136 protein-coding genes and 1 pseudogene are annotated in these 178,322 nt (G+C 65.1%); 54 read left to right on the forward strand and 83 right to left on the reverse strand.

Annotated elements, in window-relative coordinates; translation table 11 throughout:
- Positions 1-113: 113 nt before the first annotated feature.
- Positions 114-329, reverse strand: coding sequence for a molybdopterin-binding protein (locus YH64_RS07150; RefSeq protein ID WP_046805592.1), 216 nt, complete (start codon positions 327-329; stop codon positions 114-116).
- 222 nt (positions 330-551) lie between these two features.
- On the opposite strand from YH64_RS07150, the gene YH64_RS07155 reads away from it, so the two are divergent.
- The gene (locus YH64_RS07155; RefSeq protein WP_046805591.1) at positions 552-989 is read left to right on the forward strand and encodes a universal stress protein; all 438 of its coding nucleotides are present in this window, start codon (positions 552-554) and stop codon (positions 987-989) included.
- A 70-nt stretch (positions 990-1,059) separates the two neighbouring features.
- Here the strand turns inward: YH64_RS07155 and YH64_RS07160 are convergent, their stop codons facing one another.
- The 4 genes from YH64_RS07160 to YH64_RS07175 all read right to left on the reverse strand — a co-directional run bounded on the left by YH64_RS07160 (position 1,060) and on the right by YH64_RS07175 (position 5,796).
- Positions 1,060-2,076, reverse strand: coding sequence for a 2Fe-2S iron-sulfur cluster-binding protein (locus tag YH64_RS07160; protein WP_046805590.1), 1,017 nt, complete (start codon positions 2,074-2,076; stop codon positions 1,060-1,062).
- Positions 2,077-2,088: 12 nt separating this feature from the next.
- The gene (locus YH64_RS07165; protein WP_046805589.1) at positions 2,089-2,568 is read right to left on the reverse strand and encodes a heme-binding protein; all 480 of its coding nucleotides are present in this window, start codon (positions 2,566-2,568) and stop codon (positions 2,089-2,091) included.
- A gap of 32 nt (positions 2,569-2,600) precedes the next feature.
- A complete protein-coding gene (locus YH64_RS07170) occupies positions 2,601-4,034 on the reverse strand; it encodes an aldehyde dehydrogenase family protein (RefSeq protein WP_046805638.1) in 1,434 nt (477 codons plus the stop codon).
- A 229-nt stretch (positions 4,035-4,263) separates the two neighbouring features.
- Positions 4,264-5,796: a hypothetical protein gene (locus YH64_RS07175; RefSeq protein WP_046805588.1), complete on the reverse strand. Its 1,533-nt coding sequence runs from the start codon at positions 5,794-5,796 to the stop codon at positions 4,264-4,266.
- 224 nt (positions 5,797-6,020) lie between these two features.
- On the opposite strand from YH64_RS07175, the gene YH64_RS07180 reads away from it, so the two are divergent.
- The gene (locus YH64_RS07180) at positions 6,021-6,764 is read left to right on the forward strand and encodes a sulfite exporter TauE/SafE family protein (protein ID WP_046805587.1); all 744 of its coding nucleotides are present in this window, start codon (positions 6,021-6,023) and stop codon (positions 6,762-6,764) included.
- Positions 6,765-6,843: 79 nt separating this feature from the next.
- A complete protein-coding gene (locus YH64_RS07185; protein ID WP_046805637.1) occupies positions 6,844-7,569 on the forward strand; it encodes a GntR family transcriptional regulator in 726 nt (241 codons plus the stop codon).
- Between the two features lie 96 nt (positions 7,570-7,665).
- Here YH64_RS07185 and YH64_RS07190 read toward each other — a convergent pair whose 3' ends face one another.
- The 4 genes from YH64_RS07190 to YH64_RS07205 all read right to left on the reverse strand — a co-directional run bounded on the left by YH64_RS07190 (position 7,666) and on the right by YH64_RS07205 (position 9,457).
- Positions 7,666-8,025: a 2Fe-2S iron-sulfur cluster-binding protein gene (locus tag YH64_RS07190; RefSeq protein ID WP_104144850.1), complete on the reverse strand. Its 360-nt coding sequence runs from the start codon at positions 8,023-8,025 to the stop codon at positions 7,666-7,668.
- The gene (locus tag YH64_RS07195; protein ID WP_046805585.1) at positions 8,022-8,348 is read right to left on the reverse strand and encodes a hypothetical protein; all 327 of its coding nucleotides are present in this window, start codon (positions 8,346-8,348) and stop codon (positions 8,022-8,024) included. Before YH64_RS07195 ends, YH64_RS07190 begins: the two co-directional genes overlap by 4 nt.
- Positions 8,349-8,352: 4 nt before the next feature.
- On the reverse strand, positions 8,353-8,652 hold the full coding sequence (locus YH64_RS07200; RefSeq protein ID WP_006216988.1) for a 2Fe-2S iron-sulfur cluster-binding protein: 300 nt from the start codon (positions 8,650-8,652) through the stop codon (positions 8,353-8,355).
- 73 nt (positions 8,653-8,725) lie between these two features.
- Complete coding sequence (locus tag YH64_RS07205; protein WP_006226804.1) at positions 8,726-9,457, reverse strand: TenA family transcriptional regulator; 732 nt, start codon at positions 9,455-9,457, stop codon at positions 8,726-8,728.
- A gap of 237 nt (positions 9,458-9,694) precedes the next feature.
- Between YH64_RS07205 and YH64_RS07210 the strand changes: the two genes are divergently transcribed.
- Positions 9,695-9,910, forward strand: coding sequence for a hypothetical protein (locus YH64_RS07210; RefSeq protein WP_052946040.1), 216 nt, complete (start codon positions 9,695-9,697; stop codon positions 9,908-9,910).
- 116 nt (positions 9,911-10,026) lie between these two features.
- Here the strand turns inward: YH64_RS07210 and YH64_RS07215 are convergent, their stop codons facing one another.
- Entirely contained in the window at positions 10,027-10,458 is a 432-nt protein-coding gene (locus YH64_RS07215; protein ID WP_046805583.1) for a DUF2809 domain-containing protein, read from the reverse strand.
- 598 nt (positions 10,459-11,056) lie between these two features.
- Here YH64_RS07215 and YH64_RS07225 point away from each other — a divergent pair.
- Together YH64_RS07225 and YH64_RS07230 are read left to right on the forward strand one after the other, a co-directional pair.
- The gene (locus YH64_RS07225; protein WP_104144853.1) at positions 11,057-12,748 is read left to right on the forward strand and encodes an MFS transporter; all 1,692 of its coding nucleotides are present in this window, start codon (positions 11,057-11,059) and stop codon (positions 12,746-12,748) included.
- A gap of 16 nt (positions 12,749-12,764) precedes the next feature.
- On the forward strand, positions 12,765-14,894 hold the full coding sequence (locus YH64_RS07230) for a site-specific recombinase (RefSeq protein ID WP_046805581.1): 2,130 nt from the start codon (positions 12,765-12,767) through the stop codon (positions 14,892-14,894).
- 7 nt (positions 14,895-14,901) lie between these two features.
- Here YH64_RS07230 and YH64_RS07235 read toward each other — a convergent pair whose 3' ends face one another.
- The 4 genes from YH64_RS07235 to YH64_RS07250 form a co-directional block, all read right to left on the reverse strand.
- On the reverse strand, positions 14,902-15,939 hold the full coding sequence (locus tag YH64_RS07235) for a spore coat U domain-containing protein (protein WP_223264939.1): 1,038 nt from the start codon (positions 15,937-15,939) through the stop codon (positions 14,902-14,904).
- On the reverse strand, positions 15,939-18,248 hold the full coding sequence (locus tag YH64_RS07240) for a fimbria/pilus outer membrane usher protein (protein WP_255444177.1): 2,310 nt from the start codon (positions 18,246-18,248) through the stop codon (positions 15,939-15,941). The genes YH64_RS07235 and YH64_RS07240 overlap by 1 nt, the downstream gene beginning before the upstream one ends.
- Before the next feature lie 87 nt (positions 18,249-18,335).
- Entirely contained in the window at positions 18,336-19,049 is a 714-nt protein-coding gene (locus YH64_RS07245; RefSeq protein ID WP_046805635.1) for a molecular chaperone, read from the reverse strand.
- Positions 19,050-19,060: 11 nt separating this feature from the next.
- Positions 19,061-19,564 (reverse strand): spore coat U domain-containing protein, encoded by a 504-nt coding sequence (locus YH64_RS07250; protein ID WP_046805579.1) that lies wholly within the window; start codon positions 19,562-19,564, stop codon positions 19,061-19,063.
- 431 nt (positions 19,565-19,995) lie between these two features.
- Here YH64_RS07250 and YH64_RS07255 point away from each other — a divergent pair, with 431 nt between their 5' ends.
- A complete protein-coding gene (locus YH64_RS07255; RefSeq protein ID WP_046805634.1) occupies positions 19,996-21,414 on the forward strand; it encodes an MFS transporter in 1,419 nt (472 codons plus the stop codon).
- Between the two features lie 146 nt (positions 21,415-21,560).
- A complete protein-coding gene (locus YH64_RS07260) occupies positions 21,561-23,159 on the forward strand; it encodes a methyl-accepting chemotaxis protein (protein ID WP_046805578.1) in 1,599 nt (532 codons plus the stop codon).
- Positions 23,160-23,213: 54 nt separating this feature from the next.
- Here the strand turns inward: YH64_RS07260 and YH64_RS07265 are convergent, their stop codons facing one another.
- The 8 genes from YH64_RS07265 to hutC all read right to left on the reverse strand — a co-directional run bounded on the left by YH64_RS07265 (position 23,214) and on the right by hutC (position 33,104).
- Positions 23,214-23,966, reverse strand: a complete 753-nt coding sequence (locus YH64_RS07265) for a carbon-nitrogen hydrolase family protein (protein WP_255444178.1) — start codon at positions 23,964-23,966, stop codon at positions 23,214-23,216.
- Positions 23,967-24,066: 100 nt separating this feature from the next.
- Positions 24,067-25,284: an imidazolonepropionase gene (gene hutI, locus YH64_RS07270; RefSeq protein WP_046805576.1), complete on the reverse strand. Its 1,218-nt coding sequence runs from the start codon at positions 25,282-25,284 to the stop codon at positions 24,067-24,069.
- 57 nt (positions 25,285-25,341) lie between these two features.
- Positions 25,342-26,748 (reverse strand): amino acid permease, encoded by a 1,407-nt coding sequence (locus tag YH64_RS07275; protein WP_143215279.1) that lies wholly within the window; start codon positions 26,746-26,748, stop codon positions 25,342-25,344.
- A 128-nt stretch (positions 26,749-26,876) separates the two neighbouring features.
- Complete coding sequence (gene hutH, locus YH64_RS07280; RefSeq protein WP_046805574.1) at positions 26,877-28,406, reverse strand: histidine ammonia-lyase; 1,530 nt, start codon at positions 28,404-28,406, stop codon at positions 26,877-26,879.
- A 44-nt stretch (positions 28,407-28,450) separates the two neighbouring features.
- Positions 28,451-29,863, reverse strand: a complete 1,413-nt coding sequence (locus tag YH64_RS07285) for a cytosine permease (RefSeq protein ID WP_046805573.1) — start codon at positions 29,861-29,863, stop codon at positions 28,451-28,453.
- A gap of 96 nt (positions 29,864-29,959) precedes the next feature.
- On the reverse strand, positions 29,960-31,639 hold the full coding sequence (gene hutU, locus YH64_RS07290; RefSeq protein WP_046805572.1) for a urocanate hydratase: 1,680 nt from the start codon (positions 31,637-31,639) through the stop codon (positions 29,960-29,962).
- Positions 31,640-31,755: 116 nt separating this feature from the next.
- Positions 31,756-32,364: a HutD family protein gene (locus tag YH64_RS07295; protein WP_046805571.1), complete on the reverse strand. Its 609-nt coding sequence runs from the start codon at positions 32,362-32,364 to the stop codon at positions 31,756-31,758.
- Complete coding sequence (gene hutC, locus YH64_RS07300) at positions 32,361-33,104, reverse strand: histidine utilization repressor (protein ID WP_046805633.1); 744 nt, start codon at positions 33,102-33,104, stop codon at positions 32,361-32,363. The genes YH64_RS07295 and hutC overlap by 4 nt, the downstream gene beginning before the upstream one ends.
- A gap of 128 nt (positions 33,105-33,232) precedes the next feature.
- On the opposite strand from hutC, the gene YH64_RS07305 reads away from it, so the two are divergent.
- Complete coding sequence (locus YH64_RS07305; protein ID WP_046805570.1) at positions 33,233-33,523, forward strand: metal/formaldehyde-sensitive transcriptional repressor; 291 nt, start codon at positions 33,233-33,235, stop codon at positions 33,521-33,523.
- 27 nt (positions 33,524-33,550) lie between these two features.
- Positions 33,551-34,660: an S-(hydroxymethyl)glutathione dehydrogenase/class III alcohol dehydrogenase gene (locus YH64_RS07310; protein ID WP_046805569.1), complete on the forward strand. Its 1,110-nt coding sequence runs from the start codon at positions 33,551-33,553 to the stop codon at positions 34,658-34,660.
- Between the two features lie 24 nt (positions 34,661-34,684).
- On the opposite strand, the gene YH64_RS07315 is transcribed toward YH64_RS07310, so the two are convergent.
- The 4 genes from YH64_RS07315 to YH64_RS07330 all read right to left on the reverse strand — a co-directional run bounded on the left by YH64_RS07315 (position 34,685) and on the right by YH64_RS07330 (position 39,669).
- Positions 34,685-35,827 carry a glycosyltransferase gene (locus YH64_RS07315; RefSeq protein WP_046805568.1) on the reverse strand — a complete coding sequence of 381 codons (1,143 nt, stop codon included), beginning with the start codon at positions 35,825-35,827 and terminating at the stop codon, positions 34,685-34,687.
- Entirely contained in the window at positions 35,824-36,843 is a 1,020-nt protein-coding gene (locus tag YH64_RS07320; protein WP_046805567.1) for a hypothetical protein, read from the reverse strand. The genes YH64_RS07315 and YH64_RS07320 overlap by 4 nt, the downstream gene beginning before the upstream one ends.
- Positions 36,844-37,195: 352 nt before the next feature.
- The gene (gene speB, locus YH64_RS07325) at positions 37,196-38,242 is read right to left on the reverse strand and encodes an agmatinase (protein ID WP_185975341.1); all 1,047 of its coding nucleotides are present in this window, start codon (positions 38,240-38,242) and stop codon (positions 37,196-37,198) included.
- Between the two features lie 23 nt (positions 38,243-38,265).
- Entirely contained in the window at positions 38,266-39,669 is a 1,404-nt protein-coding gene (locus YH64_RS07330; protein WP_046805566.1) for a sodium:solute symporter, read from the reverse strand.
- A 181-nt stretch (positions 39,670-39,850) separates the two neighbouring features.
- Between YH64_RS07330 and YH64_RS07335 the strand changes: the two genes are divergently transcribed.
- From YH64_RS07335 to YH64_RS07345, 3 genes are all read left to right on the forward strand, one after another.
- Entirely contained in the window at positions 39,851-40,960 is a 1,110-nt protein-coding gene (locus tag YH64_RS07335) for a YcjF family protein (RefSeq protein WP_046805565.1), read from the forward strand.
- 200 nt (positions 40,961-41,160) lie between these two features.
- Entirely contained in the window at positions 41,161-43,245 is a 2,085-nt protein-coding gene (locus tag YH64_RS07340; RefSeq protein WP_082134520.1) for a bifunctional diguanylate cyclase/phosphodiesterase, read from the forward strand.
- Between the two features lie 127 nt (positions 43,246-43,372).
- Positions 43,373-43,585: a DUF1059 domain-containing protein gene (locus YH64_RS07345; protein WP_046805564.1), complete on the forward strand. Its 213-nt coding sequence runs from the start codon at positions 43,373-43,375 to the stop codon at positions 43,583-43,585.
- 27 nt (positions 43,586-43,612) lie between these two features.
- Here YH64_RS07345 and YH64_RS07350 read toward each other — a convergent pair whose 3' ends face one another.
- Positions 43,613-44,665 (reverse strand): ornithine cyclodeaminase, encoded by a 1,053-nt coding sequence (locus YH64_RS07350; protein WP_046805563.1) that lies wholly within the window; start codon positions 44,663-44,665, stop codon positions 43,613-43,615.
- 124 nt (positions 44,666-44,789) lie between these two features.
- Between YH64_RS07350 and YH64_RS07355 the strand changes: the two genes are divergently transcribed.
- Entirely contained in the window at positions 44,790-45,215 is a 426-nt protein-coding gene (locus YH64_RS07355; protein ID WP_046805562.1) for an Lrp/AsnC family transcriptional regulator, read from the forward strand.
- A 105-nt stretch (positions 45,216-45,320) separates the two neighbouring features.
- On the opposite strand, the gene YH64_RS07360 is transcribed toward YH64_RS07355, so the two are convergent.
- The 8 genes from YH64_RS07360 to YH64_RS07395 all read right to left on the reverse strand — a co-directional run bounded on the left by YH64_RS07360 (position 45,321) and on the right by YH64_RS07395 (position 84,219).
- Positions 45,321-74,300 (reverse strand): tandem-95 repeat protein, encoded by a 28,980-nt coding sequence (locus YH64_RS07360; RefSeq protein ID WP_185975342.1) that lies wholly within the window; start codon positions 74,298-74,300, stop codon positions 45,321-45,323.
- A 250-nt stretch (positions 74,301-74,550) separates the two neighbouring features.
- Positions 74,551-76,713, reverse strand: a complete 2,163-nt coding sequence (locus tag YH64_RS07365) for an HlyD family efflux transporter periplasmic adaptor subunit (protein WP_046805340.1) — start codon at positions 76,711-76,713, stop codon at positions 74,551-74,553.
- A 4-nt stretch (positions 76,714-76,717) separates the two neighbouring features.
- Positions 76,718-78,172, reverse strand: a complete 1,455-nt coding sequence (locus YH64_RS07370) for an efflux RND transporter periplasmic adaptor subunit (protein ID WP_052946035.1) — start codon at positions 78,170-78,172, stop codon at positions 76,718-76,720.
- Between the two features lie 83 nt (positions 78,173-78,255).
- Positions 78,256-79,347: an efflux RND transporter periplasmic adaptor subunit gene (locus tag YH64_RS07375; protein WP_052946034.1), complete on the reverse strand. Its 1,092-nt coding sequence runs from the start codon at positions 79,345-79,347 to the stop codon at positions 78,256-78,258.
- 22 nt (positions 79,348-79,369) lie between these two features.
- Entirely contained in the window at positions 79,370-80,971 is a 1,602-nt protein-coding gene (locus tag YH64_RS07380) for a TolC family protein (RefSeq protein WP_255444181.1), read from the reverse strand.
- Positions 80,972-81,380: 409 nt separating this feature from the next.
- Positions 81,381-82,892: an AMP-binding protein gene (locus YH64_RS07385; protein ID WP_046805339.1), complete on the reverse strand. Its 1,512-nt coding sequence runs from the start codon at positions 82,890-82,892 to the stop codon at positions 81,381-81,383.
- A gap of 125 nt (positions 82,893-83,017) precedes the next feature.
- Positions 83,018-83,650 (reverse strand): NrsF family protein, encoded by a 633-nt coding sequence (locus YH64_RS07390; RefSeq protein WP_046805338.1) that lies wholly within the window; start codon positions 83,648-83,650, stop codon positions 83,018-83,020.
- A complete protein-coding gene (locus tag YH64_RS07395) occupies positions 83,650-84,219 on the reverse strand; it encodes a sigma-70 family RNA polymerase sigma factor (protein WP_255444182.1) in 570 nt (189 codons plus the stop codon). The genes YH64_RS07390 and YH64_RS07395 overlap by 1 nt, the downstream gene beginning before the upstream one ends.
- Positions 84,220-84,868: 649 nt before the next feature.
- On the opposite strand from YH64_RS07395, the pseudogene YH64_RS30750 reads away from it, so the two are divergent.
- Positions 84,869-85,450: pseudogene (locus YH64_RS30750) on the forward strand (EAL domain-containing protein); the annotation flags it as partial.
- A 180-nt stretch (positions 85,451-85,630) separates the two neighbouring features.
- On the opposite strand, the gene YH64_RS07405 reads toward YH64_RS30750, so the two are convergent.
- Positions 85,631-86,578, reverse strand: coding sequence for a LysR family transcriptional regulator (locus YH64_RS07405; protein ID WP_046805336.1), 948 nt, complete (start codon positions 86,576-86,578; stop codon positions 85,631-85,633).
- A gap of 98 nt (positions 86,579-86,676) precedes the next feature.
- On the opposite strand from YH64_RS07405, the gene YH64_RS07410 reads away from it, so the two are divergent.
- Complete coding sequence (locus YH64_RS07410) at positions 86,677-87,897, forward strand: MFS transporter (RefSeq protein WP_046805335.1); 1,221 nt, start codon at positions 86,677-86,679, stop codon at positions 87,895-87,897.
- Here the strand turns inward: YH64_RS07410 and YH64_RS07415 are convergent.
- Together YH64_RS07415 and YH64_RS07420 are read right to left on the reverse strand one after the other, a co-directional pair.
- Entirely contained in the window at positions 87,881-88,774 is an 894-nt protein-coding gene (locus YH64_RS07415; protein ID WP_046805334.1) for a DUF4261 domain-containing protein, read from the reverse strand. The genes YH64_RS07410 and YH64_RS07415 overlap by 17 nt on opposite strands.
- Before the next feature lie 88 nt (positions 88,775-88,862).
- The gene (locus YH64_RS07420) at positions 88,863-89,777 is read right to left on the reverse strand and encodes a LysR substrate-binding domain-containing protein (RefSeq protein ID WP_046805333.1); all 915 of its coding nucleotides are present in this window, start codon (positions 89,775-89,777) and stop codon (positions 88,863-88,865) included.
- 123 nt (positions 89,778-89,900) lie between these two features.
- On the opposite strand from YH64_RS07420, the gene dkgB reads away from it, so the two are divergent.
- Positions 89,901-90,704, forward strand: a complete 804-nt coding sequence (gene dkgB / locus YH64_RS07425; protein ID WP_046805332.1) for a 2,5-didehydrogluconate reductase DkgB — start codon at positions 89,901-89,903, stop codon at positions 90,702-90,704.
- Between the two features lie 14 nt (positions 90,705-90,718).
- Here dkgB and YH64_RS07430 read toward each other — a convergent pair whose 3' ends face one another.
- The 3 genes from YH64_RS07430 to YH64_RS07440 are packed head-to-tail and all read right to left on the reverse strand — an operon-like array spanning position 90,719 to position 92,519.
- Positions 90,719-91,369: a DUF799 domain-containing protein gene (locus tag YH64_RS07430; protein WP_046805331.1), complete on the reverse strand. Its 651-nt coding sequence runs from the start codon at positions 91,367-91,369 to the stop codon at positions 90,719-90,721.
- Positions 91,369-91,830: a DUF4810 domain-containing protein gene (locus tag YH64_RS07435; RefSeq protein ID WP_046805330.1), complete on the reverse strand. Its 462-nt coding sequence runs from the start codon at positions 91,828-91,830 to the stop codon at positions 91,369-91,371. The genes YH64_RS07430 and YH64_RS07435 overlap by 1 nt, the downstream gene beginning before the upstream one ends.
- Before the next feature lie 11 nt (positions 91,831-91,841).
- A complete protein-coding gene (locus tag YH64_RS07440; protein WP_046805329.1) occupies positions 91,842-92,519 on the reverse strand; it encodes a CsgG/HfaB family protein in 678 nt (225 codons plus the stop codon).
- Between the two features lie 186 nt (positions 92,520-92,705).
- Between YH64_RS07440 and YH64_RS07445 the strand changes: the two genes are divergently transcribed.
- Positions 92,706-94,970, forward strand: a complete 2,265-nt coding sequence (locus tag YH64_RS07445) for an FdhF/YdeP family oxidoreductase (protein WP_046805328.1) — start codon at positions 92,706-92,708, stop codon at positions 94,968-94,970.
- On the opposite strand, the gene YH64_RS07450 is transcribed toward YH64_RS07445, so the two are convergent.
- From YH64_RS07450 to YH64_RS07460, 3 genes are all read right to left on the reverse strand, one after another.
- On the reverse strand, positions 94,963-95,739 hold the full coding sequence (locus YH64_RS07450) for a fused MFS/spermidine synthase (RefSeq protein WP_046805327.1): 777 nt from the start codon (positions 95,737-95,739) through the stop codon (positions 94,963-94,965). The two genes, YH64_RS07445 and YH64_RS07450, sit on opposite strands and share 8 nt — an antisense overlap.
- Before the next feature lie 92 nt (positions 95,740-95,831).
- Positions 95,832-96,680 carry a polyphosphate kinase 2 gene (gene ppk2, locus YH64_RS07455; protein WP_046805326.1) on the reverse strand — a complete coding sequence of 283 codons (849 nt, stop codon included), beginning with the start codon at positions 96,678-96,680 and terminating at the stop codon, positions 95,832-95,834.
- Positions 96,681-96,808: 128 nt separating this feature from the next.
- Positions 96,809-97,726 carry a helix-turn-helix domain-containing protein gene (locus YH64_RS07460; RefSeq protein WP_046805325.1) on the reverse strand — a complete coding sequence of 306 codons (918 nt, stop codon included), beginning with the start codon at positions 97,724-97,726 and terminating at the stop codon, positions 96,809-96,811.
- Positions 97,727-97,891: 165 nt separating this feature from the next.
- On the opposite strand from YH64_RS07460, the gene YH64_RS07465 reads away from it, so the two are divergent.
- From YH64_RS07465 to YH64_RS07475, 3 genes are all read left to right on the forward strand, one after another.
- Positions 97,892-98,305 (forward strand): DUF3302 domain-containing protein, encoded by a 414-nt coding sequence (locus tag YH64_RS07465; RefSeq protein ID WP_223264922.1) that lies wholly within the window; start codon positions 97,892-97,894, stop codon positions 98,303-98,305.
- 81 nt (positions 98,306-98,386) lie between these two features.
- Positions 98,387-99,529, forward strand: coding sequence for an HlyD family secretion protein (locus YH64_RS07470; protein WP_046805324.1), 1,143 nt, complete (start codon positions 98,387-98,389; stop codon positions 99,527-99,529).
- A gap of 12 nt (positions 99,530-99,541) precedes the next feature.
- Entirely contained in the window at positions 99,542-101,119 is a 1,578-nt protein-coding gene (locus YH64_RS07475) for a TolC family protein (RefSeq protein ID WP_082134507.1), read from the forward strand.
- Here the strand turns inward: YH64_RS07475 and YH64_RS07480 are convergent.
- The 18 genes from YH64_RS07480 to glmS all read right to left on the reverse strand — a co-directional run bounded on the left by YH64_RS07480 (position 101,010) and on the right by glmS (position 125,437).
- The gene (locus YH64_RS07480) at positions 101,010-101,471 is read right to left on the reverse strand and encodes a carboxymuconolactone decarboxylase family protein (protein ID WP_046805322.1); all 462 of its coding nucleotides are present in this window, start codon (positions 101,469-101,471) and stop codon (positions 101,010-101,012) included. The genes YH64_RS07475 and YH64_RS07480 overlap by 110 nt on opposite strands.
- 68 nt (positions 101,472-101,539) lie before the next feature.
- Complete coding sequence (locus YH64_RS07485) at positions 101,540-102,526, reverse strand: tripartite tricarboxylate transporter substrate binding protein (protein ID WP_046805321.1); 987 nt, start codon at positions 102,524-102,526, stop codon at positions 101,540-101,542.
- 72 nt (positions 102,527-102,598) lie between these two features.
- Positions 102,599-103,603, reverse strand: coding sequence for a cyclase family protein (locus YH64_RS07490; protein WP_046805320.1), 1,005 nt, complete (start codon positions 103,601-103,603; stop codon positions 102,599-102,601).
- 140 nt (positions 103,604-103,743) lie between these two features.
- Positions 103,744-104,940 (reverse strand): polysaccharide lyase family 1 protein, encoded by a 1,197-nt coding sequence (locus YH64_RS07495; protein ID WP_370512727.1) that lies wholly within the window; start codon positions 104,938-104,940, stop codon positions 103,744-103,746.
- 24 nt (positions 104,941-104,964) lie between these two features.
- Entirely contained in the window at positions 104,965-106,869 is a 1,905-nt protein-coding gene (locus tag YH64_RS07500) for a Vi polysaccharide transport protein VexE (protein ID WP_046805318.1), read from the reverse strand.
- Positions 106,862-108,061 (reverse strand): sugar ABC transporter, encoded by a 1,200-nt coding sequence (locus YH64_RS07505; RefSeq protein WP_240434022.1) that lies wholly within the window; start codon positions 108,059-108,061, stop codon positions 106,862-106,864. The genes YH64_RS07500 and YH64_RS07505 overlap by 8 nt, the downstream gene beginning before the upstream one ends.
- Positions 108,015-108,731, reverse strand: coding sequence for an ATPase (locus YH64_RS07510; RefSeq protein ID WP_046805317.1), 717 nt, complete (start codon positions 108,729-108,731; stop codon positions 108,015-108,017). The genes YH64_RS07505 and YH64_RS07510 overlap by 47 nt, the downstream gene beginning before the upstream one ends.
- 9 nt (positions 108,732-108,740) lie before the next feature.
- Positions 108,741-110,081, reverse strand: a complete 1,341-nt coding sequence (locus YH64_RS07515) for an ABC transporter permease (protein ID WP_046805316.1) — start codon at positions 110,079-110,081, stop codon at positions 108,741-108,743.
- A 7-nt stretch (positions 110,082-110,088) separates the two neighbouring features.
- Positions 110,089-111,246 carry a polysaccharide biosynthesis/export family protein gene (locus tag YH64_RS07520; protein ID WP_046805315.1) on the reverse strand — a complete coding sequence of 386 codons (1,158 nt, stop codon included), beginning with the start codon at positions 111,244-111,246 and terminating at the stop codon, positions 110,089-110,091.
- A gap of 43 nt (positions 111,247-111,289) precedes the next feature.
- A complete protein-coding gene (locus tag YH64_RS07525) occupies positions 111,290-113,353 on the reverse strand; it encodes a glycosyltransferase (RefSeq protein ID WP_046805314.1) in 2,064 nt (687 codons plus the stop codon).
- Positions 113,350-115,830: a hypothetical protein gene (locus YH64_RS07530; protein WP_046805313.1), complete on the reverse strand. Its 2,481-nt coding sequence runs from the start codon at positions 115,828-115,830 to the stop codon at positions 113,350-113,352. The genes YH64_RS07525 and YH64_RS07530 overlap by 4 nt, the downstream gene beginning before the upstream one ends.
- A 39-nt stretch (positions 115,831-115,869) precedes the next feature.
- Positions 115,870-117,129: a nucleotide sugar dehydrogenase gene (locus YH64_RS07535; RefSeq protein ID WP_082134506.1), complete on the reverse strand. Its 1,260-nt coding sequence runs from the start codon at positions 117,127-117,129 to the stop codon at positions 115,870-115,872.
- 607 nt (positions 117,130-117,736) lie between these two features.
- On the reverse strand, positions 117,737-119,221 hold the full coding sequence (locus YH64_RS07540; protein WP_046805311.1) for an efflux transporter outer membrane subunit: 1,485 nt from the start codon (positions 119,219-119,221) through the stop codon (positions 117,737-117,739).
- 10 nt (positions 119,222-119,231) lie between these two features.
- Complete coding sequence (locus YH64_RS07545) at positions 119,232-120,161, reverse strand: HlyD family secretion protein (RefSeq protein WP_046805310.1); 930 nt, start codon at positions 120,159-120,161, stop codon at positions 119,232-119,234.
- Positions 120,154-120,348 carry a DUF1656 domain-containing protein gene (locus YH64_RS07550; protein WP_046805309.1) on the reverse strand — a complete coding sequence of 65 codons (195 nt, stop codon included), beginning with the start codon at positions 120,346-120,348 and terminating at the stop codon, positions 120,154-120,156. Before YH64_RS07550 ends, YH64_RS07545 begins: the two co-directional genes overlap by 8 nt.
- Complete coding sequence (locus YH64_RS07555; protein ID WP_052946033.1) at positions 120,338-122,380, reverse strand: FUSC family protein; 2,043 nt, start codon at positions 122,378-122,380, stop codon at positions 120,338-120,340. Before YH64_RS07555 ends, YH64_RS07550 begins: the two co-directional genes overlap by 11 nt.
- Positions 122,381-122,623: 243 nt before the next feature.
- Entirely contained in the window at positions 122,624-123,556 is a 933-nt protein-coding gene (locus tag YH64_RS07560; protein WP_046805307.1) for a LysR family transcriptional regulator, read from the reverse strand.
- A gap of 48 nt (positions 123,557-123,604) precedes the next feature.
- Positions 123,605-125,437, reverse strand: coding sequence for a glutamine--fructose-6-phosphate transaminase (isomerizing) (gene glmS / locus YH64_RS07565; protein WP_046805306.1), 1,833 nt, complete (start codon positions 125,435-125,437; stop codon positions 123,605-123,607).
- A gap of 150 nt (positions 125,438-125,587) precedes the next feature.
- Between glmS and YH64_RS07570 the strand changes: the two genes are divergently transcribed.
- Positions 125,588-126,088, forward strand: coding sequence for an Lrp/AsnC family transcriptional regulator (locus YH64_RS07570; RefSeq protein WP_046805305.1), 501 nt, complete (start codon positions 125,588-125,590; stop codon positions 126,086-126,088).
- A gap of 115 nt (positions 126,089-126,203) precedes the next feature.
- On the opposite strand, the gene YH64_RS07575 is transcribed toward YH64_RS07570, so the two are convergent.
- The 6 genes from YH64_RS07575 to YH64_RS07600 form a co-directional block, all read right to left on the reverse strand.
- A complete protein-coding gene (locus YH64_RS07575; RefSeq protein WP_046805304.1) occupies positions 126,204-127,262 on the reverse strand; it encodes a glycosyltransferase family 4 protein in 1,059 nt (352 codons plus the stop codon).
- Positions 127,259-128,581 carry a UDP-glucose/GDP-mannose dehydrogenase family protein gene (locus tag YH64_RS07580; protein ID WP_046805303.1) on the reverse strand — a complete coding sequence of 441 codons (1,323 nt, stop codon included), beginning with the start codon at positions 128,579-128,581 and terminating at the stop codon, positions 127,259-127,261. The genes YH64_RS07575 and YH64_RS07580 overlap by 4 nt, the downstream gene beginning before the upstream one ends.
- A 101-nt stretch (positions 128,582-128,682) precedes the next feature.
- Positions 128,683-130,161, reverse strand: a complete 1,479-nt coding sequence (locus YH64_RS07585; protein WP_255444191.1) for an MFS transporter — start codon at positions 130,159-130,161, stop codon at positions 128,683-128,685.
- Positions 130,161-131,534: a bifunctional UDP-N-acetylglucosamine diphosphorylase/glucosamine-1-phosphate N-acetyltransferase GlmU gene (glmU, locus tag YH64_RS07590; protein WP_046805302.1), complete on the reverse strand. Its 1,374-nt coding sequence runs from the start codon at positions 131,532-131,534 to the stop codon at positions 130,161-130,163. Before glmU ends, YH64_RS07585 begins: the two co-directional genes overlap by 1 nt.
- Before the next feature lie 66 nt (positions 131,535-131,600).
- A complete protein-coding gene (locus YH64_RS07595; RefSeq protein WP_046805301.1) occupies positions 131,601-132,473 on the reverse strand; it encodes a PhaM family polyhydroxyalkanoate granule multifunctional regulatory protein in 873 nt (290 codons plus the stop codon).
- Positions 132,474-132,511: 38 nt separating this feature from the next.
- The gene (locus YH64_RS07600) at positions 132,512-133,183 is read right to left on the reverse strand and encodes a glycine zipper 2TM domain-containing protein (RefSeq protein WP_046805300.1); all 672 of its coding nucleotides are present in this window, start codon (positions 133,181-133,183) and stop codon (positions 132,512-132,514) included.
- Positions 133,184-133,326: 143 nt separating this feature from the next.
- Between YH64_RS07600 and YH64_RS07605 the strand changes: the two genes are divergently transcribed.
- Positions 133,327-133,554, forward strand: coding sequence for a DUF3717 domain-containing protein (locus YH64_RS07605; protein ID WP_046805299.1), 228 nt, complete (start codon positions 133,327-133,329; stop codon positions 133,552-133,554).
- A gap of 78 nt (positions 133,555-133,632) precedes the next feature.
- Here the strand turns inward: YH64_RS07605 and YH64_RS07610 are convergent, their stop codons facing one another.
- The 5 genes from YH64_RS07610 to YH64_RS07630 are packed head-to-tail and all read right to left on the reverse strand — an operon-like array spanning position 133,633 to position 137,725.
- On the reverse strand, positions 133,633-134,247 hold the full coding sequence (locus tag YH64_RS07610; protein WP_046805298.1) for an SCO family protein: 615 nt from the start codon (positions 134,245-134,247) through the stop codon (positions 133,633-133,635).
- A gap of 16 nt (positions 134,248-134,263) precedes the next feature.
- Positions 134,264-135,157, reverse strand: a complete 894-nt coding sequence (gene cyoE, locus YH64_RS07615) for a heme o synthase (protein ID WP_046805297.1) — start codon at positions 135,155-135,157, stop codon at positions 134,264-134,266.
- 13 nt (positions 135,158-135,170) lie between these two features.
- Positions 135,171-136,205 (reverse strand): heme A synthase, encoded by a 1,035-nt coding sequence (locus YH64_RS07620; RefSeq protein WP_046805296.1) that lies wholly within the window; start codon positions 136,203-136,205, stop codon positions 135,171-135,173.
- 48 nt (positions 136,206-136,253) lie between these two features.
- A complete protein-coding gene (locus tag YH64_RS07625) occupies positions 136,254-136,883 on the reverse strand; it encodes a hypothetical protein (protein WP_185975343.1) in 630 nt (209 codons plus the stop codon).
- A gap of 35 nt (positions 136,884-136,918) precedes the next feature.
- A complete protein-coding gene (locus YH64_RS07630) occupies positions 136,919-137,725 on the reverse strand; it encodes an SURF1 family protein (protein WP_046805295.1) in 807 nt (268 codons plus the stop codon).
- Between the two features lie 36 nt (positions 137,726-137,761).
- Between YH64_RS07630 and YH64_RS07635 the strand changes: the two genes are divergently transcribed.
- The gene (locus YH64_RS07635) at positions 137,762-137,962 is read left to right on the forward strand and encodes a twin transmembrane helix small protein (protein ID WP_006216871.1); all 201 of its coding nucleotides are present in this window, start codon (positions 137,762-137,764) and stop codon (positions 137,960-137,962) included.
- A 112-nt stretch (positions 137,963-138,074) separates the two neighbouring features.
- Here YH64_RS07635 and YH64_RS07640 read toward each other — a convergent pair whose 3' ends face one another.
- The 5 genes from YH64_RS07640 to coxB form a co-directional block, all read right to left on the reverse strand.
- On the reverse strand, positions 138,075-138,950 hold the full coding sequence (locus YH64_RS07640) for a cytochrome c oxidase subunit 3 (RefSeq protein WP_006216870.1): 876 nt from the start codon (positions 138,948-138,950) through the stop codon (positions 138,075-138,077).
- A 36-nt stretch (positions 138,951-138,986) separates the two neighbouring features.
- Positions 138,987-139,211, reverse strand: a complete 225-nt coding sequence (locus YH64_RS07645) for a DUF2970 domain-containing protein (protein WP_006216869.1) — start codon at positions 139,209-139,211, stop codon at positions 138,987-138,989.
- Positions 139,212-139,217: 6 nt separating this feature from the next.
- Positions 139,218-139,343 carry a cytochrome oxidase small assembly protein gene (locus YH64_RS30340; protein WP_046805294.1) on the reverse strand — a complete coding sequence of 42 codons (126 nt, stop codon included), beginning with the start codon at positions 139,341-139,343 and terminating at the stop codon, positions 139,218-139,220.
- Between the two features lie 30 nt (positions 139,344-139,373).
- Positions 139,374-140,981, reverse strand: coding sequence for a cytochrome c oxidase subunit I (gene ctaD, locus YH64_RS07650; protein WP_046805293.1), 1,608 nt, complete (start codon positions 140,979-140,981; stop codon positions 139,374-139,376).
- Between the two features lie 105 nt (positions 140,982-141,086).
- Positions 141,087-142,244 (reverse strand): cytochrome c oxidase subunit II, encoded by a 1,158-nt coding sequence (gene coxB, locus YH64_RS07655; protein WP_046805292.1) that lies wholly within the window; start codon positions 142,242-142,244, stop codon positions 141,087-141,089.
- A gap of 300 nt (positions 142,245-142,544) precedes the next feature.
- Between coxB and YH64_RS07660 the strand changes: the two genes are divergently transcribed.
- The gene (locus YH64_RS07660; RefSeq protein WP_046805291.1) at positions 142,545-143,351 is read left to right on the forward strand and encodes an NUDIX hydrolase family protein; all 807 of its coding nucleotides are present in this window, start codon (positions 142,545-142,547) and stop codon (positions 143,349-143,351) included.
- Positions 143,352-143,357: 6 nt separating this feature from the next.
- On the opposite strand, the gene YH64_RS07665 is transcribed toward YH64_RS07660, so the two are convergent.
- A complete protein-coding gene (locus YH64_RS07665) occupies positions 143,358-146,033 on the reverse strand; it encodes a cation:proton antiporter (RefSeq protein WP_046805290.1) in 2,676 nt (891 codons plus the stop codon).
- A gap of 234 nt (positions 146,034-146,267) precedes the next feature.
- On the opposite strand from YH64_RS07665, the gene YH64_RS07670 reads away from it, so the two are divergent.
- Positions 146,268-147,059, forward strand: coding sequence for a phosphodiesterase (locus YH64_RS07670; protein WP_255444194.1), 792 nt, complete (start codon positions 146,268-146,270; stop codon positions 147,057-147,059).
- Between the two features lie 321 nt (positions 147,060-147,380).
- Here the strand turns inward: YH64_RS07670 and rpoH are convergent, their stop codons facing one another.
- The 3 genes from rpoH to fghA form a co-directional block, all read right to left on the reverse strand.
- A complete protein-coding gene (gene rpoH / locus YH64_RS07675) occupies positions 147,381-148,301 on the reverse strand; it encodes an RNA polymerase sigma factor RpoH (protein WP_370512728.1) in 921 nt (306 codons plus the stop codon).
- Positions 148,302-148,416: 115 nt separating this feature from the next.
- Positions 148,417-149,106, reverse strand: coding sequence for a hypothetical protein (locus YH64_RS07680; RefSeq protein ID WP_046805287.1), 690 nt, complete (start codon positions 149,104-149,106; stop codon positions 148,417-148,419).
- A 96-nt stretch (positions 149,107-149,202) separates the two neighbouring features.
- Positions 149,203-150,069: an S-formylglutathione hydrolase gene (gene fghA, locus YH64_RS07685; protein WP_046805286.1), complete on the reverse strand. Its 867-nt coding sequence runs from the start codon at positions 150,067-150,069 to the stop codon at positions 149,203-149,205.
- Between the two features lie 230 nt (positions 150,070-150,299).
- Between fghA and YH64_RS07690 the strand changes: the two genes are divergently transcribed.
- The 4 genes from YH64_RS07690 (at position 150,300) to YH64_RS07705 (ending at position 158,564) form a co-directional block, all read left to right on the forward strand.
- Positions 150,300-151,058 (forward strand): hypothetical protein, encoded by a 759-nt coding sequence (locus YH64_RS07690; RefSeq protein ID WP_104144712.1) that lies wholly within the window; start codon positions 150,300-150,302, stop codon positions 151,056-151,058.
- A 391-nt stretch (positions 151,059-151,449) separates the two neighbouring features.
- Positions 151,450-156,189 carry a glutamate synthase-related protein gene (locus YH64_RS07695; RefSeq protein ID WP_046805283.1) on the forward strand — a complete coding sequence of 1,580 codons (4,740 nt, stop codon included), beginning with the start codon at positions 151,450-151,452 and terminating at the stop codon, positions 156,187-156,189.
- Between the two features lie 8 nt (positions 156,190-156,197).
- Complete coding sequence (locus YH64_RS07700) at positions 156,198-157,664, forward strand: glutamate synthase subunit beta (protein ID WP_046805282.1); 1,467 nt, start codon at positions 156,198-156,200, stop codon at positions 157,662-157,664.
- A gap of 261 nt (positions 157,665-157,925) precedes the next feature.
- On the forward strand, positions 157,926-158,564 hold the full coding sequence (locus YH64_RS07705; RefSeq protein WP_046805281.1) for an OmpW family protein: 639 nt from the start codon (positions 157,926-157,928) through the stop codon (positions 158,562-158,564).
- Here YH64_RS07705 and YH64_RS07710 read toward each other — a convergent pair.
- On the reverse strand, positions 158,561-159,448 hold the full coding sequence (locus YH64_RS07710; protein ID WP_046805280.1) for a LysR family transcriptional regulator: 888 nt from the start codon (positions 159,446-159,448) through the stop codon (positions 158,561-158,563). The two genes, YH64_RS07705 and YH64_RS07710, sit on opposite strands and share 4 nt — an antisense overlap.
- Positions 159,449-159,512: 64 nt before the next feature.
- Here YH64_RS07710 and YH64_RS07715 point away from each other — a divergent pair, with 64 nt between their 5' ends.
- The 24 genes from YH64_RS07715 to tatB all read left to right on the forward strand — a co-directional run.
- Positions 159,513-160,763 carry a YbfB/YjiJ family MFS transporter gene (locus YH64_RS07715; RefSeq protein WP_046805279.1) on the forward strand — a complete coding sequence of 417 codons (1,251 nt, stop codon included), beginning with the start codon at positions 159,513-159,515 and terminating at the stop codon, positions 160,761-160,763.
- A 24-nt stretch (positions 160,764-160,787) separates the two neighbouring features.
- A complete protein-coding gene (locus YH64_RS07720; RefSeq protein ID WP_046805278.1) occupies positions 160,788-161,765 on the forward strand; it encodes a tripartite tricarboxylate transporter substrate binding protein in 978 nt (325 codons plus the stop codon).
- 17 nt (positions 161,766-161,782) lie between these two features.
- Entirely contained in the window at positions 161,783-162,844 is a 1,062-nt protein-coding gene (locus YH64_RS07725) for a nitronate monooxygenase family protein (protein ID WP_046805277.1), read from the forward strand.
- Between the two features lie 449 nt (positions 162,845-163,293).
- A complete protein-coding gene (locus YH64_RS07730) occupies positions 163,294-164,130 on the forward strand; it encodes an ABC transporter ATP-binding protein (RefSeq protein ID WP_046805276.1) in 837 nt (278 codons plus the stop codon).
- Positions 164,127-164,915, forward strand: coding sequence for a lipid asymmetry maintenance ABC transporter permease subunit MlaE (gene mlaE, locus YH64_RS07735; RefSeq protein ID WP_046805275.1), 789 nt, complete (start codon positions 164,127-164,129; stop codon positions 164,913-164,915). The genes YH64_RS07730 and mlaE overlap by 4 nt, the downstream gene beginning before the upstream one ends.
- A gap of 12 nt (positions 164,916-164,927) precedes the next feature.
- A complete protein-coding gene (mlaD, locus tag YH64_RS07740) occupies positions 164,928-165,425 on the forward strand; it encodes an outer membrane lipid asymmetry maintenance protein MlaD (protein ID WP_046805343.1) in 498 nt (165 codons plus the stop codon).
- An 80-nt stretch (positions 165,426-165,505) separates the two neighbouring features.
- The gene (locus YH64_RS07745; protein ID WP_046805274.1) at positions 165,506-166,306 is read left to right on the forward strand and encodes a VacJ family lipoprotein; all 801 of its coding nucleotides are present in this window, start codon (positions 165,506-165,508) and stop codon (positions 166,304-166,306) included.
- A 39-nt stretch (positions 166,307-166,345) separates the two neighbouring features.
- On the forward strand, positions 166,346-166,975 hold the full coding sequence (locus YH64_RS07750; RefSeq protein ID WP_046805273.1) for a phospholipid-binding protein MlaC: 630 nt from the start codon (positions 166,346-166,348) through the stop codon (positions 166,973-166,975).
- Positions 166,976-167,147: 172 nt separating this feature from the next.
- Entirely contained in the window at positions 167,148-167,960 is an 813-nt protein-coding gene (locus tag YH64_RS07755; RefSeq protein WP_046805272.1) for an ABC transporter ATP-binding protein, read from the forward strand.
- Entirely contained in the window at positions 167,957-168,769 is an 813-nt protein-coding gene (locus YH64_RS07760; RefSeq protein WP_046805271.1) for an ABC transporter permease, read from the forward strand. Before YH64_RS07755 ends, YH64_RS07760 begins: the two co-directional genes overlap by 4 nt.
- Before the next feature lie 5 nt (positions 168,770-168,774).
- Entirely contained in the window at positions 168,775-169,020 is a 246-nt protein-coding gene (locus YH64_RS07765) for a BolA family protein (RefSeq protein ID WP_046805270.1), read from the forward strand.
- Complete coding sequence (gene murA, locus YH64_RS07770; protein ID WP_046805269.1) at positions 169,020-170,288, forward strand: UDP-N-acetylglucosamine 1-carboxyvinyltransferase; 1,269 nt, start codon at positions 169,020-169,022, stop codon at positions 170,286-170,288. Before YH64_RS07765 ends, murA begins: the two co-directional genes overlap by 1 nt.
- A 76-nt stretch (positions 170,289-170,364) precedes the next feature.
- Positions 170,365-171,039 carry an ATP phosphoribosyltransferase gene (hisG, locus tag YH64_RS07775; protein WP_046805268.1) on the forward strand — a complete coding sequence of 225 codons (675 nt, stop codon included), beginning with the start codon at positions 170,365-170,367 and terminating at the stop codon, positions 171,037-171,039.
- 54 nt (positions 171,040-171,093) lie between these two features.
- Positions 171,094-172,398, forward strand: a complete 1,305-nt coding sequence (gene hisD, locus YH64_RS07780) for a histidinol dehydrogenase (protein ID WP_046805267.1) — start codon at positions 171,094-171,096, stop codon at positions 172,396-172,398.
- A complete protein-coding gene (gene hisC, locus YH64_RS07785) occupies positions 172,395-173,501 on the forward strand; it encodes a histidinol-phosphate transaminase (RefSeq protein WP_046805266.1) in 1,107 nt (368 codons plus the stop codon). Before hisD ends, hisC begins: the two co-directional genes overlap by 4 nt.
- Before the next feature lies 1 nt (position 173,502).
- On the forward strand, positions 173,503-174,090 hold the full coding sequence (gene hisB, locus YH64_RS07790; protein ID WP_006216836.1) for an imidazoleglycerol-phosphate dehydratase HisB: 588 nt from the start codon (positions 173,503-173,505) through the stop codon (positions 174,088-174,090).
- 34 nt (positions 174,091-174,124) lie between these two features.
- Positions 174,125-174,823 carry an imidazole glycerol phosphate synthase subunit HisH gene (locus YH64_RS07795; RefSeq protein ID WP_120153433.1) on the forward strand — a complete coding sequence of 233 codons (699 nt, stop codon included), beginning with the start codon at positions 174,125-174,127 and terminating at the stop codon, positions 174,821-174,823.
- Positions 174,824-174,879: 56 nt separating this feature from the next.
- A complete protein-coding gene (hisA, locus tag YH64_RS07800) occupies positions 174,880-175,620 on the forward strand; it encodes a 1-(5-phosphoribosyl)-5-[(5-phosphoribosylamino)methylideneamino]imidazole-4-carboxamide isomerase (RefSeq protein WP_046805342.1) in 741 nt (246 codons plus the stop codon).
- Positions 175,617-176,438, forward strand: a complete 822-nt coding sequence (gene hisF / locus YH64_RS07805; protein ID WP_104144700.1) for an imidazole glycerol phosphate synthase subunit HisF — start codon at positions 175,617-175,619, stop codon at positions 176,436-176,438. Before hisA ends, hisF begins: the two co-directional genes overlap by 4 nt.
- A gap of 2 nt (positions 176,439-176,440) precedes the next feature.
- Positions 176,441-176,845 carry a phosphoribosyl-AMP cyclohydrolase gene (gene hisI / locus YH64_RS07810; protein ID WP_046805263.1) on the forward strand — a complete coding sequence of 135 codons (405 nt, stop codon included), beginning with the start codon at positions 176,441-176,443 and terminating at the stop codon, positions 176,843-176,845.
- The gene (locus YH64_RS07815) at positions 176,842-177,192 is read left to right on the forward strand and encodes a phosphoribosyl-ATP diphosphatase (RefSeq protein ID WP_046805262.1); all 351 of its coding nucleotides are present in this window, start codon (positions 176,842-176,844) and stop codon (positions 177,190-177,192) included. The genes hisI and YH64_RS07815 overlap by 4 nt, the downstream gene beginning before the upstream one ends.
- 16 nt (positions 177,193-177,208) lie before the next feature.
- A complete protein-coding gene (locus YH64_RS07820) occupies positions 177,209-177,577 on the forward strand; it encodes a histidine triad nucleotide-binding protein (protein WP_046805261.1) in 369 nt (122 codons plus the stop codon).
- A gap of 14 nt (positions 177,578-177,591) precedes the next feature.
- Complete coding sequence (gene tatA / locus YH64_RS07825) at positions 177,592-177,819, forward strand: Sec-independent protein translocase subunit TatA (protein ID WP_046805260.1); 228 nt, start codon at positions 177,592-177,594, stop codon at positions 177,817-177,819.
- 73 nt (positions 177,820-177,892) lie between these two features.
- A partial coding sequence (gene tatB, locus YH64_RS07830) for a Sec-independent protein translocase protein TatB (protein WP_143215281.1) occupies positions 177,893-178,322 on the forward strand: 430 nt, incomplete at its 3' end.

The raw sequence follows: 178,322 nt of genomic DNA on the forward strand, positions 1-178,322 counted from the left end.
TGAAAGCCACGAGGGAACTGCCGGATATCGCGATGACAATATATGCCTAACGCCGGGGCAAGGGAATATTTTTCAGTACGGCCGATCAGCGCGGCCGATCCGCTGCGGCGAATTCATAGCTTGGCGACGGACACCTCGGTCGCCTTGACGAATGCCAGCACCTCGGTGCCCACCTGAAGGTCCAGCTCCTTCACGGAACGCGTGGTGATCACCGACGTAACGATGCCGGCGGGGGTGTCCACGTCGACCTCGGACACGACCGGCCCGAGGATGATCTCTTTGATCTTGCCGCGAAACTGGTTGCGGGCGTTGATGGATTGAATGGTCATGAAGGGTCCCGGCCTGAGGCGGAAAGGTGAAAGGCGAAGAGGCATTCTTTCACCCTGTCCGGATGCGGAAAAATACTTAGTCGGCATGACGTTATGCCGGTGGGACGGGCGCGCGTAACGTCCCCTTCGCATCCTCCTTTCGCGGGACTGGATAGCGCGCAACGGCAGGCCTATACTGATTTCGCCGTTGCTCGACATTCCTTTTCCTAAAGGAGAGGCAACATGTACAGGCATTTGCTCATCGCCGTGGATGGTTCGCTGCTATCCGAATCGGCATTCAAGCGCGCCCTTGTCTTTGCCAAGGAAATGGGCGCCACCATCACGCTCATTCGCGCCATTCCCGAAGACCATTTGCTGGTCTATCAGGCCGAAATGCTGGGCACGACACAGGCGCATCACACCGACCAGGCCCGCAAGAACGCGGAAGGCTACCTGGAAGGGCTTGAGATGGAAGCCCGACACGCGCTGGTGCCGTGCAACGTCGTCGTGATGGTCAACGACCATCCGCACGAGGCCATCGTGGAAACCGCCAAAACGCAGGGTTGCGACCTGATCATCATGGGTTCGCACGGGCGGCACGGCATGACCGGCTTTCTGCTGGGCAGCGAAACGCAGCGCGTGCTGGCCAAGACACGCCTGCCGGTGCTGGTGTTTCGATAGGTGGGCGCGGGTCGGGCGGGGTCGGGGCCAGGACCAGGGCCGGCTCTGCGTCAAGGCCCCGGGCCCCGCATCACGCTGCCGGTTCCAGCGCGTGCTGGAAGGTGAAGCTGTCGGCGTAGATATGGTCCAGGCTGGCGCCGCGCCCGGCGAACAGGTGCTTGGCGTCCCGCACCATCGCGGGTGCGCCGCACAGGTAGATGGCGTGTTCCGAGAGGTCTGCGTGGTCTTGCAGGACAACGTCCTGCACATGGCCGCGCCGGCCTTGCCAGCTTGCGTCCGCGCGCGACAGGACCGGCACGAAATTGAATTCATACAGGCGCCCTGCCCAGCCCGCAATCTCGTCTTGCAGGTACAGGTCCGCCTCGGTACGCATGCCCCAATACAAGGTGACGGGCGGGCAGTCTTCCTTGTCCAGCAACGATTCCAGGATGGCCTTGATCGGTGCGATGCCGGTGCCCGTGGCCACCATGATCAGCGGGCGCCAGTCCTCCTCGTGATAGCTGAAAACCCCCAACGGAGCGTCGATCGTCAACGCCGCCCCCGCTTGCGCCTGGCCCAGCCACTGGTCGGTATAGCGGCCGCCCGGAATGCGGCGCACATGGAAATCCACGTACCCGTCCGCCGACACCACCGCCGACGCCATCGAAAAGCTGCGCGTTTCACCGTCGGGCAGCAGCACGTTCATGTACTGCCCGGGCACATAGTCCAGCGGGCCGTCGGGCAGCGCCAGCGTCAGGTGCAGGATGTCGTCCGTGTAAGGATGGATGCCGTGCACGGTGGTCGACAGCCGGCGCGGCTCGGGAAATACCTGGCGGCTGCTGGCCACGCTGATGCAAAGATCGCTCTGTGCGCGCGCCTGGCATGCCAGCGCGTAGCCTTCGGCCGCTTCTTCCGGCGTTAACGCCATCGGAAATTCTTCATAGCCCACCGCGCCCGATTCCAGCTTGATGCGGCAGGTGCCGCAACCGCCGAACGTGCATTCGTGCGGCAGCTTTACCGCCGCGCGTTCGGCGGCTTCCAACAGGGATTCCTCGGCGCCGGCGACGAAGGCTTCGCCGGTTTGAAGAATATGCACGCGGTATGCCATTGCAAGCCTCGCTTATTTCTTGATGTCGGCCTGCACCAGCACTTTCATGCCGCGCGGCTCCAGCAGTTCAGCCAACGCCGTCAATGCCGCCAGGCCCGCCTGTGTGTCCTGTTCGCCATTGCCGCCGCTCAGACCGACGCCGCCGATCACCTCGTCGTTGACCACAATCGGGAAGCCGCCCACGAACACGGCGAACTTGCCGTCAAAGCTCCATTGGATGCCGAACGCTTCGTTGCCGGGCAGCGCGGGGCCATTGGGCGGCGTGTTGAACAAATGCGTCGAACGCTTGTGCCCGGCGGCGGTAAACGCTTTGTTCCAGGCGATCTGCGGGCCGGTGATGCGGGCGCCGTCCATGCGTTCCAGCGCAATGGGATAGCCGCCGTCATCGACGATGCAGACGGATTCCAGCACGCCGATCGCTTCGGATTTGGCGATGGCCGCGCGCACCATCAGGCGCGCTTCTTCCAGTTCCAGGCGGTAGATCTGTTTCATGTTCGTAGCCTTTTTCAGTGTTCGCCGCGCGCTCAGCCGGCGCGGTAGATGGTTTTGATCTGCGTGTAGAACTCAAGGCCCACCCGGCCCGACTCGCGGAACGTAGACGTGCTGGAATGCTTCAAGCCGCCGAACGGGGCATTGATCAGGTTGCCGGTGGTGGTGCGGTTGATCTTGACCGTGCCCGCCTGGATGTCGCGCGCGAAGCGGTGCGCGTAACGCGCGTCGGTGGTGGCGATGGCGGCGGACAGGCCGTACTCGGTGTCGTTGGCCTTGGCGATGGCGTCCTCGTACCCGTCGACTTCAATCAGTGCGATGACCGGCCCGAAGATCTCCTCGCGGGCGATGCGCATCTGCTGCGTCACATCGGTAAACAGCGCGGGCGTGACGTAATAGCCGTGGTCAAAATCGGGGCCGGCAAGCACGTCGCCGCCGCACAGGTGCGTAGCCTCTTGCTTGCCGATCGCCACGTAGCTCAACACGTTGTCCAGCTGTTTGCGGGTGGCCAAGGGGCCCAGGTCGAAGTTGCCCTTCAGGCCATTGCCGATGGTCAGCGCCTGGATGCGCGCCGCCAGCTTATCGGTGAACGCCTGCCGCACCTTGGCATCGACCAACACGCGGCTGGTGCCGGTGCAGGCCTGGCCGCTTAACGAAAAACCGCCCTTGACGGCCAGGTCCACGGCGCGTTCCAGGTCGGCGTCGGCCAGCACGATCAAGGGGTTCTTGCCGCCCAATTCCATCTGCGTGCGCGTGGTCAGCCCGGCGCTGCGGTGGATCTGTTCGCCCGCGGCCGTCGAACCGGTGAATGAGATCGCGCGCACGGCCGGCGCGCCGGTGATGGCCGCGCCCACGGCCCCTGCCGGCCCGATCACCAGATTCAGCACGCCCGCGGGCAAGCCCGCCTGCACGAACGCTTCGGTCAGGCGGTAGCCCGACAGCGGCGCGTCGGATGACGGCTTGAACACCACGGTATTGCCGGCGATCAGCGCGGGTGCGATCTTGCGGGCAGGAATGGAAATCGGAAAGTTCCACGGCGAAATCACCGCGGCCACGCCCAGCGGCTCGCGCTGGCTGTAGACGACCATGTCCGGGTCGTCGTTGACGAAGGTTTCGCCGGTAAAGCTCTGGCCCTCGACCGCGTAGAAACGGATCGTCTGCGCCGAACGCAGCACTTCGTCCTTGGCCAGGTTCAGGCCCTTGCCCTCTTCACGGGTCAATTCGCGGGCAAAGGCGTCAGCGTGGTCTTCCAGGTACTGGGCGGCGCGAAACAGAATGGCGGCGCGTTTCGAGATCGGCGTGTCGCGCCATGCGGCGAAGGCGTCATCGGCGGCTTGCACCGCGCGCCGCGCATCATCGGCGTCCGACACGGGAAAGTTGCCCACGATGTCGCGCGTGTCGGCCGGGTTGATGTTCGGCGCCGTACGCCCGGTGGCGCTGGGCACCCAGGCGCCGCCGATATGGTTCATGAATGTCTGCTGCGAAAGATCGTCCACGGAAGCGCTTCCTTTACCGGTACGGGGGTGGCCCGAGTGGCCCAGAGGGACCGAGCGGCTCGGCGGTTAAGCCGGGCATTTCGGGTAGCTGTGAACATTGTATACTTTAATCATCAGCCGGCGATCCGTGATAACCCCGACGAGCGGGCATGAAAAAGGGGCCCGGCAGGCCCCTTTTGTCGGCATCAGCTGCTGTGCACGGCTAGCGCCAGATCAATACCGCGCAGATCGTCGAGACGAACAGCGCCAGCAATACCGGCAGCAACAACGCCCGCACCAGCGACAGCACGTTGACCCGGGCGAACCCGGCCACCGCAATCAATGACGACCACGCGATCAAGGTGCCGCCGCCCGTCCAGACAGCGCCCATCTGCCCGACCGCCGCCAGCGTGGCGGGGTCCACGCCCACCACCGGCCCCAACGCGCCGGACAAGGTGCCCGTCAATGGGAGGCCGGCAAAGCCGGAACCGTCGATGCCGGTGATCATGCCCACCAGCAACACGCCGAACGCCACCAGGAAGTGGTTTTCGGGGATCAGATGCTGGCCCGCCGAAATCACTTCGAACAGCAGGCCGGGGGCCTGGGCCTGCGGGACACCCAGGATCTGCGCGGCGGTTTCATTGGCGCCGATGAAGAAAAAGCCGGCAATCGGCAGCACCGATCCCATGGCCTTGAAGGCGAAGACAAAGCCGTCCGTCACATGTTCCGGGCACACGTCCAGCATCTTGCGCGGCCCTTCGGCGGCCAGCGTCACCAGCATCATCACGACGAAAGCGACGCCACCCACCAGCGCCGCCGCATCGCCGCCGCGCAGGGCGGGCAGCGTCGGAAACAGGCGGGGCAGGACCATCACCGCGATCACGGCCAGGAAGGCCAGCGGCGTCACCACGGCAAAGGTCTTGGACCAGCGCACGCGGCGGCGTTCCTCGTCGTTGACGACGGGGCCTTGCGGCAACGCCGGGTCGGCGCCCATGGTGCCGCGCGCCAGTTCGGCCTTGTCGAACGAGCCGGACTGCTCGATCCGCGCCAGGCTGCCGTCTTGCGCGCGCGCCTGCCAGGCATCCAGCAACGCGGCGTTGGCAGGCACGATGTGCTTGCGGATCAGCAGGTAGGCCGTTACCAGCGCCACGGCGCCGGTGATCAGTGACAACACCAGCGCACGGTCGGCCACCACCGCCGCGCTGACAGCCGCGCCCGCCGCCTTGGCGCTGATGCTGGGCGCCACGCCGATCACGTAGTCCGACGACAGCGCCATGCCCTGCCCGGCGATGGCAATGGCCATGGCGCCGGCCAGCGGCGGCAGGCCGGCCGCGATGGCGGCGGGCAGCAGGATGGCGGACACCAGCGGCACGGCGGGCGTCGGCCAGAAGAACAGCGAGATCACATACGTACAGAGGGCGATGATGATGAACGACGAATGCCCGCCCCGCATGATGCGCCGAAACGGCTGCACCATGCGCACGTCCGCCTGCAGCGTCTTCAGGGAATTGAGCAGGGCGGTCATGAACGTGATGACCAGAAAGATGTTGAACAACTCCTTGGCGGCCACGAAGCTGGCCGAGAAGATACCGATCAGCGCGCTGATCGGATTGCCGGTGATGGCCAGCACCACCAGAAAGGTGCCAATCACCGATGGCACCACCACATTGGCCCGCAAAATCATCGTCAGGATGATGGCGGCCACGCTGATCAAATACATCCAGTGAGCAGCTGTGAGCACAACGTCCGCTTGCATGCGTGATTCCCCTTGTGACGTGGCTGTTAGATCGCCACAGTCGGTATACTATATTTCGTTGTGTGCCATACCAATCGAAATATGCGGCGCCTAGGGAAACCGATAATTCTGAAAAATGGATGAATAACGGCGTAAAAACAAGGGAATACCCGTGGTTTTGCCGCCCGGCCCAAGCGTGACAAAATTCCCTCTCTGACTATCGTATACATAAAAGGCTGTAGCCCATGCCAGCGACCTTGCCTTACCCCGATCTTTGGCAGTACGCCGCGATGGCCGTGGTGGTATTCGGTGCGGCGGTGGCCCAGGGCGTGGGCGGCATCGGCTTCGCCATGTTTGCCGCACCGGTGGCGGCGATGTTCTTCCCGCAGTTGGCCCCCGGCCCCCTGCTGACGCTGGGCGGCTTCATTTCGCTGCTGACGGCGCTGCGCGAACGGGCTTGCATCGATTGGTCGTCGGTGTCGTATGCGCTGGTGGGCCGTGCGGTAGGCACGTTGATCGCCATCTACGCCATGGCGCGCTTTGCGCCGCAGACGCTGGGCGTGTTGTTCGCCGGCATGATCCTGATCGCGGTGGGCCTGAGCGCGGCGGGGCTGCGCTTTACCGCCACGCCGGGGCGCGTGTCCGGCGCCGGCGTGGCCTCGGGCATCATGGGCACGATGACTTCGGTGGGGGCCCCACCGATCGCCATCGTGCTGCAACACACGGCGCCGCCTCGGCTGCGCGCCACGCTGGGCGTGGTGCTGTTCCTGGGGTCGATCTTTTCGCTTGCCATGCTGGCGCTGGCCAAGCGGTACACCGGCTATCACGTCGGTCTGGCGCTAAGCCTGGCGCCGTTTCTGCTGGCCGGTTTTGCGGTCTCCAACCGGTTGCGCACGCTGCTGCCGCCCCACGCCGTGCGCATCGTTCTGCTTGCCACATGCGCGCTGGGCGCGGTGGGCGTGCTGGTCAAGGCGTTTTGGGGCAACTGATGCGCGCTTTTTGCCACGGCACCTTGCTACACCCGGTAATACAATGGAGACTGTATCCATTAATCCACACATGCTCGCCATGACCACTTCGCCTGTCAGCCCGCAAGCCGCTGAAACGCAGTCTTCCGCTCCGCTGAAGATTGGCGAGCAGCATCCTCAGTTGTTCGCCGTCATCCGCGACAAGCTGCGCGAACGCATTCTTAGCGGGGAATTCACCCCCGGAGACCGCCTGGTTGAAGGCCGCCTATCTGAAGAAATGGGCGTCTCGCGCATCCCCGTGCGCGAAGCCTTGCGCGCCTTGGCCGCCGAAGGGCTGGTCACCATCGAGCCGCGTCGCGGCGCCTCGGTATCCGTGCTGTCGGACGCCGTGGCCTATGACATGGTGGAAGTGCGCGCCACGCTGGAGGGGCTCAATGCCAAGCTGGCGGCACAGCGGCGCGATGCCAAGACGGTGGAACGCTTGCAGGCCTTTCTGCGCGAAGGCACGGAAGCCGCGCGCAGTGAACAGCTGGACAAGTTCCTGGCGCTGAATTCGCAGTTTCACGAAATGCTGGCCACCATAGGCGGCAATGTGGTGCTGACGGATTTGATGCGGTCGCTGCGCGATCGCACGGCGCTGCTGTTCGCGCCCAGCAACATGCACCGCGCCAAGGCCAACTGGGATGAGCATTCGCAGATTCTGAATGCCGTGATTGCCGGCAACGGTGACCTGGCCGCCTTGCTGGCCAGCCAGCACGTGCACAACGCGGCCAAGGCATACACGGACACGCAGCAACAACAACAGCACCACGACGCGGCAGATTGACGCGGCGCCGCGGTTTTTTACGGGCTGGGATACGCCTCTGAAACCTGGACAATGTGCGCTCGCAGCCGACGCTGCGACGCGCGTCACCCCTTAGCGTCAGGCGGATGGGACCGGCGCGTCGACCGGGTCCGCGCCCACGCCCACCACCACCCCCTTGCCGTTCTGCACCACCCACGAGACTTTGACGTCGCCGTTCACAAATGTCTGGCACGCCATGCGGTAGCCGGCTTCAAAGTCCTCAGGGCGCAGATGCTTGCGCTCTTTCGGCTTGACCGCGTCGGTGTTCTCCAGCCCCTCTTCGATGCGGCACTTGCAGGTGCCGCACAAGCCGCCCCCGCACTTGAACGGAATGCCGCCCTTTTCCTTGAGCGACACGCGCAGCAGATTGCTGTTCTCGGGCGCGGTGGCAACCTTGCCGCCATTGGAAAGAAATGTGATCTGAACCATGGGTGTCAATGCTCTGCAACCGCGGCGGCGGGCCGCAGCGTCAAGGTGGATTCCATGCTGCCGAATCGCGTCAGGTGCGCAAGTTCCTTGCGGGCTGCCTCGACCGACGAGAATTTTTCAAGGAACTTGGACGGCACACGGTTGACGACGTAAGGCGGCGTGTCTTCAGTGACGATCAGGCGCGTCTCGCCGTGCAGCCGGGCAATGCGAAACACGGCAAGCGTGCGCCCGTAGAAGACGTAGTCGTAGGTTTCGATGATGTCGACGTCGACGCCCACGTCTGTGTGGAACACGCCGGGCTTGGTCGTCAGGATCACGTAGGAGGCGTCCATCGCGTTATGCCTCCGCGTCCTGAACCAGTTCAACATCATGGTTCAGCCACAGCTGGCACGCCAGCCGGTAGCCCTGGTCGATGCGGTCGCCCAGTTGCTTCTTTTCCTTCCAGTTCACCGGGGGAAGATGTTCGGCGCCGGCCAGCACTCGGCACGCGCACTTGGCGCACTTGCCCATGCCGCATTCGTAGCGCAGATGCGGATACGGAAACTGCTTGATGCCGGCCCGCACCACCAGGTTGGTGTTGTCCTTGACCACATCGGTATAGGTCTGGCCGCCTTTATGAAATACAACGGTAGGCATGAGTCTGTCGTCCTGGAGCGGCGGGTGGGGCGCGCCGCCGATGCGGCGCGCCCCGATAAATGCCGGGTGTGAATCAGGCGGCCAGGCCGAGTTCGGGCAGCTTGATCTCGTGCTGCACGTAGTCGGTGTACAGCGCCGTGGTGTACAGCAAACGCATCTGGGCGCCGATTTCGCAGATTTTCAGGCAGCGCTGCTGAAGCTCGACCGTGTTGGCGTGTTCCAGCACGATCTGATAGCCGCGTTCGCCGTGGATCTCGTCCGACACGATGTGCAGGTCGAAGAACTCCACTTCTTCATCGGTGAAGCCGTACTTTTCGCGCAGCGTCGGCGTCTGCTTGCGATAGATGGACGGCACCTGGGATTCCAGGCCCACGACCAGCCCGGCGACGGCCACGATGGGGTCTTCACGCATGGCCACGGCATAACACCAGCTTTGCAGCGCCCGCGTGGTGGGCGACATGTTGTCCGGGTTGGTGACGCGTTCGCGCGTGGTGCCGCAGGCTTCGGCAAAACGAATCAGCAGATCGGTATGGCGGTCGCCGCCGATTTCCTCTTCGTACATATTGGCCAGCAGGAAGTCTTTGGCTTCGGTGTAGGTATCGGGCGTACGGGCGTAGAGGTATCCCAGGTAATCCGCGAACGGACCGACATAGTGATAGTGGTTCTCGGCCCAGCGCGACAGGTGCTCACGGCTGAGCTTGCCTTCGGCCCAGGCGATGGAAAAGGGCGACGCGTTGGCGCTCTTGCCCTTGATCGCGTTTTCCAACGCGGTACGGAATTCATCTCGGTTCATCAGTTCTGCCATGACGCGCTCCAGTCCAGTGGGAGGGATTCCAGGCTGGTTTAGCCCGGGCATGGAGAACATTGTATACCGTCTACTGTTTTGGACTGCTAGGGCAATCCCGGAGAAAACCAGGATAAAAAGGGGCAGACCCTTTGATATCAACGAGTTGACGGCGCACAACAGGCGCGGCGAGCGAACTGGACGCTGCGGGGCGCCGCTAGTACAATGAATACACTTTCAATGCAATACGGAAATACCATGAATACCCGCCATCCTCTTGGAGACGCTCCCATCGGCCAGCAGCTGCTGGCGCATTACGCCCGCCGCGATGCGGTGCGCCACGCCACGCCGCTGCTGCCCAAGTCCTGGGCCGAACTGTTCGCGCCTTTCCGCAACGCACGCCTGCAACCGCTGCGCCCGGCAGCACCCGCAGCCCGTCGTAACGACGACGAGCCGATGTATCAAGCCGGGTAATGGTCTTGGCAGCCCGGCCGGCAAGGCCGGGCTTGTGATGTGCCGGGGCGGACGCTGCTGAAGCGGTCGGTCATCCCGCCGGGGCGCCACGCCCGGGCCGGTGCCCCGGCGTCCGTCTAGCGGCGCGCGCGCAAGCTTGCACGCAGGCGCGCGTCCTGTAGCGACGCGGCGTGTTGGCGGCGCTGGTTAGCGCCCGCCAGCAGCAACACCACGACGAAGCCCACGGTATAGGCCAGCACGTCCCACCAGTCGGGCACACTGCCCAGCACGACCCGCAAGACCGGCTGCTGCAACTGCCAGCCGTACAGCCGCGCCAGGTACTGACCGAATTCCACCGCATACCCCGTCACTAGCGCCGCAATCGCCAGCGGCAAGACCTGCGCGCGGATGAACGTGCGGTACACCAGGTAGGCCCAGCCCACCGCGATCACATCGCCCAGGAACCCGCGCAGGAACGGGTACGGCGCGCCATACAAGGCGATCAGCGCCAGCAGCGCGGTAACGGCAAGCAGGGCGGCGAACGCGCGCCCGTTGAAAGTCAGGGTCATGGGAGAAGAAGCAGTTAGAAGCTAGTAACAAGCACGGGCACGCAGCAAGCAGTACGCAGCAAGCAGTACGCAGCAAGCAGTACGCAGTACAAAGCACGCAGTACAAAGCACGCAGTACAAAGCGCATAGCAGACAGCAGACAGCAGACAGCGCACAGTACACACGCACAGCAGATAGCCGGTAGCAGGCAGAAGCCGGCCCCGGCGGCAAGCAGGCAGCCCGAAATCCGAGAAAAGAGGGCCGGCAACCGGACCCCGGGCAGCGTACTCGATATCCCCGGGAAAACCCGGAAACAGCAGCCTTTCATGCGTCACTAAAAGTTATCCCGGCGCCATGGTCACACCACCGCGCTCTCGACGGCGCGGTCAAGCCGTGCCGCAATGCGCCCTGCGACGCCGCCATTCGCCGGCCGCCTCGCAAAGTTATCCCGCGTTGTCCACCGCTTATCCCCCGGCTGTCCACCGCAAATCCACCGGCTTACCCACAGTGTTATCCACCGCCCAGGCCTCTTGCACAGCGGCCCCGATTCAGGCGTACCATTGATCACCCGTGCAACGCCCGGCCTTCCGGGCAGACCAAGACGCGCCCCCGAGCCCCTATGCTCCAACCCGTCTCGCCCTCCGCCGATCTGCCGCCGAACGCGCCCGCCGCGCCTGCCGCGCCCCTGACCGTCAGCACGCTTTCCCCATTCGCCTTTCCCGCGTTCCGCATTATCTGGATCGCGAACCTGTTCGCCAATCTGGGCACCTGGGCGCAATCCGTCGCCGCCGCCTGGATCATCACCACCGAGCAAAGCAGCCCGTTGATGGTTGCCATGATCCAGGTGGCCGCGGCGCTTCCGCTGGTGGCGCTGTCCATCCTGACCGGCGTGCTGGCCGACAACTACGACCGCCGCAAGGTCATGCTGACCGGCATGCTCATGGAGCTGGCGGGCGGCGTCTTCATCACCATCCTGGCGTTTGCCGGGCTGCTGCACCCCATCACGCTGATCGCCTCGGTGTTCTGCATTGCCATCGGTAGCGCCATCGTGACCCCGGCGTGGCAGGCGGCGGTGGGCGAACAGGTCCCTCGCGAACACGTCGGCAGCGCCGTGCTGCTCAATAGCGTGAACTACAACGTGGCGCGCGCGGTCGGCCCGGCCATCGGTGGCCTGTTGCTGGGCGCCATGGGCGCCCCCTGGGTCTTTTTGCTGAACTGCGTCTGCTACGGCGCGCTGGTCTGGGCGATCTGGCGTTGGCGGCGCGAACTGCCCGAACGTCGCCTGCCCCCCGAAGGTTTGCTGGAAGGCGTCGTTGCGGCGCTGCGCTACACGCAGCATTCCACGGTGACGCGCGTGGTGATGTTGCGCTCGTTTGCATTTGGCTTGTCCGCCAGCGCGTTGTGGGCCTTGCTGCCGCTGCTGGCGCATGAACATGAGGACGGCAGCGCGCTGCTTTACGGCTACATGCTGGGCGCGCTGGGCGTGGGCGCCATCCTGGGCAGCGCCGTGGTGCGGCGCGTGCAGGCCGCCTGGGGCGCGGGCGGCTTGGTCACCGTGGCCGCCGCGCTGCTGGCCGTGTGCCTGGCGGCGTTGGGCCTGACCCAAACGCTGTGGGTAGCGTTTCCGGCGCTGCTGGTCTCGGGCAGTTGCTGGATCGGCGTGCTGGCCACCTACAACACCACGGTGCAGATGTTGGTGCCCGACTGGGTCAAGGCGCGATCCCTGGCGCTTTACCAGACTGCGATCTTTGGCGGGCTGGCGGCGGGTTCGTTCATGTGGGGCCACTTCGCGGGCACCATGGGCGTGTCCGGCGCGTTGACCACGGCGGGCATCATGCTGGGCATCACCGTGGCGCTGCTGTACCGCTCGCGCTTGCCCGAACAGCTGGACACGCAGTCGCTCGCCCGCGTGGACAACGCCGAGCCCGCCATGGCCGCCGCCGGCTTCAACACGCAGCATGGCGCCGTGCTGGTTGCGGTGGAATACCAGATCAATCACGAAAAACTGCGCGCGCTGATTGCCGCCGCGCACCCCTTGCGCTTGCTGCGCCTGCGCAACGGCGCGCAGCAGTGGCAGCTGTTTCGCGACCTGGAGCGCGAAGGCGTGTGGCGCGAAGTGTTCCTGGTGGAAAGCTGGATGCAGTACCTGCGCATGATCGACCGCATGACGCTGGCTGACAAGATGGTGCTGGACGAAGTGCGGGCCCTGCATGGCGGCGACAAGCCGCCGGTGGTGTCGCGCAATGTCAGCTACCAGGCCATGAATGAAGCGCAAGGGTTCTCCTTGCGCCGACACCCCGAAGCCCCCTGAATCGCGAGGCCCGCCCATGCTGACATCCCTTTGGCGCAACTGGCGGGCCGCGCGGCATGGCGGCCCGCAGCTGGACGTCATCCTGGCCAGCGCCGACCCCGGCGCGCCGCTGGCCGACCGCAATATGTGGATGGTGGACCTGTGCCGCTGGCTGGATCGCCCCAGCCCACCGGCCGCCGCCGTGGGAGATGCCCCGCGCGCCGCCACGCTCCCCGCCACGCACCACCCGCAGCACGCCCGCCTGCGCTACGTATTGCAGGTGCTGGAACGCGACCCCGAACGCGCCGCGCGCGTGGCCGCTACGCTGCGCTCGCTGGTGGCCGATAACGACCCGACGTCATTGCTGTGCGACACGGGCGTGGCCTCGCACCCCGGGTTCTGGGGCGAATTCTGGGACCGCGCGCAAGCACGAATGTTGCCGCCCCCGCCCAATCGCCCCGACATGTTCGGCCTGTTCGCGCTGATCTTCCGGCGCACCGGCGACGCGGCCTGGATCGAATCCCTGGATGACGACACACTGGCGCGCATGCGGGCGTTGTATCGCGCGGGCGAGGACGCGGCAATGCACGCGGCCGATCTGCCGCAACACCGCGACGCCACCGGCGCCGAACCGCTATCGCCCAGGCTGGAGCAGGCGCTGACCAGCAGCATCCAGGTGCTGGTCAGCCAAGTGCGCGCGACCGGCCTGAGCCAGGACATCCGCACACGCCTGCCCGGTCGGGTTGAAGAATCGCCCTTCTTCGCCCTGGCCGCCGCATCCGCCGAGCTCTGCGCGACCACGCCCGCCACGCCGCGCGACGTATTCGGCCGCCGCCTGAACGTGTTCCGCGCGCTGCTGGACAGTTGCCGCGCCGCCACGCAAGGCGTCTACGACGAGCTGGAAAAGAACGGCGTATCCGTCGAAGTCGTGTTCCAGATTGAACGCATGAAGCTGCGCCTGGCCCGCATCGAACTGCTGCTTGGCGTCTGGGTGGACCCCACCCAGCGCCACAAGTTCGTGCACCTGACCGCCGAGCTGATCCGGTCCACCCAGGCGCGCAGCAGCATCCGCCACCTGGCCGCCTCGTCCTTCGCGCAGTTGGCGCGGCGCGTCATGGAGCGCACCGCCGAGACCGGCGAACACTACATCGCGCGCGACACGGTGGAATATCTGACGATGCTCAAGGCGTCGCTGGGCGGCGGCTTCGTCATGGTGTTCACCGTCTATCTGAAATTCTTTATCGTGTCGCTGCATCTGGACAAGTTCATCGAGGGCCTGCTGGCCTCGTTGAACTATGCGGGCGGCTTTCTCATCATTCACTTCGCCCACTTCACGCTGGCCACCAAGCAGCCCGCGATGACGGGCCCCGCGCTGGCCCACCGCCTGGACGACGCCTACACACCCGAAGGCCGCGACGCCTTCCTGGACGACACGCTGGCCATGATCCGGTCCAACGCGGCCGCCATCCTGGGCAACCTGGTGGTGGTGTTTCCGCTGGCCTGGGCGGTGCAGTGGGTTGCGCTCAACGCGCTGGACCGCCCGCTGATCAACGCCGAGAAAGCGCAGGAAACACTGGCGTCGTTTTCGGCCTGGGGGCCGACCCCGCTGTACGCCGCCGCTACCGGCGTGCTGCTGTGGCTGTCCAGCCTGATCGCGGGTTGGGCCGACAACTGGTTCGCGCTGCATCGCGTGCACGACGTCATGGCCTATAACCGGCGCGCGCGGCACCTGCTGGGCGAACGCGGCGCGGCGCGCTGGGCGGGCTTCTGGCAACGCAACATCTCGGGCATCGCCGGCAACGTGTCGCTGGGCCTGATGCTGGGCCTGGGGCCGGCCATCGTGGGCTTCTTCGGGCCGCACGTTGAAGTGCGCCATGTGACACTCAGCGCCGGACAGCTTGGCACGGTGATCGGCACGCTGGGCTGGCAGGTGGTGCACACACAGATTTTCTGGCTGGCCGTGGCAGGCACGGCGCTGACCGGCATTCTGAACGTCGGCGTCAGCTTCGCCCTGGCATTCAACGTCGCGCTGCGTTCACGCGACCTGCGCCGCCGCGACCGCGATTCGCTATCTGCCGGCGTGCGCCAACGCATCTGGCAACGGCCCGCCACCTTGTTCTGGCCCGTCAAGCCACGGCCTGCCCCCACGCCCACGGCCACCCCCTAGGCGGGCGTCAGAACGTGATGGTGGCGGTGACAACGTCCTTGTAGTTACCCGGCCGGGGAGTAGGCTGGGGCGGCACCCGGCCGTACACCGTGAACGTTTGGTTGGCGCCCGTGCCGGTGCCCACGCGCGGGGCGCCGCCCGAAGCGTCGCCCCAAATCGTGGCGTAGCTGCTGTCCTGATAAAGCTGATAGCTGACCGTGTCGGCCGCCGTCGCGTGCTTCATCTTACGCGCCAGCACGTTGCCCGCTACCGAACCGCCGTTCAGCGCGATCGAAAATGCGTTGTTGTTGGTGCACTTGACGGTGATGGCGCTGGTGGCCGTGGCCGCTGTGCTCAATACCCCCTTGGGCGGAAACGCCAGATCCGTCGCGTTGATCGTGCAATTTTTCTGTACCTGCGCCGTCACGGTCAACGGAATGGAGATGCGCTGCGTGACCGTGGACAGCGGGCAATTGCCCAATGCGCCCAGGCCGAACAACACGTCGACCGTAGCCGTGTTGGGGTAGGTTTCGGAATACGTCGTGTTGGCGTTATTGACCGTCGAGACCAGCGGCTGGTTGCCCGGCACCTTGCCGTAGAACTTGAACGTGGTCGACACCGGCCCGCCCAGAACCAACAGCGGCCCGGTCAGCAATACCGATGTCGGGCCGGAACTGGTCGAAGCGCCCCACACCTGCGTGCGCGCGGTGTTGGTGTACAGGTTGTAGTTCATCCGGTTCGTGCCGGCCCCCAAGGTACGCGGGTTGTTCGACGTACTGGTATTGCCCAGGCCCAGGTTGAAGCACACGCGCGCAAACAGGCCCAGGGCGGTAAAGGTGCAGGTCACCGTGACCTGCCCACTATCGTTGACGGTATCGGCCGGCAGCAGCGGGTTGACCGCGCCGAAATCCATCGTCGATGTCGTGCCCGCGCCCAACGTGCAGGAACTGGCCTGCGCCAAGCTGCCATAGGCCATGGCCAACGCCGCGCTGGCGGACAACAACAGCCAGCGCAGCGGCAACCGCGCCGCCCCCTGCGTCGGCCCCATGCCGCGCCGCCGCGCCATCACGGCCGCGCTCCTTGCAGCGGCCGGCACGGATACGGCCCCAGCGTGGGCAGCGGGTGGTCTTCGTCGCGGACGTAATCGAAGTCCACCAGGCAAGATACGCCTGCGCCACGCACCCGCAGCTGGTTACTGGCCTGAAGGTCTTCCACGAACGCAATCCCGTCGTATCCCACCACGGAATGCTTGCCGCTTTCCACCTGCACGACTTGCGCGCCCACCGGCACCGGCGCGCCGTCCGGCAATTGCAGGATGACCGAGGCCGCCGCGTACTTTTCCACCTGGAACTTGGCCAGCACCCCGGCGCCCGCCTGCGGCACCACCACGGCCTTCGTGGTGTCCAGCTTCACGTCCACGGGCAGGTCTTCCGGGTCGATGGCCAGGCGATTGGTCTGATAGGAATTCAAGTCCGGCACCAACAGATATCCGCTGCGGTTCGTCCTGCCCAACTTTCTGTTTTCGTGCAGCACCGCCACATCGGGCTCGCCGTCGGTGGAGACCAGCGCAAAGCTGTCGTTGATGCGGCGCGACGGCAGCACCGCGCCGTCCATGATGGCCAGCGACCCGGATGCCTGCGCTGCGGCCGTCGTCGTGCCGCCATAGTCCTGCACGATGCCCGTCAGCTGGCCGTAGCGGCCCAGAAACTCGGCCTGCCCCTGGTTGTATTGCATGCTGCCCGACCGCCCGTTCTGCAACGCCCACCCCCAGCCGCCTTCGTACGCCACGCTGCTCTGCGCGCCCACGCTGTAGGTGTCCTGCCCGGCCTGCCGACCTGCCGATGCGGTGGCTTGCGTACGATCGCCCAGCATCAGCGACAGGCCAAGGTAGACACCGCGCGAACCGTCCTCGGCAAAATCGTTGTAGGCGCTGGCCGTCAGCACCACCCGGCTGTGCAGATTGACCGTGTACGACACCGACCCGAGCTTTGCCGCCGGCACCTGCGGCATGCGATAGCCGATGTAGCTCAACGCCACGCTTTGCGCACTGGTCAGGGGCAGGGACACGGTGACGCGTTCGGTCTGGCGCGGCACCGGCGCGTCTTCGCGCGAACCCAGGTCGCCGTAATCGCCCAGCGCGCGCGTGGCCTGCATATCGATGCTGAAGCTTGGCCGCACGTACTGGTACCCCAGGCCGATCTGGCCTCCGGAATAGCTGCCCGCGCTGCCCGCCACGGACCCGCTCAGCACGCCCGCCTGCCCCAGCTTCACCAAGGCGCCCGCGCCCAGGTTGGCCAGGCCGGCGCCCGCTTCCGCGTGCCCTTCCACGGTCAGGTCGTCGCTGACCCCGTAGCGCCCTGACGAGGTCAGCATGGGTTTGTCGTCATAGTCGAACGAGCGCACGCTGAACTGGCGGCGCACAAAGCCCGCTTCCACCGACCAGCTGGACAGGCCGGACGCCAGCATGCGCGTATCGATATACAGCGGCACCGAGGTTGTCACCGTGCGGCCCAGCGCGTCGCGAGTGATCAGCGTGGCCTGGCCCGCGCCCGTGATGCCCGGAATCTGGTTCACCACAAAGGGCCCGGGCGGCACGTTGCCGGAGAACTGCTGGACGCCATTGACGTACAGCGCAACGGACGAGGGCACCACCGACGATGCGCTCAACGACGACACGGGAAACGTCACCAGGTCGGGCCGCAGCGCGAAGTTTCGGCCCCATTGCACGCCGGCCATTCGCACCGAACGCGACCAGTTCAACGACGACGTGATGGTGTCGCCCAGCCGCAGCGTGCGCATCGTCTGCTGGTCTGATCGCGTCCAGAAGGTGTCATAGCGCACGTAGCGATCCGCCGCGCCGCCCAGATACGCCGTGCCCGTATTGCTGAACAGGCCGGTCGGATCGAAGTAGCGCTGCTCGGTAAACAGCGCCAGCCGATAAAGCGAATCGGTTTGCGCATACGCGTCGTAGTTCAGCAGCAGCCCGCGCCCGGAGGTGGCCGGCGGCGTTTGCGTGGCCCCGGCCGCGCCCACTTCATAGGGCACGCGCAACGAGTCGGGCAATTGGATGTCCACCGATTGCTCTGCCGTCCGGTACGCGTAGCGCACGCCGGCAATGCTATCCAGCGCGATATCGCGGCCGTCCGGCAGGCCCAGCGTGGACAGGTCCACACCCACCGACCGCAAGGCGCCCGCGCTGGCCGACAGCCGGCCTTGCACGTCGCGAAACCGAATCAATTGGGACGTATTGACGCCGTTGATACTGACCTCCAGATACACATCACGCTCGGCGATATTGCCGAAAGACACCAGTTGGTCGGGCGGGTCCGCCGCCATTGCCGGCGCGCACAGCAGGCAAAGTGCAAGCCGCCACATGCGTCGTCCCCGCCCAAGACAAGCGCGTACTGCCATGGACTGGCCTTCCTCGTCATTGCCCCTCGCGCAGCCGCGCGCGATGCGCGGTCATTCGATGCGCGGGGCGACGGTGACGTCGTCACCATTGATCAGGGCTTTGATCCGCACCGGGCCAGGCGCGGCCTGCTTTGCGGGAATCCGCCATTCACGGGCGCGCTGCGCCAATGCGTAGCCCAGCAACCCGTCGACTTTCGCCACCGTCTTGCCCGCCCCGTTAACGATCTGCAACGCCGCGACTTGCGCGTAGCGCGAGCCGGTGTTCGATAACCGCAGCACCCAGGCGTCGCCCTCTTTGGCAACGCGCCAGGCCAGCTCGGGTTGCGGCGACGCCGCCGCCCCCCCCACGAACACCGGCACGGAATATCGCAGGCGCAACACCACGCCGTTCATGCCGGGGGTGGAAGGGTCGGGGATCTCGTCGATGATGACGCGGTAACTGCGCTGCACCGGCTCCAGTTCGCGCGAGGCGCGCACCAGCCGCACCAGTTGCTCGCCGCCGGGCGGCACCTGGATGATCGGCGGGCTGGCCTGGATATCTTCCGTGGGCGTCAAGACATCGTCGCCATTGGCCTGGTCCCACCGATAGGTGCGCACCTGGCCGTAGATCGGTGTGGCGCCCGGGTTGCGCAGCATGACGGCGCTGGCCCCCTGCTGGGGCGCAAGCTCCACCAGCACCGGCGATATTTGCAAGGCCGCCGCCAGCGCGGCCGGCGTCCACGCCGCCAGGCACAGCACCGACACGGCCGCCGGCAGCGTACGCATCAGGGCGCGCACTAGAAGTAGACCGTGGCAGTGACCGTGGAAGAGTAGGTGTCTGGCGCCGGGGTGGTTTGCACCGGCACCGTGCCGTTGACAACCAGTGCCTGTGCGCTGCCGTTGCCCACGCCGCCCACCCGGTCCGCTACCTGGGCGTCGCCCCAGACAACGGTGGGGCTATTCGGCTGATACAGCTGATACGCAACCGTGGCGGTATTGGAGCCCGTGCCTTGCATAAACCGAGTCGTGCCGGTGGAACCGGTGCCGGTGCCGGAACTTAAGCCCACGGTATATGGCGTGGTATTGCTGCACGTGACGTTCAGCGTGGTATTGCCGGTTATCGCGGTATTCAACACACCGTGGGTGCCAAACGCCAGATTATTCGCGGCAATCACGCAGTTGGCGGTAATGGTCAGCGTGACATTGAAATTCGCGGTGGGACCGGCTTGCGCATTTACCACCCCCGGTAAACCCACGCCGCACGCGGACAACGCTGCTACATACAAGGACAAGCGCTTCATAGGAAACCTCCCACCCAAATAGTTGCACCATCAAGAAAATCGAAATTAATCGTACGTGCAATATCGCATACCCAAGCAGAATAGTTTCAAATTCGCCTGCGCATTTTGCCCATTGCGACAAAATGGAATGCAACGCAGCGGTGGCGTTGCAGGACTTTCCCTATGAAAATCGACCGATTTTGCGGACATACATTTCGTTGTAAATGCGCGCTGAATTTCGTTTCTGCATGTGACTCTGCGGATATTCAGCACATGTAGCAAGTATTAATCCCGAGACGCCTCGGCGATTATTTGGCATGGTCGATCGCCGGCATCAGTTTGATTACCGATGCGCGGGGCGGCTGGCTGACCAAGCGTTGAATCCCGATGCCGCATTAGAATCAGTCCTCCTGATGCCGGACACGTCCGCCCGCACGCCCTCCCTGACGCCCATGCTCCCGTTCTCACGCAATACCGTTTACCCGGCCGGCGCCGGCCTGCCCGCCTCGGAACGCCTGGGCGCCTTGTTGGCCGTCATGTTGGCGGTGTGCATGGCCAGCCTGGATACGGCCATCGCCAACACGGCGCTGCCCACCATTGCGCGCGACCTGCAAGCCAGCGATGCCGGGTCGATCTGGGTGATCAGCGGTTATCAGTTAGCCATGGTGGCCGGCTTGCTGCCCGCCGCCGCGCTGGGTGAAATCCTGGGCCATCGTCGGGTGTACATGGTGGGCTTGGTGGTGTTCACCTTGTCGTCGCTGGCCTGCGGACTGGCGCCGTCGCTGCCCACGCTGGTGGTCGCGCGCATCTTGCAGGGGCTGGGCGCGGCAGGCGTGATGAGCGTGAACGGCGCCTTGCTGCGCTTCATCTATCCGTCTTCGATGCTGGGCCGTGGACTGGGCCTGAACGCCATGGTGGTCGGCCTGTCGTTCGCCGCCGGGCCGACCGCCGCGTCAGCCATCCTGCTGCTGGGCTCCTGGCACTGGCTGTTCCTGATCAACGTGCCGATCGGCATCCTGGCCGCCGTGCTGGGCTTGCGCGGCCTGCCGGAAACCGCGCGCGCGCCGCACGGCTTTGACGGCATCGCCGCGACCCTTTGCGCGCTGACGCTGGGGCTGTTCGTGCTGGGCTCCAATGAACTGGCGCACGCTGCGCCATGGCCGCGCGTCACGCTGGAATGGGGCGGCGCCGTTGCCACCCTGTGGTTGCTGATGCGTCGGCAAGCCGGGCACCCGGCGCCCATTCTTGCCGTGGACCTGTTGCGCCGCCCGCTGTTCGCCCTGTCGGCGGCCACCGCCGTGTGCGCGTTCGCCGCGCAGGCACTGGCCTTCGTGTCCCTGCCCTTCATGTTCCAGACCGTGCTGGGCTATAGCCAGGTCCACACCGGCTTCCTGATCACGCCGTGGCCCGTCGTGGTCGCCATCATGGCGCCCATCGCGGGCCGTTTGTCCGACCGGTATCCGGCGGGCATCCTGGGCGGCGTCGGCCTGGCCATGTTGGCGCTGGGGATGGTGTTGATGGCGCTGCTGCCCGCCGCGCCGACGGTCTGGGACATCTGCTGGCGCATGGCCATCTGCGGCGCGGGCTTCGGGTTCTTCCAATCGCCCAATCTGCGCGCCATCATGACGTCCGCCCCGGCTTCGCGAGCGGGCGGCGCCAGCGGCATGATCGGTACGGTGCGGCTGTTGGGCCAGGCGACCGGGGCGGCGCTGGTGGCGGCCTGTTTTCACGTGTCCACGACCCATGGCGCAGTGGCGGCGTTGTGGCTGGGGGGGCTATGCGCGGCGCTAGCCTGCATCGCCAGCTTTTCGCGTCTGCGCTTCGACGCGTCCGAACCCATGCAGGCGCCCACGCCAAACCCCTCGAAATAACGCCAAATCGCAAGATTGTTGCGGTATTTATCGACATATTCGTCGAATGGCCAGACATATTCGTAAGTTGTGCAACAGTCGCTAAATATCGCGGCAGCGGGGTCGTTGTTGTCTATGCAGCACTCGCTGTATTTGGGACGACACGCATGACACAGTTTTTGAAAGACATCACCATCCGGCGCCTCATCCTGTGCACCCTGCTTGCCATCAGTGCACTGGTCATCGGACTTTCAGCCATCAGCGTCAACGGGTTGCGCAGCGCCGGGGAAGCGCTTGCCGACAGTAGCGAACTGCTTCACGAAGTCTCAGCCCTGTCTCGGGTCAACGATCAAATCATGCGCGCACGGCTGCGGCTGTCCCGGCAACTGGAATACGCGGCCGAGGGCAAAACCGCCCAGGCGGCGGAAGAAGGGCGCAGCATCGACGCCGCGCTGGACGAAGCCCGCAAGCAGCAGGCCATCTTCATCGAACTTGCCCGCGACGACGCGCCCGCCGCCATCCTGCAACCCATGCAGGCCGGCTTCGACGCGCTGGTCAATGGCGGCATCGCCGTGCAGCGCCAACACCTGGAAGCCGGCGACGTCAAACGCGCACGCGAACATGCGGCCGGGGCCGTCGTGAGCGCCAGCCGCGCGTTCGGCAAAAGCATCGAAAACTATGAAGCCTACGCCAAGGACCGCGAAACGCAGCTGTGGGCAGACGCCGCCACCAAGCGGCGCCAGGCCTACACCGGCATGGGTATCGTCCTGGCGATCTGCCTGCTGTTGCTGGCCCTGGGCGACCGCTATGTGGTGATTTTCGTGCGGCGTCCCCTGGAAACCATCAAGGCGCACTTTCGCCGCATCGCCAGCGGCGACCTGACCACGCCGCTGGCACCCTACGGCCGCAACTGCGTGGGCCAGATCATCCCGTACCTGCAAGACATGCAGGAAAGCCTGGTGCGCACCGTGCATGCCGTGCGCGAAGGCGTGGTCGAGATCAACGCGGGTTCCAGCGAAATCGCCGCCGGCAACCAGGACCTGTCCAGCCGCACCGAACAGCAGGCGGCCTCGTTGGAACAAACCGCCGCCAGCATGGAGCAACTGCTGTCCACGGTGACCAGCAACGCCGAGAACGCGCGCCAGGCCAACCAGATGGCGGTTGTGGCCAGCCAGGTGGTGCAGCGCGGCGGCATGGCGGTGAAGGAAGCCGTGAGCACCATGCGCGAAATCGCGCAGGACTCGGGGCGCATCGAAGACATCGTCAGCGTGATCGACGGCATCGCCTTCCAGACCAACATCCTGGCGCTGAACGCCGCGGTCGAGGCCGCCCGCGCGGGCGAAGAGGGCAAGGGCTTCGCGGTGGTGGCGGCGGAAGTGCGGTCGCTGGCGCAGCGCAGCGCGGGCGCGGCCAAAGAGATCAAGCAATTGCTGTCGACCTCCAGCGCCACCGTGCAGGCGGGGTCCACCCAGGTCGAAACGGCCGGGCGCACCATGCAAGAAATCCTCGACACCATCGAGCGGCTGACGCTGCTGGTCAACGACATCGCCACCGCCTCGCAAGAGCAGGTGACCGGCATTGACCAGGTCAACACCGCCGTCAATCAGATGGACCAGGTGACGCAGCAAAATGCCGCGCTGGTCGAAGAAGCCGCGGCCGCCGCCACGTCGCTGGAAAACCAGGCGCAACGTTTGCAAGGCGCCGTCAGCGCGTTCCGGCTGCCGACCTTGATCGAAGACCGACGGCACATCGCCATCGCAGCCTGAGCGCGGCGCGGGACCGCGCGCAATCGCAACGGACCGGCTATTCCAGCGGACCGGCTATTCCTTCACGTAGCAGGGATACTGCGATTGCTGCGCCCGCGACCGCGCCGGGTCCACGTCGACGACCACGATCGACTCCGTATCGGTGGACTGCGCCAGCACTTCGCCGTCCGGCTGAAATGCAAACGCCCGGCCGCCGAACACCTGGCCCTGCGCCGTGCGCCCGGCCCGGTTCGAGCTGACCACATAGCAGCCCGACACCAACGCCGCCATCGCGCCGGCCGTCAGCCAGCGGCCGACGGACGCGCCGCTGGCGCGCGGCACCACGATCAATTCGGCCCCCTCGCGCCCGTAGCGGCGCGACCGTTCGTTGAACATCAATTCGGTGCACAGCTGCACGCCCAGGCGGATGCCGCCCACCTCGAACACCTGAAAGCCGTCCATCGCGGGGCGAAACCAGGTGGCTTCGAAGAACCCGGGCTCTTCTGGGAAGAACTGCTTGTGATGCAGCGCCGTGTAGCGCCCGCCCTGCAAGGCGAACGCTTCGTTGGCCAGACGGTCGCCGGCGGGCACGGGGCGTGACGAAACAACGGCGGGCACCTGCAACGCGGCCAGCGCGGTCAGCCCCGCTTCGTGCAGGCGCACCGACTCGGCGGCGCGCGCGGCGTCATAGGCAGCCGAGGCCGCCAGCCACGGGCCGAAAGGCATTTCATTGGTGACAAGCAGGTCCGGCGCCAGCTCGGCCACTCGGTCGGCGATGCCCGCCCACGTGGCGCTGTCCGGCATCAAGTCCACCGGCCCTTCCATCATGCATATCCGCATACGTTCCCCTGATGCACGGCGCGCCCGGAATCAGGCGCGACCGAACGACATCGTAAAACGCCAGGACCCGCCATGGTGCATCGACTGCTCAGTTCAGCGCCGCCACATCCACCACCGCGCCGTGGCGGATCACGCGCTTGGGCAAGTCACCGCCGATCCAGTACGCCAGCTCGGACGGGTGCGCCACGTCCCAGGCGACAAAGTCGGCCACCTTGCCCGCTTCCAACGAGCCATGCGTGACGTGCAGCCCCAGGGCCCGCGCCGCGTGCAACGTTGCGCCGGCCAGCGCTTCTTCGGGCGTCATCTTGAACAGCGTGCAGGCCATGCTCATCATCAGCCGCAATGACAACACGGGCGACGTGCCCGGGTTCAGGTCGGTGGAAATTGCCATCGGCACGCCATGGCGGCGCAGCAGATCCAGCGGCGGCAACTGCGTTTCGCGCAGCGCATAGAAAGCGCCGGGCAGCAGCACCGCCACCGTGCCGGACTGCGCCATGGCCAGCACATCGCTTTCCGTCAGGTACTCCAGATGGTCCGCCGACAAGGCCCCATAGCGCGCGGCCAGCGTTGCGCCGTGCAGCGACGACAATTGTTCGGCATGCAATTTGACGGGCAGGTCCAGGTGCACCGCCGCCTGGAACACGCGTTCAACCTGTTCCGGCGAAAACGCCAGATGCTCGCAGAAGGCATCGACGGCATCGATCAGCCCTTCGGCCGCCAATACCGGCAACATGCGCCGCGCGACCTCGTCGATGTAGTCGTCGGGCCGCCCGGCGAATTCGGGCGGCAAGGCATGCGCGGCCAGACAGGTGGCCTGCACGGTCATCGGCAGCATCTGCCCCAAACGCCGCGCCACGCGCAGCATCTTGCGTTCGTTGGGCAGGTCCAGCCCGTAGCCGGATTTCACTTCCAGCGTGGTGACGCCATCGCGCAGCAAGTGCAGCGCACGTTGCCGGGCGCTGGCGTACAGCGCGTCTTCGGATGCCTCGCGCGTGGCGCGCACGGTGCTGGCGATGCCGCCGCCCTGCGCCGCGATCCGCGCGTAGTCCACGCCTTGCAGGCGCTGCTCGAATTCCGTGCTGCGGTTGCCGCCAAAGACCAGATGCGTGTGGCAATCGATGAGCCCGGGCGTCACCCACGCCCCGCGCAGGTCATGTTCGTGCACCGCGTCAACCGGCGGCAACGCCGCCTCCTTGCCGATCCATTCGATGCGGTCGGCATGCGTCACGATGGCCGCGTGCTCAATCACGGAATAGGCCCCGTCCACCATCGTGGCGGCGTGGCAATGTCGCCAGACCTGTCTCATGCACTTCTCCTTAAAGCCGGCGCCGCGCCGCGCAATGCGGCGGGGCGCCGTGTTCGTTCAGTCGGACCCTTGCGGCACCGGCGCGGGAAGTCCACCGCCCGGGCCGCGCGGCAGCACCAGATAGCGGTACGCCACGCACAGCACCGCAATCCAGACCGCGCCTACGACCAGCGCCATCTGGGTACGCGGAAAGTATCCCAGCACGCCGATCACAAACACCAGGAACGCAATCGCCAGCAGGGGGCCAATCGGCCAGAACGGCACGGGAAACTTCAGCGCCGCGACCTCGTCGGGATTCATCTTGCGCCGCATCGCTACCTGCGACAACAGAATCATCAGCCAGACCCACACGGTGGCGAACGTGGCGATCGATGCGATCAGCACGAAGACGTCTTCGGGGATCAGATAGTTCAGCAACACGCCCAGCAGCAGCGCAACCGTCATGACCACCACCGTCATCCACGGCACGCCCGAGCCCGACACCGCCGCGAAGCCACGCGGCGCCTGCCCCTGCCGCGCCATGCCGTACAGCATGCGGCCCGCACCGAAGATGTCGCTGTTGATGGCCGACACCGCCGCCGAGATCACGACGATGTTCAGGATGGTGGCCGCCGACTTGATGCCCAGCCCGTCAAAGATCTGCACGAACGGGCTGCCCTGGCTGCCGATCTGCGTCCACGGAAAAATGGACATCAACACGAACAAGGTCAGCACGTAGAACAGCAGGATGCGCAGCGGCACGGCGTTGATGGCGCGCGGGATGGTGCGGCCGGGGTCCTTGGCTTCGCCCGCCGTGATGCCGATGATCTCGATGCCGCCAAACGCAAACACCACCACCGCCAGCGACGCAATCAGCCCGCCCACGCCATTGGGCATGAAGCCGCCGTGCTCCCACAGGTTATGCACACCCGTCGCCGCGCTTTCCACGTTCAGGCCAAAGCCGAACAGCATGATGCCCAGCCCACCGGCGATCATCGCGATGATGGCGCCCACCTTCAACAGCGACAACCAGAATTCCAGTTCGCCAAACACCTTGACCGAGCACAGGTTGATGGCGCCGATGAAGAACACGATGGACAGCACCCAGATCCAGCGGGGCACATCGGGATACCAGAAGCCCATGTACAGCCCGAACGCGGTGATGTCCGCCAGGCACACGATGATCATCTCGAACGCGTAGGTCCAGCCGGTCAGAAAGCCCGCCACCGGGCCCAGGTAGGCGGTGGCGTAGTGCCCGAAGGAGCCGGATACGGGGTCCTTCACGGCCATTTCGCCCAACGCGCGCATCACCATGTACACGGCCGCGCCGGCGATCAGGTACGCGATCAGCACCGACGGCCCGGCCTGCTCGATGGCCTTGGCCGACCCGTAGAACAGCCCCGTGCCGATGGCCGAGCCCAAGGCCATGAAGCGGATGTGCCTGGCGTTGAGTCCCCGTTTGAGATCCTGCTTTTGCGTTTGCATGTTGCGTCTCCGTCCTTGTTATAGGTATAGGCGTACAGGGTCAAACGCTGTGCGAGCGGCTTCTATGGACGCTTCGGCACAGCGCGGTGGTGGCGGCCCCGCGCAGGGCGCCGCAACGGTTGAAAAAATCAAAGGCTGGGCAGCAGCCCCGCCGGCATCAGCCCGTTCAGCACCTGCGCCGAGATCAAGCCGCTGGCGGCGGCGATATCGGGCGCGAAGAAGCGGTCTTCTTCGTAGTGCGGCACTTGCTCGCGCAGCACCCGGCGCGCCTGCTCCAGTTGCGGCGAGGTCTTGAGCCCTACACGGAAGTCCAGGCCCTGGCACGCGCCCAGCCATTCAATGGCCAGGATGTCGCGCACGTTTTCCGCCATTGCCCACAAACGCTTGCCGGCATTGGGCGCCATCGACACGTGGTCTTCCTGGTTGGCCGACGTGGGCATGCTGTCCACGCTGGCCGGATGCGCCAGCGCCTTGTTGTCGCTGGCCAGCGCGGCAGCCGTCACCTGCGCAATCATGAAGCCCGAGTTGACGCCGCCCTTGGCCACCAGGAACGGGGGCAATTGCGACATGTGCTTGTCCATCATCAGCGCAATGCGCCGTTCGGACAGCGCGCCGATTTCCGCCAGCGCCAGCGCCAGGTTGTCGGCCACCATCGCCACGGGTTCGGCATGGAAGTTGCCCCCGGAAATCACGTCACCCTGCGCCACGAACACCAGCGGGTTGTCCGACACGGCGTTCGATTCAATTTGCAGCACGTGCGCAGCGTGGCGGATCTGCGTCAGGCACGCGCCCATCACCTGCGGCTGGCAGCGCAACGAGTAGGGGTCCTGCACCTTTTCGCAATCGGCGTGCGAATGGCCGACCTCGCTGTCCTGGCCCAGCAGGTCGCGATACACGGCGGCCACCGCAATCTGGCCCGGCTGGCCGCGCGCGGCGTGGATGCGGGCGTCAAACGGCACGCGCGAGCCCAGCATGGCTTCCACGCTAAGGCTGCCGCACACCAACCCGGCCGCCATCATGTCTTCGGCTTCGAACAGGCCGCGCAGCGCATAGGCGGTGGACACCTGCGTGCCGTTCAACAGCGCCAGCCCTTCCTTGGCCGCCAGCGTCAGCGGCACCAGCCCGGCGCGCGCCAGCGCTTCTTGCGCGGGCAACCATTCGCCTTGATAGCGCGCGCGGCTTTCGCCAAGCAGCACGATGGACATATGCGCCAGCGGCGCCAGGTCGCCCGAGGCGCCCACCGAACCCTTCAGCGGAATGTGCGGATAGACGCCCGCGTTGACCATGGCGATCAGGCTGTCGATAACGTGGCGGCGGATGCCGGAATAGCCACGCGCCAGGCTGTTGATCTTCAGCACCATGATGAGGCGCACCATGGCGTCATCCAGGGGCTCGCCCACGCCCGCCGCATGCGAACGCACCAGCGAACTTTGCAGCGCCTGCAAGTCTTCGCGCGCGATCTTGGTGGACGCCAGCAGGCCAAAGCCCGTGTTGATGCCGTACACCGTGCGGCCTTCCGCAATCAGGCGTTCAACCGTGGCCACGCTGGCGTCGATGGCGTCGGCCGCGCCGGCATCCAGCGTCAGCCGTACGGGTTCGTGGTACACGCGCCGCAAGTCGGACAAAGTCAAATGACCGGGCTTCAAGTGCAAATCCATGGGGGTCTCCTACGCCGGTTGCCCGGCTTGATGCAATGTTGTTGTCAGACCGGACGTTGTGCCGGCTCGTGCGCCGCAAGCCGCGAATCGCGGCGGGCGAATAGGTAATAGAGAATGCTGGGTACGATCAGGCCGATGATCCACGACACATCCACGCCGCCCAGCCGTTCGACCATGGGGCCGGTATATAGCTTGGTTGAGATGAACGGCATCTGCACCAGCACGCCAAACGCGTACACCAGGATGCCGGGCAGGTTCCAACGCCCGTAGCGCCCGTTCGGGTCGGACAACGCGGCCACGTCGTAGCGGCCACGGTTGACGAAGTAGTAGTCCACCAGGTTCACCGCGCTCCAGGGCACGAAGAAGGCCAGCAGGAACAGGATGAAGGACTTGAACGCGTTCAAGAAAGAATGCTGGCCCACCAGCGCCACCGCCGTGGCCGCGCCCACGATCAGCACCACCGCCACCGCGCGCTGGCGCCGCGATATCTGCACATGCCCGCGAAAGCCGCTGACGATGGTCGCCATGCACATGAAGCTGCCGTAGGAATTCAGCGTCGAAATCGTGACCTTGCCGAAGGCGATGCTGAAGTACAGCAGCGCCGCCATCGTGCCCGTGCCGCCCAGCCCCACGATGTACGCGACTTCGCGCCCCGCGAATTGGCCGGCGGACATCGCGGCGGCCAACACGCCCAGCACCATGGCGATCTGCGCGCCCAACACCGACCCCAGGCCCACCGCCAGGAACGTCTTGACCGACGAGGTCGAAGCCGGCAGATAACGCGAATAGTCGGCCACGTAGGGGCCATAGGCGATCTGCCAGGACGCCGCCAGCGACACCGCCAACAGGAACGGCCCCCAGGCGAAATGCCGGATTTGCAGCAACTGCGCCACATCGCCCACGGCGACCACGCGGCTGAACAGGTACACGAACGCGATCAGCCCGAACACGGTGGCAACGCGCCCGATAAGGTGAATGACGCGGTAGCCGAACAGCGTGGCCACCACGATGACCGACGCAAAGACCAGGATGCCCACGGTATCGCTGACGCCGAACAACTGCCCCAGCGCCTGGCCGGACAGCACCGTGCCCGTGGCCGTGAAACCCAGGTACATCAAGCACACCAGCACAATCGGAATCGCGGCGCCGTAAACGCCGAACTGCACGCGGCTGGAGATCATCTGCGGCAAGCCCAGCTTGGGTCCTTGCGCCGCGTGCAGCGCCATCACGACACCGCCCAGCACCTGCCCGATAAACAGCCCGATCAAGGACCAGAACACGTCGCCGCCCAACACCACCGCCAACGCGCCGGTGACGATCGCGGTGATCTGAAGGTTGGCGCCCATCCACAGCGTGAACTGGCTGTAGAGCTTGCCGTGCCGTTCGGACGGCGGAATGTAGTCAATCGAACGCCGCTCGATGAGCGGCGCGGAACCGGCCTCGCTGTCTTGCGCCATCGCATTGCCTCGTGAGTGACGTGGGGCGGACCGATGCGGTCATGGCCCCACGCGGGTTGGCGGGATCGGGGGGGGTGCGGAAGGGTTGTGCCGCGCTTAGCGCTGGGCGTTGACCATGGGCAGGTTCAAACCCTGCTCTTTCGCGCAGTCGATGGCGATGTCGTAGCCGGCGTCGGCATGGCGCATCACGCCCGTGGCCGGGTCGTTGGTCAGCACGCGCGCAATGCGTTCGGCGGCCTCATCCGTGCCGTCGCACACGACGACCATGCCCGAATGCTGCGAGAACCCCATGCCCACGCCGCCGCCGTGATGCAGCGACACCCAGGTGGCGCCGCTGGCGGTGTTGAGCAAGGCGTTCAGCAGCGGCCAGTCGGACACGGCGTCCGAGCCGTCGCGCATGGATTCCGTTTCGCGGTTGGGGCTGGCGACGGACCCGGAATCCAGGTGATCGCGGCCGATGACGACGGGCGCCGACAGCTCGCCCGAACGCACCATTTCATTGAATGCCAGACCCAGCTTGGCGCGCTGGCCCAAGCCCACCCAGCAGATACGCGCCGGCAAGCCCTGGAAGCTGATGCGTTCGCGCGCCATCTCCAGCCAGCGGTGCAGGTGCGCGTCATCGGGTATCAGTTCCTTGACCTTGGCGTCCGTCCTGTAGATGTCTTGCGGGTCGCCCGACAGCGCGGCCCACCGGAAGGGGCCCACGCCACGGCAGAACAGCGGGCGGATATACGCGGGCACGAAACCGGGGAAGTCAAACGCGTCTGCCACGCCTTCTTCCTGTGCCATCTGGCGGATGTTGTTGCCGTAGTCGAAGGTGGGGATGCCCTGGCGCTTGAACGCCAGCATCGCCTGCACGTGCACGGCCATCGATTGCTTGGCGGCCTTGATGACGACGGCCGGTTCGCGCTTGGCGCGTTCGCGATATTCGGGCCACGTCCAGCCGGCCGGCAGATAGCCGTTCAGCGGATCGTGCGCACTGGTCTGGTCGGTGACCATGTCGGGCTTGACGCCGCGGCGCACCAGCTCGGGCAGCACGTCGGCGGCGTTGCCGCACAGCGCGATGGACACGGCGCGGCCTTGCTCGGTGTACGTCTTGATGCGCGCCAGCGCGTCATCCAGATCGGTGGCCTGCTCGTCCACGTAGCGGGTACGCAGACGGAAATCGATACTGGCCTGCTGGCATTCGATGTTGAGCGAACATGCGCCCGCCAGCGTGGCCGCCAGCGGCTGCGCGCCGCCCATGCCGCCCAGCCCGGCGGTCAGCACCCAGCGTCCGGCAAGATTGCCGCCGTAGTGCTGGCGGCCCGCCTCGACGAAGGTTTCGTACGTGCCCTGCACGATGCCCTGGCTGCCGATGTAGATCCAGCTGCCCGCCGTCATCTGGCCGTACATGGCCAGGCCCTTGGCGTCCAGTTCGTTGAAGTGTTCCCACGTGGCCCAATGCGGCACCAGGTTGGAGTTGGCGATCAGCACGCGCGGCGCGTTGGCGTGGGTCTTGAAGACGCCGACCGGCTTGCCCGACTGCACCAGCAACGTTTCATCGTCGTTCAGCTGCGTCAGCGATTCGACGATCTTGTCGTAGCAGTCCCAGTTGCGGGCGGCGCGGCCAATGCCGCCGTACACCACCAGTTCCTTTGGATTTTCAGCGACGTCCGGGTCCAGGTTGTTCATCAACATGCGCAGCGGCGCTTCGGTCAACCAGCTTTTGGCGGTCAGCTGGTTGCCACGCGGCGCGCGGATGACGACATCGCGATATCGATTCGATTGGTCCAAGACAGTCTCCTTGATCGGTTCTGCCGCGCGCGTACCCGCAGCGCGGCGATTGCCCGCATCATAGGATGCCTATGCTTGTATATACAAGATAGGACGAGACGAATTTTGGTAGGGGTTTACCCCCAATGAACTAAGGGATGCAGCTCGATCACGCAAGCGTTCACAGCGCCGTTGCCGGCAAGGCGATACGACGCCAGGGCTTGCCGCCCGTCCACATGCAGGCAGTCGTAGCGCGCAGGCAGCGCATGGTCGACCCCGTCCACGTTCAACGTCAGGGCGTCGCCCGCGTTCAGCACCAGCAGGCTGTGCGCATCGCTATGAAACGCCCATGGCCCGGCGCCGGACGCCCATTGCAGCCGAGCGTGATAACGCTGCGGCTTGTAGATCAGGTTGAAGTCGCGGATCGGCCCGTCCAGCAAACGGCACTGGACCTGCGCGTCTCCCAGGAACGCGTAAGGCTGATACGGCATCAGCGGCGCCTGTGCCTGGCCGTCAACAGTCAGTTCGATGCCGCTGCCTTCCAGCACGGTGATGATGCGCTGATAGCCCGCGAACGCCGAAAAACCGCCGTCTTGCGCGACGTCGGCAATCGACAGGCGCCAGTCGAACGCGGCGGTGCTGCCGCCAGGGTTGCACGCGACTTCCTGCGTGGTGCCGCCGCCGTTTTTCCACGGCATGCGCGGGTAGTCGGCAGCGCGATACAGGCGAACGTTGGGCGGATTCATGTGGTGAACTTGCCTTCCAGACGGTGGCGCGAGCCGGGGTGGATCAGCCGCGCCAGCGTCACCGCGCGGTCGCCGGACCACGTGCGGCGACGGATCAACAGGCACGGCTCGCTGCGTTCGATCTGCAACAGCTGGCATTCGCGCGGCTTGGCCAGGATGGCCTCTACGACGTGTTCGCCTTCGCTAAGCGGCGCCACGCGCGTCAGGTATTCGTACGGGGTGTGCTGCGTGAAGTCCTGTTTCAGGTAGTCCGGCGCCAACCGCACATTGACGTAGCGGTCTTCCAGTTGAATCGGCACGTCGTCCTCGAAATGCACGATGACCGAATGGAATACGGGTTGGCCCACGCGCAGGTCCAGCGCCAGCGCCTGCTCGGACCCGGCCGGCTCTTCGGCCAGGCGCACCACGCGGCTGTGGTGCCGATGGTTGCGCGCGGCAATCTCGTCCGCGATGTTGTTCACGGCAAACAAAGCCGAGCGCGCCTTGGGCTGCGCCACGAACGTGCCCACCCCCTGCATGCGCACCAGCAAGCCCTCGGCCGTCAGCTCGCGCAGCGCGCGGTTGATCGTCATGCGGCTAAATCCCAGCTCGTCGACCAGTTCGCTTTCCGAGGGCACCCGGTAGTGCGCGGGCCACGCGCCCGTGCGGATCTGCTGCGCAATCATCTGCTTGACCTGCGCATACAGCGGGGCGGGCAGGGCATTGGCCTGGACGGGTAGTCGGGGGGGAGAAGAAGCCACGGAATGATCCTGGAGTGGGCGCCACACGGCGGTGAAAAACGGCTTGTAGTATAGACAGGTACACATGTCTTGCGAATGACGGGGCGCTTTTCGTATACTCCCCCCCTGTATCGTTTTCGGAGCCTGCCGTGCCGCATTCGCCGGAAGAAAAAAAACGTGTCGTTACCCGCTTGCGCCGTATCCAGGGGCAGGCGTTAGCATTGGAACGCGCGGTCAACGAAGGCACGGAATGCGGCGCGCTGCTGCAACAGCTGGCCGCCTTGCGCGGTGCAGCCACCGGCCTGATGGCCGAGGTGCTGGAAAGCCATCTCCGGGAAACCTTCCTGCAATCCGCCCAGGGCGGGCCGCAACACGCCGGGATCGACGCCGAGGCCGAGGTCGACCAGCTGATGCGCATCGTCCGTTCCTATTTGAAGTAATCCCCCCGACATTCGTGGAGCAAAATTATGAAATCACGCGCAGCAGTCGCATTCGGACCCGGCAAGCCGCTGGAAATCGTTGAAATCGACGTCGCGCCCCCGCAGCGCGGCGAAGTGCTGGTGCAGATCACGCACACCGGCGTCTGCCACACCGACGCGTTCACGCTCAGCGGCGACGACCCCGAAGGCCTGTTCCCCGCCGTGCTGGGCCACGAAGGCGCGGGCGTGGTCGTGGAAGTGGGCGAAGGCGTGACGTCGCTGAAGCCGGGCGACCACGTCATTCCGCTCTACACGGCCGAATGCCGCGAATGCAAGTTCTGCCTGTCCGGCAAGACCAACCTGTGCCAGAAGGTGCGCGCCACCCAGGGCAAGGGCGTCATGCCCGACGGCACCTCGCGCTTCAGCTACGAAGGCAAGCCGCTGTACCACTACATGGGCTGCTCGACCTTCAGCGAATACACGGTCGTCAACGAGATCTCGCTGGCCAAGATCAACCCGGCCGCCCCGCATGAAAAGGTTTGCCTGTTGGGCTGCGGCGTGACCACCGGCCTGGGCGCCGTGCACAACACCGCGAAGGTCAAGGAAGGCGACACCGTCGCCGTGTTCGGTCTGGGCGGCATCGGCCTGGCCGTGATCCAGGGCGCGGTGCAGGCCAAGGCCGGCCGCATCATCGCCGTGGACACCAACCCGAACAAGTTCGTGCTGGCCAGCGCCATGGGCGCCACCGACTGCGTCAACCCGAAGGACTACGACAAGCCCATCCAGGACGTCATCGTCGAACTCACCGACGGCGGCGTGGACTTTTCGTTTGAATGTATCGGCAATGTGCACGTGATGCGCGCCGCGCTGGAATGCTGCCACAAAGGCTGGGGCGAAAGCATCATCATCGGCGTGGCCGGCGCCGGCCAGGAAATCAGCACGCGCCCGTTCCAGCTGGTCACGGGCCGCGTGTGGCGCGGATCGGCCTTCGGCGGCGTGAAGGGCCGCACGCAACTGCCGGGCATGGTCGAAGACGCCATGAGCGGCAAGATCGACCTGGACCCGTTCGTCACGCACACGCTGCCGCTGGACCGCATCAACGAAGCCTTCGACCTGATGCATGAAGGCAAGTCGATCCGCACCGTGATCCACTTCTAAGGATCACGCGGCAACGCCGGGGCGTCAGGACGTCAGTTCAAACTGGCGGTCGGACGCCCCGCGTTCTTGGTACACCTGCTCGGTCTGCCCCACGAAATGCGCCAGGGAAAACTCGCGCAACGCCGTGTTGCGCGCTTCCTCGCCCATCTTCGCGGCGATGGCGCGATCGTTCAAGAGGGTGGACACGGTGGCCAGCACGCTGCTGACGGAACCGGGCGGCACCACCCAGCCATTGCGCCCGTCGGTCACGTTCTCGGTCAGGCCGCCGACCTTGCTGACGATGACCGGCTTGCCCGCCGCCATCATTTCGCGGCACGCGAACGAGATCGTCTCCAGACGGGACGACAACACAAACCCCACATCCAGTGCCGCCAAGAAAGGCCGCACGTCATCGAGCAAGCCCGTGAACACGACTTGATGCGTCATGGCCAGGTCGGCCACGCGCTGGCGCTGTTCGTCGTCGGGTTCCTTGCCGGCAATCAGGATCACGACCTGATCGCGCTGATGCTCGGGCAGCAGCGACACTGCGGTCACCATGTCCAGCCAGTTCTTGTACACGGCGGTGCCGGCGTTGCTGCCGATCACCAGCCGGCGCTGCATGGCCTTGGGCAGCAGCGCGGCGCGCGCTTGGGCGACTTCGTCAGGGGTGGCCGGTCGATACTGAAGCGTATCCACGCCGTTGTGCACCACGCGCAGGTCTTCATCGCGAAACACCGAATCTTTCATCCGGCGAAACGTGTGGCCGCACACGCAGATGACGCGGTTGGTGCCCCACTTGGCGCGCATGCGCACACCCAGGCTGTTGGCGCTGCGATCGGTATGCTGCGTGTAGACAATGAACGGGCGCTTGGCGCCCATGCCCACCGTGGCCAGCATGCAAAGACGATGGTCGGCCGAGCCGTTCACGTGGATCACGTCGAACTGTTCGCGGCGCAGCAGCGCGCGCAGCCGCCGCAACGCGCTTAACTGCTGAAACGGGCGGCCCTTGAATTCCAGGTCAACGGAGTGCACGCCGGGCAAGGCGTGGGCTTCGGCCAGCAGGCGGCTGCCAAGCGGCGCGGCCACGGTAATCTGGGCGCGTTGGCGCAGCATGCGTGCCAGGGACATGACGTAGGTGGTGTGCCCGCCGCCATCGCCCTGGTGAAAGTTGGTGTACAGAATCTTCATCGTGATAGGCCCGAGAACCGTTGCGGGGAAGGCGGGGATTCCCCTTGTTTGAGCAAACAGCTCCAGTGGCGCTTTTCAAATACGTCCTCGCCCAGGCGGCTATTCAAGGACAGGTTGTAGACCTGGACGCCGTGCGCGCGCAGCAGGCGGCTGGCCTGGCGGAACGCCGGTTCGATATGTCCGGCAAACTGCCGGTCCAGCGCGGTGGCCAGCTGCGCGCCCGGGCTTTCGTAAAAGCGCGGGCCGGCCGTGGCGCTCAGGTCCAGGCCGTGCAGGTACAGCGTGCGCGCGCCCATCCAGGTCAGCAGTTGCAAGGCCGTGTAGGCCACCGTGCCGCCGCCGAACAGGCCGCGCGACGGGTTCAGGCTGAAGCCGTGCGCGTGCTGCGGGTGATGCGCGTCGAACAACACCAGCTCGGGGTCGCGCGCCAACCGCGCGGCAAGGGCATCGGGTTGCGCGCGCGGTTGCAGCGCACGCTGGTGCACTTCCTCGAACAGCGCAATGCGGCACCGAACCGCCTTGGCGTCGAACAAGTACGAAATCCACCGGTACACCTCGGGCGTGACAAATAGCAGCAGGTCCTGCGACAAGACCTCGGCAACCAAGTCGCGCCGGCGCTTCACAAAGCCCGCGTCCAGCATCGCGTAGTAATCGAAGCGCAACGAGGGATGCGCGCGCCGCAGCGCAATCGACCCGTTCACGCCCATCACGTTGCCCAGTCGGCAACGCGCATAGTCGATGTCAGCAATGGAAGGGCCGCTAAGGATCAGGTGGGCGTCGCCGGTGATGGCTCGCGGCACGTCGGCCAGGGGCAAGGTAGCCGGGCCTTGCACGCCGACCACGTTGCAGGACAGCAAGCGGTCGTGGTCGCGGGCATCGCGGCGTACTTTCACCAGCGGCCACAAGGTTTCGTTATGCCGATAGGCGCCGGCTCGCGTATAGCGGTAAAGATAGCGAAAGCCCTTGGTCAGCGGGCGCGACCGGAGCAAACGGGGAACGAGGGCAAATCGGGTCATGAACGGTGCCGCTGACAGCGCGGCGAAACCTTACGAGGCGCCGATTCTACGAGGGCGCCATGCCCGCCAACGCGTCCGAAACATTTGTGATGTAACAGCATGGCAGGCATTCGATCGCGCCCTTTTTTTGCGCGCGCGCCCCGTCGTCGTCGCCGTCCCATATCGCGAAACCCGCGCCAGTGCTGCCTCCCAGGGCATTGCTCGCGCGCGTGGCCCGCGCGCACCATTAGCGTGCATGTTTACCGTGACGAACGCACTATCGGGGGCACCGCGCCGCCGAGTGTGCGTTCGTACCTTCCATTACCTTTTGCGCCAAAGCGAAAGGGGAATGCAAGAAAGTTCGCGCGCGTCGTCAGCCCGCGTGGCGCACGCTGATCAGGCTCAGGATCTCGAACAGCATCTGCGCCCCCGCGTGCGCGGTGTTGGCCGTGGCGTCATAGGCGGGCGCCACTTCGACCACGTCGCCCCCGATGATGTCGATACCCGCCAGCGCCCGCAGGATCGCCTGCGCTTCGCGCACGGTCACGCCGCCCACCTCGGGCGTGCCCGTGCCGGGCGCAAACGCCGGGTCCAGGCAATCGATGTCGAACGAGACGTACACCGGCGTGTCGCCCACGACCTTGCGCGCCTGCGCGACCACGGCATCCACGCCCAGGCGGGCAATGTCTTCCGCGTGAATGACCGTCATGCCGGACTCGTACGAGAATTCCCAAAGGTATTCCGCGGCGCCACGGATGCCGATCTGGATGGTGCGCGTGGGGTCCAGCACGCCGTCCAGCACGGCTTGGCGGAACGGGCCACCGTGGTGAAAGCGGCTGCCGTCGAACGGGCCGCCCGTATCGCAATGCGCATCGAAGTGGATCAGCGAGACCGGCGCGCGTCGGCCCAGCGCACGCAGGATCGGCAGGGTAATGGAATGGTCGCCCCCCACCGAAACCGGAATGACCCCCGCCGCATGGATCTGGGCGTACGCGGTTTCGATATCTTCATGTGATTGCTCCAGGTTGAAGCGGCTGCGCATCGGCACATCGCCGATATCGGCCACGCGCAGGTCGTGCGTGGGCGTGCAGCGCAAGACGTGGTGGTAGGGGCCGACGCGTTCGATGGCGCGCAGCGCGCGCGGCCCAAAGCGGCAACCGCTGCGGTTGCTGGCGCCCAGGTCCATCGGCACGCCGGTCAGCGCCACTTGCAGGTCGCCGAAGTCGGGCGCTTGCCAGTCGATGGGGCGTGCCGGGGCGTCCAGCAAGGTAGGCATGCCCGCATAGGGCGCGCTGCGCGTGCCGCTGCCGTCGATGATGTTGACGGCCACTTCGCGAAAATGCGGGTCGTGGATGATGGCTTCGTTGGCGCCGCCAAAGCGGGCGCGCAGCGCCGCAAGGCGCTCCGGGGTAAAGCGCATGATGTGCTCCTGAAATAAAAGGTTCATTTGGCGTCGGCTCGCGGCACGGGTGTATCGCCCCACGGCGCGCCCGCCCGCCCCAGCAGGCTGATCAGCACAAAGCCGGCGGCGCTGGCCGCAAGCGCCGCGTAGACCGGTGTGTTGGCCGCCAGGCCGTCCTTGACCATGAACGCAATGGCCGCCGCGCAACCCAGCAGCATCCCCGCCATTGCGCCGGCGGTGGTGGCGCGGCGCCAGTAGATGGCACCCAGCAACGGCACCAGCATGCCGCCCACCAGCAGGTTGTACGCGCAGGTCAGGGCGCTCATGACGTCATCGACCACCAACGCCACGCCCAGCGCCGACAGCGCGGCCAGCAGCGTGATCAGCCGGTGCACGCGCACGTCGGTGAACGAGCGCCCGCCCCGCAGCGCCGGCAACAGGTCTTCGGCCAGCACGGTGGACGTGGCCAGCATGGCGGCGCTGGCCGTGGACATCATGGCCGCCAGCGCCGCGGCGATGACCAGGCCGCGTATGCCGTCCGGCAGGCCCGCCTGCACGATGGCGGCGAACGCGTGATTGACGTCGGGCAGATCGGGCAGCAGCACCTTCGCGGTCATGCCGATCACCGCGCCCACCAGGCCGTACACGATGCAGTACAACCCGGCGGCGGTGCCCGCCACGCGCGCCACGCGTTCGTCACGGGCAGTGAAGACGCGCTGCCAGATTTCCTGGCCGATCAGGATGCCCAGGAAATAGATGACGAAGTAGGTGATGATCGTGCCCCAGCCGATGTTCGTCAGGCTGAAACTGGCGGAGGGCAGCTGCGCCACCAGCTGGTCCCAGCCGCCCACCCGTATCAGGCAGATGGGCAGCAGCACGAACATCAGGCCCACCGTCTTGATGATGAATTGCACGATGTCGGTCAGGGTCAACGACCACATTCCGCCCAGCGTGGAATACACCGCGACCACGCCGCCGCCCACCACGACCGACACCCAGAACGGCAGGTCGAACAGCACCTGCATCACCGTGCCCATGGCGATGACGGACGTGGCCGCCAGCATCAGCGCATACGCCATCATGACCAGCGCGCTGACATGCTTGGCGCCCGCCGTGAAGCGCCGTTCAAGAATCTGCGTCACCGTGAAAATGCGCAGCTTCAGCAGGGGTTTGGCCAGCACCCGGTTCAGCACGATGATGCCCAGCCCCAGCGCCCCGCATAGCCAGAACCCCGAAATACCGTATTGATATCCCAGCCGCACCGTACCCACCGTGCTGGCCCCGCCCAGCACCGTGGCCGCCATGGTGCCCATGTACAAACCGGGCCCCAGGTTGCGGCCCGCCACCAGATAGTCTTCCTGGGTTTTTGCACGCCGCATGCCGTACCAGCCCAGCAGCAGCATGCCGCCCAGGTAGAGCATGACGACTCCTATGTCCAACGCCATTTTCAAGGTCTCCTTACCGCAGGGCAGCCATAGGGTTATGGGATCCGTTGCGCCTGCCCACGCACCGGATTCATCAAGCAACCCGGATCTTCGGTGAAGTGGCAAGAAAAATATCGCGGTTGCCGCGAATGTCGGACTCATCTGATATCGTTGCTCAATCCCTTTCCAGTTATTACCGCTCATGCCGCCCCTACGCCCCGATTCGCCCGCCTTGCAGGACGCCATCGCCGACGCCATCAGCACGGCCACGCGCGGCGCGGGTCGCGTCAACATCCTGATCGCGGGCAAGACCGGCGTCGGCAAGAGCACGCTGATCAACGCCGTGTTTCGCGGCGATCTGGCCAAGACGGGCGCGGGCAAGCCCGTCACGCAGACCACCCAGGAATACACCAAGCCCGGCCATCCGCTGACCATCATCGACACGCGCGGCCTGGAAGTGGGCGACTACGCGCGCTCGCGCCAGGCGCTGACGGACTTGATCCAGGAACGCTCGGCGTCCGACGATCAGGACAAGCACGTGCATGTGGCCTGGCTGTGCATCCAGGACAGCAGCCACCGCGTGGAAGACGCCGAGATCGAACTGGCCGACATGCTGGCCACCGCCGGCATCCCGGTGGTGGTGGTGCTGACCAAGGCGCGCAAGAACAGCCCCTTCGTTGCCGAGGCGCACAAGCTGCTGCCGCGCGCCAAGCAGGTAGTGGCCGTGCGCGCGCTGCCGGAATGGATCGAAGAACTGGACGCGGAACTGCCGCCGATGGGCCTGGACAAGCTGATTGAAGTCACCGCCGAGCACATTCCCGAGGGCCAGCAGCGCGCCTACGCCAATGCCCTGTCCACCCGCAACAAGAAGGCCCTGGAAGTAAAAAAAAAGCGGGCTGAGATAGAAGTGAACGTGGCAGCCGGCCTGGCCGCGTCCGCCGCCGCCGCGCCCATTCCGTTTTCGGACGCGTTTGCGCTGGTGCCGATCCAGGTCGGCATGATCGCCAAGATCGGCATCACCTTCGGCATGGAGCTGGACACCACCGCCATCACCACGCTGGTCACCTCCACGCTGGGTGCGTCGGCGGCCACGCTGATCGGGCGGTCGGTGGTATCGGGCATGCTGAAATTCATTCCGGGCGCGGGCAGCGCCGTGGGCGGCACCATCGCCGCCACCACCGCGGGCGCCATCACCAAGCTGCTGGGCAATGCGTACGTGGCCGTGCTGTACGACTTCTGCTTGAAGAACCCGGGCAAGGACATCGACATCGGGATGATCGCGCAGGCGCTGCGCCAGCGGGTAAAGCTGTGACCTGCCGCGCCACCCCATGCAATGAATCGTGTTTCTACGACAACATTCGTTAGATTCACGCCTTTTCAGGCCCGCGCCTTAACTATTGCCAAGACGGCGACGTAAAGCCGTAGATCCCTCATTCCATTCGCGGGACAGCCCACGCGTACGCCGGCCAGGCCCGCCAGACGCGGGCGCTTCCCCCCCCGCCCCCTCATCCAATGATCATCGACAATTCCGACGTCATGTACCGGCACCTTGTGCAGGGTGTCGTCGACTACGCCATCTACATGCTGCACCCGGACGGCACAGTCGCCAACTGGAACGCCGGGGCGCAGCGCGCCAAGGGCTACACGCAAGAGCAAATCGTCGGCAAGAACTTTGCGTGCTTCTACACGGCCGCCGACCAGGCCGCCGGCTTGCCGCAACGCGGCCTGGCCACGGCGCGAGAACAGGGCCGCTTCGAAGCCGAGGGCTGGCGCGTGCGCCGCGACGGCACGCTGTTCTGGGCCAATGTCGTGATCGACGCCATCCGCGACGACCAGGGCGAGCTGATCGGCTTTGCCAAGGTCACGCGCGACGTCACCGAACGCCGTGAACGCGAACAGCAGCTGGTGAAGGCCAAAGAGCTGGCCGAACACTACAACTCGGAATTGACATCGCTATCCAGCTTCCTGGATGCCGTGGTGTCGCACATCCCGTCGTGCGTGCTGGTGATGGACGCCGTGTCGCGCAATATCCTGCTGGCCAACCGTCAGGCGGAAGCCACGTTCGGCGTCACGCGCGCCCAGATGCTGGGCAAGACGGCGCAGCAGTGCCTGCCTGAACCCGTGTGCGAATTCCTGGACCGGCTGACGCACGACGCCTTGCGATCGGACGGCGCCCTGCGTGAAGCGGAAGAAGAGCTGACCACCGCGCGCGGCATGCGCACCTTGCGCACGCGCACGCTGGTTTTTCACAGCAACGACCCGCGCTCGCGTTACGCGCTGCTGATCTCCGACGACGTCACGGACGAGAACGCGGCGCATGCCCAGGTGCGCTACATGGCGCATCACGACACCCTGACCGGCATGCCCAACCGCCGGCTGTTCCGCGAGCAGCTGCTCAAGGCGCTGCACCACTGTGCCGACGACCGCCGCACCGCCGTGCTGTGCCTGGACCTGGACAATTTCAAGAGCGTGAACGACACGCTGGGCCATCCCTGCGGCGACGAGCTGCTGCGCCTGTTGGCCAAGCGGCTGCCGAAGGTGCTGCGCGAGCAGGACACGCTGGCCCGCCTGGGCGGTGACGAATTCGCGGTGGTGCTGCCCAACATCGGCCAGCAGGACGACGTGCGCAAGATGGCCGAACGGCTGATCGATGCGGTGCGCCAGCCCTTTGAAGTGGACGGCCATACGGTGCCGATCAGCGTCAGCATCGGTATCGCGCTGGCCGAGACGCCCGAATACACCGCCGACCACCTGCTGCGCTACGCCGACATGGCGCTGTACGAAGCCAAGCGCAACGGCCGCAACCGCATGGTGTTCTTCCAGCGCGAGATGGAGGCCGCCGCGCTCAAGCGCCATGAAATGGAAATGGACTTGCGCCAGGCCATCATGGGTCAGCAATTGCAGTTGTATTACCAGCCCATCCTGGACGTCAGCCACGTGCGCATCGTCGGACGCGAAGCGCTGATGCGCTGGCAGCATCCGGTCAAGGGCCTGATCATGCCGGGCGACTTCATTCCCATCGCCGAAGAAACCGGCCTGATCCACGAGCTGGGCGCCTTCACCCTGCACGAGGCCTGCGCCGAAGCCATGCGCTGGGACGACCACGAAACGGTAGCCGTGAACCTGTCTGCCAGCCAATTCACCAACAGCGCGCTGGTGTCGCTGGTGGAATCGGCGTTGACCAAGTCCGGCCTGCCGGCGCGGCGGCTGGAACTGGAGATTACCGAATCGGTGCTGCTGGCCAACTCGGCCTCCAACCTGAACACGCTCAAGCGCTTGAAGGCGCTGGGCGTGAAAGTGGCGCTGGACGACTTTGGCACGGGTTATTCGTCGCTGGGCTATCTGCGGTCGTTCGACTTCGACAAGATCAAGATCGACAAATCGTTCACCCAGGACGTCGAATCCAGTAAAGAAGCACTGGCCATCATCCGCGCCATCAACGGCATCGGGCGCAGCCTGGACATTCCGACCACTGCCGAAGGCGTGGAAACCGCCGCGCAGCTGGACCGGCTGACACAGGAAGGCTGCTCGCACTTCCAGGGTTACCTCTTGGGCCGCCCGGTGTCGCATGACGCACTGCCAGAAGAAAAGCCGTAAGCGCCCGGGTCTATACTTTTGGAATCATCGGGTGCGCTGCGACGCGCCAACTGCCCGATGCCCCGCATGCCGCGCGTCGGATGTGCCATTACGCAAGCGCCCCTGGGCGCTGCGCAAGGAGACAATCATGACCCGCAAATACATCGACTGCCGTGAGTTTCCAAGCGAGATGAATTGCTCGGTAGCCCTGGCCGCGGATTCCGACGACGAATTGCTGGAAGCCGCCGTGCAGCATGCCACCACCGTACACAAGCACGCCGACTCGCCAGAGCTGCGCTCGCAGCTCAAGACGATGTTCCACGACGGCACGCCGCCCACTGACGCCCCGCGCGCCGCCTGATCGCGCTTTGCTGATGAATCGCCGGGGCTATGGCTGCCCCGGCGCGGCCTTCACGTCAGTGGCCGCGCGCACCACATCGAACAGATTCTTCGGATCCTGCAATCGCGGCGCCACTTCAATGCGGGCGCCGATGCCAAATCGGACGGCGCTGTCGCGCAACCAGCGCAAGGCCGAAAAGTCCTCCAGCGCAAAACCCACCGAATCGAAGATGGTCACATCTTCAGCGCTGCGGCGGCCGGCCGCCTGCCCCGTCAGCACGCGCCACAGTTCCGTCACCGGAAAATCCGCGGGCATCTGTTGCAGGTCGCCTTCAATGCGCGTCTGCGGTTCGTATTCGACAAAGAGAGCGCCCCGGCGCAGCACGTCGGCATGCAGTTCGGTCTTGCCCGGGCAATCGCCCCCCAAGGCGTTGATGTGCATGCCGGGTTCGACCATGTCGGCGGTCAGAATGGTGGCGTAGGCCTTGTCGGCGGTGACGGTGGTGACGATGTCCACCCCCTTGACCGCCTGCGCGGTGCCGTCAAACGCGACCACGCGCAGCGTCGGGGCGACGGCGGCCAGGTTGGCTTGCAGCTTGCGCGTCGCGTCGGCGTCCACGTCGTACACATGCAACACGTCGATACCCAGCACATAGTGAAATGCCAGGGCCTGGAATTCCGCCTGTGCCCCGTTGCCAATCAACGCCATCGAGCGCGAACCGGGCCGGGCCAACGCGCGTGCCGCCAGCGCCGACGTGACGGCGGTGCGCAGGGCGGTGGTCAGGGTCAGTTCGCTGATCAGCAGCGGTTCGCCCGTGCTGACTTGCGCCAGGGCGCCAAAGGCCATCACGGTGGACAGGCCGGTTTGCGGGTTGTCGGGGTGGCCGTTCACGAACTTGAAGCTGTACAGCTCGCTGTCGGCGGCGGGCATCAGTTCGATGACGCCGGCAGGGGAATGACTGGCGACACGGGCGCACTTGTCGAATTCTTGCCATCGCAGAAAATCGGCCAGCACATAGTCCAGCAGATCGGTGAAAACCTTGCGCGGGCCGTATCGGGCCACGATGGTGGCAACGTCCGACGTCGTGAGCAATGTCGTCATTTTTTTCTCCCCAAGTTATGGAAAGGAAATTCTGGCCGATGCCCAAATCAATTCATAGTGACAACTTTCCACACGAAACGCTAAGATTCTGGCAATTCGACAGCCAACATTAGCACTTTGCACAATGGACACGCTAGACCAGAGCTTGCTGGGCCTGCTGCGCGCGAACGCCCGCCTGTCCATCGCCACGCTGGCCAAGAAGCTGGACGTATCGCGCGGCACCATCGACAACCGCATCCGCAAGCTTGAAGAGCGCGGCATCATCGTCGGTTATACCGTGCGCCTGCGCCCCGAGTCAGAAACGGACGACATCGTGGCGTGGATGAGCATCGCCGTGGAAGGCCACGAAACCCGCAAGATCGTGAACCTGCTGATGGGCGAACCCGCGGTGGCGGGCCTGCACGACACCAACGGCCGCTGGGACCTGCTGGCGGAACTGCGGGTGCCCACCATCGATCAGTTGTCCGAAGTGCTGGACAGGCTGCGCACCCTCAAGGGCATCTCGGCCACCGAGACCAGCATCCACCTGAAGACATTCAAAGCCATCTGAACGGACTGGGGCCGAGGCGGGCAGGGACGAATGCCCCGGCCCGCCTCGGCCCCCTGCACGCAATGCGCGTCATCCGCGTCATGCGCATCCTGCACTTCGTGCGCCTCAGTCCAGCAGATCCATCAAGGCGATGTCCTCCACGTCATGCTGGCGCGCCGCCTGGGCCAGTTGCACCGAGAACGGTGCCCCCGCCAAGCGTTCCGGCGCGGCCAGCGACGCACCCGGCTTGGCATCCGGCGTCGTCTGCGGACGCAACACCGGATCGGCCGGCGCGCGCTGTTCGCGCATCGTGCCAGACAGGAAATCCAGCGTGATGACACGGCCCACCCCGGCTCCGGGCCCAGACCTGGGAGTCAGGCGCAGGCTCAGCGTTTCCATGCCGGCCGGTCGGTTGATCAGCAAGAGGCCACGTCCATCCGCTTGCACCCAGCCCGGCAATGCCGCGCCGTTGGCCAGCGTGATGCGCATGTCCGCCTTGCCGTCGCCGCCGTTGACGATGAAGAGCAGCTGATCGCCACGCCCCACCAGGTCCAGCTGCAAGCCTGCTCCCAGCGGCAGCGTCGACAAGACCGCCTGCCCGTCTCCCAGCCCGCCGCCCAGGCCAGAGCCCAGCAGCTGATGCAAGCCACTCCGGGCGCCGATGTCGTCGATGCCATTCAGCGAGTCGATATCGTTGACCGCTTGCAGCACCGCCCCCACCCCCGTGAAGCTTCCCAGGTGGTCCAGGCTGTTGACGCCATTGACGGCCAGCAGCACTGCTCCACCCGATTGCTGCAAGTCCGGCGTGCCGTCCAGCGAGCCCAGCCCGTTTGCCGCCCGGATCAACACCGAGTTCACCTCGCTGGCCACCATGCCGCCATTGCCGCCGATGGCCGACTCGCTTGCTCCCGCCCCCTCTACGAAGCGCAAGTCGTCCTGCTCGGTGAACAACGATGCCGAGTTGCGCAGCGTGAACGTCGACTCCGTGAACCCGCCGTTGCCGTCGCTGACGCGGTAGCGCACCACCAGTTCGCCCGTAAAGCCGCTTGACGGCGTGAACACATAGCTGCCGTCGGACCTGACCAGCAACGTACCCGCGCCCGGAAGCGCCAGGGGCGAGCCGGCCGGCGTTCTTCCCGGCACACCATCCACGCTGACGTCGGCCACAAACAAGGGGTCGCCATCGACGTCCGACGCGCCGGCCAGCAAGCCCCGGTTCGCCGGCACATCCAGGCTGCCGCCTCCCAGCGGCAGACTTACCGTGACGGCCGGTACCACCGGGCTGTCATTCACCGCCGTCACGTTCACGGTGACAGTGGCCGTTTCGCTGGCCCCGCCGGACGTGACGGTGTAGGTGAACTGGGTCGTGCCGTTGTAATCGGCCGAGGGCGTGAAGTCCAAGCTGCCGTCGGCGCGCAGCGTCACGACGCCGTTTGCCACCGCTATCGGCGCCCCCACCGTCGCGGCCGTTCCATCGATGGCCGTGACGGCGTGCCCGGCGTTCTCGAACGTGTCGTTGCCGTTGACGACGATATTGACGGGCGTGTCCTCCAGGGTCGTCACCGTGTCGTCGGCGATATCCGCCACCGCCGCCACGCTCACGTTCACCACGGCTTGCAACGTGCCGCCGCTGCCGTCCGCGATGGTCACCACAAAGCGGTCGTTGCCGTGGAAGTCGCCGCTTGGCGTGTAGACATACGCGCCCGTGGCGGCGTTGATCGTCACCGTGCCGTGGGCGGGCAAGCCGCTGACCGCGTAGCTCAGCGGTTCGCCGTCGGTATCCAGCGCCGCCACACGGCCGGAAACCGGCGTGTCCTCCAAGGTCGGCACCGTGAATTCGCCCGTGTTCGGATCAAACACCTGGCCGCCGACGCGGTTGCCCAACAGCACGGGGATGTCATTGACCGACGTGACGTTGACCGTCACCGTGGCCGTCTCCGTTACGCCACCCGAGGTGACCGTGTAGGTGAAGCTGGTGGCTCCGTGGAAGTTGGACGCAGGGATGAAGTCCAGCGTGCCGTCGGCCTTCAACACCACCGAACCGTTCGTCACCGCCATCGGCGTGCCCAGCAGCAGGGCGTTGCCGTTGATCGCCGTGACGGCGTGGCCGGCGTTCTCGAAGCTGTCGTTGCCGTTGACGGCAATATTGACCGTCGTGTCCTCCAGCGTGGTGACGCTGTCGTTGGCAATGTCGGCCACCGCGGCCACCGTCACATTGACCGTCGACACAATGACGTTGCCCGTGCCATCGCTGATGCTGACGACAAAGCTGTCGGTGCCGTTGTAGTCGCCGGTCGGCGTGTAGGTGTACGCGCCGGTTGCGGCGTTGACGGTGACCGTGCCGTGGGCTGGCGCGGTCGACACGCTGTAGGCCAGCGGATCTCCGTCCACGTCCACCGCCAGCACCTGGCCACTGACCGCCGTGTCCTCATTGGTGCTGACCGCGTAGTTGCCGGTGACCGGGTCGTAGGTTTGGCCCGGTACCGCGGGGTCCACCTGGGTCGGCGCATCCGGTACGGCGGTCACGTTGACGGTGACCGTCGCGGTTTCCGTGGCGCCCCCCGAGGTGACCGTGTACGTGAAGCTGGTCGAGCCGGTGGTGTTCGCCGTCGGCGCAAAGTCCAACGTGCCGTCGGCGTTCAGCGTGACCAAGCCGTTGGCCACCGCGACCGGCGTTCCCACGGTGATCGCGGTGCCATCGATTGCCGTGATGACACGACCGGCGTTCTCAAAGCTGTCGTTGCCGTCAACGGCGATGTTGACCGTGGTGTCCTCGTTGGTCGTGACCGTGTCGCCCGCGATATCCGCCACCGGCGCCACCGTGACGGTCACCGTGGACAGGCTGACGTTGCCGGTGCCATCGCTGATGCTGATGACGAAGCTGTCGCTGCCGTAGTAATCCGCCGTCGGCGTGTAGGTGTAGACGCCGGTTGCGGCGTTGACCGCGACCGTGCCATGCGCGGCGGTGGTCGATACGCTGTAGGCCAGCGTGTCGCCGTCGCCGTCCGCTGCCAAGACCTGGCCGGTGACAGCCGTGTCCTCGGACGTACTGGTCGCGTAGTTGCCCGTGGCCGGGTCGAACGTCTGGCCCGGAACTCCCGGATCCAGCGTCATCGGCGTATCCGCCACGGCGGTCACGGTCACTGTGACCGTTGCCGTCTCAACCGCGCCCCCGGACGTCACCGTGTAGGTGAAGCTGGTGGAACCGTTGTAGTTGGCCGTGGGCGCGAAGTCCAAGGTGCCGTCGACGTTCAGCGTGACCGAGCCGTTCGCCACGGCAAGCGGCGTGCCGACCACGATGGCGTTGCCATCGATCGCCGTGATGGCGTGGCCCGTGTTTTCGAAGCTGTCGTTGCCGTTGACGGCGATCGTGACCGTCGTGTCCTCGCTGGTTGTGATCGTGTCGTCGGCAATGTCCACCACCGCCGCCACCGTAACGCTGACCGTCGACAGGCTGACGTTGCCCGCGCCATCGCTGATGCTGATGACGAAGCTGTCGGCGCCGTAGTAGTCGGCGGTGGGCGTGTAGGTGTAGGCGCCGGTCGTGGCGTTGACCGTGACCGTGCCGTGCGCCGGCGCGGTACCGACGCCGTAGCCCAGCGTGTCGCCGTCTGCGTCGGTGGCCGATACCTGCCCACTGACCGCCGTGTCCTCAACGGTGCTGGTCGCGTAGCTGCCGGTAGCCGGGTCAAAGGTCTGGCCGGGGATGGCCGGGTCCACCGTCATCGGCGCGTCCGCCACCGCCGTCACGGTCACGTTCACCGTTGCCGTCTCATCGACGCCGCCGGAGGTGACCGTGTAGGTGAAGCTGGTCGCGCCGTTGTAGTTGGCAGTGGGCGCAAAGTCCAGGGTGCCGTCGGCGTTCAACGTCACCGAACCGTTGGCCACCGCGACCGGCGTGCCCACCACTACCGCGCTGCCGTTGATCGCGGTAATAGCGTGGCCTGCATTGTCGAAGGCGTCGTTCGCGTTGACCGCGATGTTGACCGTCGTGTCCTCGTTGGTGGTGACCGTGTCGTTGGCGATGTCCACCACTGCCGCGACCGTGACGCTGACCGTCGACAAACTGACGTTGCCCGTGCCATCGCTGATGCCGATGACGAAGCTGTCGGCGCCGTAGTAGTCGGCGGTCGGCGTGTAGGTGTAGACGCCGGTTGCGGCATTGACCGTCACCGTGCCATGCGCGGCGGTCGTCGATACGCTGTACGTCAGCGGATCGCCGTCGCCGTCCACTGCCAAGACCTGGCCGGTGACGGCCGTGTCCTCGGTGGTGCTGGTGGCATAGTTGCCGGTAGTCGGGTCGAAGGTCTGGCCCGCAACGGCCGGGTCCACCGTCATCGGCGCATCCGCCACGGCCGTCACCGTCACCGTGATGGTGGCCGTTTCAACCGCGCCGCCAGAGGTCACTGTGTAGGTGAAGCTGGTGGAACCGTTGAAGTCGGTCGTCGGGGTGAAGTCCAGGGTGCCGTCTGCCCGCAGCGTGACCGAGCCATTGGTCACCGCCACCGGCGTGCCTACCGCGATGGCGGTGCCGTCGATGGCCGTGATGGCGTGGCCCGTGTTTTCGAAGCTGTCGTTGGTGTTGACGGCGATATTGACCGTCGTGTCCTCGCTGGTCGTGATCGTGTCGTTGGCAACGTCCACCACCGCCGACACCGTGACATTCACCGTGGACAGGCTGACGTTGCCGTTGCCGTCGCTGATGCTGACGACGAAGCTGTCGCTGCCGTAGTAATCCGCCGTCGGCGTGTAGGTGTAGACGCCGGTTGTGGCGTTCACCGTCACCGTGCCGTGCGCGGCGTTGGTCGACACGCTGTAGGCCAGCGTGTCGCCGTCGCCGTCCACCGCCGAGACCTGGCCAGTGACGGCCGTGTCCTCGGACGTGCTGGTGGCGTAGTTACCCGTCGCCGGGTCGAAGGTTTGGCCCGGAACCGCCGGGTCCACCGTCATCGGTGCATCCGCCACCGCCGTCACCGTCACCGTGACGGTTGCCGTTTCCACCGCGCCGCCAGAGGTCACCGTGTAGGTGAAACTGGTCGTGCCGTTGTAGTTGGCGGCCGGGGCAAAGTCCAGGGTGCCATCGGCCTTCAACGTCACCGAACCGTTGGCCACCGCTACTGGCGTCCCCACCACGACCGCACTGCCGTTGATGGCGGTGATGCCATGACCCGCGCTCTCGAAGCTGTCGTTGGCGTTGACGGCGATGTTGACCGGGGTGTCTTCATTGGTCGTGATCGTGTCATCGGCAATGTCGACCACGGACGAGATCGTCACGCTGACTGTCGAGTGGCTGATGTTGCCCGTGCCGTCCGAGATGGCGATGATGAAGCTGTCGCCGCCGTGATAGTCGGCTGCCGGGGTGTAGGTGTAGGCGCCGGTCGTGGCGTTGACCGTCACCGTGCCATGGGCGGCGGTGGTGCCCACGCTGTAGGTCAGCGCGTCTCCGTCTCCATCCACCGCCGAGACCTGGCCAGTCACGGCCGTGTCCTCGGTGGTGCTGGTGGCGTAGTTGCCCGTGGCCGGGTCGAAGGTCTGACCCGGAACGGCAGGGTCCACCATCATCGGTGCATCCGCCACGGAGGTCACCGTAACGGTGACCGTTGCCGTCTCGGTCGCGCCTCCGGAGGTCACCGTGTAGGTGAAGCTGGTCGATCCGTTGTAGTTCGCCGCGGGTGCGAAGTCCAAGGTGCCGTCTGCCTTCAGCGTCACCGAACCGTTGGCCACCGCGACCGGCGAGCCCACCACCACCGCACTGCCGTTGATCGCCGTGATGGCATGCCCTGCGTTCTCGAACGTGTCGTTCGTATTGACGGCGATGTTGACCGTCGTGTCCTCGTTAGTAGTGATCGTGTCGCCAGCGATATCCACCACCGCCGAGACCGTGACGCTGACGGTAGACAGGCTGACGTTGCCGGTGGCATCGCTGATGCCGATGACAAAGCTGTCGCTGCCGTAGTAATCGGCCGTCGGCGTGTAGGTGTAGGCGCCGGTTGCGGCGTTGACCGTTACCGTGCCGTGCGCGGCGGTCGTCGATACGCTGTACGTCAGCGGATCGCCGTCGCCGTCGATGGCCGAGACCTGGCCGGTAACGGCTGTGTCTTCGACGGTACTGGTCGCGTAGTTGCCGGTGGCCGGGTCGAGGGTCTGACCCGGAACTGCTGGGTCCACCGTCATCGGTGCGTCCGCCACAGCCGTGACCGTGACAGTGACCGTTGCGGTTTCGGTTGCCCCGCCAGAGGTCACCGTATAGGTGAAGCTGGTCGATCCGTTGTAGTTCGCCGTGGGCGCGAAGTCCAAGGTACCGTCGGCCTTCAAGGTCACCGATCCGTTGGCCACCGCTATCGGCGTACCGACGATAATCGCGCTGCCGTTGATTGCCGTGATGGCGTGGCCCGCGTTTTCAAAGGTGTCGTTCGTATTGACGGCAATGTTGACCGTCGTGTCCTCGTTCGTTGTCACCGTGTCGTTGGCAATGTCCACCACCGCCGACACCGTGACGCTGACCGTCGACAAGCTGACGCTCCCCGTGCCATCGCTGATGCTGATGACAAAGCTGTCGCTGCCGTAGTAGTCGGCGGTCGGGGTGTAGGTGTAGCCACCGGTTGCGGCGTTGACCGTCACCGTGCCGTGGGCAGCCGCGCCGGAGACGCTGTACGTCAGCGGGTCGCCGTCGCCGTCGATGGCCGAGACCTGGCCGGTAACGGCGGTGTCTTCGACGGTACTGGCCGCGTAGTTGCCGGTCACCGGGTCGAAAGTCTGACCCGGAACGGCGGGGTCCACCGTCATTGGCGCATCCGCCACAGCAGTCACCGTGACAGTGACCGATGCGGTTTCGGTTGCCCCACCCGAAGTCACCGTATAGGTGAAGCTCGTCGAGCCGTTGTAGTTCGCAGTCGGCGCGAAGTCCAAGGTGCCGTCGGCCTTCAAGGTCACCGAACCATTGCTCACCGCAATCGGCGTCCCCACCACGACCGCGCTGCCGTTGATCGCCGTGATGGCGTGGCCTGCGTTCTCGAAGCTGTCGTTTGTATTGACGGCAATGTTGACCGGCGTGTCCTCGTTTGTCGTAACCGTGTCGTTGGCAATGTCCACCACCGCCGACACCGTGACGCTGACCGTCGACAAGCTGATGTTGCCCGTGCCATCGCTGATGCTGATGACGAAGCTGTCGCTGCCGTAGTAGTCGGCGGTTGGCGTGTAGGTGTAGACGCCGGTGGTGGCGTTGACCGTCACCGTGCCATGCGCGGCGGCAGTACCGACGCTGTAGGCCAGCGGATCTCCGTCCCCATCCACTGCCGACACCTGCCCGATGACAGCTGTGTCCTCGGACGTGCTGGTGGCGTAGTTGCCCGTCGCCGGGTCGAAGGTTTGACCCGGAACGGCCGGGTCCACCGTCATTGGCGCATCCGCCACGGCGGTGACCATGACGTTGACCGTTGCCGTCTCGGTTGCCCCACCCGAAGTCACCGTATACGTGAAGCTAGTCGATCCGTTGTAGTTCGCGGCCGGGGCGAAGTCCAACGTGCCATCGGCCTTCAAGGTCACCGAACCGTTGGCCACCGAGATCGGCGTCCCCACCACCACCGCGCTGCCGTTGATGGCTGTGATGGCATGGCCGGCGTTTTCAAAGGTGTCGTTCGTATTGACGGCAATGTTGACCGTGGAATCTTCATTGGTCGTCACCGTATCGTTGGCAATATCCACCACCGCCGACACCGTCACGCTGACCGTCGACAAGCTGACGTTGCCCGTGCCATCGCTGATGCTGATGACGAAGCTGTCGCTGCCGTAGTAGTCCGCCGTCGGCGTGTAGGTGTAGGCGCCCGTCGCCGGGTTCACCGTTACCGTGCCATGCGCGGCGGTGGTCGATACGCTGTACGTCAGCGGATCGCCGTCGCCGTCCAGCGCCGAAACTTGGCCGGTGACAGCCGTGTCCTCTGCGGTGCTGGTGGCATAGTTGCCGGTGGCCGGGTCAAAGGTTTGACCCGGAACGGCAGGGTCCACCGTCATCGGCGCGTCGGCAACCGCCGTCACGCTTACCGTGACCGTCGCCGTCTCGACGCCTCCGCCCGATGTGACCGTATACGTGAAGCTGGTCGAGCCGTTGAAGTTGGCAGCCGGCGCGAAGTCCAGGGTGCCGTCCGCCTTCAGCGTGACCGAACCGTTGGCCACCAGAATCGGCGATCCCACCACGACGGCGTTACCGTCGATTGCCATGATGGCGTGGCCCGAGCTCTCGAAGGTGTCGTTGGCATTGACGTTGATGTTGACCGTGGTGTCTTCATTGGTCGTCACCGTGTCGTTGGCAATGTCCACCACCGCTGCCACCGTCACATTGACCGTCGACAGCGTGACATTACCCGTGCCATCGCTGATGCTGATGACGAAGCTGTCGCTGCCGTAGTAATCGGCCGTTGGCGTGTAGGTGTAGGCGCCAGTGGCGGCGTTGATCGACACGCTGCCATGCAAGGCCGTGGTGCTGACGCTGTAGGCCAGCGGGTCGCCATCCCCGTCGACCGCCGACACCCGACCCGAGACGGGCGAGTCTTCATTGGTGCTGACGGCGTAGTTGCCCGTGGCCGGGTCGAAGGTTTGACCCGGAACGGCCGGGTCCACGACCATCGGCACATCCGCAACCGGGCTCACCGTGATCGTGACGGTGGCTGTTTCGGTTGCGCCTCCGGAGGTGACCGTGTAGGTGAAGCTGGTCGTGCCGTTGTAGTTGGCGGCCGGGGCAAAGTCCAGGGTGCCATCGGCCTTCAAGGTCACCGAGCCATTGGTGACCGCGATCGGCGTGCCGACCACGACCGCGCTGCCGTTGATGGCGGTGATGGTGTGGCCGGCGTTTTCGAAGCTGTCGTTCGTATTGACGGCGATGTTGACCGTCGTGTCCTCATTAGTAGTGATCGTGTCGTTGGCGATATCCACCACCGCCGACACCGTGACGGTCACCGTCGACAAGCTGACGTTGCCCGTGCCATCGCTGATGCCGATGACGAAGCTGTCGCTGCCGTAGTAATCCGCCGTCGGGCTGTAGGTGTAGGCGCCGGTTGCGGCGTTGACCGTCACCGTGCCGTGCGCGGCGGTGGTCGATACGCTGTACGTCAGCGGATCGCCGTCGCCGTCGATGGCCGAGACCTGGCCGGTGACGGCCGTGTCCTCCGTGGTGCTGGTCGCGTAGTTGCCGGTAGCCGGGTCGAAGGTCTGACCCGGAACTGCTGGGTCCACCGTCATCGGTGCATCCGCAACGGAGGTCACCGTGACAGTGACCGTTGCGGTTTCCGTGACGCCACCGGAAGTCACCGTGTACGTGAAGCTCGTCGATCCGTTGTAGTTCGCAGCTGGGGCAAAGTCCAAGGTGCCATCGGCCTTCAAGGTCACCGAACCGTTGGCCACCGCTATCGGCGTACCGACGATGATCGCGTTGCCGTTGATCGCCGTGATGGCGTGGCCTGCGTTCTCGAAGGTGTCGTTGGCGTTGACGGCGATATTGACCGTCGTGTCCTCGTTCGTTGTCACCGTGTCGTTGGCAATGTCCACCACCGCCGACACCGTAACGCTGACCGTCGACAGGCTGACGTTGCCCGTGCCATCGCTGATGCTGATGACGAAGCTGTCGCTGCCGTAGTAATCGGCCGTTGGCGTGTACGTGTAGGTGCCTGTCGTGGCATTGACGGTGACTGAGCCATGCGTGGGCGCCGTGCCCACGCTGTAGGCCAGCGTGTCTCCATCGCCGTCCACCGCCGAGACCTGGCCTATCACTGCCGTGTCCTCGGTGGTGCTAGTGGCGTAGTTGCCCGTTGCCGGATCGAAGGTTTGACCCGGAACAGCCGGGTCCACCGTCATCGGCGCGTCCGCCACAGCCGTGACCGTGACAGTAACCGTTGCGGTTTCGGTTGCCCCGCCAGAGGTCACCGTGTAGGTGAAGCTCGTCGTGCCGTTGTAGTTCGCAGCCGGGGCGAAGTCCAAGGTGCCGTCGGCCTTCAAGGTCACCGAACCGTTGGCCACCGCTATCGGCGTACCGACGATGATCGCGCTACCGTTGATCGCCGTGATGGCGTGGCCCGCGTTCTCGAAGGTGTCGTTCGCGTTGACCGCGATATTGACCGTCGTGTCTTCGTTCGTCGTAACCGTGTCGCCCGCAATATCCACCACCGCCGACACCGTGACGCTGACCGTCGACAAGCTGACATTGCCCGTGCCATCGCTGATGCTGATGACGAAGCTGTCGCTGCCGTAGTAATCGGCGGTCGGGGTGTAGGTGTAGGCGCCGGTTGCGGCGTTGACCGTCACCGTGCCGTGCGCGGCGGTCGTCGATACGCTGTACGTCAGCGGATCGCCGTCGCCGTCGATGGCCGAGACCTGGCCGGTGACGGCGGTATCTTCGGCAGTACTGGTGGCGTAGTTGCCGGTTGCCGGATCGAACGTCTGACCCGGAATTGCAGGGTCCACCGTCATCGGCGCGTCCGCCACAGCCGTGACCGTGACAGTAACCGTTGCCGTTTCGGTTGCCCCGCCAGAAGTCACCGTGTACGTGAAGCTGGTCGATCCGTTGTAGTTCGCAGCTGGAGCAAAGTCCAAGGTGCCGTCGGCCTTCAACGTCACCGAGCCGTTGCTCACCGCAATCGGCGTGCCGACGATGATCGCGCTGCCGTTGATTGCCGTGATGGCGTGGCCGGCGTTATCAAAGCTGTCGTTGGCGTTGACGGCAATGTTCACCGTCGTGTCCTCGTTCGTCGTGACCGAATCGTTGGCGATATCGACGACCGCCGAGACAGTGACACTGACCGTCGACAGGCTGACGTTGCCCGTGCCATCGCTGATGCTGATGACGAAGCTGTCGCTGCCGTAGTAATCCGCCGTCGGCGTGTAGGTGTAGGCGCCCGTTGCCGGATTCACTGTCACCGTGCCGTGCGCGGCGGTGGTCGACACGCTGTACGTCAGCGGGTCGCCGTCGCCGTCCACTGCCGAAACCTGGCCGGTGACGGCTGTGTCCTCAGCAGTGCTCGTGGCGTAGTTACCCGTCGCCGGGTCGAAGGTCTGGCCCGGAACGGCGGGGTCCACCGTCATCGGTGCATCGGCAACAGCGGTGACCGTGACAGTAACCGTTGCCGTCTCGGTCGCCCCGCCAGAGGTGACTGTATACGTGAAGCTCGTCGATCCGTTGTAGTTGGCGGCCGGCGCAAAGTCCAGAGTTCCGTCGGCCTTCAACGTCACCGAACCATTGCTCACCGCAATCGGCGTTCCCACCACGACCGCGCTGCCGTTGATGGCTGTGATGGCATGACCCGCGTTCTCGAAGCTGTCGTTGCCGTTGACCACGATATTGACCGTGGTGTCTTCGTTGGTCGTGACCGTGTCGTCCGCAATGTCGACCACCGCCGACACGGTGACACTGACGGTAGACAGGCTGACGTTGCCCGTGCCGTCCGAGATCGACACCACGAAGCTGTCGGCGCCGTAGTAGTCGGCCGTCGGCGTGTAGGTATATGCGCCCGTCGTGGCGTTGACGGTGACTGAGCCGTGCGTGGGCGCCGTGCCCACGCTGTAGGTCAGCGTGTCACCATCACCGTCCACCGCCGCGACCTGGCCAGTCACGGCCGTATCTTCGTTGGTGCTGGTCGCGTAATTGCCGGTCGCCGGGTCGAAGGTTTGACCCGGAACGGCGGGGTCCACCGTCATTGGCGCATCCGCAACAGCGGTGACCGTGACAGTGACCGATGCGGTTTCGGTTGCCCCGCCCGAAGTCACCGTATAGGTGAAGCTGGTCGAGCCGTTGTAGTTCGCGGCTGGCGCGAAGTCCAAGGTGCCATCGGCCTTCAAGGTCACCGAACCGTTGCTGACCAGGATCGGCGTGCCAACCACTACCGCGCTGCCGTTGATGGCTGTGATGGCATGGCCTGCGTTCTCAAACGTGTCGTTCGCGTTGACCGCGATGTTTACGGTCGTGTCCTCGTTCGTCGTGACCGTGTCGTTGGCAATATCCACCACCGCCGACACCGTGACACTGACCGTCGACAAGCTGATGTTGCCCGTGCCATCGCTGATGCTGACGACGAAGCTGTCGCTGCCGTAGTAGTCCGCCGTCGGCGTGTAGGTGTAGGCACCCGTCGTGGCATTGACCGTTACTGAGCCATGCGCGGGCGCCGTGCCCACGCTGTAGGCCAGCGTGTCTCCATCGCCGTCCACCGCCGAGACCTGGCCGGTGACAGCCGTGTCCTCCGTGGTGGTGGTGGCGTAGTTGCCGGTCGCCGGATCGAAGGTTTGACCCGGGACCGCCGGGTCTACCGTCATCGGCGCATCCGCCACGGCGGTGACCGTGACAGTGACCGTTGCGGTTTCGGTTGCCCCGCCAGAGGTCACCGTGTAGGTGAAGCTGGTCGAGCCGTTGTAGTTCGCAGCCGGGGCAAAGTCCAAGGTGCCGTCGGCCTTCAACGTCACCGAGCCATTGCTCACCGCTATCGGCGTGCCAACCACGACCGCGCTGCCGTTGATCGCCGTGATGGCGTGGCCGGCGTTTTCAAAGCTGTCATTGGCGTTGACGGCGATGTTCACCGTCGTGTCTTCGTTGGTGGTGATCGTGTCGTTGGCAATGTCCACCACCGCCGACACCGTGACGCTGACGGTGGACAGGCTGACGTTGCCCGTGCCATCGCTGATGCCGATGACGAAGCTGTCGCTGCCGTAGTAGTCCGCCGTCGGCGTGTAGGTGTAGGCGCCCGTCGCCGGGTTCACCGTTACCGTGCCATGCGCGGCGCTGGTCGATACGCTGTACGTCAGCGCGTCTCCGTCGCCGTCCACTGCCGAGACCTGGCCAATGACGGCCGTGTCTTCCACGGTGCTGGTCGCGTAGTTGCCCGTCGCCGGGTCGAAGGTTTGACCCGGGACCGCCGGGTCTACCGTCATCGGCGCATCCGCCACGGCGGTGACCGTGACAGTGACCGTTGCGGTTTCGGTTGCCCCGCCAGAATTCACCGTGTAGGTGAAGCTAGTCGAGCCGTTGTAGTTCGCAGCTGGCGCAAAGTCCAAAGTGCCGTCCGCCTTCAACGTCACCGAGCCGTTGCTGACCAGGATCGGCGTGCCGACGACCACCGCGCTGCCGTTGATCGCCGTGATGGCGTGGCCGGCGTTTTCAAAGCTGTCGTTCGCGTTGACGGCGATGTTCACCGTCGTGTCCTCGTTCGTCGTGACCGAATCGTTGGCAATATCCACCACGGCGGAGACTGTCACAGAAACCGTCGTCAGCGTGACATTACCCGTGCCGTCCGAGATGGCCACCACGAAGCTGTCGCTGCCGTAGTAATCCGCCGTCGGCGTGTAGGTGTAGGCGCCCGTTGCCGGATTCACTGTTACCGTGCCATGCGCGGCGGCGGTGCCGACGCTGTAGGCCAGCGGGTCTCCGTCGCCATCCACCGCCGAGACCTGGCCGGTGACGGCCGTGTCCTCCGTGGTGGTGGTGGCGTAGTTGCCCGTGGCCGGGTCGAAGGTTTGACCCGCAACAGCAGGATCCACCATCATCGGTGCATCTGCCACGGCAGTCACCGTGACAGTGACCGTCGCGGTCTCGGTTGCCCCGCCAGAGGTCACCGTGTAGGTGAAGCTGGTCGATCCGTTGTAGTTCGCAGCTGGGGCAAAGTCCAAGGTGCCGTCGGCCTTCAACGTCACCGAGCCGTTGCTCACCGCAATCGGCGTGCCGACGATGATCGCGCTGCCGTTGATTGCCGTGATGGCGTGGCCAGCGTTTTCGAAGCTGTCGTTGGCGTTGACGGCGATGTTTACCGTCGTGTCTTCGTTGGTGGTGATCGTGTCGTTGGCAATGTCCACCACCGCCGACACCGTGACGCTGACCGTCGACAAGCTGATGTTGCCCGTGCCATCGCTGATGCTGATGACGAAGCTGTCGCTGCCGTAGTAATCCGCCGTCGGCGTGTAGGTGTAGGCGCCCGTTGCCGGATTCACTGTCACCGTGCCGTGCGCGGCGGTGGTCGACACGCTGTACGTCAGCGGGTCGCCGTCGCCGTCCACTGCCGAAACCTGGCCGGTGACGGCTGTGTCCTCGGCAGTGCTCGTGGCGTAGTTACCCGTCGCCGGGTCGAAGGTCTGGCCCGGAACGGCGGGGTCCACCGTCATCGGTGCATCCGCAACAGCGGTGACCGTGACAGTGACCGTTGCCGTCTCGGTTGCGCCTCCGGAGGTGACCGTGTACGTAAAGCTGGTGGAACCGTTGTAGTTCGCAGCTGGTGCGAAGTCCAAGGTGCCGTCGGCTTTCAGCGTGACGGTGCCGTTGGCGACCGCGACCGGCGCGCCGACCACGACCGCACTGCCGTTGATCGCCGTGATGGCGTGGCCCGCATTCTCGAAGGTGTCGTTCGTATTGACGGCGATATTCACCGTCGTGTCTTCGTTCGTCGTGACCGAATCGTTTGCGATATCGACGACCGCCGAGACGGTGACACTGACCGTGGACAGGCTGACGTTGCCCGTGCCATCGCTGATGCCGATGACGAAGCTGTCGCTGCCGTAGTAATCGGCGGTCGGGGTGTAGGTGTAGGCACCGGTTGCGGCGTTGACCGTCACCGTGCCGTGCGCGGCGGTGGTCGATACGCTGTACGTCAGCGGATCGCCGTCGCCGTCGATGGCCGACACCTGGCCAGTCACGGCTGTGTCTTCCACGGTACTGGTCGCGTAGTTGCCCGTCGCCGGATCGAAGGTTTGACCCGGAACTGCGGGGTCCACCGTCATCGGTGCATCCGCAACAGCGGTCACCGTGACAGTAACCGTTGCGGTTTCGGTTGCCCCACCCGAAGTCACCGTGTACGTGAAGCTCGTCGATCCGTTGTAGTTGGCTGTCGGCGCAAAATCCAAAGTGCCGTCAGCCTTCAAGGTCACCGAACCGTTGGCCACCGCTATCGGCGTACCGACGATGATCGCGCTGCCGTTGATCGCCGTGATTGCGTGGCCGGCGTTTTCGAAGGTGTCGTTCGCGTTGACGGCAATGTTCACCGTCGTGTCTTCGTTGGTAGTGATCGTGTCGTTGGCAATGTCCACCACCGCCGACACCGTGACGCTGACCGTCGACAAGCTGACGTTGCCCGTGCCGTCCGAGATCGACACCACGAAGCTGTCGCTGCCGTAGTAATCCGCCGTCGGCGTGTAGGTGTAGGCGCCCGTTGCCGGGTTCACCGTTACCGTGCCGTGGGCAGCCGCGCCGGAGACGCTGTACGTCAGCGCGTCGCCGTCCCCATCCACCGCCGAGACTTGGCCAGTCACAGCGGTGTCCTCGATAGTGCTGGTTGCGTAGTTGCCGGTGGCCGGGTCGAAGGTCTGACCCGGAACTGCTGGGTCCACCGTCATCGGTGCATCCGCCACGGGGCTAACCGTGACAGTGACCGTTGCCGTCTCGGTTGCCCCGCCAGAGGTGACCGTGTAGGTGAAGCTGGTCGAGCCGTTGTAGTTCGCAGCCGGGGCGAAGTCCAAGGTGCCATCGGCCTTCAAGGTCACCGAACCGTTGCTCACTGCAACCGGCGTACCGACGATGATCGCGTTGCCGTTGATCGCCGTGATGGCGTGGCCCGCGTTTTCGAAGCTGTCGTTCGTATTGACGGCGATATTGACCGTCGTGTCTTCGTTGGTCGTGACCGAGTCGTTGGCAATATCCACCACCGCCGACACCGTCACGCTAACGGTGGACAAGCTGACGTTGCCCGTGCCATCGCTGATGCTGATGACGAAGCTATCGCTGCCGTAGTAATCGGCGGTCGGGGTGTAGGTGTAGGCGCCCGTTGCCGGATTCACTGTCACCGTGCCGTGCGCGGCGTTGGTCGATACGCTGTACGTCAGCGGGTCGCCGTCGCCGTCCACTGCCGAGACCTGGCCTATCACTGCCGTGTCCTCGGTGGTGCTAGTGGCGTAGTTGCCCGTCGCTGGGTCGAAGGTTTGACCCGGAACGGCCGGGTCCACCGTCATCGGAGCATCTGCCACGGCGGTGACCGTGACAGTGACCGTTGCCGTCTCGGTTGCCCCGCCCGAAGTCACCGTGTACGTGAAGCTGGTCGAGCCGTTGTAGTTGGCCGTCGGCGCAAAGTCCAAGGTGCCGTCGGCCTTCAAGGTCACCGAGCCGTTGCTGACCAGGATCGGCGTGCCAACCACCACCGCGCTGCCGTTGATCGCCGTGATGGCGTGGCCGGCGTTTTCAAAGCTGTCGTTCGTATTGACGGCGATATTCACCGTCGTGTCTTCGTTCGTCGTGACCGAATCGTTGGCGATATCGACGACCGCCGACACCGTGACGCTGACCGTCGACAAGCTGACGTTGCCCGTGCCATCAGAGATCGCGACGACGAAGCTGTCGCTGCCGTAGTAATCCGCCGTCGGCGTGTACGTGTAGGCGCCTGTCGTGGCATTGACGGTGACCGATCCGTGCGTGGGCGCCGTGCCCACGCTGTAGGCCAGCGTGTCTCCATCACCGTCCACCGCCGAGACCTGGCCAATGACGGCCGTGTCTTCCACGGTACTGGTGGCGTAGTTGCCCGTTGCCGGATCGAAGGTTTGACCCGGAACTGCCGGGTCCACCGTCATCGGTGCATCCGCAACGGAGGTCACCGTGACATTGACCGTCGCGGTTTCCGTGACGCCACCGGAAGTCACGGTGTACGTGAAGCTGGTCGAGCCGTTGTAGTTGGCTGTCGGCGCAAAATCCAAAGTGCCGTCGGCCTTCAAGGTCACCGAACCATTGCTCACCGCAATCGGCGTACCGACCACGATCGCACTGCCGTTGATCGCCGTAATGGCGTGACCGGCGTTCTCGAAGCTGTCGTTCGTATTGACGGCGATATTGACCGTCGTGTCTTCGTTGGTCGTGACCGTGTCGCCCGCGATATCCACCACCGCCGACACCGTCACGCTGACCGTCGACAAGCTGACGTTGCCCGTGCCATCCGAGATCGACACCACGAAGCTGTCGGCGCCGTAGTAGTCCGCCGTCGGCGTGTACGTGTACGCGCCCGTCGTGGCATTGACCGTGACTGAGCCATGCGTGGGCGCCGTGCCCACGCTGTAGGTCAGCGTGTCGCCGTCTCCATCAACGGCCGAGACGCGGCCGATGACGGCCGTATCCTCGTTGGTGCTGGTGGCGTAGTTGCCCGTCGCCGGGTCGAAGGTTTGGCCCGGAACGGCGGGGTCCACCGTCATCGGAGCATCCGCGACAGCGGTGACCGTGACAGTGACCGTTGCCGTCTCGGTCGCCCCTCCGGAGGTCACCGTGTACGTGAAGCTGGTCGAGCCGTTGTAGTTTGCCGTCGGCGCGAAGTCCAAGGTGCCGTCGGCCTTCAAGGTCACCGAGCCATTGCCGACCAGGACCGGCGTGCCAACCACTACCGCGCTGCCGTTGATGGCTGTGATGGCATGGCCTGCGTTTTCGAAGCTGTCGTTGGCGTTGACGGCGATGTTCACCGTCGTGTCTTCGTTGGTGGTGATCGTGTCGTTGGCAATGTCCACCACCGCCGACACCGTGACGCTAACGGTGGACAGGCTGACGTTGCCCGTGCCATCGCTGATGCCGATGACGAAGCTGTCGCTGCCGTAGTAGTCCGCCGTGGGCGTGTAGGTGTAGGCGCCCGTTGCCGGATTCACTGTCACCGTGCCGTGTGCGGCGTTGGTCGATACGCTGTACGTCAGCGTGTCGCCGTCGCCGTCGATGGCCGAAACCTGGCCGGTGACGGCCGTGTCTTCCGTGGTGCTGGTCGCGTAATTGCCGGTCGCCGGGTCGAAGGTTTGACCCGGAACGGCGGGGTCCACCGTCATTGGCGCATCCGCAACAGCGGTGACCGTGACAGTGACCGTTGCCGTTTCGGTTGCCCCGCCCGAGGTCACCGTATAGGTGAAGCTGGTCGAGCCGTTGTAGTTCGCGGCTGGCGCAAAGTCCAAGGTGCCGTCTGCCTTCAACGTCACCGAGCCGTTGGCCACCGCTATTGGCGTCCCCACCACGACCGCGCTGCCGTTGATCGCCGTAATGGCGTGGCCGGCGTTTTCAAACGTGTCATTCGCGTTGACGGCGATGTTGACCGTGGTGTCTTCATTGGTCGTGACCGTGTCGCCCGCGATATCCACCACCGCCGACACCGTGACGCTGACGGTGGACAACGTGACGTTGCCCGTGCCGTCCGAGATCGCGACGACGAAGCTATCGCTGCCGTAGTAGTCCGCCGTCGGCGTGTACGTGTAAGCGCCCGTCGTGGCGTTGACGGTGACCGAGCCATGCGCGGGCGCCGTGCCCACGCTGTAGGCCAGCGTGTCTCCGTCGCCGTCCACTGCCAGGACCCGGCCAATGACAGCCGTGTCCTCCACGGTGCTGGTGGCGTAGTTGCCTGTTGCCGGGTCAAAGGTTTGGCCCGCAACGGCGGGGTCCGCCGTCATCGGTGCGTCCGCCACAGGGGTCACTGTCACGGAAACCGTTGCCGTCTCAGTGGCGCCGCCAGAGGTCACGGTGTACGTGAAGCTGGTGGAACCGTTGTAGTTGGCAGCTGGCGCAAAGTCCAAGGTGCCGTCGGCCTTCAACGTCACCGAGCCGTTGCTCACCGCAATCGGCGTACCGACCACGACCGCGCTGCCGTTGATCGCCGTGATGGCATGGCCGGCGTTCTCGAAGGTGTCGTTCACGTTGACCGCGATGTTTACGGTCGTGTCCTCGTTGGTGGTGATGGTGTCGTTGGCAATGTCCACCACCGCCGACACCGTGACGCTGACCGTCGACAGGCTGACGTTGCCCGTGCCGTCCGAGATCGACACCACGAAGCTGTCGGCGCCGTAGTAGTCCGCCGTCGGCGTGTACGTGTAGGCACCCGTCGTGGCGTTGACGGTGACCGATCCGTGCGCGGGCGCCGTGCCCACGCTGTAGCTCAGCGTGTCGCCGTCGCCGTCGACGGCCGATACGCGGCCAATAACGGCCGTGTCCTCGTTCGTGCTGGTCGCGTAGTTGCCTGTTGCTGGGTCGAAGGTCTGGCCCGGAACGGCGGGGTCCACCGTCATCGGCGCATCCGCGACAGCGGTGACCGTGACAGTGACCGTTGCCGTCTCGGTCGCCCCTCCGGAAGTCACGGTGTACGTGAAGCTGGTCGAGCCGTTGTAGTTTGCCGTCGGCGCGAAGTCCAAGGTGCCGTCGGCCTTCAAGGTCACCAAGCCATTGCTCACCGCAATCGGCGTACCGACCACAACCGCGCTGCCGTTGATCGCGGTAATGGCATGGCCTGCGTTTTCAAAGCTGTCGTTGGCATTGACGGCGATGTTCACCGTCGTGTCTTCATTGGTCGTGACCGTGTCGCCCGCGATATCCACCACCGCCGAGACCGTGACGCTGACCGTCGACAAGCTGACGTTGCCCGTGCCATCAGAGATCGCGACGACGAAGCTGTCGCTGCCGTAGTAGTCCGCCGTCGGCGTGTACGTATACGCGCCCGTCGTGGCATTGACGGTGACCGAGCCATGCGCGGGCGCCGTGCCCACGCTGTAGGCCAGCGTGTCTCCGTCGCCATCCACTGCCGACACCCGGCCAATGACGGCCGTGTCTTCCACGGTGCTGGTTGCGTAGTTGCCGGTAGCCGGGTCGAAGGTTTGGCCCGGAACGGCGGGGTCCACGGTCATCGGCGCATCCGCAACAGCGGTGACGCTGACCGAAACCGTCGCCGTTTCCGTAACGCCACCAGAAGTCACGGTGTACGTGAAGCTGGTCGAGCCGTTGTAGTTGGCCGTCGGCGCGAAGTCCAAGGTGCCGTCGGCCTTCAAGGTCACCGAGCCGTTGCTCACCGCAATCGGCGTGCCAACCACCACCGCGCTGCCGTTGATCGCCGTGATGGCGTGACCGGCATTTTCAAACGTGTCATTCGCGTTGACGGCGATGTTGACCGTGGTGTCTTCGTTGGTCGTTACCGTGTCGCCCGCGATATCCACCACGGCCGACACCGTGACGCTGACGGTGGACAACGTGACGTTGCCCGTGCCGTCCGAGATCGCGACGACGAAGCTATCGCTGCCGTAGTAGTCCGCCGTCGGCGTGTACGTGTAGGCACCCGTCGTGGCGTTGACGGTGACCGAGCCATGCGCGGGCGCCGTGCCCACGCTGTAGGCCAGCGTGTCTCCGTCGCCGTCCACTGCCAGGACCCGGCCAATGACGGCCGTGTCTTCCACGGTGCTGGTTGCGTAGTTGCCTGTTGCCGGGTCAAAGGTTTGGCCCGCAACGGCGGGGTCCGCCGTCATCGGTGCATCCGCCACAGGGGTCACTGTCACGGAAACCGTTGCCGTCTCAGTGGCGCCGCCAGAGGTCACGGTGTACGTGAAGCTGGTGGAGCCGTTGTAGTTGGCAGCTGGCGCAAAGTCCAGAGTGCCGTCGGCCTTGAGCGTCACCGAACCATTGCTCACCGCAATCGGCGTTCCCACCACGACCGCGCTGCCGTTGATCGCCGTGATGGCGTGACCGGCGTTTTCGAAGCTGTCGTTCGTATTGACGGCGATGTTCACCGTCGTGTCTTCATTGGTCGTGACCGTGTCGCCCGCGATATCCACCACCGCCGACACCGTCATGGTGACCGTCGTCTGCAAGACGCCGCCAAAACCGTCCGACACCGTCACGACAAAACTGTCGGTGCCGTAGAAGTCGGCCGTTGGCGTATACGTATACGAGCCCGACGTGGCGTTGATGACCACCGCGCCATGAGCGGGCGTCGTGCTGACGGTGTAAGTCACCGGGTTGCCGTCGGTGTCCAGTGCGGAGATCTGGCCGATGATGGCCGTGTCTTCCTGCGTGGAGTTCTGGTAGTTGCCCGTCACCGGGTCGTACGCCTGGTTGCCGACACGCGGATCCAGCAGCACCGGGGGATCGTTGACCGGGGTAACGTTGACCGTCACCGTGGCAGTCTCGGTCACGCCGCCTGAGGTGACCGTGTAGGTGAAACTGGTGGTGCCGTTGTAGTTGCCCGACGGCAGGAAGTTCAAGGTGCCATTGGCCAGCAAGGTCACTGATCCGTTGGCGACACTGATCGGCGTGCCCACCACGGCGGAGGTGCCGTCGATGGCGGTGATGGCGGGGCTGGAACCTTCGAACGAGTCGTTGGCCAGCACGGCAATATTGATGGCCGTGTCTTCGTCGGTAGTGACCGTGTCGCTGGCAATATCCACCACCGCCGATACCGTTACCGAAACGGTGCTTTGCACCAGGCCGCCGTTGCCATCGTTGACGCTCACCACGAAGCTGTCGCTGCCGTTGTAATCCCCGGTGGGCGTGTAGGTGTAGGCGCCCGTCGTCGCGTTGATGATCACCACGCCATGCGTGGGCTGCGTCGACACCGAGTAGGCCAACGTATCGCCGTCCACGTCGGTTGCCGCAACCCGACCGCTGACCGCCGCGTCTTCCAGGGTGCTGACCGCGTAGCCGCCGGTGGCGGCGTTGAACACCTGACCCGCTACCGCCGGGTCGACCAAAACCGGGACGTCATTGACCGCCGTCACAGTGACGTTCACCGTTGCCGTTTCCGTGACGCCGCCCGACGTCACCGTGTAGGTGAAGCTGGTGGCGCCGTTGTAGTTGGCGGCAGGCGCGAAGTCCAGGGTGCCATCCGCCTTCAGCGTCACGAAGCCGTTGCTGACCGCCACCGGGGTACCGATGACGACCGCGCCGCCATTGATGGCGGTGATGGCGTGCGTGGCGTCCTCGAAGGAATCGTTGGCGTTGACGGCGATGTTGACCGGGGTATCTTCATTGGTCGTGACCGTGTCGTTGGCGATGTCTGCCACCGCCGCCACGGTCAGGGTCACCGTGGACTGCACGGTGCCGCCGTGGCCGTCCGACACCGTCACCACGAAACTGTCGCTGCCGTTGTAGTCCACGCCCGGGGTGTACGTGTACACGCCCGTCGAGGTGTTGATGATGACCAGGCCGTGGACCGGTTGCGTCGACACCGCATAGGCCAGGGTGTCGTTGTCCGGGTCGGTGGCGGACACGCGCCCGGTGAAGGCCGTGTCTTCGGTGGCGCTGACGGCGTAGTTGCCGGTGGCCGCGTTGAAGGTCTGGCCCAAGATAGCCGGGTCGGCGGGCACGGGCGGGCGGTTGCCCGGCGTGACCACGATGGTCGACACCGCCGTGGCCGACACGGAACCGCCGGTGTCGGTCACGGTGAAGTTCAGCAGACGCGCACCGGCCGTGGCCGACAACAAGGTGTCGCGGTAGGTCGCGCCGCGCACCAGGGTATCCAGCACGGTGTCGGCGATGACGCCGCCGCCGTTGCGTGTAATGACGAACCCGCCGGCGACGGTGTAGTTGACCAGCAATGCCACGCTGTTGACGGTCACCGTGTTCGACGACGAGGCGTTCAGCGCGAAGCTGGCGCCGCCCAAGGTGATGACCTCGTTGGCGCCGTCCTGCACGCCCGACACGGTGATGGCCAGCTGCTGGATGTCGTTGTCGCCAAAATCCGTGACGTCGGCCGTGGCCGTTGCAACGTTCACGGCGGCGCCGGCGCCCGTTTGGGTGCCGCTGTACGCCAGCGTGCCGTCTGCCGCGCCCACCGTCGAATTCAGGTCGATGACGGGTGCGTTGACGCTGTCGCGCCAGTCGAAGTTGCGCGTCAGCGGCACGGCGTTGCTGCCGTTGACCGCCGTATCCAAGTCGGTATCGGACAGGTTGAATGACACGACGGTGGTCGTCAGACCCGAACCGCTGGTGTTGACGATGCCGTCCTGCACCGCGAAACCGTCGTTGACGGTGCCGTGTTCAAAGATGTCCAGCAAGCCATCCTGATCGGTGTCGGTGGTGCTGGTCACCGAAGTGGGCTGACCGTCGCCGCGCTCGGCCACGTCGGCCGTGCCGTCGTTGTCGCTATCGGTATCCCGATAGTCGGCCAGGCTGTCGCCGTCCGTGTTTACCGGCGTCAAGCCCAGGCTGGCCGCCGCGGTCTTTTTGCTGGCGCTGGTGGTATCGGCATCGTAGCGGTCGTCCAGGCCGTCCTGGTCCACGTCCACCATGGACAAGCCCTGGCCGCTGGGCGGCTTGTAGGCCGCCGTGCTCTGGGCTTCCACATTGTCGGTAATGCCGTCGTTGTCGCTATCCAGATCCAGGCGGTCGACGATGCCGTCCGAGTCGGTGCTGTTGGTTTCGTTGATGTCCAGGATGCCGTCGTTGTCGTCGTCGATGTCGGCCACGTTCGCCACGCCATCGCCGTCGGTATCCAGCGGCGTGATGGTGGCGACCGCCACGTTGGACGCGGTGGGCGTCGCGACCGACGTGGCTTGTACCGAGATGGTGCGCGCGGCGGTCGAGCCGGACGTGGTGGTGAACGTGACCAGACCCAGCGCGGTCTGGTAATTGGCCAGCGTCGTGTTGCCGCTTAACGTGAGCACGCCCGTGCCGCTGTTGTAGCTGGCCGTGATGCCGGCCACGGCGCTGCCCAGCGCCAGGGTGTCGGCCGCCGTGGCGCCCGACAGGGTGATCGTCATCGATGCCAGGTTGTTGCCCTCGGGGTCGGTGACCGACACCAGGTTGCCGATGGCGACGGCGGTTTGATCGTACGTGGCGGTGTGATTCGACCCGGCGGTGGCGCCATTGAGGTCGATGCGCGCCGCATCCTGAACCTGGGTCACGGTGACCGTGACGTTCGCGGTCTCGGTGATGGTTCCGGACGTGACCGTATACGAGAACACGACGTTGCCCGAGGCCGCGGTGCCGGGATAGTCGGCAGCGGGCGTGAAGGTCAGCGTGCCGTCGGCGTTCAATACCACCGAGCCGTTGGTGACGGCCACTGCCGCGCCGCCCGCGGTGATCGGGGTGCCGTTGATGGCGGAGACGATACGGCCGCTGTTCTCGAAGGTATCGTTGGCCAGCACGTTGATGGTGATTGCCGTGTCTTCGGCGGTGGTGGCTGTGTCCGCCGCGATATCGGCAACGGCGGTAATGGTCAGCCCCACCGAACTTGTCGCGACGGAGAAGGCGGTGGCGTCGCCGTTGACGCTGGTGTCGGCGGTGCCGCCATTGGTGCCACTGGTCTGGTCCCAGGCGCGGATCGTCAGCGTGGCGGTGCCGTTGTAATCCGCGTTGGGGCGGAAGTACACGCGCGAATTGCCGCTGTTGGCCAGCAGCAAGGCGCTGCTGTTGGACACCGCGCTCATCTGCGTCCAGTTCGTGCCGTTGTTGATCGAATACCACCAGGTGCCATTGGTCGTGTCGGCGCCAATGATCGCCACGCCGCTCAGCGCGCCACTGTCGGCGTCCGAGGTCGAGCCGATGAAGTTGTTGACCGACGAACCGACCGCGCCGGTGGGCACGGGCGCGGGCACGCTGGCGTTCAGGTCTTCGTTGATGGTCGTCAGCGTGCGAGTGGCCGCGTTCAGCACCGGCGCATCGTTGACGTCCGTGATGAAGACCCTGACGGAGTCACTGGCGCTTGAGAACGCATTTGACGAGCCGATATTGACTTTGGTGCCGGCCGTGCCGGAACTTTGGTCCCATCCGCGCAACGTCATTTCGATGGTCGCATCGCCCGAAAAGCCGGCATCCGGCACGTAGTAAATCCGTGCATTGGGGTTGTCGGGCAACAACAGCGCGTTGGTCCCCGACACGGCGCCCATCGCGGCCCACGTGGCGCCGCCATCCAGCGAATACCACCAATCGCCGTGCGTGCCCGTGATGCTGATGATCGCAACGCCCTTGAGCGCGCCCGCATCCGCATCGGTCAAGCCGACCGTGAATTGGGAAACCAGCACGCCCACCGCGCCGGTGGGCACCGGCGCGTCTTCCAGGCCCGTGTACAGCAGGTCCGGCGACGTATCGAGCACCGGTGCGGTGTTTGCGCGCATCGCAATGGTGTCCGTCGCGGCCGAGAATGCGGTCGAGCCACCGTTGACCGTCGCGTCGCCCGTGGCGCCATTGATGCCGCTGGTGCGGTCCCAGGCACGGATGGTCAGCGCATTGGCCACATTGCCCAAGACCCCCGAGTTGGGCCGGAAGTACAGGCGCGTCGCGCCATCGGCCGCCAGCAGGCGGGCCGTGCCTTCGGTCAACGTCGTGACCTGCGTCCAGTTGGCGCCGTTATCCAACGAGTAGTACAGCGTGCCGGAACTGTTGATGGCCGTCACGGCAACGCCCTTGACCGCGCCGGTGTCGGCGTCCGTGACGCCGCCCACCAGGTCCGACACCAGGATGCCCACCTGGTTGCTCGGCGCGCCGTTGGTCGGCATGACGCCCACCACGGTCAGGCTCGTATCCGCCAGCACAGGCGCGTCGTTCACCGGCGTAATGGCCAGCGACAGATCGGCGTTGGAACTGCCGCCCGGCGTGGTGATGGTGTAGCGCACCAGCGGCACCAGGCCGTCGTAGTTGGAGGCCGAGGTGAAGGTATAGGAGCCGTCCGCGTTCAGCGTCAGCGTGCCCGTGGGAACGCCGTTGCGCACCAGCGTCGTCGCGACGCCCAGCGTGATCGTCGTGTCCGGCGTGCCATCGGCGTTGCTGTCATAGCTGGCGGCGGTGACGCTGCCGTTGCGGTTGAAGGTGTCGTTGGCCAGCAGACCCGCCGCCGCCGAGACTGACAGCAGCGTGTCTTCCACGGCGGTCGCGGAATCCGCTTGCGCCACGGGCGGCGCGATGCCGACGAAGTTGTCACGCCAGTTAAGGTCGGCGCTCAGGGCCTGGGCGTTGCTGCCGTTGGCCAGGATGTCCCCGTCGCTATCGGCCAGGGTGAAGCCGGTGACGGTGGCGGTCAGGCCGCTGCCGCTGGTGATGACGTTGCCGTCCTGCACGGCAAAGCCGTCGTTGACGGTGCCGTGTTCGAAGATGTCCAGCAGGCCGTCCTGGTCGGTGTCGATGGTGCTGGTGACGGACGTGGGTTGGCCGTCGCCACGCTCGGCCACGTCGGCCGTGCCGTCGTTGTCGCTGTCCGCGTCGTAGACGTCGGTGGTGCCGTCGCCGTCGGAGTCCACCGGCGTCAGGCCCAGGCTGGCAGCGGCCGTGGTCTTGTTGGCGCTGGTCGTGTCGGCGTCGTAGCGGTCGTCCAGGCCGTCGTGGTCCACGTCGACCATGCTCAGGCCCTGGCCGCTGGGCGGCTTGTAGCCTGCCGTGCTCTGGGCTTCAAGATTGTCGGTGATGCCGTCGTTGTCGCTGTCCAGGTCCAGGCGGTCGATCAGGCCGTCGCCATCGTGATCGTTGGCCGCGTTGAACGAGCTGACTTTGTAGATCTGTACATCGTCCAAACCCAGGTACGCGCCGTCACCGCCGGCCGGGCGAGCAATGGAGAACACGACAACCGGCGCGTTCGAGGTGGCGGTGAAGGTGATTTCGCCCTTGGACCAGGTCTTGAAGTTGTTGCCGTTGTAGGTCAGCGTATCGGCGTTGTACGACACACCGTCCACGGTGACCACGAAGTACGCCTGCATTCCGGTGAGGGTAAGGCCATTGACCCCGCCAAAAATCTCCTGGAACGAAATTCGGACAACGTCGCCTACCTGGATACCGGCAGAGGCGGGGATGATCACCTGCGAGGCCTCTTCCACGAAGCCGCTGTAGATGCCCATGAACACCTGGCCGTTTGCCGCGCCGGGCACACCATTCATTGCGCCGGCCCACTGGCCGGAACCCGCCAGGGAAAAGTTGCCCTTCCAGGTGTCGGGCGTATTCAGGGCAGCCGTGAATCCCGTGCCGACGACGCTGAAGTTCAAGCTGTCGTTCTCGGTACCCGCGACGCCCAGGGCGCCTTCCATGGAACCGTCGATCAGCGACGGCGGGATGACCTGCGTTTCCACGCTGTCCAGGATGCCGTCGTTATCGTCATCCAGATCGGCCACGTTGGCGACGCCATCGCCATCGGTATCAATCATCGTGATGGTGGTGACCGCCACGTTCGACGCCGTCGGCGCGGTGGCCGAGGTGGCTTGTACCGAGATTGTGCGTGCGGCAATCGAACCCGACGTAGTGGTGAAATACACCTGGCCAAGCGCCGTTTGATAGGTAGCCAGCGCGGCGTTGCCGGTCAGGGTCAACACGCCCGTGGCGCTGTTGTAGCTGGCAGTAATGCCGTTGACGGTGCCGCCCAGCGACAGGGTGTCTGCCGCGGTCGCGCCCGCCAAAGTGATGGTCATCGAGGCCAGATTATCGCCCTCGGGGTCGGTGACGGACACCTGGCGGCCGATGGCAACCGTGATCTGGTCGTAGGTGGTGCTGTAGTTTGCGCCAGCAGCCGACCCATCCAGGTCGATGCGCGGCGCATCCTGCACCTGCGTCACCGTAACGGTGACGTTCGCCGTCTCGGTCACGCCGCCCGAGGTGGCCGTGTAGCTGAAGACCGTGTTGGCCGAGGCCGCGGCGCCCGGATAATCCAGCGACGGCGTGAACGTGATGGTGCCGTCGGCGTTCAACACCACCGATCCATTGCTGACGCTGACTGCCGCCCCGCCCACGGTGATCGCCGTGCCATTGATCGCCGTGACGACGCGCCCGCTGTTTTCGAACGTGTCGTTGCCCAACACGTTGATGACCACCGGCGTTTCCTCGGCGGTGGTGGCGGTGTCCGCGACGATGTCGGCAACGGCGTTGACCGTGATGCTGACCGCGCTGGTGGCGGACGAGAAAGCCGTGATGCCGCCGTTGACGCTGGCGTCGGCGGTCGCACCATTGGTGCCGCTGGTCTGGTCCCAGGCGCGGATCGTCAGCGTGGCCGTGCCGTTGTAGTCGGCGTTGGGGCGGAAGTAAACGCGCGAGTTGCCGCTGTTGACAAGCAGCACCGCGCTGCTATCGGACACGGTGCCCATCTGGGTCCAGTTTGTGCCGTTGTTGGCCGAATACCACCACGTGCCGTTGGCCGTGTCAGCGCCCACGATGGCGACGCCCGTCAAGGGGCTGGCATCGACATCCGAGGTCGAGCCGATGAAGTTGTTGACGGATGAGCCCACCGCGCCGGTCGGCACGGGCGCGGGCACGTTCGCGTTCAAGTCTTCGCTGATGGCCGACAAGGTGCGCGTGGCCGCGTTGAGCACGGGCGCGTCATTGACGGCCGTGACCGACACCGCCACCGTGTCCGAGGCGGTCGACACCGCGCCGGAAATCGTGGTGGGGTTCACCTTGGTGCCCACCGTGCCCGCCGTCTGATCCCAGCCGCGCAGCGTCAGCGCGTTGCCCGCGCTGCCGTTGAAATTAAGGTTGGGCTGGTAGTAAAGCCGCGAGTTCGGCGTGTCGGCCAGCAGCAGCGCGCTAGTCGTGCTGACGGTGCCCACCGACGCCCAGTTGGCGCCGCCGTCCACCGAATACCACCACGTGCCGTTTGTCGTCGTGGTGCCGATCACCGCGATGCCCTTGACCGCCCCCGGATCCAGGTCGGTCAGGCCCACCGTATAGGTCGAAACGGTGACACCCACCGCGCCGACGGGCGCGCCGGAGTCTTCCGAGCCTGTGTAGACCAGGTTCTGCAAGGGGTCCAACACGGGGGGCAACAGCACGTGGTTCCAGTCCTGCGCCGAGACGGCCAGGGCTTCGATCGAACCGCTGGTGCGTTCCAGCGTCCAATCGCCACCCAGCGACACCGCGCCGGTGTAGTCCGTGGAGGCGGCCACATCCGCACCCGTAATCACGCCCAGCGTTTGCACCGCCGCCGCGCCCAGGTCACCCTTGCCGAAGTCGCAACCGTAAAGCAGCACGTCGGCGTCGGCGCTCAAGGCCGAGCCGATCTGCATCAGCTCCGCGCGGTATTCGCCCTGCATGGATTCCAGCGTCAGCGTCGCCGTGCCCAGTTGCAGGGCTCCCGCTTCGCCGTGGCTAAGGATATGGACGGCGTCCACGTCGTGGCGGCCGTTCAGCGTGTCGGCAATGAAGCGCAAGCCGTCCACACCGGGCTCGATGAAGTGCACCTCGGCTCCGGCGGGCAGCGCTTTGGCCAGCACGTCCGGCTGTTCCACCGAGCGATCGATGAAGTAGACCTCGCTACGCTCGGCCAGCGGCTCGGCCGGCGCGGCCTTGTGCTGTTCCACCGCGCCCAGGGCGGCGATCAGCTGCGCGTGCTCCTGGGTCTCGGCCGCGGGCGGTGCATCGGGGACGGCATGCGCCGCCTCCTGCGCGGTCTTGGCAACCGCGGCGTCCAGCAAGACGCGAGGTTCCAGAGCCTGGAGGAAGAGGCGCGACGTCAGCGTGCGAGCGCCGAGGGCTTGCGAAGTCTTCTTGCCGAAACGCGAAGCGGACGATTTTTTCAAAATACACCTCTCACAGAGATCGCTGAAGCGCGGCGCGTCGATGCGCCCGCCAAATTTCTTGCTACGAACAGGGCAGGCGTTGCCGTCGGCAACGCCCCACATTCATGAAACGCGCCAACGGCGCGTTGACCAGATTTCAGGGGGCTCATGCGCCGGCCTCCCGCAACAGCACGCTGACCACGCGCCGCACGACGCGGCTGGCCAGGCTGATGGGTTCGCCTTTGATCTGCATTTCGCCGCGCAGCTCGGTCAACGGGCGATCGTCGCGCGATGCGTCGGTGACGTTGGCGGCCACTTCGAACACGGCCTGCTCGGCGCGCAGCCTGCCTTCGAACTGGCGCGCGGCCACGTCACCGCCATGAGCGGAAGTCAGGATCCAGTTTTCCAACGTGTCATTGGCCGCCGCGCCAACGCGCGCGATCTGGACGGCGCGCGCGGGCATCAGGCGTTGCTCGTCCACGAATTCGCCACTGTCGCCTTCGCGGATGCGGCGCAAGTCATCGGCGTTGACGTAACCGCGCGCTTCCAGGCTGCCCGGCGCGGCGATGATCGCCAGCCGCGTCTTCTCATCCACCCATCGACCCGGCGACAACTCCAGCGCCAGCTCGACCACCACGCCATCAATCGGCGCGCGCACCGCCAGGCGCGAACGCTCGCGCTCCAGGCCGGTGGCGCGGTCGCGTTCCAGCTGCACTTCGCGCGCCAGGGTCAGGGTTTCGGACAAGTCCTTGCGGTCGGCGCTGCGCCGATCCAGCCGTTCGTTCAGCAGCCGTTCGCGTTCCCGCGTGGCCACCAGTTGTTGTTCGATTTCCGAGGCGCTCAACGCCATCAGGATCTGCCCGGCCCGCACCGTTTCACCTTGGCGAACGCGCACCGCTTCCAGGCGCGCGGGGCGCGGCGCAAAGGCGGGCGCCTGCTCGGTGGCGGTCAGCACAGCGGGGATGCGCACGGTGTACGGCAGCGGCACCAGCAACACGGCTACCAGCAGCACCAGCACGCCCAGCGTGATGAACGCCTGCCGGCCGACTTCGTGGCGGCGCTTGACCCACACTTTCATCTCGCGCCAGATCGGCAACAGGATGAACCAGCTGATCTCCACGGCAAACAGGAAGATGCCCAGGATCTTGAAGAAGTAGTGATAGACCAGCAACGCGATACCCAGGAACAGAAAGAAGCGGTAGATCCAGGTGGCGTAGGCAAAGCCGATCAGCAGCAGGCGCGTGTGGCCGTAGGTGGGTTCGGGTTGTTCGTCGCCGTAGCCGAACAGCCGTTCGCGCATCCACCAGCGCGCCATCGCGAACGAACGGTCTTGCAGGCCGGGAATGCCGATCAGGTCGCTGAACAGGTAGTAGCCGTCAAAGCGCATCAGCGGGTTCAGGTTGACCGCCAGGCTCAGCACCCAGCCGGTGGTGGCCAGGGCAAAGGCCACGTTGCGCCACGGGCCGTCTGGCACGAATACCCAGGCCAGCGTCGCAAACACCGCCACCAGCAATTCCACGGCCATGCCCGCGCCGTCGATCAGCACGCGCTGGCGGCGCGGCAAGCGCCATGCGTCGGTGGTGTCCGTGTACAGGATGGGCGTCATCACCACGAACGCCACGCCCATGGTGGTGACGCGCGATCCCAGGCGCACGGCCGTATAACCGTGACCAAGTTCGTGCAGGGTTTTTACAAAGGCCAGGCTCAAGCCGAAGGCGATCAGGCCGGTGGCCGAGATCATGTCTGGAAACGTATGCAGGAAGGCTTCCCACTGGCGCGACACCAGGTACAGGCCGGACACGCCCAGCAGCAGCGCCAATATCCAGAACGTGCGCGAGAAGAACGGCGTGACCAGCGGCAGCGTGCGGCGCAAAAACGCATCGGGGCGCGCCAGCGGCACTTTGAAGAACAGATAGCTGTGCAGCATGCGCGTGGCCAGCGAACGCTTCTGCGCGCTGCGCTGCTGCCGCACGCGGGCATAGGTTTCGCCCGCGGCCGGGGCAACCAGTTCATGGCGTTGCAGGAACTCGATCAGCCCCAGGATCTTGTGATCGTCGGGCGCGCGGCCGGTGCTGCGCGCCACGGCCGAGCGCAACGCGCCGACCGTGCCCTGATGCCATTGGGCCAGCATGCCGACCGTGTCCTGGTCGACAGCAAAAAACCGGTGCGCGGCCGGATCATGGATGCGCCAATTGCCGCCCCATTCCCCGGCGCGCGTGCCGCCTTGGTCGCGGATCAGCCGCAAGTCCTGGCGCAGCGGCGGCAGCACGCGGGCGTCCAGGCTGGCTTCAGGGTCAGCGTCGTCGATAAGCAGGGCGGTGGCGTCCATGGCGTCAAACTCCGGTCCATTGGCGCAACGCCGTAATCGGCCGCCGCAGCAGGTAATAGAACAAGGACACCGGCTCGCCATAGACGCGCGCGGTGCCGCGCAGGCCCAGGCGTTCGGGCACGGCGGTGGGATCGTTCACGCGCGCCAGCACGGTGTAGCTGGACACGCCCGCTGCGTCGGCATCGGCGCGGTACGCCACGCGCACCACTTGCGCGTCCAGGGGGTCCAGGGGCGCGGCATCCAGGAACACGCGCACGGCAGCGCCTTCGTGCAAGTTGACCGAGTCGGCCACCGGCACCTTCAGTTGATATTGCACGCGGTTGGGGTCGGCCACGCGCATGATGGCTTCGCCCACGGCCACCGGACGGCCCAACCAGTCGCGCGGGTCGCCATACAGCGCCACGCCATCTTGCGGCGCGCGCAGCACCGCCTTGGCCAGCATGGCGCGCGCGTAATCCCGCTCGGCCGTCGCGACCGATTCTTCGCTTTGGGCGACGGCCAGTTCGCGCTTGGCGGTGGGGTCGGATACCGCCGCCTGTTGCAGCCGAAGCACCTTGGCGCGAGCCACTTCCACCTTCTGAATGGCGACTTCGTAATCGCTACGCAGCTGCGTGTCCACCAGTTGCACCAGCGGCGTGCCGGCGGCGACCTGCGCGCCAGGCGGCACCAGAATGCGTTCCACGACAGCGGGCAACGCCGCCGTCACCACGAACGGATCCTGCGGCGTGACCTCCACCGGCGCCAGCGTCGTCAGCGGCACGTGCACGAAAGCAAGCGCGGCCGCCAATACCGCCACGCCCACCAGCAGCTTGGAACGGTGGCGACGCAACCCGGCGACGGGGCGCGACCGGCCGGCGATGGCGGATAGCCCGTGGGCATAGGCGCCGCCCAGACGGCCTGCCAGGCGCATGTGGGCTTCGTCCCAGGGTTGGTCACGTGCCAGCAGCCAGCCAGCGCGTGGCGTCTGTCCTACGTCCGCCAGTGGCACCCACAGCAGCGAGGTCAACACCGCGTCGGCCGAACAGGGGTCGTCGGGGTCCGCGTAGGCCTGCACGTCGAAGGTGCGCAGTGCCAGCGGGTCGGGTGCGTCCGGGCTGGGCCGACACAACGTGGTCACCATGTTTTCGTACCAACGCACCAGCGGCGCGTCGCGGTTCACGCTGGCCAGACCCGAGATGGCCGCCACGCGCCAGCGCCCGGCCGGCGCGCCTTCGAACACCAGCGCCTGACCAAAGGGCAACAGCGCCACGGGCTCGTTGGCCAGGTGCTGCCACAACGCCTCGGCCGTGGTGCAACGGCGCAACTCGCCTTCAAGACGGATCAGCTGCGCGCTTGTGCTGCTTTGCGGATCGGCCGCCGCTACCGACGGCGCATTCGCCGCGGGGCGGGGCCGCGCGGCTTCGCCTGCCGCCGCCGGTTCAGCCGGCCCGCTACGGGAACTCGCCACATGAAGGGCCATGAAAACCACTCCTTACCGGATACCGCAAGCGCCGGGCGCTCGGGCGTGACCGCTGGGGCCGCCCTTGCGCGCCGGCATGAACCTCAACGCGCCGCGCTATTCATCGGCGGCGCACCGGCCTTGGTCACGCTGAACAGAGGCGAGGCCGTGGGGCTACCCACGCGCAGGGACGCTCTTGGCGCCGCATCCGCCTGCGGCGACGGGATAAGCGTGACGGCGGGCGGATGCCCTTCGCTACCGCTCGGCACGCGATAGACCGCCTGCACAGGCCCTTTCGCCGGGATCGCGGCGGCGCCGGGCATACCGGCTGCGGGGGTACCGGCTGCGGGCGTACCGGCTCCGGGCGTACCGGCTCCGGGCGTAGCGCCTTCAGGCGAGGACGCTAGCGGGCTGGCGGGCGCGGCGGCGTTGCCTTCCAGCGTGGCGCGTCCGCTCATGCCAGGCCGCACGCCCGCCGGGGCATGGTCGACACGCGCCACCACCTTGACCGTCTGGCTGACCGCGTCCACGGCCGCCGACACGCGCGTGACCTTGGCGGGCATCACATCGCCCGTCTCATCCACGATGAAGTCCAGGCTGGACCCTTCTTTCAGCCACGCCAGCCACTTGGACGGCACGACCATGTGCAGTTCCATCGGGCCGTCACTGACGATAGAAATCAGCTTTTCGTTGGGCGGCGGCGTTTCGTCCAATCGCGCCAGCGTTTCGACGACGCTACCGGCATAGGGCGCCACCACTTTGCAATCCACCATGCGTTGCTGAATTACGTCGGCCTGCGCCTGGCGCTCCTGTTGCTTGAAGCGCGCGATGTCGGCGTCGGCGCGGCCCGTGGCCGCCATGCGCAGCAGTTCGGTTTGCACCTTGGCGTTGCGCGCTTCCACGGCGGCCCCTGCCCGCGCGGCGCGCAGTTCGGCTTCCAGCCGGCGGCAATCGAAGGCGACCAGCACGTCGCCCTGCTTGAACCGTTCGCCTTCACGCAGCGGCATGCTGAGGATCTTTTCGGATACGGAAGACGACAGCGTGGCCTCGGCCGTGGCGCGCAACACGCCGCGCGCGGAACCGCCATCGGCGGGTGGATCGGCGCCCCAGGCCGTGGCGCACGCCACCACCAGAGGCAACACCCAGACACGGCGGCGCCAGCCGGTACGCGGCGCAAAAGTTCGTTGATTCTTCATGATGATCCCCGCCTAGGAAGGGTTAGCGTGCGGGCGCGGCAACCGCCACGCGCGTGTCCGGCTCGTTGCCGGCGTAGCCACTGCGCGCCGTCCACATGGCGCGCAGCTTGTTCGCCAGCGCGGGCACCGGATCGGCCGTGCTCATCGTCGTATCGACAGGGTCGATACCCAACGAGGCAAACACGTTGGCGTAGGCGTTTTGCAGATCGGCCAGCGCCAGGTCGTAACGCACGCGGGCCACCAGCGTGTTCATCTGCTCGCGGATCAAGGTTTGTCGGCTGAGTTTTTCCGCCTTGAAGCCCGAATCGATCTGCCCTTCGATGCGCGCCTGCACGTCGTAGAAGCGCTGCGCGGTGTTCAGCTCGTCCTGGCGCAGTGCGTAGCGCGCCCGGCTCACTTCCACCTGCGTGGCTACGGCGGTGGTCAGCGCCAATTGGCGTTGGTCCAGCAGATCGCCTTCGGCCTTGATCTGCGCCTTTTCGGCGGGCAGGCGGAACACGTTCAGCAGGTTCCAGCTGGCCACCGCGCCCCACCCGATCCAGTTGCTGTTGTAGAGCAGGTCGTTGGTGCTGGCGTTCAAGCCGCCGAACAGCTTCAGGCTGGGCAGCGCACGCAACAACGCGGCGGTGTTTTCCTGATCGTTGGCGCGCAGCTGATACGCGACCTCACGCAATTCCGGCCGGTTCTCGATGGCCACTTGCAGCCAGGCCGCCGGGTCGTCGGCAATGCCGGGCAGCGCAAGCGGCTTGTTGTTCTCCATGGCCGGTGGCATCGCGATGGTGTATTGCGTCGTGGGCGGCAAATTCATCAACGCGCCCAACTGCTGCTTGGCAACACCCAGTTCGCGGCCCAGTGCCTGCACGTCGCGGCGGATGCCCAGCATTTCGCGCTGGTAGCTCAACGGCGCCAACGGCGCGGTCAGGCCCAGCTTGTCCTGCTCGGCGGCCAGGTCCAACGCAGTCTGCGTGGCCGCTTCCAGCTCGCGGATTTTTCCCAGCAGGCGTTCGGCGCTGACGGCGCGCCAGTAGGCGGTGCGCACGTCTTCGATCAGCCGGTTCATGACCTTGCGCTTGCGCTCTTCGGCCATGTTGACCCGGTCGGCGGCTTGCTTGGCGCGTACGTACGACAGGCCAAAATCCAGCACGTCCCAGCTCAGCTGCAAATTGCTTTGCAGCACATTCTTTTCGGACGAGGTGGACGGCTCCAGCGAGGTCTGCCCGGTCAGCAAGGACTGGCTGGCGCCGCCCGAATAGTTGTCACGGCCCGAGTAGTCCAACGACGCCACAAACTTGGGCAGCATGTCGTAGTGCTTGACGTCCAGCTCACGCTGCGCCAACGCGACGCCCATCAATTCAACCCGCACGTCCAGGTTGTATTTGATGGCGCGAGCCATCGCTTCATACAGGTCCACCGGGCCGGCGATGGGCTCTTGTTCCGCGGTTGAGCGCGCGATCAGGTCCATGGCGCGGTCGCGGTTTTCGGCGGCTTCGAACTGCTTGGGCTGCACCGAGCAACCGGCAAGCAATACCGCTGACACGCAAGCGGCCAGGGTGCTCAAGCGAGCGATGTTTTCTATCCTGGGCCGGCGCGTGCCGCCGATGCAGTGGCTTACGATGGTGCTCATGTTCTTACCCTTGTCGCGCACGATCGCGTGCGTCCCTGACTGAATCCGCCTGTGCCGCGGCATCTAACTGCCGCGTCCACCCGCCTGGTTGAACTTCCCGAACCGTAAAGATCACTCGTATGGAACCGGCCCGGATACCTCTGCACGAGCCGCCCATACCTGTAAATACGAACGGCGGCAGCATCCGGTTACGGCCTCAATAGTTAAGGACGGTAAATTAAGGAAATAACTTTGAGGCATACCGACAAAACATCTCGCTTGGCCGACACGTTCTGCAATTTGCGAGGGGTTTTAAGTCGAGCCGGCGCACGCCGCGACCGCGCGAGCGGACGCCGTCCGCGCAACAGTCTTGCGACGTGCGGCAATTGCGTCAGTGAATTGCGTAATGAATGCGGCCAGAGCCGGACGTTCAAGGATTCGGGATCAGCGCGTCGTGCCGGGCATCTTCGGCAATCGCTTCGTCGAACTCATGATCGTGCAGGCGCAGGATCATTGAACGGCGCGGCCGTCCACGTGACGTGGCCAGGCCCGAGATAAAAGAGAAAGGCGCCTTGGCCAGCGTCCAGCGCACCACCTTCGCGCGCTTGTCCAAGCGCGCATTGCAGCGGTCGATGGCGGCTTGTATTTCGGCGTCGGACAGGTTGGGCCCGATCAGCCACAGCACCGCGCAACATCCGACGCGCGGCTTCAGAAACACAACGGCCCGCATGAACAACGTGGTGTCCATCAATGCGCGTTCGGCATTCGCCTGCACCGGGCCGACGCGCGGCGTGGCGACGATGCTGGCGCCCACCCGGTCCAGCATCGTCACGTAGCCGTCCGCATCAATCTCGCCATGCCTGCCGGTCTCCAGCCAGGGCGGCACGGTGAAGTCGTCCAGATAGCCCAGGAAGCCCGTGCCCTGGATTTCAAGTTCGCCGCCAGCGGATACGCGCAGGCGCAGATGCGGCAAGGTCTTGCCCGCCGAGCCCGCGTGGCGGATGCCGTCGGTGTTCATCGTGACGACCGAGCCTGCCTGTGGCACGGAACACGTCGGCACGACCGGCAGGCCGGCCGCTTCGAACAGCCGCCGCACACCCAGCTCTTGCGCCGCGCCGTCGATCAGCGCGCAGCGCAATGTCACGGGTGCGCGCGCGCGGCGGTCCTGCAAAAAGGTTGCGTAGTCGACCATCGCCTGCGGTGTGGCCAGGAAGCTTTGCGCACCGTGATGCTCGAGTTCGTCGTGCAAGACCAACGGGTCCACGCCCATCGCGTCCAGACCAAGGTGGTTGCCGGGCAAGGCGACGCAGGTGGCGCCCGCGATCAAGCTCGCGTAGGCGCCGATCACGCATTCTTGCAAGGTGGCGAGCGGCCGCGTCATCAGGTGCCGCTTGATGCCACGGTCCGCCAGCTGATCCGCCACGGACTTCGCGGCCGACAGTAACGCCGACGCGCTCAGGCAGATGCCCCGGCCCATGTCCTCACCCTCGGGATCGAACACGATTTTTGCGGTGCCCGGGGGCAAGCCGCGCGGGGCCGGCGCCACTTGCCGCATGAACAAGCCGTCGCCACCGGGTAGCGTGACGGCTTGCAGCAGCCCCAGCCTGACCAGCCTGGCCGCCATGGCGCCCGGCGCAATCACCGTGTCCACCGCGCAGCGTTCCAGTGCGCGCGTCAGCACGCGGTCCGAGGCAAGCGGTGGCAGCGGCACGTGCGCAACGTTGGCCATCAGCGCCGCCACATCGTCCACGACCGTCCAGGGCGCGTTGTCCTGAAGCGTCAGCAGCACCTTGACCGATAGTTTTTCGTACAGCGCGCGCCGCTCCTGCACATAGGTGCAAAAGGCGCTATAGGACAGCGACGCTCTGGATCCGATCAACGCGGGGCGATACGTGCTGGCCGCGTGTTGAGTCAATACATCGAAGAATTCTTGGGCGGTCATGGGAAGCTCGTAGGCGCCGGCATGTTTACTTATTCGACGCAGCAGGCCGTTTCGTTACCGAGCTTCCAAATAACAACGGACCCGACAGGGTCCGTGATGACGTTTACTGCACCGATCTCTTGCACTTACCACTGAAGCACGCGCGGCCCCAGCAGCATTCCCAGCAAACCGCTCAGCACCATACCCAGCGTGTACCAGACCGCCACGAACAGGAACGAATCTTCGGGGCAGATAAGGAAATAGCCCAAGGCGCCTTGCGCCCCCGCGAAGATGCCGGCGGAAAACCCGGCCAAACGCAAACGCGTGGGAGCCAACGTGCGCATGGTCCACAACGCGGCGGCCAGCGCAGGCAGGGAAAACAGCAAGATCAACAGCGAACACATCAGCCAGCTTTGGCCGAAAAACAGCGCGTCATACTGCTCGACTGAAACGCTCAACAAGTCAGTCGCACCGAATCCGAACATCACCAGCACCGCGAGCACCAAGCCCCACAAGGGCTTGCTCACACGAGATATCGGTCGGGACAGTTGCTTGACCAATATCCACCCGGCGGTCAGGACAGACATTGCGTAGGCCACCTTGAACCAGCGGCCGGCAAAGGCGGACGGCGTTATCACGATGCCGTTGGCCAACAGGCCGATTCCCAGGCTGGCGATCAAACCAGTCAACAGGGCGGTGCGCAGCTTCTTTGAGGTGTTGGGAGCCGGGGCCGGCCCCGCGCCGGTAGCAAGAAAGTCGATGAAGTCCTTCGTTTTCACTATATGACCACCTTGACGAGTTGGCTCAATCTTTTCAGTCCACGGTGCACTTGAACCCGGATCGCACCCTCTGACATTCCGATCCGAGAGGCCGCTTCCGCCACGCTTAACCCTTCCAACTTCGTCAACTCGATGGCTTGCCTTTGCGCAACGGGCAATACGGCAAGCAAACGGGCAAGGTCTACATGAGAAGTCGTTTCCGTGACATCGCCGGCCAACAGCGATTCGTCCACGTCATCAATAGAATCGTTAAGGGCACCATAGCGCCGATTACGCCGCCAGAAATCGATTAGCTTGTGACGAGAAATTGCATATACCCATGCGGACAGCGGCTGCGTAGGGTCATAGCTTGCGCGTTGCAAATGCAATGCCAACAGGCATTCCTGCACCAGGTCTTCGACATCGTCCTGCCAGCCGCCCATGCGACGACGCAAATAGGCCCGCAGTAAGCGCGCGATTCGCCCTAATACATCGCGATACGCTGTTTCATCACCCGCCTGAGCCTGCAACCACAGCACTCTGAGTTCGGATTCCACAGCCCCCAAACGAGCGGAGAATTCTCTTGGCATGTCTTGCGCCATCCTGGTCAGCGACCTCGCCGACATTACGGCGCTTGGGGCTGATCCATGCAGCGGAGTATACGGGGCGAAAAAACGAACGGATACATAAATTTAGCGGTGCGGATTACCGTTCATTGCGCCGGCGTTGTTGCTCGCAAATATGCGTGCAAAAACAAATGCAAATTAACGTCAAGCATGCAACAAGCGCGCGCTTCGGAACGTATTAGTTAATGCGCGCTCGACGGTTTCGCACCTCAGGTGTACGTGTCCAGATGGTCACCGCGAGATTATTCGCGCGTCGGGATGCACCGACTTCTTTTTTGCGTATTGACGTTACTTTTTTTTCTTCGCACCCATGACAATCTCTCATCGGTTTATGCGGCCGTGCGTGCCGTACTTTCTACTGCTGATCCTGGCGGGGATTGTGCTTGGCGTGGCGGTGGGCGCATTCAGTACGGCGGCGGATGCGCGCGATCTGGACGCGACGGCGCAACCGGCAGGCGGCGTGCTGGTGCCCGCGCTGGCCGGCGCTTTCGGCGGCGTATTGCTCAGCCTGCTGCTGTATCGCTGGTACAGCGGCGCGCCGGGCGTGCGCCACCGCATTAAGCGCGCCATGCGACGCGGCCATATCCACATGGTGTACCAACCGCTGGCGAACATGTCGTCGGGCCACACGGTGGGGGTCGAGGCGCTGGCGCGTTGGCCCCATGAAACGCTGGGCGCGATTGCACCCGAGACATTTTTTGCGTGGGCGGAAGCGACGGGGCTGGGCCGCCAGCTGACTCGGTATGTGGTGCGCGCCACGTTGGCTGATCTGCGCATCGCGCTGCGCGAGCCAGGTGATTTCTATTGCAGCATCAACGTGACGCCGCGCGATATCGAAGACATTTCGTTTGCGCGGTTCATGCTTGAAACGACACGCGAATTCGGTATCTCGCCCGAGCGCATCGTGCTTGAGATTACGGAGTCGCTTGCCTTCGTGGTGGACGACCCGCGCACCTTGATTGCGCAGTATCTGCAAGCGGGGTTTCGTGTGGTCATTGACGACTTCGGCACCGGCTACGCCAACCTGAGCAATCTGCTGACGTGGGGCGTCAGCGGTTTGAAGCTGGATCGCACCCTGATCCGTTGGGTCAGCGCCAACGACTGGGCCGCGACCGTGCTGGAGTCGGTCTTCGAGATGACGCGCCGCATGAACATCTACGTGATTGTGGAAGGCATCGAAAGCCCCGAGCAAGCTCGCTATGTCCTGGCACGCGCGCCGGCGGCAACCGGACAGGGCTGGCTGTATGGCCGCCCGTGCCGCGCCGAGCTGCTGCCCGTGCTGGTCTCGCGCGCGGCATCGCCGCCCGCGAGACCAGTGCACCGGTTACGCCCGGCTTTTGCCCGGCGGCGCTGGCCGACGAGTCGTCGCGCGCCATCAGCCGCCGCCCAGCTCCACCGGCAGGTGTTCGCGCATGATTTCAATGAACCGACGCAAACGCGCCGGCTGAAAGCGCGACGGCGCGTACACCAGGAATACCGGCAGCGGATCGGCGCGCCAATCAGGCGCCAGATGCACCAGCCTGCCGGTGGCAAGGTCTTCCTGCATTGCCCAGGCCGAGCCCAGCGCCACCCCCAGGCCCAACAGCGCGGACTTGCGCAGCGCGTACAGGCCATCGGTGGACAGACGCGGCTGGATGCCGAAGCGTTCAGTTGCCCCCGTGGCGCAATGCGTCAGGCTGACCTCGGTGCGATAGAACGTGCGCAGCGCCAGCCAGGGCAGGCGCGCCAGGTCGTCGGGATGTTGCGGGATGGGCTCGCCTTGCAGCAGGTCAGGCGACGCGATGACGATGCGCGGCACTTCACCCAGCTTGATGGCGATCACGGACGGATCGGTCACCGCGCCGACGCGAATCGCACAGTCCACGTTCTCGGCGATCAGGTCCGGCATGCGGTCGTGCAGCAGCCATTCCACGCGCATGTTCGGATACTGCCGCAGATAGCTGGCCAGCGGATCGACGAACTGGTCCTGGCCGAACGCGTGCGGCGCCACCACGCGCAGCGTACCGATGGGCTCGTCGCCCGCGCCGCGCACCTCGCTTTCAAACGATTGCCAGGTAGCGATCAATTCCTTGGCGCGTTCATAGCAACGCTGGCCGTCTTCAGTCAGCCGGATCGCGTGGGTGGAACGTTGCAGCAGGCGCACCCCCATGGTGCGTTCAAGCAATTGCAGGCGGCGGCTGACGGTGGGCTGCGTGCCGCCCAGCTGCGCAGCGGCGGCCGACAGGCTGCCGGCCTCGACGATGCGCACAAAGGTCTCGATCAGCAGCAGGCGGTCGGTGGCGGCGGCGGTGGCGGCCGCGGAGGGCGGGGCAGAGGTGGTCATACGCCAATCGTATAACCGATGTACCCGCAAGTCGGCTACCAAAACGGGGCATGCGCGCCCAGAATCTGCCCCGTACATGATCTTTCGGACACCTCACCATGTCATCCCAAACCCCCACCTCTACCGCTGCCTTATCGCGCGGACTTGTTTTCCTTCTGGCGATCGGCGCCGGTCTGTCGGTAGCGTCCCTGTATTACAGCCAGCCGATGCTGGGCGTACTGGGCGTGGACATCCACGCCAGCGCCGAGACGCTGGGTTGGATCCCCACCCTGACGCAGCTGGGTTATGCGTTCGGCATCCTGATGCTGGCGCCCCTGGGCGACCGCCACGACAGAAAGCGCATCATCCTCATCAAGGCCGCCGTGCTTAGCGTGGCGTTGCTGGCCGCCGCCGTCGCGCCCTCCATCGGCCTGTTGCTGGCCGCCAGCTTCGTGGTCGGCCTGTCCGCCACGCTGGCGCAGGACATCGTGCCGGCCGCCGCGCATCTGGCGCCGGTCGAGCAACGCGGCAAGATCGTCGGCACCGTGATGACGGGGCTGTTGCTGGGCATTCTGTTGTCACGCGTGGTCAGCGGATTCGTTGCGGAGCAGTTCGGCTGGCGCGCCATGTTCTTGGCGGCCGCCGTCACCATCGTGGCGCTGGGCGCGGCGCTGTGGCGTGGCCTGCCGCGCTTCGTGCCGACCGCGCAGCTGTCGTACGCCGCGCTGCTGGGCTCGCTGGCAACGCTGTGGCGCCAGCACCCCGGCCTGCGCCGCGCCGCCACCGCGCAGGGCTTGCTGTCGCTGGGCTTCAGTGCGTTCTGGTCGACCTTGGCGGTGATGCTGCATGGCGCGCCGTTTCACCTGGGCGCGGGTGCGGCGGGCGCTTTCGGGCTGGCGGGCGCGGCCGGCGCGTTGGCCGCGCCGCTGGCCGGCCGCGTGGCCGACACCCGTGGTCCGCTCGCCGTGGCCAGCCTGGGCGCCGGGCTGACGATGGTGTCGTTCGCCGCCATGATCTTTCTGCCGTTCCTGTCACCGCACGCCGCGCTGTGGCTGATCGCGGGTGCCGCCATCGGCTTTGACCTGGGCATCCAGACCTCGCTGATCGCGCATCAGAGCATCGTCTACGGCATCGACCCGGCCGCCCGCAGCCGCCTGAACGCCATCCTGATGACGGGCGTGTTCATCGGCATGGCTGCCGGTGGCGCGCTGGGCAGCCTGGCGCTGGCCCATTGGGGCTGGACGGGCGTGACGGTCGTGGCGGCAGGCGCGGCAGCGTTGGCGCTGGGCCTGCGCGTGTGGCCGGCCACCGGGAGCCGCGCGATTATTGCGGCGCGTTGATCTCGTCCGCCGTGATGATTTCGGCAACGAGTACCTGCGCGGGCCCGTCCAGGAAGTATTCCTCCTGGCTGGGCTCGCGCAGTTTCATATAGGCGTTCTCGCCGATCTGCATGGTGTGCCCGGCGGCCAGCTCCGCGCCGCTTTCCAGCATGTAGCCCATGATGTTGTTGAAGATGTTCGAGTAGTACTCGCCTTCATCATGGCCACGGGCCAGCGCCGCGAAGTCGGGCAGGCTGAACAGGTCGGCGCCATAGGTGCGCATCCACACGCCGGCCACGCCATCCACGTCATACTTCACAAAGCCGCAATACAGCATGTTCAGCGGCAGCGCGCGCAGCAGGTCCAGGCTTTCTTCACCCAGCGACTCGGCATCGAATACGCCGGCCGGCAGCGAGGTGTGCGCATGTTCGTTCAACACCGCCACCGCGCCAAAGCCGGTCAACGCGCCGGCCACGGCGGCCAGCGCCACGTACTGCTCCAGCGGATCTTGCGAAAAACCCCCGTAGTACAGAACGATGTGGCTGGCGTGCGCGCGCACTTCGTCCTTGACCGTGCCCGGATAATGCGCCGGCGCCACGCAGGCTTCCAACGCATCCTTGGGATAGGGCGCGTTAAAACCCACCAACCGCACCACGTGATCGCCCCAGCCGGCCAGGCCCAGCACTTCGGGCATGTCGGGCGCGATCTCGACGCGGGCATCGCTCATCGACGGGTGATACGCGCACAACGCCGCCCGCAAGCCGTCCTCGTCCAGCGCCAGGGGCTCGGCGAACAGCACCTGCAAGCTCAGCGGGTTTTCAATGGCGGGGTTGGCGACCAGCGCGCGGGCGTCGGCGGATTCTTCCTTGCGGCCGAAGAAGCGGGAGAAGATGCTCATGGGGTTGGGGCTATCGGGAATTAAAACGGGGGCAGTATACGTTTGCCCTTGGCGGGCCCGATGCCGATGTCTCCATTGGACACATCTCTCACCGACCGGCAGGCTCCGAGAATCCATCAGGCCCGACCGTTTCCACCACATAGTCGATGAACGATTTGATGCGTGATGAAATCGCGGTGTTGCGGTAGTACACCGCGTTGATCGGCTGCCTGACGTCTTGCGTCTGGCGCGGCAGCACCTGCTGCAACGCGCCCGCTTCGCGGTCGGCCCGCGTCATGAAATCCGACAGGCACACGATGCCGCCATGGTTCAGCGCCAGTTGCCGCAGCGTCTCGCCGCTGTGTGCGCGCACGCCGGGCTTGATGTGCAGCGCCTGCCCATCCGCATCCAGCAACGGCCATTCGTTCAACGACTCCGGCTGGCTGAACCCCAGCAGCATGTGGCGGGCGAGGTCGGCCACGCGCTTGGGCGTGCCGTGCTGCGCCAGATATGCCGGGCTGGCCAACACGCGCACGCGGCTCTGACCCAGCGGCACCGCGTGCAGCGACGAATCCTTCAATCGGCCGATGCGGATGGCCAGGTCGGTGCGGCGTTCCAGCAGATCGATGTTGCCTTCGTTGCTGTTCAGTTCCAGCTCCACTTGCGGATACCGCTTGCGGTAGCCGGGCACCAGCGGCGCGATAACGTGCAGCATGAAGGGCGAGGCCGCGTCCACGCGCAACAACCCGGCGGGCTGATTGCGCCGCACATTCATCAGGTCTTCGGTTTCTTCGACCGCCGCAACGATGCGGCGCACCTGCTCAAGATACGCGCGGCCTTCTTCGGTCAGCGCCAGCCTGCGCGTGGTCCGGCGCATCAGCGTCGTTTGCAGCTTTTCTTCCAGGCGGCTCATGGTGCGGCTGGTGGCCGAGATGGTCTGGCCCAGCACCTCGGCGGCAGCGGTGATGGAGCCGCTGTCCACCACGGCGATAAAGACCTGCATTTCGTCCAGCGTCGTTTTCATATTTGACGTTATATCAAAAGTATTTCGCCGATATGGGGCTTTTTTGGCAAGTATCGGGCGGGCACACTGGCGGCATTCCCGGGCCATGGGCGCCTGGATCTTTCCCCCCTTTCGGAGTTTTACATGAGCATTCCCCGTTTTGGCGTCGGCACGTTCCGGCTGCAAGGACAAGTCGTCATTGATTCGGTGCGCAACGCGCTGGACGTGGGTTACCGCGCCATCGACACGGCGCAAATCTACGAGAACGAAGCGGACGTGGGCCAGGCCATTGCGCAATCGGGCGTGGCGCGCGATGCGCTGTTCATCACCACCAAGATCTGGGTGCCCAACACCGGGCGCGACAAGCTGGTGCCCAGCTTGAAGGACAGCCTGGCCAAGCTGCGAAGCGACTATGTGGACCTGACCTTGATCCACTGGCCCGCGCCGGGCAACGGCGTGTCCATCGACGAATGCATGACTGCGCTGGCCGAGGCGCGCGCGCAGGGGCTGACGCGCCAGATCGGTATCTCGAACTTTCCCATCGCGCAAACCCGCGCGGCCATCGCCGCCGTGGGCCGCGAGGCCATCGCCACCAATCAGATCGAGCTCAGCCCGTACTTGCAGAACGCCACGCTGACCGCGTTCCTGAAAGAGCAGGGCATCCACGTCACGTCGTACATGACGCTGGCGTATGGCCGGGTGCTGAAGGACCCGGTGATCCAGCAGATTGCGAAGCGACACAACGCCACGCCCGCCCAGGTGACGCTGGCCTGGGCGCTACAGCTGGGCTATTCGGTGATCCCGTCATCGACCAGGCGCGACAACCTGGCCAGCAACCTGCTGGCCCTGCAACTGCGCCTGACCGACGAAGACATGGCGCAAATCGCCACGCTGGAAAGAAACGGCCGCGAAGTCAGCCCCGAAGGGCTGGCCGCGGCCTGGGACTGATACGTCGGGCAGGATTACTGCGTGTCGTAGCGCGGGGAGCGCGGCCCGTACAGGATGCCGCCGGGCTGGCCCGCGCTGAGCAGCATGTGGTTGGTCGTGCCGGCCACGCCATAGCTGCGATCCGACAGCGTGTTGACGATCTGGTCCACCATCGCCTGCACCAGCATGCCGATCAGGCCGCCACTGCTGTTGCTGGCCTGCACCACCTGCTTGCTGCCCGACCACAGCTTGGCGCCGTTGCGCAGGTCGATCAGTTCGGCATCGATGGCCACCGTGACGTTGCTGGACACTACGGCATAGCTGGCGCCGTACTGCTTTACCGTCATGTACAAGGCCGCGTCGGCGCCGAAGATCTCGCGCAGCTTGGCGCCGGGCAGCCCGTGGATTTCATCCGGGGAGCTCAGGCCGTTCTGCTTGAAGGTTTCGTCCATGACACCGACCGGGATCACGTAGTAGCCCGATTCCGCCAGGGGCCGCGTGGCCTGCGACAGCACGGCGGCCGTGGCGGCCACGTCCACGGACGTGTTCAGCGGCGGCAGCACCAGGATCGACGCCGGCTTGCTTTCGCGGAAAGCGGTGTAGTCCACGTGCTGCTGCGGCGCGACGCAACCGGCCAGCATGGCGACGGCGGCCAACAGGCCGATTCGGAACAAGCGGGTCATCATCACGATCCCTTCTTCAAGGCTGCCGCATCGGCGGATGCCGGGGTGGCGGACGTGGCGTCAACGGACGCCGCGGGCTTGCCGACGTTGCGCATCAGGAAGTCCATGAACGGCGTGGATTCCGGAAAAGCCACCTTCTCGCTTTGCAGTTGCTCCACGCCCTTGTCGCCGTCACCCATCTTCAGGTACAGCATGCCCAGGTGCGCGCGAAAGCCCGGCGGCAACTCAACATTGGCCGCACGCGCGGTTTCAATGTTCTTTTCCAGGGCTTGAGCCTGCACCGCGTTATCCGACCCGTCTTCCTTCAGATACGCATAGACAGACGGCTGATAGGCCTGCCAGCTGTACATCGACTTGGGCTGTTGCACGCATGCACTCAAGAGACCCACCGCGGCGGCTACCGCCAAACCGCGCCCGGCGCGCGCAAGCGCATCCGGGCGACGCATCGCCTGTAGTTTCAACATGGCAAGTCTCCTTAGTTGGCGGAAGGCTGCCAGGCGCCTTGCTCGATGCCGTCGACCAGGCGGTCCACCGCCTCACGGATGGCCAGGTCCAGGACCTTGCCGTTCAAGGTGGAGTCGTAGCTGGCGGTGCCGCCAAAGCCGATGACTTCGCGGTTCGACAGGCTGTACTCGCCCGCGCCCGATGCCGAATACACCACTTCGGACGTCGTCACGTCGACCACGTTCAGGTCCACCTTGGCGTACGCCACTTGTTCCTTGCCACGGCCCAGGATGCCGAACAGCTGCTGGTCGCCAGTGACCTTGCGGCCGAAGGCGGTGACGTCGCCGGTCACGACATAGCGCGCGCCCTTGATCTGGTTGGCCTTTTTGTTGAAGCCGGCTTCCTGCTTGATTTCGGAGAGGTTGTCGCGGTCCATGACCTGGAAGCGACCGCTGCGCTGAAGATGGCTGACCACGATCGTCTTGGCCTGGCCGCCCAGACGGTCGACGCCGTCCGAGAACACGCCACGCAGATAGTTGGTGCGGTTATCGAATTTACCGACCGAGATCGGGCTGCGCACGCCTTGATAAGGCTTGGCCGCCGCCTGCGTGGCCGGCACCACCAGCGCTTGCGAGCGCTCGGTGGCGCAACCGGAAATTGCCGCCGCCAACACGGCCAGCGCGCCCATCTTTACGACCTTGTTCAACATCTTCTTCTCCTGCCGGCGCCACCGCAGTCGCGGCGGGCAAGCCTCTAATCGTTATTGAATCGAGCCGGCATTATAAGCAAATGAATAGTTTTGTCACAAATTGAAATAACGAGACTTTTGGCACGACATGCGGTATTCAGCAAAAAACGTTTAAAACGTGGCCGTTGTTTTGAAAAAAGTGAATTCATGAAGCCACGCAACCTGACCGGCATCCATCGCTACGACGCACCCGCAGGCGGCTGGGGCGCGCTCAAGGCCACGGCGCAAGCCGTCGCCGACCAGATGCGCATCGCCGAAGCGCCCGTGCTGCTGTTGCGCACCAACAAGCCCGACGGCTTTGACTGCCCCGGCTGCGCGTGGCCCGACAAGGCGCACACGTCGACCTTCCAGTTCTGCGAAAACGGCGCCAAGGCCGTCACGTGGGAAGCCACCAAGAAGCGCGTCACGCCCGAGTTCTTTGCCGCGCATACCGTCACCGAACTGCTGACCTGGAGCGACCACGACCTGGAAGACGCCGGCCGCCTGACGCACCCCCTGGCGTACGACGCGGCCAGCGACACGTATCAAGCCATCGGCTGGGACGCCGCGTTCGCCCGCATCGGCGCCACGTTGTCGGCATTGCCCGACCCCGACATGGTCGAGTTCTACACGTCGGGCCGCGCCTCGAACGAAGCCGCCTTTCTCTTCAGCGTGTTCGCGCGCGAGCTGGGCACCAACAACTTTCCCGATTGCTCGAACATGTGCCACGAGGCCACCAGCGTCGGCCTGCCGCAAGCCATCGGCATCGGCAAGGGCACGGTATCGCTGGACGACTTCGACACGTGTGACCTCATCATCTCGATGGGCCACAACCCGGGCACCAACCATCCGCGCATGATGGGCACCTTGCACGAGTGCGCGCGGCGCGGCGTGCCCATCATCGTGTTCAACCCCTTGCGCGAGCGCGCGCTGGAACGCTTTGCCGATCCGCAGAACCCGGTCGAGATGGGCACGCTGGGGTCTACCCGCATCGCCTCCACGTATTACCAGGTGAAGGTCGGCGGCGACGCGGCCGCGCTCAAGGGCATCATGAAGGCGCTGGTGGCGGCGGACCGCGACGCGCCCGGCGTGCTGGACCATGACTTCATTGCCCAGCACACGGAAGGCTTCGACGACTATGTGCAGGACCTGGACGACACCCCGTGGCACGACATCGAAGCGGCCAGCGGCCTGTCCCGCGCGGACCTGGAGGCCGTGGCCACCGCCTACGCCAGATCAAATGCCACCATCGTGACCTACGGCATGGGCATCACGCAGCACGCGCGCGGCACCCAAAACGTGCAGCAGATTGCCGCGCTGCTGCTCATGCGCGGCAACTTCGGCAAGCCGGGCGCGGGCATCTGCCCGTTGCGCGGGCATTCCAACGTGCAGGGCAATCGCACGGTGGGCATCACGGAAAAGATCGATCCGGTGATGTTCGGCAATTTTGAAAAGACGTTTGGTTTCCGCCCGCCCGAGCGCCACGGCCACGACGCCGTGGACGCGATGAAGGCCATGGTCGACGGCTCGGCGCGCGCGCTGATCTGCCTGGGCGGCAACCTGGCGATGGCGCTGTCCGACACCGACCAGTGCGAAGCCGGCATGCGCCGGCTGGACCTGGCGGTACACATGAACACGAAGCTGAACCGCTCGCACCTGCTGATCGGCCGCGAGTCGATCATCCTGCCGGTGCTGGGCCGCACCGAAAGCGACGTGCAGGCCGGCGGCGCGCAGTCGATCACGGTCGAGGATTCCATGTCGATGGTGCATGCCTCGCGCGGCAAGCTGGCGCCGGCCTCGGAACACCTGCGTTCCGAACCGGCCATCATCGCCGCCATGGCCGCTGCCACGCTGCCGCACAGCCGCGTGCCATGGCTGCACCTGGTGGAAGACTACGGCCGCATCCGCGACCTGATCGAACAGGTGTACCCGGACTTCCGCGGCTACAACGAACGCATCCTGAAGCCCGGTGGCTTTCGCTTGCCGTTGCCGCCCACGGAACGCATCTGGAAGACGCCGTCCGGCAAGGCGCGGTTCCTGCCGTTCAAGGGCCTGCGCGAAGACCCGGCCGCAGCGTCCGACACGCTGACGCTGACCACGCTGCGCAGCCACGATCAATACAACACCACCATCTACGGGCTGGACGACCGCTATCGCGGCGTGTTCGGACGGCGCGACGTGCTGTTCATGAACGCGGCCGACCTGGCGCGCCTTGGCCTGGAACATGGGGACGAGGTGGACATCAACACCGGCCTGCCGGGCGAATCGCACCGCCATCTTCGGCTGACCGCCATTGCCTACGACATTGCGCCAGGGTCCGTCGGCGCGTACTACCCGGAAGCCAACAACCTTTGCCCGCTGGACTACCAGGACAAGCAAAGCGGCACGCCCAGCTACAAGTCCATCCCCGTGCGGATCCGCAAGGCTATCTGAGTTCCAGCGTGGCCCCGATGACGCGCAGCGTCGGCATCAGCTGACGCCACGCGTCGCGGGGGATGGCGGCGGGACGCTTCAATTCGGCCGCGGCCGGATCGTTCAGCAAGTCGCCCTTGCAGGCGAACACGACACTGTTGGTCATGTCGTCATCCACCACTTCAAACATCGACGAGCCGAACGAGGCCCGCACGCGCGCCAGGTACTCGTGATGCATCGGGTGGTTCACGTGGTAGTTGATGACCAGGATGCCGTTCTCGCGCAGCGCGCGGTGGCAGTCGGCGTAGAACGCTTCGGAACACAGCGCATCCGGAATGCCGCCCACGCCATAACCATCCAGGAAAATCACGTCGGCATGGTCCGACAGGCCGCGCAAGTGGTCGGCCGCGTCGGCCTGCACCACGCGAAAGCGCGCGTTGTCGGGGGGCACCATGAAGGCCTCGCGCAGGGCGATGACGGCGGGGTCGATCTCGACCACTTCAATCTCGGCACCGGCCAGGTAGCGATAGCAGAACTTGGGCAGCGAGCCGCCGCCCAGGCCCACCATCAGGATGCGCGCGGGCTCGGGGTTGAACAGCACGAAGCCCATCATCATGCGCGTGTATTCAATTTCCAGCGCGTCGGGATTTAGCAGCGACATGCTGCTTTGGATTTCTTTCTGCGTGAAATGCAGCATGCGCCGCGTGCCCACGTTCTGGACGAAAGGCCGGTGGATGGCTTGGGGCTCGTCGGACGGGGTGGTCGGCGCGGAAGGTACGTGGTCGGACATGGGGCGGGTGGCGTCTGCCTATGCATCTACATAAAAAACAGACACAAGATACCACTCGCCCCGGACGCTCGGGTTTGGCGGCCGCCGAATTCCTAGAACACAGTCGGAACGCTGCGGACCGCGCGCTCGGGCTCGCGGTAGCCCTGCGGCTTTTGCCGCTTGGGCAGCGTTATCTTTGCCCGGGGCAGCGCCTTGTACGGAATGCTCTTGAGCAGGTGGCTGATGATATTGAGCCGCACCCGTCTTTTGTTATTGGAATCCGCCACGAACCAAGGCGCGTAGTCCGTGTCCGTTTGCGCGAACATATCGTCGCGGGCGCGCGAATAGTCATACCAATGGCTGTACGAATCCAGATCCAGCTTGGACAGCTTCCAGATTTTCCGCTCGTCGTGAATACGCGCCTGTAGCCGCCGCGTCTGCTCGGCTTCGCTAACTTCCAGCCAGTACTTGATCAGGATCACGCCGGAATCGATGATGGCACGCTCGACCAGCGGCACCGCTTTCAAGAACGCCTTGGCCTGGCTTTTGGTGCAGAACCCCATGACGCGTTCCACGCCGGCGCGGTTGTACCAACTGCGGTCGAAAATCACGATTTCGCCGGCCGCCGGCAAATGCGGCAGATAGCGTTGCACGTACATCTGCGTTTTTTCGCGGTCGGTGGGCGACGGCAGCGCCACCACGCGAAAGACCCGTGGGCTGACCCGCTCGGTAATGGCCTTGATGGTGCCGCCCTTGCCCGCGCCGTCGCGCCCTTCGAACAGGATGCAGACCTTTGCCCCGCTGTGCACCACCCATTGCTGAAGCTTGACCAGTTCAACATGAAGCTTGGCCAGTTCGCGCTCGTACTTCTTTGCCGACAACCCCGCGACACCGGGCGCGCCGTTTTCAAGTGCGGCGCTGACGGGTTCGTCCTTTGCGATTGCTTTTTCGGTTTTCATCATCTCGCTCCTTGATCGGCCCATCGGGCATTGTGAGCCGAGTCGCAATTGAAGGTCCATGATGATTCCGGCGAAAAATCGTCAGGTTCGAATCACCAGAATCGCGCCCCGTGCGCACGGCGGTTGCACCGTTATTGCGGATGAAAACGATTGCGCGTTGCGGAAGGCGTTTCAAGGAACAGCGCGCGGTATTGCGCCGCGGAATGCGTGGAATAGGGATAGCCATGCTGCAAGAAGCAGTCGGCCACCGTCATCCGTTTGTCCTCGCCCGATGCCAGGTCCCAATACACGTCGTGAAGCTTGCGCAGGCAAAGATAATGCCCTGGGCCCATGCCGAAACACGTTTGGAAGAAGTCGCGCAAACCGCGCTCGCTGATTTTCAGGCCTCGGCGTATGTCTTCGACGTGGGCGTTCTCATTACGCTCGCGAAAGACCGTCAGCGTGGCGTCGCACAACCATGCCAGCGATGACGAAGGGCGGCCCTTGCATCGGTCGTTCGGCAAACGACAGGCCATCAGGTCAAACAGCCGGCGTTCGATCAAGCGGCGGCCGATCGCGGGCGGACAAGCCGGGGTCATCGCCATCAGGGCCGCTTCGCGCAGGGTGCCCCATTGCAGGGGGTCTGTTTTTTCCATGCCGCCTGTACTACGCCAACGCCTGAGCGTCTGCGCCAGCAGGCCATCGCCTGTGAACAGCTCGGCATCAACCGGCAACGCGATACTGATCCATTCGTTGGGCCCTGCCGCGCGAAAGACGTAACCCTTGCCCGGCGCCAGGATGCCCAGCGCCGCCGCATTCAAGGGCGCCCCATTCAGCCAGGCCTGGCAGGGAGAAGGCTGCGACAACAGCAACGTCAGGTGAGTAGACCGGCACACCGCTTCGCACACGTTTGAAACGGCGGCGCTACCCTGCTGGAGGTCGATGCCGTCAAGGTCGAAACGGCTGATACGCCACCCCCCGCCCCCGCTTCCCAAGAGAAATACGCGTGCCTGGGCGTCGAAGATGGCGCCAGCGTAGGAATCGAACGACTTGAAATGATGAAGATCCATCTCTTTCCCCTGGCAAGGTACCGACGACGTGGATCTGACAACATATTGCCGAAATTAGCATAGACACATGCTTGGGTCACTGGCGAAAATCAATTTGCTGTTTCGCAATAAGCCACCTTGGCAACGGTTGAGTTATTGGCATCCCATAGGGAAAAGGGGCGCGAAATGTCTTTAGCCCGTTCACGACATGGATTTGCCGTGGCCTTTGCCGTTGCCGCCGCAATGGCGCCGGGCACCGGGCACGCCGCGGCGGGCCATTGGGAAGACGCCATCGCCGACGTGCTGGTCTGGGTGGTGCTGGTTCTGGTGCCCATCCTGGCCGTCTGGATATTCTGGAAGCTGCACGTCCTGCCGGAAGTCATCGCCGAAAAGCGCCACCACCCGCAAGCCGAAGCCATCAAATCGCTGTGCCTTTTATCCCTGGCGTTCGGCGGCATGCTGTGGCCCTTTGCCTGGCTGTGGGCGCACACCAAGCCCATCGGTTATCAGATGGCGTATGGCCGCGACACGCACCATGAGGCGCCGGTCACCACGCCCGCCACCGATCTACCGCCCCCTCCATCCCGACCCGACGGTTGATGACCGGCGCGCCAAAGGGGTACGTGTCGCGTGGGCGTGTTTGCGCGACATGTGGATGCCGCACTTGTCCAGGAGGTTTGCATGCTTGAACTCATTGCTCTCTTCTACGGCGTGCTGGTGTGGCTGATCTTCATCAAGCTGAAGCTGCTGCCCTGGAATATTCAATCGCAGGTCGGCGTGGTGGCTGTGGGCGCGGCGGGCCTGACCGCACTTATTTTCATCATCAACGTCGTCACGCCTTCGTCCGCTGAATTGCGCGTGACCAACTACGTGGTCGAAGTCGTTCCCCGCGTGACCGGTCGCGTGGTTGAAATTGCCGTCGAAGGCAATCGACTGATCAAGAAGGGCGACGTGCTGCTGCGCCTGGACGACGAGCCCTATCGTTTGAAATTGCGGCAACTGGAAGCCAAGCTGATCGATGCGCAGGCCACGCAGCAATCGCTGGACCGGGATTTGTCCTCGGCCAAGGCGATGACGGCGGCGGCGTTGGCGCAGGTCGATCTGGCGCGCATGCGGCTGCGCCAAAGCACCGCGCTGGCCGCGCGCGGCGCCGGTAGTCAATACGACGTGCAGAGCTTTCAAAGCGAGCTAAAGGTACGCCAAGCCAACTGGGAAGCCGCGCGCGAAGCGGAACAGAAAATCCGCCTGAACATCGGCGCCATGTACGAAGGCGACCAGGCCGCCGTGGCGCAGGTGAAAGCCGAACTGGACACGGCCAAGTGGGAGCTGGCGCAAACCACGCTGTATGCCCCGGCGGACGGATACGCCATCAACCTGCAAGCGCGCGTGGGCTCGTATGCCGCCGCGATCCCCTTGCGGCCCATCATGTCGTTCGTTGAAACCTCGCAGCAGGTCATCGCGTTCTTCGATCAAAACCAACTGACCAAGGTCAAGCCGGGCGACGAGGTCGAGGTGTCCTTGCGCACCATCCCCGGCCGCGTGTTCAAAGGCAGCGTCGATTCCATTGTGTGGGCCACATCACAAGGCCAGTTCCAGGCGTCCGGCGCCTTGCCGGGCACCACGGCGGAAGGCGCCAGCGCCGCCGCGCCGATGCAATACGCGGTGCGCATAGACCTGCAAGCGCCCGAGGACATCATGTTTGCGATGGGCGCGCGAGGCAACGCCGCCATCTACACAGACAGCCTGCGCGCGCTGCATATGGTGCGCAAAGTCATCTTCCGCGTGTCGTCCAAACTGGACTACCTGGTTCTCAAGCTGCACTGACCGGCCTTGCCTATGTCCGCGCCCCTGACCCTTCTTTCCCGCGCGCTACCCCTGGCATGCATGGTCATGTTGATGGCCGGCTGCGCCAACCTGAACCGGCCGGCGGACGATGCCATGGTCAAGGACGCCATGGCCGGTACCGATGTGCCGGCGGCGTGGACGACCAGCGCGCAGGCTGCCGCGTTCGAGCCCGCGTGGGCGGGGTTTCCGCGGACAGGCACCTTGCAAGCGCTGATCGAGGAAGCGCTTGCCAACAATGTGGACCTGCGCGTGGCGGCCAGCCGGATGCAGCAGGCCGCGCACCAGGCGCGGCTGGCGGGCGCATCGTTGCTGCCCACGGTAGGCATTGGCGCACGCGCGGCCACGGACCCGACGCCGGGCAGTGCGTTTTCCGCCAACGGCTACGCCGTCCTGATGAACTGGGAGCTGGACCTGTGGGGCAGGGCAAGGGCCGAGAAACTGTCCGGCGAGGCGGGCTACCGGTCATCGGAAGCCGACTACGCCTACGCGCGCCAGTCCATCGGGGCATTGACCGCAAAAAGCTGGCTCGCGGCGCTGGAGGCAAGCGGGCAGCTTGCGCTGGCTCGCGAACTGGAAAGTGCAACAAGCGACCAGCTCAAGCTGATCCAATACCGTCGCAGTATCGGCCGGGTCGGTGAATTTGAAGTGGCGCAGTGGTCCGAGCAGGTGGCCGCGGCGGCGGACGTGGTGGCCCAGCGCGAACTGGCGCGGGTGCAAGCGCTGCGCGCGTTGGAATTGATGTTGGGACGCTACCCCGCCGGCGTCGCGCAGGCGGACGAAGCCATTCCCGATTCGCCCGCGCCGCTGGCGCCCGGCTTGCCGCTGGCGCTGCTGGACCGCAGGCCTGACCTGGTGGCCGCGCGCGAACGCCTCGTGGCGGCCTTTTTCGGCGCCGAGGAAGCCAAGGCAGCGCGCCTGCCCACCATTGCGATATTTGCCGGCGCGGGGCGCTTTACCAAAGACTATTCCGGCTTGGCCACCAGCATGCAAAGCTGGGTCTTCCCCGTGGGCGCCTCGTTGGCCTGGCCGCTATTTGACGCCGGCCGTCGCCAGATCACGCTCGAATTGCGCACGGAACAACAGCGGGAAGCGCTGGCGTTGTACGCGCGCGCCATCCTGGGCGCCATGGCCGAAGTGGAAAACGGCTTGACCGGCGAGCAGCAGCTGGCGATGCGAGAGCAATCGCTGCAACGCCAGTATTCCGAAAGCCGCCGCGCGCTGGCGTTGGCGCAGGTGCAACGCCAGATTGGCCAGTTTGACGACTTCGACGTATTGCAGCGCAAGCGCGACGCGCTGCGCGTGCAAAGCGACCTGATGCACGTGCGCGCCGAAAGGCTGGTGCAGCGCGTGAACCTGCATCTGGCGCTGGGCGGACGCTTCGAGTCGGATGCGCCGACGACCCCCGCGACGCCAGCGTCAACGCAAAGCAGCCCCGACGCCGATCAGGCCGCGTCGCACGCTACGGCTGCGAGCCCGCGCCAAACAGATCCGCTTGCCGGGGGTCCGCCGACGCCAGGTCATAGCCAATCCGCGCAGCCACCTCACGCAAAATATTCTGCGCCAGATTGAACGCCGTATTGGCCGCTGGCACGCCGGCGTAGACGGCATTTTGCAACAGCACTTCTTTCAACTCATCGGGCGTCAGGCGCGACTCATCCGGCGCGGTCAGCGCGGCGCGCACGTGCAGCTCGAATTCTTCCCAGCGGCCCAGCGACAGCGTCACGGCCAGCACCATCATGCGGCGCGCCTTGTGCGGCAAGCCCGGACGGCTCCAGATATCGTGCCACGCGTAACGCGTGATCATGTTCTGGTAGTCGGCGGTGAACGTGGTGGCGCGGTCCAGCGAACGCTGCACCCATTCGTCACCCAACACAGCGCGGCGGTTCGCCAGACCGCGCTCGAAGTCTTCTTCTCGGCTCATCGTGTGCTTCTCCCTGCAACGGGTTGACAAGGGAACGGGCCAACGCCGCGCCCGTTCCCGTCGGTGGATCAGTTCACCGTGATGTTATTGGCTTTCACGACCTCGGCCCAACGCACTTGCTCGGCGTCGACGAACTTGGCGAAGTCGGCCGCGCTGCTGCCCACGGGGGTCAGGCCCAGCTTGGCCAGCTTGTCGCGCGTTTCGGGACGCGCCAGCGCCTTTTGCACCAGGTCTTGCAGCTTGGCGACCACTTCCGGGCTGGAGCCGGCGGGCAGGAACAGGCCGTTCCATTCGACCACGTCAAAATTCTTGATGCCGGCTTCGCCGACCGTGGCCACATTGGGCAATTCCGGCATGCGCTTGGCCGAGGACACGGCCAGCGCCTTGAGCTTGCCGCCGCTGACGTAGTTCAGGCTGGATGCCGCGTTGGCGAAGTACACGTCTACCTGTCCGCCCATGACGTCCACGATGGCCGGCGCGCCGCCCTTGTAGGGCACGTGCACCACGTTCACGTCCGCATCCTTCTTGAGCAGTTCAGCAGCCATCTGCGCCAGGCTGCCGGGGCCGTACGAGGCAAAGGTGTACTTGCCGGGGTTGGCACGCGCGGCCTTGATGAAGTCGGGCAGGTTGTTGAACGCCGAGCCCGGCGCCGCCACCAGGATGTTGGGCACGCTGACCGCTTGCGAGACCGGCACGAAGTCCTTCTTCGCGTCGTAGGGCAGCTTGCGCAGCACCGGGTTGATCGAGAACGCGGACGCGTCGAACAGCACCGTGTAGCCGTCCGGCTTGGCGCGTGCCACGAAGGCCGCGCCGATCGAGCCGCTGGCGCCGCCCTTGTTTTCGATCACGACGCTTTGGCCGGCCACTTCGCTCATGCCCTGGGCGATGATGCGCGCGGCGTTGTCGGCGCCGCCGCCGGCGGAATACGGCACCACCATCGTGATGGGCTGCTCGGGATAGCCGGCGGCGTTGGCCGCGCCGACTGCGCCGACCAGGCCGATGGCCGCAACCAGCGGACGCAATGCGGCCAAGGCCGCGAAACGGGTCTTCTTCATGTGTGCTCCTCACAACTCCCCGACGGGGATATTCGATTGATGATGAATCGTTGCGCGATCCGCCTGACGGGGTCAGACGGTCGCGATGGGGTTGACCGGCGCGCCGACCAGACCGGGCACGTACATGGGTGCGGCGGTCAGGAAGAAAGCGTGTCGGCCATGCTGGCGCAACCAGTGCGCCAGCGGGGTCAGATGCCAGAGCTCGCCCAGTGGCAGGCCCAGCTTGAAGAGGCATTGTTCGTGCAAGGGCAGCAGCGGCCCGGGGCCTGCGTCCAGCTGATGGTTGCGCAGTTCCACGGCGTGGTTGTCCGCCGCGATGGCGGCAATGCGGCTGTCCTTGATCCAGGCCAGCAGTTGCGCGTCCGCGCCGTCCAGCACGCAGCAGCTGGTCTTGAGCCGTTCCTGTTCGTGCTCGCCCAGCGTCAACGCCAGGTCGGCCAGGCCAGTGTGCAGGCACAGCACGTCGCCGGGCCGCACTTGCACCGCGTCGGCCTCGATCACGTCCATGAGGTCGCGGTACGACACCTTGCGGTGTTCATCGCCAAAGCGGGCGCGCAGGTCAACCATCACGCCGCGCCCCTGGATGCCATGGCGCGCCATCGGCGCGATGGACAGGTCTTGCGTGCCGGTGAAGTTGTCGGGGGAAGGCTCGCTGACGGTAAAGCCGTTGTACCCGGTGGGCCGCGGCTGGCCCGTACCGTGGGCGTCATACATCGAGCCCACATGGCCCAGTGCGTCCCATTGCGTGGAGTACTGCGGCGACAGCGTAACGCGGTCGTCGCTGACGACGTCGGTGGCGCCGGGCACGTCCAGGCCCAGGGGATATCGGTACACCGGCACGCCGTTTTTCTCGGCGGGCTGGATCGACGGCCCCTTGCGGCGCGGGTTCAGCACGGGCGCGCGCGGCACTGTCAACGGCAAGCTGAGCGAAAACGAAATCCCGGTCTTGATTTCCGCGACGGCGGCCAGACGCGCCTGGCTGTCCAGGTGGTTCAGCGTGCCCAACTGGTCGTCGTGGCCGAAATCGCCCCAGTTCGAACCCTGCGGGCGGCGCAGGTATCGTGGTGTTTGACTCATGGTCACTGTCCCCTCGTCCTTGGCGGGACGAATTTGTAAACGTTGTTACGCTTATTGCAACACGTTGCGTCGCAATTTCAGGGGGACAACAAGCCGGGTGTATCTCAGAGTGGACAGTTTTTGTCGCGCAGCCTTGACGCCTATCCGCCGCAGCCAGACCCGGTTCTTGATGCAGGCAGGGGCGTATCGCCACCGGTGTTGCCGGCAAACTTGCGGATCTTGTCGGCCAATTCCGGCGTCGGGTGCTCGTAGCCGTAACAATACGGCGGCGTCGGGGCGGCATCGGGTCGGTAGTCCTGCAACACCGGCTTGGCATCGCCCAGGTACAGGTTGTCTTTCAGGCGCAGGAAGGCTTTGTAGTCGCGCGTGTAGCCGTGCTGCGACTTCAATTTTTCGTATGCGCCGCGATCCGACTCGCCGTTGTCCAGCGCGCTGCGTTTGGCGGCAATGGGAATGTAGTGGCAGTAATTGACGTTGACGCCTTCCACCGTGGGAAAGAATTCGGGCTCGACGCACTTGCGCTGCGCCGTGTTGTTGAAGATGTTGCCTTCGACCAGCGCCTTGGCCTCCAGGCTGAAACTCATGCCGTAGAAATCCCAGTCTTCAAGCAGGTTGTTGAACAGGTGGAACGTGCCGAACTGTCCGCGCGGATTGCGCTGCACGGTGTTGAAGAAATAGTTGTGATGCAGCGTCACGCGGGCGATCGAATCACGTTCGTAGTTCTGGAACAGATTCTTGGACGTGATGTTGTTCAGCAGCATGACCTTGTTCGAGTTATGGAACTTGGTCCATGAAATCGTCACGTCGGTGGACCCGTTCTTCACGTTCAGCAGCCGGTCCGACATGCGCGACAGATCCATATGGTCCACCCACACATCGCGGCTGCCATTGGCCACGTTCACGGCCTGCGTCAGCCGGTTCAGGCGGCCGTCGATGGTCAGGTGCGTCAGGATGACGTTCTGCACGCCGTACACGCCCAGCCCGTCGTCGATCAAGGCAACGCGCTTGCCGCGCCCGTCGATCGTCACGTTCGAGGGCACGCGCAGCTGCTTGTCCAGCACGATCGTCATATCGGATGCGAAGCGGATCCAGGTCGGGCCCTTCTTGGCTTGCGCCAGCGCGGCGCGCAAGGTGCCCGGCCCCGAATCCTGGTCGGACGTCACCTCGATGAACTTGCCGCCCAGGCCGCCCGTGGCCTTGGCGCCGTAGCCTTCGCGTTGAGACAGCAGCGATGAAACGAGCGGGCAGTGTTCGTCCGGGCTGGGGCAGGCTTCATTCGCGGCCGCCACCCCGCCTTGCAGCAGGGCCACGGCAAGCAGCCAACGCATCGTTTTCATTGCAGACTTCATCAAGGCTTGTTCCTATTGCTGCGCGGAGCGATCCGCGGACTGCACATGACGCCAGATGCCGCCGCTCAAGCGCAGATTTTCAGGGGGGCCGGCCACGTGTTCGCGCAACCGTTCGAAATACGCCTTCTGCCATCGCAGCGCGTAGGCATCGGCGTCTTCGCCGGGATTGGCCGCCGGCAGCATGGCCAGCGTGTACGTCACCTGGCCGTTTTCCCAACGCGGCGCGTAGAACACCGACGGCACGCCCATGCGATGCGCCAGGTGCGACGCAAAGGTGGAATACGTTACTTCCTGACCTTCGAAGGTGGTGCGGGGCGCGGCGGGATTCGCCGCGCCGTCGATGGCCAGGCACAGCACGAAGCCCGAGTTGATGGCGCGCATGCAGGCCTTGGCCACCTGCGCCTCGGTTTGATCGGCGGTGGAAATCAAGGCCGTGGCATAGCTGCTTTGGGCCACCGTGGGCGCGGTGGCGAGCCAGCGCGACGGAATGCCCAGAAGCTCCAGCGCCATCAGCCCGGCATACATGGGGCCGACGTGCGCGGTCGCCACCACCACGCCCTTGCCGGCCGCCAGCAGCGGCGCGAAAAAGCGCTCGCCGGTATCCAGTTCGCCCAGCAACTGCATGGCCTCTTCGACATCGTCTTCGCGGCATTCCAGCCAGTCGAACAGCAGATGGTCGATCATGTGGCCCCAGCGCGCGCGGCGTTCCCAATCCGCGCGGTCCGCATTGGCGTCGCCGCGCAGCGACCACGCCCAATCCAGCCGCGCCTGTGGAATCGGCGCCATGTGCAGCCGCTGCTCCATCTGCGCCATGGCGTCCTGGAAGGTCTTGGGCAGGTGTGCGCTGCGCGTGGCGACGTACTTCGTGTACAGCGCCTCGGCCTCTTGCTTGCGGCCCGCCTGCGACAGCGCGCCGATGGCCGAGCGCTGCCAGATCAGCTTGTCGGGAGACTTCTCGACCAGCTTCAACATCTGCTCGGCGGCCTTGTCGTACTCCAAGGTGTAGCGCAGCGCACGTGCATACAAAGCACGCGTCTGCTCCAGCTCGGGCGCCAGTTCAATGGCCTGCGCCAACGGCGCCGCGGCCTCCTTGTAGCGGCCGGCACGCAGCAGGGTTTCGCCGTACAGCGTCAACAGCCGCACGTCCGTGGGCGCGGCGGCCAGGCCCGCTTCAAAATGGGTCAGCGCGTGCACCTTGCGGTCATCCTCAGTCGCACGCCGCAGATGCGCCATGCCCAACGACGCGCGCAAGGCGGGGCTGTCGTGGCCAGCGTTCAGCGCCCGGTCGCCCAGTTCAATCGCCGCCTGGGCGCGCTCGTCTTCCAGCAATGCGCGCACGGCCATCGTGGCCACGCGTTCATTCGGCAGCTGCGCGGGGTCCAGGCTTGCCGCGATGTCGGCGGCCAGGGCCGTGTCGCCATTACGCGCAAAGGCCATCATCCAGGCATACGCCTCGGCGGGCTCGTCGCGCGCCATGGACACGGTGGCGCGTGCGACCTCGGCGGCTTCCGACACGCGGCCCGCCTGCACCCGCAATTGAATGCGTGCGGCGTGGTGCGATGCGTTGGCGGGCTCGATGCCGGCCGCGGCATCCACCTGGGCAATAGCGCGGTCCCACTGCTTGGTGCGGCCCAGCAGGCTGGCCAGCAGGCGGCGGTCATCGGCGCGGGCCGGGTACGCCGCAATCAGCGTTTCCAGGGCGGCAATGGCGGGCGCGAGCTTCGCTTCGCGCATCCAGGGCGCGACCAGCAGGCGGCGCACATCGCGCCAGCCCTCGTTCGTCTTCGCCAGCGCCGGGCCCAGTCTTGCCAACTGGCCGGCGGGTTCGTCGGCCGCCAGAATGTCGCGGATGACTTCGCGCAGCTGCGTGGTGGCGTCGGCCTGGGCGCGGCGTTCTTCAATAGCGGTATCAACCATGGCGCAGCCCCCGCAACAATGCCATTGCCACGCGCGACACAAACATCAGCACAAAGCCCAGCGCCAGCGCTTGCAGCAACAGGATGGCGGTACGCGGGCTGCTGGGGCGGTCCGTGGGCACCGGCTGCGCGATGATGGACAGATAGCGTTGCAGGCGCAGCGCGTCCGTCATCGCCTGTTGGTACGACTGCTGCGCCAGCGTCAGGTTGGAATCCGCGAACGCCTGGGTGTTACGCAGCGCCTCGTACGACTTGAGCTGCTTGGCTTCGGCATTGCCGTCGCCGCTGAGGCGACGACGCACCGACGCAATGCGCTTTTGCAACGCCACCACCTGCATCTGGGCGGGCTTGAGCATGAAGTGGTCCTTGTTTTCCAACGCGCGGATCTTGTCCAGATTGATCTGCGCGCTGCTCAGTTCGGTTTCCAGCTGGCTGGACAGGTTCAACAGCATGGCCACCGTGGCCGTCGGGTCGATGTTGCCGTGCGTGGTTCGCCACGCCGTCAAGGCTTCGCGCGCGGCCAGCGCCTTTTGCTCGGCCAGCCTGACCGACTCTTCGCTGACCTTCAGCTTGTCGGCCACGCCTTTCTCGTTCATCGAGCTGACGAATTCTTCGGCCAGGCCGATCAGCGCCTTGGACAGCATCGCGGCGTCTTCCGGCGAGAACGCGCTGACGCGCAGCACGTCGATCTGCTCCAGGGCGTTGAACGAGACATGTACCGCCGACTGATAGGCGCGGTACAGGTCGTCTTCGCTGGAATCTTCGGCCAGGTGGTTGAAGGGGTCGATACCCGTGTGGATCAGGTACTGGCGCAGGCCGACCTTCTTGTCCAGCTGTTGCATGGCATCACGCGATTTCAGGAAATCGCTGACCGCCCAGCCGTCGACAAAGCCGCCCAGCATGCCGCCCATGTTGCCCGTGGTCAGCAGGCTTGCCGCGCCCCCTCCGCCGCCTTGCTGGCCGGAACCCGACTGCACGAAAAAGCGCGATTCCGCTTCGTAGCGTGGGGTGGCGACGCACAGCACATAGACCAGCGCCAGCGCCACCGGCGCGATGACGATGAACGCGTTGATCCAGCGGTGGCGCCTGCGTTCGCGCAGCGCAGCCTGCCGTTCGCGACGGCGGCGTTCGATTTCGGAGCCGCCCTCAGATCCCGAGCTGGCTGTCTTCGAAGCCGCCTCCGAAGACGTCATCGCCGGTGCCGGAGTCGCTTCGAGATCGTCGCGGGGGGTATTTGCTGAGGCATTGGTCGAGGTCGTCTTCGATGCTGAGAGCGCTTCGTTCATAAATCAAGCCTTTGAGGCAGTAGTCCGCCATCTGGTTCTGGCGATAGCTAGAGAGAATGAGGGTCCGGCCGATCAACCGCTCTTCGAACAGGGCCAGCCAGAGCCGGGTGAACCGGCAGGGTTCGAAAGGGATGGCCCCTTCGATCACGTAAACGTCGAAAGCCGGCGCCAGCGCCAGGGCGAACGAGAATTCCTGCCGTGCGTAAAGCGGCCAATGTTCCATGGGTTTGGCCAGCACCTTGGGGTCGCTGATCAGGTCCGCGACCAGTTCGTGCGTGGCTTCGATATCGATTTCGTACATCTCGCAGACGAAGTCGATGATGGAAAGCCCGTTGGCCTTGCCCCGGATAAAACCTTGCCGCCCAATCGCCCACGACACATTGCCGTCGTGCTTGACGAAGCCCTGGCGCGGCGGCCGCAGATTGCACAACACGTCGACAATCTGGCGGTGCATCTCGGGCGTATGCGACAGCAGGGCGTAGCGCCCGACGGGTATGTCGAGCGTGGCGTTGGCCAGCAGCGGTTGCCGGCTGCCAAAGGCATAGGGTTCGTCAGTGACGCCATTCAGATGAATCATCTGGCCCCCTTACATCGGCTGGACATTGGGGCGTGCAAGACGCTCGGCCGCCAGGGCGACCACCATCATGAACACCAATGCCGTCAAGAAATAGCCCAGGCTGGCATCGTGGGAATCGTAGGCCGCGAAGTAAGCCGAACGCAGCAGCTGCATGCCGTGCGCGAACGGCGACCACAGAATCCATGGGCGCAGATGCTCGGGCAACTGCTCCGACACGAAGAACACGCTGGAGAATATCTGCAAGCCCCGTTCGATGACGGGCGCCAGGCGCAGGAAGAAATGCCAGAAGGTCGCGATTGACCCGAACAGCACGCCCATCGCCGAGCCGCAGCAGCCCATCAGCACCACGAAAAGAATGAAGCCCGCCCAACTTTCCGGCAGCGTGATGAGTCCCAGCGCGTGGCCCGCGCTGATCAGCACGGCGAACACCACCAGGTACACCGATACGTAGATCATCGCCTGCACCAGCGCGCACATCAGCGGGGTGACGCCCTGGAAGTTCAGCAGCCCGCGCGCCGAGATATAGGCGGTACTGCTTCGGAAAACGATCTGCCGGAACATGATCCATGTGGTGGCTCCCAACAGCGAAAACGTTTGCACGTCCATGCCAAGAATGAAGTGCGTGCCCATCAGGATGTACAGCGACGAGATCAACGTCAGCAGTACGACAGGGCCGACCAGCGCCCACAGCAGCGCGATGCGGCTTTCGCCGTGGATCACGCGCAGCTGATACACGAACAGCGCCATCAGCGTGCGCCCCACGGGCTGCCCACGGCCGGCACTGCCCGGATGGTGCCCTTCGTGCAGCACCTGCAAGCGCTGCCGCAGGATGGCAAGATCCGCGGCCTCGCCCTGCGGCAATTCGATTTCCAGCGCGATGTCGTTGCGCGACGCATGGCGGCGCGCATCGCGCGCCTCGTCCTGCTTGCGCCGTTCGACGCGCCGCGCGTGCGCCGCCGCCAGCCGTTCGTCTTCCGCGATCAGCTTGGCGGGCATGTAGCCCGACGCGAAGACATCCACGCCCGCGCGGATATCCGTTTCCAGCAGGCGCACGATCAGGCGCAGCCGCCGCCGTGAAAAATCGGCCAGCGTCTCGTCGACCTTGCCGCGCGCGATCTCCGCGTCCAGCTCGGCCTGCACCGCTTCGTACACCGCCCGGCGGGCGGCAACGGAATCGTGCGGCTCGCCCAGCAGCCGCGCAAGCAATGGCTTGAGCAGCACGCTGGGCGTGGCCTTGGCTTCAAACAGCGCGGCCGGGTCCAGGCGCCACGCATCGACGCCCGAACCCACCGCGTAGTTACTGTCCTTGCGGCGGTTACGCCACCCCTTGATCCGATCCTCGTTACTCATCGACACGCTATTGGGTCACGCCGGAAGAGCTGGAGCCCGAATCGCTATCGATCGCACGCGTGGCGCTGAAGCCCGCGCTCATGGTGACGCGGAAGGCCGACAGCACCTTCTGCACCTGCGTGAACGGCGCGTCCGAAATGTAGATGGCCTGCCCTTCATGCACGGTGAATTCACGCGCCAACGCCACTTGCTCGGGCCGCGTCAGGTCAAACTGATACACCACCGGCAGCATGTCCGGCTTGCCGGCTACGCCGGCCTTGGCGGGCGTGAACAGGAACACGGAACGCGGGTCGGCCAGCTTGTCGTCCAGGCCACGCGAATCGGCCAGCGCGTCAAGTACCGAGTAATTGCGCTTGCTGATCGCCACGCGGCCCTGGTTGCCCGCCGCGCCCAGCACGGTCAGGTACTCGCGCGAGTCGTAGGCGGTAATGACGTCACCCGGCCGCAGCAGAATGTCGTTGTTCTGATTGCGGTAGATGTCCGACAGACGCACCGAGGCCACCTGGTTGTCGCGGCGCAGGCTGATGACCAGTTGCTCGGGGTTGGTCTGCACCGGCGCGGCCTGCGCCAGCGCGCTGCTCAGGCGCTGCGCGGTCTGCGTGATCGGGTACATGCCGGGCTTGGTCAGGTTTCCCTGCACCGTCACCATCTGGCCGCGCGCATCGGTCACGCGTGTGACGCTGACGTCCGCGCCCACCACCAGCTTGGCCAGGCGGGCAACGACGGAATCATGCAGCTGCGCCAGCGTCAGCCCTTCTGCGCGGAACTTGCCCAGGATGGGGAAATAGACGTTGCCTGACCGGTCGATCTCCTGGTTGCCCAGGTCGCTGACGCCGGACGGGTCCGCCGCGAATACGCCCAGCCCACCGCGTTCCCACACGCGCACGTTGATGCCGTCGCCAGGCACCAGGCGGTCGAAGCCGGCTTGGGTCAGGTCGCGATAGCGGACCGGAAAGTCCGCCACGTCAGGCACCCTGCTGGCTTGCACCAGTTCGCGCGAGGCGGGCATCACGATAACGTCCTTGTCGTCGTGTGCCCCCGTCATTTCGCTCAACATCGGACCGGAACGCGGCAGCTGGCAGCCCGAAAGTGAAAGTGCGGCCAGCACCACCATGGCGAAGGCCGCGTTGCGCCGCAGGCCGAAAGCCGGGACGTTCATGTGCATAAAACCCTTAAATCTATTGGACCTTGAAAAGACTTGCCGCCGATCACGCAAGCATGCGTTGCATCTGCGGGAAGTCGATGCGTTCGTCGTTCTCCGAGACGGCCATGACGGGCACGCACAGGCTCAGGAACTTGGACAGCATCGCGTCGAGCGAAAACAGGTCTTGTGCCCGTTTGCGGCTCTGCGCCTTCAATGACTCGTTACTGCGCACCAGGTCGACCATCGACTCCACCTTGTCGCAGGCTTCTGTCATGTCGGGATGCTCGACGTCGCTAAGCAGGTGACCCGTTTCGTTTTCGACGAAGCATTCGCCAGCACCACCGGCGGGTGTCGAAATGACCGGAACGCCCAACAGCTGCGCTTCGATCAACACGTTGGGCAAGCCTTCATAGCGCGACAGCAGCACGCTGGCGTCCATCTGCGAATACCAGTAGCCCACGTGATTGGATAAGCCCACCAGCAGCAGCCGGTCAACCACACGCAGCTCTTCCGCCAGCGCGACGATGTTGTCGTGCAGGCGTCCCTCGCCCACGATGACAAAGCGTGCCTGGGGTCGTCGCTTCAGGTACATCGCGGCCATCTTGATCCATAGCTGCGGCCGCTTGTCCGGCTCCAGCCGGAACACGCCGCCGACCGTCTCGGTGGCATCGGCGGTGGCTTGTTTGAAGGCCTCCCACTTCTGCTCGTCAACAGGCGACGCGTTGGTGGCCAGGTCAGGCACGCCGTTGTACAGCACGTGAAAGCGCACGACCGGAATGCCCAGCCACTGCGCATACGCCTCGGCGGCGGTGCGGCTGTTGCTGACGAAGTACACGCCCGGCACTTGCGCCAGCGCCTGGAACAGCTCGGGATATTCTTCGCGGAATCGGTCCTTGCGAATGTTGGGCGGCAGCCCGCGAAACACCAGGTGGATGGTCGGCACACCGGCCAGCAACGCGGCCAACGCGCCGAACAGGCACGTGCCGTCCTGCCACAGGCTGACAACATCGAACGGATTGGCGCGCAGCACCGGCGCCAGGCGCGTCACACCGTAGTGCACGGGCGGCGGCAGTTGTTCCAGCATGCGGCCCAGGCGGCCATCGGGCACCGATTGGTGCGCCACCGAAATGGCCGGCAGCTTGTTGATCTCGGTCACCGGAATCTGCGCCTGCACCAACACCGGCAGGAAGAAGTCCAAGCCCTGCTTCTTCTTGGTCGAGCCCGCCGGTTCGGTGTGCTGCTTGACCATGACCTCGACCTTCTCGGGCCGCATCACGACGTCAGGCAGTTGCCGATCCGGTTGAGCCGCCATGCGCGTCAACTCGCCAGCCAGGCGGGTCAACTGGCGCTCGGCGCCGCCAGGCCCCAGGCTGCCCGTCACCAGGGCGACGGACACGGCCTTTTCCGGCGGTTGCTCGGCGATCTTGCGGTTGCGAAAGTGCAGGATGGCGTGCTTCATCGACACGATCCGCACGTCCTTGCCCGCCAGGCCGCCTTCGGGCTCCAAGCCCTTGAAGAAGGCGTAGTCGGCCGCCAGCGCGGTGGCCAGTTCGGCCGCCTTGCTGCCGGGCGCCAAGTGCGCGGCGACCGGGCGGATCGCTTCATACGCGTCCGCCAGCAAGCCGCGCTTGCGCAGCCGCTTGGCGAATTCGACGCGGATATTGCGATCCGTGTGTTCCAGGATCAGCCGCCGGAACAGCTGGTCCGACTGCTCGTGCGCGCGGATGTCGCTAAGCAGCTTGGCGCGCGAGAACAGCCGCGACGGGTTCTCGGACGAGGCCGGCAGATGCCGGTCGACCAGGGACAAGGCCTCGTCCAGATGCCGTTCCTTGACCAGTCGCGTCGCGCAATAACGCACGATCTGCAAGTCGTCGGGGCATTCTTGAAGCAAGGTTGCCCACTGCTCGGCCATCCCTTCGTTCAAGCCCGCCGATTCCTTCAGCCGAAGCAACAGGAAACGGACCTTGGAATCTTCCAGATGATCGCGCGCCAACGCTTCGGCGCGCGCCAGGTTTTCTTGTGCGACCTGGACCCGCACCGACGCCGTGACGATCTCCTCCAACTGGGCATGCACCCATTGGAGATCGGACGAAACGTCCGCCCGTTCGGTAGTCAGTGGGGTATTCATGCTGCCTTCCTTCGGTTGGCTTTTTCGATCCACACCAGGCAGCGATCGATGTAGTGATCGAACTGCGTGGGGTTATCGGACAGTTCGCGAAGGCGGCGCCAGTACGGCAGGGCCTGTTCGAAGCGATGCAGGCGCATGGCGCCGACGGCGGCCAGGCGCAGGCCGATGGCGTCGTTGGGCACCAGTTCCACGATGCGTTCGCCCAGCGCCAGGCGCTCGGTGGTGCTGGCCGGATCCAGCGCGCGTGCCTCGGCGTACAGCACGGCGATGATGCGGCGCTTTTCGTGCTCGACTTCCGTCATCTGCGGCCACGACTGGGCGACGCGTTCCAGCAGGTTCCACGCGGCGCGATGATCGCCGGCGGCCAGCAGTTCGCGGGCGCCTCGAATGGCGCGCGGGCCGAGCCTGCCCAGTTGGCGTTCGGCTTCGTCCTTGGCGCTTTGGTCGGCCGAGGCGTTAGCCAGCACCGCCTGGTAGGCGTCGATGGCTTCACCGAACCAGCCACCGTTGAAGGCCACGCGGGCAAAGTACAGCTGCGTGCTCAGGGGCGCGGCCTTGTCGGCGGCGGCTTGCTCCAGATGGCGCATGGCGGTTTGCTTGTCGCCCAGCGCATCGGCGGCGCGGCCACGCATCGTGTCCAGCTCGGGGAAATCAAGCTTCGTGTCCAACGCGACGTCGGTCAGGTCGATCACTTCCTTATGGTTGCCGGCCAGCAGCGCGGCGCGCACGCCAAGACGCATCGCCCGTTCGAACGCACGCTGTGCGCGCACGGCGGTCAGGGCGTCGGGGTTCAGCAGGCGGTGCGCGCAGATGCGTTCGGCGGCGTCACGCAGACGGCCGTCTTCCAGTGCGCGAGTACCTTCTTCGGCCCATGCGGTGGACTGCGATTGCAGCCAGGCGCCGATGTCTTCGTGCTCGCTATTGGCCAGGCCGCAAGACGCGGCCAGCGCGGCGGCGGCCATGATGCAACCGCGCCACGAAGCTTCTTTGACCAGCTCCAGCGCGTCCATGTCTTCCAACGCGGGCGATTCGGCTGCCAGGGCGCGCAGACCGGCGCGGTCACCGGCCAACAGGCGGTCGCGCCACAGCACGGCAAAGCCGCGGCCATGCGTCGGGATGGCTTCGCGCACTTCATTGACCCAGCGGATCACGGCTTCCATGTCGCCGCCGGTCTGCAACAGCGACAGCACCGTGTCGGCCGCTTCCAGCGCGGTGGCGTCGGTGGGCGAGGAGATGCGGAACAGCTGCTTCCAGTTGCCCAGCGACTCATCCACATAGCCCAGCTGGCCGGCGGAAACCGCCGCGATGCGCACGATTTCGGGCGTTTCGATTTCGTCGCCAAGAAGGCCGGCGGCAAGCGAGTACGCCAGGTCGTGGCGGCCCAGCTTGAAGTGGTTACGCATCAGGATCTGCTCGGCCTTGCTGCCGGTGGCCAGGGCGCCGTCGGCGCTGCCCAGCAGGGCGAGCGAGCCTTCGTAGTCGCCCAGTTCTTCCTGGATGCGCGCAAACAGCAGCGTGTGTTCGGGCAGGCCAGGGTGGCGGCGCAGCACGTCGCGCACGCGGCGCGATGCTTCGCGCAGGTCGCCGGCATCCCAGATCTTTTCGATGCGTTCCGCGCTGTCGTCGGCGCCCAGCTTGGGCACGGCCACCTGCGTGGTGGACGCGCTCATGCGCGGACGCATGTAGTTCTTGAACCATTCGTGGCACAGGCGTTCGGCGAAGACCTGCGTGTAGTGCGTCAGGTCCAGCCCGCCGTCTTCCATCGCGTCGGCCTGGCCGATCTTGCTCATCAGCGGCGTGGGGTCGTAGCACGGCACGCCGATGCGCTGCGCGCTGGCGGCCACCGTGGCGATCAGTTGCGCGCGTTGTTCAATCGGCACGTTGTCCGGCGTCAGTGCGTTGACGTGGGTGACGAACACCACCTTGTCGTGGCCCAGCAGCGCGACCAGGTCACGCATTTCGGCTTCGATCTCTTCGTCGGTCTGATCGCGCTTGACGATGCGCGACAGCAGTTCCTGGTCATCGCGCGACAGGCTCTTGAACACGGCGTCCTGGTCCAGCTGCGCACGGCGCTCGGCAAGCCGATCGGTGCTGGCCAGTTGCCAGAACATGCGGGTGCGCGTGCGGTCAGCGAAGAACTCGCTGAAGTAGCGCCCCAGGTAGTTCGATTGAATGGGATGGCCGTCGATGGTCAGCAGCTTGCGCGAGGACAGCTCAACCATGTAGAGGTCGGCCGGCTTGTGCGTACCACGGCGAGCCTGCTCGCCATTCGAAGGACGGAAGATCAGGCGCTGTACGTCGGCCGGAATGTCGGCCTGGCCGAACATGAAGCGCGCTTGTTGCAGCGCCTCGGCGCTGGTGTGCACGAAACCGTAGTTGCGCCCGAGTTGCAGCTTGATCGGGTAGCGTCCCACGGCATCGCGCAGCGGCGTATGGATCCGGCAGGTGCCGATCGGAGCGATAGTAAATGCAGTCATCCAGGGTCTCTCCTGTAGTGATGGATAGCGAGCCTGAACTTAAAGAGTCCAGTACAAGAGGTCGGGGGCAAGGCGTTTGCTATCCAGCACCGACTTCAAGTCGCACACCATGCCTCCACTGTTGACCAAGCCGGGGATGTCTTCCCAGATGGTCTCCATGGTTTCGCGGTGGGGCACCGCGAGAATCAACACGTCCATGCCGCCGAATTGCGCGCGGGGGACGAGCTTGATGCCGTATTCGTGTTCCATCTGCTCGGGGTCGACCATCGGGTCGCAGGCAACCGGCGTGATGCCGTAGCTGCCCAGCGCCTTGTACAGATCGACGACCTTCGAGTTACGGATGTCGGGCACGTTCTCCTTGAACGTCATGCCCAGGATGCCGACGCGGGTGGACGCATTCAGGCGGCCATTGCGGGCCAGCGTCTGCACGATGCGCTGCGCGACGTGGTTGGCCATGCCGTCGTTGATGCGGCGGCCCGACAGGATCACTTCGGGGTGGTAACCCAGTTCCTGCGCCTTGGAGGTCAGGTAGTACGGGTCCACGCCGATGCAGTGCCCGCCGACCAGGCCGGGCGAGAACTTCAGGAAGTTCCATTTGGTGCCGGCGGCGTTCAGGACTTCCGAGGTACGGATGCCGACCAGATCGCAGATCTTGGACATCTCGTTCATCAGCGCGATGTTGATGTCGCGCTGGGTGTTTTCCAGCACCTTTGCGGCTTCGGCCACCTTGATGGACGAGGCGCGGTGCACCCCGGCGTCGATGATCTTCTCGTACACGCCGGCAATGATTTCCAGCGACGCTTCATCCTGGCCGGATACGATCTTGACGATCTTTTCCAGCGGATGCTCGCGGTCACCCGGGTTGATGCGTTCGGGGCTGTAGCCCAGCTTGAAGTCGATGCCGCAGCGCAGGCCGGAGACTTTTTCCAGCTCGGGGCCGCAGATTTCCTCGGTGGCGCCGGGGTGGACGGTGGATTCGAACACGACGATGCAGCCCGGACGCAGCACGGGTCCGATGGACTGGCACGCACGCACCAGCAAGGAAAAATCGGGGTTGTTCTTTTCGTCGACGGGCGTGGGAACGGCAACCACGAAAAAGTCGCACCCTTCCAGTTCAGAGATCTGGTCGGTAAAGGTCATTGCAGAGGCACGCAGGACGTCGTCTTCAATCTCGCCGGTCCAGTCGTGTCCCTCTTTCAGTCGTGCGATTCTCCGCTTATCCACATCAAAGCCGATGACATCAAAGCGCTTGGAAAATGCAACGGCTACGGGCAGGCCGACATATCCAAGGCCACACACTGCGATTCTCTTTACCACGGGGGCCTCACTGTTTTCGTCGTGTCGTAGACACTAGAAATCGACACCCGGAGGCATGTAAATCGATTCAAAATCGATATACGCCTGCCCCCATTGGGCGGACTGATTACTTAAGGAAAGTTACGGCTCGAAACGTATACATACCCGTTTCTTGATGAGCCAACGAATCGTAGAGGGGCCAGACAGCAATATTCTTTCTAAAAATTTTTATTGCTGTGGAAATGAGTCAGAGCGCCCGTAATAAACCCCGGGATTTCCCTCAAATAATTACATTCATTACACAAACCGCAACACAGGAACGCCGGGTAATTGTGAGTGAATATAAAAAAGGGTATTTCTTATTTTTGTTTAACCATACTGAAAAACATAATGCCCGTTCAGCGGCAATTTATTAATAGCCTAAAGCAATAATTCTGTAATGCAAAATCGTTGTGTACAAGGCAGCCATAATCGGCCGGATAATGCCCTGCAAACAGCTGCCATCAAACGCACTTGGCCCACCGCATGCGGTGGGCCAAGTGCTTGATATGAAAGACGCTTACCGTTCATGGCCGGCGCCGCGTACTTAACTCTCCACCGCATCAAGGCGTCATTGCGTCGTCGATATTTCTTTGGCGGCCGCCTGGGCGGGTTCGCCGACCGATGTCGTGTCCGACCAGCCCGCCCCCAGCGCTTTGTACAAGGCTATGCCTCCCTGTAGTTGCGCCACCTGACTCAGCGCCAAGGCATCGCGCGTCTGGTTCAGGCTGCGCTGCGCCACCAGCACGGGCAGATAGGCGCTCAACCCTCGCGCGTAGAGCTGAGTGGCTTGTTGCAGGGCCAGTTGGCTGGCGGTCACGGCCTTCTGTAACGCGGCTTGCCGTTGGCGTTCGCTGGCCCATGCCGTCAAGGCGTCCTCTACGTCGCGCAGCGCCGAACGCACGTCCCGCTCGTAGACGCGCCGCACGGCGTCGGCGTTGGCCTGTGCCGCGGCCACGCCGGCTCGCGCGCTGCCGGCGTCGTAGACAGACTGGCTGCCCTGCATCGCCGCCGACCATGCCAGGCTGGCGCCTGAGAACAGGTCGTGGATGACGCTGGCGGTGGTACCGATCCCCAAGGGAATACGGAATGTGGGAAAGCGTGCGGCCTGCGCCACGCCGATTTGCGCCGTGGCGGCGGCCAGGCGCCGTTCGTCTGCCCGCAGGTCGGGGCGTTGGCGAATGACGTCCGAAGGCAATGACAGCGGCAAGTCGGCCGGCATGGGCAACGCCGGCGCGGACGTTGCCAGGGCGGCATGCCAGTCCCCGGGAAACCCGCCCGTCAGCACACCGATGGCATGGCTGAAACGGGCGATGTCTGCTTCCCGCAGGGGCGGCTGCGCCTCGGCAATCTCGCGCTCGGCGCGAGCTTGGGTAACGTCGGCCAGCGTGCCCAGACCACCGCGGTGCGCCTGCTCGGCCAAGCGTTCCGCCTCGGCCAACGAACGAATGTTGTCTTGCGCGATGGCCAGGCGCAGTTGCGCGGCGCGCAGCCCGGCGTAGTCGGACACCAGTTCGGCCACCAGGCTCACTTGCAGCGCACGATGGTCCTCGGCCAACGCCTGGATACCGGCGTCGGCGGCCTCGACCGCGCGGCGCGTGCCGCCAAACAGGTCCAGCTCCCAGCTCGCATCGAACCCCAGATGCCAGGTTCGCGCCCGCCCGCCGGGCTGCGAGCTAAGTGCCTTGCTGCCGAGTGCGGCCTCGCCGGCGGCGCCGACCGAGACCTCGGGCAGGGCGGCCGAGGCAATTTGCACGCGCTCGGCGCGTGCCTGGCGCAGGCGTGCCAAGGCGATGTCCAGATCCTGATTGTGCGCCAGGGTCTGTTCGACCAGCCGGTCCAGCAAGAGATCCTGGAAGGCGCGCCACCAGGTGCGCAAACCATCGTGGTCGCCATCGGACATGGCGGCGTCGGCCTCAATCCAGTGCGCGGGCACATCCAGCGTCGGCGTGCGGTAGTCCGGGCCGACGGCAGTGCAGCCGGTCAGCAATGCCAACAGAAAAGGAAGCGGCGCCTGCCGAAGGCGTGCTTGCGTGCGAGGGATGGCTACATGCATGGCCTTGTCCTTACAACCAGCCGTGCAGCAGCGAGATCAGCCGGCCCTGGGGCACCGGCGTACCCGCTGAGGGCGTGACCTCGATGCTGCCGGTCATGCCGGCCGCCAGCACGAGGTCATGCGGGACATGCTCGAACTCGATGCGCACCGGGATGCGCTGCGCCAGCCGGACCCAGCTGAAGCTGGGTTCCACGCTGGGCAAGCCCTGCGCGTCGGCCTGCTGGTTGCTGTCGGTAATGCCTCGCCCGATGCTGGCCACCCGCCCCGGCAATACCTGGTCGAACCCCATCAGGCGGATCCGCGCCGCCGCACCGGGTTGGATGCCGCGCAGTTTGGTTTCCTCGAAGTACCCGGTGATCCAGAAGCTGTGGGCATCGATCAGCGCGATGTTGGGCTGGCCCGTCACGGCGTAGTCGCCCTTGTTCAACCGCAGGCGCGTGATGTAGCCATCGGTTGGCGCGCGCAATTCGGTGCGTGCTTGATCCAGCTTCGCCCTGTCCACGGCGACCTGTGCACTGCGTAGATCGGACCGCGCGATGGCGACCGCCTGGTTCGCCCGCTGGATGTCCTCGGCCGGCACCAGGCTTTCCATGCCACGGCGCCGCCGCGCCTCTTCGGTTTTCTGGCGCAAGAACACCTCGGCTGATGCCAACTGCGCTTCGGCCTGGGCCAATGCCAGCGCGAAGCTGGCGTTGTCGATGCGATAGAGCAGGTCGCCCTGTTTGACGTATTGATCGTCCATGACCGAGACCTGGACGACGGTGCCTGACACCTCGGGAGCGATACGTACGATTTGCGCGCTGACACGGCCATCGCGGGTCCACGGGGCGACGACGTAGGCGCGCCACAGCGCAGTGACTAGAAAGGCGGCAGCAGCGACCACCGCAAGGGTGAGTCCTGCCCGCAGCAGCAGCTTGGCGGGAAATAAGCGTTCAGACATAAAGCACCAACAGGGAAACAAGGCAAAGGGAAATGGCGAACTCGAACAGGCCCGGATGCCACACCCAACGCAGCACCCCGCAACGCGCCAGCACAAAGCGAAGGCCCATATAGATCGGCAAGGCCAGGCAGGCGTAGACAAAGAACGGCGGCAGGTAGATGCCGCCCAACGAAAATTCACTGAGCATGGGTGTGGCCTTCAGAGGGGTACGGATCGTCGTTCGCATGGCGTTCCAGCAGCGCGGCGATGTCGAGCAGCACGACCGTCACGCGCCGCACGTCATCCGTCGTGGCGCCGGACCGCACCGGCAAGCGCGCCAAGGCGGTTGCGGCGCGGCGGGCATGGCGTGCGGCCCGCGCGGGATCATCTACCCGCCGGCGCAGATGGCGCAGCGTGCGCGCCACCACGCGCGGCCACTCGGCGTGCTGCGGCGCCTGGCGCAGCCAGCGTCGCAGGCGCAGGATTTCCCGACCCAGATGCAGGCTCGCCAGCGCCTGGGCGATGGCGCGATCCATCGCCTGCGGCTGCGTCCTGAGCAAGGCGCCCAGTTGCGCGATGCGGTGTTGTTGGCGCCATTGCCAGGCCGATGCATCCGGCGGCTCGCCGCGCAAGGTGCCCAGCGCCGCGTCGCGGATGCGCCGGCGCAAGCGCGTGACGTCGCGCGCCAGGTTGCGCGGCAGCACGATCCTGAATCCAAGCAGCGTGAAACATGTCGCCAGGACCCACGCCACGGCGCCATTGAGGAACAGTGCAAAGTCGTAGCGCATGGGGTTGTCCGCCGCCGTCAGTGTCGTGAACGCCACCAGATACGCCGCGCCCGCCAGCGCATAACGCGGCATCGTGGTGGCATACACACCGGGCAGCCAGAACAGGCCCAGGACGACCAGCAGCAGCGGCAGGCCCGAGACGTGCGGCAGCACGATGAAGGTGCACAGAAAGGACATCGCCACGGCGGCCACCGTGCCCTTGATGAATTCGACGGCACCCAGCGCGGGATTAGGCGCGGTGGACAGCAGGGCGCATGCCGCCGCCAAGCCCGCCAGCATCATGTTGCCTTCCGTCCAGCCGGTGGCGATCCGGAAGGCGCCGCCCATCAACACCGTCAACAGCGCGCGCACGCCATTCTGGAAAGCCGCCACCGTGTCGCGGTGAAACGGCACGGAGACGCGCGCCAGCGTCGGCCTGGGGTGGTGGAAACGCTTGATGCCGTCGATGGCTTGCAGGTAATCGTCCAACTGCTCGATCAGGCGATCACCGGCGATCATGAGCGCGGCCTGCTCGGAGGCATCGTCCAGCGAGGTCGAGGAAAGGACAGCCACCAGCCGGGCGCGCAGGTCGATCAGCCGCCCGATGGCACGCGTCGTTGCGGTCGGGCCGCGATCGGTCGGGCCGCGATCGGTCGGGCCGCGTTCCTGCCCCAAAGCCTGAGCAACCTCCCGCCATGCCTGCTCCCATTCCGGCTGCAACGCCCTAAGCGCGGCGAGGCCGGCGCTGTGTTCGCGCCAGGGCGGCGCGCCGCCCACCAAGGCGGAAAACAACGACACCATCGTGTGCCGCACCGTGCCGGCACGGTGGGCCAGATCGGCGGACTCGGCCTTGCCCAGCGCCAGCAGATCGTCCACGCCATACACCTCGGTGATAAGCGCACGCCGTCCGGCGTCAAGCGGCTTGGCGCCCGGCGCCGCGCTACCTTGAATGGCCTGGTGATGCGTTGCCAACACGCCCGCCGTGGCGGCCGCAAGGCGGTCGAGCAGTATGGCCAGGCGGCTATGCACGCTGCGGCTGCTGAACAAGGCCGACACCAGCGCCAGGCAGACCACGCCGATCAGCACCGACGCGCCGCGCCCCATCACCTGATCGAAGGTGCGTTCCGGATGCTGCATGGCGCCGTAGGCCGCCAAGCCCACGGTGTAGCCCGCCAGCGTGGCGCCATAGGCCCGGAAATGACGCAGCAGCGTCATGCCCACCACGCACACCCCCAGCCATACGCCGAACCCGAGCAGGAAAAGCCAGGGCATCTGCCCGAAGGCGCTCATCAGGACGAAGGCGGCCAGCATTCCGGCCAGCGTGCCCAGCACCCGCCACACCCCCTTGCCGATCACGCCGCCCTGGACAGGGTTGATGACCAGCAGCACGCTGGAAGCCGCCGCGTAGGGCGCGTGCAGTTCCAGCAGATAAGCCACCACCAGGGCCAGCCAGGCCGCCAGGATCGAACGCATCACATAGGTCGCGCGTGGCGTCGTCAGATCGAGATATGGCAGCCCACGCGCCAACCGCTCGCGAAACCGGGAAAGGCGTGGAAAGACGCCCGAATTCGCTTCAGGCACGTTCGCCGACTGCACGATGCAACCCTTCTACAGTGATCAATACGCGTCACTGTAGGCAGGGCCGATCATTCCGAAAAGTGTATTTATTGCACTCGAACGATTGCGCGATACGCACGCATCGGGGCAAGCTTTGCGCTATGGCTTGGCGCGCTTGGCCGTCTGCGCCTGGCTCTCGTTGCAAAGCGTATGAATGGTCTGCCGCAGCCATTGATGGGCGGGATCGCCCTCCAGGCGCGGGTGCCAGGCCTGTGTTAGCAGCACCGTTTCCAGCGGTGTCGGCAGGTCGAACACGCGAATGCGCAGGCCCGCGGACAGCGCGGTGCTGGCCAGATGCCGGGGCAAGGGCAGCAGCAGATCCGAATCCTGCAACGCGAACAGCGCCGTGTACGGATTGGGCACTACCAGGGCAACGTGCCGACGCAGCCCCTGCGCCTCCAGCGCGGCATCGAGCGGCCCGGCGGCCTTGCCGCGCCGCGACACGTTGATGTGCTCCCAGCGCGTGAGGCGTTCGGACGTGATCTCGTCGTCGAAAATCGGATGGTTGGCGCGCGCGACGCCCACGAACGTCGTGGTGAACAGGGGCTGCACACGAATCTCGGGCCCCAGCTTGCGCGAGGCGCTGATGAACAGGTCGATGCGGCCACTGCGCAGCGCCTCTTCGTCCACGTCGTCTTCCTCTGGCGAAAAGCGCAGCATCGCCCGTGGCATCTCGCGCGCCATCGCATCCAGGAGATGACCCAGATGGATGCTCACAAACTCATCGGTAGCGCGGACATTGAAACGCCGATCCAGCAATTTCAGGTCGATCTGGGCATCGGTAGCGAACACCTGCGAGGCCTGTTCGACCGCCGCGCGCACTTGCTCGCGCAATGCCAACGCTTTCGGTGTCGGCATGAGCTTGCGACCGACCTGGACGAACACGGGATCGCCCAGCGCCTCCCGGATGCGGCTCAAGGTGCGGCTCATCGCCGGCGCGCTCAGGTGCATGCGGCGCGCGGCGCCGATAACGCTGCCCTCGTCGAGCAGCGCATCGAGCGCCAGCAGAAGATTGAGATCGGGACGTGGCATGGCAGCCCCTTTTTCTCGTTTTCAGAACCTGAAAGATGAACCTCGGCGTTATTCCACCGTGACGCTCTTGGCCAGGTTGCGCGGCTTGTCCACGTCGGTGCCGCGCGCGCATGCCGTGTGGTACGACAGCAGTTGCAGCGGGATCGTGTGCAGGATGGGCGACAGCTTGCCGTAGTTTTCCGGCATGCGGATCACGTGCATGCCTTCGGCGCTTTGGATCTTGCTGTCGGCATCGGCAAACACATACAGCTCACCGCCACGTGCGCGCACTTCCTGCATGTTGGATTTCAGCTTTTCAAGCAGCTCGTCCTTGGGTGCGATGGTAACAACGGGCATGTGCTCGGTCACCAGCGCCAGGGGGCCGTGCTTGAGTTCGCCGGCCGGGTAGGCTTCGGCGTGGATGTAGCTGATTTCCTTGAGCTTCAACGCGCCTTCCAGGGCGATCGGATAGTGCATGCCACGGCCCAGGAACAAGGCGTTTTCCTTGGACGCAAAGCGGTCGGCCCACGCCATGATCTGGGGTTCCAGCGCCAGCACCGAACCGATGGCCACCGGCAGGTGACGCAGCGCCTTCAGGTGGTCGGCTTCCTGTTCTTCGGTGAGGTGGCCGCGCACTTGCGCCAGCGCCAGCGTCAGCAGGAACAGCGCGGTCAGCTGCGTGGTGAAGGCCTTGGTCGAGGCCACGCCGATTTCAACACCGGCGCGCGTGATGTACGACAGCTTGCATTCGCGCACCATGGCGCTGGTGGACACGTTGCAGATGGTCAGCGTCTTGTCCATGCCCAGCGAACGCGCGTGCTTGAGCGCGGCCAGCGTGTCGGCGGTTTCGCCCGACTGCGAAATCGTGACGACCAGCGAGCGCGGGTTCGGCACGCTGTCGCGGTAGCGGTATTCGCTGGCGATTTCCACGGCCACCGGAATCTTGGCAATGGATTCGATCCAGTACTTGGCGGTCAGGCCGGCGTAGTAGCTGGTGCCGCAAGCCAGGATCAGCAGCGAATCGATGTCCTTGAAGATCTTGTAGGCATCGTCGCCGAACAGCTCGGGCGTGATCGATTCGATGTCTTGCAGCGTATCGCCCACGGCGCGCGGTTGTTCGAAGATTTCCTTTTGCATGTAGTGGCGGTACGGGCCGAGTTCGGCCGCGCCCGTGTGCACGTGCACGGTGTGCACCTCGCGGTCCACGTTCTTGCCGTTGGCGTCCACGATCCACACACGCGACAGTTGCAGGTCGACAACGTCGCCATCTTCCAGATAGATGATCTGGTCCGTGGTGCCGGCCAGCGCCAGCGCGTCGGACGCCAGGAAGTTTTCGTTCTGGCCCACGCCCACCACCAGCGGCGAGCCTTGGCGCGCGCCCACGACGCGATGCGGTTCATCGCGGCAGAACACGGCAATCGCATAAGCGCCATGCAGGCGGCGCACGGCGTTTTGCACGGCTTCGAACAGGTCGCCCGCGTACAGGTGGTTCACCAGGTGCGCGATGACTTCGGTGTCGGTCTGGCTTTCGAACACATAGCCGACGGCTTGCAGTTCGGCACGCAGTTCGTCGTGGTTTTCGATGATGCCGTTGTGCACCAGCGCGATACGGGGCTCTTCATTGCCCAGGTGCGAAAAGTGCGGGTGCGCATTGTGCGTGGCGGGCACGCCGTGCGTGGCCCAGCGCGTGTGCGCAATGCCGGTAAAGCCCTGGACCTTGTCCTGGGCAACCTGGTCGGCCAGCTCGGCAACGCGCTGCGTGCTGCGCGTGCGGCGCAGGTGGCCGTCTGCATACACGGCGACGCCGCAGGAGTCGTAGCCGCGATACTCCAGCCGCTTCAGGCCTTCAACGAGGATCGGGGTGATGTCGCGCTGGGCGACGGCGCCAACAATGCCGCACATAGGAAAACTCCACTTAAGTTCGGGTACCGACGCATTGTGCGCGAGGCGCCAAGAAATATGATTTCTTATTATTGCTTTGTTTGGAATTTAATTTACTTACGTATTTGTGATTAAATTATCTTTCGTTAAATCGATATTTTTGAATTAATCATGCAAAACCCGACGCAACTTCCCGCTTCGTCGCAGCCGGAACTGGACGATCTGGACCTGCGTATCCTTGAGCAGCTTCAAGCGGACAGTTCACTGACCAATCAGGACCTGGCCGCGCGCGTGCATGCGTCGCCTCCCACGTGCCTGCGTCGCGTGCGGCGCTTGGTGGACGAAGGCGTCATCGCCCGCCAAGTCGCCATCCTGGCGGCAGAAAAGCTGGGCAGCACGTTGACGGCAATCGTGGAAATCACCCTGGACGTCCAGGCCGCCGAAAGCCTGGACGCGTTCGAGCAAAGCATGCTGACCGAGCCCGCGGTCTTGCAGTGCTACCGGGTGTCGCCCGGACCGGATTTCGTGGTGATCGCCCAAGTAAAGGACATGCCCGCCTACCACGCGCTGGTCCACCGCGCGTTCACCGCCCAGGCCAACGTGCGCAACGTGCGCACGTTCTTTTCGGTGCACCGGGCAAAATTCGAAACGCGGATTGATGTCAGGGCGTGAAGCGGGGTCGGCGCGGACGCAATGTTGTCCCCTGGTGCCTCGCGGGCGCTATTCGCCAGCAACAGGCCCGCAGCCGGTTTGGACTACCCCGCGTCGAGCAAAAAACGTTTAGAGGCTAGGCCCGACCCAACAAGCGCTTGAACTGCGCCAGATAGCGGTTGCCCATCTTTTGCACGTCGTGTTCGCTTTTCACGTACTCGTACGCGCGTTGTGTGATGTCTTGCCGGAAGGCCGCGTCGTCCAGGCAGCGGGCCATGCCGGCGGCCATGGCCTGGTGGTCGCCCACGGCCACCAGCACGCCGCGGCCGTCGGCCAGGCTTTCCTTCAGGCCGCCCGCATCGGTGGACACCACCGGCACATGCTGCAAGAAGGCGTCCAGCACGCTGCTGCCCAGCGCTTCTTCTTCGGAGCTCATCACGAAGACGTCAAGGATGCTGTAGAAGTCTTCGACGCCTTTGCGAAAGCCCGCAAAGCGGTAGACGTCTTCGATGCCCAGACGGCGGGCTTCGTCCTTGGCCTGCTGTTCGCGGTCGCCGCCGGCGCCAAAGTGCAGAAAGACGAAGTCGCGGCGGGTCTTGGCCAACTCGCCCACGGCGCGCACGAGCGTCACGGGGTCTTTGTCGCGGATCAGCGCGGCGGACGTGGCCATGACCTTCTTGCCGCTCAGGTCGAATTCACGCACCAGGTTGGCGACGTTCTCGGCGTTGATGGCGTGCGGTTCGACCGCGCTGCGGATGATGACGGGCTCAATGCCCAGCCGGCGCGGTTCGCTGGCGGCCATCTCGCTGATGGCCACGAACAGGTTGGCGTGGCGCCACTTGAAGCCGGTTTTCCATTCGTCGCCGGGCTTGACCACGAACGACGTGCGCCGCGAGAACACCACGGGGCGGCGATGCAGCCATTTAGTCAGCACGGCCCACGTGATGGTGTTGGCGGTTTGCGCGTGGATGATGTCATAGCGGCCGGCACCCGCCAGAAACGCCAGCTGCCCGGGCACGTTGCGCCGCGTATGCGCCACAAACCCTTCCTGGCGCGCGCGTTCGGCCAACGGGGCGCCTTCCCGGCACATCACTTCGACGTCGTGGCCGGCCTTGCGGAACGCGCGCATGCAATACAGCGTCTGCCGTTCGCCGCCGCGCCAGCCTTTTTCGAAGTTCAGTTGCAGGATCTTCATGCGCGTCCGATACCGGAATACTCGAAGCCCATGCCGCGCACGTCGGCCGGCGTGTAGAGGTTGCGGCCGTCGATGATCAGCGGCGTTTTCAGCAGGGCCTTCACGCGGTCGAAGTCCGGGGCGCGGAAGACTTTCCATTCCGTGGCGATCAGCAGTGCGTCGGCGCCGTCCAGCGCGTCGTACATATCGGTGGCGAAACTGATGCCGGGCTGCCCGACCATCACGCGGGCGGCCTCGTGCATGGCAACGGGGTCGTAGGCGCGCACTTCGGCGCCGCGCCGGGTCAGTTCGGCAATGACGGTCAGGCTGGGCGCCTCACGCATGTCGTCGGTGTTGGGCTTGAAGGACAGGCCCCACAACGCGATCTTGCGGCCGCGCAGGTCTTCGCCGTAGCGCGCGACCAGCTTTTCGGACAAGCGGAATTTCTGCGCGTGGTTGGCGGCTTCGGCCGCTTCGATGACGCGCATCGGCAGTGAATTCTCGGCGGCCGTATTGACCAGCGCCTGCACGTCTTTCGGAAAGCAGGAACCGCCATAGCCGGCGCCCGGGTACAGGAAGTGGTAGCCGATGCGCGGGTCCGCGCCGATGCCACGGCGCACCTGCTCGATGTCGGCGCCCAGCGCTTCGGCCAGGTTCGCCATTTCGTTCATGAACGAGATACGCGTGGCCAGCATGGCGTTGGCGGCGTACTTGGTCAGCTCGGCCGAACGCACGTCCATCACCATCAGGCGGTCGTGCGTGCGCTGGAAGGGCTCGTAGATGCGGCGCATGACGCCGACGGTGTAGTCGTCGTCGGCGCCGACGATTACGCGGTCGGGGCTCATGAAGTCATTGATGGCCGCGCCTTCCTTCAGGAATTCCGGGTTGGACGCCACGCTGAAGGGGATGTCGACCCCGCGCGCGTCCAGTTCCTTGGCCACCACGGCGCGCACCTTGTCGGCGGTGCCCACCGGCACGGTGGACTTGTCCACGATCAGCTTGCGCGACGTCATGTGGCGCGCGATGTTCTGCGCGGCCGCCAGCACGTACTTCAGGTCGGCCGCGCCGTCTTCGCCAGGCGGGGTGCCCACGGCAATGAACTGCACGTCGCCAAAGGCCACACTCTGCGCGACGTCGTCCGTGAATTGCAGGCGGCCCGCCTGCACGTTGCGGCGGACCAGGTCTTCCAGGCCGGGCTCGTAGATCGGGATGCCACCCTGGCGCAGGAGGGCGATTTTTGCCTCGTCCAGGTCCAGACACATGACGTCGTTGCCCATGTCGGCCAGGCACGCTCCCGACACCAACCCAACGTAACCGGTACCCACGACCGTGATTTTCATGCCTGCACGCCTTCAAATAAGGAATTTCGCGCGCCTGGCAAAGGGAAGCAGGCGCCGGCCGCCATTATAGAAGCGGCCGGGGCCCAGGGGCGCAACGGCCGCTAGGCACGCAGTTTGTTGAACCGGACCGTATTCACCACCACCGCCAGCGCCGCGCAAATGGTGCCCAGCACCAGCGCCAGCCCGGGGCCATGCGCCAGGCTGACGCTGAACGCGATGGCCACCAGCGCGGTGCCGAAACTTTGGCCGAACACGCGCGTGGTGGCCTGCAAGCCGCCGGCCGCGCCGCTGCGAGAGCGGGGCGCGGCCGACAGCATGGCGCGGTTGTTCGGAGTCTGGAAGAAGCCGAAGCCCACGCCCGCCACGAACATGCCCGCCACGATCGGCCAGTTGGACACCGTGGCCGGCAACAAGGTCAGCCACAGCATGCCGATCACCATCGTCGCCGCCCCCACGCCGCTCAAGGTGGCGGCCGAGTAGCGGTCAGACAGGCGGCCCGCCAGCGGGGCGATGATGGCCGTGCCCACGGGCCAGGCGCCCATCAGCATGCCCACTTCCAGATACGGCCGGCCCAGCACCTGCTGGAAATAGAACGGCAGCGAGACATACGACGCCATCTGCGCGGCGAACGTGCAGGCGGACGCCCCCACGGCAAAGGCCAGTGGCCGGATGCGCAGCAGGTCCACCGGCACCAGCGGCGCCGGCTGCTTGCGCGCGCGGCGCACCAACACCAGCCCCGCCACGGTCGCAATGGCCACCAGGCCGATACCGCGCAGCAGATCCTGCCCCATCATGTCGACGCCGGAAATGAAGACGCCCAGCGTCGCCATGCACAGCAAGGCGCTGATCCAGTCCAGCTTCACATCGTTGCGCGGCACTTCGGGCAGGTGGCGCAGGCCGAACATGGCCAGCACGCAGATCGGCAGGTTGACGGCGAAGATCCACGGCCACGGGGCCACCGACAGGATGGCGGACCCGATGGTGGGCCCCAGCACCGACATCACGGCCACCGTAGTGGCGTTGATGCTGATGCCTCGGCCCAGCATGTGCAGCGGATAGATGTTGCGCACGAGGCCACCGAACATGCACATCAGCGTGGCGGCGCCCACGCCCTGGAACACGCGCGCGGCAGTCAGCTGCCACAGCGTGCCGGCCAGCGCACAGCCTAGCGATGCCAGCGTGAACAGGATCAGGCCGAAGGTGAACATGCGGCGAAAGCCGATGCGTTCGGCCAGCGCCGACAGCGGCAGCAGCGCCATTACCACCGCCAGGTTGTAGGCGTTGACGATCCACACGGCCTGCGCCGGGGATGCATTCAGGTCGACGGAAATCGTGGGCAAGGCCACGTTGGCGATGGTGGTGTCCAGCACCGACAGGCTGATCCCTGTCATGACGGTGGCGGCCGCCCAGTACCGACGCGGCGCCGGCAAGCCGTCGGGCAGCGCGCTTTTGGCGCTGCTGTTTGGGCTGCTGTTGGGGCTGCTGTTGGGGTTGCTGTTGGGGCCGCCGTTGGCGCTGCCGTTGGAAGCGCCCCGGGGGCCGCCCGAGGCGTTGTCCGGGGCAGGGTCGTTCTGCGCCATCACGACTTCTTCGCGGGACGCTGCCAACCCTCAACGGTAAGCTGCTTGGCGCGCGAGACGGTCAGCTTGTCGGCCGGCGCATCGCGGGTAAGCGTGGTGCCGGCGCCCAGCGTGGCGCCACGGCCGACGCGCACCGGGGCCACCAACTGCGTGTCCGAGCCGATGAAGGCGTCGTCTTCGATGACGGTGCGGTGCTTGTTCACGCCGTCGTAGTTGCAGGTGATGGTGCCCGCGCCCACGTTGACGCGTTCGCCAATGTCGGCGTCGCCGATGTAGGCCAGGTGGTTGGCCTTGCTGTCGGCGCCCAGCACGCTCTTTTTGATTTCGACGAAGTTGCCCACATGGCTGCGGTCGCCCAATTCAGCGCCCGGACGCAGGCGGGCATACGGACCCACGCGCGCATCGCGGCCCACTTCGGCCTGCTGCAAATGGCTGAACGCTTCAATCTGCGTGCCCGCGCCGACGCTGACGTCGCGCAACACGCAATGCGGGCCGACACGCACGCCGTCCGCCAGCGTGACGTTGCCTTCGAATACGCAGCCCACGTCGATGAACACATCGCGTCCGCAAGACAGCGTGCCGCGCACGTCGAAACGGGCCGGGTCGGCCAGCGTGACGCCGGCTTCAAGCTGGCGGCGGGCCTGTTCGCCCTGCCAGCGGCGTTCCAGTTCGGCCTGCTGCACGCGGCTGTTCACGCCCAGCGTTTCCCAGCCGGCGCCCGGCTGCGCCGCGCCCACGGGCACGCCATCGGCCACGGCCAGGCCCACCACGTCGGTCAGGTAGTACTCGCCTTGCGCATTCTTGTTGTCGATGCGGGTCAGCCAGTCTTTCAGCTTGGCGGTCGGCGCGGTCAGGATGCCGGTGTTCACTTCCTTGATGGCGTGTTCGGCGTCCGACGCATCCTTGTGTTCAACGATGCGGCACACGTTGCCCTTGTCATCGCGCACGATGCGGCCATAGCCGGTGGAATCGTCCAGCACTTCGGTCAAGACGGCGGCGCCCGCGCCGCGCGCATCCAGCAGGCGTTGCAGCGTGTCGGGCTGCACCAGCGGCACGTCGCCGTACAGCACCAGCGTGACATCGTCCTTGCCATTGCCTTCTTGCAGCAGCGGCACCGCCTGCTGCACGGCGTGGCCGGTGCCTTGCTGCGGCTGCTGCAACACGAAGTGCAGATCCGGCTGGCCTTCAAAGTCTTGTTTGACGCGGTCCGCGCCGTGGCCCACCACAACGATGATGCGCGCGGGTTTCAGCTGCCGCGCGCTGTCCAGCACATGGGCCAGCATGGGTTTGCCGGCCAGCGTGTGCAGCACTTTGGGAAGGTTGGACTGCATGCGTTTGCCCAGTCCGGCGGCGAGGATCACTACATTAAGCATAGGTTCAGATAGGTTAAGAGACGGCGCAAACGGCCTTGCGACCGATGCGAGTCGATTGGAAGGAGATCAGGGCTTGCCGTCGGCAGGCCCGGTTTTCTTGGAGGCCCGAGGAGCGGTCTTGGCGGCGCTCTTCGAAGCGGACTTGGCCGCGGTCTTGCGGGCGGCGGGCTTGGAAGCCTTGGGCTCGGACTTGGCGGCGGCCTTGGTGTCCTTGGGTTTGGATTGACCGGCGTCGTCACCGGCCGTTGGCGCGGCGGGGTTGGTCGGCATGGACGCGGCGGTGGCGGCGGCGATCTGGTTGAACTGCTGCTGCAGCAGATCCCACCAGGCCTTGGAGGCGGACTGGGCGGCGGCGCCCATCTGCTCGGTCATGCCCGGCCCGGCAGATTCGGACGCGGCCGCGTTGTTGGGGTTGGTGGCGTTGGTGGCGTCCGCAGCGGCATCGGCTGGCGGCGCGTCTTGAGGCTTGTCATCGCGCGCGCTGAATGCAGACGATGATGATGACGCGGACGAACCCGACGATGCCGGCCTGGCGGCGGACTTCGGCGCGGGCTTCAAACCCAGCACCACTTCCAGCGGCGAGGCCGCGCCGCTATCGCGCACGGCGTTCATGTCCATGCTGGCCGCGCTGTCCACAAACGCGCGCAGCGTGCTGATCGTGGAGCGCTGCACTTCCATGCCTTGAATGGTGGAGGACAGCATCGACAAGTTCATGCGCAGCCAGTTCTCCACCGAGCGCAATTCGGCGATACGGCGGTCCAGGTCTTCAAGATTCATGGGAGGCGCCATCGGCAGGCTGCTGGCCAGGCCGCCCGGGCCGGTCAACCCCGCCCAGGCCTGGCGCATCATTTCCATGCTGGCCAGCAAGGGGTTGCCCGACAGATCGGAATTCTGCCCCATGCCAGGAAGGACGAACGGGTTGGTGAATTGGTCGCTCATGCCAGGTCTCCCCAAAGACTAGTGCCGCCGGCCGCGGATCATCCGGGCAGCAGCTGGTTGTTTTCCACGCGCACGTGGTCGCCGGACGCAAAAGCAAACGGCTGCGCGCTGCGAAACTGGCGCGCACTGCCGTCGCTCATGCGGACCGTCAGCTCATAGTGCGTCACCGTTTGTTGCTGTCTGATATTACGCTCAACTTCGCGGCCTGCCAAAGCACCGCCGACTGCGCCAAGCACCGTCAGCGCCGTCTTGCCGCTGCCTCCGCCAAATTGATTACCCACTACGCCGCCCACCACGCCGCCACCGATGGTGCCGACCAGGTGATCGCTGTTGTCCTTGCCCGGCACCTGCACCTGGCGGATGGTTTCCACCACGCCACAGCTCTGGCAAGCCTGCTGCGCCGGGGCGGGCGCGGGTGCGCGAGGGGCCGACGCAGACGCCGGGCGGGCCTGCTGCGTCGCGGGTGCGGATGGCTGCGCCTGACGCGTAGCCGGTGCCGGGGCGGGCTCTGGCGCGGGCGCCAGGTTGGCGCTCTCGGGGCCGGCTTCGGCCACGGGCGTATCGGCGTGCGGGTTGGCCGAGGGCGAGGGCAACCAGCCCATCACCGCGGCCACGCCCACTGCGCACATGACGATCACGGCGATGGCGGCTGCCGCAACCAGCGGGTGCAAGCCGCTGCGCGGGCTTTGAATTCGGGTGGATGTATTCATGACGATGCTCCATCGTAACTAACCGGCATCGGTATAGCACCCGGGCGCAGTTTCGGCATGTTGCGATGGTGACGCTTCTTTGCAGGCGTTGCAGCGCGTCGCGGCGCGGTGGACAGCCTTGTGCATTCGTGGACAATAGGCGGATGGATTCCATTTCCCTGCCCCAACTCGAACAGGCGATCAATTACTGGCGCAACGTCTCGCCGTCTGTCGGCGACGAATCGCGCCTGTGCCCGGAAGCGGCGGCGCTGGCCACGCCCTATGCCTTGATGATCATTTCGCACCGCCACGACATCGCGGTTGCCGAACTGAATGAAAAAGCCCAGGCGGCGTTGGCCGGCTGGGCTGCTGCGGGCACTACGGCCCGCTGATTTTTCTGCTGATTCTTCTGATCGTCGAACTGATCCCTGCATGGATCCCTGTGCGGATCCTTCCCCGGCACCACTGCCTCAGTTCTTGAGCAGCGCCTGGATGTCGTGCGTCAGCGCGTCCACGCCCAGGTTGTTATTGGCCAGCACGCGCGATTCGCCCTTGCCATCAATCAGGTAGAACGCGGCGGTGTGATCCATCGTGTAGTTGCCGTCCTTGGTGGGGGCCTTGGCGTAGTACGCCTTGAACGATGCCGCCGCCTTCTTGATCTGATCCGGCGTGCCGGTCAGCCCCAGAAAACGCGGGTCGAAAGCCGTCACGTACTGCTTGAGCACTTCCTGCGTGTCCCGCTCCGGGTCCACTGTAATCAGCAGCACCTGCACGCGGTCGGCGTCCGGGCCCAGCTTTTTCATCACCTCGGTCAGCTCTGCCAACGACGTGGGACACACGTCGGGGCACTGCGTGAACCCGAAGAACACCACCACCACCTTGCCGGCAAAGTCGGATAGCTGACGGCTCTTGCCGTTGGTATCGGTCAGTTCCATGCCACGGCCCAGTTGGGTACCGCTGATGTCGCTGCCCTTGAACTTGGGCGCGGCATCGCCGCAGGCGGCAAGCGCGCCGGCAAGAACCGTCACGGCGGTGGCGGCGGCAAGGCGCAGGCCCAGCCGGCGGCTGGCGGAAAACACGGACATCAACAACCTCCAGGGGTCAGCGCAGCAGGCCGACCCAGTGGTCCACCAGCAGGGCGCCGAACAGCAGCGCCAGGTAGAGAATGGAAAAGCGGAACATGCTGCGCGCCAGTTCGTCGCTATAGGCGCGGTACAACCGCCACGCATAGGACACGAACATGCCGCCCAGCACCAGCGCCGACAGCAGATACAGTGCGCCGCTCATGCGGATGGCGTAGGGCAACAGCGTCGTTGCGACCAGCGCCACGCTATAGAGCAAGATGTGCAGCCGCGTGAACTGGTTGCCGTGCGTGACCGGCAGCATGGGCAGGCCGGCTTTGGCGTAGTCATGGTTGCGGTACAGCGCCAGCGCCCAGAAATGCGGTGGCGTCCAGATGAAGATGATCAGCACCAGCACCCAGGCTTCGGCCGGAACCGAATCGGCCACCGCTGCCCACCCCAACGCGGGCGGCATCGCGCCCGACAGGCCACCGATCACGATGTTCTGCGGCGTGCGCGGCTTGAGGATGACGGTATAGATAACGGCGTAGCCCACAAAGGTGGCAAACGTCAGCCACATGGTCAGCGGGTTCACCAGCGTGTACAGCACGAACATGCCCGCGCCGCCCAGCAAGCCGGACAAGCTCAATACCTGGAAGGCTGAAATGGTGCCACGCGCGGTGGCGCGTCGCGCGGTGCGCAGCATGCGCGCGTCGACTTCCTGTTCGATCAGGCAATTGATGGCGAAGGCGGCTGCGGCAAGCAGCCAGATGCCGATAGTGCCGAACAGCACGCGGCGCATATCGGGTACGCCCGGCACGGCGAGAAACATGCCGATGACCGCGCAAAACACCGCCAACTGCGTAACGCGCGGCTTGGTGAGGACGAGGTATTGGCGGAACAATCCGGGTTGAGGAGCGGCAAGACTGGTCATAGTGGACCCTATTTTAAACGCGCACCGAATTGGGGCCATAGCCCCCTGCCGGCACGCTTCCCGCCGTGGACAAGCGCACCATCAGCACCACGGCGGCCAAGGTCAAACCGGCCGCGCCCCCATTGTGCAACACCGCGATCAGCAAGGGCCACTGGAAAAAGATGGTCGTCAGGCCGGTGAACAGCTGGGCGGCCAACAGCGCCAACATCAGCGTGGCCGGGCCGCGCAGGCCCGGTTCGGCCCGCAACCGCCATGCCAGCGTGCCCAGGTACAGGAACACGACGAAGGCAAAATTGCGGTGCACCCAATGAATCGCGGTCAGCGCGGGTTGCGAGATCATTTCCCCCGAGGGCAATTCACCCAGGCCACGGATCACGGAATAGCCGCCGTGAAAATCCATGTCCGGCACCCACTGCCCGTGGCACATGGGAAAGTCCATGCAGGCCAGCGCCGCGTAGTTGGTGCTGACCCAGCCGCCCAGCGTCACCTGCACCAGCAGCAGGCCGAAGCCCGCCGCCACCCACGGCTTCCAGCGCTTGGCCGCCGCGGCGATCGCCAGATGCGGGCGTTCACGCGCCGACAACCAGGTCATCAGCGCCAGCACCGACAAGCCGAACACCAGATGGGCCGTCACCACGGCGGGCATCAGCTTGTGCGTGACGGTCCACGCGCCGAACGCGCCCTGCACGCACACGGCCACCAGGGTGGTCACGGCCAGCGCGGGCGACCGGCCCAGTTCACGGCGATAGCGCCACGCCATGTAGACGATGCCGATGATGAGCATGCCCAGGATGGAGCCCACGTAGCGGTGGATCATTTCGATCCAGGCCTTGGACATGGTCACCGGGCCGAACGGCATGGCTTGTGACGCCTGGTGGATGTCGCCCTGTGCGCCCAGCGGCGTCACGCTGCCGTAGCAGCCGGGCCAGTCGGGGCAACCCAGGCCGGAATCCGTCAGGCGCACGAACGCGCCGAACATGATGAGGTCCAGCGTCAGGAACCAGGTAAAGAAAACGAGCTTGCGATAACGCGCTTTGATGCGTTCCATGTCAACCAGGAAAAAAAGAAAATGCCCGCGCCCCTCGGGGGAAATCCGTCAACCGATGCGCGAGTTATAGACGAGCTTGCTGATGTCCTTGCGCACTTTGACGCCATCGGCATCGGCAGGGTACTGCATCATCAGGTTGCCCAGCGGGTCGATTACCCACATGGGGTCCTGCAACGGCGGCTGTCCGGCGGCGCTATCGCGGGCCAGCAGGTAGCGGGCAAGCTGGTCCGGGTTCACGCGCAGCATGACCGTGCCTTGATAGGCTTCCAGTACCTTTTCGGGGACGGGGGCATCGTCGGTGATGAACCAGACGCGCGCCAGGCGGTCCACGTTCTTGCCCTGACTGGCATGCGTGTTGCGCGTGATGTAGAGCTTGCGCGCACAGCTTTCGGGGCAGGCGGCGCCGTCGGCGGCCACCAGCAGCCATTTGCCCTTGAGGCTTTGCAGGTCGAAGGGCTTGCCGTCCAGGGTGGTCAGCTTCAGGTCGGCGGCGGCGGGCATGGGCCGCTGGGGCGAGACCAGCGTGCCGTAGTTGCTGGAATCCGATGGCCACCACTGCGGGTTCATGTAGACGACGAAGGCGGCCACGATGGGCGCCAGCGAACACAGGAACACCAGCACCATGGGCATCAACGAGCGCTTGCGCGCGGGCGGACGGGATGAAATGTCGCGAGCCACTTTATATCCTGGAAAAGTCTTTCATTGATGCGCGCTCAAGGCTTTGGACCTTGTCCCGCGCGCTGGCGCATGCGCTTGATGGCGCCCCCCAGCACCACCAGCCATGCGATGGCGGCAATCGAAGCAAACGCAAACCACTGCACGGCGTAAGACGTGTTTTTCTGAAAGTCCACCGGCGGCTGCGGCCAGTCGCGCACCAGGCCGTCGGCACTGTTCTGGCCGGGCTGGCCGGTCTGGGTCAGCACGACAGGCAGCAGGTTCAGCCCCGTTGCGCGGGCATAGGCGTCCAGCGGCAAGTTCTGGACCTGCGGCAACGTGCCGCCCGCGATGGGCCACGTGGCGGGCAGGGCGGATTGGTCCTGCCCACCCAGCGACCACAATTCGAACATGCGCGGCACGCGTTCGGCCATTTCGCCGGTGATGGTCTGCGGGCCTTGCGGCGTGGCGGGCAGCGCGGGTTCGCCCTGGCCCGGCATGACGCGGGGCAACCAGCCGCGCAGCACCAGCACGGCCTGGCGCGACGAGGCATCCAGCAACAGCGGCGTGGCCAGCCAATAGCCCGGCCGCCCTTCGTGGTTGCGATTGTCCAGCAGTACACTGAATTGCGGCAGCCACGCGCCCGTAGCCTGCGCCACGCGCCACGGCGTCAGGTCATCGGACGGGGTAGCGGGCGTGAGCATCACCGGCGCTTGCTTGCGGCCCGCTTCGATAGCGGCCAGAATGGCGCGTCGCTCATCGCTGCGACGCAACTGCCACTGCCCGAGCGACGCCAGAATCACCACGGCAACGCCAAGCAGAATCAAGGCGGCTATGGTGTTGCGGGTTGAATGCGGTCGGGCCATGTATCGTTGCTAACTCTGTTTTGTCCGGAGACCACCATGCGCGTTTTCGTCGTACTGGCCTTCATCGGAATTCTGGCCAGTCTGGCATCCGCCCTGGTCTATCTGATGCGGGACAAAGGGTCCACCAGCCGCACCGTCAATGCGCTGACCGTGCGCATCGGGCTATCGGTTGCCCTGTTTCTGTTTGTGCTGTTCGCCCACCACATGGGCTGGATCGAGAGCACGGGCCTGCGCTGACGCGCCGGCCCCGGCGTGCGGCAAGCCTGAAAAGGAATCGGGCGCCGCGCGTTAATCGACAGGGTTATCGCCCTGGAGTTCCGCGCGGCGCCCAACTTGCGGCGCCGCCAGCCTAGAACCAGTACACAAACAGGTACAGGCCCAGCCACACCACGTCCACAAAGTGCCAGTACCACGCGGCGCCTTCAAAGCCGAAGTGATGATCGGCGGTGAAGTGCCCGCGCATCAAGCGCACCAGAATCACCGTCAGCATGGTGGCGCCCAGGATCACGTGGAATCCGTGGAAACCGGTCAGCATGTAGAACAGCGAACCGTACGCGCCCGAATTGAATTTCAGGTTCAGTTCGGTATAGGCGTGATGGTATTCGGCGGCCTGACAGGCCACGAAGATAAAGCCCAGGATGACCGTGGCGGCCAGCCAGAACATCGTCTTGCCACGATGGTTTTCGCGCAGCGCGTGGTGCGCGATGGTCAGCGTGACGCCCGAGGAAAGCAGCAGCGCGGTGTTGATCGTGGGCAGCCAGAACGGGCCTACCGTCTGGAACTCTTCGACTACGCCGGCCGGCCCGAAGTTGGGCCATGCGGCCTTGAAGTCGGGCCACAGCATCAGGCGGTGATCGATGTCGCCCAGCCACGGCGTGGTGATGGTGCGGGTGTACCAGAGCGCACCGAAGAACGCCGCGAAGAACATCACTTCCGAGAAAATGAACCAGCTCATGCCCCAGCGGTACGAACCGTCGATGCGCTTGCTGTTCAGGCCGGCTTCGGATTCCTGGATGGCGTCGCCGAACCAGTAATACAGCACCACGATCAAACCGATAAAGCCCGCCAGCACGGACCATTTTGCCCAGCTGACCCCGTTGATCCAGCCCGCGGCGCCCAGCCCCATGAACAGCAGCGCCACCGCCGTACGCACGGGATGCCCCGAGTCGGCGGGCACAAAGTAGTACGGTGCCTCTTTACCTTGAACCGAGTGGCTTGCACTCATGGCTTTCTCCCTGGTACAGATTTAGATTTAAGTGATTCAAGTCAGGCTGGAAACGGCCCAACGCACAATTAATACCAGCACAGTCACGAAGATTGCCGCCGCCAGCAGCCCAGCCAGAATCACGTGCACCGGGTTCAGCTTGGCGCTGTCTTCCCGGTAGCCCGCGCCCTTGCGTACGCCAAAGAACCCCCACGCCACCGCCTTCATCGTCTGAAGGAAACTGAGCTTGCGGCGTGAGGTTTCGTGCAGGTCGTCGCTCATGGGGGCCTAACCGACCGCGTTGCCCGTCAGCAGCGCCGAACCGCGAAACACGGTCCAGCCGAACACGGCAATGACGAAGGCCACGAGGACCCATCCTGCAATCTTGTTACGGCGGCGCTGCTCGGGAGTCATTGCTGTGCTACCTGGATCGTGGAAGACGGTTTACTTCACTTCGGGCGGGGTTTCGAAGGTGTGGAACGGGGCGGGCGAAGGCACCGTCCATTCCAGCCCTTCGGCGCCTTCCCACGGCTTGGCGGCCGCCGGTTCACCCTTGCCCATGTAGCAACGAATGATCGCCCACAGGAAGATCAGCTGCGACAGGCCGAACCAGAACGCGCCGATGGTGGCCATCTGGTGGAAGGTCGTGAATTGCGCGGCGTAGTCGGCGTAGCGACGCGGCATGCCGGCCAGCCCCAGGAAGTGCATGGGGAAGAAAGTCACGTTGAAGGAAATCAGCGTGGACCAGAAGTGCAGCTTGCCCAGCTTTTCGCTGTACATGCGGCCCGTCCACTTCGGCACCCAGTAGTAAGCGCCCGCGAACAGCGCGAACAGCGAACCGGCCACCAGCACGTAGTGGAAGTGCGCCACCACGTAATAGGTGTCGTGCACCTGGATGTCGATGGGGGCCACCGACAGGATCAGGCCGGTAAAGCCGCCCATGGTGAACACGAAGATGAAGCCGATCGAGAACAGCATCGGCGTTTCGAACGTCATGGAGCCGCGCCACATGGTGGCGACCCAGTTGAACACCTTCACCCCGGTGGGGATGGAGATGAGCATGGTGGCGTACATGAAGTAAAGCTGGCCGGTGACCGGCATGCCCGTCGTGAACATGTGGTGGGCCCACACGATGAACGACAGCACGGCAATGGACGCGGTGGCGTACACCATCGAGGCGTAGCCGAACAGCTTCTTGCGGGCGAACGCGGGCACGATGGCCGACACGATACCGAACGCCGGCAAGATCATGATGTAGACCTCGGGGTGTCCGAAGAACCAGAACACGTGCTGGTACAGAACCGGGTCGCCACCGGCGGCGGCGTTAAAGAAGCCCGTGCCGAAGTGGCGGTCGGTCAGCACCATGGTGATGGCGGCGGCCAGCACCGGCATCACGGCCAGCAGCAGGAACGCGGTGATCAGCCAGGTCCAGCAGAACAGCGGCATCTTCATCAGCGTGAGGCCGGGGGCGCGCATGTTCAGGATGGTCACGATGATGTTGATCGCGCCCATGATCGAGGACGCGCCCATCAAGTGCATCGCAAAAATGCCCAGGTCCATGCCCGGACCCATCTGCAACGACAGCGGTGCGTACAGCGTCCAGCCGGCGGCGGTGGCGCCACCCGGCACGAAGAACGACGCGGTCAGCATGATGGCTGCCACCGGCAGCAACCAGAAGCTGAAGTTGTTCATGCGCGCGAACGCCATGTCGGATGCGCCGATCTGCATCGGGATCATCCAGTTCGCAAAGCCCACGAAGGCCGGCATGATGGCGCCGAACACCATGATGATGCCGTGCATGGTGGTGAACTGGTTGAACAGTTCGGGGCGGAAGAATTGCAGACCCGGCTCGAACAATTCGGTACGCAGCAGCAAGGCTAGCGTGCCGCCTTCCAGCAACATGGCAAACGAGAAGATGAGATACATCGTCCCGATGTCTTTATGGTTCGTGGCGAAAAGCCAGCGACGCCAACCCGAAGGCATGGCGTGGTGGTGGTCATCGTGACCGTGGCCGTGGCCCGGCGACACGTGGTCTACAGTGACGCTGCTCATGATGGACTCCTTCCTGCTGAGTGCCGGCCCCGATCCACGGGACCGGCAGGGTATCTCTAACTAAACGGAACCGGTTCTATCGGTGTAGGGCGCAGGGCTGCGCGATCAACGCGCGGCCGCAACGTCCTTCGGTAGAACCGTCGGGTCCTGCCCCTTGCCTGCATTGCTCCAGGCATGGCGTGTATAGCTGATGACCGCTGCGATCTCGACATCATTGAGCTGCCCGCCAAATGCCGCCATCGCGGTGCCGGGCTTGCCCTTGAGCACGGTGTTGATCTGGCCCGCCTTGGGGCCTAGAACAACCTTGTCTCCGTCGAGTGCCGGGAAGCTGCCCGGGATGCCCTTGCCGTTGGCCTGGTGACAGGCCACGCAATTCGCGGCGAAGACTTTTTCGCCACGGGCAACCAGTTCGGTTTCCGTCCACTCTTTATTAGGATCGTCGGCGTTTGCCGCCATTTTCTTCTTTTGGTCTTCAACCCACTTATCGTAGTCCGCTTGCGCCAGGACTTCGACAACGATGGGCATGAAGGCGTGGTCCTTGCCGCACAGTTCGGCGCACTGGCCCCGGTAGATGCCCGGGGTATCGGCACGGAACCAGGCGTCGCGCAGGAAGCCGGGGATGGCGTCCTGCTTGACGCCGAAGTCGGGGATCATCCACGAGTGGATCACGTCGGCCGCGGTCAGCACGACCCGGACCTTTTTGTCCACCGGCACCACCATGTGGTTGTCCACTTCCATCAGATAGAACTCGCCCTTGGGCTCGCGGTTCTCGATCTGCGCGCGGGGCGTGGACAATGTGGACAGGAACTTGACGCCGGCGGCAGGGCCGTCGAGGTACTCGTAGCCCCACTTCCATTGATAGCCGGTGACCTTGATGGTGAGGTCGGCGCTTGAGGTGTCCTTCATGGCCACGACCGTCTTGGTCGCCGGCAGCGCCATGGCGATGACGATGATGAAGGGGATGACCGTCCAGGCCACTTCCACGCCCAGATGCTCGTGGAAAGTCGCCGCCTTGTGCCCGCGAGATTTGCGGTGCGCCCAGATGGAATAGAACATCACCCCGAACACACCGATGAAGATCACGATACAGATCGTGAGCAGCATCCAATGCAGCCACATGATGTCGCGTGATATTGCGGTCACGCCTTCATGCAGGTTCAGCTGATTGACCTTCGGGCCGCCGGGCATGTCTTGCACCTGAGCACCGGCCACGCTGCCAATCAGCATCGCACAAGCCCCCAGTATCCCTCTCCACTTCTTCATGCTTACCTCGAAACACGGCGCGAGGGCCCTTGTCGCCTAGTGGCACGAGTGTCACTTCAACAGGACTACGCGCAATTATTAGATGGCAGGGTTAAGCAGGGAGATAGAGCGGCCCCCGCGTTCCCACTCGAAATCACAAAGAAACTGGCGGATTATAGCGGACACGCAAATAGATGTAAGACAAGGCACTTGAATAAAAGGGGCCTGCCCCCATCTGCGCTCGCCCCGCGTTCGACCCTTGACGCGCGCCGCAAACCGTGTGGCATAAAATCGTCGCCACCCTCATCACAACACGCCAAGATGCCCAAGCAGTTGTCCGATCTGTATGCCGACCTGTGCGCCCGCGCGCAGCAACCCGCCCCCGACGGCGCGCACGTTTTATATGTGGCGGGCCGGCGCTGCGGCTGGGCGACGCATGCGGCCTGCGACGCCCTGCGCGACGCCCCCGGCATCGTCTGCGACGAGGCCGCGCTGCACATCGGCGCGCACCTGAAACCGGGCGCGGAGTTGAACGCCGTGCTGGAAAACACCGCGCAACTGTTGCGCCAAGCCAACTGCTTGCGCGGCTGGCGCGATGAACTGCTGGACGTGATGGACGGCAACGAACCCGTCGGCGTGATCGAACGGGCGGCGGTGCGCCCGCTGGGCCTGCTGACGCACGCGGTGCACCTTAGTGCCTGGACGCCGGACGGCCGCATGTGGGTGGCGCGACGCGCGTTAAGCAAGTCCACCGATCCCGGTATGTGGGACACCCTGGTCGGCGGGCTGGCCGGTAGCGGCGAAGACCTGGAGCTGGCGCTGGTGCGCGAATGCGGCGAGGAAGCCGGGCTGGACCCGCACCATCTGGCCAGGCGCACGCCGCTACGCACCATCCTGCGCATTCACCGCCGGTTGCCCGAGGGCTATCAGGTGGAGGACGTGCTGACCAGCACCTGCGTGCTGGCCGCCGATGCCCGCCCCGCCAACCGGGACGGCGAAGTGATGGAGATCGCCACGCTGGATGTGGCCACCGTGCTGCGCCAGATCGAAGAAGGCGAGTTCACGCTGGAGGCGGCGCTGGTGATTGTCGAAGACATCATGCAACGCCGCGCCGCCGGCCAGATCTGACCTGACTTAGCGGGACGCGGCCCCGGGGGCATCGGCCGCGGGCTCGGCGGGCAGGCGCATGTCGGTCTGGTCGGCCGGGCCGTCCTGGCGGGATTCGCGCGCGGCGCCGGCCGCCTCGGCCGCTTCTGCCGCCTGCGCCGGGCTGGGCGCCGAAGCGGGCGCGGGCGAAGGCGTGGCCGCCGCCTGGGACGCCTGCGAGAACTGCTTCCACACCTCGATGGCGCGCAGCCGCTGCTTGGCCACCACCTGGATTCGCTCGCGCAGATGCTCATCGCGCGCCAACAGGGCGTGGAAGTCGCGCGATGTCAGCATCAGCAGCTTGCTGTAGCCCAGCGATGTGACTTCCGGCGTAATCTGCTGTTCGCCCAGCAGCCCAAGTTCGCCAAAAAACTCGCCGCTGCCCAGTTCGATCATGGTGTTGTCGGGCAGGTGCACCGCCACGGCGCCCGACGCCACGAAGCACATTTCCTCGCCGTGCCGGCCCTTGGTCAGCACCCGCTGGTCAGGCAGCGCCAGACGCGGCTTGAGCAACTTGCTGATGGCACGCAGCGAATCCGGCGACAGGCCCTCGAACAGCGGCACGCGCTTGATCAGTTCGGCCGCGCTCATTTCAATATCCAGCGGCGGGTGCGTGTCGATGTGCGCCCAGCGGCTTTTCAACTGCGCCATCAGATCCGCGTAGACCTCGCCGCTGATCAGGAACTGCTCAAGCATGTCGCGGTAGCGGATGCGTTCAAGTTCGCGCGCGACGCGGCCCAGATAGCTTTCCTGCAACCATTGCGCGTACGACGGATATTGCAGGTTCAATGCCTGCAGGGCGCTTTCGACCAGGTCAAGGCGGCGCTGGTGCAGCACCACGATGCGCTGGGTGGCGTCTTCGCCCAACAGGGGCGTGATTTGCTCGCGGGCAAACACGATCAGCCGCTGCGCCACCGAACGCTTGCTCATCAAGTTGGCAAACCGGTGGCCCAGTTCGCGCGCCAACCAGCCCTGGAAGCCGAACAGATAGTGCATCCGCAAGGCCAGTCGGAAGCCGGTGGAATAGCGCACGTCCTGCACGATGGCGCGCTCGAAGCCGGGCACACCGCCCAGCCGGATGGCGTCTTCCAGCCGCTCGGCCCGTGCCAGCAGCGTTTCCGCCATGCGCCAATCCACGATCTGCGCTTTCAGAATGTCGAAGAACATTTCCTCTTCGCGCTGCGCCACGATGGCCAGGCCCACGGCGACGCGCTGCTCGTCGCTCATCTGGCTGACCTGGCCGTCGTGCACGCTGGTCAGGCTGGCGTCGAACACGGCGCGGATGCGGTCGCGCACTTCCGTGCCGATGTGCTCGGTCTTGGCGACTTCTTCCGTCTTGCCTTGCAGGTCTTCCAAAGCCACGGCCAGCGCCTGGTTGCGGATGGTGCGTTCCACGGACGACAGCTGGTTCAGCCCCAGCATGCGTATCAGCGGCCGCAGGCTGATGCCGTTGATGAACAGCGTCAGCAGCACATAACTGGTAGTGGCCACCGCGATGAACTGGCGCGCCTCTTCCGCCACGCCGGTCTGCTCGGTCACGGCCAGGGCCAGCGCCAGCGACACGGCGCCGCGCAGCCCGCCCCACAACATCACCACTTTGTAGGGGTTGCTGACCTTGGTGCCCAGCCGCGTCAGCCCCAGCAGCGGCAACAGGCCGAACACGACAATGGCGCGCGCCACCAGGGTGGCGACGAACACCACGGCCACCAGCACCAGTTCCTGCCAATCGGCGGCCGCCATCAGCTTGGGGATGAGCATGGCCGCGAACAGGAAAATCAGGGAGTTTGCCCAGAAGCCGAACTGTTCCCAGGCGCTGGACAGGTATTCGAAGGTGGTGGGCGACATGCGCGTGCGGCCGGTGGAACCCACGACCAACCCCGCGATCACGGTCGCGACCACGCCCGAGACGTTCAGATAGTGTTCCGAAATGAAGAAGGACAGATAGGCCAGCGTCAGCGTCAACGTGATTTCGGCCGTGGGAAAGCCGCGCAACCAGGCAAACAGGAAGCAGGCCAGCCGCCCCATCGCAAAGCCGGCGATGCCGCCCCCGATGAAGTGCACGATGAAGTCGTTGAAGATGCCGCTGACGGTGAGCTCACCGTGACCGCCCAGAACGGCCAGCAACACGGAATACAGGGCGATGGACGCGGCATCGTTGAACAGGCTTTCGCCTTCGACCAGCGTCGTCAGGCGCTTGGGCGCGCCCACCTCGCGGAAAATACCGACCACGGCAACCGGGTCGGTCGTGGCCACGATGGCGCCAAGCAGCAGGCATACCACCAGGCCGTAGGACGAGATCGCGTCCAGGGTCACGCCCACCACCACGGTACAAACCACGACGGCCACAATGGCCATCATCAGGATGGGCCCGATGTCGTCCATCAACCGGCGCACGTTCATGGACAGCGCGGTTTCGAACAGCAGCACCGGCAGGAACACCATCAGGAAGGTTTCGGACGAAATCTCGAAGCGTTCCAGCGAATCCAGGAAGTCGGCGATCCAGCTGGGCGCCCAGCCGTGCACATGGATCACAATCCCCAGCAAGCAACCGACGATAGCCAACAGCACCGAGTAGGGCAGCTTGAGGCGGCCCGCCAACGGCGGCATGAAGCAAACCAGAGTGAGCAGTCCGGCCAGGCCGAACACAAGAAAACCTACATCCATGAATAGCGCCGAGTCGCGAACGGTGAAAAGTTTCACAAGAATAGCGGCATTTTCGGCGGACGCCGGGCAGGAAACCGTAGGTATCGTAGAGAATGCACGTTTCGTTACCCGGCTTGCGAAGGCAGAAACGCGTCGCGCCATGTTTTTTGGGTAATGTTCAAACGTGCAAAACCCCGACAGGAGCGGCACTTGCCACGCGTCCATTCTTTGGCCCGGCGTCACGACGCGCCCGCCATGCTTGTCCAATTGACCGACAGCCATTTGTTCGGCGAGCCCGATACATCGATGCTGGGCGTCAATACCGACGCGAGCCTGCGCGCCGTGCTGCGGCAGATCGACGCCGACGGCAAGCGCCCCGACCTGTTGCTGGCCACGGGCGACCTGTCCCAGGACGGCGAGGCGGCAGCCTATCGGCGGTTTGCGGCAATTCTGGGCCAGGCAAGCGCGCTGGCCGGTGCGCAGATCCGTTGCCTGCCGGGCAATCACGACCAGCCCGCCGTGATGCGGCAGGAACTGGCGCATTGGTCTACGCCGGTCACCGACGTGGGCGCCTGGCGCGTGGTCACGCTGGACACCACCGTGCCCGGCTCCAATGCCGGGCATCTGCCGGACAGCCAGCTGGACATGCTGGAAGCCGCGCTTGCCGAGGCGCCCGGCCGTCATACCTTGATCGCCATGCATCACAACCCGATGCAGATGGACAGCCACTGGCACGACTCGATGATGATCGACAACCCGCAGGTGCTATTCAAGCGCCTGACCCGCTGGCCGCAGGCGCGCGTGCTGTTGTGGGGCCACGTGCATCACGAATTCGATCGTCGCCGCCACAACCTTCGCATGCTGGCCACGCCGTCGACCTGCTTTCAATTCAGCATCCGCGACGGCAAGCACGTGGTGGACAACCTGGCGCCGGGTTATCGCTGGATCAAGCTTTATCAGGATGGATCGATGGCCACCGGCGTGCGTCGCGTGCAGGACGCGCTGTGGCATACAGCGCTGGCAGCGGACAACGCGCAGGCCGCATAAAAATCGGGGCACCAGATATACGAATATATGTGGTGCCCCGCAAGCATCCGTCTCATAGGGGAGGGGAAAGAGGAGAAGCCGAGACGGATGGCAAGACTGCTAACCAAAGTTCGCGGTCTACATGAAGTTAGTCGGCGCACTCTTTATTAAGTTTCTGAAGATCCCGAAATTCGCCGGCTAATTTGTATCAAGTTATTTATTAGTCCAGATGCCAGGCGGCATCGTGGCGACATCGTGGCGGCATCGGCGGAAGCATCGGTGCCAGCGCTGCAAAAAGCAAAGGGCCGCGCAAGCGGCCCTTCGTATGCAGCACCCGACGGATCAGGCAGCCAGGTTGCCGCGCATCTTCTTTAGCGCGGCGGCTTCGATCTGGCGAATGCGTTCGGCGGATACGCCGAACTCTTGTGCCAGTTCGTGCAGCGTGGCGCCGCCGTCGTCTTGCAGCCAGCGGGCTTCGACGATGCGGCGCGAGCGGGCGTCCAGCGCCTCAAGTGCGCTGTTCAGCCCGGTGCTTTGCAGTTCGTCGCGCGCCGCGCGTTCCAGCACCCGCGTGGGTTCCTGGCGGCCATCGTCTGACAGGTAGGCGATGGGCGCGTAGCTGTCGTCATCGTCGTCCTGGTTTTCCAGCGACATTTCGCGGCCCGACAGGCGCACTTCCATTTCGCTGACGTCTTCGCGGCGCACGTTCAATTCGCGCGCGATGTGGTCGACCTGGTCGGGGTCCAGCGTCTGGCCATCGGGACGCATGCTGCGCAGGTTGAAGAACAGCTTGCGCTGCGCCTTGGTCGTGGCGACCTTGACCAAGCGCCAGTTGCGGATGATGTATTCGTGGATTTCGGCCTTGATCCAGTGCACGGCAAACGACACCAGCCGCACACCGCGCTCGGGGTCGAAACGCTTAACGGCCTTCATCAGGCCAACGTTGCCTTCCTGGATCAGGTCGGCATGCGGCAAACCGTAGCCCAGGTATTGGCGCGCCACTGACACCACCAGGCGCAGGTGCGACAGAATCAGTTCACGCGCAGCGCCCAGGTCTTCCTGGTCGCGCAGGCGACGGCCCAGCTCGGTTTCACGCTCGGCCGACAAAACCGGCAAGCGGTTGACCGAAGAAATATACGCGTCGATCGTGCCAAGTGCGCCCGGATTGGCAATGGCCAACGCCAGAGCGTTGCCGGAAGCGGCCAACGAGGTACTGGGTTGTTTCATAGCGGGGGTCTCCGGAAAGCGAAGGGGTAACGACATGGATTCGATGTTAGCACTCTAGTAAAGGGAGTGCTAATTCGACTATTGCGACGCATCAAAGTTTCCATATTCTGATGCGGCCCTGTTTTTCCCAAAGCAGGGCGGCAGGCGGGTGCTACCAGCCCAGGCGTTTCAAGCCCTCGGCGGTGGCCTCGCCGTCCGGGCGGATGAACAAGGCGCCGCGCGGGTCCATGAACACCTGGTACTTCGCGCCGTCGAACAGGGGCATATATGCGCCGCTTCCGAATTGGACATCCACAAACGGAAACCAGTTCGGAAAACTTTTCTTCAGCGACCCTAAATCAGGCGCGGGCCAGTCGTCCAAGGCGTGGACAGAGCGCGTGGCCGAAGCCTCGCGGGCCGCGTCGCTATACCTGCCCGACAAGCGTTCCAGGCGATACAGCGGCGGCACGCCCGCCATCAACGCCGGCAGGCGCCAGCGCACGACGCGGGCATCGATCTGCCACTGATCTCCATATAGAACGTACTGCTTGGGGCCCACGCCCGGCGCGTCGGTGGTGACTTGGAACTGCCCCTCGGCCTGCTGCCGGACTTCAACGCGGGCCACGGATTCGTCAGCGGTCAGCCTGAAAAACTGCACCAGTGACAGGGCCAGCAGCCCGGACACACAACCCAGCAGCACCAGCATCAAGCCGAACAGCCGGCGCACCGGCCGGAACTGGAAGATCTTGCGGCCGCGCTCGTCGCGGGGTCCGCCCCGCCCAAGCAGCATGACAAGGCCGGGCAGCAGGACGACGACGGCGCCTAGCAAAATCCAGACAAAAGGGGCGAGGCCGTTGATCAAATGACGAGTTCCTATGGGACGCCGAGGGTTTCAGCCCGACGCGCCCAGGACGCCACGAGCCCGCCGCGGCAGGCATTTCAGTATAAAAGCGTGGCTTTATGCCGCCGGTTTTCCAAGGCGTTCGACGTGAAACCGGATGTGATCCTCGATGAACGTCGAGATGAAGTAATAGCCGTGGTCGTAGCCCGGTTGGCGACGCAGCGTCAGGGGCTGGTCGGCCGCTGCGCAGGCGGCTTCGAATACCTCGGGATACAACTGGTCGGCCAGGAATTGGTCGGATTCCCCCTGATCGATCAGGATGCCGGCGGGAAAGGGCTGCTTCAAGCTGCGCATCAGGACCGATGCATCGTAGGCGGCCCAATCCGTTTCGTTGCCGCCCAGGTAGGCCCCGAATGCCTTCTTGCCCCAGGGGCAAAGGCTGGGCGCCGCAATCGGTGCAAACGCCGACACCGAGCGGAACTTGCCCGGGTTGCGCAGCGCCAGCACGAGCGCGCCATGGCCACCCATGGAGTGGCCGAAGATGCCGGTGCGCGACGCGTCGCCAGGCAGGGTGTCGCCGGTGACGATGGCGTGCATCTCGTCAGTCACGTAGCTGTACATGCGATAGTGGTCGCGCCAGGCGGGCGTTACCGCGTCGACATAGAAACCGGCGCCCGTGCCCAGGTCCCAGCTTTCTTCTTCGCCGGGCACGTTGGCGCCGCGCGGGCTGGTGTCGGGCGCGACCAGCATGACGCCAAGCTCGGCCGCCAGCCGCTGCGCGCCCGCCTTGATCATGAACGTTTCTTCCGTGCAGGTCAGGCCCGCCAGATAGATCAGCACCGGCACGGGGCCGGCATCGGCTTGCGGCGGAACGAAGACCGAAAAGCGCATCGGCAGGCCGATCTGCGTGGACTCATGGCGGTAGTACCGCTGCGTACCGCCAAAACAGCGATGCTGGGAAATGAGCTCCAGGGCCACGGGCATGGACGTTCTCCGGTCGGGGGATGAAAAATTCGTCGACGGGTTAGGGTATATCCACGGTACGACGTTCCGTCGCCGAATGTTAACCTGCTGTGCATACAGGCCGGACGACAAAAAAACCCGAATCCGTGCCCATATTGTGATCACGGGACTTGACCAGCGCCCACCGTGGCACTATTTATATACCGTGAGCGAAGACAACCCGTTCTTCCAGATACGCAAGCCCTGACACTATGGCCCGTCTGCCCCGTCTGTACGCCCCTGGGCTGCCCCAACTGGTGCAGGCCAATTTCATTTCGCCGTTGGCGGCGCCGTCTCAACCCGCCCCGGCCGATATCCTGAACCAACTGGCCACCTGGCTCGGCGAATCTGCTCAACGCCATCGGGTATCGGTCCACGGCTGGTTGCTGGCCAATGACCGCATCCTGCTGCTGGCCACCCCTGCTGACGAAGAAGGGCTGCCCCGCTTGATGCAGACGCTGGGCCGCAACCTGGCGGCGCGCCTGCGTGGCGGCCGGGTCTTCGCGGGGCGCTACCGGTCCGCGCTGCTTGAACCGGGCGCGTGGGTGCTGCCGGCGCTGGTCTGGCTGGAAACGTATCCCGTGCGCAGCGGGGCATCGCAAGATCCGGATTCCTGGCCCTGGTCGTCCGCGTCCAGCCATACGGGCAACACCAATGCCGCGCCGGCGCAGTGGCAATCGGATCACGCCGACTACTGGGCTTGCGGCAACACGCCGTTCGACCGCCAGGCCAATTACCGCAAACGCTTGCAAGACGGCCTGTCGCGCGAAGAATCGCAGCGCATCGACCAGGCCGTCTCCGGCCAATGGGCATTGGGTGGCCCCAGCTTCATCGCCAGCCTGGCGCATACCGCCAGCCGGCGAGTGGCCCCGGGCCAGCGCGGTCGGCCGCGCAAGAAACCCGCGACAACGACGGAGTCGGATACGCCGCCCCCGCCCCCGCCGCCCGGTACTGGGCAAAGTTCTTCCTGATAAACGAACCCGCCGCAATCGGCGGGTTTTTCTTTGGGTTTCAGTTGCGCCCGGGCTCGCCCTTTGTGCATTTTTTGCGACACGCGCGACCGCGTTTTGCGCTTGGTTTCGTGCCGCGACTGTCCCGCTTGCCCGTCCGCTATTAAACGGGGACGCAAGGCGGAATTTTGCCCAGTTCCGGTGCATGCGCCAAACGCTTCCTCTACACCTGCCCCTGGCTAGCCAATAACGGCGCGGATGTTGTTATGTCCCCGTATTTGCGCCCTATGATGGAGCATCGATATAAATAGGGTCGCACCCCGTATGTTTCTGTTGCACCCTACTCTTGCCGGGGGTATTGTCCGACTCCTGCACTGCAACATTACGACGCAGGCCCACTGCGGAGCGCGCCATGCCCCAAATTACCCCCAACGAATCCTGTTCCACGCCCAAGGCCACCCCGATCGATGCTTCGCGCATTGGTTTTCCGGCTGCCCAGGGCCTGTACCACCCCAAGAACGAGCATGACGCCTGTGGCGTCGGATTCGTTGCGCACATCAAAGGCAAGAAAAGCCACGCGATCATCCAGCAAGGTCTGAAGATCCTTGAAAACCTGGACCACCGCGGCGCTGTCGGCGCCGACAAGCTGATGGGCGACGGCGCGGGCATTCTGATCCAGATTCCCGACACGCTCTATCGCGACGAACTGAGCCAGCAAGGCATCATCCTGCCGCCCCCGGGCGAATACGGCGTGGCCATGGTGTTCCTGCCCAAGGAAACCGCCTCGCGCCTGGCTTGCGAACAAGAGCTTGAACGCTCGGTGCGCGCTGAAGGCCAAGTCGTGCTGGGCTGGCGCAATGTGCCGGTGGATGTCGACATGCCCATGTCGCCCACGGTGCGCGACTGCGAGCCGGTCATCCGCCAACTGTTCATCGGCCGTGGCGCCGACGTGATGGTGCCCGACGCGCTGGAACGCAAGCTGTACGTGATCCGCAAGACGGCCAGCCACGCCATCCAGAACATGCATCTGGCCCACGGCAAGGAATACTTCGTGCCGTCCGCGTCGGTGCGCACCGTGGTCTACAAGGGCCTGCTGCTGGCCGACCAGGTGGGCCGTTATTACCGCGACCTGGCCGACACCCGCACGGTGTCCGCCCTGGCGCTGGTGCACCAGCGCTTCTCGACCAACACGTTCCCCGCCTGGCCGCTGGCCCACCCGTACCGCATGATTGCGCACAACGGCGAAATCAACACGGTCAAGGGCAACTTCAACTGGCTGCGCGCCCGCGAAGGCATGATGCAGTCGGCCGTGCTGGGCGACGACCTGAAAAAGCTGTACCCCATCGTCTATGAAGGCCAGTCGGACACCGCCACGTTCGACAACTGCCTGGAACTGCTGGTCAACTCCGGCTATTCCCTGGCGCACGCCATGATGATGATGATCCCGGAAGCCTGGGAACAGCACACGCAGATGGACGAGTCCCGTCGCGCGTTCTACGAATACCACGCCGCCATGATGGAGCCGTGGGACGGCCCCGCCGCCGTTGCGTTCACCGACGGCCGCCAGATCGGCGCCACGCTGGATCGCAATGGTCTGCGTCCCGCCCGCTACCTGGTCACCGATGACGACATGGTCATCCTGGCGTCCGAAGCCGGCACGCTGTCGATCCCCGAGAACCGCATCGTCAAGAAGTGGCGCCTGCAACCGGGCAAGATGTTCCTGATCGACCTGGAACAAGGCCGCATCATCGACGACGCCGAGATCAAGCTGCAACTGGCCAACAGCCGCCCGTACCGCCAATGGATCGAGCGCCTGCAGATCAAGCTGGAATCGCTGCCGGCCCCGCGCCAGGCCGCCGTCGCCACGCAGTCGCCGGTGTCGTTGCTGGATCGCCAGCAGGCATTCGGCTGGACCCAGGAAGACTACAAGTTCATCCTGGAACCCATGGCGTCCACCGGTGAGGAAGTCATCGGCTCGATGGGCAACGACGCCCCGCTGGCCGTGCTGTCCGACCGCGCCAAGCCGTTCTACAACTATTTCCGCCAGTTGTTCGCACAGGTCACGAACCCGCCCATCGACCCCATCCGCGAACAGCTGGTGATGTCGCTGGTGTCGTTCATCGGCCCCAAGCCCAACCTGCTGGACATCAACAACGTCAACCCGCCGCTGCGCCTGGAAGTGTCCCAGCCGGTGCTGGACTTTGCCGCCATGGCGCAAATCCGCGACATCGAGCAGGTCACGGGCAAGAAATTCCGCAGCTTCGAACTGGACATCACGTACCCCGCCGCCTGGGGCCCCGAGGGCATTGAAGCCCGCGTGGCCGCGCTGTGCGCGCGCGCCGTCGATGCCGTACAAAGCGGCTACAACATCCTGATCGTGTCGGACCGCCTGGTCGACAGCGAACGCGTGGCCATCCCCGCGCTGCTGGCAACGTCGGCCGTGCACCAGCACCTGATCCGCGCCGGCCTGCGTACCAACACCGGCCTGGTCGTGGAAACCGGTTCCGCGCGTGAAGTGCACCACTTCGCGCTGCTGGGCGGCTACGGCGCCGAAGCCATTCACCCCTACCTGGCGCTGGAATCGCTGGGCAAGATGAATGACCCCGAAAAGGCCGTGAAGAACTTCATCAAGGCAATCGGCAAGGGCTTGAACAAGGTCATGTCCAAGATGGGCATCTCGACCTACATGTCCTACACCGGCGCGCAGATCTTCGAAGCCGTGGGCCTGCAAAGCAACCTGGTGAACAAGTACTTCACCGGCACCTCGTCCAACATCGAAGGCATCGGCATCTTCCAGGTGGCCGAAGAAGCGCTGCGCCAGCACCGCGCGGCGTTCAGCACCGACCCGGTGCTGGCCAACGACCTGGAAGCCGGCGGCGAATACGCCTACCGCGTGCGCGGCGAAGAGCACATGTGGACGCCGGATTCCATCGCCAAGTTGCAGCACGCCTCGCGCGCCAACAACTACCGCACCTACAAGGAATACGCGCAGATCATCAACGACCAAAGCCGTCGCCACATGACCCTGCGCGGCCTGTTCGAATTCCGCTTCGATCCGTCGCGCGCCATCCCGCTGGATGACGTCGAACCCGCCAAGGACATCGTCAAGCGCTTTGCCACCGGCGCCATGTCGCTGGGCTCGATCTCGACCGAGGCGCACTCGGTGCTGGCCGTGGCCATGAACCGTATTGGCGGCAAGTCCAACACCGGCGAAGGCGGCGAAGACGAACTGCGTTACCGCGCCGAAATGCGCGAAGGCAAGAGCACCATCAAGGACGGCGACACGCTGGCCTCGCTGCTGGGCTCGGACCGCATCGAAGCCGACGTCGTCTTGAAGAAGGGCGATTCGCTGCGTTCGAAGATCAAGCAGGTGGCCTCGGGCCGTTTTGGCGTGACCGCCGAATACCTGTCGTCCGCCGACCAGATCCAGATCAAGATGGCGCAGGGCGCCAAGCCCGGCGAAGGCGGCCAGCTGCCCGGCCACAAGGTGTCGGAATACATCGCCAAGCTGCGCTATTCCGTGCCGGGCGTGGGCCTGATTTCGCCCCCGCCGCACCACGACATCTATTCCATTGAAGACCTGGCTCAGCTGATCCACGACCTGAAGAACGTCAATTCCAAGGCTTCGGTGTCGGTCAAGCTGGTGTCCGAAGTGGGCGTGGGCACGGTGGCCGCGGGTGTCGCCAAGGCCAAGGCCGATCACGTTGTGATCGCCGGCCACGACGGCGGCACGGGCGCGTCCCCGGTGTCGTCCATCAAGCACGTGGGCACGCCCTGGGAACTGGGCCTGGCCGAAACGCAGCAAACGCTGGTGCTGAACCGCCTGCGCAGCCGCATCCGCGTGCAGGCCGACGGCCAGATGAAGACCGGCCGCGACGTCGTCATCGGCGCGCTGCTGGGCGCTGACGAATTCGGTTTCGCCACGGCGCCGCTGGTTGTCGAAGGCTGCATCATGATGCGCAAGTGCCACCTGAACACCTGCCCGGTGGGCGTGGCCACGCAAGACCCGGTCCTGCGCAAGAAATTCCAGGGCAAGCCGGAACACGTCGTCAACTTCTTCTTCTTCATCGCCGAAGAAGTGCGCGAAATCATGGCGCAGCTGGGCATCCGCAAGTTCGACGACCTGATCGGCCGCGCCGATCTGCTGGACATGCGATCGGGCGTTGAGCACTGGAAGGCGCAAGGGCTGGACTTCGCCCGCGTGTTCCATCAAACGCAATCGGACGCCGACGTGCGCCAGACCGAAGAGCAGGACCACGGCCTGGCCGGCGCGCTGGATCACCAGCTGATCGACCGCAGCCGCCCCGCGCTGGAACGCGGCGAAAAGGTGTCGTTCATCGTGCCGGTGCGCAACCGCAACCGCACGATCGGCGCCATGCTGTCGGGCGCCGTGGCCTCGCGCTACGGCCACGACGGCCTGCCGGACGACACCATCCACATCCAGTGCAACGGCACCGCCGGCCAAAGCTTCGGCGCGTTCCTGGCGCACGGCATCACGATGGACCTGGTGGGCGAAGGCAACGACTACGTCGGCAAGGGCTTGTCGGGCGGCCGCATCATCGTGCGCTCGCCCAACGACTTCCGCGGCTTCGGCCCCGACCACATCATCGCTGGCAACACCGTGCTGTACGGCGCGTTGGCGGGCGAGGCGTTCTTTAACGGCGTGGCCGGCGAACGTTTCGCGGTGCGTAACTCGGGCGCGGCGACGGTTGTCGAAGGCACGGGCGACCACGGCTGCGAATACATGACGGGCGGCACGGTCGTGGTGCTGGGCGCCACGGGCCGTAACTTCGCGGCCGGCATGTCGGGCGGCGTGGCCTATGTGTGGGACCCCGAGCGCACGCTCAAGCATCGCGTCAACCTGTCGATGGTCGAACTGGAAGGGGTGGCGCCGCATGCGGAACAGCAAGCGCTGAACAACATCGACATCTGGCACAGCGCGCAGCGCGGTGGCGAACGCGAGACGGATGAAACCATCCTGCGCCGCCTGGTGGAAGACCACTTCCGCTACACCGGCAGCTACCGCGCCCGCGAGATCCTGGGCGACTGGGAAGCCTCGCGCGGCAAATTCGTAAAGGTCATGCCGACGGACTACCGTCGCGCATTGGGTGAAATGTGGCGTGCAGCCAACCAGCAACAACTGGCTGCGTGAGGGATACCATGGGAAAGATTACTGGCTTTATGGAATTTCAGCGCTTGCAGGAGGCCGCCGAGGCCCCGCAGAAGCGGCTGAAGAACTGGCGCGAATTCGTGCTGCACCTGACCGACGACCAAGCCAAGCAGCAAGCGGCGCGCTGCATGGATTGCGGCATCCCGTTCTGCAACAACGGCTGCCCGGTCAACAACATCATCCCCGACTGGAATGACCTGGTGTACAAGCAGGACTGGCGCCGCGCGCTGGACGTCCTGCACTCCACCAACAACTTCCCGGAATTCACGGGCCGCATCTGCCCGGCCCCGTGTGAAGCCGCCTGTACCTTGAACATCAACAGCGACGCCGTGGGCATCAAGTCCATCGAGCACGCCATCATCGACAAGGGTTGGTCCGAGGGCTGGGTTGCGCCGCTGGTGCCGGCACGCAAGACCGGCAAGAAGGTTGCCGTGGTGGGCTCCGGCCCCGCCGGCATGGCGTGCGCGCAGCAGTTGGCGCGCGCCGGCCACTCGGTGACGCTGTTCGAAAAGAGCGACCGCATCGGCGGGCTGCTGCGTTACGGCATCCCCGACTTCAAGCTGGAAAAGCATCAGATCGATCGCCGCATTTCGCAAATGGAAGCGGAGGGCGTGGAGTTCGCGCCGTCCACCTACATCGGCAATCCGAAAGACCCCGTGGCCGATGGCCTGACGGTGCGCACGCCGGAATCGCTGAAGGCGGAGTTCGACGCCATCGTCATGACGGGCGGTTCGGAAACGCCGCGCGATCTGCCGGTTCCCGGCCGCGAGCTGTCGGGCGTGTATTTCGCCATGGACTTCCTGCGCCAGCAGAACAAGGCCGTGGCGGGTGACCGCCTGACGAACCAGACGCTGGCCAAGGGCAAGCACGTGGTGGTGATTGGCGGCGGCGATACGGGTTCGGATTGCGTGGGCACCAGCAACCGCCATGGCGCGGCCTCGGTCACGCAATTTGAATTGATGCCGCAACCGCCCGAGTCCGAGAACAAGACGATGACCTGGCCGTACTGGCCGCTGAAGATGCGCACGTCGTCCTCGCACGAAGAAGGCTGCGAGCGCGATTGGTCCGTGACCACCAAGCTGCTCAAGGGCAGCAACGGCAAGGTCGAAAAGCTGGTCGGCGCGCGCGTCGAGTGGTTCAAGGACGAAGCCACCGGCCAGATGAAGATGCGCGAAGTCGAAGGATCGGAATTCGAGATCAAGGCTGACTTGGTGCTGCTGGCCATGGGCTTCGTATCACCGGTGCAGACCGTGCTGGATGCGTTCGGCGTGGATCGCGATGCGCGCGGCAACGTGCGTGCCAACACCGACGACTACCGCACCAACGTCGAAAAGGTTTTTGCCGCGGGCGACATGCGCCGAGGCCAATCGCTGGTGGTCTGGGCCATCCGCGAAGGCCGCCAGTGCGCGCGCTCGGTCGATGAATTCCTGATGGGCAGCACCGAACTGCCGCGCTGATCTTCCAGCAACGCAAGACCCACGCAACACCTACGCAAGACCCCATTCGCCGCCTGCGCGCCCCAGCGCCAAGGCGGCGAATGTCATTGAAGGCAGGGAATGTCATTGAAGGCGGCGAACGAGACCGCATCAGTCCCCCCGCTGTTGCCGCGCCACCACGTCGCATTCCGCATCTTTTAACGGTTTGACACACATCAATCTGGCCTTGCGCCGGGTCTGAGAACCTGTGGCCTCACCTTACGGAAAGATCGGAGAAGAAAAATGTTTTCGCTGAACGGGCGTATCCGCGCCACCGCCATTGCCGCACTTATCGCCGCCGGCTCACTGGCTGCCCCGGCGCAGGCGCATGAAGCGGGCGACGTGCTGTTCCGAGTGGGCGTGACGCAGGTGCGCCCCGCTTCCAACAACGGCACGGTGCTGGACGGCAGCGTCAAGCTGGACGCGAACAACAACGTACGCCCGAGCTTCACGCTGGGCTACATGGTGACGCGCAACATCGGCATCGAACTGCTGGGCGCGTGGCCGTTCCAGCATGACGTCAGCGGCAGCGGTTTGGGCAAGATCGGGGCCAGCAAGCAGCTGCCTCCGACCCTGAGCCTGCAATGGCACATCCTGCCCGACAGCATGATCCAGCCGTACATCGGCGTGGGCCTCAACTACACGCACTTCTTCGACACCCAGGCCGAAGGCGCGCTGAAGGGTTCCGACCTGAAGATGGGCGATTCGTGGGGCGTGGCCGCGCAACTGGGCGCGGACTTCAAGATCAACGAACGCTGGTTCATGAACGCCGACATCCGCTACATCGATATCAAGTCGAAGGTGAAGCTGGACGGCCAGCACATCGGCACCGCGCGCATCGACCCGTGGGTGGCGACGCTGGGCGTGGGCTACCGCTTCTAAGCAGCGGCTGTTTGGCGGCCCGGCGTCTGCAATTGCAGGCGCAAGGCCTGCAACGCGGGCGTATCGTCGTCCGCGCGCCAGACCAACTGCGTCAGGGCGGTAGCGGATGGGCCGGTCAGTGCGCCGACATGGACGGAATGCTCGGCCCCCAGCACTGCCAACACCGAGCGCGGCACGATGGCCACACCCGAGCCCGCCGCCACACACGCCACGATGGCGTGATACGACGCAAACTCCATCACCCTGCCCGGCGCCACGCCTTCGTGGTTCAGCCACGATTCCAGGATGCGGCGGTACGAACACCCCGCCGCGAACGCGATCACCGTGCGGTCGCCAAGATCGCGCGGGCTGCTGATCGGCCCCCATGCCAGGGGCGAGATCAATGCCAGGCTTTCCTGAAAAGCGTCCATGGCGGCCAGACCCTCTGCCGGAAACGGCTGGGCAACAAACGCCGCTTCGATTTCGTAATTGCGCACCTGCGCGGCCAATGCGCCCGACGTGCCGGTGACCAGTTCAATGCCCACTTGCGGCCATGCCGCGTGATAGGCCGCCAGGATCGGCGGCAGGCGCGCGGCCGCCGTGCTTTCCATGGTGCCGATGCGCAGCACGCCCTGCGGCGCGCCGTCGGGCACTGCCGCCTGCGCCTCGTCGGACAAACGCAGCAGCCGGTCGGCGTAGGACAGCAGCACGCGGCCCTGGTCCGACAGCACCAGCCGGCGGTTCTGGCGGCGAAACAGCGGAGCGTTCAATGACGCCTCCAGCTGCTTCAGGCGCGTGGACACATTGGACTGCACCCGGTTCAGGTGCTGGGCCGCGCGCGCGACGCCGCCCTGGTCGGCCACGGCTTTAAAAATCTGCAACGCATCGAGATCCAAGTTTCTCATTTCAAGAACCTATGTTCTTAATAATTCACTATTAAAGATATAAGTACAGCCGTAGAGTAGGCCCATGTCAACGCCTGCTTACCCTTCCGTTTCCGATGCCGCTGCCGCTGCCGATACGCGCAGCGCGGCCACTCTGGCGTGGCCGGCCGCCCTGGCCCTGGCTGCCGCCATGGGCATCGGCCGCTTTGCGTTTACCCCGGTCTGGCCGCTGATGGCCGAGGAAGGCGGTTTGTCGCTGGCGCAGGGCAGTTGGATCGCCTCGGCCAACTACGCCGGCTACCTGCTGGGCGCGCTGGCCGCCGTGGTCTGGCCCATGCGTCACGCAGGCCACGCACGCGTGCAGCTTGCCATCAGCCTGCTCGCCGTGGCGCTGTTGACACTGGCCATGCCGTTGACGCATGACGTCATGGTCTGGTGTGCGCTGCGCCTGGCCGCCGGCTATGCCAGCGCCAGCGCATTCATCTGCGTCGCGGCGGGCCGGACGGTGGCGCCGGGCGATCCGCGGGAGCCCGCCGCGTCGGCACTGACGTATGCGGGCGTGGGCGCCGGTATCGCGCTGACCGGCTTGGCGTGCCTGGCGCTGATGGCCTGGGGCGTGCGGGCGGACGGCACCTGGCTGGCGCTGGGCGGGTTGACGCTGGCCTTGTCCGCCATCGCCTGGCCCGGTTTGAAGCGGCCATCGCATGTGCCGTCGTCGACGGCGCACGCCGGCCCACCGGCGCGTGTGCCCCGCGTCACCGCCCGGCTAGCATTGCATTACGGCGTTTTTGGCATCGGCTACATCATCCCCGCCACCTTTCTACCCGCCATGGCCAAGCAGGTCATCGCCAACCCCGCCGTGTTCGGTTGGGCCTGGCCGCTGTTCGGCCTGGCCGCTGCCGTGTCATGCCTGCTGGTGCCGCGGCTGGCACGGGCCCGCGATGAAAAGCGCGTCTGGCAGGTTGCACAGGCGCTGATGGCGGCCGGCATGCTGGCCGCCGCGCTGTGGCACCACATCGCCGCCGTGATCGTTGCGGCGCTGCTGGTGGGCGGCACGTTCATGGTGATTACGCAGGCAGGCATGCTGACGGCCCGGCGCATGGCCGGCGCCGCCGCCCCGCGCGCCGCCGCCATCATGACCGCCGCTTTCGCCGCCGGGCAGATCCTGGGGCCGCTGTTGGCATCGTGGGCCGGCCACTGGGGCGCCGGCCTGCCGCAGGTGCTGGGCGGCGGGGCCGCGCTGCTGGCCGTGTCCGCGTGGCGCTTGGGAAAAATCACGACAGAAGACAAAGGCGCTGGGCATAATGCGATCGGCCCGCAGGGCTGTACACATTAGAGACAAGAAAGAGGAGTCACCCGCATGAAATCACTGCGCCCCCTGATCGCCGCCCTGGCGGCCGTTGCCGCCTTCAGCGGCGCCGCGCAAGCCCAGACCGCCGACTGGCCCGCCAAGCCCATCACCATGATCGTGCCTTACGCGCCGGGCGGCTTTGCCGATACCCGCGTGCGCCTGCTGGCGCGCAAGCTGGGCGAATCGCTGGGCCAACCCATCGTGGTGGAAAACAAGGCGGGCGCGGGCGGCGTGGTCGGCACCAACCTGATTGCGAAGGCCGCCCCCGACGGCTACACCATCGGCACGGGCAACCTGGCCCCGATGGCGGTGAACCCGTCGCTGATGAAGGAAATGCCCTACAACCCGCAGAAGGATCTGGCCCCGATCGTGCTGATCGAGAACAGCCCGCTGGTGTTGAGCGTGAACAACGAATTGCCGGTCAAGACGCTGGCGGACCTTATCGCGCTGGCCAAGAAGCAGCCGGGCAAGCTGTCGTTTGGCTCGTCGGGCGTGGGCGGGGCGCACCACCTGTCCGGTGAAATGTTCCGCGAACAGGCCAAGATCGACATCGTGCACGTGCCGTACAAGGGCGGCAGCCTGGCCGCCACCGATTTGATGGGCGGCCACATTTCGATGATGTTTGAAATGGGCTATTCCGCGTTGCCGGCCATCCAGGGCGCCAAGATCCACCCCATCGCCGTCACGTCCGCCAAGCGCCTGGCCGTGCTGCCCGACGTGCCGACGATGGCCGAGTCCGGCCTCACCGGCTTCGAGTCCTACAACTGGCAGGGCATCGTCGCCCCGGCCGGCACGCCGGCGCCGATCATTGCCAAGCTGAACGCCGAGTTCAACCGCATCCTGAAAGAACCGGATGTGCAAAAGGCCATTGCCGACACCGGCAGCCAGGCCGGCGGCGGCACGCCCGAGGAATTCGCGGCTTTCATCAAGAGCGAAACCGACAAGTGGGCCCACGTCATCAAGGCTGGAAACATCCAGCTTCAATAACCTGAAGGAGTCACTCCATGGCCGCCCGATTGCTAGACCTGCTGAAGCTGGACCACCCCGTCATCCAGGCGCCCATGGCGGGCGGGGCGACGACGGTGGAACTGGTGTCCGAAGCGTCCAAGGCGGGCGTTCTGGGGTCGCTTGGGGCGGCCTACATGACGCCCGCGCAGATCGAAACCGCCGTGCAGGGCATTCGCGCCCGCACGGACCGCCCGTTCGCCATCAACCTGTTCGCCAGCGTGCCGGCGCAGCCCATGCAGGGTGACGCCGACCGCATGCTGGCGTTGATGGCCCGTTACCACGCCAAGCTGGGCCTGCCGGCCCCGGCCGCGCCGGCCGCCCAGGCGGACCCGCTGCCCGAGCAGATCGACGCCATCCTGCGGCTGCGCCCGGCCGTGTTCAGCTTCACGTTCGGCCGCATCGCCGGCGATGTTCTGGCGCGTTGCCGCGAGCTGGGCATCCTGACGGTCGGTACGGCGACCACGGTGCGTGAAGCGGTGGCGCTGGAGCAGGACGGCGTGGACGCGGTGGTGGCCCAGGGGGCCGAGGCAGGCGGCCATCGCGGCACATTCCTGGACGATTTCGAGCAGTCGCTGATCGGCACGATGGCGCTGGTGCCGCAGATTGCGGATGCGGTATCCATCCCGGTGATTGCCTCCGGCGGCATCATGGACGGGCGTGGCATCGCGGCCGCGCTGGCCCTGGGTGCCGACGCGGCACAAATGGGGACGGCCTTCCTGACGACGGACGAATCGGGCATCAGCGAAGCCTACAAAGCCGTCCTGCCCGGATCGCGTTCGGAGCAATCGCGGGTGACGCGGGCGTTTTCCGGCCGCCCGGCTCGCGGCATTGCCAACGCGTTCATGCGGGACGCCGACGCCATTGCCGCCGACATCCTGCCGTACCCCCTGCAAAACGCCTTGACGCGCCCTATGCGCACCGAAGGCGGCAAGGCCGGCAATACGGAAGTGCTGTCGCTGTGGGCAGGACAGGCCGCGCCGCTGGCCCGGCGCGAAAGCACTGCCGATCTGGTGGGCCGGCTGGCGCGCGAACTGGCTGCCGTCCGACATCGCAACTGATGTGGCCCTGATGCGGCCCTGAAGCGGCTTGGGCAGCTGGGGCGGCCTTGGGCGGCTTGGGTCGGCTTGGGGCAGCCTAAGGCGGCATGGAGCGGCTTTGGGCGGCTGGAGCGGTTGGGACGGCCGGGGGGCTGCGGCGCCCGGGCCGACTTATGTGCGGTATGCGCCCCGGCCCAGCCCAATAGCGCCGCCCGCTTGCCTCAAACACGACCGGATTGTCCCTGCCACCGAAAACACTGTTCCACGGGCGGGCCCTTGCGTTGTCATTGCAAAGCGTCGAGCTACAATGGCGCCTCGCCGCTGGGGCCCATCGCCTGTTTTGCCCCGGCACCTGAGTAACCGGGCGCTTCCTGCCGCATCCTGTCTTGCCCGCGCAGCCCGGTTATCCGCCCCGCGCGCCGACAAGCCAGCAGGGCTAGCTCCGCCACCGAAACACTCTTTCGTTGCCCATGCCCGCTCAATCAAGCAGCACCCCGGAATTCGCCCTGCGCCTGGACGGTGTAGCGCTTGGCTACGGTGATTTCACCGTCCTGCGCGATATCTCCATGGAAGTGCGCGCAGGCGAAGTGGTCGCCATCATGGGCGGCTCGGGCTCGGGCAAGACCACGCTATTGCGCGCGGCCACCGGCCAGTTGCTGGCCCAGCAAGGGCGGGTCGAGGCGTTTGGCCAGGACCTGGGCCAGGTCACCCCGGCGCAGTTGCAGTCCCTGCGCAAGCGCATGGGCGTGCTGTTCCAGCAAGGCGCGTTGTTCACCGATTTGAACGTGTTCGAAAACGTGGCGTTTCCGCTGCGCGAACACACCCGGCTGTCCGAAGCCGAAGTCACCGACCGGGTGCTGGACAAGTTGGACGCCGTGGGCTTGCGGGCCGCCGCGCATCTGAAGGTAGCTGAAATTTCCGGCGGCATGGCCCGCCGTGTGGCGTTGGCCCGTGCCGTCGTGCTGGAACCCGAACTGATCCTGTACGACGAGCCCTTCGCGGGCCTGGACCCGATCTCGCTGGGCATCACCGCCCGCCTGATCCGCCATCTGGCCGACCGGCTCGGTTGCGCCTCGGTGCTGATCACGCACGACGTCCAGGAATCCTTTTCCATCGCCGACCAGGTGTATCTGGTGGGCCAGGGCAAGCTGGCCGCTGCCGGCACGCCGGAATCGTTGTCGGCGTCGCAAGACCCTTACGTGCAGCAATTCCTGAAAGGCGAACCCGACGGCCCGGTCGCGTTCCAGTATCCCGACACGCCGGCTTTCCAGAAGTGGCTGTCCGCACAGAAAGGGCGCAAAGCATGAGCGGTTCCAACAACATGGTTGGCGCGCTGGGGGGCTGGGTGCGCAAACAGATTTCCGGCATCGGCTTTTTCACCCGCTTTTTCGGCGGCATGCTGGCACGCAGCGGCATTGTGTTTTCGCGGCCGCGCCTGGTGTCCCAGCAAGTGCACTTCATCGGCAACTATTCGCTGCTGATCATCGCCGTATCCGGCATGTTCGTGGGCTTTGTGCTGGGCCTGCAAGGCTATTACACGCTGAACCGCTACGGCTCGGAAGAGGCCCTTGGCCTGCTGGTGGCGCTATCGCTGGTGCGCGAATTGGGCCCGGTCGTCACCGCGCTGCTGTTCGCGGGCCGGGCGGGCACATCGCTGACGGCCGAGATCGGCCTGATGAAAGCGGGCGAACAGCTCTCGGCCATGGAAGTCATGGCCGTGGACCCCATTCGCCGCGTGCTGGTGCCGCGCCTGTGGGGCGGCATCATCGCCATGCCCATCCTGGCCGCCGTGTTCTCCATGGTGGGCATCCTGGGCGGCTGGGTCGTCGGCGTCGTAATGATCGGCGTGGATGCGGGCGCCTTCTGGTCGCAGATGCAAAACGGTGTCGACGTCTGGAACGACGTGGCCAACGGTGTCGTCAAGAGCGTAGTGTTCGGCATCACGGTCACGCTGGTCGCGCTTTACGAAGGCTGGCAGGCCAAGCCCACGCCGGAAGGCGTGGCGCGGGCCACCACGCGCACGGTGGTCGTGGGTTCCCTGGCGGTACTTGGGCTGGACTTCCTGCTCACCGCCTTGATGTTTGGAAATTGAAACGGATTGATCATGTCACGCGAAAAAACCGACTTCTGGGTAGGCCTGTTCGTACTGCTGGGCGCGGTCGCTCTGGCGTTCCTGGCGTTGCGAGCCGGCAACCTAAGCACCTTTTCCTTCGCCCCCACCTATACGCTTTCGGCCAATTTCGATAACGTAGGCGGCCTGAAACCGCGCGCGGCCGTCAAAAGCGCCGGCGTTGTGGTGGGCCGCGTGTCCAGCATCACCTTCGACGACAAGACCTTCCAGGCGGTCGTGTCGGTGAATCTGGAAAAGGAATACCAATTCCCGAAGGATTCCTCGGCCTCGATCCTGACGTCCGGCTTGCTGGGCGAGCAGTACCTGGGTCTGACGGCCGGCAGCGAAGAAGAGAACTTTACCGACGGCGGAAAAATCCGCTATACACAGAGCGCGGTTGTGCTGGAGCAGCTGATCAGCCAGTTCCTGTACGGCTCCGCTGAAAAGCAGGGCGCCTCGTCGTCCGAGCCCGCCGCGAAAGCGCCAAATTAAAGACGATGCGAAAGACGCTGTAACGGCGTCGCGCCTCGACATCGCAATAACATAAGAATCGTTGATAGGGTCTCCTGATCATGAACAAGAACGCATTTTCCCGAATTGCCACCATCGCGGCGGCGGGTGTCCTGATGGCCGGCTGCGCCGCGCCGCAGAACCCGGACCCGCGCGATCCGTGGGAAGGCTTCAACCGGGGCGTGTACAAGTTCAATGACACGGTGGACCGCGCGGTATTCAAGCCGGTCGCCCAGGCGTATACCTATGTCACGCCGCAGCCCGTGCGCAGCTGCGTGCACAACATCTTCAGCAACATGACGGACCTGTGGTCCGGCACGAACAGCTTCCTGCAAGGCCGTGGCCACGACTTCGTGAACACGCTGGGCCGCTTCCTGTTCAACACCACCATGGGCGTGGGCGGCTGCTTTGACGTTGCCTCGGCCAACGGCGCACGCAAGATCCCGAACGACTTCGGCACGACGCTGGGCGTGTGGGGCTTTGGCCAGGGCCCGTACCTGGTGCTGCCGATCTTCGGTTCGTCGACCGTGCGTGACGGCGTGGGCCTGGCCGGCGACTTTGCCGGCACCACCTACGGCTACATGGGCATCGATTCCATCGACAACGTGCGCCTGCGCAATTCCCTGTGGGGCCTGCGCCTGGTTGACACGCGCGCCAGCCTCTTGAACGCCACCGACACGATCGACCGCGTGGCCCTGGACCCGTACAGCTTCATCCGCGACGCCTACCTGCAACGCCGCAACGCCATGGTGATGGGCCACCGCGTTGACGACGAAGGTTCGCTGCCCAACTACGAAGACGACGAGGGCGATGCCCCTGCCGCCGGCAAGGCTGCCCCGGCACCCGTGCCCGCCACCAAGTAAGCTTTAGGCTTGCGTTCATCGGTACCGTAAGGAGTTTTGATGCGATTTGCTTTTCTTTCCCTGATGCAACGGTTGGCCTTCGCGGGCCTTCTGGGCCTTGCCGTGGCCGGCGCTGCGCAGGCCAAGCCTGATCCCAACGGCGCGCCGGACCAATTCGTCCTGGCCACCGCCAACGAAGCGCTGGATGTCCTGAAGGCTGACGGCGCGGTCAAGGCCGGCAACACGACCCGAATCAACGAAGTGGTCAACCAGCACATCCTGCCCTACGTGAACTTTCAGAAGACCACGCGTCTGGCCGCCGGCCGCTTCTGGCGCCAGGCAACCGACCAGCAAAAGAAAGCGCTGGCCGAGGCCTTCCGTGGCACGCTGGTGCGCACCTACAGCGGCGCGCTGACCCGCGTCACGCCCAGCACGTCGGTCAAGGCGCTGCCGTTCCGTGGCGACCCCAAGGCCGACGACGTGGTCGTGCGCACGCTGATCAGCCAGTCCAACGGCCAGCCCACCGGCGTGGATTACCGTCTGGAAAAGACGCCGCAAGGCTGGAAGATCTACGACATGAACGTCGAAGGCATCTGGCTGATCGAAAACTACCGCAACCAGTTTGCGCAGCAGATCAACCAGAACGGCATCGACGGCCTGATCCAGGCCTTGAACCAGCGCAACCAGTAATTTCGGGTTTCGGCTGTCTTCGGCCCGGCGCGCCCTTGTGGCCCGCCGGGCCGATTATTTCGGGGACGGATAAAACCGCCATCCCCCCAGGCCCTCCGGGGCCATAGGCGCTTGCCGTCACGGCGCGCTTATATAATGATCAATTCGCTCTTTTCGGGCACCCCCCGCCGTTATGTCAGCCGTCAGTCTAGAAAACGTCTCCAAGATCTACTTGCCGCGTGTGCGCGGCTGGCAGAAGCTGCTTGGGCGCAAGCCCGCCCCCGGCTTTCAAGCGCTGGACAATGTCAGCCTGAATATCGAGCATGGCGAGTTCTTCGGCCTGCTCGGGCCGAACGGCGCGGGCAAGACCTCGTTGATTTCCATTCTTGCCGGCCTGGCGCATGCCACGTCGGGGCGCGCCAGCGTCTGTGGATACGACGTCGTTGCCGACTACAAGTCGGCGCGGCGGTCGCTGGGCGTGGTGCCGCAAGAGCTGGTCTACGACCCCTTCTTCACAGTGCGTGAAACATTGCGCATCCAGTCCGGCTACTTCGGCCTGCGCAACAACGACGACTGGATCGACGAAATCCTGTTCAACCTGGGCCTGTCCGACAAGGCCGACAACAACATGCGCGCGCTGTCGGGCGGCATGAAGCGCCGCGTGCTGGTGGCGCAGGCGCTGGTGCACAGGCCGCCCGTCATCGTGCTGGACGAGCCCACCGCCGGCGTTGATGTCGACCTGCGCCGCACGCTGTGGGAATTCATCTCGCGCCTGAACAAGGCCGGCCACACCATCATGCTGACCACGCATTACCTGGAAGAAGCGGAAGCCCTGTGCGGCCGCATCGCCATGCTCAAGCGCGGCCGCATCGTGGCGCTGGACACGACGCAAGCGCTGATGGCGCGCGTGGGCGGCGTCGACCTGGAAGACGCGTTCGTGCGCATCATGCACCAGGGCGATGAACCCGCCGCGCCCGCCCTGCAACCCGAAGAGATCTCGTCATGACGCAGCCCAACGCGACCGCCGGCCAACCGCTGGTGCAGCCCCGCCTGGACGCGGGCTCCGGCTTTCCGACCCTGCTGCGCAAGGAATTGCTGCGCTTCTGGAAGGTGGGTTTCCAGACCATTGCCGCGCCCGTGATCACGGCGCTGCTGTACCTGCTGGTCTTCGCGCACGTGCTGGAAGGGCGCCTGATGGTGTATGGCACCGTGCCGTACACCGCGTTCCTGATCCCCGGCCTGATGATGATGAGCATGCTGCAGAACGCGTTCGCCAACCCATCCTCGTCGCTGATTCAAAGCCGCATCACGGGCAACCTGGTGTTCATGCTGCTGCCGCCGCTGTCGCACCGTGACATCTTTGGCGCGTTCGTGCTGGCGGCCGTGGTGCGCGGCCTGAGCGTGGGCGTATGCGTGTGGTTCGTCGCGCTGTGCTTTGTGTCGCTGGTGCCGGCCAACCCGCTGTGGCTGCTGGTCTTCGCGGTGCTGTCCTGCGGCATCATGGCCGTGCTGGGCGTGGTCGCGGGCCTGTGGTCTGAAAAATTCGACCAGCTGGCGGCCTTCCAGAACTTTCTGATCATGCCCGCGACGTTCCTGTCCGGCGTGTTCTATTCGATCCACACCTTGCCGCCCTTCTGGCAGGCCGTGTCCCACTGGAACCCCATCTTTTACGCCATCGACGGCTTCCGCTACGGATTCTTCTCGGTGTCGGACGTCTCGCCCTGGCGCAGCCTGGCGGTGGTGACGGGGGTATTCCTGGCGCTCTCGCTTTACGCGCTGCGGCTTCTGGCCAGCGGCTACAAACTCAGGAACTGACGTCCATGCTTCCCACTCCCGCGCAAGTCCGCCAATACATCGCGGACGGCCTGTCCTGTGAACATCTTGACGTGCAAGGCGACGGCTCGCATTTCGACGCCGTCATCGTCAGCGCCGCCTTTGAAGGCAAACGCCTGATCCAGCGCCACCAAATGGTTTATGCCGCGCTGGGCGACCGCATGAAGGCCGAGATCCACGCACTGTCGATGCGCACGCTGACACCTGACGAATACCAGCAAGCAGGCAAGTAATGGATAAATTGCGCATTACCGGCGGCTCGCCGCTACACGGCGAAGTCTCGATATCCGGCGCCAAGAATTCCGCGCTGCCGATCCTGTGCGCCGGCCTGCTGACGGCCGACGCGCTGACGCTGACCAACGTGCCGCACCTGAACGACACCGCCACGATGCTGCGCCTGCTGGCGCGCATGGGCGTGCAGGCCGAACGCGGGGCCGACGGCATCGTCACCTTGCAGGCCAACCGCGTCGACAACCTGGAAGCGCCCTACGAACTGGTCAAGACGATGCGCGCATCGATCCTGGTGCTGGGTCCGCTGCTGGCGCGCTTTGGCGAGGCGCGCGTCAGCCTGCCCGGCGGCTGCACCATCGGCCAGCGCCCCGTCGACCAGCACATCAAGGGCCTGGCCGCGCTGGGCGCGCAGATCAGCATCGAACACGGCTTTGTCGTGGCGCGCGCCAAGCGCCTGAAGGGCGCCTCCGTGCGCACCGACATGGTCACCGTCACCGGCACCGAAAATTTGCTGATGGCCGCCGTGCTGGCCGACGGCCAGACCGTGCTTGAAAACGCCGCCTGCGAACCGGAAATCGTGGATCTGGCCGAGCTGCTCATCAAGATGGGCGCACGCATCCAGGGGCACGGCACCGGTCGCATCGTGATCGACGGCGTTGAACGCCTGCATGGCGCCGAACACCGCGTCATTTCCGATCGCATCGAAGCCGGCACCTTCCTGTGTGCCGTGGGCGCGGCCGGTGGCGACATCCTGCTGAAGAACACCGACCCCGCCATTCTGGGCGCCACGCTGGACAAGCTGACCGAAGCCGGCCTGACGATCGAAACCGGCCCCGACTGGATACGCGGCGCCATGTCCGCGCGCCCCAAGTCCGTGGGCTTTCGCACGCACGAATACCCGGGCTTCGCCACCGACATGCAGGCCCAGCTCATGGCGCTGAACGCCGTGGCGGACGGCACCTCGGTCATCGTCGAAACGATCTTCGAGAACCGCTACATGCACGTGCAGGAACTGCGCCGCATGGGCGCCGACATCGACATCGACGGCCACACCGCCGTGGTGCGGGGCGTGAAGCGCCTGTCGGGCGCCACCGTCATGGCCACCGACCTGCGCGCGTCCGCCAGCCTAGTCATCGCCGGCCTGGCGGCCGACGGCGATACGCTGGTCGACCGCATCTATCACCTGGATCGCGGCTACGACCAGATGGAAGTGAAACTGCGCGCCCTGGGCGCGAATATCCAACGCGTGACCGGCAAGGAACAGGCATGAAAGGTAATAGCCCCCAGGCTGCGCCTTCGGCTTGCTGCCCCCCGAGTGGGTCCGTTCATTTTGAGGCTGCCCGGCAATGAACAATGCCACGATGAAGCCCCTGACCCTGGCGCTGTCCAAGGGCCGGATTTTTGAAGAAACCATGCCGTTGCTGGCCGAAGCCGGCATCGAAGTCACGGAAAGCCCGGAAAGCTCGCGCAAGCTGATCCTGCCCACCAGCGACCCCGGCCTGCGCCTGATCATCGTGCGCGCCTCGGACGTGCCCACCTACGTGCAATACGGCGCGGCGGACCTGGGCATCGCGGGCAAGGACGTGCTGATCGAGCACGCCAAGGAACAGCCCGGCGGCCTGTACCAGCCCATCGACCTGAACATCGCCAAGTGCCGTCTGGCCGTGGCCGTGCGCAACGGCTTTGACTACGAAGGCGCGGTGCACCAGGGCGCGCGTCTGCGCGTCGCCACCAAATACGTGCACTCAGCCCGTGAACACTTCGCGGCCAAGGGTGTGTACGTGGACATCATCAAGCTGTATGGTTCGATGGAATTGGCGCCGCTGGTCGGCCTGGCCGACTGCATCGTGGACCTGGTGTCCACCGGTGGCACGCTGCGCGCCAACGACCTGGTCGCGGTCGAAGACGTCATGCCGATTTCATCGCGCCTGATCGTCAACCAGGCCGCGCTCAAGACTCGCGGCGCCCGCCTGCAACCCTTGCTGGACGCCTTCGAAAGAGCCGCCTCCCGCAACGCCTGACCCCCGCCCGCCGCGATAACGCGGCGGCCGCTTTCCGCTTTGCTGCATGACGCCATGGCCCTGATCAATCGTCTTGATTCCCGCGATCCCGGATTCAAATCCGCCCTGTCCAAGCTGCTGGCTTTCGAGGCCACCGAGGACGAGTCCATCGACCGTGCCGCCGCCGGCATCCTGGCTGACGTGCGCGCGCGCGGCGATGCCGCGCTGGTGGAATACACCCAGCGCTTTGACCGCATGCCCGGCGCATCCGCCGACACGCTTGAAATCCCCAAGGCCGACTGGCACGCCGCGCTGGCCACGCTGCCCACGGCGCAGCGCAACGCGCTGGAAGCCGCCGCCGACCGCGTGCGCGCCTACCACGAGCGCCAACGCGCTGAAACCTGGACCTACACCGAAGCCGACGGCACGCTGCTGGGCCAGCAGGTCACGCCGCTGGACCGCGTGGGCCTGTACGTGCCGGGCGGCAAGGCCGCCTATCCGTCGTCGGTGCTGATGAACGCCATTCCCGCCAAGGTGGCGGGCGTGCAGGAACTGATCATGGTCACGCCCACGCCCGACGGTGTGCGCAACCCCATCGTGCTGGCCGCGGCCGCCATTGGTGGCGTGGACCGCGTCTTCGCCATCGGCGGCGCGCAAGCCGTGGGCGCGCTGGCTTACGGCACGGACACCGTGCCCGCCGTGGACAAGATCGTGGGCCCGGGCAACGCCTATGTGGCCGCCGCCAAGCGCCGCGTGTTCGGCGTGGTGGGCATCGACATGATCGCCGGCCCCAGCGAAATCCTGGTCATCTGCGACGGCAAGACGCCGGCCGACTGGATCGCCATGGATTTGTTCTCGCAAGCCGAGCACGACGAACTGGCGCAGTCCATCCTGCTGTGCCCGGACGCCGCGTTCATCGAAGAAGTGGAAGCCGCCATCGCGCGCCTGTTGCCCACGATGCCGCGCGCCGACATCCTGCGCGTCAGCCTGGCCAATCGCGGTGCGCTCATCCAGGTCCAGAGCCTGGAAGAAGCCTGCCAGATCGCCAACGACATCGCGCCCGAACACCTGGAAATTTCCACCGAGCAGCCCGAAATCTGGACCGCCAAGATCCGCCATGCCGGCGCCATCTTCATGGGCCGTTTCAGCTCGGAAGCGCTGGGTGACTACTGCGCGGGCCCCAACCACGTGCTGCCCACGTCCCGCACCGCGCGCTTTTCATCGCCGCTGGGCGTGTACGACTTCCAAAAGCGTTCCAGCCTGATCCAGGTGTCGCACCAGGGCGCGCAGACGCTGGGCCGCATCGCCGCCGAGCTGGCGCTGGGCGAGGGCCTGCAAGCGCACGCCGCCAGCGCCCAGTACCGGGTCGACAAACCATGAGCGCGGCCCCGGCGGCAGGCGTCGCTGGCCGCATCGAAGGCACCGTGCGCGCGGATATCCGCGCGCTGGCCGCCTACCCGGTCGCCAACGCGGATGGCTGCATCAAGCTGGACGCGATGGAATGCCCGTATGAATTGCCCGACGTGGTGCGCGACGACATCGCCCGCGCCGTGCGCGACACACCGCTGAACCGCTATCCTGCCGCTGACCTCTCTGCCTTGCAGCAGGCGGTGAAAGCCGGCTTCGGCGTGCCCGACGCGGCCGACGTGCTGTTCGGCAACGGCTCGGACGAGCTGATCCACATCGTCGTCCAGGCCTGCTGCAACCCGGGCGACGTGGTGTTGTCGCCGTGGCCGTCGTTCGTTTATTTCGACATGGCGGCGCGCTTTGACCACGCCCGCTTTGTCGGCGTGCCGCTGACCGACGACCTGACCCTGGACCTGCCGGCGATGCTGGCCGCCATCCGCGAACACCAACCCAAGGTGGTGTTCCTGGCCGTGCCCAACAACCCCACCGGTGGCCTGTGGTCGGACGAAGACGTGCAGGCCATCATCGCCGCCGCCCCCGGGCTGGTGGTGCTGGACGAGGCGTACCAGCCTTTTGCCGACCGCACCTGGATGCCGCGCGTGCTGGACGCGCCCAACGTGGTCGTCATGCGCACGGTGTCCAAGATCGGCCTGGCGGGCCTGCGTTTCGGCTACCTGGCGGGTCATCCCGACTGGATCGCCGAGCTGAACAAGCTGCGCCCGCCCTACAACCTGGACGTGCTGACGCAAGCCACGCTGATGGCGGTGTTGCGCCACAAGCCCGTGCTGGACAAACAGGCCGCGCGCCTGCGCGCCGACCGCGAACCGCTGGCCGCCGCGCTGGCCGCCTTGCCGGGCGTCAGGGTATTCCCTTCCGCCGGCAACTTCGTACTCGCCCGCTTTTCCGGCAAGCTGGACGGCAACGCCGTGCATCTTGCGCTGAAAACGCGCAAAATATTGATTCGCAACTTTTCCAACGCCCATCCGCTCCTGGCAAACTGCCTGCGCATTTCGGTGGGCGCCCCGGCCGAGAACGCCGCCTTGCTGGCTGCCCTGCAAGAGATTTTGAGTGCTTAACATGCGTACCGCAGAGATCACCCGCAACACCAACGAAACCCGCATCCGCGTGGCCATCAACATCGACGGCACCGGCAAGCAGACGATCGACACGGGCGTGCCATTCCTGGACCACATGCTGGACCAGATCGCGCGCCACGGTCTGATCGACCTGGACATCAAGGCCGAGGGCGACCTGCACATCGACGCGCACCACACGGTGGAAGACGTCGGCATCACGCTGGGCATGGCAATCGCCAAGGCGGTCGGCACCAAGGCGGGCCTGCGCCGCTACGGCCACGCGTACGTGCCGCTGGACGAAGCGCTGTCGCGCGTCGTGGTGGACTTTTCGGGCCGCCCAGGCCTGGAATATCACATCCCCTTCACGCGCGCCCACATCGGCAATTTCGATGTAGACCTGACGCGTGAGTTCTTCCAGGGTTTGGTCAACCACGCGCTGATCACGCTGCACATCGACAACCTGCGCGGCTTCAACGCCCACCATCAGGCCGAAACCGTGTTCAAGGCCTGTGGCCGCGCCCTGCGCATGGCCATGGAAGTCGACCCGCGCATGGGCGACGTGGTGCCGTCCACCAAGGGCGTGCTGTAACGTTCGCCAACCCCCACCGCAGCAGGCAAAAGAAGTGACCACTATCGCCATCGTCGATTACGGAATGGGTAATTTCCATTCCGTCGCACGCGCCCTGAAGTTCGCCGCCCCCGACGCGGACGTCCGCATCTGCAACCAGCCCAAAGACATCGACGCGGCCGACCGCGTGGTGTTTCCCGGACAGGGCGCGATGGCGGACTGCATGCGGACCCTGAATGAATCCGGCCTGCGCGAAGCCGTTGTGCGCGCCGCCCGCAACAAACCCCTGTTGGGCGTGTGCGTGGGCGAGCAGATGCTGTTTGATTCCAGCGAAGAAGGCGGCACCTCGTGCCTGGGCCTGTTTCCGGGTGTGGTGCGCCGCTTTTCGGGCCCCCGTTTTGCCGACCTGATCCCCGCCGATGACGAAGCCTGCCTGGCCGATACCGGCGACGCGGGCCTGGCCGACACGCGCCCCGAGCGCCTGAAAGTGCCGCACATGGGATGGAACAAAGTCCGCCAGACGCGCTCTCATCCCATCTGGGACGGCATTCCGGACGACACGCACTTCTATTTCGTCCATAGTTATTACGCCGATCCGGACGATTCCGGCCTGACAGTTGGTGAAACCGATTACGGCGTCGCCTTTACCTGCGCAGTGGCGGCGGCTAACATTTTCGCGGTGCAGTTCCACCCCGAAAAGAGCGCCGAGCACGGTTTGCGCCTGTATCGCAATTTTGTAGACTGGCAGCCGTAGGCCTAGAGCCGACAGCGCCAGCCCATTCAACCCCTCTTTCTTTTTTGCTGCCCACCATGCTGCTGATCCCCGCCATCGATCTCAAAGACGGGCGCTGCGTGCGCCTGCGCCAGGGTGACCTGGACGATGCAACGGTGTTCTCCGAAGACCCCGCCGCCATGGCCACCCGTTGGCTCGACCAAGGCGCGCGCCGCCTGCATCTGGTCGACCTGAACGGCGCCGTTGCCGGAAAGCCGAAGAACGAAGCGCCTATCAAGGCCATTCTGGAAGCCGTCGGCGACGACATCCCCGTCCAGATCGGCGGCGGCATTCGCGACCTCGACACCATCGAACGCTACCTTGATGCCGGCATCTCCTACGTGATCATCGGCACCGCCGCGGTCAAGAACCCGGGCTTCCTGCAAGACGCCTGCGGTGCTTTCCCCGGCCAGATCATCGTTGGCCTGGACGCCCGCGACGGCAAGATCGCCACCGACGGCTGGAGCAAGCTGACCCGCCACGACGTGCTGGACCTGGCCAAGAAGTTCGAAGATTACGGCTGCGAAGCCATCATCTACACCGACATCGGCCGTGACGGCATGCTGTCGGGCGTCAACGTCGAAGCCACGGTGCGCCTGGCCCAACACGTGCGCATCCCCGTTTACGCCTCGGGCGGCATCGCCGGCATCCAGGACATCGAAGCCCTGTGCGCCGTCGAGGAAGAGGGCGTCGAAGGCGCCATCCTGGGCCGCAGCATCTACGAAGGCACGCTGGATTTCCAAGCCGCGCAGGCGCGCGCCGACGAATTGGCAAAATGACCCTCTCTCGCAGCAGCACCGAGGCCGGCGCGCCCGTAGCAAGCGCGCTGACCCGCCGCATCATCCCCTGCCTTGACGTCACCGCCGGCCGCGTCGTCAAAGGCGTGAACTTCGTCAACCTGCTGGACGCGGGTGACCCCGTCGAGATCGCCCGCCGCTACAACGAGCAGGGCGCGGACGAACTGACGTTCCTGGACATCACCGCCACCAGCGACGGCCGCGACCTGATCCTGCCCATCATCGAGCAGGTGGCGTCGCAGGTTTTCATCCCGCTGACCGTGGGTGGCGGCGTGCGCCAGGTGTCCGACATCCAGCGCCTGCTGAACGCCGGCGCCGACAAGATCAGCATCAACAGCGCGGCCGTGGCCAATCCGGAACTGGTGCGCGCCGCGTCCGACTACCACGGCTCGCAATGCGTGGTGGTGGCCATTGACGCGCGGCGCGTGTCGGCCGATGGCGAACCCGCGCGCTGGGAAGTCTTCACCCATGGCGGCCGCAAGGCCACCGGGCTGGACGCCGTGGCCTGGGCACGCCGCATGGCCGCCTACGGCGCGGGCGAAATCCTCTTGACCAGCATGGACCGCGACGGCACCAAGTCCGGTTTTGACCTGGAACTGACGCGCGCCGTATCCGACGCCGTGCCGGTGCCCGTCATCGCCTCCGGCGGCGTGGGCAACCTGCAACATCTGGCCGATGGCGTCACCACCGGCCGCGCCAGCGCCGTGCTGGCCGCCAGCATCTTCCACTTTGGCCAGCACACCGTTGGCGAGTGCAAGCGCTTCATGGCCGAACAAGGCATTTCCGTACGGTTGGATTAATGATGAGCACTGAACCCGCCTGGATGGCCGACGTCGTCTTTGACGAAAACGGCCTGATCCCCGCCATCGCCCAAGATGCCGAGAACGGCCAGATCATGATGGTCGCCTGGATGAACCGCGAATCGCTGGCCGAAACGGCCGCCACCGGCCGCGCCGTGTACTGGTCGCGTTCGCGTCGGCGCCTGTGGCGCAAGGGCGAAGAGTCGGGCCACGTGCAGGAAGTGCACGAATTGCGCCTGGATTGCGACGGCGATGTGATCTTGCTGAAAGTGCACCAGGAAGGCGGCATCGCCTGCCACACCGGGCGCGCCAGCTGTTTTTTCCGCCGCCTGGAAGGGCCGACGGACCAGGCATCCTGGGTCACGGTTGACCCGGTGCTGAAAGACCCCGAACTGATCTACAAATGACCGATCAAACGCTAAGCGCCGCCGATATCCTGGCGCGCATCGCCGACACGCTGGAAACCCGCCGTCCTGAAAACGGCGGCGACCCGGCCGCGTCCTATTCCGCCAAGCTGCTGGCCAAGGGCCCGGATTCCTTCCTGAAGAAAATCGGTGAAGAAGCCACGGAACTGGTCATGGCCGCGAAAGACGGCGTGCCGGACCGCATCGTCAGTGAAACGGCCGACCTGTGGTTTCACTGCCTGGTCGCGCTGACGCACTTCAAGCTGCGGCCGGAAGACGTGCTGGCCGAATTGGCCCGCCGCGAAGGCCTGTCGGGCCTGGCGGAAAAAGCCAGCCGCCCCAAAGACTGACCCCGGAGCCCGGAAAATGAGCGACAACTGTCTTTTTTGCAAGATCGCCGCTGGCGACATCCCGTCCAAGAAGGTCTTTGAAGACGAGGACTTTGTTGCATTTCACGATATCAATCCGGCAGCACCGGTACATTTGCTGCTGATCCCTCGACGTCATGTCACATCCATGCAGGATATTACGGCCGAGGACGCAGGTTGGTTGGGTAGAATGATGTCGTTGGCGCCGCGGCTAGCAGCCGAAAACGGTTGCCGTCCGGGCCCTGATGGCGGATTTCGCATCATGATCAACTCTGGCGTCGAAGGCGGCCAGGAAGTCCCGCATTTGCATTTCCACATCATCGGCGGCTCGCGACCCTGGAAAGGACGCGTGGCCCCCACCGCGTAATTCGGAGAAACATCATGGGTAGTTTCAGCATTTGGCATTGGTTGGTCGTTCTGGTTATCGTGGCGCTGATTTTCGGCACCAAGAAACTGCGCAACATCGGCTCGGATCTGGGCGGTGCGGTGAAGGGTTTCAAGGAAGGCATGAAGGACGCCAACGGCGACAAGCCCGCCGACCCGATCGCGCAACAGCGCGTGTCCGGTGAAACCATCGACGTGCAAGCCAAGGAAAAGACCAACTCCTGAGCCCCGGCTCGTCTCCCGGGCCCGCCCCGAACGGGGCCGGCCCTTATTGCTTCAATTCCCGAGCGGCCGTCGAATGTTTGATGTCAGCCTCACTGAACTGATGGTGATCGGCGTCGTCGCCTTGATCGTCATTGGCCCCGAACGCCTGCCCAAGGTTGCCCGCACCGTCGGTCACCTGCTGGGGCGCGCGCAGCGTTACGTCAACGACGTGAAGTCCGATATCCAGCGCGAAATCGAAATCGACGAGCTGCGCAAATTCAAAAGCGAAATGGAAGATGCCGCGCAGGGCGTGCAGCAGTCGCTGAACGAAACCCACGCGTCATTGCAAGAACCGGTGCAGCAGTTCCGTGCCGAATTGGACGAAGTGGCCCGCGAGGCCAATGGCAAGGTCGCCCCGGTGATCGTGGGCGATGCGCCCGCCACGGCGGCCCCGCTCGCAGCCCCACTCGCAACCGCCACCGAGCCCGCCCGCACCATCGCGCCGCCCAGCCAGAACCACAGCC

Source organism: Achromobacter sp. LC458, assembly GCF_001005835.2.
Taxonomy (GTDB): Bacteria; Pseudomonadota; Gammaproteobacteria; order Burkholderiales; family Burkholderiaceae_B; genus Achromobacter; species Achromobacter spanius_B.

Excerpts from the sequence above, each read along its gene's own strand:
- YH64_RS07755 (WP_046805272.1), top strand. The coding sequence starts at position 167,148 with ATGTCAGCCGTCAGTCTAGAAAACGTCTCCAAGATCTACTTGCCGCGT.
- fghA (WP_046805286.1), bottom strand. The coding sequence starts at position 150,069 with ATGCCCGTGGCCCTGGAGCTCATTTCCCAGCATCGCTGTTTTGGCGGT.
- YH64_RS07410 (WP_046805335.1), top strand. The coding sequence starts at position 86,677 with ATGTCATCCCAAACCCCCACCTCTACCGCTGCCTTATCGCGCGGACTT.
- YH64_RS07180 (WP_046805587.1), top strand. The coding sequence starts at position 6,021 with ATGCCAGCGACCTTGCCTTACCCCGATCTTTGGCAGTACGCCGCGATG.
- speB (WP_185975341.1), bottom strand. The coding sequence starts at position 38,242 with ATGCGCTTTACCCCGGAGCGCCTTGCGGCGCTGCGCGCCCGCTTTGGC.
- YH64_RS07530 (WP_046805313.1), bottom strand. The coding sequence starts at position 115,830 with ATGACTGCATTTACTATCGCTCCGATCGGCACCTGCCGGATCCATACG.
- YH64_RS07720 (WP_046805278.1), top strand. The coding sequence starts at position 160,788 with ATGAAATCACTGCGCCCCCTGATCGCCGCCCTGGCGGCCGTTGCCGCC.
- YH64_RS07585 (WP_255444191.1), bottom strand. The coding sequence starts at position 130,161 with ATGGCGCAGAACGACCCTGCCCCGGACAACGCCTCGGGCGGCCCCCGG.
- murA (WP_046805269.1), top strand. The coding sequence starts at position 169,020 with ATGGATAAATTGCGCATTACCGGCGGCTCGCCGCTACACGGCGAAGTC.
- YH64_RS07645 (WP_006216869.1), bottom strand. The coding sequence starts at position 139,211 with ATGAGCGACGACCTGCACGAAACCTCACGCCGCAAGCTCAGTTTCCTT.
- YH64_RS07395 (WP_255444182.1), bottom strand. The coding sequence starts at position 84,219 with ATGCCAAGAGAATTCTCCGCTCGTTTGGGGGCTGTGGAATCCGAACTC.
- YH64_RS07485 (WP_046805321.1), bottom strand. The coding sequence starts at position 102,526 with ATGAAGAAGACCCGTTTCGCGGCCTTGGCCGCATTGCGTCCGCTGGTT.
- YH64_RS07815 (WP_046805262.1), top strand. The coding sequence starts at position 176,842 with ATGACCGATCAAACGCTAAGCGCCGCCGATATCCTGGCGCGCATCGCC.
- YH64_RS07430 (WP_046805331.1), bottom strand. The coding sequence starts at position 91,369 with ATGATGACCCGCTTGTTCCGAATCGGCCTGTTGGCCGCCGTCGCCATG.
- YH64_RS07415 (WP_046805334.1), bottom strand. The coding sequence starts at position 88,774 with ATGAGCATCTTCTCCCGCTTCTTCGGCCGCAAGGAAGAATCCGCCGAC.
- YH64_RS07385 (WP_046805339.1), bottom strand. The coding sequence starts at position 82,892 with ATGACCGCCCAAGAATTCTTCGATGTATTGACTCAACACGCGGCCAGC.
- YH64_RS07205 (WP_006226804.1), bottom strand. The coding sequence starts at position 9,457 with ATGGCAGAACTGATGAACCGAGATGAATTCCGTACCGCGTTGGAAAAC.
- YH64_RS07185 (WP_046805637.1), top strand. The coding sequence starts at position 6,844 with ATGACCACTTCGCCTGTCAGCCCGCAAGCCGCTGAAACGCAGTCTTCC.
- YH64_RS07610 (WP_046805298.1), bottom strand. The coding sequence starts at position 134,247 with ATGTCCGTGTTTTCCGCCAGCCGCCGGCTGGGCCTGCGCCTTGCCGCC.
- YH64_RS07490 (WP_046805320.1), bottom strand. The coding sequence starts at position 103,603 with ATGAGTCAAACACCACGATACCTGCGCCGCCCGCAGGGTTCGAACTGG.
- mlaE (WP_046805275.1), top strand. The coding sequence starts at position 164,127 with ATGAGCGGTTCCAACAACATGGTTGGCGCGCTGGGGGGCTGGGTGCGC.
- ppk2 (WP_046805326.1), bottom strand. The coding sequence starts at position 96,680 with ATGATGAAAACCGAAAAAGCAATCGCAAAGGACGAACCCGTCAGCGCC.
- YH64_RS07315 (WP_046805568.1), bottom strand. The coding sequence starts at position 35,827 with ATGAAGATTCTGTACACCAACTTTCACCAGGGCGATGGCGGCGGGCAC.
- YH64_RS07510 (WP_046805317.1), bottom strand. The coding sequence starts at position 108,731 with ATGATTCATCTGAATGGCGTCACTGACGAACCCTATGCCTTTGGCAGC.
- hisG (WP_046805268.1), top strand. The coding sequence starts at position 170,365 with ATGAACAATGCCACGATGAAGCCCCTGACCCTGGCGCTGTCCAAGGGC.
- YH64_RS07345 (WP_046805564.1), top strand. The coding sequence starts at position 43,373 with ATGACCCGCAAATACATCGACTGCCGTGAGTTTCCAAGCGAGATGAAT.
- YH64_RS07525 (WP_046805314.1), bottom strand. The coding sequence starts at position 113,353 with ATGAATACCCCACTGACTACCGAACGGGCGGACGTTTCGTCCGATCTC.
- YH64_RS07355 (WP_046805562.1), top strand. The coding sequence starts at position 44,790 with ATGGACACGCTAGACCAGAGCTTGCTGGGCCTGCTGCGCGCGAACGCC.
- YH64_RS07605 (WP_046805299.1), top strand. The coding sequence starts at position 133,327 with ATGGATTCCATTTCCCTGCCCCAACTCGAACAGGCGATCAATTACTGG.
- YH64_RS07495 (WP_370512727.1), bottom strand. The coding sequence starts at position 104,940 with ATGAAAACGATGCGTTGGCTGCTTGCCGTGGCCCTGCTGCAAGGCGGG.
- YH64_RS07260 (WP_046805578.1), top strand. The coding sequence starts at position 21,561 with ATGACACAGTTTTTGAAAGACATCACCATCCGGCGCCTCATCCTGTGC.
- hisB (WP_006216836.1), top strand. The coding sequence starts at position 173,503 with ATGCGTACCGCAGAGATCACCCGCAACACCAACGAAACCCGCATCCGC.
- YH64_RS07570 (WP_046805305.1), top strand. The coding sequence starts at position 125,588 with ATGCAAAACCCGACGCAACTTCCCGCTTCGTCGCAGCCGGAACTGGAC.
- YH64_RS07635 (WP_006216871.1), top strand. The coding sequence starts at position 137,762 with ATGCGCGTTTTCGTCGTACTGGCCTTCATCGGAATTCTGGCCAGTCTG.
- YH64_RS07765 (WP_046805270.1), top strand. The coding sequence starts at position 168,775 with ATGCTTCCCACTCCCGCGCAAGTCCGCCAATACATCGCGGACGGCCTG.
- YH64_RS07420 (WP_046805333.1), bottom strand. The coding sequence starts at position 89,777 with ATGAAAACGACGCTGGACGAAATGCAGGTCTTTATCGCCGTGGTGGAC.
- YH64_RS07665 (WP_046805290.1), bottom strand. The coding sequence starts at position 146,033 with ATGGATGTAGGTTTTCTTGTGTTCGGCCTGGCCGGACTGCTCACTCTG.
- YH64_RS07210 (WP_052946040.1), top strand. The coding sequence starts at position 9,695 with ATGAATACCCGCCATCCTCTTGGAGACGCTCCCATCGGCCAGCAGCTG.
- YH64_RS07170 (WP_046805638.1), bottom strand. The coding sequence starts at position 4,034 with ATGAACCATATCGGCGGCGCCTGGGTGCCCAGCGCCACCGGGCGTACG.
- YH64_RS07505 (WP_240434022.1), bottom strand. The coding sequence starts at position 108,061 with ATGACGTCTTCGGAGGCGGCTTCGAAGACAGCCAGCTCGGGATCTGAG.
- YH64_RS07435 (WP_046805330.1), bottom strand. The coding sequence starts at position 91,830 with ATGTTGAAACTACAGGCGATGCGTCGCCCGGATGCGCTTGCGCGCGCC.
- YH64_RS07580 (WP_046805303.1), bottom strand. The coding sequence starts at position 128,581 with ATGAAAATCACGGTCGTGGGTACCGGTTACGTTGGGTTGGTGTCGGGA.
- YH64_RS07560 (WP_046805307.1), bottom strand. The coding sequence starts at position 123,556 with ATGCCACGTCCCGATCTCAATCTTCTGCTGGCGCTCGATGCGCTGCTC.
- YH64_RS07745 (WP_046805274.1), top strand. The coding sequence starts at position 165,506 with ATGAACAAGAACGCATTTTCCCGAATTGCCACCATCGCGGCGGCGGGT.
- YH64_RS07595 (WP_046805301.1), bottom strand. The coding sequence starts at position 132,473 with ATGAGCGACCAATTCACCAACCCGTTCGTCCTTCCTGGCATGGGGCAG.
- YH64_RS07820 (WP_046805261.1), top strand. The coding sequence starts at position 177,209 with ATGAGCGACAACTGTCTTTTTTGCAAGATCGCCGCTGGCGACATCCCG.
- YH64_RS07460 (WP_046805325.1), bottom strand. The coding sequence starts at position 97,726 with ATGGATCTTCATCATTTCAAGTCGTTCGATTCCTACGCTGGCGCCATC.
- YH64_RS07240 (WP_255444177.1), bottom strand. The coding sequence starts at position 18,248 with ATGTGGCGGCTTGCACTTTGCCTGCTGTGCGCGCCGGCAATGGCGGCG.
- YH64_RS30340 (WP_046805294.1), bottom strand. The coding sequence starts at position 139,343 with ATGACTCCCGAGCAGCGCCGCCGTAACAAGATTGCAGGATGGGTCCTC.
- YH64_RS07725 (WP_046805277.1), top strand. The coding sequence starts at position 161,783 with ATGGCCGCCCGATTGCTAGACCTGCTGAAGCTGGACCACCCCGTCATC.
- YH64_RS07640 (WP_006216870.1), bottom strand. The coding sequence starts at position 138,950 with ATGAGTGCAAGCCACTCGGTTCAAGGTAAAGAGGCACCGTACTACTTT.
- YH64_RS07265 (WP_255444178.1), bottom strand. The coding sequence starts at position 23,966 with ATGATGGAAGGGCCGGTGGACTTGATGCCGGACAGCGCCACGTGGGCG.
- cyoE (WP_046805297.1), bottom strand. The coding sequence starts at position 135,157 with ATGACCAGTCTTGCCGCTCCTCAACCCGGATTGTTCCGCCAATACCTC.
- YH64_RS07160 (WP_046805590.1), bottom strand. The coding sequence starts at position 2,076 with ATGGCATACCGCGTGCATATTCTTCAAACCGGCGAAGCCTTCGTCGCC.
- YH64_RS07155 (WP_046805591.1), top strand. The coding sequence starts at position 552 with ATGTACAGGCATTTGCTCATCGCCGTGGATGGTTCGCTGCTATCCGAA.
- YH64_RS07200 (WP_006216988.1), bottom strand. The coding sequence starts at position 8,652 with ATGCCTACCGTTGTATTTCATAAAGGCGGCCAGACCTATACCGATGTG.
- YH64_RS07195 (WP_046805585.1), bottom strand. The coding sequence starts at position 8,348 with ATGGACGCCTCCTACGTGATCCTGACGACCAAGCCCGGCGTGTTCCAC.
- YH64_RS07275 (WP_143215279.1), bottom strand. The coding sequence starts at position 26,748 with ATGCAAACGCAAAAGCAGGATCTCAAACGGGGACTCAACGCCAGGCAC.
- YH64_RS07235 (WP_223264939.1), bottom strand. The coding sequence starts at position 15,939 with ATGGCGCGGCGGCGCGGCATGGGGCCGACGCAGGGGGCGGCGCGGTTG.
- YH64_RS07475 (WP_082134507.1), top strand. The coding sequence starts at position 99,542 with ATGTCCGCGCCCCTGACCCTTCTTTCCCGCGCGCTACCCCTGGCATGC.
- YH64_RS07150 (WP_046805592.1), bottom strand. The coding sequence starts at position 329 with ATGACCATTCAATCCATCAACGCCCGCAACCAGTTTCGCGGCAAGATC.
- YH64_RS07340 (WP_082134520.1), top strand. The coding sequence starts at position 41,161 with ATGATCATCGACAATTCCGACGTCATGTACCGGCACCTTGTGCAGGGT.
- hisD (WP_046805267.1), top strand. The coding sequence starts at position 171,094 with ATGGCCCTGATCAATCGTCTTGATTCCCGCGATCCCGGATTCAAATCC.
- YH64_RS07695 (WP_046805283.1), top strand. The coding sequence starts at position 151,450 with ATGCCCCAAATTACCCCCAACGAATCCTGTTCCACGCCCAAGGCCACC.
- YH64_RS07470 (WP_046805324.1), top strand. The coding sequence starts at position 98,387 with ATGCTTGAACTCATTGCTCTCTTCTACGGCGTGCTGGTGTGGCTGATC.
- hutH (WP_046805574.1), bottom strand. The coding sequence starts at position 28,406 with ATGGATTTGCACTTGAAGCCCGGTCATTTGACTTTGTCCGACTTGCGG.
- YH64_RS07480 (WP_046805322.1), bottom strand. The coding sequence starts at position 101,471 with ATGAGCCGAGAAGAAGACTTCGAGCGCGGTCTGGCGAACCGCCGCGCT.
- hisA (WP_046805342.1), top strand. The coding sequence starts at position 174,880 with ATGCTGCTGATCCCCGCCATCGATCTCAAAGACGGGCGCTGCGTGCGC.
- YH64_RS07365 (WP_046805340.1), bottom strand. The coding sequence starts at position 76,713 with ATGGACGCCACCGCCCTGCTTATCGACGACGCTGACCCTGAAGCCAGC.
- YH64_RS07710 (WP_046805280.1), bottom strand. The coding sequence starts at position 159,448 with ATGAGAAACTTGGATCTCGATGCGTTGCAGATTTTTAAAGCCGTGGCC.
- YH64_RS07550 (WP_046805309.1), bottom strand. The coding sequence starts at position 120,348 with ATGCTCAGTGAATTTTCGTTGGGCGGCATCTACCTGCCGCCGTTCTTT.
- tatA (WP_046805260.1), top strand. The coding sequence starts at position 177,592 with ATGGGTAGTTTCAGCATTTGGCATTGGTTGGTCGTTCTGGTTATCGTG.
- YH64_RS07375 (WP_052946034.1), bottom strand. The coding sequence starts at position 79,347 with ATGAAGAATCAACGAACTTTTGCGCCGCGTACCGGCTGGCGCCGCCGT.
- YH64_RS07715 (WP_046805279.1), top strand. The coding sequence starts at position 159,513 with ATGTCAACGCCTGCTTACCCTTCCGTTTCCGATGCCGCTGCCGCTGCC.
- YH64_RS07670 (WP_255444194.1), top strand. The coding sequence starts at position 146,268 with ATGCTTGTCCAATTGACCGACAGCCATTTGTTCGGCGAGCCCGATACA.
- YH64_RS07520 (WP_046805315.1), bottom strand. The coding sequence starts at position 111,246 with ATGCACATGAACGTCCCGGCTTTCGGCCTGCGGCGCAACGCGGCCTTC.
- YH64_RS07700 (WP_046805282.1), top strand. The coding sequence starts at position 156,198 with ATGGGAAAGATTACTGGCTTTATGGAATTTCAGCGCTTGCAGGAGGCC.
- coxB (WP_046805292.1), bottom strand. The coding sequence starts at position 142,244 with ATGAAGAAGTGGAGAGGGATACTGGGGGCTTGTGCGATGCTGATTGGC.
- YH64_RS07250 (WP_046805579.1), bottom strand. The coding sequence starts at position 19,564 with ATGAAGCGCTTGTCCTTGTATGTAGCAGCGTTGTCCGCGTGCGGCGTG.
- YH64_RS07600 (WP_046805300.1), bottom strand. The coding sequence starts at position 133,183 with ATGAATACATCCACCCGAATTCAAAGCCCGCGCAGCGGCTTGCACCCG.
- YH64_RS07310 (WP_046805569.1), top strand. The coding sequence starts at position 33,551 with ATGAAATCACGCGCAGCAGTCGCATTCGGACCCGGCAAGCCGCTGGAA.
- YH64_RS07450 (WP_046805327.1), bottom strand. The coding sequence starts at position 95,739 with ATGTCCGACCACGTACCTTCCGCGCCGACCACCCCGTCCGACGAGCCC.
- YH64_RS07285 (WP_046805573.1), bottom strand. The coding sequence starts at position 29,863 with ATGGCGCAAGACAGCGAGGCCGGTTCCGCGCCGCTCATCGAGCGGCGT.
- YH64_RS07330 (WP_046805566.1), bottom strand. The coding sequence starts at position 39,669 with ATGGCGTTGGACATAGGAGTCGTCATGCTCTACCTGGGCGGCATGCTG.
- glmS (WP_046805306.1), bottom strand. The coding sequence starts at position 125,437 with ATGTGCGGCATTGTTGGCGCCGTCGCCCAGCGCGACATCACCCCGATC.
- YH64_RS07660 (WP_046805291.1), top strand. The coding sequence starts at position 142,545 with ATGCCCAAGCAGTTGTCCGATCTGTATGCCGACCTGTGCGCCCGCGCG.
- YH64_RS07515 (WP_046805316.1), bottom strand. The coding sequence starts at position 110,081 with ATGAGTAACGAGGATCGGATCAAGGGGTGGCGTAACCGCCGCAAGGAC.
- YH64_RS07465 (WP_223264922.1), top strand. The coding sequence starts at position 97,892 with ATGTCTTTAGCCCGTTCACGACATGGATTTGCCGTGGCCTTTGCCGTT.
- YH64_RS07350 (WP_046805563.1), bottom strand. The coding sequence starts at position 44,665 with ATGACGACATTGCTCACGACGTCGGACGTTGCCACCATCGTGGCCCGA.
- YH64_RS07540 (WP_046805311.1), bottom strand. The coding sequence starts at position 119,221 with ATGCATGTAGCCATCCCTCGCACGCAAGCACGCCTTCGGCAGGCGCCG.
- YH64_RS07380 (WP_255444181.1), bottom strand. The coding sequence starts at position 80,971 with ATGAGCACCATCGTAAGCCACTGCATCGGCGGCACGCGCCGGCCCAGG.
- YH64_RS07555 (WP_052946033.1), bottom strand. The coding sequence starts at position 122,380 with ATGCGTTCGATCCTGGCGGCCTGGCTGGCCCTGGTGGTGGCTTATCTG.
- YH64_RS07630 (WP_046805295.1), bottom strand. The coding sequence starts at position 137,725 with ATGGCCCGACCGCATTCAACCCGCAACACCATAGCCGCCTTGATTCTG.
- YH64_RS07175 (WP_046805588.1), bottom strand. The coding sequence starts at position 5,796 with ATGCAAGCGGACGTTGTGCTCACAGCTGCTCACTGGATGTATTTGATC.
- YH64_RS07370 (WP_052946035.1), bottom strand. The coding sequence starts at position 78,172 with ATGGCCCTTCATGTGGCGAGTTCCCGTAGCGGGCCGGCTGAACCGGCG.
- YH64_RS07440 (WP_046805329.1), bottom strand. The coding sequence starts at position 92,519 with ATGTTGAACAAGGTCGTAAAGATGGGCGCGCTGGCCGTGTTGGCGGCG.
- YH64_RS07690 (WP_104144712.1), top strand. The coding sequence starts at position 150,300 with ATGGCCCGTCTGCCCCGTCTGTACGCCCCTGGGCTGCCCCAACTGGTG.
- YH64_RS07620 (WP_046805296.1), bottom strand. The coding sequence starts at position 136,205 with ATGGAACGCATCAAAGCGCGTTATCGCAAGCTCGTTTTCTTTACCTGG.
- YH64_RS07545 (WP_046805310.1), bottom strand. The coding sequence starts at position 120,161 with ATGTCTGAACGCTTATTTCCCGCCAAGCTGCTGCTGCGGGCAGGACTC.
- YH64_RS07445 (WP_046805328.1), top strand. The coding sequence starts at position 92,706 with ATGAAGCCACGCAACCTGACCGGCATCCATCGCTACGACGCACCCGCA.
- ctaD (WP_046805293.1), bottom strand. The coding sequence starts at position 140,981 with ATGAGCAGCGTCACTGTAGACCACGTGTCGCCGGGCCACGGCCACGGT.
- YH64_RS07320 (WP_046805567.1), bottom strand. The coding sequence starts at position 36,843 with ATGACCCGATTTGCCCTCGTTCCCCGTTTGCTCCGGTCGCGCCCGCTG.
- glmU (WP_046805302.1), bottom strand. The coding sequence starts at position 131,534 with ATGCTTAATGTAGTGATCCTCGCCGCCGGACTGGGCAAACGCATGCAG.
- hisC (WP_046805266.1), top strand. The coding sequence starts at position 172,395 with ATGAGCGCGGCCCCGGCGGCAGGCGTCGCTGGCCGCATCGAAGGCACC.
- YH64_RS07750 (WP_046805273.1), top strand. The coding sequence starts at position 166,346 with ATGCGATTTGCTTTTCTTTCCCTGATGCAACGGTTGGCCTTCGCGGGC.
- YH64_RS07255 (WP_046805634.1), top strand. The coding sequence starts at position 19,996 with ATGCTCCCGTTCTCACGCAATACCGTTTACCCGGCCGGCGCCGGCCTG.
- YH64_RS07295 (WP_046805571.1), bottom strand. The coding sequence starts at position 32,364 with ATGAATCCGCCCAACGTTCGCCTGTATCGCGCTGCCGACTACCCGCGC.
- YH64_RS07225 (WP_104144853.1), top strand. The coding sequence starts at position 11,057 with ATGCTCCAACCCGTCTCGCCCTCCGCCGATCTGCCGCCGAACGCGCCC.
- YH64_RS07575 (WP_046805304.1), bottom strand. The coding sequence starts at position 127,262 with ATGAAGATCCTGCAACTGAACTTCGAAAAAGGCTGGCGCGGCGGCGAA.
- mlaD (WP_046805343.1), top strand. The coding sequence starts at position 164,928 with ATGTCACGCGAAAAAACCGACTTCTGGGTAGGCCTGTTCGTACTGCTG.
- YH64_RS07215 (WP_046805583.1), bottom strand. The coding sequence starts at position 10,458 with ATGACCCTGACTTTCAACGGGCGCGCGTTCGCCGCCCTGCTTGCCGTT.
- hisF (WP_104144700.1), top strand. The coding sequence starts at position 175,617 with ATGACCCTCTCTCGCAGCAGCACCGAGGCCGGCGCGCCCGTAGCAAGC.
- hisI (WP_046805263.1), top strand. The coding sequence starts at position 176,441 with ATGAGCACTGAACCCGCCTGGATGGCCGACGTCGTCTTTGACGAAAAC.
- YH64_RS07335 (WP_046805565.1), top strand. The coding sequence starts at position 39,851 with ATGCCGCCCCTACGCCCCGATTCGCCCGCCTTGCAGGACGCCATCGCC.
- rpoH (WP_370512728.1), bottom strand. The coding sequence starts at position 148,301 with ATGTCGTTACCCCTTCGCTTTCCGGAGACCCCCGCTATGAAACAACCC.
- dkgB (WP_046805332.1), top strand. The coding sequence starts at position 89,901 with ATGAGCATTCCCCGTTTTGGCGTCGGCACGTTCCGGCTGCAAGGACAA.
- YH64_RS07245 (WP_046805635.1), bottom strand. The coding sequence starts at position 19,049 with ATGCGTACGCTGCCGGCGGCCGTGTCGGTGCTGTGCCTGGCGGCGTGG.
- hutI (WP_046805576.1), bottom strand. The coding sequence starts at position 25,284 with ATGAGACAGGTCTGGCGACATTGCCACGCCGCCACGATGGTGGACGGG.
- YH64_RS07500 (WP_046805318.1), bottom strand. The coding sequence starts at position 106,869 with ATGGTTGATACCGCTATTGAAGAACGCCGCGCCCAGGCCGACGCCACC.
- YH64_RS07165 (WP_046805589.1), bottom strand. The coding sequence starts at position 2,568 with ATGAAACAGATCTACCGCCTGGAACTGGAAGAAGCGCGCCTGATGGTG.
- YH64_RS07405 (WP_046805336.1), bottom strand. The coding sequence starts at position 86,578 with ATGACCACCTCTGCCCCGCCCTCCGCGGCCGCCACCGCCGCCGCCACC.
- YH64_RS07730 (WP_046805276.1), top strand. The coding sequence starts at position 163,294 with ATGCCCGCTCAATCAAGCAGCACCCCGGAATTCGCCCTGCGCCTGGAC.
- YH64_RS07760 (WP_046805271.1), top strand. The coding sequence starts at position 167,957 with ATGACGCAGCCCAACGCGACCGCCGGCCAACCGCTGGTGCAGCCCCGC.
- YH64_RS07230 (WP_046805581.1), top strand. The coding sequence starts at position 12,765 with ATGCTGACATCCCTTTGGCGCAACTGGCGGGCCGCGCGGCATGGCGGC.
- YH64_RS07705 (WP_046805281.1), top strand. The coding sequence starts at position 157,926 with ATGTTTTCGCTGAACGGGCGTATCCGCGCCACCGCCATTGCCGCACTT.